Annotated in this window: 204 protein-coding genes, 3 tRNA genes, 2 pseudogenes and 1 riboswitch (1 of these 210 cut by a window edge); of the genes and pseudogenes, 90 read left to right on the top strand and 119 right to left on the bottom strand. The window is 73.9% G+C overall.

Going from position 1 to position 226,297, the window contains the following annotated elements:
* Positions 1–30, top strand: partial view of a GH1 family beta-glucosidase gene (locus tag AB0398_RS12580; RefSeq protein WP_366374292.1) — the final stretch only. It extends 1,416 nt beyond the left edge of the window; the window shows 30 of its 1,446 coding nt (coding positions 1,417–1,446); the start codon falls outside the window, past its left edge; it ends in the stop codon at positions 28–30.
* 87 nt (positions 31–117) lie between these two features.
* Here AB0398_RS12580 and AB0398_RS12575 read toward each other — a convergent pair whose 3' ends face one another.
* Both AB0398_RS12575 and AB0398_RS12570 read right to left on the bottom strand, forming a co-directional pair.
* Complete coding sequence (locus tag AB0398_RS12575; RefSeq protein WP_366374290.1) at positions 118–588, bottom strand: hypothetical protein; 471 nt, start codon at positions 586–588, stop codon at positions 118–120.
* Between the two features lie 169 nt (positions 589–757).
* A complete protein-coding gene (locus tag AB0398_RS12570; RefSeq protein ID WP_366374289.1) occupies positions 758–1,522 on the bottom strand; it encodes a helix-turn-helix domain-containing protein in 765 nt (254 codons plus the stop codon).
* A gap of 369 nt (positions 1,523–1,891) precedes the next feature.
* On the opposite strand from AB0398_RS12570, the gene AB0398_RS12565 reads away from it, so the two are divergent.
* Positions 1,892–2,617, top strand: a complete 726-nt coding sequence (locus tag AB0398_RS12565; RefSeq protein WP_366374539.1) for a glycerophosphodiester phosphodiesterase family protein — start codon at positions 1,892–1,894, stop codon at positions 2,615–2,617.
* 78 nt (positions 2,618–2,695) lie between these two features.
* On the opposite strand, the gene AB0398_RS12560 is transcribed toward AB0398_RS12565, so the two are convergent.
* Complete coding sequence (locus AB0398_RS12560) at positions 2,696–3,223, bottom strand: HD domain-containing protein (RefSeq protein ID WP_366374287.1); 528 nt, start codon at positions 3,221–3,223, stop codon at positions 2,696–2,698.
* Positions 3,224–3,338: 115 nt separating this feature from the next.
* Here AB0398_RS12560 and AB0398_RS12555 point away from each other — a divergent pair, with 115 nt between their 5' ends.
* Entirely contained in the window at positions 3,339–4,265 is a 927-nt protein-coding gene (locus tag AB0398_RS12555; RefSeq protein ID WP_366374286.1) for a TIGR03564 family F420-dependent LLM class oxidoreductase, read from the top strand.
* Here AB0398_RS12555 and AB0398_RS12550 read toward each other — a convergent pair.
* Together AB0398_RS12550 and AB0398_RS12545 are read right to left on the bottom strand one after the other, a co-directional pair.
* Positions 4,262–6,538, bottom strand: coding sequence for an MMPL family transporter (locus tag AB0398_RS12550; protein ID WP_366374284.1), 2,277 nt, complete (start codon positions 6,536–6,538; stop codon positions 4,262–4,264). The two genes, AB0398_RS12555 and AB0398_RS12550, sit on opposite strands and share 4 nt — an antisense overlap.
* A gap of 132 nt (positions 6,539–6,670) precedes the next feature.
* Positions 6,671–7,375: a DUF2470 domain-containing protein gene (locus tag AB0398_RS12545; RefSeq protein WP_366374282.1), complete on the bottom strand. Its 705-nt coding sequence runs from the start codon at positions 7,373–7,375 to the stop codon at positions 6,671–6,673.
* A 139-nt stretch (positions 7,376–7,514) separates the two neighbouring features.
* Between AB0398_RS12545 and AB0398_RS12540 the strand changes: the two genes are divergently transcribed.
* Genes AB0398_RS12540 through meaB form a run of 3 tightly spaced genes read left to right on the top strand, consistent with a single transcriptional unit; the run spans position 7,515 to position 12,492 of the window.
* A complete protein-coding gene (locus tag AB0398_RS12540) occupies positions 7,515–9,329 on the top strand; it encodes a methylmalonyl-CoA mutase family protein (RefSeq protein WP_366374281.1) in 1,815 nt (604 codons plus the stop codon).
* Positions 9,326–11,500, top strand: a complete 2,175-nt coding sequence (gene scpA / locus AB0398_RS12535) for a methylmalonyl-CoA mutase (protein WP_366374279.1) — start codon at positions 9,326–9,328, stop codon at positions 11,498–11,500. The genes AB0398_RS12540 and scpA overlap by 4 nt, the downstream gene beginning before the upstream one ends.
* A complete protein-coding gene (gene meaB / locus AB0398_RS12530; RefSeq protein ID WP_366374278.1) occupies positions 11,497–12,492 on the top strand; it encodes a methylmalonyl Co-A mutase-associated GTPase MeaB in 996 nt (331 codons plus the stop codon). The genes scpA and meaB overlap by 4 nt, the downstream gene beginning before the upstream one ends.
* A gap of 87 nt (positions 12,493–12,579) precedes the next feature.
* Here the strand turns inward: meaB and AB0398_RS12525 are convergent, their stop codons facing one another.
* The 5 genes from AB0398_RS12525 to AB0398_RS12505 all read right to left on the bottom strand — a co-directional run bounded on the left by AB0398_RS12525 (position 12,580) and on the right by AB0398_RS12505 (position 17,475).
* Positions 12,580–13,455: a geranyl diphosphate 2-C-methyltransferase gene (locus AB0398_RS12525; protein WP_366374276.1), complete on the bottom strand. Its 876-nt coding sequence runs from the start codon at positions 13,453–13,455 to the stop codon at positions 12,580–12,582.
* A 15-nt stretch (positions 13,456–13,470) separates the two neighbouring features.
* Entirely contained in the window at positions 13,471–14,724 is a 1,254-nt protein-coding gene (locus AB0398_RS12520; RefSeq protein WP_366374274.1) for a family 2 encapsulin nanocompartment cargo protein terpene cyclase, read from the bottom strand.
* 170 nt (positions 14,725–14,894) lie between these two features.
* Positions 14,895–16,304, bottom strand: a complete 1,410-nt coding sequence (locus tag AB0398_RS12515; protein ID WP_366374273.1) for a family 2B encapsulin nanocompartment shell protein — start codon at positions 16,302–16,304, stop codon at positions 14,895–14,897.
* Between the two features lie 246 nt (positions 16,305–16,550).
* Complete coding sequence (locus AB0398_RS12510) at positions 16,551–16,892, bottom strand: GNAT family N-acetyltransferase (protein ID WP_366374271.1); 342 nt, start codon at positions 16,890–16,892, stop codon at positions 16,551–16,553.
* Between the two features lie 127 nt (positions 16,893–17,019).
* Positions 17,020–17,475: a MarR family winged helix-turn-helix transcriptional regulator gene (locus tag AB0398_RS12505; protein WP_366374269.1), complete on the bottom strand. Its 456-nt coding sequence runs from the start codon at positions 17,473–17,475 to the stop codon at positions 17,020–17,022.
* Positions 17,476–17,564: 89 nt separating this feature from the next.
* On the opposite strand from AB0398_RS12505, the gene AB0398_RS12500 reads away from it, so the two are divergent.
* Positions 17,565–18,263: an NAD(P)H-dependent oxidoreductase gene (locus tag AB0398_RS12500; RefSeq protein WP_366374267.1), complete on the top strand. Its 699-nt coding sequence runs from the start codon at positions 17,565–17,567 to the stop codon at positions 18,261–18,263.
* Here the strand turns inward: AB0398_RS12500 and AB0398_RS12495 are convergent.
* From AB0398_RS12495 to AB0398_RS12485, 3 genes are all read right to left on the bottom strand, one after another.
* Positions 18,244–18,840, bottom strand: coding sequence for a hypothetical protein (locus AB0398_RS12495; protein ID WP_366374265.1), 597 nt, complete (start codon positions 18,838–18,840; stop codon positions 18,244–18,246). The genes AB0398_RS12500 and AB0398_RS12495 overlap by 20 nt on opposite strands.
* Positions 18,837–20,531 (bottom strand): serine/threonine-protein kinase, encoded by a 1,695-nt coding sequence (locus AB0398_RS12490; protein ID WP_366374263.1) that lies wholly within the window; start codon positions 20,529–20,531, stop codon positions 18,837–18,839. Before AB0398_RS12490 ends, AB0398_RS12495 begins: the two co-directional genes overlap by 4 nt.
* Positions 20,532–20,606: 75 nt before the next feature.
* The gene (locus AB0398_RS12485; RefSeq protein ID WP_366374261.1) at positions 20,607–23,231 is read right to left on the bottom strand and encodes a glycoside hydrolase family 3 C-terminal domain-containing protein; all 2,625 of its coding nucleotides are present in this window, start codon (positions 23,229–23,231) and stop codon (positions 20,607–20,609) included.
* A gap of 236 nt (positions 23,232–23,467) precedes the next feature.
* Between AB0398_RS12485 and AB0398_RS12480 the strand changes: the two genes are divergently transcribed.
* Positions 23,468–24,031, top strand: coding sequence for a TetR/AcrR family transcriptional regulator (locus tag AB0398_RS12480; RefSeq protein ID WP_366374538.1), 564 nt, complete (start codon positions 23,468–23,470; stop codon positions 24,029–24,031).
* Between the two features lie 123 nt (positions 24,032–24,154).
* Here the strand turns inward: AB0398_RS12480 and rpsR are convergent, their stop codons facing one another.
* The 4 genes and pseudogenes from rpsR to rpmG form a co-directional block, all read right to left on the bottom strand.
* Positions 24,155–24,391: a 30S ribosomal protein S18 gene (rpsR, locus tag AB0398_RS12475; protein ID WP_366374259.1), complete on the bottom strand. Its 237-nt coding sequence runs from the start codon at positions 24,389–24,391 to the stop codon at positions 24,155–24,157.
* 47 nt (positions 24,392–24,438) lie between these two features.
* On the bottom strand, positions 24,439–25,590 hold the full coding sequence (locus AB0398_RS12470; protein ID WP_366374257.1) for a GTP-binding protein: 1,152 nt from the start codon (positions 25,588–25,590) through the stop codon (positions 24,439–24,441).
* A pseudogene (locus tag AB0398_RS12465) lies at positions 25,590–25,835 on the bottom strand (type B 50S ribosomal protein L31). The gene AB0398_RS12470 and the pseudogene AB0398_RS12465 overlap by 1 nt, the downstream one beginning before the upstream one ends.
* Before the next feature lie 37 nt (positions 25,836–25,872).
* The gene (rpmG, locus tag AB0398_RS12460) at positions 25,873–26,037 is read right to left on the bottom strand and encodes a 50S ribosomal protein L33 (RefSeq protein ID WP_030036050.1); all 165 of its coding nucleotides are present in this window, start codon (positions 26,035–26,037) and stop codon (positions 25,873–25,875) included.
* Between the two features lie 77 nt (positions 26,038–26,114).
* Between rpmG and rpmB the strand changes: the two genes are divergently transcribed.
* From rpmB to AB0398_RS12440, 4 genes are all read left to right on the top strand, one after another.
* Positions 26,115–26,351 (top strand): 50S ribosomal protein L28, encoded by a 237-nt coding sequence (rpmB, locus tag AB0398_RS12455; protein ID WP_366374254.1) that lies wholly within the window; start codon positions 26,115–26,117, stop codon positions 26,349–26,351.
* Entirely contained in the window at positions 26,351–26,656 is a 306-nt protein-coding gene (gene rpsN, locus AB0398_RS12450) for a 30S ribosomal protein S14 (protein ID WP_366374252.1), read from the top strand. Before rpmB ends, rpsN begins: the two co-directional genes overlap by 1 nt.
* Before the next feature lie 182 nt (positions 26,657–26,838).
* Positions 26,839–27,009 carry a 50S ribosomal protein L32 gene (gene rpmF / locus AB0398_RS12445; protein WP_366374251.1) on the top strand — a complete coding sequence of 57 codons (171 nt, stop codon included), beginning with the start codon at positions 26,839–26,841 and terminating at the stop codon, positions 27,007–27,009.
* A 170-nt stretch (positions 27,010–27,179) separates the two neighbouring features.
* A complete protein-coding gene (locus AB0398_RS12440) occupies positions 27,180–27,839 on the top strand; it encodes a methyltransferase domain-containing protein (protein WP_366374249.1) in 660 nt (219 codons plus the stop codon).
* A 45-nt stretch (positions 27,840–27,884) separates the two neighbouring features.
* Here the strand turns inward: AB0398_RS12440 and ctaD are convergent, their stop codons facing one another.
* Positions 27,885–29,612, bottom strand: coding sequence for a cytochrome c oxidase subunit I (gene ctaD, locus AB0398_RS12435; RefSeq protein WP_366374247.1), 1,728 nt, complete (start codon positions 29,610–29,612; stop codon positions 27,885–27,887).
* A 304-nt stretch (positions 29,613–29,916) separates the two neighbouring features.
* Here ctaD and AB0398_RS12430 point away from each other — a divergent pair, with 304 nt between their 5' ends.
* Both AB0398_RS12430 and AB0398_RS12425 read left to right on the top strand, forming a co-directional pair.
* Positions 29,917–30,144, top strand: coding sequence for a DUF5133 domain-containing protein (locus tag AB0398_RS12430; protein ID WP_366374245.1), 228 nt, complete (start codon positions 29,917–29,919; stop codon positions 30,142–30,144).
* Between the two features lie 217 nt (positions 30,145–30,361).
* Positions 30,362–31,201, top strand: a complete 840-nt coding sequence (locus tag AB0398_RS12425) for a Rieske (2Fe-2S) protein (RefSeq protein WP_366374243.1) — start codon at positions 30,362–30,364, stop codon at positions 31,199–31,201.
* A gap of 207 nt (positions 31,202–31,408) precedes the next feature.
* On the opposite strand, the gene AB0398_RS12420 is transcribed toward AB0398_RS12425, so the two are convergent.
* From AB0398_RS12420 to AB0398_RS12405, 4 genes are all read right to left on the bottom strand, one after another.
* Positions 31,409–32,056 carry a class I SAM-dependent methyltransferase gene (locus AB0398_RS12420; protein ID WP_366374241.1) on the bottom strand — a complete coding sequence of 216 codons (648 nt, stop codon included), beginning with the start codon at positions 32,054–32,056 and terminating at the stop codon, positions 31,409–31,411.
* Positions 32,057–32,167: 111 nt separating this feature from the next.
* On the bottom strand, positions 32,168–33,586 hold the full coding sequence (gene pntB, locus AB0398_RS12415; RefSeq protein ID WP_366374239.1) for a Re/Si-specific NAD(P)(+) transhydrogenase subunit beta: 1,419 nt from the start codon (positions 33,584–33,586) through the stop codon (positions 32,168–32,170).
* 1 nt (position 33,587) lies between these two features.
* Positions 33,588–35,114: a Re/Si-specific NAD(P)(+) transhydrogenase subunit alpha gene (locus AB0398_RS12410; protein WP_366374238.1), complete on the bottom strand. Its 1,527-nt coding sequence runs from the start codon at positions 35,112–35,114 to the stop codon at positions 33,588–33,590.
* A 246-nt stretch (positions 35,115–35,360) separates the two neighbouring features.
* Positions 35,361–36,236 carry a PhzF family phenazine biosynthesis isomerase gene (locus AB0398_RS12405; protein WP_366374236.1) on the bottom strand — a complete coding sequence of 292 codons (876 nt, stop codon included), beginning with the start codon at positions 36,234–36,236 and terminating at the stop codon, positions 35,361–35,363.
* A gap of 166 nt (positions 36,237–36,402) precedes the next feature.
* Here AB0398_RS12405 and AB0398_RS12400 point away from each other — a divergent pair, with 166 nt between their 5' ends.
* Positions 36,403–36,864, top strand: coding sequence for a pyridoxamine 5'-phosphate oxidase family protein (locus AB0398_RS12400; RefSeq protein WP_366374234.1), 462 nt, complete (start codon positions 36,403–36,405; stop codon positions 36,862–36,864).
* A 55-nt stretch (positions 36,865–36,919) separates the two neighbouring features.
* Here the strand turns inward: AB0398_RS12400 and AB0398_RS12395 are convergent, their stop codons facing one another.
* The gene (locus AB0398_RS12395; protein ID WP_366374233.1) at positions 36,920–37,591 is read right to left on the bottom strand and encodes a hypothetical protein; all 672 of its coding nucleotides are present in this window, start codon (positions 37,589–37,591) and stop codon (positions 36,920–36,922) included.
* Between the two features lie 118 nt (positions 37,592–37,709).
* Between AB0398_RS12395 and AB0398_RS12390 the strand changes: the two genes are divergently transcribed.
* Together AB0398_RS12390 and AB0398_RS12385 are read left to right on the top strand one after the other, a co-directional pair.
* Positions 37,710–38,924: a serine hydrolase gene (locus AB0398_RS12390; RefSeq protein WP_366374231.1), complete on the top strand. Its 1,215-nt coding sequence runs from the start codon at positions 37,710–37,712 to the stop codon at positions 38,922–38,924.
* A gap of 43 nt (positions 38,925–38,967) precedes the next feature.
* The gene (locus AB0398_RS12385; RefSeq protein WP_366374229.1) at positions 38,968–39,672 is read left to right on the top strand and encodes a TetR/AcrR family transcriptional regulator; all 705 of its coding nucleotides are present in this window, start codon (positions 38,968–38,970) and stop codon (positions 39,670–39,672) included.
* 23 nt (positions 39,673–39,695) lie between these two features.
* Here the strand turns inward: AB0398_RS12385 and AB0398_RS12380 are convergent, their stop codons facing one another.
* Positions 39,696–39,869: a hypothetical protein gene (locus AB0398_RS12380; RefSeq protein ID WP_366374227.1), complete on the bottom strand. Its 174-nt coding sequence runs from the start codon at positions 39,867–39,869 to the stop codon at positions 39,696–39,698.
* Positions 39,870–40,151: 282 nt separating this feature from the next.
* Entirely contained in the window at positions 40,152–40,598 is a 447-nt protein-coding gene (locus AB0398_RS12375; RefSeq protein ID WP_366374226.1) for a MarR family winged helix-turn-helix transcriptional regulator, read from the bottom strand.
* 84 nt (positions 40,599–40,682) lie between these two features.
* Between AB0398_RS12375 and AB0398_RS12370 the strand changes: the two genes are divergently transcribed.
* Positions 40,683–41,366 carry a hemerythrin domain-containing protein gene (locus tag AB0398_RS12370; RefSeq protein WP_366374224.1) on the top strand — a complete coding sequence of 228 codons (684 nt, stop codon included), beginning with the start codon at positions 40,683–40,685 and terminating at the stop codon, positions 41,364–41,366.
* Positions 41,367–41,427: 61 nt separating this feature from the next.
* On the opposite strand, the pseudogene AB0398_RS12365 reads toward AB0398_RS12370, so the two are convergent.
* Positions 41,428–41,907, bottom strand: a pseudogene (locus AB0398_RS12365) (TipAS antibiotic-recognition domain-containing protein); the annotation flags it as partial.
* Between the two features lie 267 nt (positions 41,908–42,174).
* On the opposite strand from AB0398_RS12365, the gene AB0398_RS12360 reads away from it, so the two are divergent.
* Positions 42,175–43,152: an alpha/beta hydrolase gene (locus AB0398_RS12360; protein WP_366374222.1), complete on the top strand. Its 978-nt coding sequence runs from the start codon at positions 42,175–42,177 to the stop codon at positions 43,150–43,152.
* Positions 43,153–43,164: 12 nt separating this feature from the next.
* Complete coding sequence (locus AB0398_RS12355) at positions 43,165–43,806, top strand: S8 family serine peptidase (protein ID WP_366374221.1); 642 nt, start codon at positions 43,165–43,167, stop codon at positions 43,804–43,806.
* A gap of 327 nt (positions 43,807–44,133) precedes the next feature.
* On the opposite strand, the gene AB0398_RS12350 is transcribed toward AB0398_RS12355, so the two are convergent.
* On the bottom strand, positions 44,134–45,135 hold the full coding sequence (locus AB0398_RS12350) for a pirin family protein (protein WP_366374219.1): 1,002 nt from the start codon (positions 45,133–45,135) through the stop codon (positions 44,134–44,136).
* Between the two features lie 96 nt (positions 45,136–45,231).
* Here AB0398_RS12350 and AB0398_RS12345 point away from each other — a divergent pair, with 96 nt between their 5' ends.
* From AB0398_RS12345 to AB0398_RS12330, 4 genes are all read left to right on the top strand, one after another.
* Positions 45,232–45,723 carry a carboxymuconolactone decarboxylase family protein gene (locus AB0398_RS12345; protein WP_366374217.1) on the top strand — a complete coding sequence of 164 codons (492 nt, stop codon included), beginning with the start codon at positions 45,232–45,234 and terminating at the stop codon, positions 45,721–45,723.
* 169 nt (positions 45,724–45,892) lie between these two features.
* Positions 45,893–46,387 carry a SigE family RNA polymerase sigma factor gene (locus tag AB0398_RS12340; protein WP_366374215.1) on the top strand — a complete coding sequence of 165 codons (495 nt, stop codon included), beginning with the start codon at positions 45,893–45,895 and terminating at the stop codon, positions 46,385–46,387.
* Positions 46,384–46,827: a hypothetical protein gene (locus AB0398_RS12335; RefSeq protein ID WP_366374213.1), complete on the top strand. Its 444-nt coding sequence runs from the start codon at positions 46,384–46,386 to the stop codon at positions 46,825–46,827. Before AB0398_RS12340 ends, AB0398_RS12335 begins: the two co-directional genes overlap by 4 nt.
* Before the next feature lie 184 nt (positions 46,828–47,011).
* On the top strand, positions 47,012–48,238 hold the full coding sequence (locus tag AB0398_RS12330) for a mannosyltransferase family protein (protein WP_366374211.1): 1,227 nt from the start codon (positions 47,012–47,014) through the stop codon (positions 48,236–48,238).
* Here the strand turns inward: AB0398_RS12330 and AB0398_RS12325 are convergent.
* The 5 genes from AB0398_RS12325 to AB0398_RS12305 are packed head-to-tail and all read right to left on the bottom strand — an operon-like array spanning position 48,213 to position 53,023.
* Positions 48,213–48,941, bottom strand: a complete 729-nt coding sequence (locus AB0398_RS12325; protein WP_366374210.1) for an HAD family phosphatase — start codon at positions 48,939–48,941, stop codon at positions 48,213–48,215. The two genes, AB0398_RS12330 and AB0398_RS12325, sit on opposite strands and share 26 nt — an antisense overlap.
* Complete coding sequence (locus tag AB0398_RS12320; protein ID WP_366374208.1) at positions 48,934–50,025, bottom strand: ABC transporter ATP-binding protein; 1,092 nt, start codon at positions 50,023–50,025, stop codon at positions 48,934–48,936. Before AB0398_RS12320 ends, AB0398_RS12325 begins: the two co-directional genes overlap by 8 nt.
* Before the next feature lie 6 nt (positions 50,026–50,031).
* Positions 50,032–50,982 (bottom strand): ABC transporter permease subunit, encoded by a 951-nt coding sequence (locus AB0398_RS12315; protein WP_366374206.1) that lies wholly within the window; start codon positions 50,980–50,982, stop codon positions 50,032–50,034.
* A complete protein-coding gene (locus AB0398_RS12310; RefSeq protein WP_366374204.1) occupies positions 50,970–51,905 on the bottom strand; it encodes an ABC transporter permease subunit in 936 nt (311 codons plus the stop codon). Before AB0398_RS12310 ends, AB0398_RS12315 begins: the two co-directional genes overlap by 13 nt.
* A complete protein-coding gene (locus AB0398_RS12305) occupies positions 51,905–53,023 on the bottom strand; it encodes an extracellular solute-binding protein (protein ID WP_366374537.1) in 1,119 nt (372 codons plus the stop codon). Before AB0398_RS12305 ends, AB0398_RS12310 begins: the two co-directional genes overlap by 1 nt.
* A 339-nt stretch (positions 53,024–53,362) precedes the next feature.
* Between AB0398_RS12305 and AB0398_RS12300 the strand changes: the two genes are divergently transcribed.
* Positions 53,363–54,112 (top strand): GntR family transcriptional regulator, encoded by a 750-nt coding sequence (locus tag AB0398_RS12300; protein ID WP_366374203.1) that lies wholly within the window; start codon positions 53,363–53,365, stop codon positions 54,110–54,112.
* A 69-nt stretch (positions 54,113–54,181) separates the two neighbouring features.
* Here the strand turns inward: AB0398_RS12300 and AB0398_RS12295 are convergent, their stop codons facing one another.
* Both AB0398_RS12295 and AB0398_RS12290 read right to left on the bottom strand, forming a co-directional pair.
* The gene (locus tag AB0398_RS12295) at positions 54,182–59,029 is read right to left on the bottom strand and encodes a DNA repair ATPase (RefSeq protein ID WP_366374201.1); all 4,848 of its coding nucleotides are present in this window, start codon (positions 59,027–59,029) and stop codon (positions 54,182–54,184) included.
* A 100-nt stretch (positions 59,030–59,129) separates the two neighbouring features.
* Entirely contained in the window at positions 59,130–61,181 is a 2,052-nt protein-coding gene (locus AB0398_RS12290; RefSeq protein WP_366374199.1) for a flotillin family protein, read from the bottom strand.
* 607 nt (positions 61,182–61,788) lie between these two features.
* Between AB0398_RS12290 and AB0398_RS12285 the strand changes: the two genes are divergently transcribed.
* The gene (locus AB0398_RS12285; RefSeq protein ID WP_366374536.1) at positions 61,789–62,838 is read left to right on the top strand and encodes a helix-turn-helix domain-containing protein; all 1,050 of its coding nucleotides are present in this window, start codon (positions 61,789–61,791) and stop codon (positions 62,836–62,838) included.
* Between the two features lie 10 nt (positions 62,839–62,848).
* Here the strand turns inward: AB0398_RS12285 and AB0398_RS12280 are convergent, their stop codons facing one another.
* From AB0398_RS12280 to AB0398_RS12265, 4 genes are all read right to left on the bottom strand, one after another.
* On the bottom strand, positions 62,849–64,807 hold the full coding sequence (locus AB0398_RS12280; RefSeq protein WP_366374198.1) for an NAD-binding protein: 1,959 nt from the start codon (positions 64,805–64,807) through the stop codon (positions 62,849–62,851).
* 204 nt (positions 64,808–65,011) lie between these two features.
* The gene (locus AB0398_RS12275) at positions 65,012–65,725 is read right to left on the bottom strand and encodes a hypothetical protein (protein ID WP_366374197.1); all 714 of its coding nucleotides are present in this window, start codon (positions 65,723–65,725) and stop codon (positions 65,012–65,014) included.
* Between the two features lie 179 nt (positions 65,726–65,904).
* A tRNA-Pro gene (locus AB0398_RS12270) sits at positions 65,905–65,978 on the bottom strand.
* Between the two features lie 53 nt (positions 65,979–66,031).
* Positions 66,032–68,878, bottom strand: coding sequence for an AAA family ATPase (locus tag AB0398_RS12265; RefSeq protein ID WP_366374535.1), 2,847 nt, complete (start codon positions 68,876–68,878; stop codon positions 66,032–66,034).
* Positions 68,879–69,045: 167 nt separating this feature from the next.
* Between AB0398_RS12265 and AB0398_RS12260 the strand changes: the two genes are divergently transcribed.
* Positions 69,046–69,672, top strand: a complete 627-nt coding sequence (locus tag AB0398_RS12260) for a DUF309 domain-containing protein (protein WP_366374195.1) — start codon at positions 69,046–69,048, stop codon at positions 69,670–69,672.
* Between the two features lie 120 nt (positions 69,673–69,792).
* Here the strand turns inward: AB0398_RS12260 and AB0398_RS12255 are convergent, their stop codons facing one another.
* A complete protein-coding gene (locus tag AB0398_RS12255; RefSeq protein ID WP_366374193.1) occupies positions 69,793–70,395 on the bottom strand; it encodes a TetR/AcrR family transcriptional regulator in 603 nt (200 codons plus the stop codon).
* Between the two features lie 209 nt (positions 70,396–70,604).
* Here AB0398_RS12255 and AB0398_RS12250 point away from each other — a divergent pair, with 209 nt between their 5' ends.
* The 7 genes from AB0398_RS12250 (at position 70,605) to AB0398_RS12220 (ending at position 81,542) form a co-directional block, all read left to right on the top strand.
* Positions 70,605–71,480, top strand: coding sequence for a phosphatase PAP2 family protein (locus AB0398_RS12250; protein WP_366374191.1), 876 nt, complete (start codon positions 70,605–70,607; stop codon positions 71,478–71,480).
* Positions 71,477–72,484 (top strand): DMT family transporter, encoded by a 1,008-nt coding sequence (locus AB0398_RS12245; RefSeq protein ID WP_366374189.1) that lies wholly within the window; start codon positions 71,477–71,479, stop codon positions 72,482–72,484. Before AB0398_RS12250 ends, AB0398_RS12245 begins: the two co-directional genes overlap by 4 nt.
* A 183-nt stretch (positions 72,485–72,667) precedes the next feature.
* Positions 72,668–73,681, top strand: coding sequence for an SPFH domain-containing protein (locus tag AB0398_RS12240; RefSeq protein ID WP_366374187.1), 1,014 nt, complete (start codon positions 72,668–72,670; stop codon positions 73,679–73,681).
* Positions 73,678–74,577 (top strand): hypothetical protein, encoded by a 900-nt coding sequence (locus tag AB0398_RS12235; RefSeq protein WP_366374185.1) that lies wholly within the window; start codon positions 73,678–73,680, stop codon positions 74,575–74,577. Before AB0398_RS12240 ends, AB0398_RS12235 begins: the two co-directional genes overlap by 4 nt.
* A gap of 440 nt (positions 74,578–75,017) precedes the next feature.
* A complete protein-coding gene (locus AB0398_RS12230) occupies positions 75,018–75,875 on the top strand; it encodes a GNAT family N-acetyltransferase (RefSeq protein ID WP_366374183.1) in 858 nt (285 codons plus the stop codon).
* A 532-nt stretch (positions 75,876–76,407) separates the two neighbouring features.
* Positions 76,408–78,210 carry a S8 family serine peptidase gene (locus AB0398_RS12225; protein WP_366374181.1) on the top strand — a complete coding sequence of 601 codons (1,803 nt, stop codon included), beginning with the start codon at positions 76,408–76,410 and terminating at the stop codon, positions 78,208–78,210.
* A gap of 227 nt (positions 78,211–78,437) precedes the next feature.
* A complete protein-coding gene (locus AB0398_RS12220; protein ID WP_366374179.1) occupies positions 78,438–81,542 on the top strand; it encodes a helix-turn-helix transcriptional regulator in 3,105 nt (1,034 codons plus the stop codon).
* On the opposite strand, the gene AB0398_RS12215 is transcribed toward AB0398_RS12220, so the two are convergent.
* Entirely contained in the window at positions 81,532–82,242 is a 711-nt protein-coding gene (locus AB0398_RS12215; protein WP_366374177.1) for a 1,4-alpha-glucan branching protein, read from the bottom strand. The genes AB0398_RS12220 and AB0398_RS12215 overlap by 11 nt on opposite strands.
* Positions 82,243–82,426: 184 nt before the next feature.
* On the opposite strand from AB0398_RS12215, the gene AB0398_RS12210 reads away from it, so the two are divergent.
* Complete coding sequence (locus AB0398_RS12210) at positions 82,427–82,891, top strand: GreA/GreB family elongation factor (RefSeq protein ID WP_366374175.1); 465 nt, start codon at positions 82,427–82,429, stop codon at positions 82,889–82,891.
* Between the two features lie 7 nt (positions 82,892–82,898).
* Positions 82,899–83,714: a hypothetical protein gene (locus tag AB0398_RS12205; protein WP_366374173.1), complete on the top strand. Its 816-nt coding sequence runs from the start codon at positions 82,899–82,901 to the stop codon at positions 83,712–83,714.
* A gap of 21 nt (positions 83,715–83,735) precedes the next feature.
* Here the strand turns inward: AB0398_RS12205 and AB0398_RS12200 are convergent, their stop codons facing one another.
* Both AB0398_RS12200 and AB0398_RS12195 read right to left on the bottom strand, forming a co-directional pair.
* Entirely contained in the window at positions 83,736–84,371 is a 636-nt protein-coding gene (locus tag AB0398_RS12200) for a DUF1345 domain-containing protein (protein WP_366374171.1), read from the bottom strand.
* 3 nt (positions 84,372–84,374) lie between these two features.
* Positions 84,375–85,355, bottom strand: a complete 981-nt coding sequence (locus tag AB0398_RS12195) for a Dyp-type peroxidase (RefSeq protein WP_366374169.1) — start codon at positions 85,353–85,355, stop codon at positions 84,375–84,377.
* A gap of 352 nt (positions 85,356–85,707) precedes the next feature.
* On the opposite strand from AB0398_RS12195, the gene AB0398_RS12190 reads away from it, so the two are divergent.
* Together AB0398_RS12190 and fdhD are read left to right on the top strand one after the other, a co-directional pair.
* Entirely contained in the window at positions 85,708–88,002 is a 2,295-nt protein-coding gene (locus AB0398_RS12190) for an FdhF/YdeP family oxidoreductase (RefSeq protein ID WP_366374534.1), read from the top strand.
* A gap of 151 nt (positions 88,003–88,153) precedes the next feature.
* The gene (gene fdhD / locus AB0398_RS12185) at positions 88,154–88,990 is read left to right on the top strand and encodes a formate dehydrogenase accessory sulfurtransferase FdhD (RefSeq protein ID WP_366374167.1); all 837 of its coding nucleotides are present in this window, start codon (positions 88,154–88,156) and stop codon (positions 88,988–88,990) included.
* A gap of 39 nt (positions 88,991–89,029) precedes the next feature.
* On the opposite strand, the gene AB0398_RS12180 is transcribed toward fdhD, so the two are convergent.
* The gene (locus tag AB0398_RS12180) at positions 89,030–91,567 is read right to left on the bottom strand and encodes an ATP-dependent Clp protease ATP-binding subunit (protein WP_366374166.1); all 2,538 of its coding nucleotides are present in this window, start codon (positions 91,565–91,567) and stop codon (positions 89,030–89,032) included.
* Positions 91,568–91,877: 310 nt separating this feature from the next.
* Here AB0398_RS12180 and AB0398_RS12175 point away from each other — a divergent pair, with 310 nt between their 5' ends.
* A complete protein-coding gene (locus AB0398_RS12175; RefSeq protein WP_366374164.1) occupies positions 91,878–93,155 on the top strand; it encodes a DUF3533 domain-containing protein in 1,278 nt (425 codons plus the stop codon).
* Positions 93,156–93,173: 18 nt separating this feature from the next.
* Here AB0398_RS12175 and recQ read toward each other — a convergent pair whose 3' ends face one another.
* Both recQ and AB0398_RS12165 read right to left on the bottom strand, forming a co-directional pair.
* Entirely contained in the window at positions 93,174–95,198 is a 2,025-nt protein-coding gene (gene recQ / locus AB0398_RS12170; protein WP_366374162.1) for a DNA helicase RecQ, read from the bottom strand.
* Between the two features lie 119 nt (positions 95,199–95,317).
* Positions 95,318–97,141 carry an ABC transporter ATP-binding protein gene (locus AB0398_RS12165; protein WP_366374161.1) on the bottom strand — a complete coding sequence of 608 codons (1,824 nt, stop codon included), beginning with the start codon at positions 97,139–97,141 and terminating at the stop codon, positions 95,318–95,320.
* A gap of 184 nt (positions 97,142–97,325) precedes the next feature.
* Between AB0398_RS12165 and AB0398_RS12160 the strand changes: the two genes are divergently transcribed.
* Positions 97,326–97,577 (top strand): EF-hand domain-containing protein, encoded by a 252-nt coding sequence (locus AB0398_RS12160; protein WP_366374160.1) that lies wholly within the window; start codon positions 97,326–97,328, stop codon positions 97,575–97,577.
* An 87-nt stretch (positions 97,578–97,664) separates the two neighbouring features.
* Here AB0398_RS12160 and AB0398_RS12155 read toward each other — a convergent pair whose 3' ends face one another.
* Positions 97,665–97,961 (bottom strand): hypothetical protein, encoded by a 297-nt coding sequence (locus AB0398_RS12155; protein ID WP_366374159.1) that lies wholly within the window; start codon positions 97,959–97,961, stop codon positions 97,665–97,667.
* Between the two features lie 170 nt (positions 97,962–98,131).
* Positions 98,132–100,303 (bottom strand): hypothetical protein, encoded by a 2,172-nt coding sequence (locus tag AB0398_RS12150; protein ID WP_366374158.1) that lies wholly within the window; start codon positions 100,301–100,303, stop codon positions 98,132–98,134.
* Between the two features lie 197 nt (positions 100,304–100,500).
* On the opposite strand from AB0398_RS12150, the gene AB0398_RS12145 reads away from it, so the two are divergent.
* Positions 100,501–100,689, top strand: coding sequence for a CsbD family protein (locus AB0398_RS12145; protein ID WP_121833250.1), 189 nt, complete (start codon positions 100,501–100,503; stop codon positions 100,687–100,689).
* Positions 100,690–100,858: 169 nt separating this feature from the next.
* Here AB0398_RS12145 and AB0398_RS12140 read toward each other — a convergent pair whose 3' ends face one another.
* Positions 100,859–101,659: a polysaccharide deacetylase family protein gene (locus AB0398_RS12140; RefSeq protein WP_366374157.1), complete on the bottom strand. Its 801-nt coding sequence runs from the start codon at positions 101,657–101,659 to the stop codon at positions 100,859–100,861.
* Between the two features lie 484 nt (positions 101,660–102,143).
* Here AB0398_RS12140 and AB0398_RS12135 point away from each other — a divergent pair, with 484 nt between their 5' ends.
* The 12 genes from AB0398_RS12135 to AB0398_RS12080 all read left to right on the top strand — a co-directional run bounded on the left by AB0398_RS12135 (position 102,144) and on the right by AB0398_RS12080 (position 117,032).
* A complete protein-coding gene (locus tag AB0398_RS12135) occupies positions 102,144–102,674 on the top strand; it encodes a hypothetical protein (RefSeq protein WP_366374156.1) in 531 nt (176 codons plus the stop codon).
* A 393-nt stretch (positions 102,675–103,067) separates the two neighbouring features.
* A complete protein-coding gene (locus AB0398_RS12130) occupies positions 103,068–105,194 on the top strand; it encodes a hypothetical protein (RefSeq protein ID WP_366374155.1) in 2,127 nt (708 codons plus the stop codon).
* A gap of 108 nt (positions 105,195–105,302) precedes the next feature.
* On the top strand, positions 105,303–106,817 hold the full coding sequence (gene pelF / locus AB0398_RS12125; RefSeq protein WP_366374153.1) for a GT4 family glycosyltransferase PelF: 1,515 nt from the start codon (positions 105,303–105,305) through the stop codon (positions 106,815–106,817).
* On the top strand, positions 106,814–108,211 hold the full coding sequence (locus AB0398_RS12120) for a hypothetical protein (RefSeq protein ID WP_366374152.1): 1,398 nt from the start codon (positions 106,814–106,816) through the stop codon (positions 108,209–108,211). Before pelF ends, AB0398_RS12120 begins: the two co-directional genes overlap by 4 nt.
* 66 nt (positions 108,212–108,277) lie before the next feature.
* Entirely contained in the window at positions 108,278–109,279 is a 1,002-nt protein-coding gene (locus AB0398_RS12115; protein ID WP_062751159.1) for a GDP-mannose 4,6-dehydratase, read from the top strand.
* A gap of 31 nt (positions 109,280–109,310) precedes the next feature.
* A complete protein-coding gene (locus AB0398_RS12110; protein ID WP_366374151.1) occupies positions 109,311–110,024 on the top strand; it encodes a nucleotidyltransferase family protein in 714 nt (237 codons plus the stop codon).
* A gap of 6 nt (positions 110,025–110,030) precedes the next feature.
* On the top strand, positions 110,031–110,966 hold the full coding sequence (locus tag AB0398_RS12105) for an NAD-dependent epimerase/dehydratase family protein (RefSeq protein WP_366374149.1): 936 nt from the start codon (positions 110,031–110,033) through the stop codon (positions 110,964–110,966).
* The gene (locus AB0398_RS12100) at positions 110,963–111,625 is read left to right on the top strand and encodes a spherulation-specific family 4 protein (protein WP_366374147.1); all 663 of its coding nucleotides are present in this window, start codon (positions 110,963–110,965) and stop codon (positions 111,623–111,625) included. The genes AB0398_RS12105 and AB0398_RS12100 overlap by 4 nt, the downstream gene beginning before the upstream one ends.
* Positions 111,622–112,608, top strand: coding sequence for an endo alpha-1,4 polygalactosaminidase (locus AB0398_RS12095; protein WP_366374145.1), 987 nt, complete (start codon positions 111,622–111,624; stop codon positions 112,606–112,608). Before AB0398_RS12100 ends, AB0398_RS12095 begins: the two co-directional genes overlap by 4 nt.
* A gap of 752 nt (positions 112,609–113,360) precedes the next feature.
* On the top strand, positions 113,361–113,888 hold the full coding sequence (locus AB0398_RS12090) for a 2Fe-2S iron-sulfur cluster-binding protein (protein WP_366374533.1): 528 nt from the start codon (positions 113,361–113,363) through the stop codon (positions 113,886–113,888).
* The gene (locus AB0398_RS12085; RefSeq protein WP_366374143.1) at positions 113,885–114,880 is read left to right on the top strand and encodes a xanthine dehydrogenase family protein subunit M; all 996 of its coding nucleotides are present in this window, start codon (positions 113,885–113,887) and stop codon (positions 114,878–114,880) included. The genes AB0398_RS12090 and AB0398_RS12085 overlap by 4 nt, the downstream gene beginning before the upstream one ends.
* 34 nt (positions 114,881–114,914) lie before the next feature.
* Entirely contained in the window at positions 114,915–117,032 is a 2,118-nt protein-coding gene (locus AB0398_RS12080; protein WP_366374141.1) for a xanthine dehydrogenase family protein molybdopterin-binding subunit, read from the top strand.
* 99 nt (positions 117,033–117,131) lie between these two features.
* On the opposite strand, the gene AB0398_RS12075 is transcribed toward AB0398_RS12080, so the two are convergent.
* Positions 117,132–117,208, bottom strand: a tRNA-Pro gene (locus AB0398_RS12075).
* 525 nt (positions 117,209–117,733) lie between these two features.
* Between AB0398_RS12075 and AB0398_RS12070 the strand changes: the two genes are divergently transcribed.
* Positions 117,734–118,942 carry an acyl-CoA dehydrogenase family protein gene (locus tag AB0398_RS12070; protein ID WP_366374139.1) on the top strand — a complete coding sequence of 403 codons (1,209 nt, stop codon included), beginning with the start codon at positions 117,734–117,736 and terminating at the stop codon, positions 118,940–118,942.
* A 109-nt stretch (positions 118,943–119,051) separates the two neighbouring features.
* Here AB0398_RS12070 and AB0398_RS12065 read toward each other — a convergent pair whose 3' ends face one another.
* From AB0398_RS12065 to AB0398_RS12045, 5 genes are read right to left on the bottom strand one after another with little or no spacing between them, the layout of a single operon-like run.
* Entirely contained in the window at positions 119,052–119,624 is a 573-nt protein-coding gene (locus AB0398_RS12065) for a GAF domain-containing protein (RefSeq protein ID WP_366374137.1), read from the bottom strand.
* Entirely contained in the window at positions 119,621–120,259 is a 639-nt protein-coding gene (locus AB0398_RS12060; RefSeq protein WP_366374135.1) for an ATP/GTP-binding protein, read from the bottom strand. Before AB0398_RS12060 ends, AB0398_RS12065 begins: the two co-directional genes overlap by 4 nt.
* Positions 120,237–120,608, bottom strand: a complete 372-nt coding sequence (locus AB0398_RS12055) for a DUF742 domain-containing protein (protein WP_366374133.1) — start codon at positions 120,606–120,608, stop codon at positions 120,237–120,239. The genes AB0398_RS12060 and AB0398_RS12055 overlap by 23 nt, the downstream gene beginning before the upstream one ends.
* A gap of 2 nt (positions 120,609–120,610) precedes the next feature.
* Positions 120,611–121,045 carry a roadblock/LC7 domain-containing protein gene (locus AB0398_RS12050; RefSeq protein ID WP_030215496.1) on the bottom strand — a complete coding sequence of 145 codons (435 nt, stop codon included), beginning with the start codon at positions 121,043–121,045 and terminating at the stop codon, positions 120,611–120,613.
* Positions 121,046–121,052: 7 nt separating this feature from the next.
* Positions 121,053–123,014 (bottom strand): ATP-binding protein, encoded by a 1,962-nt coding sequence (locus tag AB0398_RS12045; protein WP_366374131.1) that lies wholly within the window; start codon positions 123,012–123,014, stop codon positions 121,053–121,055.
* A 661-nt stretch (positions 123,015–123,675) separates the two neighbouring features.
* Between AB0398_RS12045 and AB0398_RS12040 the strand changes: the two genes are divergently transcribed.
* Entirely contained in the window at positions 123,676–124,362 is a 687-nt protein-coding gene (locus AB0398_RS12040; protein ID WP_366374130.1) for a hypothetical protein, read from the top strand.
* A 110-nt stretch (positions 124,363–124,472) separates the two neighbouring features.
* A complete protein-coding gene (locus AB0398_RS12035) occupies positions 124,473–124,982 on the top strand; it encodes an ATP-binding cassette domain-containing protein (protein WP_366374128.1) in 510 nt (169 codons plus the stop codon).
* An 84-nt stretch (positions 124,983–125,066) separates the two neighbouring features.
* Here AB0398_RS12035 and AB0398_RS12030 read toward each other — a convergent pair whose 3' ends face one another.
* Positions 125,067–126,266, bottom strand: coding sequence for an MBL fold metallo-hydrolase (locus tag AB0398_RS12030; protein WP_366374126.1), 1,200 nt, complete (start codon positions 126,264–126,266; stop codon positions 125,067–125,069).
* Between the two features lie 188 nt (positions 126,267–126,454).
* Between AB0398_RS12030 and AB0398_RS12025 the strand changes: the two genes are divergently transcribed.
* Complete coding sequence (locus AB0398_RS12025) at positions 126,455–127,066, top strand: TetR/AcrR family transcriptional regulator (protein ID WP_366374124.1); 612 nt, start codon at positions 126,455–126,457, stop codon at positions 127,064–127,066.
* A 64-nt stretch (positions 127,067–127,130) separates the two neighbouring features.
* Here AB0398_RS12025 and AB0398_RS12020 read toward each other — a convergent pair whose 3' ends face one another.
* From AB0398_RS12020 to AB0398_RS12010, 3 genes are all read right to left on the bottom strand, one after another.
* A complete protein-coding gene (locus tag AB0398_RS12020) occupies positions 127,131–127,910 on the bottom strand; it encodes an SIMPL domain-containing protein (RefSeq protein ID WP_366374122.1) in 780 nt (259 codons plus the stop codon).
* Between the two features lie 143 nt (positions 127,911–128,053).
* On the bottom strand, positions 128,054–129,070 hold the full coding sequence (locus AB0398_RS12015; protein WP_366374120.1) for a DUF6745 domain-containing protein: 1,017 nt from the start codon (positions 129,068–129,070) through the stop codon (positions 128,054–128,056).
* Positions 129,071–129,185: 115 nt separating this feature from the next.
* Positions 129,186–129,512, bottom strand: coding sequence for a hypothetical protein (locus AB0398_RS12010; RefSeq protein ID WP_366374118.1), 327 nt, complete (start codon positions 129,510–129,512; stop codon positions 129,186–129,188).
* Positions 129,513–129,705: 193 nt separating this feature from the next.
* Between AB0398_RS12010 and AB0398_RS12005 the strand changes: the two genes are divergently transcribed.
* From AB0398_RS12005 to AB0398_RS11985, 5 genes are all read left to right on the top strand, one after another.
* Positions 129,706–130,665: an STM4015 family protein gene (locus tag AB0398_RS12005; protein WP_366374116.1), complete on the top strand. Its 960-nt coding sequence runs from the start codon at positions 129,706–129,708 to the stop codon at positions 130,663–130,665.
* Entirely contained in the window at positions 130,662–131,819 is a 1,158-nt protein-coding gene (locus AB0398_RS12000; RefSeq protein ID WP_366374114.1) for an STM4014 family protein, read from the top strand. The genes AB0398_RS12005 and AB0398_RS12000 overlap by 4 nt, the downstream gene beginning before the upstream one ends.
* 11 nt (positions 131,820–131,830) lie before the next feature.
* Positions 131,831–132,652 carry an STM4013/SEN3800 family hydrolase gene (locus AB0398_RS11995; RefSeq protein WP_366374532.1) on the top strand — a complete coding sequence of 274 codons (822 nt, stop codon included), beginning with the start codon at positions 131,831–131,833 and terminating at the stop codon, positions 132,650–132,652.
* 68 nt (positions 132,653–132,720) lie between these two features.
* The gene (locus AB0398_RS11990) at positions 132,721–134,064 is read left to right on the top strand and encodes an STM4012 family radical SAM protein (protein WP_366374531.1); all 1,344 of its coding nucleotides are present in this window, start codon (positions 132,721–132,723) and stop codon (positions 134,062–134,064) included.
* A gap of 9 nt (positions 134,065–134,073) precedes the next feature.
* On the top strand, positions 134,074–134,934 hold the full coding sequence (locus AB0398_RS11985) for an STM4011 family radical SAM protein (protein ID WP_366374112.1): 861 nt from the start codon (positions 134,074–134,076) through the stop codon (positions 134,932–134,934).
* Here the strand turns inward: AB0398_RS11985 and AB0398_RS11980 are convergent.
* Positions 134,921–135,733 (bottom strand): SGNH/GDSL hydrolase family protein, encoded by an 813-nt coding sequence (locus AB0398_RS11980; protein WP_366374110.1) that lies wholly within the window; start codon positions 135,731–135,733, stop codon positions 134,921–134,923. The genes AB0398_RS11985 and AB0398_RS11980 overlap by 14 nt on opposite strands.
* 160 nt (positions 135,734–135,893) lie before the next feature.
* Entirely contained in the window at positions 135,894–136,865 is a 972-nt protein-coding gene (locus AB0398_RS11975; RefSeq protein WP_366374108.1) for a LysM peptidoglycan-binding domain-containing M23 family metallopeptidase, read from the bottom strand.
* Positions 136,866–136,868: 3 nt separating this feature from the next.
* A riboswitch (cyclic di-AMP (ydaO/yuaA leader) is annotated at positions 136,869–137,028 on the bottom strand.
* Positions 137,029–137,444: 416 nt separating this feature from the next.
* Between AB0398_RS11975 and AB0398_RS11970 the strand changes: the two genes are divergently transcribed.
* Positions 137,445–138,266: a tyrosine-protein phosphatase gene (locus AB0398_RS11970; RefSeq protein WP_366374106.1), complete on the top strand. Its 822-nt coding sequence runs from the start codon at positions 137,445–137,447 to the stop codon at positions 138,264–138,266.
* Between the two features lie 24 nt (positions 138,267–138,290).
* On the opposite strand, the gene AB0398_RS11965 is transcribed toward AB0398_RS11970, so the two are convergent.
* From AB0398_RS11965 to AB0398_RS11880, 18 genes are all read right to left on the bottom strand, one after another.
* Positions 138,291–138,440 carry a DUF6126 family protein gene (locus AB0398_RS11965; protein WP_366374103.1) on the bottom strand — a complete coding sequence of 50 codons (150 nt, stop codon included), beginning with the start codon at positions 138,438–138,440 and terminating at the stop codon, positions 138,291–138,293.
* A gap of 46 nt (positions 138,441–138,486) precedes the next feature.
* On the bottom strand, positions 138,487–139,116 hold the full coding sequence (locus AB0398_RS11960; protein WP_366374101.1) for an XRE family transcriptional regulator: 630 nt from the start codon (positions 139,114–139,116) through the stop codon (positions 138,487–138,489).
* Positions 139,117–139,192: 76 nt separating this feature from the next.
* Positions 139,193–140,578 carry an aspartate aminotransferase family protein gene (locus AB0398_RS11955; RefSeq protein WP_366374099.1) on the bottom strand — a complete coding sequence of 462 codons (1,386 nt, stop codon included), beginning with the start codon at positions 140,576–140,578 and terminating at the stop codon, positions 139,193–139,195.
* A 7-nt stretch (positions 140,579–140,585) separates the two neighbouring features.
* Positions 140,586–141,608 carry an adenosyl-hopene transferase HpnH gene (gene hpnH, locus AB0398_RS11950; RefSeq protein WP_366374097.1) on the bottom strand — a complete coding sequence of 341 codons (1,023 nt, stop codon included), beginning with the start codon at positions 141,606–141,608 and terminating at the stop codon, positions 140,586–140,588.
* A 7-nt stretch (positions 141,609–141,615) separates the two neighbouring features.
* The gene (locus AB0398_RS11945; RefSeq protein WP_366374095.1) at positions 141,616–142,290 is read right to left on the bottom strand and encodes a 1-hydroxy-2-methyl-2-butenyl 4-diphosphate reductase; all 675 of its coding nucleotides are present in this window, start codon (positions 142,288–142,290) and stop codon (positions 141,616–141,618) included.
* On the bottom strand, positions 142,290–144,365 hold the full coding sequence (gene shc / locus AB0398_RS11940) for a squalene--hopene cyclase (protein WP_366374093.1): 2,076 nt from the start codon (positions 144,363–144,365) through the stop codon (positions 142,290–142,292). The genes AB0398_RS11945 and shc overlap by 1 nt, the downstream gene beginning before the upstream one ends.
* Positions 144,366–144,475: 110 nt before the next feature.
* A complete protein-coding gene (locus AB0398_RS11935) occupies positions 144,476–145,576 on the bottom strand; it encodes a polyprenyl synthetase family protein (protein WP_366374092.1) in 1,101 nt (366 codons plus the stop codon).
* A complete protein-coding gene (gene hpnE / locus AB0398_RS11930) occupies positions 145,573–146,973 on the bottom strand; it encodes a hydroxysqualene dehydroxylase HpnE (RefSeq protein WP_366374090.1) in 1,401 nt (466 codons plus the stop codon). The genes AB0398_RS11935 and hpnE overlap by 4 nt, the downstream gene beginning before the upstream one ends.
* A 163-nt stretch (positions 146,974–147,136) precedes the next feature.
* Complete coding sequence (gene hpnD, locus AB0398_RS11925) at positions 147,137–148,075, bottom strand: presqualene diphosphate synthase HpnD (protein WP_366374529.1); 939 nt, start codon at positions 148,073–148,075, stop codon at positions 147,137–147,139.
* Between the two features lie 8 nt (positions 148,076–148,083).
* Entirely contained in the window at positions 148,084–148,995 is a 912-nt protein-coding gene (gene hpnC / locus AB0398_RS11920) for a squalene synthase HpnC (RefSeq protein ID WP_366374088.1), read from the bottom strand.
* A 312-nt stretch (positions 148,996–149,307) separates the two neighbouring features.
* Positions 149,308–149,955: a TetR/AcrR family transcriptional regulator gene (locus tag AB0398_RS11915; protein WP_366374086.1), complete on the bottom strand. Its 648-nt coding sequence runs from the start codon at positions 149,953–149,955 to the stop codon at positions 149,308–149,310.
* Positions 149,956–150,074: 119 nt separating this feature from the next.
* Positions 150,075–150,860, bottom strand: coding sequence for an ABC transporter ATP-binding protein (locus AB0398_RS11910; RefSeq protein ID WP_366374084.1), 786 nt, complete (start codon positions 150,858–150,860; stop codon positions 150,075–150,077).
* Complete coding sequence (locus AB0398_RS11905) at positions 150,853–151,782, bottom strand: ABC transporter permease (protein ID WP_366374083.1); 930 nt, start codon at positions 151,780–151,782, stop codon at positions 150,853–150,855. The genes AB0398_RS11910 and AB0398_RS11905 overlap by 8 nt, the downstream gene beginning before the upstream one ends.
* A 50-nt stretch (positions 151,783–151,832) precedes the next feature.
* A complete protein-coding gene (locus tag AB0398_RS11900; RefSeq protein WP_366374082.1) occupies positions 151,833–152,717 on the bottom strand; it encodes a glycosyltransferase in 885 nt (294 codons plus the stop codon).
* A gap of 8 nt (positions 152,718–152,725) precedes the next feature.
* Positions 152,726–153,505, bottom strand: coding sequence for a CDP-alcohol phosphatidyltransferase family protein (locus AB0398_RS11895; protein ID WP_366374080.1), 780 nt, complete (start codon positions 153,503–153,505; stop codon positions 152,726–152,728).
* Positions 153,483–154,544: an iron-containing alcohol dehydrogenase family protein gene (locus AB0398_RS11890; protein ID WP_366374078.1), complete on the bottom strand. Its 1,062-nt coding sequence runs from the start codon at positions 154,542–154,544 to the stop codon at positions 153,483–153,485. The genes AB0398_RS11895 and AB0398_RS11890 overlap by 23 nt, the downstream gene beginning before the upstream one ends.
* The gene (locus AB0398_RS11885) at positions 154,532–155,269 is read right to left on the bottom strand and encodes a phosphocholine cytidylyltransferase family protein (protein WP_366374077.1); all 738 of its coding nucleotides are present in this window, start codon (positions 155,267–155,269) and stop codon (positions 154,532–154,534) included. Before AB0398_RS11885 ends, AB0398_RS11890 begins: the two co-directional genes overlap by 13 nt.
* Positions 155,266–157,074, bottom strand: a complete 1,809-nt coding sequence (locus tag AB0398_RS11880; protein ID WP_366374527.1) for a DUF5941 domain-containing protein — start codon at positions 157,072–157,074, stop codon at positions 155,266–155,268. Before AB0398_RS11880 ends, AB0398_RS11885 begins: the two co-directional genes overlap by 4 nt.
* Positions 157,075–157,488: 414 nt before the next feature.
* On the opposite strand from AB0398_RS11880, the gene AB0398_RS11875 reads away from it, so the two are divergent.
* From AB0398_RS11875 to idi, 3 genes are all read left to right on the top strand, one after another.
* Positions 157,489–158,430, top strand: coding sequence for a cation diffusion facilitator family transporter (locus tag AB0398_RS11875; RefSeq protein ID WP_366374076.1), 942 nt, complete (start codon positions 157,489–157,491; stop codon positions 158,428–158,430).
* Between the two features lie 237 nt (positions 158,431–158,667).
* A complete protein-coding gene (locus tag AB0398_RS11870) occupies positions 158,668–159,933 on the top strand; it encodes a bifunctional class I SAM-dependent methyltransferase/N-acetyltransferase (protein ID WP_366374075.1) in 1,266 nt (421 codons plus the stop codon).
* 239 nt (positions 159,934–160,172) lie between these two features.
* The gene (gene idi / locus AB0398_RS11865; RefSeq protein ID WP_366374525.1) at positions 160,173–160,706 is read left to right on the top strand and encodes an isopentenyl-diphosphate Delta-isomerase; all 534 of its coding nucleotides are present in this window, start codon (positions 160,173–160,175) and stop codon (positions 160,704–160,706) included.
* On the opposite strand, the gene AB0398_RS11860 is transcribed toward idi, so the two are convergent.
* Both AB0398_RS11860 and AB0398_RS11855 read right to left on the bottom strand, forming a co-directional pair.
* A complete protein-coding gene (locus AB0398_RS11860) occupies positions 160,672–161,193 on the bottom strand; it encodes an ATP-binding protein (protein WP_366374523.1) in 522 nt (173 codons plus the stop codon). The genes idi and AB0398_RS11860 overlap by 35 nt on opposite strands.
* A gap of 130 nt (positions 161,194–161,323) precedes the next feature.
* Complete coding sequence (locus AB0398_RS11855) at positions 161,324–161,998, bottom strand: DUF308 domain-containing protein (protein ID WP_366374522.1); 675 nt, start codon at positions 161,996–161,998, stop codon at positions 161,324–161,326.
* 120 nt (positions 161,999–162,118) lie between these two features.
* Here AB0398_RS11855 and AB0398_RS11850 point away from each other — a divergent pair, with 120 nt between their 5' ends.
* Entirely contained in the window at positions 162,119–162,862 is a 744-nt protein-coding gene (locus AB0398_RS11850) for an enoyl-CoA hydratase/isomerase family protein (RefSeq protein ID WP_366374073.1), read from the top strand.
* A 36-nt stretch (positions 162,863–162,898) separates the two neighbouring features.
* On the opposite strand, the gene AB0398_RS11845 is transcribed toward AB0398_RS11850, so the two are convergent.
* Together AB0398_RS11845 and AB0398_RS11840 are read right to left on the bottom strand one after the other, a co-directional pair.
* The gene (locus AB0398_RS11845) at positions 162,899–163,549 is read right to left on the bottom strand and encodes a DJ-1/PfpI family protein (protein WP_366374071.1); all 651 of its coding nucleotides are present in this window, start codon (positions 163,547–163,549) and stop codon (positions 162,899–162,901) included.
* 35 nt (positions 163,550–163,584) lie between these two features.
* Complete coding sequence (locus tag AB0398_RS11840) at positions 163,585–164,556, bottom strand: GlxA family transcriptional regulator (protein ID WP_366374069.1); 972 nt, start codon at positions 164,554–164,556, stop codon at positions 163,585–163,587.
* 185 nt (positions 164,557–164,741) lie between these two features.
* Here AB0398_RS11840 and AB0398_RS11835 point away from each other — a divergent pair, with 185 nt between their 5' ends.
* Both AB0398_RS11835 and AB0398_RS11830 read left to right on the top strand, forming a co-directional pair.
* Complete coding sequence (locus tag AB0398_RS11835) at positions 164,742–165,608, top strand: hypothetical protein (RefSeq protein ID WP_366374067.1); 867 nt, start codon at positions 164,742–164,744, stop codon at positions 165,606–165,608.
* A gap of 116 nt (positions 165,609–165,724) precedes the next feature.
* The gene (locus tag AB0398_RS11830) at positions 165,725–168,154 is read left to right on the top strand and encodes a Tex family protein (protein WP_366374066.1); all 2,430 of its coding nucleotides are present in this window, start codon (positions 165,725–165,727) and stop codon (positions 168,152–168,154) included.
* 60 nt (positions 168,155–168,214) lie between these two features.
* Here the strand turns inward: AB0398_RS11830 and AB0398_RS11825 are convergent, their stop codons facing one another.
* The 6 genes from AB0398_RS11825 to AB0398_RS11800 form a co-directional block, all read right to left on the bottom strand.
* Positions 168,215–168,619, bottom strand: coding sequence for a hypothetical protein (locus AB0398_RS11825; protein WP_366374064.1), 405 nt, complete (start codon positions 168,617–168,619; stop codon positions 168,215–168,217).
* A gap of 128 nt (positions 168,620–168,747) precedes the next feature.
* Positions 168,748–170,385, bottom strand: coding sequence for an ABC-F family ATP-binding cassette domain-containing protein (locus AB0398_RS11820; protein ID WP_366374062.1), 1,638 nt, complete (start codon positions 170,383–170,385; stop codon positions 168,748–168,750).
* Between the two features lie 87 nt (positions 170,386–170,472).
* Entirely contained in the window at positions 170,473–170,985 is a 513-nt protein-coding gene (locus AB0398_RS11815; RefSeq protein WP_366374060.1) for a hypothetical protein, read from the bottom strand.
* Positions 170,986–171,371: 386 nt separating this feature from the next.
* On the bottom strand, positions 171,372–171,674 hold the full coding sequence (locus AB0398_RS11810) for a hypothetical protein (RefSeq protein ID WP_366374059.1): 303 nt from the start codon (positions 171,672–171,674) through the stop codon (positions 171,372–171,374).
* Between the two features lie 118 nt (positions 171,675–171,792).
* Positions 171,793–173,109 carry a M14 family metallocarboxypeptidase gene (locus AB0398_RS11805; protein WP_366374058.1) on the bottom strand — a complete coding sequence of 439 codons (1,317 nt, stop codon included), beginning with the start codon at positions 173,107–173,109 and terminating at the stop codon, positions 171,793–171,795.
* Positions 173,106–175,142 carry a Xaa-Pro dipeptidyl-peptidase gene (locus tag AB0398_RS11800; RefSeq protein WP_366374520.1) on the bottom strand — a complete coding sequence of 679 codons (2,037 nt, stop codon included), beginning with the start codon at positions 175,140–175,142 and terminating at the stop codon, positions 173,106–173,108. The genes AB0398_RS11805 and AB0398_RS11800 overlap by 4 nt, the downstream gene beginning before the upstream one ends.
* Before the next feature lie 231 nt (positions 175,143–175,373).
* Here AB0398_RS11800 and AB0398_RS11795 point away from each other — a divergent pair, with 231 nt between their 5' ends.
* Positions 175,374–176,930 carry a M1 family metallopeptidase gene (locus AB0398_RS11795; protein ID WP_366374056.1) on the top strand — a complete coding sequence of 519 codons (1,557 nt, stop codon included), beginning with the start codon at positions 175,374–175,376 and terminating at the stop codon, positions 176,928–176,930.
* 30 nt (positions 176,931–176,960) lie between these two features.
* Here the strand turns inward: AB0398_RS11795 and AB0398_RS11790 are convergent, their stop codons facing one another.
* Both AB0398_RS11790 and AB0398_RS11785 read right to left on the bottom strand, forming a co-directional pair.
* Positions 176,961–177,824: an oxygenase MpaB family protein gene (locus tag AB0398_RS11790; protein ID WP_366374054.1), complete on the bottom strand. Its 864-nt coding sequence runs from the start codon at positions 177,822–177,824 to the stop codon at positions 176,961–176,963.
* A gap of 136 nt (positions 177,825–177,960) precedes the next feature.
* Complete coding sequence (locus AB0398_RS11785; protein WP_366374052.1) at positions 177,961–178,446, bottom strand: hypothetical protein; 486 nt, start codon at positions 178,444–178,446, stop codon at positions 177,961–177,963.
* A gap of 170 nt (positions 178,447–178,616) precedes the next feature.
* Between AB0398_RS11785 and sph the strand changes: the two genes are divergently transcribed.
* On the top strand, positions 178,617–179,597 hold the full coding sequence (sph, locus tag AB0398_RS11780) for a sphingomyelin phosphodiesterase (RefSeq protein WP_366374050.1): 981 nt from the start codon (positions 178,617–178,619) through the stop codon (positions 179,595–179,597).
* 21 nt (positions 179,598–179,618) lie between these two features.
* On the opposite strand, the gene AB0398_RS11775 is transcribed toward sph, so the two are convergent.
* On the bottom strand, positions 179,619–180,107 hold the full coding sequence (locus AB0398_RS11775) for a hypothetical protein (RefSeq protein WP_366374048.1): 489 nt from the start codon (positions 180,105–180,107) through the stop codon (positions 179,619–179,621).
* Positions 180,108–180,201: 94 nt separating this feature from the next.
* Positions 180,202–180,696 (bottom strand): macro domain-containing protein, encoded by a 495-nt coding sequence (locus AB0398_RS11770; RefSeq protein ID WP_366374046.1) that lies wholly within the window; start codon positions 180,694–180,696, stop codon positions 180,202–180,204.
* A 123-nt stretch (positions 180,697–180,819) separates the two neighbouring features.
* Between AB0398_RS11770 and AB0398_RS11765 the strand changes: the two genes are divergently transcribed.
* On the top strand, positions 180,820–181,557 hold the full coding sequence (locus AB0398_RS11765; protein ID WP_366374045.1) for a MerR family transcriptional regulator: 738 nt from the start codon (positions 180,820–180,822) through the stop codon (positions 181,555–181,557).
* A gap of 28 nt (positions 181,558–181,585) precedes the next feature.
* Here AB0398_RS11765 and AB0398_RS11760 read toward each other — a convergent pair whose 3' ends face one another.
* The 4 genes from AB0398_RS11760 to AB0398_RS11745 are packed head-to-tail and all read right to left on the bottom strand — an operon-like array spanning position 181,586 to position 187,351.
* On the bottom strand, positions 181,586–183,760 hold the full coding sequence (locus AB0398_RS11760) for a 3-hydroxyacyl-CoA dehydrogenase NAD-binding domain-containing protein (protein WP_366374043.1): 2,175 nt from the start codon (positions 183,758–183,760) through the stop codon (positions 181,586–181,588).
* Between the two features lie 40 nt (positions 183,761–183,800).
* Positions 183,801–185,015 carry an acetyl-CoA C-acetyltransferase gene (locus tag AB0398_RS11755; protein WP_366374041.1) on the bottom strand — a complete coding sequence of 405 codons (1,215 nt, stop codon included), beginning with the start codon at positions 185,013–185,015 and terminating at the stop codon, positions 183,801–183,803.
* Positions 185,016–185,063: 48 nt separating this feature from the next.
* The gene (locus AB0398_RS11750) at positions 185,064–186,206 is read right to left on the bottom strand and encodes an acyl-CoA dehydrogenase family protein (protein WP_365540332.1); all 1,143 of its coding nucleotides are present in this window, start codon (positions 186,204–186,206) and stop codon (positions 185,064–185,066) included.
* Complete coding sequence (locus AB0398_RS11745; RefSeq protein ID WP_366374039.1) at positions 186,203–187,351, bottom strand: CaiB/BaiF CoA-transferase family protein; 1,149 nt, start codon at positions 187,349–187,351, stop codon at positions 186,203–186,205. Before AB0398_RS11745 ends, AB0398_RS11750 begins: the two co-directional genes overlap by 4 nt.
* A 277-nt stretch (positions 187,352–187,628) precedes the next feature.
* Here AB0398_RS11745 and AB0398_RS11740 point away from each other — a divergent pair, with 277 nt between their 5' ends.
* A complete protein-coding gene (locus AB0398_RS11740; RefSeq protein WP_366374037.1) occupies positions 187,629–188,852 on the top strand; it encodes a saccharopine dehydrogenase NADP-binding domain-containing protein in 1,224 nt (407 codons plus the stop codon).
* A 90-nt stretch (positions 188,853–188,942) separates the two neighbouring features.
* Here the strand turns inward: AB0398_RS11740 and AB0398_RS11735 are convergent, their stop codons facing one another.
* Together AB0398_RS11735 and AB0398_RS11730 are read right to left on the bottom strand one after the other, a co-directional pair.
* Positions 188,943–189,314, bottom strand: coding sequence for a VOC family protein (locus AB0398_RS11735; protein ID WP_366374036.1), 372 nt, complete (start codon positions 189,312–189,314; stop codon positions 188,943–188,945).
* 129 nt (positions 189,315–189,443) lie between these two features.
* Positions 189,444–190,169 carry an endonuclease V gene (locus tag AB0398_RS11730; RefSeq protein WP_366374034.1) on the bottom strand — a complete coding sequence of 242 codons (726 nt, stop codon included), beginning with the start codon at positions 190,167–190,169 and terminating at the stop codon, positions 189,444–189,446.
* 90 nt (positions 190,170–190,259) lie between these two features.
* Between AB0398_RS11730 and AB0398_RS11725 the strand changes: the two genes are divergently transcribed.
* A complete protein-coding gene (locus tag AB0398_RS11725) occupies positions 190,260–190,559 on the top strand; it encodes a YciI family protein (protein WP_030215684.1) in 300 nt (99 codons plus the stop codon).
* A 128-nt stretch (positions 190,560–190,687) separates the two neighbouring features.
* Positions 190,688–191,080 (top strand): hypothetical protein, encoded by a 393-nt coding sequence (locus AB0398_RS11720; protein WP_366374032.1) that lies wholly within the window; start codon positions 190,688–190,690, stop codon positions 191,078–191,080.
* Positions 191,081–191,266: 186 nt separating this feature from the next.
* Here the strand turns inward: AB0398_RS11720 and AB0398_RS11715 are convergent, their stop codons facing one another.
* A complete protein-coding gene (locus tag AB0398_RS11715) occupies positions 191,267–192,451 on the bottom strand; it encodes an oxidoreductase (RefSeq protein WP_366374518.1) in 1,185 nt (394 codons plus the stop codon).
* A 106-nt stretch (positions 192,452–192,557) separates the two neighbouring features.
* On the opposite strand from AB0398_RS11715, the gene AB0398_RS11710 reads away from it, so the two are divergent.
* From AB0398_RS11710 to AB0398_RS11695, 4 genes are all read left to right on the top strand, one after another.
* Complete coding sequence (locus AB0398_RS11710) at positions 192,558–193,049, top strand: (4Fe-4S)-binding protein (protein WP_366374030.1); 492 nt, start codon at positions 192,558–192,560, stop codon at positions 193,047–193,049.
* Positions 193,050–193,256: 207 nt separating this feature from the next.
* Entirely contained in the window at positions 193,257–193,673 is a 417-nt protein-coding gene (locus tag AB0398_RS11705; RefSeq protein ID WP_366374029.1) for an SsgA family sporulation/cell division regulator, read from the top strand.
* A gap of 262 nt (positions 193,674–193,935) precedes the next feature.
* Positions 193,936–195,579, top strand: coding sequence for an ATP-binding cassette domain-containing protein (locus AB0398_RS11700; protein WP_366374027.1), 1,644 nt, complete (start codon positions 193,936–193,938; stop codon positions 195,577–195,579).
* Between the two features lie 287 nt (positions 195,580–195,866).
* Entirely contained in the window at positions 195,867–196,841 is a 975-nt protein-coding gene (locus tag AB0398_RS11695) for an acyl-ACP desaturase (protein ID WP_366374026.1), read from the top strand.
* A 54-nt stretch (positions 196,842–196,895) separates the two neighbouring features.
* Here AB0398_RS11695 and AB0398_RS11690 read toward each other — a convergent pair whose 3' ends face one another.
* On the bottom strand, positions 196,896–197,153 hold the full coding sequence (locus AB0398_RS11690) for a WhiB family transcriptional regulator (protein WP_366374024.1): 258 nt from the start codon (positions 197,151–197,153) through the stop codon (positions 196,896–196,898).
* A 230-nt stretch (positions 197,154–197,383) separates the two neighbouring features.
* Between AB0398_RS11690 and AB0398_RS11685 the strand changes: the two genes are divergently transcribed.
* On the top strand, positions 197,384–198,241 hold the full coding sequence (locus tag AB0398_RS11685) for a hypothetical protein (protein ID WP_366374022.1): 858 nt from the start codon (positions 197,384–197,386) through the stop codon (positions 198,239–198,241).
* Here AB0398_RS11685 and AB0398_RS11680 read toward each other — a convergent pair.
* From AB0398_RS11680 to AB0398_RS11650, 7 genes are all read right to left on the bottom strand, one after another.
* Positions 198,231–199,319, bottom strand: coding sequence for an LLM class flavin-dependent oxidoreductase (locus AB0398_RS11680; RefSeq protein ID WP_366374020.1), 1,089 nt, complete (start codon positions 199,317–199,319; stop codon positions 198,231–198,233). The two genes, AB0398_RS11685 and AB0398_RS11680, sit on opposite strands and share 11 nt — an antisense overlap.
* Before the next feature lie 3 nt (positions 199,320–199,322).
* Positions 199,323–200,186, bottom strand: coding sequence for an ABC transporter substrate-binding protein (locus tag AB0398_RS11675; RefSeq protein WP_366374018.1), 864 nt, complete (start codon positions 200,184–200,186; stop codon positions 199,323–199,325).
* Positions 200,183–200,956 (bottom strand): ABC transporter ATP-binding protein, encoded by a 774-nt coding sequence (locus tag AB0398_RS11670; RefSeq protein ID WP_366374016.1) that lies wholly within the window; start codon positions 200,954–200,956, stop codon positions 200,183–200,185. The genes AB0398_RS11675 and AB0398_RS11670 overlap by 4 nt, the downstream gene beginning before the upstream one ends.
* Complete coding sequence (locus tag AB0398_RS11665) at positions 200,953–201,807, bottom strand: ABC transporter permease (RefSeq protein WP_366374516.1); 855 nt, start codon at positions 201,805–201,807, stop codon at positions 200,953–200,955. Before AB0398_RS11665 ends, AB0398_RS11670 begins: the two co-directional genes overlap by 4 nt.
* An 83-nt stretch (positions 201,808–201,890) precedes the next feature.
* Positions 201,891–202,901: an ABC transporter substrate-binding protein gene (locus tag AB0398_RS11660; RefSeq protein ID WP_366374014.1), complete on the bottom strand. Its 1,011-nt coding sequence runs from the start codon at positions 202,899–202,901 to the stop codon at positions 201,891–201,893.
* Between the two features lie 80 nt (positions 202,902–202,981).
* Positions 202,982–204,025 carry an ABC transporter substrate-binding protein gene (locus AB0398_RS11655; RefSeq protein WP_366374012.1) on the bottom strand — a complete coding sequence of 348 codons (1,044 nt, stop codon included), beginning with the start codon at positions 204,023–204,025 and terminating at the stop codon, positions 202,982–202,984.
* A 325-nt stretch (positions 204,026–204,350) separates the two neighbouring features.
* Complete coding sequence (locus tag AB0398_RS11650; protein WP_366374010.1) at positions 204,351–204,467, bottom strand: putative leader peptide; 117 nt, start codon at positions 204,465–204,467, stop codon at positions 204,351–204,353.
* Positions 204,468–204,667: 200 nt separating this feature from the next.
* Here AB0398_RS11650 and AB0398_RS11645 point away from each other — a divergent pair, with 200 nt between their 5' ends.
* Positions 204,668–205,459 (top strand): IclR family transcriptional regulator, encoded by a 792-nt coding sequence (locus tag AB0398_RS11645; RefSeq protein ID WP_366374008.1) that lies wholly within the window; start codon positions 204,668–204,670, stop codon positions 205,457–205,459.
* 52 nt (positions 205,460–205,511) lie between these two features.
* Positions 205,512–206,177: a TetR/AcrR family transcriptional regulator gene (locus AB0398_RS11640; protein ID WP_366374006.1), complete on the top strand. Its 666-nt coding sequence runs from the start codon at positions 205,512–205,514 to the stop codon at positions 206,175–206,177.
* Between the two features lie 21 nt (positions 206,178–206,198).
* On the opposite strand, the gene AB0398_RS11635 is transcribed toward AB0398_RS11640, so the two are convergent.
* On the bottom strand, positions 206,199–207,083 hold the full coding sequence (locus AB0398_RS11635) for an alpha/beta hydrolase (RefSeq protein ID WP_366374004.1): 885 nt from the start codon (positions 207,081–207,083) through the stop codon (positions 206,199–206,201).
* Between the two features lie 496 nt (positions 207,084–207,579).
* Between AB0398_RS11635 and AB0398_RS11630 the strand changes: the two genes are divergently transcribed.
* A complete protein-coding gene (locus AB0398_RS11630; protein ID WP_205613820.1) occupies positions 207,580–207,828 on the top strand; it encodes a hypothetical protein in 249 nt (82 codons plus the stop codon).
* Between the two features lie 98 nt (positions 207,829–207,926).
* Positions 207,927–210,020, top strand: a complete 2,094-nt coding sequence (locus AB0398_RS11625) for an MDR family MFS transporter (protein WP_366374002.1) — start codon at positions 207,927–207,929, stop codon at positions 210,018–210,020.
* A gap of 139 nt (positions 210,021–210,159) precedes the next feature.
* Here the strand turns inward: AB0398_RS11625 and AB0398_RS11620 are convergent, their stop codons facing one another.
* Positions 210,160–210,627, bottom strand: coding sequence for a YchJ family metal-binding protein (locus AB0398_RS11620; protein ID WP_366374001.1), 468 nt, complete (start codon positions 210,625–210,627; stop codon positions 210,160–210,162).
* A gap of 89 nt (positions 210,628–210,716) precedes the next feature.
* Here AB0398_RS11620 and AB0398_RS11615 point away from each other — a divergent pair, with 89 nt between their 5' ends.
* Together AB0398_RS11615 and AB0398_RS11610 are read left to right on the top strand one after the other, a co-directional pair.
* A complete protein-coding gene (locus tag AB0398_RS11615; protein WP_366373999.1) occupies positions 210,717–212,060 on the top strand; it encodes a 6-phospho-beta-glucosidase in 1,344 nt (447 codons plus the stop codon).
* Positions 212,061–212,144: 84 nt separating this feature from the next.
* Entirely contained in the window at positions 212,145–214,058 is a 1,914-nt protein-coding gene (locus AB0398_RS11610) for a M64 family metallopeptidase (RefSeq protein ID WP_366373998.1), read from the top strand.
* A 68-nt stretch (positions 214,059–214,126) separates the two neighbouring features.
* Here AB0398_RS11610 and AB0398_RS11605 read toward each other — a convergent pair whose 3' ends face one another.
* The 3 genes from AB0398_RS11605 to AB0398_RS11595 are packed head-to-tail and all read right to left on the bottom strand — an operon-like array spanning position 214,127 to position 216,131.
* The gene (locus AB0398_RS11605; protein ID WP_366373996.1) at positions 214,127–214,945 is read right to left on the bottom strand and encodes an SAM-dependent methyltransferase; all 819 of its coding nucleotides are present in this window, start codon (positions 214,943–214,945) and stop codon (positions 214,127–214,129) included.
* A 43-nt stretch (positions 214,946–214,988) separates the two neighbouring features.
* Positions 214,989–215,255 (bottom strand): DUF397 domain-containing protein, encoded by a 267-nt coding sequence (locus AB0398_RS11600; RefSeq protein WP_366373995.1) that lies wholly within the window; start codon positions 215,253–215,255, stop codon positions 214,989–214,991.
* A complete protein-coding gene (locus AB0398_RS11595; RefSeq protein ID WP_366373993.1) occupies positions 215,256–216,131 on the bottom strand; it encodes a helix-turn-helix transcriptional regulator in 876 nt (291 codons plus the stop codon).
* 263 nt (positions 216,132–216,394) lie between these two features.
* On the opposite strand from AB0398_RS11595, the gene AB0398_RS11590 reads away from it, so the two are divergent.
* The 3 genes from AB0398_RS11590 to AB0398_RS11580 are packed head-to-tail and all read left to right on the top strand — an operon-like array spanning position 216,395 to position 218,113.
* Positions 216,395–216,832, top strand: a complete 438-nt coding sequence (locus tag AB0398_RS11590) for an ATP-binding protein (RefSeq protein WP_121829727.1) — start codon at positions 216,395–216,397, stop codon at positions 216,830–216,832.
* Positions 216,833–216,849: 17 nt separating this feature from the next.
* Positions 216,850–217,368 (top strand): hypothetical protein, encoded by a 519-nt coding sequence (locus tag AB0398_RS11585; RefSeq protein ID WP_366373991.1) that lies wholly within the window; start codon positions 216,850–216,852, stop codon positions 217,366–217,368.
* A gap of 34 nt (positions 217,369–217,402) precedes the next feature.
* Entirely contained in the window at positions 217,403–218,113 is a 711-nt protein-coding gene (locus tag AB0398_RS11580; RefSeq protein WP_366373989.1) for a methyltransferase domain-containing protein, read from the top strand.
* A 94-nt stretch (positions 218,114–218,207) separates the two neighbouring features.
* Here AB0398_RS11580 and AB0398_RS11575 read toward each other — a convergent pair.
* From AB0398_RS11575 to AB0398_RS11550, 6 genes are all read right to left on the bottom strand, one after another.
* Positions 218,208–218,292: transfer RNA gene (locus AB0398_RS11575), tRNA-Leu, on the bottom strand.
* Positions 218,293–218,622: 330 nt separating this feature from the next.
* On the bottom strand, positions 218,623–219,291 hold the full coding sequence (locus AB0398_RS11570; protein ID WP_366373987.1) for a class F sortase: 669 nt from the start codon (positions 219,289–219,291) through the stop codon (positions 218,623–218,625).
* Between the two features lie 124 nt (positions 219,292–219,415).
* Positions 219,416–220,147, bottom strand: coding sequence for a hypothetical protein (locus tag AB0398_RS11565; RefSeq protein ID WP_366373985.1), 732 nt, complete (start codon positions 220,145–220,147; stop codon positions 219,416–219,418).
* Between the two features lie 148 nt (positions 220,148–220,295).
* Positions 220,296–221,258 carry a beta-ketoacyl-ACP synthase III gene (locus AB0398_RS11560; RefSeq protein ID WP_366373983.1) on the bottom strand — a complete coding sequence of 321 codons (963 nt, stop codon included), beginning with the start codon at positions 221,256–221,258 and terminating at the stop codon, positions 220,296–220,298.
* Between the two features lie 213 nt (positions 221,259–221,471).
* Entirely contained in the window at positions 221,472–221,855 is a 384-nt protein-coding gene (locus AB0398_RS11555) for a (2Fe-2S) ferredoxin domain-containing protein (protein ID WP_366373982.1), read from the bottom strand.
* Positions 221,852–222,373: an isochorismatase family protein gene (locus AB0398_RS11550; RefSeq protein ID WP_366373980.1), complete on the bottom strand. Its 522-nt coding sequence runs from the start codon at positions 222,371–222,373 to the stop codon at positions 221,852–221,854. Before AB0398_RS11550 ends, AB0398_RS11555 begins: the two co-directional genes overlap by 4 nt.
* 396 nt (positions 222,374–222,769) lie before the next feature.
* On the opposite strand from AB0398_RS11550, the gene AB0398_RS11545 reads away from it, so the two are divergent.
* Positions 222,770–225,016 carry an FhaA domain-containing protein gene (locus AB0398_RS11545; RefSeq protein ID WP_366373978.1) on the top strand — a complete coding sequence of 749 codons (2,247 nt, stop codon included), beginning with the start codon at positions 222,770–222,772 and terminating at the stop codon, positions 225,014–225,016.
* Positions 225,017–225,079: 63 nt separating this feature from the next.
* Here the strand turns inward: AB0398_RS11545 and AB0398_RS11540 are convergent, their stop codons facing one another.
* Positions 225,080–226,165 carry a bile acid:sodium symporter family protein gene (locus AB0398_RS11540; protein ID WP_366373976.1) on the bottom strand — a complete coding sequence of 362 codons (1,086 nt, stop codon included), beginning with the start codon at positions 226,163–226,165 and terminating at the stop codon, positions 225,080–225,082.
* Positions 226,166–226,297: the final 132 nt, after the last annotated feature.

Genomic DNA, 226,297 nt, shown 5'->3' with positions numbered 1-226,297 from the left:
GGCGAGCTGACGGCCCCGGAAGCGGGCTGACCGTCCTCGGACGCGGGTCGGGGCAGGAGACGCGCGGAGGGCCGTGCCGGATCACCGGCACGGCCCTCGTGACGTTCCGGGCGCCTGTCAGATGTCGATCACCCGGTAGCCGATGACGTAGACGCCGCCGGAGCCCTCGACGGTGCGCCACTGGGTCTCGGCGCCGACCTCGGTGCCGGTGACCAGGGTGGCGCCGAGCTTGTCGTCGCCGCTGGTCGTGTCGTAGTCCCACAGGGTCAGGGTGCGGGCCTGCTGCTTGCCCAGGATGAGGGCCGCGCTGCTGTTGCCGTCGGCCATGGAGCGGACGTAACCGGTGCCCATGGTCTGGTACTTGAGGCTGCCGCCGGGCCAGACCTTGACGGCGTTGCCGTTGGCGTCGGTGATCTTGAGGTAGGCCTCGTCGTGGTCGCCCTCACTGTTCTTCTGGCAGTGCAGCTCGACGAGTTCGATCTTCACGTAGTCGATCGGCTCGGCGTGCGCGGTGCCGGCGAAGGCGCCGAGGCCTCCGAGTCCGAGCAGGGCGGCGGCGGCCAGTCGGGCGGCTCGGTTCTTGCGCATGTGGTCCCCCCACACAACGGGTCACGGGTGTGACGTGGATTCCGGTCCGCCTTCCCCGGCGGTCCCGGTGTGCCGTTTCCCCCCGGCACGACATCCACTGTGCCCCGCTCCCCCGGCCCGGTTCTACGCGCGTTCCACTGGCCGGAACAGGCGCCGTCGGAGAGTTCCGTCAGGGTGCGAGGACGGTCGGCGGGAGCGGTCTCCGCCGGCCGCCGCCGGCGAGCGCACGGGTGATCGCGGCACCGGCCCCGGCGACGGCGTGGGCGAGCGCGTCGAGCCGGCGGCCCGCCGGGACCATGGCGGCGAGGGCGGCGACCGTGCGCCCGTCCGGGGCGCGGACCGGCAGCGAGGCGCAGCACACCCCTTCCATCACGTCCTCCCGGTCGAGGACGGCGCCGCCCCTCAGGGGTCCCCGCAGGGCCTTTCCGGCGGCCGTGTCGAGCCGGAACGCGAGTCCGTCCCGTACGGGCAGGAGGGGTTCCAGGTCCCCCGGCACCGAGCCGACCGTGAGCGCCGTCTCCTCGCGCATCACGACGAGGACGACGCTCGCGCCGGTGGCGGCCCGCAGGCGCTGGAGCGGCAGCCTGGCGGCGGGGCGGAGGCCGGGGTGGGGTTCCCAGGCCTGGCCGAGGCGGTAGAGCTGGGGGCCGACCCGGTAGCGGTTCCCGGTCCGCTCGACGGCGCCGACGCCGACGAGTTGGTCGAGCAGCCGGTGGACGCTGCCCTTGGGCACCCCGCAGGCGAGGGCCAGTTCGGTCACCCCGGCCTCGTCGCCGTTCCGGCGGAGGGCGTCGAGCAGAGCGAACGCCCCTTCGAGCACCCCCCGGCCGCTCCGGCCGCGCGGGCCCCGCTCGGCTCCGTCCCGCGCCTCGGCCGCCCCGGCGCGGTCCGCCCCCGGCTCCGTACCCGTATCCGTATCCGTATGCGTGTCCATGAGTCCCCCTCACGTCGTACACCCGGCCGTGGTCCCCCGACGGCACGGCTCCGGGCACGTCTTCCACCATGCCGCAGACCGGACGTTCCGGCGAAGGGGCTCGGACCGCGCGTCGTGGCGCGAACACGCCGATGTTCCGATACGTCCCCTCTAGGGTGTGCCCTCATGAAAGATGCGCTTCCATCCGTTTTCCGCTCCCGTCGCCGGGCCGTCGGCTTCACGGCCGGGGCCGTCGCCGCGGCGGTGTTCGCGACCGTGTTCGCGACCGCTCCGTCCCCTCCGGCGTCGCCGTCCGTGCCCCGTCCCTCCGGGCAGGACGCCAAGGCCCGGGGGAATCCCTGGATCCGTCCCGCCGGGGCGCCGTTGACCGTGTTCGCCCACCGGGGGGCCTCCTCCGCCGCGCCCGAGAACACGCTGGTCGCCGACGAGGTCGCCCGGCGGGGCGGGGCGAAGTGGATCGAGAACGACGTCCAGCCGAGCAGCGACGGCGTGCCGTACGTCCTGCACGACCCGACCGTCGACCGGACCACCGACGGGACGGGCCCGATCCGCTCCCTGACCTCCGCCCGGCTCGACGCCCTGGACGCGGGCTCCTGGTTCGCCCCGGTCTACGCGGGCGCCCGCGTCCCGACCCTGGCCGCCCAGCTCGCGGACCTGCGGGAGCGCGGCGGCAACCTGCTCCTGGAGATCAAGGGCAGGCACAGCCGCGAAGAGGTGGCCCGGATCGTGCGGGAGGTCGGGGAGCAGGCCATAACGCGCCGGGTCTTCGTCCAGAGCTTCGACGTCGCCTCCCTGCGGTACGCGCGCGAGCTGGCGCCCGAACTCCCGCTCGGCCTCCTGCGCTCCGCCCTGGACCCCGATCCGGTCGCGCTCGCGCGGGAGCTGGGCCTCACCGCGTACAACGTCTCGCACACCGTCCTGACCGACCGGCCGGAGGTGGTCGGCGAGCTGCACGCGGCGGGCGTGGCGGTCAACGTCTGGACGGTCGACGCCCCCGCCCGCTGGAAGACGATGGACGCCCTCGGCGTGGACGGCGTCATCACCAACCGGCCCGCCGAGCTGGTGGGCTGGACGGCGGGGCGGAGCGCGGGCTAGGGCCTGTCCGGCCCAGGACCGGAAGGGGCGGCCCCGGACCGGAAGGGGCTGCCCCGATGTGCGGGCGGTCGCGCCGGGTCAGGAGGGCGTGCCGGTGCCCGGAGCGGGGCCGTCGAGTTCGGCCAGGAGGTCCGGGTTGACCACGCGCAGGATCGTCGCGATCCGGTCGGGGTCGGCGGCGGGCCAGAGGACGGCGCGGGCCGCGCGGTACTTGGCGGCGAGCCGTTCCCGCTGGCCGGGCGGGAGCCCGGCGGACCGGTCGGTGCGGCTGTTGTGCGCGTTGTCGGCGATCTTCACGAGGGTGGCGTCGGGGTCGGCCGCGATCTGCCGGACCTTCTCCTCGTACGTGAGGTCCGGCCGGTTGGTGACGGCCTCGACGAGGGCGACGACCCGGTCCGGGATCCCGGCGGCGCGGAGCCGCTCCGCCGTCCACGCGGTGTCCTCGACGACGTCGTGCAGCAGACCGGCCATGGCCAGGTGCGTGCCGAGGGGTGCCAGGCCGGCCGCGACGGCGCGGACGTGTTCGACGTACGGGACGCCGGTCTTGTCGACCTGTCCGGCGTGCGCGCGGTCGGCCAGTGCGTCCACCTCGGCGAGAGTCTTCATGCCCCCATCATGGCGGGGCGCGGCGGACGGCACCGCGAGGGGCCCCGGGCTCCCGACACATGTTTGTCATACGGGAACGGGAATGCCGGTCCGGGAGGGGCCCGTTGCCGGGTGCATGAATCTCGGAGCAACGCTCAGTTCGACCTCCCGTCAGCTTCCGATCGACGACACGGTGCGGCTCGCGCGGGAGGCGCGCGACGCCGGCCTGCACTCCGCGTGGTTCGGCCAGTCCTTCGCGTACGACTCGCCCTCGCTCGCCGCGATCGTGGGGCGCGAGGTGCCGGGCCTCCAGGTCGGTACGGCCGCGATCCCGGTCTTCGGCCGGCACCCGCTGGTCGTCTCGGCCCAGGCGCAGACGGCGCAGGCCGCCACCGGCGGCCGCTACCACCTCGGGCTCGCCCTCGGCACCCGCCATCTGACCGAGACCGCCTTCGGCCTCCCGTACGAGCGGCCGATCGGGCTGCTCAGGGAGTTCCTCACGGCCCTGCGTCCGCTCCTGGAGACGGGCGACGCCGACTTCCACGGAGAACTGCTGACCGCCACGACCCCGTACTCGGCGTCGGTGCCGGGCGCCGAGCCGCCGGTGCCGGTCCTGGTCGCCGCCATGGGACCGCAGGCGCTGCGGGTCAGCGGTGAACTCGCCGACGGCATCCTGCCGTTCCTGGCGGGCCCCCGGGCGCTCGCCGAGCACATCGTGCCCGCGGTCAACGCGGCGGCCGGGGCGGCGGGCCGTCCCGCGCCCCGGGTCGTGGCCCTCGTGCCGGGGGTGGTCACGTCCGACGCGGACGCCGTGCGGGAGGCCTCGGCCGAGGCCCTCGCGCTCTACGAGAAGATCCCCTCCTACCGGCGGGTGATCGAGCTGTCGGGGGCCGAGCGGGCCGCCGACCTGGCCCTGATCGGCGACGAGGAGACCGTGGCCGCGGGGATACGGCGCTACCGCGAGGCGGGGGCGACGGAGGTGGTGTTCACCGCGACGGAGGTGAACGGCGAGGAGGACCGGCGCCGCACCTGGAAGCTGCTCGGGGAGCTGAACACGCCCTAGTTCCCGCCCGTCGGGGTCCGTTCCGGTTCGGCCTCGCCCTCTCCCTCGGTGTCCAGGTGGGGCAGGATCCGGTCGAGGCGGCGGGGGATCCACCAGGCTTGGCTGCCGAGGAGGGTCATCACGGCGGGGACGAGCAGCAGGCGGACCACGGTGGCGTCGATGAGGACGCTGGCGGCGAGGCCGAGGCCGAGCATCTTGACGACGATGTCGTCGGAGACGATGAAGGCCGCGAAGACGCTGACCATGATGAGCGCGGCGCAGGTGATGACGCGGGCGGTGATCTCCAGGGCGTGGGCGACCGCCGCCTTGGGGTCGCCGGTGCGCAGCCAGGCCTCGCGGACGCGGGACAGCAGGAAGATCTCGTAGTCCATGCTCAGGCCGAAGACGATGGCGAACATCATCATCGGGACGTAGCTCTCGATGGGCACCTTGCCGGAGACGCCGAGCGCGGGTCCGCCCCAGCCCCACTGGAAGACGGCGACGACCACGCCGTAGGAGGCGGCGATGGAGAGGACGTTGAGGACGGCGGCCTTGAGGGCGACGAGGAGGCCTCTGAAGACGATCAGGATGACGAGGAAGGCGAGGCCGACGACCACGGCGATGATCAGCGGGAGCCGGCTGGACACGATGTCGAGGAAGTCGACCTGGGCCGCGGTGGTGCCGGTGACGTAGGTCTTCGCCTCGGTCCCGGCCATCGCCTGCGGCAGCACGTCGTCGACGAGGTGGTCGGTGAGCTGAGTGGTCCGCTCGTCCTGCGGGGAGGCGACCGAGTAGGCGGTCCCGACGAGGACCTGGCCGTCGGAGGTGGTCTGGAGGGGGGTGACGGAGGCGGCGTCGGGGACGTCGGCGAGGGACTGCTGGAGCTTGCCGGCGAGGGCCGCCCGGTCGTCGGCGGGGACGGCCGACTGGTCGACGACGAGGGTCAGGGGGCCGTTGGCGCCGGGGCCGAAGGCCGTGGAGACGAGGTCGTAGGCCCGCCGGTCGGTAAAGGACTCGGGATCGGCTCCGTCGCCGATGTGGCCGAGCTGGATGAAGAGCAGCGGGAAGGCCAGGACGAGGAGGGCCAGGACTCCGCCGGTCAGGAACCACCAGGGGCGCTTCTCCACCCGTTGGGCGTAGCGGTGCCAGGTTCCGTGGGCGGGCGCTCCGGGTTCGGCGTCGGTCTCCGCGACGGGCTTGCGGAGGTGGTAGCGGTCGATGCGGCGGCCGACGAGTCCGAGCAGGGCGGGGACGAGGGTGAGCGCGGAGAGCACGGCGGTGACGACGGTGAAGGCGGCGGCGAGGCCGAGTTTTCCGATGAAGGTGACGCCGGAGACCCACAGCCCTGACAGGGCGATGATGACGGTGCAGCCGGAGACCAGGACGGCGCGGCCGCTGGTGGTGGTCGCGAGGCCCGCCGAGTCGGCGGGATCGTGGCCGTTCATGAGGTTCTGGCGGTGCCGGGTGATGAGGAAGAGGGCGTAGTCGATGCCGACGCCGAGTCCGATCATCGTGGCGAGGGTGGGCGAGACGGTGCCGAAGGTGAAGGCGGCGGCCATGAGGCCGAGGAGGGCGAGGCCGCAGACCGCCCCGAGGAGCGCCGTGACGAGGGGCAGGGCGGCGGCGATCAGGCTGCCGAAGCCGATGACGAGGACCACGATCGCGACGGCGAAGCCGATGGCCTCGCTGGTGCGGTCGTCGGTCTCGGGGCGGGCCAGTTCGCCGAGGGTGCCGCCGTACTCGACGGTGACGCCGGCGTCCCGGAGCGGCTGGACGGCCGCGTCGACGCCGTTCAGGTAGTCGGCGCCCAGGGTGGAGGGCTGCACGCCGAAGCGGACGGTGATGTAGGCCGTCTTGCCGTCGGTGGAGAGCGGGCCGGTATTGGGGGTTCCGGCGGGGGTGGCGGGCGGGGTGGTGCCCGGCGGCGGCAGCGGGTTCTGGGCGCTGAGGACGTCGGGCAGCTTCTCCAGGGCCGCGACGGCGGAGTTGACGGCGGACGCCTCGTCGGTGAGGGGACCCGAGGGCCGGTTCAGGACTATCTGGGCGCCGTAGCCGCCGGCCGCGGGGTCGTGCGCCTTGAGGACGTCGAGGCCCTGGGCCGACTGGACTCCGGGGAGGTCGAAGTCGTCGGAGTACTGGCCGCCGACGGCCCGGTCGATGAGCTGGAGGCCCACCATGGCGGCCAGCCACAGCACGATGACGACGACGAAGTGGCGGGCGCACCAGTGACCGGTGCGGTAGAGGGCGCCCTTAGGCGATGACGGGCGGCCCTCGGCCGGGCTTCCTGCGTTCATGGCGTGGCCGTGTCCCGGTAGGGGATCCCCGAGCGGTTCCGGCGCCGGTGGCGTACGGGCCGACCCGTCCATTCTTCGTCCGCGGCCGCGCTTCGGCATCTCGGCCGGGCGCGGGGCCCGGGCCGGGGCCGTTCAGGTCAGCAGGCGGTTGGGGTGGGAGGAGCGGCGGGCGGCGGAGAGGAGGGCGTGGATGCGGGGGCCGGCCTCGTCGATGTCGCTGACGGGGGTGGGGAAGGGCAGCCGGACGTCCTGGTGGCCGGTGGGGTGTTCGAGGCGCAGGGTGATGCCGTAGCGGTCCAGGGCGACGGGGAGGGCGCGGACCATGTCGCGGTCGGGGCGGGGCCGGACGAGGCGGAGCAGCAGGGGGACGAGTTCGGCGTGGTCGTCGACCAGATGGGTGAGCATGGCCGCCTCGCAGGTGGCCATGGGGTCGGGCTCGGTCGCCTGGAGTTCGTCGAGGGCGACGAAGGTGCGGCCGTCGGCGTCCTCCAGGAGGGCCTGGCCGAACTCCATGCACGTGCTGCGGGTGGCCTCGGACTCGTAGGGGGCGTCGAGGAGGCCGGTGAGGGTGACGCGGGCGCGGAGGCGGTCGCGGACCGGGGTGGGGGCGATGTCGGTGAGTTCGAGGCGCACGGGGAGGCGTGCGGCCCGTCCGGTGGGGCAGTCCTCGAAGGGGTCGTGCAGGTGGATGTGGCCCATCGGTCCCGTGCCGTCGAGGCGGTGCACCTCCTGCTCGCCGCCGTCGGTGACGACGGTCATGGAGTGGGCCGCGGTCAGGATGGAGCGCACGCGTTCCGCAGGGGTGGGGCGGGTGGGGCGGGGGCTGAAGGGGCGCATGCGGGTTCTCCCGGAGCAGGGGACGGAAAGGCCGAAGCTGCTACTTAGGCAAGCCTAACCTAACTCATCGCGGCGAAGAGAAGAAGGTCACAGTCGCGCGCTCTCCTGATCCTTTAGCGATCTCCCCTAGCATCCGAGCATGACGGTCCTGCCTGACGACGGGCTCTCCCTGGCGTCCGAATTCCCAGACGCGCCACATGAGCAGTGGCACAACCTCGTGGCGGGCGTCCTGCGCAAATCGGGCAAGGAGGTCTCCGGCGCCGAAGCCGAGGACGCCCTGTCCACCCTGCTGGAGGACGGCCTCGACACGCGCCCGCTGTACACCGCGCGCGACGCGGCACCCGATCCCGGCCTGCCCGGCTTCGCGCCCTTCGTGCGCGGCGGCCGGGCCGAGGGCAACACCGCCGGCGGCTGGGACGTGCGCCAGCGCCACCTGGCGCCCGACAACGCCGCGGTCCTCTCCGACCTGGAGAACGGCGTCACCTCCCTGTGGCTGGGCGTCGGCGACGCGGCCGTCCCGGTCGACTCCCTCAACGCGACCCTCGCCGGCGTCTACCTGGACCTCGCGCCCGTCGTCCTCGACGCCGGCGACCAGACCGCGGCCGCCGCCGAGCGCCTCTTCCGCCTGTACGAGGAGCGGGGCGTCGCCCCGGACGCGGCCCGGGGCAACCTGGGCGCGGACCCGCTGGGCCACGAGGCCCGCACCGGCCGCCCCTCCTACGACCTCGCGTCCGTCGCCGGCCTCGCGCGCCGCTGCGCCGACGGGTACCCGGGCCTGCGGGCCCTGACCGTGGACGCCCTGCCGTACCACGAGGCCGGCGGCTCGGCCGCGCAGGAGCTGGGCTGCTCGCTCGCGACGGGCGTGGCCTACCTGCGCGGGCTCACCGAAACCGGTCTGGACGTCACGGAGGCGCTCGGGCAGATCGAGTTCCGCTACGCGGCCACCGCCGACCAGTTCCTGACGATCGCCAAGTTCCGCGCGGCGCGCCGGCTCTGGGCCCGGGTGGCCGAGGCCTCCGGCGCCCCGGAGGCGGGCGCGCAGCGCCAGCACGCGGTGACCTCGCCGGTGATGATGACGCGCCGCGACCCGTGGGTGAACATGCTGCGCACCACGATCGCCACCCTCGCCGCCGGGGTCGGCGGCGCGGAGAGCGTCACCGTGCTCTCCTTCGACGACGCGCTCGGCCTGCCGGACGCGTTCGCCCGCCGCATCGCCCGCAACACCTCCACCGTCCTCATCGAGGAGTCCCACCTCGCCCGGGTCATCGACCCGGCCGGCGGCTCCTGGTACGTGGAGCGGCTCACCGACGAGCTGGCCCACGCGGGCTGGGAGTTCTTCCGGACGATCGAGCGGGAGGGCGGCCAGGAGGCCGCGCTGCGCTCCGGCTTCGTCGGCGAGCGCCTGGCCGAGACCTGGGCGGCCCGGAGCAGGAAGCTCGCCACCCGCCGCGAGCCGATCACCGGCGTCAGCGAGTTCCCGCACCTCGCGGAGAAGCCCGTCGAGCGCGCTCCCGCGCCCGAGCCGCCCTCCGGCGGCCTGCCCCGCGTCCGCCGCGACGAGGCGTACGAGGCGCTGCGCGCCCGGTCCGACGCCCACCTCGCGGCGACCGGCGCCCGGCCCAGGGTCTACCTGGCCGCGCTCGGCCCGGCCGCCGCCCACTCGGCCCGCCTGACGTTCGCCGCCAACCTCTTCCAGGCGGGCGGCATCGAGCCGGTCACCGAGGGCACGTTCGAGGAGAGCGGCGCCCGCGAGGCCTGCCTCTGCTCCAGCGACGCGCTGTACGAGGAGCGGGCCGGGGCCACCGCGGCCGAGCTGCGCGCGGCGGGGGCGGAGCACGTCCTCCTCGCCGGCCGCCCGGGGCAGTACTCCGGCGTCGACACGTACCTCTTTGCGGGCTGTGACGCCGTCGCCCTGCTCACCACCGCCCTCGACCGCATGGGAGTGTCCCGATGACCGTCCCCGACTTCTCCGGGATCGAACTCGGGTCCCCCGCCCGCGGCGCCGGCTCCGACGAGTGGCGCACGGCCGTCAAGAAGGCCGCGGACGGCGACGACCTGCTCTGGGAGACCCCGGAGGGCATCGGCGTCAAGCCGCTCTACACCGGGCAGGACCTGGAGGGCCTCGACTTCCTGGACACCCGCCCGGGCATGGCGCCGTACCTGCGCGGCCCGTACCCGACGATGTACGTCAACCAGCCCTGGACGATCCGGCAGTACGCCGGCTTCTCCACCGCCGAGGAGTCGAACGCCTTCTACCGGCGCAACCTGGCGGCCGGCCAGAAGGGCCTGTCGGTCGCCTTCGACCTGCCGACCCACCGCGGCTACGACAGCGACCATCCGCGCGTCACCGGCGACGTCGGCATGGCGGGCGTCGCCATCGACTCGATCTACGACATGCGCCAGCTGTTCGACGGCATCCCGCTGGACCGCATGACGGTGTCGATGACGATGAACGGCGCCGTCCTGCCGGTCCTCGCGCTCTACATCGTGGCCGCCGAGGAGCAGGGCGTACCGCCCGAGAAGCTGGCCGGGACCATCCAGAACGACATCCTCAAGGAGTTCATGGTCCGCAACACGTACATCTATCCGCCCGGGCCTTCGATGCGGATCATCTCCGACATCTTCGCCTACACCTCGCAGCGGATGCCGCGCTACAACTCGATCTCCATCTCGGGCTACCACATCCAGGAGGCCGGTGCGACGGCCGACCTGGAGCTGGCGTACACGCTCGCGGACGGCGTCGAGTACATCCGCGCGGGCCGCGAGGCCGGGCTCGACGTGGACGCGTTCGCCCCGCGCCTGTCGTTCTTCTGGGCGATCGGCATGAACTTCTTCATGGAGGTCGCCAAGCTGCGCGCGGCCCGCCTCCTGTGGGCCAAGCTGGTCAAGCAGTTCGACCCGAAGAACACCAAGTCGCTCTCCCTGCGCACGCATTCGCAGACCTCGGGCTGGTCGCTGACCGCGCAGGACGTGTTCAACAACGTCACCCGCACCTGTGTGGAGGCGATGGCGGCGACCCAGGGCCACACCCAGTCGCTGCACACCAACGCGCTCGACGAGGCCCTCGCCCTGCCGACCGACTTCTCGGCCCGCATCGCCCGCAACACCCAGCTCCTCCTCCAGCAGGAGTCGGGCACCTGCCGGACCATCGACCCGTGGGGCGGCAGCGCGTACGTCGAGCGGCTGACCTACGACCTCGCGCGCCGCGCCTGGCAGCACATCCAGGAGGTCGAGGGCGCCGGCGGCATGGCGAAGGCCATCGACGCGGGCATCCCCAAGCTGCGCGTGGAGGAGGCCGCGGCCCGTACCCAGGCCCGGATCGACTCCGGCCGGCAGCCGGTGATCGGCGTCAACAAGTACCGGGTGGAGACCGACGAGCAGATCGACGTGCTCAAGGTCGACAACTCCTCGGTGCGCGCCCAGCAGATCGCCAAGCTGCGCCGGCTGCGCGAGGAGCGGGACGAGACCGCCTGCCAGGACGCGCTCGACGCGCTCACCCGCGCGGCGGGCGGCGAGGGCAACCTGCTCGAACTGGCGGTGAACGCGGCCCGCGCCAAGGCCACCGTCGGCGAGATCTCGGACGCCCTGGAGAAGGTGTACGGGCGCCACGCGGGCCAGATCCGTACCATTTCCGGTGTGTACCGCAACGAGGCGGGGGAGTCGCCCTCCGTGGAGCGCACCCGGACCCTGGTGGACGCCTTCGGCGAGGCCGAGGGACGGCGTCCGCGCATCCTGGTCGCCAAGATGGGCCAGGACGGGCACGACCGCGGCCAGAAGGTGATCGCCACGGCCTTCGCCGACCTGGGCTTCGACGTGGACGTCGGCCCGCTGTTCCAGACCCCGGCCGAGGTCGCCCGTCAGGCCGTCGAGGCGGACGTGCACATCGTCGGGGTCTCCTCGCTGGCCGCGGGTCACCTGACCCTCGTGCCGGCGCTCCGGGAGGAGCTGGCGGCGGAGGGCCGCGAGGACATCATGATCGTGGTCGGCGGGGTGATTCCCCCGCAGGACGTGGCGACGCTCCTGGAGATGGGCGCGGCGGCGGTCTTCCCGCCCGGCACCGTCATCCCGGACGCGGCCCACGACCTGGTGACGCGCCTCGCCGCCGGCCTCGGGCACGACCTGTGATCGGACTCGACACGTACGTGAAGGGGGTGCTCGACGGGAAGCGCGCGCTGATCGCCCGGGCGATCACCCTCGTCGAGTCCACCCGGCCCCAGCACCGGGCCCTCGCCCAGGAACTCCTCACCGAGCTGCTGCCGCACAGCGGCCGGGCGGTGCGGATCGGGATCAGCGGGGTGCCCGGGGTCGGCAAGTCGACCTTCATCGACGCGTTCGGGACGATGCTGACCGGGCTCGGCCACCGGGTGGCGGTCCTCGCCGTCGACCCGTCGTCGAGCCGTACGGGCGGCTCCATCCTCGGCGACAAGACGCGGATGGAGCGCCTCGCCGTCGACCCGGCGGCCTTCGTCCGCCCCTCCCCCACCGCCGGCACGCTCGGCGGGGTCGCGAAGGCGACCCGGGAGTCGATCGTCGTCATGGAGGCGGCGGGGTACGACGTGGTCCTGGTGGAGACGGTGGGCGTCGGCCAGTCGGAGACGGCCGTCGCCAACATGGTCGACTCCTTCCTCCTGCTGACCCTGGCCCGCACCGGCGACCAGCTCCAGGGCATCAAGAAGGGCGTCCTGGAACTGGCCGACGTGGTCGCCGTCAACAAGGCGGACGGCCCGCACGAGCGCGACGCGAAGGCTGCCGCCCGCGAACTGGCGGGCGCGCTGCGGCTGATGCACGGCGCCGACGCGTTCTGGACGCCGCCGGTGCTCAGTTGCAGCGCCCGGGAGTCCTCGGGCCTCGACGAGGTGTGGGGACGCCTGGAGCGGCACCGCGCCCTGCTCGACTCCACCGGCCGCCTCACGGCTAAGCGCCAGGACCAGCAGGTCGACTGGACCTGGACCATGGTCCGCGAGGAACTCCTCGACCGCCTGCGCACGAACCCGGCGGTCCAGGAACTCGCGCCTGCCCTGGAACGACAGGTCAGGGAAGGCGAGTTGACGGCTACGCTGGCCGCCGAGCGGGTTCTGAAGGCGTTCGGGGACGGCCCCGGGCGCGCCGACGACTGACGCCGGAGAACGGCCGGCGCCGGGGACGCCGGGACCGTAGGAGGTCGGTCCCGGCGCCCCCGGCGGGTTCTTCCGGTCCGGCCGCGGTCAGACCCGGTCGGCCGCGATCAGGACGTACTGGAAGGAGCCGTCCCTGTACGACTCGATGAACGCCTCCTCGATGCCGGTGACCAGGGACGACGTGGCCCGCAGCTCCCAGTAGGGCAGGGTCTCCGGGGTCAGGTCGACGACGGCCTGCGGGACGAGCCGGTTGTCGGCCATCGCGCGCAGGTACTCGCGGCGGGAGTGGATGTTGCACTCGAAGTGCGCGTTGATCTGCGACACCCACTTGGACGGCTGGCCGTACTTCGGGTTCCAGCAGCCGGTGACGGTGACGTACCGGCCGCCGACCTTCAGGAACCGGGCGTGCTCGGCGAAGAGGTCGTCCAGGTCGACGTACATGCTCGACTCGTTGTTCCACGAGGCGGTGACGGAGCCCTTCTCGAAGGGGGTGTCGAGCATGTTGCAGACGCGGGCGCGGACGTGGTCGTCGATGCCCAGCTCCTTCGCGCGCCGGTTGCCGAACTCGGCCTGCGCGGAGGAGAGGGTGACGCCCTCGACCGTGCAGCCGAAGCGCTGGTGGGCCATGACGCTCGAACCGCCCCGGCCGCAGCCGGCGTCGACGAGCGTGTCCTCGCGCCCGACGTCCCCGAGGTGGTCGAGGAGGACGTCGGTCTGCGCCGACTCCAGGCGGTGCAGCTCGGCGACGAGCTTCTTCTCGTACGCGCTGTCCTCCGGGTCCCCGAGGGCGGCGTGGTCGACGGCTCCGACGCCGTAGTGGTGGTGGTAGAGCCCGTCGACGTCGCCGAGGCGCAGGTTCACGGGCCGCGCCTCGGCGTTCCAGTAGCGCGCGATGTCGCCCTGGTAGGGGGTCGCGGGGCCGGGGACGAACGCGGCGGTGGTGGTCGTGTCGGTGCTGGTCACTGAGGTTTCCGTTTCTTACCAGAAGTCGGGCAGGCTGTAGCGGTAGGTGTTGGTCCGGTGCCAGTGGTGGTTGCCGTCGACCCACACGGCCACGCCGCGCAGGAAGCGCAGCACGCTCGGGACGGGGCAGGCCGCGGCCAGGGCGGCGGCCTCGGACTCGAAGTCGCGCATGAGGTCGTTGTGGACCTCGACCGCCTTCAGGTACGCGTCCTTCTCGGAGAGGGATTCGCGCTCGGCGAGCACCACGGGCAGGTTCAGGTGGCGGCCGGGGGTCGCCAGTTCCTTGGTGTACGAGTACAGGTCGTTGACGATGGTGCTGGCGTTGCCGGCGAGCGCGAGCACCCGCTGCATGTCCGGCCGGGCGTGCAGGTCGGCGGGGAGTTCGTAGCCGCCGACGGTGTCGGTGATGGTGGGGCAGGGGCGGAAGTTGTTGAACTGCCGCATCGCGAGGTACTCCCACACCTCCGGCAGGTGGTCCGTCTCGGCCCAGGCGGCCTCCGCGAGGTAGCCCAGGTGCAGCCGGGCCATGTCGTGCCGGTACCGGTCCGCCTGGGAGGGGGTGGCCTGCCGGACGAAGTACTCCATGGCGGAGCGGTACGCGCGCCGGGGGGCGTCCGCGTGCAGCGACTCCGCCCACCGCGACTGGTAGGCCGACGTCGTGTGCAGCGGGTCGAGGGCGGTGTGGGCGAGGAGGAGGCGCCCGCCGAGGCCGACGGGCGAGCCGCCGTGGTCCTCGCAGTAGCAGTCGTCGACCGCGTTCTCGGCGACCATCAGGCGGGTGGCGACCATCAGGTGGTCGACGGTCGGAGCGTCGGGGTGGCAGGCGACCATGTAGCGGCCGACCAGGAAGCCGTCGAACTGCCCCTCCCAGTCCTCGGGGAACAGGTCGACCTCGTCCACCGCCCACTCCTTGATGCGGCGGCTGACCTCCGCCACGCGCGCGGGGTCGGGCTCCGGCACCGGATGGAAGTAGAGGCCGGGGATCGGGCGGCCCTCCGCCGGATCGGCCGGCGCCGCCGGCTTCTCCGGTGCGGGGGCCTCCGGGCGCGGGACCAGGGAGAGACCCGCCGTGCCCAGACCGCTGGGACCGCGCAGGATCCGTTCGAGGGCGGGCCGGGACGGTGGTTCGGGGGCGGCTTCCCGGAGAGGCGGGGCGGCCGGGGCGGCCTCGGGAGCGGCGGGGAGGTCCGGGGCGGCCGGCAGGGCGAGCGTATGGGAGGCGGCGGTGGGCAGGCCCGACCGCAGGGGGGAAGGCCCGGGTTCGGGCATCCGTGACTCCTTGGAGGGGTGAGCGGACGGCCCGGTTCCGGGCGTGCCCGCCCGGCCCGGGGGCTCCGGGCCGTGCTGAACGGTCTGTACTGAACGAACGGGCTGTACTGGACGGTCCGTGCCCAACAGGCTGTGCGGAAGGGGCCGGTGGGCGCCGGTGCGCCCGGGCGCTAGCGCCTGCGCGCGATCTCCACGTTCTCCAGGACCCCGAGCGCGTTGGGCACCAGGACGGCGGCGGAGTAGTAGGTGGTGACCAGGTAGGAGATGATCGACTTCTCGTCGATGCCCATGAAGCGGACCGAGACGCCCGGTTCGTACTCCTCCGCCAGGCCGGTCTGCCGCAGGCCGACGACGCCCTGGTTGTCCTCGCCGAGGCGCATGGCGAGGATCGAGCTGGTGTTCTCCGGACTGATGGGGATCTTGTCGCAGGGCAGGATCGGGACCCCGCGCCAGGTCTGGACCCGCTGCCCGTCGAGGTCGACGTGGTCCGGGTGGATCCGGCGGGCGTTGAGCTCGCGCCCGATCGCCGCGATCGTCCGGGGGTGGGCGAGGAAGAGCTTGGTGCCCCGGCGACGGCAGAGCAGCTCGTCGAGGTCGTCCGGGGTGGGCGGGCCGGAGTGCGGCTGGATCCGCTGCTTGAAGTCGGCGTTGTGGAGCAGGCCGAACTCCCGGTTGTTGATCAGCTCGTACTCCTGGCGCTCGCGCAGCGCCTCGACGGTGAGCCGGAGCTGTTCCTCCGTCTGGTTCATCGGGCCGTTGTAGAGGTCGGCGACGCGGGTGTGGACCTTGAGGACGGTCTGGGCGACGGAGAGTTCGTACTCGCGCGGCGCGAGCTCGTAGTCGACGAAGGCGCCCGGCAGCGCGACCTCGCCCGTGTGGCCGGACGACATCGGGATCGCGGCCTCGCCGTACTTGTTCTTCGGCCGGTGGGCCAGGGAGCCGAGCTCCCGCACGTGGGCCTGGAGGCCGGGCGCCAGGGCCAGTACGGCCTCGAAGTCGGCGCGGGAGAGGGTGAGCAGGGTGCCGGCGGTCTCGGCGGTGGCGGTGCGGCCCCAGCCGGCGCCGGCTTCGAGGAGGGCGCTCTCACCGAAGTGGTCGCCGTCGGCGAGGACGGCGACGGTGTCCTCGCCGCCGTACTTGCCGGGGCAGGTCTGGTTGATCCGGCCGTGGGCGATCAGGTGGAGTGCCTCGGCGGGGTCGCCGTGCCGGGCCAGCACCTCTCCGGCGCGGAAGTCGCGCTGGACGCACCGGGCGGCGAGCGCGGTCAGCACCTCCTCGTCGTCGAAGCCGCGCAGCAGGGCCAGTTCGCCGAGCTCGCGCGGGACGACCCGGACGCGGGCGCCGTCCTGGACGAACTCGACGCGCCCGTCGCCGACGGTGTGGCTGAGCCGGCGGTTCACCCGGTAGGCGCCGCCCCTGGTCTCCACCCAGGGGAGCATCCGCAGCAGCCAGCGGGAGGTGATCTCCTGCATCTGCGGGGCGGACTTGGCCGTGTGGGCGAGCTTGCGGGCGGCCGCGGTGCTCAGACTGGACTGCCGGGGCGGCAGGGGCCGTACGTCCGGGCGGTCGTCAACGGTCATCGGGCGAGCTCTCTTCCGCGAAGGCGGTGATCGGCGCCTGGGCGCGTGACACCGCCGAAAGGAGAAACAGGGTGCGAAGATCCGGCGGTCCGCCCGGATCCCGGGGAACAGTAACGGCCGTCGCACCCGGCTCGCCCCCTCGGAAGGGGCCCTTTACCTCCATGCAGTGATCTTGATCCGAACAGGGTTTACCTGCCCGAACATAGGTTTTCGAGCCATCCGTTCGCGTGTCGGCCAGCGGCCGGATCAGCGCCCCGGTCGGGCGTCCAGCCACTGGAGGACCTCGGGGGTCACCGGGTCGGTGATGTCGGCGAACTCCTCGTGCTTCTTCAGGAACTTCGCCACGTACGGGCAGACGGGGACGATGCGCAGGCCGGAGGCGCGCACGTCGGCGAGGGCCCGCTCGACGAGGATCCCGGCCAGGCCCTGTCCGGCGTAGGCGTCGTCGACCTCGGTGTGGAAGAAGACCCGCCGGTCGTCGCGGTCGCGGTAGGCCGTCAGACCGGCGCGCTCGCCGTCGACGAGGATCTCGTAGCGGTGCCGGTCGTCCACGCGGCGCACCTCGGGAGCGGCTGCCTGCTGGGTCATGGGGGTGCCTTTCGGATGACGGGAGGAGAGCGGGGAGGCGGCCGGAACCGATCGTCCGTGCCTCACGGGGCAGGCGGTCGTCCGCGCCCCGCGCGCCCGACGATATCCGCGGGTCCGTGACCGGGCCTCAGCGGTACGCGCCGAGGGCGTCGTTCATGCGCGCGAGGACGCGGAGGGCGGCGCGCAGGTCGTCGGGGTCGACGAGCGGCAGGAGCCCCTCGCGCTCCCGGTCGAACGCCGCGTCGCCGCGTCGCACCAGGTCGGTGCCGGCCGGGGTGAGGCCGACGGCGTTCTCGCGGCGGCTGTGCGGGGACGGCCGGACCTCGACGAGTCCGGCGGAGACCGCGTGGTCGATCTGGCGGCTGACGGTGCCCTTGGTCAGGCCGAGCCGGTCGGCGATCTGCTGCTGGTTGAGCGTCCCGGGGTGGGCGTCGATGACGGAGAGCACCAGGAACTGTGCCAGGGAGATGCCCAACTCCCGCTGGAACAGCGTCTCTCCGTTGCGGTCCATCAGACCCGCGACCCGGCGGGTGAGGTACCAGAGCGTGGCCAGGTCGTCGGGCAGCGGCGGCTGGTTGTCCATGGGGTCAGGGTAGCCCATGTGTTTGACAGACAACCGTTTCGGCTGCAACCGTTGCAGCCGAAATGGTCTTTCGTCCTCCGGGAGTCCCCGTGCGCGTCCTGCTGGTCCTCGACCACCCCTACACCCTCGCCTCGGCCGACAACGTGCCGCACCGGCGCAGTTTCACCGCCGCCGTCGCCGCGGCCGCCGTCCGGGGCGCCACCGCGGCCGGACACGAGGTGGACGTCATCGACCTGGCCGCCGACGGGTTCTCGCCCGTGATGACCCGGGAGGACCTCGTCGCCTGGCGGCAGGGCGCCGTGGTCGACCCCCTGGTGGACGACTACCAGCGGCGCCTGCTGGCCGCCGACCACCTGGTGTTCGCCTTTCCGGTGTGGTGGGAGGCGATGCCGGCGGCCACCAAGGGCTTCCTCGACCGGGTGCTCACCAAGGGCGTGGTGTTCGCCGAACGGCCCGGCGCCAGGGGCAATCCGTTCCACAACCTGATGCCGCGCCTCGGCGGGGTCACCGTCCTGTCCGTCATGACCACCCCGGACAAGGCCTACCGCTGGTGGTACCGCGACCCGCTGACCAAGATCCTGTTCAAGGGGACCTTCGGCAAGATCGGCGTCGGGAACCTGCGGTGGATCAACTTCGACCGCGTCGCCGGGCGGACCCCGGAGCAGCGCCGGCGGCTGCTCGACGACACCGAGCGGCGGTTCGCCGCCCTCGCCCCGGACCGGAGGGGCCCGCGCGCCCGCGGGAACCGGCGCGCCCCCGGGGCCCCGCTCACCCGCAGCGGTACGTGAAGGCTCCCTCGGCCGTGCGCGCGGCGGGCGACGTGATGACCAGGCGGGCCACGGCCCGGTGGGTGCCGGGTCCGTGGAAGGTCCAGAGCAGGTGGAGCCGGGCCTCCTCCTGCCCCCGGGCCAGGGTCTCGCGCAGGGGCGCGGACCGGGTCCCGTCGCTGCGCTCCCAGTGGTACGTCAGGGTGCCGGGCCGGCCGTCGGTGCGCACGACGCCCATGACGTCCGCCGTGCCGTCGCAGCCGAGCGGCCCGGCGGCGGTGACCGCGACGTCCCGCACCGCCACCCGGGGGCCGTACTCCCGCCAGGCGAGGAAGGCCAGGACGGCGACCAGGACCAGCGCGGCGAGCGCGTGGCGGCGCGGCCGCCGGGGCCGGGGCGAACGCTGCGGCGGGGCGCCGGGCAGGGTGCCCTGCCAGATCTGGACCGCGGTGGGGGTGTTACCGGCGCGCCGGGCGGCGGCCGCGGTCACCCCCGGTCCGAAGCGCAGGACCTCGCCCTCCCGCCGGTCGGGCTCCGGGTCGGGGCCCTGGAACCAGTGGCTGCCGAGTGCGGTGGCGCTGTAGTCGTCGTCGTTCACGCGATCACGCACCGGCGGACGAAGACCTGCCGGAGGGAACCGCCGTTCCCGGCGGCCGGGTCGGTGCTCGCGCGCGCTCCCCAGTAGCAGCCGGCGCCCCGGAAGGCGTGCGGGAGCGTGAGGGTGTACCGGGTGTCCCCCGCGCGCCGGAAGGTCTCGGAGCCGTCCGGCGTGCCCGGCGAGCCCTTCTCCTCGCCGGTGGACCACTCGACGAGGAGCGTCACCGGGCCCGTGCCGTCCGTCGTGATCTCGACGGTGGCCTCGGCGGTCGCGGTCCCGGTCTGCCGCAGGCTCGTGACGGAGACGGCCGTCACGGAGACGGGCGGCGTCGTCGGGGGTGTGGTGGGCGGTGCGGCCGGCGGAGTCGACGGAGGTCCCGGGGTCGGAGCGGTCGGAGTGGCCGGAGCGGTCGGAACGGCGGAGGTGGGCGTCCCGGTCGGCGCGCCGTCCGTCGGGGAGGCGGTGGCCGGCGGGGCGGAGGTCTCCGGATCCGTCGAGGTCGGAGTCGAAGTCGGCGTCGTGGTCTGTGTCACGGTCGGTGTCGGTGTGGCCGTGGGCGTGGACTCCGGGGAGGGAGAGGGGGACGCGCTCGGGTCCGGCGGGAGCGCGCTCGTCGCCGTGTCCGTCGTGGCGAAGGCCTGCGCGGCCCGGTCGCCGTCCGCCTCCTCTCCCCCGGCCCGCGCGGCGAGGGCGAGCAGCAGCGCCAGGACGAGCGCGGCCGCCCCGGCGGGCAGTGCGCGGGGGAACCGGCGCCGGGGGCGCGGCGCGGGCGGCCGGGGCAGGGTGGTCGTGGCGAGCGCGGTCGCGCCCTGGGCCGTACCGCCGGAGGAGGGGAAGAGCAGCGGCAGGAGCGCGGCGAGGGCCGCGAGGCGGCCCCGGCCCCGCTCCTCCCAGTCCGGTCCGTACGCGGCCGTGGCGACCGACTCCAGTTCGTCGACGAACGCGGCGGCGTTCTCCGGCCGTTCGTGCGGGGCCTTGGCGAGGCCTCGGCGGATGAGCGGGCGCAGCGGCTCCGGGGCCTGTCCGTCGGGGACGGGCGCCTCCAGGTGCTGGAGGGCGAGTTCGGCGAAGTTGTCGCCCGTGAAGGGTTTGCGTCCGGTCAGGCACTCGAAGAAGGTCGCGGTCGCCGCGTAGACGTCGGCCGCCGGGGAGGCGGGGGCGCCGTTCCACTGCTCGGGCGCCATGTAGGCGGGCGTCCCGGCGATGCCGGGTCTGCTGTCGCGTCCGGTCGCGATCCCGAAGTCGACCAGCTTGGACGAACCGTCTGCGGCGACCAGGACGTTCTCGGGCTTGTAGTCGCGGTGCACGACGCCCGCCCGGTGCGCGGCGGCGAGGCCCAGGAGCGAGCCCTTGAGCACCGTGAGCGCGGCCTCGGGGCCGGTCGAGCCCTCCCGCGCGAGGAGGGCGCGCAGCGCGACGCCGTCCACCAGCTCCATGACGATGGCCGCGCCCCGGGGCGCCTCGACGTACTCGTAGAACCCCACGACGTACGGGGTGTCCAGGGCGCCGAGCAGCCGGGCCTCGGCCCGGAAGCCGCGGACGAACGCCGCGTCCGAACGGAGCCGTTCACCCAGGTACTTCACGGCCACCGGCGTGCCGGTCGCGTCGTGCGCGGCCAGCACCACGCGGCCACTGGCGCCCGCCCCCAGCTCCCGGGCCTCCGTGTATCCCGGGACCACCCACGCGCTCATCCCCGCCCCCCTCCCCGGCACCCCGGCCGCCCTCCCCCACGGGGACGGATTCCCGCCACGGCCGGTTCCCGGGGGTCAGCGGAGACCGAGGTCGGGATCGAGGCCGAGGGCGAGGTTCGGATCGAGGCCGAGATCCAGGTCGGAATCCAGGTCGAGCGTCAGGCGCAGGTCGCGGCTGGAGCGGCCGACGCGCAGACGGCGGCGGCCGGCCGGCGTGCGCCATTCCCGGCGCTCCTCGTCCCAGGACTGGAAGACCCGCCGGGGCAGGGTCAGGACGACCGTCGCGGTGCCCCCTGCGGGGACCTCGGCGACGGCGAACCCCGCCAGGACGCGGACGGGTTCGCCGGGCGCGCCGTCGGGGGCCTCCAGGTACGCCTGGACGACCTCCCGCCCGGTCCGGGGGCCGGTGTTGGTGAGGGTCACGGCGATCCGGGGGCCGTCGCCGCCCGCGGGAGCGGTGCGGTCGGCGGCGGCGTAGTGGCTGATGGAGGCGGACGACCCGGAGGCCTCGGCCCGGTCGTAGGACCAGGTGGTCCAGCCGAGTCCGTGGCCGAAGGGGAAGGCGGGCTCGATGCCGGCGCGGTCGTAGCCCCGGTGGCCGATGTGGAGCCCCTCGCGGTAGTCGAGGACGCCGTCGACGGGGACGGCGTCGGGGACCGGGACGTCCTCGGCGCGGGCGGGCAGGGTCCAGGGCAGGCGGCCGGAGGGTTCGGCGCGGCCGAGCAGGACGTCGGCGAGGGCGTGTCCCGCCTCCTGGCCGGGCAGCCACGCCCAGAGCAGGGCGGGCACCTCGTCGGCCCAGGGCAGCAGGACCGGGGCCCCGGCGTTGACCACCACCACGGTACGGGGGTTGGCGGCGGCCACCGCGCGTACGAGCCGGTGCTGCTGCGGCGTCAGCTCCAGGTCGGGGCGGTCCCAGCCCTCGGACTCGACCTCCTCGTTGGTCCCGACGACGACCACGGCGACGTCGGCCGCTCGGGCCGCCGCGACGGCCTCGGCGATCTCGTCCTCGACGCCGGGGCCGGGCGGCAGGTGGCGCACGTGGGCGGTGACGAAGCGGCCGTAGGCGTCGGCGTCGACGACCCGGAGGTCGATCCGCAGCTCCAGGTGGACCGGGTCGGCGTCCACCCGCACGGTGTGGCGACGGGTCTCGGGGTGGTGGTGGCTGGACTCCAGGATCAGTTCGACGCCCCGGTCGTCCTCGCCGGTGTGGACCGGCTCGCCGTCGAGGGCGACCGTGAAGCGCCCGGCGCAGCCGAACTCCAGGAGGTGGTCGCCCGGTTCGGCGAGGGTGATCCGGCCGGTGAGGACCACGTCGGCGGTTCCGTCCGGCACGCCGAAGGCCCCCCAGTCGCCGGTGCGGCGGACCTCCTCGCCCAGCGGGGCGCCGTTCCCGTCCAGGTACGCGGCGCGCATCCCGGCGAGGAGCGCGGGGTCGACGAACGGGGCGTGCCGCCGGGACGATCCGCCGCGGTGCACGGTCAGTTCGACCGCCTGCGGCAGGGCGGCCCGCAGCCCCTCGGCGTACCCCACCGTGCGGACGGCGGGGACGTGGGCGCTGCCGCCGCCCTGGAGGTACGGCTCGACGGCGTTCGGTCCGATCAGCGCCACGCGGTGCAGCCGGCTCGCGTCCAGGGGCAGGAGGGCCCGGTCGTCGCGCAGCAGGACGGTGCCCCGGGTGAGGACTTCGCGCAGCGCGGCGAAGTCCTCCTCGCCGACCGGCGCCGGAGCGGGTGCGGCCGGCAGCGGCGGGGGCTGCTCGCCGGGCGTCCAGGGTTCGGTCAGCTTGCCGACGCGGGCGGCGAGCCGCATCAGCCGCAGGACCTTGTCGTCGACGTCCGCCTCGTCCACCTCGCCGCGGCGGACCGCCTCGACGAGGGCGTCGCCCCACGGCCCGTCGGGGCCCGGCATCACCAGGTCGAGGCCGGCGACGGCGGTGGGCACGGTGGTGCGGGTGGCGGCCCAGTCGCTGATCACCGCCCCGTCGTAGCCCCACTCATCCTTCAGCACGCCCCGGAGGATCCGCCGGTGTTCGAGGACCGGCGCCGACTCGGTGCCGTCGTCGAGTCCGGAGTACGCGCCCATCACGCTCCACGGTCCGGCCTCGGCGAGGACGCGCTCGAACGGGGCGAGGTAGACCTCGCGGAGCGTGCGGGGGTCGATCCTGGCGCGGTACCGGGTGCGGTCGGTCTCGGAGTCGTTCGCGACGAAGTGCTTCAGGCAGGCGGCGACGCCCTCGTCCTGGAGGCCGCGCACGAGCGCGGCGCCGAGCGCGCCGGACAGGAGGGGGTCCTCGGAGAGGCACTCGAAGTGGCGGCCGGCGACCGGGGTGCGCTGGAGGTTGACCAGCGGGGCCAGGACGACGTCCACGCCCTTCCGGCGGGCCTCGGCGGCGAAGACGCGGCCGAGGCGTTCGGCGAGCTCCGTGTCCCAGGTGGCGCCGGTGGCGCTCGGGGCCGGGGCGAGGAGGCCGGTCTCGCCGGGCACCTCGCCGGTCCCCCGGACGCCCTGGGGTCCGTCGGAGGCGACCACGGGGTGGAGCCCGAGCCTCGGTTCCCCGTGCAGCGCCCAGAGGCTCGCCCCGGTCAGCAGCCGCACCTTCGCCGTCAGGTCCAGGGACGCGATCAGCGCGGCCCGGCGGCCCTCGTCCGCCTCCGGCCGGACGGGGCGGACGAGAGGTGCGGGCGACGGGGCAGACATGGGGTTCCCTCCGGCCGGGGCGGCGACGTGCCGTCGTGATGACGGCCACATGAAAGCACACCCGCTAAGTACTCAGTAAGTGATCTGCGCCACATGCTTCCGGAGCGTCCCCGTAGGCGGTCTCCCGGCTCTCGGGGCCACCTATGCTGGCGCGCGTGAGCAACCACCCGGCAGGCAAGACGCAGCGTCCGCCCCGCACGCCCCGCAGCGCGGAGGCCAAGCAGCGCCGGCAGGACATCCTGCACATCGCGATGGACACCTTCGCCGCCCGCGGTTACCACAACGCGCCGATCCAGGAGATCGCCGACCGCGCCGGGCTCACCCAGGCTGGGGTCCTGCACTACTTCCGGACCAAGGCCCAACTGCTCACCAGCGTCCTGGAACTCCGCGACCAGACCGACATCGAGCAGCTCGGGCCGGACCGGCCGCGCGGGACGGAGTTCCTGCGCCACCTCGTCGACACCGCCCGCCGCAACGCCGAGCGCAAGGGCATCGTGCGTCTGTACGCGGTGCTCTCGGCCGAGTCCGTCACCGTCGACCACCCGGCGCAGGCCTACTTCCGCGACCGCTACACCGGGCTGCGCGCCTTCGTGGCCGACGCGCTGCGCGAGGCGGGCGGCCTCGCCGACGACGACGCCCGCGCCGAGCCGGCCGCGAGCGCGATCATCGCCGTCATGGACGGCCTCCAGGTCCAGTGGCTCCTGGCGCCCGACGCGGTCGACATGGCCGTGTCGACGGAACTCGCCCTGACCTCCCTCCTCACCACGCTCGCACCGGACCGCTTCCCCGCCGAGGGGTGAGCACGCCCGGTCGCGTCCGCCCTGCCGGGGCGGGCGGCGCCCCTGCCGGTCCGTGTCGGGCGGGGAGGAGAGGGCTCGGCGCCGTGACGGACGCGGAGGACCGGGCCGGGGGTCCGGACGCGGTCAGCGGCTCGCGTACGGCAGCAGGGCCATCTCGCGGGCGTTCTTGATCGCGGCGGCGAGGGCCCGCTGCTGCTGGGCGGTCACGCGGGTGACGCGGCGGCTGCGGATCTTGCCCCGGTCGGAGAGGAACCTGCGCAGCAGGTCGGTGTCCTTGTAGTCGATGTACGTGATCCCGGCCGCGTCCAGCGGGTTGGGGCGGGGCTTGGCGGGCTTGCGGGGGTCGGGGCGTCGGGCCACGGCGGTTTCTCCTTCGGTGGACGTGTCGTGCGTGTCGTACGGCGGGGTCAGGCGGCGTCGAGCAGCGGGGCGAAGGCCGCGGGCAGGCGCTTCCAGGACTCCGGGCCCGACGCGTACTCCGCGTCGGTCAGCAGGCAGGAGTCGAGGAGCCGTTCGAGGCCGTCCCGGTCGAGGCCGGGCGAGGTGAAGACGAGGTGCTGGCAGCAGTCGCCGTGCTCGGCGTGCCAGTCGAGCGCGGCGACGGCCCGGCGCACGGGCGGGACCATCTCCCAGGCCGCGTCCGGCAGCGAGGCGAGCCAGGGGCCCGCGCTCTCCACGCACAGCGCCCCGCCGGCCGCGTCCCAGGCGAGCAGCGTGTCCGGGCGGTCGGCGAGCCAGAACCGGCCGCGGCTGCGGGCCGCCGCGCAGCACAGGTCCTCCAGGGCCTCGTAGAGGCGCTCGGGGTGGAACGGACGCCGGCGGTGCCAGACGAAGGTGGTCACGCCGGCCTCGTCCGCGTCCTGGGGCAGGAGCGCGCACGCGGGGTGCTGGGCGGCCGCGGCGGCCTCGACGTCGAAGCCCGCGAACGCGGCCCGGGCGAGGTCGGCCGAGGCGGCCGGCACACGGCGGGCGGTGGGGTGGAGCTGGGCGAGGACGGCGTGGTCCTCCTCGTCCGCCTCGGCGCTGTCGACCACGGCGAGGACGGGGGCGTACTCCAGCTGGCGGGCCCAGGTGTCGCCGACGGTCCGCCGGTCGGTGGGGGCGGCGGCGAGCCCGGCCTCCGCGAGGTCGTCGCCGTTGGCGAGGTACGGCAGGACGAGCGCGGGATCCACGGCGGTGATCACGCCCGTCACGGCCAGGCGGTCCCCGCCGTGTCCGGCGATGACCTCGGCCATGGCCTTCGGCTCGACCGAGTCCCACAGCTCGACCACCGCGAGCCGGGTGAGGCCGTCGCCCGCCAGGCGTTCCAGCTCGGGGACGAGGTCCTCGCGCAGCGCGCAGCAGGCACAGTCGTTCACCAGCGGCGTCTCGCCCCGGGAGACGGGTCCGGAGGCGTCCCGGACGAGGCGGAGCACGGTGCCGTCGGGGGCCGAGGCGAGGTCGTGGTGGAGCGCCACGCTCCCCGGGACGACCCGCAGGAGGCGGTCGACGACCTCCTTGCGGGCCTCGGCGTGGAGCCCGGCGACGATCACGACGGGGAGTTCACGGGCGTACGGCATCAGCGGGCTCCGTAGCGGCGCTCGAAGCGTTCCACGCGGCCGGCGGTGTCGAGGACGCGGGCGGTGCCGGTGTAGAAGGGGTGGCTCGCCGAGGAGATCTCGACGTCGACGAGCGGGTAGGTGTGGCCGTCCTCCTAGTCGATCGTCTTGTCGCCGGTCATGGTGGACCGGGTCAGGAAGGCGGTGCCGGAGGCCGAGTCGCGGAAGACGACGGGGCCGTAGGCGGGGTGGATGCCGGGCTTCATGGCGGGAACCTTTCGGCGGTGGGGGTACGGGACGGGGTCAGCGCTCTTCGCGGAAGTCGACGTGCCGGCGGGCGACGGGGTCGTACTTGCGCAGCACCATGCGGTCGGGGTCGTTGCGGCGGTTCTTGCGGGTGACGTAGGTGAAGCCGGTGCCCGCGGTGGAGCGGAGCTTGACGACGGGGCGGATCTCGTTGCGTGCCATGGGGCTAGTATATGACAATGGTTTTCATTATCGAAAACCATCCGACGCACGAACCGTCCCCGAGAGGTGAACCACCCATGTCCGCCCACTGCCAACTGACCGGCGCCAAGCCGGGATTCGGCAACTCCGTCTCCCACTCGCACCGGCGCACCCCGCGCCGCTTCGACCCGAACGTCCAGCGCAAGCGCTACTGGCTGGCCGGTGAGGGGCGCCACGTCCGCCTCACCCTGAGCGCCAGGGCGATCAAGGCCGTGGACGTGATCGGCGTCGAGGCCGCCGTGGCCCGCATCCGGGCGCGGGGAGGGAAGGTCTGATGGCGAAGAAGAGCAAGATCGCGCGGAACGAGCGGCGCAAGGAGGTCGTCGAGCGGTACGCCGCCCGGCGGGCCGAGCTCAAGGAGATCACCCGCCGCCCGTCCACCGCCCCGGCGGAACGGGAGGCCGCACAGGGCGAGCTGCGGCGGCAGCCGCGCGACGCCAGCGCCACCCGCGTGCGCAACCGCGACAGCGTGGACGGGCGCCCCCGGGGCCATCTGCGCGCGTTCGGACTCTCCCGCGTGCGCACCCGGCAGCAGGCGCACGCGGGCTTCCTGCCCGGGGTGACCAAGTCCTCCTGGTAGATCCCGACGCCGGTCCGGCCGCGCCGCTCGCGGGGCCGGGCCGGCCCGTTCGGAGGCGAGGGCGGACTGGCGCACCCGAGCGCGGGAGCCGGAATGCGGAGGCGGGACCTCGAATTGAAAATGGCAGCCATTTTCATCTACCCTCTCTTCCGCACACCCGCCCCCTCCCCCAGGAGCACACGATGGCCGTCCCCAAACGCAAGACGTCCCGCAGCAACACCCGTCACCGCCGCGCCCGGTGGAAGGCGACCGCGACGCAGCTCGTGCCGGTCACGGTCGACGGCACCGTCCACCGGGTCCCCCAGCGCCTCGTGAAGGCGTACGAGCGCGGGCTCCTCCGTCCCGAGGGCTGAGCGCGCGCCCCCGTGCGACCGCCCGACGGAAGCGGCGGTCCAGGACTCCGGGCCGGGCGGTGGTCGCAGCCACGGCACCGTCCGGCCCGGTACCTCGCGGCGCTCTTGTGGGCGGCTTCCCACCGGTGGAACGATGCGACCGCACCGATCGCCCGACCGGAGGGACCGTCGTGACCGACGATCAGCGACGACCGCCCGCGGCGGTCGTGTTCGACGCACTGGGAGCGGAGTACGAGAAGGCGTTCGCCGGTTCCGAGGCGCACCGGCGCTCGCTGGAGCGGCTGCTCGGGCGGCTCGCGCCGGGCAGCCGGGTCCTCGACGTGGGCAGCGGCACGGGCCGGCCCACCGCCGGGACGCTCGCGGACGCCGGTCACGAGGTGCTGGGCGTCGACGTCTCCCCCGTCATGGTGGAGCTGGCGTCCCGTCAGGTGCCGGCCGCCTCCTTCCGGTGCGCCGACATCCGGGACCTGCCGCTCGACGACGCCTCGTTCGACGCGGTCTGCGTGTACTTCTCCCTGCTCCAGCTCGACCGGCGCGAGCAGACGGAGACGGTGCGGCGGCTGGCCCGGGCGCTGAGGCCGGGCGGTCATCTGGTCCTGGCCACCGTGCCGCTGGACGTGGAGGGGGTGGAGGGCGTCTTCATGGGGCAGCCCGTGCGCGTGACCAGCTTCACCGCGGCGGACCTCGCCGCCGTGGCCGAGTCCGCCGGTCTGGACGTGCTGGAGCGCGAGGAGACGCTGTTCACCCCGGCCCATCCGGACGCCGGTCCGGAGCCGCACGTGTTCCTGGACTGCCGCCGGCGCCGGGACGACGCGGCGGACGGCGCCTGATAGCACAGCGCGCGCCGCGGAAGACCGTGGCGAAGCCGTACGCCGTCATGCGTTCCGGCCCGCGTCGGGGCCGTCGTGGGTGGCGGCGCCGGAGTCGTCGAGCACGTCCCGCTTGTGGTTCTTGCCCTGGTCGAGGCTCGCGATGACCGGGTGGTTGAGGTCGAAGGCGGGCGACTCGGAGCGGATGCGCGGGAGGGTGACGAAGTTGTGGCGGGGCGGCGGGCAGGAGGTGGCCCACTCCAGGGAGCGGCCGAAGCCCCACGGGTCGTCGACGGTGACGCGGGGGGCGGTCCTGGCGGTGTTCCAGACGTTGTAGAAGAACGGCAGGGTGGACGCCCCGAGGAGGAACGCGCCGATGGAGGACACCGTGTTGAGCGCGGTGAAGCCGTCGGCCGACAGGTAGTCGGCGTAGCGGCGCGGCATCCCCTCGGCACCGAGCCAGTGCTGGACGAGGAACGTGGTGTGGAAGCCGACGAACAGGGTCCAGAAGTGGACCTTGCCCAGGCGTTCGTCGAGCATCGTGCCGGTCATCTTGGGCCACCAGAAGTAGAACCCGGCGAACGTCGCGAAGACGACCGTCCCGAAGACCACGTAGTGGAAGTGGGCGACGACGAAATAGCTGTCCGTGACGTGGAAGTCCATCGGCGGTGAGGCCAGGATGATCCCGGTCAGACCGCCGAACAGGAAGGTGACCAGGAATCCGATCGACCACAGCATGGGGGTCTCGAAGGAGAGCGACCCGTTCCACATCGTGCCGATCCAGTTGAAGAACTTCACCCCGGTCGGGACCGCGATCAGGAAGGTCATGAAGGAGAAGAACGGCAGCAGCACCGCCCCGGTGGCGAACATGTGGTGCGCCCACACCATCACCGAGAGTCCGGCGATCGCGATGGTGGCGCCGACGAGGCCCACGTAACCGAAGATCGGCTTGCGGGAGAAGACCGGGAAGATCTCGGTGACGATGCCGAAGAACGGCAGCGCGATGATGTAGACCTCGGGGTGCCCGAAGAACCAGAAGAGGTGCTGCCACAGGAGCGCCCCGCCGTTGGCGGGGTCGAAGACGTGCGACCCGAACCGGCGGTCCGCCTCCAGGGCGAACAGGGCCGCGGCCAGGACCGGGAAGGCGAACAGGACCAGCACCGAGGTCAGCAGGACGTTCCAGGTGAAGATCGGCATCCGGAACATGGTCATGCCGGGCGCGCGCATGCCGATGATCGTGGTGATGAAGTTGACCGCGCCGAGGATCGTGCCGAAGCCGGCGAGCGCGAGCCCCATGATCCACAGGTCGCCGCCCACGTAGGGCGTGTGCTCCGCGCCGCTGAGGGGCGTGTAGGCGGTCCAGCCGAAGTCCGCCGTCCCCTGGGGGGTGAGGACTCCCGCGAAGACGATGACGCCGCCGAGCAGGAAGAGCCAGTACGAGAACATGTTCAGGCGCGGGAAGGCCACGTCGGGCGAGCCGATCTGCAGGGGCATGATCGCGTTGGCGAAACCGGCGAAGGTGGGCGTGGCGAACAGCAGCAGCATCACCGTCCCGTGCAGGGTGAAGAGCTGGTTGTACTGCTCGGGGGAGACGATCTGCAGGCCCGGCCGCGCCAGCTCCGCCCGGAGCACGAGGGCCATCAGGCCGCCCAGCAGGAAGAAGACGAACGACGTGATCAGGTAGAGGTGCCCGATCTTCTTGTGGTCGGTCGTCGTCAGCCAGTCCACGACGGCCTTCCCCCGGCGCTTCCTCCTCACGGGCACGAGGGCGGGCGGCTCCGTGGAGACGGTCATGGGAACTCCTGCGGGGGCTCGGGCGGACGCACACGGCAGGGCGACCGTAGACCAGCCTTTTCCGCAAAACGATCAAATACGGACGTGTGGGCTAAATCGTTTCATCGCACGAGCCATGACCTGCGGCGTTCGCCTCCTCGGGAGAAAAAGCACCCGCACGGCGGGCACGAAAACATCGCGCGTGCCGAACGGTTTCCGTCGCGCGGTTCGGGGCAGACGCGCGGAACGGAACATGTGTTCCCCGTACGGAACTTCGGGAACGCAGGGCTTCAGGCTTCAGGGCTTCGGAACAAGGAGACGGTCGATGCGGATGGCGCACCCCCTGGTGCTGGAGAACCTCGTCGAGCAGTACGGGGTACTGCGGGCCCTGTACGCCGAGAGCCGCTCGGCCGAGGCCCGTCGGCAGATCGAGGACCTCACCCACACCCTGTGCGCGTCCACCGGCGCCCGCGACATCGACGCCGCCCTCGCCGCCGCCCGCCGCCAGCTGGCCCACGCCCGCTCCGAGAGCGACTTCGCGCTCATCGGCTGAGCGCGCGGCCGGATCCGCCGCAGCGAATTCCGCCGTCCTGGAGCCCGCCGTGCTGAAGAACGGCCGTGTTCCGTTTCACCGCCTTCTGTACGGTTATAGGCGGTTCATGACGTATGCCTCTGATCTCGACGGTCATGGCCCCGCGAACGGAACCGTGCTGCGGGCACTGGAACGCGTACTGCCGTCGGCCTCGGGCCCCGGCAGGGTCCTTCGCGCCATGGACCGCGTGGAGCGCTCCACCGTCCTCGACGGGCCGGCCGGGCGTCTCGGCCGCGTGGTCCGGGCGCTCCCCCTGGGCCGGGCGAGGGACGCGCTGCACGGGCGTTGGCTGGGCCATCCCGCCCATCCGGTGATGGTGCAGGTGCCGATCGGCGCCTGGTTCTCGGCGGCGGTGCTCGACCTGCTGCCGGGACAGCGGCGGGCGGCGGGCGCGCTGATCGGCGTGGGGCTCGCGGCCGCGGCCCCGGCGGCCGTGGCGGGCTGGGTCGACTGGGCCGAGCTGCAACGCCGGCAGATGCGGGTCGGGCTGGTGCACGCGGCGGCGAACGCCACGGGAGTGTGGCTCTACGCGGGGTCCCTGGCCGCCCGGCTGCGGGGTCGCGCCGCTCTGGGCAAGGCCCTGGGGTTCGCGGGCCTGACGGTCGTCGGCGTCGGCGGCGCGATCGGCGGCCATCTGGCCTTCCGGCAGGCCGCGGGCGCCAACCGCACCGCGTCGGTGCCGGATCTGGTGGAGCCGGGCTGGCACGGGATCGGACGGCTCGCGGACCTGCCCCTCGGGCAGGCGGTCCGGCGGCACGTCGACGACGTGGCGGTCCTGGTCCTGCGCGAGAGCACGGACCGCGTGCACGCCCTGGTGGACTCGTGCAGTCACGCGGCCGGCCCCTTGTCCCGGGGCACGATCGAGGACGGCTGCGTGCGCTGCCCGTGGCACGGTAGCGTCTTCCGTCTGGAGGACGGCTGGAACGTCGGCGGCCCCGCGACGGCTCCCCAGCCCGTTTTCGACACCCGCGTCGTCGACGGCCGGGTCGAGGTGAGGCTGCGCGCCCCGGAGGCGTAGAACGGGCCCCTCCCCCGGCCGGACGTGACCTCTCCTTCGTACGGGACGCACGAGCCGGGGACACCGCTCGGCGGAGGCCGCCGTGCGCGGGAGAGCAGCCGCGTGCGGCGGGGCGGGGAAGCGCTCCGGTACGTGGGGCGGCCTTCGCTCCGGCCCTCTCGGAGGTCCGGGCGCGTGGGCCGTCCGGCCCGGTGGGGCGGCGCCCGTTCATGCCTTGCGGGCCAGCAGGTGGATCTCCTGGAACTGCCGCCGGTCGGTCGGCTCCGGCTCGCGGACCGTCCGGGCCGTCTCGGTGAGTCCGTACTCGCGCAGCAGTGCGGAGAGGTGGTCGGGCCACCAGCGGTGGGCCGGCGCGACCGCGTGGTCGAAGACCTGCGTCGGGTGCGCCGGGCCCTCGCTCGCCGAGAAGGCGATCAAAAGGTGGCCGCCGGGAGCCAGTACGCGGTGGAACTCCCCGAGGATCGGAGGGAGTTCGCTCGGCGGGGTGTGGATGACGGACCAGCGCGAGAGCACGCCGTCCAGCGCGCCGTCGGCGATGTCGAGGGCGTCCATCGAGCCCACCTCGAACCGCAGGTGCGGGTGGGCCCGGCGGGCCAGCTCTATCATCGCGGGCGAGGCGTCGACGCCGAACGCCTCCAGGCCGAGCCCGTCCAGGTGGGCGGTGACGTGACCGGGTCCGCAGCCCAGGTCCGCGACCCGGCCGTCCCCGTCCGCGCGGGCGACCTCGGCGAGGACGCCCAGCATCGCGCGGTCCAGGGGGCTGTCCCGCAGGCTGTCGCGGAACATCTCCTCGTAGGTGGCGGCGACGGCGTCGTAGGCCTCGCGGACGGTACCGGGAACATCGTGTTCGACCATGCCCGCGACAGTAGTCCCGGGCGGGACGGTGGGAAGTACGAGGGCCTCCCGGCCCGGCGCGGACGTCCGTCCTCCGCGCCGGGCCGGGAGGCCCCTGTTCGCCGTCGCGCCTCAGAGGGCGCCGACGATGTCCTCGACCCGGGCCTTCGCGTCGCCGAAGAGCATCGAGGTGTTCTCCTTGAAGAAGAGCGGGTTCTGCACGCCCGCGTACCCGGAGGCCATCGAGCGCTTGAACACGATGACCTTGCCGGCCTCCCAGACGGTGAGGACCGGCATGCCCGCGATCGGGCTGGAGGGGTCCTCGGCCCCGGCCGGGTTGACCGTGTCGTTGGCGCCGATCACGAGGACGACGTCGGTCTTGGCGAAGTCGTCGTTGATCTCGTCCATCTCCAGGACGATGTCGTACGGCACCTTGGCCTCAGCGAGGAGCACGTTCATGTGGCCGGGCAGCCGGCCGGCCACCGGGTGGATGCCGAACCGCACGTCGACGCCCTTGGCGCGCAGCTTCGAGGTGAGCTCCGCGACCGGGTACTGGGCCTGGGCGACGGCCATGCCGTACCCGGGCGTGATGACCACGGACCGGGCCGAGCCGAGCAGTTCGGCGGCGCTCGCGGCGGTGATCTCGGTGTGCTCGCCGTAGTCGACGTCCGAGTCCGACGGCGCCTCGATGCCGAAGCCGCCGGCGATGACCGAGAAGAAGGAGCGGTTCATCGCCTTGCACATGATGTAGCTCAGGTAGGCGCCGGACGAGCCGACGAGCGCGCCGGTGATGATCAGCAGGTCGTTGCCGAGCAGGAAGCCCGAGGCCGCCGCGGCCCAGCCGGAGTAGCTGTTGAGCATCGAGACCACGACCGGCATGTCGCCGCCGCCGATCGAGGCCACCAGGTGCCAGCCGAGGGCGAGCGCCAGGACCGTCACGACGACGAGCAGCCACAGCTCCGGCGTGATCACGAACCACACCGTGAGGGCGACGAACAGGGCGAGCGAGCCGAGGTTCAGGACGTTCTTGCCCGGCAGCACCAGCGGCTTGGAGTCGATCTTCGCCGAGAGCTTCAGGTAGGCCACGATCGAGCCGGTGAAGGTCACCGCGCCGATGAACAGGCCGATGAACACCTCGGCGTGGTGGATGCCGAGGGTGCCGAGCGCGTCCAGGGCCTTCGCCTCGTGGCCGTCCGGGTCGTGCTCGACGTTCAGGAAGCCGTTCCAGCTCACCAGGACGGCGGCCAGGCCGACGAAGGAGTGCAGCAGCGCGATGAGTTCGGGCATGCCGGTCATCTCGACGCCGCGGGCCCGCTGGAGGCCGATCAGCGCGCCGGTCAGCATCGCGACGCCCATCAGGCCGAGGCCGGCGGTGCTGACGTCGCCGTCCACCGCGAGCACGACCGTCGCGACGAGCGCGACGCCCATGCCGAGCATGCCGAAGGCGTTGCCGAGCCGGGCCGTCTCGTGCTTGGAGAGTCCTGCCAGCGCGAGGATGAACAGCAGCGCGGCAACAAGGTAGGCCGCCTGGGCGGCAATGGTCGCAGACATGTCAGCTCCGGTTGAACATGGCGAGCATGCGACGCGTCACCGCGAAGCCGCCGAAGACGTTGATACTGGCCAGGAGGATCGCCACGGACGACAGCACCGTGACCGCCGTGCTGGTGTGGCCGATCTGGAGGAGCGCGCCGACGACGATGATCCCGGAGATCGCGTTCGTCACCGACATCAGCGGTGTGTGCAGCGCGTGGTGCACGTGGCCGATGACGTAGTAGCCGATCACGATCGCGAGGACGAAGACCGTCACGTGCGGCAGCAGCGCCGCCGGCGCGAACGCGGCGAGGAGGAAGAGGGCCAGGGCGCCGAGGGCGACTCCGCCGAACCTCTGCCCCGCCGTCATCGGCGCCTTCTTCGGCGCGGGCTCCACCGCGGCCGCCGCGGGCGCGGGAGCCGGGGCCGCCGAGACCTGGACGGGCGGGGGCGGCCAGGCCGACTCGCCCGCGCGCACGACGGTGATCGAGCGCTGCACCGGGTCGTCCCAGTCGAGGACGAGCCGGGCGTCCTTCCCCGGCGTCATCAGCTTGAGCAGGTTGACCAGGTTCGTGCCGTACAACTGCGAGGCCTGCGCGGGCAGTCGGCCCGCGAGGTCGGTGTAGCCGATGATCGTCACGCCGTTCTCCGTGACGGTCTTCTCGCCCTTCACGGTGCCCTCGACGTTGCCGCCGTTGGCGGCCGCCATGTCGACGATCACCGAACCCGGCTTCATGCTCGCCACCATCTCGGCGGTGATCAGCGTCGGCGCGGGACGGCCGGGGATCAGCGCGGTGGTGACGACGATGTCGACCTCGCGGCACTGGGCGGCGTAGAGCTCGACCTCGCGCGCCTTGTAGTCGTCGCCCATCTCCTTGGCGTAGCCGGTCTTCGAGACCTCCACCTCGGGGGACTCGATCGACAGGTACTCGCCGCCGAGGGAGCGGACCTGGTCGGCCACCTCGGGCCGGGGATCGGTGGCGCGGACGATCGCGCCGAGCGAGCCCGAGGCGCCGATCGCGGCCAGGCCGGCGACGCCGGCGCCCGCGACGAGCACCTTCGCGGGCGGCACCTTGCCGGCCGCCGTCACCTGGCCGGTGAAGAACCGGCCGAACTCGTGCGCCGCCTCGACGACGGCCCGGTAGCCGGCGATGTTCGCCATCGAGGACAGCACGTCCATCGACTGGGCCCGGCTGATGCGCGGCACGGCGTCCATCGAGAGGGCGGTGAAGGGGCGCCGGACCAGGTCCTCGACCATCTCCGGGTCGAAGGCCGGGGCGAACAGGGCGATCACGGTCGCCTCGGGCCGGACCCGGTCGAGCTGGGACGGGGCCGGGGCGTTGACCCCGAGCACCACGTCCGCAGCCACCGCGTCGCCGACGGTCGCGCCGGCGGCCTCGTAGGCGCTGTCGGTGAAGCCGGCCGCGACGCCCGCGCCCTGGTCGACGACCACGTCGTACCCCAGTTTGCGGATCTGTTCGACGGTGGCCGGCGTGGCCGAAACCCGACTCTCACCTGCCCGCGCTTCCTTGAGGACTCCGACAATCACGAGTGTTCTCCGTTCGCTGCTCTGGCCGTCAACGGCGTGTTCCCGACTCGATCAAGAAGTGCGCGCCCGCGATGGTCCGGAGCACGCCGCTCAGCTTGACCGCCCGGGGCTCTCCTTGAACAGCACCCGCTGGTGAGGCACACGCAACACTTGACGGACCGGCTCCCATGCCTCACGCGACGGCGTGCGGGCGGGAGTCGCGACCGCCGGAGAGGCCGTGACGGCGCCGTCGCCACGGCCGGAGGCTCAGCCGATGCGGGTCCCCTCGCCGCTCACCCGGACGCGCGGGTCGCCCGCGCGCAGCGTCACCGTGAGCTCGCCGGGGCGGCCCAGGTCCTCGCCCTGGCGCAGGGTGAGGACGGCGTCCTCGGGGACGAGCCCGAGGTCACGGGCGTAGGCGCCGAACGCGGCGGCAGCGGCGCCGGTCGCCGGGTCCTCCACGACGCCGCCGATGGGGAACGGGTCGCGGACGTGGAAGACGGTGGCCGATTCCCGCCACACCAGTTGGACCGTGGTCAGGTCCAGACGCCGCATCAGGGCTTCGAGGCGCGCGAAGTCGTACGCGAGGTCGGCGAGCCGGGCGCGCGTCGCCGCCGCGAGGACGAGGTGGCGGGCGCCGGCGAAGGCGACGCGGGGCGGGAAGACCGGGTCGAGGTCGGCGGCCGGCCAGTCGAGCGCGTCGAGCGCCTCCGCGAGGTCGGTGCCGTCGACCGCCTCGACGTGCGGCTCGACGCTGGTGAGCGTGGCCCGGAGCGTCCCGCCCTCCTCGGTCACCTCCACCGGCACGGTGCCGGCGCGCGTCGCGAACACCAGCTTCCCGGGGCCCTCCCGCTCGGCGAGCGCGATGGCGGTCGCGACGGTGGCGTGCCCACAGAACGGCACCTCGGCCCGGGGGCTGAAGTAACGGATGCGGTACGCACGCTCCCCCGGGTCGCCGAGTCCCTCCGGGGGCGCGGTCAGGAACGCGGACTCCGAGTACCCGAGGTCGGCCGCTACGGCGAGCATGTCGCCGTCGTCCAGTCCGGTGGCGTCCAGAACGACGCCGGCGGGGTTGCCGCCGTCGGGAGCGCTGGAGAAGGCGGTGTAGCGCAGCACTTCGGGCCGCGGCGGGTTCGTCGTCATGGTCGTGGCAACTCCGTTTGGACCCGGGGCTATTCCTGGGCTCGGGTGGGGGTTCCGGGAGAACCGGACGGGGGTCCTGAGAGAAAGGCCGGGGGTTCGTCGGTCGTGGGAAGTAGGTCCCGCGCCCCAGGCGTCCTTCGCATCCGCCTGCCTAGGGTCGGTCCTCATGGAGAGCACGGAGACCGTCCGCCGCACGACGGCGGAGCGCGTACGCGACACCCTGGGGCGGCTCGCCGCCGAGCGGGACATGTGGGTGTCGACGGCGCACCCCGACCACGGGCCGCACCAGGTGCCGCTGTGGTTCCTGTGGGACGGACGGGCGGTGTGGATGTGCACCGCCGCCGCCTCCGCGACCGCGCGGAACGTCCTCGCGGAGCCCCGCGTACGCCTGGCGCTGCCGGACACCCACGACGTGGTACTGATCCAGGGCAGGGCGGAGTGCTTCCCGGACCGGGAGGTGCCCGAGGACGCGGCACGGGCGTTCACCGCCACGTTCGGATGGGACTCGCGCGCGGAGGAGGGCTCCTTCCTGTACATCCGCGTGGTCCCCGAGACCGTGCGCGCGTGGCGCGGCGAGCGGGAGCTGCGCGGGAGGGTCGTCATGCGCGACGGGGACTGGCTGGGGTGAGGGCGGGGCCGAAGCGGCCGCACCTGGCAGGTACCTCTCCGGCCCCGGCCGCCCGTCACCCCTCCGAGCGGCCTGCGGCCCGTACCCCTTCCCGGCCTCCGCTGAGCGGCGACTCCCACGCGGGGTCGTGCCGGGCCCTTCTCGCGAGGTGGGCGAGCAGGTGGTCCGCCGTGGCGGGGGCGGTGCGCGGAGGCGCGCCGACCACCACCAGCGCGGCGGTGACCCTCGCCGACGCCTCGTCGTCCGGCACGTCCGGGTCGGTGAGGAGGGGAAGCAGCAGCAGAAGGCGGGAGGCGGGGTCCTGGACTCCTTCGGCCGCGGAGGACGGGCCGTCGGCGATGCCGGTCAGTTCGCGCCACGTCAGCCCGGCTCCCGTGAAGTCCCCGTCCCATCCTCCGATCCGCCGGGCACGGTTCCCGTCCGAGTCGGTGAGGAGGTAGTCGGTGCCGTACTCGCCGATCAGGTTGCGGTAGACCACGACGGCTCCGGGGCCGGTCTCGGACGGCACCCGGAAGACCGGCCACCGCTCGGAATCGAAGAGGAGCTCGGACAGGGCGTCGGCGTCGGCGCCGTCCTCGCCGAACCACTCCGGAACCGGCCGCTCGGCGCAGGTCCCGTCACCGCACAGCACCGGAAGGTGGTTCGACCAGAAGCCCGGACGGTCCAGCAGCGGTTCGCCCGCCGCCAGCGGGCCGTCGTCGTATCCCTCGTATCCCTCGATCAGCATTCCTCGATCCTGCCACCGGCCGAAGGTGTCCCGGGGGCCTGCTCCGACCCTCCTTGCACCTTCGTCACCACTGGTGTCACCATTGGTTCGAAATGATGTGGCGCGACAGGAGGACGGGATGGCGCTCAAGGCGCGAGAGCTCGGGGGCACGGCGGTCACTGCGGTCGCGGGGGCCGGCCTGGCGGCGGGGGCGGTGTGGCTGTGGCGCAATCAGGGGGCGGTGGCCACGGGGCGGCCGGTCAACGAGTGGACGTTCACGCACATGTCGGCCCTGATGCCCACCGACACCGTGCCCCGGTCCTCACGACCACGGCCGTTCGTCCGGCGGACGCGAACCCTGGAGTGCTCGTACGCGTTCGACGGGCGGCGGCGCACGCTGGAGGAGTTCCACCGCCGCACCCACACCACCGGGTTCGCCGTGGTCCACCGCGGCGTCCTGGTCCACGAGAGCTATCCCGGCCGCTTCGCCTCGCCCGGTGCGCGGTTCCAGCTGTTCTCGCTGACGAAGTCGGTGACGTCGATGCTCGTGGGCATCGCCCTGGAGGAGGGCGCCCTCTCGCTGGACGACCAGGTAGTCTCCCACCTCCCCGAGCTGGCCGGTTCCGCCTACGACGGGGCGACGGTCGGGCACCTCCTCGACATGTGCAGCGGTGCCGGTGGCGTCGAGGACTACGCCGACCCCGGCGCGCCGATCAACCGCTTCGAACGGGCGGTGACCGGGGGCGGATCGGTCCTGGACGTCCTGCGCTCGCTGCCGCGCGCCGCCGAGCCCGGGACCGTATTCAACTACTCCACGCTCGACACCCAGGTACTGGGCCGGGCCCTGGAGGCGGCGACGGGCGTGCCGCTGGCCCGCTACGCGGCCCGGCGCCTGTGGGACCCGGTCGGGGCGGAGAGCGACGCCTACTACTTCCTGACCCGGGGGCGTCCGCGCACCGCGCTCGGCGGCGGTTCCTTCAACGCGACGGTCCGGGACCTGGCACGGCTCGGCGTACTGATGGCGCACGGCGGGGCCTGGGACGGGAGGCAGGTCGTGCCGGCGGCGTGGGTCGAGCGCAGCCGGGGGGCGGGGCTGCCGCACCTGGAGGTCGGCGCCCTCGGCGGGGACCTGCCCGCCCACTACGGGTACGCGAACCAGTGGTGGACGCTGGGCGGCGAGCACCGCGCCTTCACCGGCCTGGGCATCCACGGGCAGTTCCTCTGGGTCGATCCCGTCGCGGACGTGGTGGTGGTGAAGACCAGCGCCTGGCCGACGGCGGACGATCCGGAGCGGGACGCCGAGACGGTGGCCGCGCTCACCGCGCTCACGGCCTGGCTGGGTCAGGACGGCTGAGCGGACCGGAGAAGCCCTGGTGGCGGCCGGTAGCATGGCGGCCATGACGGAATCCGCAGGGCGGGGCGCACCCCCGGGGAAAGCCCGCCGTGGCCGTCCGCCGACCACCGCACTGAACCAGAAGCGCATCCTGGACACGGCCCTCGCCCTGGTGGAGCGCGAAGGGCCCGACGCGCTGACGCTCCGCCGTCTCGGCGCCGAACTGGGCACGAACCACACCGCGGTGCTCCGGCACTTCTCCGGCAAGGACGAGATCCTGCTCGGCCTCGCGGACCGGCTGGTCGAAGAGGCCCTCGACGGCTTCGCGCCCGCGGACGACTGGCGGGAGACGCTGGAGGCGCTGGCGCGGCGGATGCGCGCGGCCTGCCTCGCCCATCCCCGGGTCGCCCTGCTCTCCACCACCCGGGTCTCCCGGCGCGCCGCGGAGTTCCGGGGCGCGGACGCGGTCGTCGGCGCGCTCCGCGCGGCGGGCCTCGGCGACCGGGACGCGGCCCGCTACTACCGCTCCCTGGTCGACACGGCCCTGGCGCTCTCCTCCTACGAGGCCGCCTCGGCCGCGCTCGACGGCCGCGCCAGGGAGGGCGACAGGATGGCCTGGCGCCGGGAGTACCTCGCCGTCCCGCCGACGCTCTATCCCCATCTGGCCGCCGTCGCGCCGCACTTGGCCGAAGCCGACGACGACGACCAGTTCGAGACGACCCTCGGGCTGCTCCTCGACGCGATCGCCGCGCGCGTGGACACGGCCTGACCGAGCCGAGGGCGACGGCGGGGTCATTCCTGCGGCGCGGGCGGCTTCTCGTCGACGAGGTCCGCGTCCAGCAGGTCGTACAGCGTGTCGGCCGACGGCATGGTGGACGTGGGACCGGTCAGGTCCGCGGGGGCGGTCATGGCCGTGCCCGCGGCGAAGGCGCCGGTGAACAGTGCGGTTGCGATGAGCTTCTTCAAGGTTTCTGCGTCCGTAGTGACGGCGGCGGAACGCCCCGTCGGGGTTCGGGGCCCGCCCCGGTGAGCCGTCCCGGAGCGGAGTCGCAGATACGTTCCTGCGGAAGCTTCGGGACGGCTCGGGCGAGCAGTGGTCGGTTGTGGTCGTTTTCGGAATTCCAGACTCCCCAACGACTTCGCCCGCGATAGGGAACGACCCGTTCGGGTGATCTCACCCGTCGCTCCCCGGCCGCCCCCTCCACGGCCGTGACAGCCCCCGGCGCAGGAGCGCCGCCACCGCGCGCGTCAGCGGCGGCCCGGCGTCCCCTCCCGCTCGTCCAGGGCGGCCAGGAGGCGGCGGAGGGAGGCGCGCACGGCGCGGATCTCCTCGTCGGGGAGGTCCGTGAAGAGGGAGCGGTGCCGCTCCTCGGCCCGCGCGGTCACGCGGGCGAGCGCGTCCCCGCCGGCGGGCGTCGGCGTCAGCAGGGGCGAGGCGCGGTGGTCCGGGTTCGCGGCGAGGTCGGCGAGCCCGAGCGCCACGAGGTCGTTGGCGACGCGCTGGACGTTCTGGCGGCTGACGCCCAGGCGCCGGGCGGCCTGGGGGGCCGTGAGCGGCTCCTCGGACACGACGCTCAGCAACTGCCACCGCGCCTGGGTGAGCCCCTCCGCGGCGGCGGTCTCCTCGCCCAGCCGCCGCAGCGCACCGGCCGCCTCGTAGACGTCGGCGATCAGCAGGGCCGCCTCGTCGGGCATCGCACACTCCCCTCTCTTGACAACACATTGCCGAAAGCGCAACATGTTGTCATCCAATTCGTTTCCGATCCCCCAGGACACGACATGCCCAGGACCGACCTCTACCGGAATGTTCACATGGGACAGCGCGCCCGCATGTTCGCGCTGGCCGTCGAGCTCGGAGCCGCCGACCTCGACCGGGCCGGTGCCGCCACGGCGTACGCCGAACGCTGCCTCGCCCTGACCTCGGAACTCCGCGAGCACGCCGACCACGAGGACACCTTCATCCACCCCCTGCTGCGGGAGCGCGCGCCGGCCGCCGCCGACGCGCTGGACGCCGAACACCTGCGCCTCGACGCCGCCTTCGTCGCGCTCGACGCGGGCGCCCGCGCCCTGCCCGGCACCCCCGCCGACGGCCTGCCGGAAGCCCGGCACGGGCTGTACCTGGCCCTCAACGAGGTGATCGCCGCCTACCTGGCCCATCTGCACGCCGAGGAGACGGTCGCGATGCCGGCCCTGTGGGAGCACACCGCCGAGGACGAGCTGGAGGCCGTCTTCGCCGCCTTCCGCGCCTCCCGCACCGCCGCCGAAGGCCTGGCGGACCTCCGCGCGATGCTGCCCGCCCTGCCGGCCCCGACCCGGGCCGCGATCGTCCGCGGCGCCGTCGCGGCGACGCCGGGCGAGGAGCACCGCACCCTGGCCGCCGTCACCACCACCCTCGCCCCCGACCAGCGCGACCGCCTCTACACGGACCTCGGCCTGCCGGAGGTCTGGGCGCTCCACGGCTGACGGCCTCGTCCACGACGGGCGGGCCGCCGCCGAAGCCCGAGCACGCGGCGGAGAGGGCTCGTCAATTCCCCTCCCAGGTGGCGGCGTCGGGGTCGATGCCGTGGGCCCGCGCACCGGCGTCGACGACCCGGCGGAACCACGTGGCGAGGTCGGCGCGGACGCCGTCGTAGTGGGCGGCGAACCCCGGATCGGCCTCGTACATGCGGCCGAGGCAGACCTGCGTCTGCCGGGTGAGGGGGAAGTACGCGGAGAAGACCTCGCGGTGGCGGTCGACGAGCCGGTTCGCCTCCGGGCCGCCGGGCGTGACGCCGGCGTCCATCGCCTCCCCGAGGGCGCGGTCGAGGTCGGCGACGGCCCGCCACTCCTCCGGAGCGCACGAGGCCGAGCCTTCGGCGTACTGCCGCCATTGCGTGGTGTCGCCGTGGCGTCGACGGGCCCGGGCCGGCCCGTCCGGGTCCCACTCGGGGCCGGAGATCGCGGCCTGCCGCTCGGCGGTCAGCGGCAGGCCGCGCTCGTGGGCGTCGATCATCCGGTCCGGGCCGGGGGCGGGCACGGGACTCATCTCGAACGCGTTGTAGTAGGCGCTCATGCGCCCACCCTCCGGCCTCACGTCACGTGAGGGCCAAGCCGCGACCGTGGACACCGTCCGGCCCCGCACGACGGAGCGGTCACACGCCCTGCTGGACCGGTCCCGGCTTCAGCGCCTGTGTGCGGGTAAGGCCGTTCACCCGATCGCCCTTCTCGGGGTGCCGCGCGGGCCGGGCGGCAGTGAGGTCGGGGATAGCACCCCCTCCCGTAAGGAAGATTCATGAACACGCTGCTCTCTCGGCGCCGAATAGCCACCGTCGCCGCTTTCGGCATGGCGACCTGCGCGGTCGCCGCCGTTCCCTCCGCCGCCGTCGCCGCCGACAGAGGCGCCACGGCGGGCGGAAGCAAGGAAGCGAAGCCGACGGTGGTGCTGGTACACGGCGCGTTCGCCGACGCCTCCGGCTGGAACGCGGTCGCCGAACGCCTCCTGGACGCCGGGTACGAGGTCGTCGCCCCGCCCAACCCGCTGCGGGGACTGTCCAACGACGCCGCCTCCGTCGCCAGCGTGCTGAAGAGCATCAAAGGCCCGATCGTGCTCGCCGGGCATTCTTACGGCGGCGCTGTCATCACCCAGGCCGCCGCCGGGAATCCCGACGTCAAGGTGCTCGTCTACGTCTCGGCGTTCATGCCCGACGTAGGCGAGTCCCCGGCGGAGCTGTCCATGAAGTTCGCGGGCAGCGAGCTGGGACCGGCGCTCGCCCCCATCCCGTACGCCGACGGCACCGGCACGGATCTGTACATCAGGACGGACAAGTTCCGCTCGGTGTTCGCCGCCGACCTCCCCGAGTCCCAGACCCGCTTGATGGCGGCCACACAGCGTCCCGTCGCGCAGGCCGGCTTCGCGGAGAAGGCGACCGCCGCCGCCTGGAAGAGCATTCCCTCCTGGTTCGTGGTGTCGAAGAACGACAAGGCCATAGCCCCGGGCCTGGAGCGCTTCGAGGCCAAGCGGGCCAAGTCCCACACCGTGGAGATCGACTCCTCCCACGTGTCGATGATGTCCCACCCCGATGTCGTCACCCAGCAGATCCGTGACGCGGCCGGCGCCACCGCAGCCGGGGCGGGTAAGCACGCCGCCCTGGCCGAAACCGGGTCCCGCACCGCCGCCCTGGCCGTCGCGAGCGGCAGCGCCGCCGCGTTCGTGGTCATCGGAACGCTCCTGACCACCATGGCCCGCCGCCGTACCCGTTCCGGCAGCTGACCTTCCCGGACCGTGCTCACGGCCGACCGACGCGGCTCCGCTCCGGTCGGTCGAGCCCTGGAAGAGCCCGCCGAGGAAAACGGCCCGCTCTTCGCCGTCGCGGCGGGCGACGCCGGCCCCGGGTCGAGCACCGCGCGCCTGCCCGCCGCGACCGACGAGACCCTCGCGGAAGCGGCCGCCGATTCCGCCGGCGCCGACGTCGGCACACCCTTCTCCGGCCGGAGCCCGCGCGTCGGTGACACCGGCATGAAGCCGCAGACGGCGACGCCCGACGTCGCCGTCACGGTGTCCGGATCCTCGGCCATGACGGCCTTCACGCCCGGTCTCCGGTACACGATGACGAGCGGTGCCTCCACGGCGGGGCCGCAGGCCGTCGGCATGGCGGCGCTCCTTCCGCAGGAAGCGGCCGTGAACGAGACCACGCGCCGATCCCCGCGCACGTCCTCCCCTGCCCCCCTCCCGGGGCCTGTCGCCCCGGGACCCGGCCGCACCGTTCCCGGGACGAAGGCCAACCGGTCCGCGAGACGGAAGGCGGCTGTCCGGTCGACGCGCCGACGCGGTTCCTGCGGGAGAGCGCCCTTGCCGACAGGACGAGACGGGCTGATACCTCGTACCCCAGTCCTCCATTCGTCCGGGTTCTCCATCCGCCCGTGACGCACAGGCGCCGGCTCCGACGACGTGGCGGCGGTCCGATGATCGGGACCGCCCCGGGCAGCAGACCAGGCACGCCGGATCGCCTGTATGACCATCGGGCGAGGAAGTCGCCGACTCCCGCGCAACGCATATGACGGCTCGTCGGCGAAAGGTCGGCATCGATCCGATCGAGCCTTGCCGCAGACACCTGGAGACGCGACTCGACACGCTCCCTCCCGAACCCGGCAGACACCCGAGCCCCGAGCACGGGCCGGGCAGCGGACCGGACGTCCCGAGGCGACCGTCTTCAGCGGCCGTACCGCCAGCACGGCCCCGCGTTCTCCCAGTTCAGCGCAGTCGTCCGCGCGGCTTCAGGGGAACAGCGGGCAGTTCGGGAGCGGGCAGTCGGGCGCCGTCGTAGCCACGCACCTCGCCGAAGCGGTCGGAGGCGGCCGCCCAGTCCTCGCGCGCCTGCCTGATCTCCTCGTCCGTGCGGCCGATGAAGTTCCACCACATGACGATCTCCTCCTCGAAGGGCGGGCCGCCCAGGAGGACCGCGCGGGCCGGGGCGTCCGACTCGTTCGTCAGGGTGAGGGCGTCGGGGCCGGGGGCGGCGTAGCCCAGTTCGGCCGGGTGCAGGAGGGTTCCGGCCAGACGGACCTCTCCCCGGTCGACGAGCAGGCCGTGCTCGAAGGCGGGGTCGACGGGGAGCGTGACGGTCGCGCCGGGGGCGAGGAGGAGTTCGGCGCCGAGCAGGGGCGTAAAGGTCCGCACCGGGGAGGTCTCGCCAGCCAGGGTGCCGAGGAAGACCCTGACGTCCACCCCGTCGAGGCGGACCGTCCCGGGGGCGTGGTGCTGGAAGTCGCGGGCGGCGTTCCGGTGCTCCCCGGGGAGGGCGACCCAGAGCTGCACGCCGTGCAGGACCGTGGTGCGGGCGGTGGAGACCTCCGAGTGGCAGATGCCGTGTCCGCCCGTCATGAGGTTGAGCTCGCCGGGGCGTACGAACGCGTGGCTGCCCAGGCTGTCGCGGTGCTCGATCTCGCCCTCGAACAGCCAGCTCACGGTCTGCAGGCCGATGTGCGGGTGCGGGGCCACGTCCATGCCGCCGGACTCCGCGACGTCGTCGGGACCGTAGTGGTCGGCGAAGCACCAGGCGCCGATGAGGGTCCGGGACCGCTGCGGGAGCGTGCGCCGTACGGTCATCGCCCGCGGGCCGCCCAGGGGGACGTCCCGGGCGGACAGCACCTCGACCTCGGTCCCGACGGCCCCGACGCCTCCGACGGCCCCGGCCCCCGCCCCCGTGACCTCGGACCCGACCGTCCCCGAACCGACCTCCGTCTTGCCGCTCATTCTCGTCCCCCTCCGGAAACATGTAGTTTTATTTTAAACAATCATGGACGATGATAGCTTCCGCGACCGCGGAAGGCCCCGAGAACGGAGTGCGCAGTGAGCGATGTGGCAGGAGCCCCCGCGGCCGGACGGGTGTATCTCGACAAGCAGAGCCCCCAGGCCTATCACGCCCTGGTCCGGACGGCCGAGGCCGTGCGCGCGACCGCCGCCGACGCGGGGCTCGACCGGCTCCTGGTGGAGCTCGTCAACCTCCGGGTGTCCCAGCTCAACGGCTGCGCCTCCTGCCTCGACGTGCACACCCGCGCCGCCCTGCGCGCCGGCGAGACGACCCGTCGCCTCGGCGTGCTCGCCGCCTGGCGCGACACCGAGCTCTTCACGGCGCGCGAGCGCGCCGCCCTCGCCCTGGCCGAGGCCACCACCCACCCCTCCGACGCCCCCGCGCAGGAGCGCGCCTACGAGGAGGCCCGCCGGGCCCTCACCGACGACGAGCTCTCCGCCGTGATCTGGGTGGCGATCGCCATCAACGCGTTCAACCGGGTGTCGATCCTGAGCAAGCACCCCGTACGGGACGCCTCCCCCACGGCCTGAAGGGCCCGAAAGCCCCGGTCCGCCGGGCGGGCCGTAGGGTCGACGGTCGGAGAACGACCGCGCGGGTCCACGGTGTGACCGGGCTCACGTGCCTTCTTCGGGATCGGTGTCGACCGTCGGGGCCGTGCCAGGCGTATGCCCGGTGAAGCGAGAGACCCGGGAGTTGCCGTTGACCGTCGAAGAGTTCGAAGCGTTCTACGTCCAGTCGGTCGGGCGGCTCACCGGGCAGCTCTACGTCATGCTCGGCGATCTGCAGGAGGCTGAAGACGTTGTCCAGGAGGCATTCATCAAGGGCTGGAACCGGCGGCGCCAGCTGGACGGCGACAGCGGACCGGAGGCGTGGATCCGCACGGTCGCCTGGCGCCTCGCCGTGAGCCGGTGGCGCTTCCGGAGGCGTACGGCCGACGCCTGGAGCAGGCGCGCGGCCCCGTCCCACGCGGCCGGCCCCGGGCCGGAGCACGTGGTGCTCGTCGACGCCCTGCGCACCCTCCCGGCCCAGCAGCGGCGCACCGTCACCCTGCACTACCTGTGCGACCTCACCGTCGAGCAGATCGCGGGCGAGACCGGGCTGTCCGCCAGCACCGTCAAGACCCACCTCGGCCGGGGGCGCACCGCCCTCGCCGACCGGCTCAAGGACACCGAACAGGAGGCCGGATCCCGGTGAACGACCCCACCGATCCCTCCCTGAGGGCCCTGTTCCGGGCCGCCGCCGACCACGGCAGCCGGGAGGCCACGACGCTCCCGGTCGCGCAGGTCGTCGAACGGGGCAGGCGCGCCCACCGGCGCCGGCTGGCCCTCGCCACGGTCACGGCGGGCGTCGTCGCCGTCCTCGGCGTGGCGACGGCCGCCTCGCTCGCCCCCGGGCCCGCGGACCCCGTCCTGCCCGCGACGAGCCCCTCCGTACCCCCGCCCGGCCCCAGCCCCACCCACCGTCCCGAGCCCCTGCCGCAGGGGACGGAGAACAGCACTCCGCCGGGCCCCGGCAGCGCGACGACGGAGAGCCTGCGGACCCGTCCGCCGACGACCTCCAGTAGGACGACGACCCCGATGACCCCGCCGGAGACGGCGACGACCATGGCGACGACGACACCGCCGCGGGGCTGACCCGCGCCTCTTCTCCCGGACTTCCCGGACGTTTCGTGGACGCTTCCCACCGGTCGGCCGCCGGTCGCGTCCGCGCTCCCGGAGCGGCCCCGCACCACCGGGCCGCCCCGCCCTTCCCCGTACCCGCGTACCCGCGCGCACCGCCCCTTCGGCGTGCCCGCGTACTCACGGAGAGACCTCATCCATGCCGATCTCGGCACCGCCCTCCCCCGGGCACACCTCCGTACGGACGGATCCCGCCGTGCGCGCGGTCCCCTCGGAGGTCCCGCCCGCGCCCGTGCCGCCGCCCCGCCTCCGCCCCGCCGACCGCGAGGTCCTGTGGCTGTACCTGCTGACGCGGGTGGCCGTGTGGACGACCGCGTACTGCACCCGCTGGCTGTTCCCGGCGTCCGGTGACGCCCGGGTGCCCGAGCCGGTCCTCGCGCCCTTCGAGCACTGGGACTGGGGGCACTTCCTGAACATAGCCAGGGACGGCTACTTCCCCGGGGGGCCGGGCGAGGGGGACAACCGGGAGGCGTTCTTCCCCGGCCTCCCCCTGGTCCTGCGGGCCGTGCACGTCCTCGTGCCCCACTGGACCGTCGCCGGGCTCCTCGTCTCGCTCGTCGCCGGGGCCGTCGCCGCCGTGGCCCTCGCCCGGATCGCCGAGCTGCACCTGCCCGGTTCCGGCGCGGGCCGGCGCGCCGCCCTCTTCCTCCTGGTGTCGCCCTGCGCGGTCTTCCTGGCCGCCGGGTACAGCGAGGCGCTCTTCCTCGCCCTCGCCCTGCCCGCCTGGCTCGCGGCCCGGCGGCAGCGGTGGCTCCTCGCCCCGGCGCTCGCCGCCGGGGCCACCACCGTGCGGATCAGCGGGCTCTTCCTCGCCGCCGCGCTCGTCGTCCTCTTCCTGACGACGCGGCGGGACGAAGGGGCGAGCCGGAGGCGCGACGCCGTCTGGCTCGTCCTGCCCGGCCTGCCCGCGCTCCTCTACTTCTGGTACCTGTACGGGCGGACCGGCGACCCCATGGCGTGGAAGCACGCGCAGGAACGCGGCTGGTACCGCCACTTCCGCGCCCCCTGGGAGGCCTGGTCGCAGACCTGGCACGAGGCCTTCGGCCACACCCAGGCCACCGGCTACGCCGTCCAGTTCCAGGCGGACCTGCTCGCCATGGTGCTCGGCCTGGCGCTGCTCGCCGTCCTCGTCGTGCGGCGCCGCTGGCCGGAGGCCGTGTACATCGCGCTGACGCTGTGGGCGCTCGGCACCTCGTACTGGTACATGTCCGTGGCCCGCAGCACCCTCCTGTGGTGGCCGCTGTGGGTCGGCCTGGCCGTCTGGAGCGTGCGCAGGCGGTGGGTCACGATCACGTACCTCTGTCTGGTCGCGCCGCTGAGCACCGTCCTGGCGATCACCTTCATGTCGGGACGCTGGGCGGGCTGACGGCCGGGGAGCGGCCGTGCCGCAGGTGGCCGCGCAGGGTGGCGAGGGAGACCTCCTCCAGGCTCTCCGCGAAGACCCGTCCCGGCCCCGGCTCCACCGGGAGCAGGGAGGGGACGACCAGGACGACGCAGCCCGCCGCGTCGGCCGAGGCGGTCCCGTCCGGCGAGTCCTCGACGGCCACGCAGGACGCGGGCGGAACTCCCAGGCGGCGGGCGGCCGTCCGGTACGGGTCGGGGTGCGGCTTCGTGCGGTCGGTGTCGTCGGCCGAGAGGGTGAAGGCGAACGGGACGCGGGCGAGCGCGCCGCCGGTCACCGCGTCGACCACCGACCGGGGAGACGCGCTGACCAGCGCGAACGGGACGCCCTCGCGCTCCAGTTCGGCGAGCAGCCGTCCCGCTCCCGGGCGCAGCGGCGCGCCCGCGTCGACGCGCCGCCGGAAGGCGGTGGTCAGCGCGGAGGCGACCCCGGACGTCCCTCCGGCCTCCGTCGTCCCCGCTCCCTCCGTCACCTCCGGCAGGCCCGTGGCCCGTACGAGGTGGGCGGCGGTGTCCTCGACGGCGCGGCCGACGACCTCGGGGGCGTCGGCGGCCGTCAGGCGGTGGCCGAGCCGGGCGGCGACCTCCTCGGTGGCGTCCCACCAGAGGGTCTCGGTGTCGACGAGGGTGCCGTCCATGTCGAAGAGGACCGCGGCGAGTTCACTCACCGGCCGCCCTCCCGGCCACGACGAGGGCGGGGTGGTGGACGACGCCGAGGGCGACGCGTGTGCCCGGGGCGAGCGCTCCGGCGTCCCGCGACGGCAGGTCGGCCTTGACCGGCGTACCGGCGCGGTCGAGGTGGAGGCGGGTGACCGGGCCGAGGAAGGAGGCGGAGACCACCGTCGCGTCGCCGCCGGGGTCCTCGGTCACGGTGAGGTTCTCGGGGCGCACGAGCACCTCGACCGCGGGGCCCTTCGGCGCCTCGCCGTCGACGGGCAGCCGGGCGCCCGCGACCTCGACGAGGCCGGGGCCCGCGAGGCGGCCGGGCAGCCGGTTCATGGTGCCGATGAAGTCGGCGACGAACGCGGTCGCGGGGCGCCGGTACAACTCGGCCGGGGCCGCGCACTGTTCGAGGCGTCCGGCGTTGAGGACGGCGACGCGGTCCGCCATGGACAGCGCCTCCTCCTGGTCGTGGGTGACGAAGACCGTGGTGATGCCGAGGTCGAGCTGGAGCCGCCGGATCTCCTCCCGGAGGCCGAGGCGGACCTTGGCGTCGAGCGCCGAGAGCGGTTCGTCGAGGAGCAGGACGCGGGGGCGCAGGGCGAGGGCGCGGGCCAGGGCCACGCGCTGCTGCTGGCCGCCCGACATCTGGTGCGGGTAGCGGTCACCGTGCTGCGGCAGGCCCACCAGGTCGAGGAGTTCGGCGGCGCGGGCGCGCCGCTCGGCCGCCCCGGCCTTCCGCACCCGCAGGCCGAAGGCGACGTTGTCGCGGGCGGTGAGGTGCGGGAAGAGGCTGTACGACTGGAAGACCATCCCGGCGTCGCGGCGGTTGGCCGGCACGTGGGTGATGTCGGTGCCGTCGACGAGGACCTCGCCCGCGTCGGGGTGCTCGAAGCCGGCGAGGACGCGCAGGGCAGTGGTCTTGCCGCAGCCCGACGGGCCGAGCAGGGCGAGGAGTTCGCCCGGCTCCACCGTCAGGTCGAGTCCGTCGAGGGCGGTGGTGGGGCCGAACGAGCGGCGCAGGCCGCGGAATTCGACGCGCGCCCCGGTGACGGCCGCGGTCTCCGTCCGTTCCGCTGTTGCTGAGGACATGAGGGGTCAGGACTCCTTGCGGACGGTACGGCGGGGGGCGCGGAGGGAGGTGCGGGAGGGAGCACGGGGGCCGGTCGGTGCCGTTCCCGCCCGGGACAGGACGAGCAGCAGGGCCCAGGTGACGAGCAGGCTGAGCAGGGAGACGGCCACCGACATCCGGGCCTGGGCGCCGGAGATGGAGACGATCCACACCGCGAACGGCCGGAAGCCGAGGAGCGAGGCGACGGTGAACTCGCCGAGGACCAGGGCCAGGGTGAGGAAGGCGGCGCCCGCGAGCGAGGAGCGCAGGTTGGGCAGGATCACGCGGAGCATCACGTACGTGCGGCTCGCCCCGCAGTTGCGGGCGGCCTCGACGAGGGTCGGGACGTCGACGGCGCGCAGTCCGGCGTCGAGGGAGCGGTACACGAACGGCAGGGCCATGACGGTGTACGCGAGGACCAGGACGACGGGGAAGTCCTCGTTCTGAACGGCGAGGAACGTCTGGTAGAGCGGGGTCCGCGAGAGGTGGTCGGGGCCCCAGCGCAGGACCGTGGTGATGCCGGTGACCAGGGCGATCGGCGGCACCACGAGCGGCAGGGTGCACAGCACCTCGATCACCGGGCGCAGCCGGGGTGCGCCGAGCCGCACGGCCACCAGGGCGGGCACGGCGAGCAGCAGGGACAGCGCGATGGTGGCGGCGGCGAGCCCGAGGGAGAGCAGCAGGCTGCTCAGGAAGCCCTCTGCGCCCAGGAGTTCGGTGTACGCGGCGAAGGAGACGCCCTGGCCGGGGGTGTGGACCGTGAACACGAACGAGGCGATCAGCGGGACCAGGAAGTACGCGCCGCCGAGGCCGAGGACGAGTCCGCGCCACACGCGGGGGCGGGGGCGGGCGCGCCGTACGGGAGCGGCGGGCCGGTCGTCCGCCCGCGCCCCGGTCTCCGGCGTGGTGTCCGGGGCGGTGGGGGTCATCGCAGCCATCGGGCGCTCCTGCGCTGGAGGGGGAGGTAGAGGGCCATGACGAGTCCGGCGACGAGGATCATGTCGAGGCCGAGGGCGAGGGCGACGTTCTCCTGGCCGACCAGGACGTTCCCGGAGAGCGCGTCGGCGATCTTCAGGGTGACCAGGGGGACGGAGCCGCCGACGAGCGCGGCGGCCGTCGCGTGGGCGGCGAAGGCGCTGCCGAAGAGCAGCACGAACCCGCCGAGCAGCGAGGGCGCGAGGACCGGGAGGCCGACGTGGCGCCAGTACTGCCATCCATCGGCGCCCGCGTTCCGCGCGGCCTCGCGCCACTGGGGCCGCAGGCCGTCGAGGGCGGGGGCGGTCACCAGGACCATCAGCGGGATCAGGAAGTACAGGTAGACGACGGTGAGGCCGGTGAACGAGTACAGGTTCCAGCCCAGGGAGGTGAGGTCGGCGAGTCGGGTGACGACGCCGGAGATGCCGAGGGTCGCGATGAACGCGAACGCGAGCGGGACGCCGCCGAAGTTGGCGAGGACGCCGGAGGCGGTGAGGACCGCGCCGCGCAGGGCCCGGGAGCGGGAGGTGACGACGGCCTGGGCGATGAGGACGCCGAGGACGGAGCCGAGGAGCGCGGTGAGGGCGGAGAGCTGCACGCTGCCGATCAGGGAACCGAGGTAGGGGCCCTGGAGGGAGCGGCTCAGGTGCTCGCCGGTCGGCGCGGTGGCTCCGGTGGCCGGGTCGGTGCGGGTCACGGCCCCGTACACCAGGGCTCCGAGCGGGAGTCCGAAGCAGAGGGCGGTGAAGGAGATCAGCGGGAGGGCGGCGAGCCAGGGGCGGGGTCCGCGCCGCCGGCGGCGGATGCCGCCGGCGGTTCCCGTGGCGGGAGCGGCCTCCGTCGGGGAGGCGGTTCCCGTGGTGGGGGTGGAGGAGGCGGAGGACATCAGGAGACGGCCTTGTCCCACTTCTCGGCGAGGGTGGCCTTGGCCTTGTCGAGTTCGGCGGAGGCCGGGAAGGCGGGGGCGCCCTCGACCTTCGGGAGCTTGGCGACGAAGGTCTTGTCGGCGGTGCCGTCGGCGGTCATGGCCGGGAGCAGGACGGGGCGGGCGTAGCCCTTGAGCCAGAGGTTCTGGCCCTCGGCGCTGTAGAGGAACTCCATCCACAGGCGGGCGGCGGCCGGGTGCGGGGCGTCCTTGTTGACGGCCTGGGAGTAGTACTGGGCGTAGACGCCGTCGGTGGGGACGGCGACCTTCCAGTCGACGCCCTTGGACCGGAACTGGTCGGCGTAGCCGGCGTTGAGGTAGTCCCAGTCGATGCTGATGGGTGTCTCGCCCTTCTCGACCGTGGCCGGGGTGGACTCGACGGGGATGAAGTTGCCGCTCTTCTTCAGCGCGCCGAAGAAGTCGATGCCGGGCTGGATGTCGGCGAAGGAGCCCTTGTTGGCGAGGGCGGCCGCGTAGACGCCGCCGAAGGCCGAGCCGGACTTGGTCGGGTTGCCGTTGAGGGCGACCTTGCCCTTGTACTCGGGCTTGAGGAGGTCGGCGAAGGTCGTCGGGCAGTTCGGGATCCGCTTGGCGTCGCAGCCGATGGAGACGTAGCCGCCGTAGTCGTTGTACCAGCGCCCGGCCTCGTCCTTCTGACCCGCGGGGATCTTGTCCCAGGCCTCGACCTTGTACGGGGCGAAGAGGCCTTCCTCGGCGCCGCTGCGGGCGAAGGCGATGCCCAGGTCGAGGACGTCGGGGGCCCGCTTCTGTCCCTTGCGGGACTTGACGGCGGCGATCTCGTCGGCGCTGGAGGCGTCCGGGTTCTCGCTCTCGACCTGGATGCCGTACTTCTTCTCGAACGCCTTGATCAGCTCGCCGTAGTTGGCCCAATCCGGCGGCAGGGCGATGACGTGGAGCGCACCCTCCTTCTTCGCCGCCGCGGCGAGGGCGTCCAGGCCGCCGAGGTCCTTGGCGGAGGCCGCGGTGGCGGCCTTCGCGCCGTCGCCCTTCGCTCCGGCCTCGCCCTCGGGGGCGGCGCCGCAGGCGGTGACGGTGGTGAGGACGACGGCGCCGAGCAGGACGGCGGCACCGCGGACGGGGTTTCTGTGCACGGGTTCTCCCGGGAGCGAGGGTGGGACTTGTCAGGGGCGAGGGTGGGACTTGTCGGCAGTCAGCGCGAAACTTGTCTGGACAAGACGCCCCTAGTTCGCCCGCACCGCCTGTCCGGCGGGTGAACGGCGCGTGACGGGTCCCCCACGCCTCCCGGAAGACCCGGTGGCGGTGAACCCCAGTTGAACGCGGTGGAGTTGGGATGAACCGACGGGCCGCCGCGCGCCCGTGCCTCGGGTTAGGGTGGACGGAAGGACAGCACGCGCCGTGACCGCGTGCGCACAGCCACGCGTGGGAAGGGGGACGCCGTGACGGCGCTCTACGTGGAGATCGCGGAGGGGCTCCGCCGCTCGATCCTCAGCGGCGAGTACCCCGTCGGCGCCCGGTTGCCGTCCGAGAGCGACCTCGCCGACCGCTGGTCCGCCTCGCGCGGCACCGTGCGTCAGGCCGTCGCCCTGCTCACCTCCGAGGGACTGATCGGCTCCCGCCAGGGCGCCCGCCGCATCGTGCTCCGGCGCGAGCGCCGGCACAGCTTCGCCGAGCTGCACAGCTTCGCCCAGTGGGCGCGGGCCATGGGCTACCGGGCCACGAGCCGCTTCCTGCACCGCGAGCGGCGCCCCGCCACCCCCGAGGAGGCGCGCCGGCTCGTCCTGCCGGAGGGCGCCGGGGTCCTCGGCGTGCTGCGGCTGCGGTACCTGGACGGGGAGCCGGTGATGGTGGAGCGCACCGCGTACGCGGCCTGGGTCGCCCCCGCCGTCGAGGCCCTGCCGGTCGACTGCGCCTCGATCATGGACAGCATGGCCGGGGAGGCCGGGATCGTCGCCCACTACGGCGAGCACCTCATCGACGCCGTGCCGGCCGGCAGCGACGACGCCCGGCTGCTCCGCGTCCGCCGGGGCAGCCCCCTCCTGCGCCAGCGCCACCTCACCAGCAACCCGGACGGCCGCCCCATCGAGTGGACCGAGGACCGCTACCGGGCGGGGAGCGTCACCTTCAACGTGAGCAACTCCGTCGGCACGGCCCCGCTGGTCCGGGACCCGGGCGCGCTCCTCCTGTAGTTCCCCCTGCGAGCGGCGCGCTCCTCCTCTGGTTCCCTCACGGGCGGCGCGCTGCTCATGCAGCGCCCCTCACGGCAGGCGCGGCGCCTTCAGCGGGTTCCCCGGGTCCGCCGCCCGGTCGATCGCCGACTCGACGGCGGCGATCCGGTCGGCGAGGAGCCCGAGGGCGGCGACCGCGCGGGCGAGGGGGTCGTCCCCGGAGCCGCCGAGCGCCCGCGCGCGGACGTACGCGGCGCTCACCTCGGCCCAGCGCGCGGCCTGTTCCGGGGTGAGGGTGCCGCGCAGTTCGGCGAGGCGGAGGAGGTTGGCCTCGGCCTCTGTGGTGAGGGTCTGGGCCTCGGCGGTGTAGTGGTCGTCGATCACGGCGGCCAGCTCGGCGTCGTTCATGGCGGGCGAGATCCGGGCCGCGATCCTGTTCATGGTGCGGTACGAGCCCTGGAGCCGGAACGGCGGCGCGGTGCGGGCCGCGTCGCTGCGGGCGGCGGAGGCGATGTACTCCTCGTTGACGGCGAGGACCGTCTCGCGGGCCGTGAGGAGCCGCCCGAGGACGGCGAGGATCCGCTCCAGTCCGGCCGGGGCGTACGGGTGGGCGAGCCGGTCGCGGCGCGCGGTCGGGTCGCCGGCCGCGAGCCGGACGAGCAGCTCCAGGTCGGCCCGGTCGCGGCCCGCGAGCGGGGCGAGGACCGGGTGGGAGGTGAGGGCGTTCTCGACGAAGCTGAGCGCGAAGACGTCCTCCTTGCCGGTCAGGACGTCGCCGAGGTTCCACACGTCGGCCCGGTTGGCGAGCATGTCGGGCACCCGGAAGGCCTGCCCGGACTCGGTGTACGGGTTGCCGGCCATGCAGACGGCGAAGCGCTTGCCGCGCAGGTCGTGCCCGTTCAGGGTGCGGGTGGCGTCGCAGAGCGGGATGAACTTCTGGAGGAACTCCGGCGAGGTGTGCTGGATGTCGTCCACGTACAGCAGGACGTTGTTGCCCGCCCTCAGCGCGAAGGCGATCTTCTCCAGCTCCCGGCGGGCGGTGGCGTCGGGCGCCTCGGCCGGGTCGAGGGAGGTGGTGCGCTGTCCGAGGGCCGGTCCGTCGACCTTGACGAGGAGCAGGCCGAGGCGGTCGGCGACGTACTCGATCAGGGTGGTCTTGCCGTAGCCGGGCGGGGAGAGGAGCAGCAGCAGGCCGTGGGAATCAGTGCGCTTGGCGTCTCCGGCGGCGCCGAGCTGCTTGGCGAGGTTGTCGCCGACCAGTGGCAGGTAGACCTCGTCGACGAGCCGGTTGCGGACGAAGGAGGACATGACGCGGGGGCTGTACTCGTCCACGCGGAGCCGGGCGCGCTCGGCCGCGACGAGCTCTGCCCTGCGCTCCTGGTAGGCGCGGAAGGCGGGCACGTCGACGGCGGCGAACTCCCTTGTCCTGGCGAGGAATTCGTCGATCCGCACGTCGAGGGAGCGGTTGCGCACGCGGGGGTGGGCGCCCAGGAGGCCGGTGACCGTCGCGGTGGTCGGGGCGTCGACCTCGTACCGTTCGAGTCCGGGGCAGAGTTCGACGGCGACGGCCTCGGCGAGCACGCCTCCGTCGAGCACGTCCCCGTCGAGCGGCTCGCCGGAGGCGGAGGCGTAGGAGGTGAGCCAGGCCTCGACGAGCTGGCGCCGCGCGCCGGCGTCCGTGAGTCCGGCGAGGGCGTCGTCGTACGCGGAACCGCCCACGGTCCGGCGGAACTTGTCGAGCAGGGTGCGGGCCGCGGCCGAGACGGCGAAGCCGCTCGGGCCGGCGGCGAGCTCCTCGACCAGGTACGCGGCGGCGGTCGGGTCGCCGATCTCCCCGGCCAGTTCGTCGCGCAGCCCGTCGACGGCCGACGCGGCGCCGAAGAGATCGCGGGCGCGGGTCAGCGAGACCGCGCGGCGGGTCCACTGCTCGCGGGCGCCCTCGTCGGCCGTGTGCGCCCAGAAGAGCTGGGCGGCGGACCGCGCCGCCGCCGGGTACCGCAGCGGTCCGGCCCCTTCGTGGAGGGCGAGGAGCGTCTCCAGGATCGCCGCCGCGTCGTGGTCGTGGACGCCCCGCTCGTACCCCTCGTCGTACGCGGCCTCGGCGGCGGTCCGGGCGAGCGCGGGGAGGTCGGCGCCCGCGAGGCCGTCCGTGCCGTGCTCCGCGAGCAGCCGGGCGGCCAGGTGCTCGGCCCGGTAGACCGCGGGCGACTCGGAGGGCAGCGTCCGGTCCCAGAACGGGCGGGTCGCGGCGAACTCCGGGTCGGTGACGGGCGCGCGGTAGTCGGTCCCGGTGAGGGCGAGGGCGAGGGTGTCCCCGTGCGGGACGAGGGTGAGTTCGGGGGTCTGCCGGCTGACGGCGAACCGGTGCCGGCCGAGGCGGAGGGTGTCGCCGCCGTCGGAGAACAGCTCGGTGCGGTCGCGGAGCGCGCGCCCGGCCTCCTGGCGGGCGGCGCCGAGCCGGCCCTCCAGCTCCTCGGCCCGTACCTGGTCGCCGAGTCCGCGCAGTTCGGCGGTGGTGCGCCGGATCTTGGCGACCATCGGGTCGGAGGCGAAGTACGTGTGCACCTCGTCCGGTCCCGTCAGGGTGGCGGCCCGGCGGGCGATCGTCTCCAGGATGCGGTCGGCCGATCCGGCGAGGCGCTCGGCGCGGCGGGCGCGGGCGTCCTGGAGGGACTGCTTGCGGGCGGTGAAGGCGTCGTGGATCTCGGCGCGCCGCTCGGCGATGTCGTCGAGGAAGCCGTCGTGCTCGGCGAAGCGGGACTCCAGGTTCTCCAGCTGGAGGAGCAGGAGGCCGAGTTGGTCGTCGCAGTGGTCGGGGGTGTCGGCGGCGGCGAGCGCGCCCGTGACGGCCTGGCCGAGCAGGGCGAACTCGGCGGCGAACTCCGCCCGGCCCTCCCGGTCGAGGAGTTCGGCGCGGCGGGCGGCGAGGACGGCGCGGGCGCGGTTGAGGACGCCCAGGACGTCGGCGACCCGGCTCAGGATCGCGGTGCGGACGGTGGCGTCGCCGATGTCGAGCCCGGCGACGATCTCGCTGAGGGTCCGCAGGCCGGTGGTGCGGCCGTCGATCAGCTCCCCGACCGGGCCCGTCTCCGCGACGGTGGCGACCTCCCCGGCCTCGGCGGCGAGCCGCTCCGCCTCGGCGTGCTGGCCCGCGAAGGCGTCCTCGCCCCGGAGGAAGGCGACGGCCCGCCGGCCGGCCGCGGCGATGTCGGACTCGACGTCCGCCGCGAGGGCGTCGACGGCGTCCGTGTCGGCGTACCGCATCTCCTTCAGGGTGATCAAGTGGCCCTGGCTCTGCCGGAGTTCGGTGATGCGGGAGATCCACTCCTCCGCCGTGGCGGGCGCCTCGCCGCGGACGCGCCGGACGAGCCGGGCGATCCGCTCGGTCGCCCCGGCGAGGGCGTCGGCGGCCTGCCGGGTGAGGGCGGTGACGGTGGCGAACTCGTCGAGGACCTGTCCGGCGGTGGCGCGGAGTTCGGCGAGCGGGGTGCGCAGGTCCCCGGTCTCCGGGTCCCCCAGCCAGTGGTGGACGTCGCCGGCCCTCTCGCAGGCGGCGACGAGCGCCTCGTACACCTCGCCGGCGGGGGTGAGTTCGGTGGCCCGCCGGGCGATCGACAGGCAGTCGGAGATGCCCCGGACGAGGTCCGCGTTGCCGATGCGGGCCAGCGGGTCGTCGTGCACGGGGGCCGTGTGCGTCTCGGAGACGTACGGCGTCGCCCAGACCTGCACGGGGTGGACCCGGCCGGGTTCGCCGGACTCGCCGCGCAGGACGACCATCGTCCCGTCGTCGAGCAGCGCGTACCCCCGGCAGGCGAGCGGGGTGGCGATCTCCTTGCGGATCAGGTTGTACGGCAGGAGGAGGCCGCGGCCCTCCGTCTCGGCGTGGAAGGCGAAGAGGAGGTCCTCGCCGTTGGGCGAGCGGACCGCGCGGTCGAAGGCGAGGCCGGAGGTGTCGGTGTCGAAGGTCTTCACGGCACCGGAGGAGAGGCAGTAGCCGCCGGGGAAGACGACGCCCTCGTCGTCGGGCAGCCGCAGACAGGCCTGCCCGATGCCGTCGAGCCGGACGACGGTCCCGGTCAGCGCGTTGAAGACGAGGTACCGGACGGCGTCTTCCTTGTACGGGCGAACCCGGATCAGGGTCAGGGCGCCGACGACGGCGTGGGCGACCTCGGCGTCGGCGAGGGATTGCAGCGGCTCGTCGACCGGCTCCGAGTGAATGCCGTCGGCGGTCTCGGGGTCGTTCTCCGTCTTGACGGTGAGCGCCCCGCCGGTCGTGGAGACGTACAGGCGCCCGCCGAGCGAGATGTGGGGGTGCCGGCCGGAGACGTGGTCGTCCCGGGTGCTCTCCGTCCAGTCGAGGTCGTGCGCGGGCGGGAAGGTGTGGTCGCGCTCGCCCCGGGCATCGAGGAACCGCGCCCCGCCGGACGGTTCGAGGGCCCAGCGCAGCACCCGCAGGTCGTCGGCCTTCTCCCCGGTCCGGAAGACGGCGAGGAGCCGGTCCGCCACGCGCCGCAGCCGGAGCAGCCGGGCGCCCCGGAAGTAGCGGTGCAGCGCGGCGAACTCGCGGACGAAGCCGGGGTCGTCCAGGAGGCCGGGGACCGCGTCCCCGGGCAGCGGGTTCAGGTCCCGGTCGTGCAGGGTGAGGACGTCGGCGACCGCCGGTCCCTCACCGTCCGTGGCAAGCGGTCCCCCGCCGCCCGTGGTGACCGGGCTCCCGCCGAACAGCAGGACGCCGTCCCCGACAGCGACGACGTCGAGGAGCGTCCCGGCGCGTTCGGTGCGGACCCGGTCGGTGCCGGTGAGGGCGAGTCCGCCGGAGCCGAAGGCGGCGGTACGGGCGGTGTTGAGCGCCTCGGCGCGCCGGGCCAGTTCGCCGGCCTGCGCGGTGAGGCGGTCGCGCAGCACCGCGTACGTGTCCTGGTCGATTCCGGCGCTCATCCCTGTGCTCCCTATGTACCGTAGTGACTGCGGGTCCGGTGCCGGCCACTCCCCCGTTCGCCGGCACCGGACCCGTACCGACCGCCACCCCCGTGGGCGGTCAGTCCTTGGCCGCGCCGTTCAGCACGGCGGCCCCGGCCGGCGCGGACGGCGTCGGCAGGTAGCCGTCGAGCGCGCCGGACTTCATGAGCTTCGCGAGCAGCGCCGAGACGCTGAGGTCGCGCACGTCGGAGCTGGAGAGCGAGCCGAGCACGTTCGTCAGGTCCTCGGTGAAGGGCTGTGAGCCGTTCAGCCACGGACCGGCGAGGGCCTGCGCGGTCTGCGAGCTGTCGACGAAGCCGTCGACGGCCTTGCCGAGCGAGACGGACTGCACGAGCCGGTCGAGGAAGACGGAGTCGCCCCCGACGATGTTGATGTCGGCGTTCTCCAGGCCGGTGGCGAGGACGGTGGCCTGCGCCTCGGCGACCTGGCGCTGCACGTCGAGACCGGCGAGCCGGATGTCCTTCTCGGCCTCCAGGCGCAGGCGGTACTCCTCGTGGGTGCGGGACGCCTCGTCGAGGGCGGCCATCGCCGCCGCCTTCTCGGTCAGGCCCGCGGCCTCGGCCTTCAGCTTCTCGCCGATCGCGGTGGCCTCGGCGAGGGCCTTCTCCTTGGCGCCCGCGGCCTCCGCGAGCGCCTTCTCGCGGGCGCCGGCGGCCTCGGCGCGCAGCCGGGCCTCGGTGGCCCCGGCCTCCGCGCGGCCGGCCTTCTCGATGACGTCGGCCTCCTTGTCCCGGACCTGGACCGCCGCGAGCCCCTCGGCCGCGGCCTCGGCCTGGACGCCCTCGGCGAGGCGGATCTTGGCGCGGGCGTCCATGTCGGCGGCCTTGTTGCGGGCCTCGGCGAGGGTGAGCTCCTCGGCGGCCCGGTGCACGGCGGCCTGCTCGGCGGCCTCCGCGGCCTTGATGTCCTTGACCAGCCGCTCCTGGGCCTCGGCCTCGGCGGCGATCACGATCGCCTGACGGTTGCGCTCGGCCTCCTCGACCGCCCGCAGCCGCTTGATCGACTCCTCCTGCTCGGCGACCGTGCGGTCCACCGCGACCCGCTCGCGGATCACCTCGGCGATGTCCCGGCGCTCCGCCTCGACCTCCTTCTCGGCGGAGATGCGGGTCAGCTCGGTCTCCCGGTCGCGGGCGATGACCTCCAGGAGGCGGTCCTTCTCGATCCGCTCGTTCTCGACGGCGATGACCCGCTCGCGGTTCTTCTGCGCCACCGCGACCTCGCGGGCCTGGTTCTCGCGCTGGACGCCGAGCTGCTCCTCGGTCCTCAGGAAGGCGCTCTGCGCCCGCAGCCGCTCCTCCTCCACCACCCGGGCGGTCTCGGCCTCCTCGCGGGCCCGTACGGTGTCGATCTCGCGCTTCTGCTTGATCTCGGCGTCCGCCTGGCGCCGCTCCAGCTCCAGGATGGCCTCGCGGGCGTCGACGTTCTGCCGGGTGATCTCCTTCTGCTCGTGCCGGCGGAACTCGTTGGTGCGCACGTTCTCGGCGGCGGTCAGCTCGGTGATCTTGCGGATGCCCTGGGCGTCGAGGATGTTGCCGGGGTCGAGCTGGGCGAGCGGGGTCTGCTCCAGGTAGTCGATGGCCGCGTCCTCCAGGCTGTAGCCGTTGAGGTCGATGCCGATGATCTCGATGATCCGGAAGCGCAGCTCCTCGCGCTTGGTGTAGAGGTCGGTGAAGTCGAGCTGCTTGCCGACGGTCTTGAGCGCCTCGGAGAACTTGGCGTTGAACAGCTCCTGGAGGGTGTCCTTGTCGCTGGCCCGGACGGTGCCGATGGCCTGGGCGACCCTGATGACGTCCTCGACGGTCTTGTTGACGCGGACGAAGAAGGAGATCCGGATGTCGGCGCGGATGTTGTCCCGGCAGATCAGGCCGTCGCGGCCGGTGCGGGAGATCTCGATCGTCTTGACCGAGATGTCCATGACCTCGGCCTTGTGCAGCACGGGCAGGACGACCTGTCCGGTGAAGGTGACGTCGACCTTCCGCATCTTCGAGACGATCAGCGCCTTGCCCTGCTCCACCTTGCGGAACAGTCTGCCGATCACGAGGACCAGGACGAGGACGAAGAGCAGGACAACGGCGACGAGCACGCCGATGCCCACGGTGATGGTATCCATGTGAAACCCCGTGTGTATGAAGGAGATTGAGGGGTGTGGCGGCACCGCGTCCGCGCCGCCGGCCGATGGGCGGCCGCGGTGGGTCCGTCCCGGGCGGGAGATCCGCGCCCGGCCCGGGCGCCGTCGTCCGCCGGCCGTGAAGGGGCCGTACCCGGGGACCGGAGTCCTCCCGGGACGGCTACGGTTCGTCGGGGAAGAGCTTCGCCGTGCGCCGCGCGAGGCAGCGGCGCACGGGGGCGGCCGGGAGGCGGGCGCCGGCCGGGGAGAGCCCGCGGGCCGGCAAACGTCCACGGGCCGGGGAGCGGGTACTGCCGCCGGAGCGGGCACCGTCCGGGAGAAGGACGTCGGTCGGGGACTCACTCATCGTGCTTCCCTCCCCCTCGACGCGCGACTTTCGCTGCCCGTCCCCGGCGTCCCGCCGGCGGACGTGCCCTCCGTGGAACCATCGTGGCAGGGCCGTCCACTTGTTCGCATTGCCGGTTTCCGGCAATCTTGACGCATCCTTGATGCCGGTGACCGCCTCCTGGGCGGCGCCGTCCCGCGATCGGACCGGCGCGTCGAGGAGGGCGAGTGACGCACGGGGGCGGGGAGGACGAGGGTGGAACGAGTGGTGTCCGGGGAGTACCTGGAGGGGTACGGGGAGATCCTGGCGGGGGCCTCGGCGACGGGCCGGCGGCTGAGCCGCGACGAGCTGGAGACGCTGCGGGCCCGGGGCGAGCGGGCCGCCGAGGCCGGGATCGGGCTGCGCGCCCTGATACGGGCGCACCTCTCGGCCGCCGGGGAGCTGCGGGCGGAGCTGCCGCGCACTGCGGGCGACCACCTCCTCGCCGTCGTCGAGCAGGCCGTCGACGCCTTCGCGGAGGGGCACGAGCGGGCGGGGATCCTGGCGGTGCGTCAGGAGGAGGCGTCGCGCCGCGAGTTCATCGACGACCTGCTGTACGGGCGGAGCGACCTCGGCCGCCTCGCCCAGCGCGCCGAGCGCTTCGGCCTGCTGCTCGCCCACGCGCACGCGGTGGCCGTGGCGCAGGGCGGGGAGCCGTACGAGGACGGCGCCTCCGTCACCCGGGGCGTCGAGGCGTCCCTCGTGGCCCGGTTCGGCCAGCGCCGCATCCTGCTCACCACGAAGGAGGGGCGCCTCGTCTGCGTCGCCCCGGCCGACCAGCCGGAGGTGCTGTCCTTCTTCGCGAAGCAGGCGTACGCGGCGACCGACGGCGGACAGATCGCGATCGGGCGGCCCCACTCGGGCCCGGGCGGTGTGGTCCAGTCGTACGAGGAGGCCCTGAACGCCCTCGACCTGGCCGCCCGCCTGGACCTGAACGACCCGGTCCTGCGCGCCGCCGACCTCCTCGTCTACCCGGTCCTCACCCGTGACCGCCAGGCCATGGCCGACCTGGTGGTCAGCGTCCTGGGTCCGCTCCGGGAGGCGCGGGGCGGCGCCGGGCCGCTGATCGACACGCTCACCGCGTACTTCGACACCGGCTGCGTCGCCGCCGAGACGGCCCGGCAGCTCTCGCTGAGCGTGCGGGCGGTGACGTACCGGCTCGACCGCGTGCACCGCCTCACGGGCGCCGATCCGGGCGATCCCGCCCAGCGCTACACCCTCCAGACGGCCGTCATCGGCGCCCGCTTCCTGGACTGGCCGGACCAGGAGCCGTGACGGCGGCGCCTCACAGCCCCCGGCCGGAGGCGGGCGTACGGGAGCGTTCGAGGAGCTGGGCGAGGCCGGCACGGGTCGCGGCGATCACGACGCGGTCCTCGGGGCGCAGGACGTAGCCGGAGTGGAGGTCCCACAGGAGGCCCGGCGGGCCGTCGCGGTCGTGGGCGGCGGTGAGGTCGGGGCGGCGGGCCTGCGGGGCGGTGGTGTCGAGGGCGAGGACGCGCCAGGCACCGGGCCGGAAGGCCTCCTGGACCGTACGCCCCTCCAACTGGGGCTGTCCGGCGACGTCGAGCGCGGCGAAGAGCAGCACCCGGCGCTCGACGGGGATGGCGCCGAGGATCTGGCGGCCCATCATCGCGGTGGCGAAGGCGGGCGCGGCGAGGGTGGACACGCTGCGGCTGCGGGTGAGCGCGTCGGGGTGGGCGGCGCGCAGGGTGCGGTAGACGGCGGTGGCGAAGTCGTCGTCGTACAGGCGCAGGGCGACGAGCAGGTCGGGCGCGAGCGTGCGCGCGTACAGCGCGGCTTCCAGGTTGGTGGTGTCGGCGCTGGTGAGGGCGAGGAGCGCGTGCGCGCGGTGGACCTTGGCCGCCTCCAGGACGCCTTCCTGGGTGACGTCGCCGAGGACGACGGGGACGCGCAGGCTCCGGGCGAGCGCGACGCCGCGGGCGTCGGGGTCGTCCTCCACGCACACCACGGGGATGTCGAGCTCGCGGAGCCGGGCCAGGACGCGGGTGCCGATCTTGCCGAGGCCGAGCAGGACGACGTGGCCGGCGAGCCCGCGCGGCGGACGGCGCAGGGCGGCGGCGCTGCGGTAGGCGCCGAGAGCCTCCAGGGCGCCGGCGACGAGCAGGGGCAGCAGGGCGAGGCCGACGAATCCGGTGAGCAGCTGGAGGATCTGGCGGGGGGCGGATTCCTCGACGGCGGGGTCGGCGATCGCGAACAGGTCGAGCAGGGTGATGTAGACGGCGTGCAGCGCGGAGTCGTCGGTGACGAGGGAGGAGACGACGGCCAGGACGGTGACGGCCACGAAGACGCCGGCGAGGGCCCAGCGCAGCCGGCGCGAGAGGAGCTCCTTGAAGGAGGCGCCCCGGCTCGTGCGCCTGCGGGGCGTGGCCGGTTCGTGGGTGACGGCCTCCAGGACGATGGTGCCGCGCCCCGCGGCGGCCCGTACGGCGTCGTCGTCGGGGAGCAGCTGGGGGGCCTGCGGGCCGCTGCGGTCGGAGCCCTCGGCACCGGCCGGGTCGGTGGTCGTGGAGGACAGCAGGGCGAGGGTCGCGAGACCGGGCGCGGCGACGTCCCCGGGGCGGCTGGGCAGCCGCTCGGCGGCGCGCAGCAGCAGTCCGTCGGCCTGGACGATCTTGCGGGTGCCGGCGACGGCGGTGGCGGCGAGCGCCGGGGCGGTGGTGTCGGCGTCCGAGAGGACGATCGTCGAGGTGTCGTGCCCGCCGCGGACGTTCTCGGGGAGCGTGAGGTCGGTGGCCTGGTCGAGCAGCTCCGCCATGCGCCGGCCGAGGTTGCGGTTGTACATCCGCAGGACGAGCCGGATCCTCGGGTTGAGGCGGCGGGCGAGGAACGCGGCCCGCATGTTGGCCTCGTCGTCCTCGTAGAGCAGGGCGAGGGCCTCGGCCCGCGCCACGCCGACCTCCGCGAGGACCTGTGCGTCGGGCACGGCGGCGGTCACCTCCCGCACGCCCGGCCCCTGCCCGGCGTCCGCGCCGTTCCCCGGCGGCCCGCCGGGCCGTCCGACCGCCGCGCTCATCCGGCCGAGCAGCGCCGAGGCCCGGGAGACGCTCGCCGGCTGACCGGCCACCCCCTCGAAACCGACCGGCGGCGGCACGACCAGGGTGACGGCCTGCCGGTACACGTCGGCGAGCTCGACGGCGATCCGGTGCGCGAGCGTGTCGTCCCCGCACACGACCATGTGCCCACCGGTCCGCAACCGCCCGCTCGCCTGGGGCACTACGGTCATGGCCTCCCCCTCGCCTGCCGATCCCCACTCAAGGCCCGCTTCTTGACGTCCCGTCATGGGCGGTGTCGCTGCGGGCCGGATCATGGTGCCATACGGGGGGAGGGGGATTCATTGCCGGATCCCGGAAGACTTCGGAGTTGGTGACTGCCTGCCAGAAGCCCTCCGGTGAAACGAAGACCCGGGCCTCGAAGGCCCGGGTCCCTTTCAGAACGGTGCTACTCGGTGGTGCCGTGCACCAGGGTGCGGGCCGTCCACCGCTCGACCGTCCACTCGGGTGACCCGTCGTAGCCCGTACTGTGCCAGTCGGGCAGTGATGGCCGGGGCGTCGAGAGTGGTCCCCGGATTGTTCAGCAGCAGGTCGCCCAATCCGGCCGCCGCGAGTCTGCCGGGGGCTCGGGCAAGGATCTGTTCGGCCAGGACCGCGTTGATGTTCACGATCTCTTGTTCGTTGTGCCACTCCACCCGGAGCCCTCGCAGCATGCGCCAGGCCTCCGTGGCCGAACCGTAGACGTCGGTCGCGGCAAGCGCGTCGAAGGGGCCTCGGAGTTCGTCCGTCAACCACTCCGTTTCGAAGGAGGTCACGTCGTCGGAGCGGCGGACGCGGTCGCTCAGCTCGTCGAGGGCACGGGCGGGAACCAGGGAGACGAAGTGGAACGTGCGGCCCGCATCGACGTGGGAACGCAGATGCCCCCAGATTCCCTTGTCCCGGAGGGAGGCCACGTTCCAGCTGTTCGCGTTCCGGTTCTGCCGCTTGACCTGGTGCACCTCCGTCCCGCCGTCGTGGCGGTAGACGAACTCTGCGCCGTCGCCGAGCGGGCCCCCCGGCTCCAGCGTGATCGACGTCCCCGCGCCCAGGAGTACGTACAGGGCGTGTCTGATCGTCCAGGCTCCCTCGTAACGGTTGCCGAACTTGTCCATCTCGCCTCCCGGCCGTGGTGCCACCGAGCCCCCTCAGTGCCTTCTCCGGCGGTTTTCTCCGCCGCACACGTCCACGGACGCTACCCAGTGCGTGCCGGGCCACAACCCTTCACCGGAAACGCCGAAAGGGCCGTTTCGGATTGCTCCGAAACGGCCCCTCGGTTCACGACTCCTTAGAGTCGGGACGACAGGATTTGAACCTGCGACCCCTTGACCCCCAGTCAAGTGCGCTACCAAGCTGCGCCACGTCCCGATGCGCGTCCTCGGCGGTTTGCTCCCGCGTCGGCGTGCAGGGGAAACATTACCTCACTGCGGAGGGTGGGACGACGCACGGGCTGTCACCGCGTCGGTGGTGAGGAGGGACGCGCCGCAGGTGGTGGCCAGGGCGGTCGCCTCGGCGAGGGCCTCGGCGGAGCCGGTGACCCGGGCCAGGTCGAGGCGGGCGCGGGCCTCCTCGTAGCGGGACGGGGACGCGGCCAGGTGGTCGACGGCCTCGGTGAGGAGGCGGCGGGACTCGGGCGGGTCGGCGATGAGGGCCGCGCAGCGGAGGGCTTCGCCGAGGGCCGTGCGGGTGCCGATCCGCTCGGCGTGGGCACGGGCCTCGGCGGCGATCCCGGCCGCGCGGTCCGGGTCCGTGGGAGCGAGCGCCCGCGCGAGGTCCAGGGGCCACGGCGCCCACACGACGTGGTGGCGGCCCCGTTCGATCAGGGCCTCGGACGCGGCCTCCAGGGTGGCCACCGCCTCCTCGACGCGCCCCTCCGCGAGCAGGAGCCGGCCGAGGACGCTGGGGCCGTCGGGCAGGACGATCGCGCCCGGCCACGGCGGCCCGAAGGAGTAGCGGTCGGCCACGCTGCGCGCCTCCGCCGTACGGCCCCGGGCGACGAGCGTGTCGACGAGGAGGCAGGCGGTGTCCCAGTGCACGGGCAGGCCGTTGCCGACCCGGTCGGCCAGGCGCAGGCCCTCCTCCAGGTAGTGCTGCGCCCTCGGCAGGTTGCCGCGGCGCCGGTGGACCAGGCCCAGGAGAGTGTGGGCGAAGGCGACGTGGGCGCCGCTCCAGCCCGAGATCTCGAAGGCGCGGACCGCCTCCGTGAAGAGCGCCCCGGCCCGGTCGGGACGGTCGGAGAACGCGTACGCGATGCCGGTCAGCGCCGGGATCTCGAAGCCCCAGGTGGCGTCGGTCCAGCCGAGGCCCCGGGCCGGTATGCCGTCGACGAGGGCGAGGTCGCAGAGGCGGACGACCTCGTCGGCGGGCTCGCCCCGCATCATCGCGTCGAACCCGCGCACCGTGAGCAGGGCCCGCTCGGAGTTGTCCGCGCCGGTGAAGTGCGCGGTGAGGTCGGCCAGGCGGCGGGAGCGGCCGGGGCCGTCCTCCTCCGCCGCCTGGAACCCCTCGTACATGAAGTTCGCCGCCTGCAGACGGCGTCGGTCGGTGCCGGGCGGGGTGCGGACGGCCTCGTCGGCCAGGACCCGCGCGGCCTCCCTGAGCTGGTTGTTGTGGGCGAGTGCCTGCGCGAGCCGGTAGGTCGCGTCGATGCGCAGGCCGTCGTCCAGGCCCGGCAGGCCGAGCGCGGAGCTCAGGTGCCGGACGGTGGCGGCGGGCGCGGTCAGCAGGGAGGCGCAGCCCAGTTCGTACAGCACCCTGGCGTACGAGTCCGGGGCCGGCGGTTCCTCCAGGGCCCGCTCCAGACAGCGCCGGGCCGCGTCCGGGGCGCCCACGGCGAGGTGCTCGACGGCGGCTGCCCGCAGTTGGCGGACGACCTCCTCGTCCTCGTCCGGGTGCACTTCGAGGAGGTGCCGGGAGACGGCGGCCGGTCCGTGGCCCGCCGCGGTGAGCGCCCAGGCGGCCAGCCCGTGCAAGGCGGTCCGCGCGGCCGGTGACATCGAGCCGTACACGGCGGACGCGATGAGGGGGTGCGCGAACTCCAGGTGGGCGGAGTCCGGGTGGACGGGGCCGAGCTGGACGGGGTCGGGGTGGGCTGAGCCCGGGTCGGCGGGGCCCGGGTCGGCGGGGCTCTCGTGAGCGGGCGCTCCCGCGACCGCCGCGTTCGGGTCGTCCCCGGCGTCGGGGCCGGTGCGCGCCGCCCGGTCCGCGCCCGTCGTCACGATCCTCGCCTGGCGGAGGAGTTCGGTGTTCTCGGCGACCTCCGGTCCGCTCATGCCGGCCAGCGACGCCAGGAGGTCCGGCGTGCTGTCCGCGCCGAGGACGGCGATCGTCCGGGCGAGCCTGGTCGGGCCGGCGCCGAGCTCTTCGAGGCGGGCGACGAGCCCGCCGCCGCGCGCTTCGGCGCCGAGGCCGCGGAGGAGGGAGGCGGAGCCCGCGACGGGTTCGAGCATCCGGTCGCGGGCCTTGGCGAGCAGTTCGACCGTCTCGTACGGGTTCCCGGAGGTCACCGTCCACAGTTCGCGGCAGAACGGTTCGTCCGCGTGGCCGCCCAGCGTGTCCCGGGCGAGCGCGGCGGTGGCGCCGAGCGTGAGGGCGTGCAGGCCCAGGGTCACGACGGCGCGGTCGGCGAGCGCGGCGAGGAAGGCCGGCACGCCGGTGCGCCGCGTCCCCTCCGACAGGGGCCGGTGCGCGAGGACGACGAGGGCGGGCAGCCGGCGGTCCCGCCGGATCCGGGTGAAGGCGTCGAGCCACGCCAGGGATTCGGCGTCGGCCCAGTGCGCGTCGTCCACCAGCAGCACCGGCGGCCGGTCCCGCAGCCGGTCCGCGAGCCGCCCCAGGAGCTTGGCCAGGCCGTCCCGCACGCCTTGCGGGTCGGCGGGAGCGGCCGACGGCGGAGGCGGCGGGGCGAGGCCGAGCGCGGGGGCCAGCAGGTCGAAGTGGCCGCCGCAGAGGAGGCGTACGTCCTCCTCGTCGAAGCGGTCGAGCGCGGGCTGGAGCAGCTGGCGGGTGACGTGGAACGGGACCGAGGTGAGGGTCTCGCCGCCCCGGGCCGTCAGGACGGTGCACCGGTCGCGTGCGGTGCGGTGGATCTCGTCGAGGAGGGTCGTCTTGCCGATCCCCGACTCTCCCCGGTAGACGAGGATGCCGCCGCGCGCCGGGCCGCCCTCCGTCGCCCCGGCGACGAGTTCGTCGACGGCGTGGGCGGCCGCGGCCAGTTCCGGATCGCGTTCGAGCAGCCCGCCGTGGGACCCGTCCGGGACGGCGGGCACGAACGGCGTGACGGGCGACGGCTGTTCGGGATCCGACGGCACCGGTGACTCACTCCCCTACCCGAGCTCCTTGCGCGCCGCAGCCGGCGAGACCCACGCGGACCGGCACGAAGCGCTTGTCGGACGAGCCTAGCGTTCCTGATCGTTCCGGGGGCGACAATGGAAGGGTGAACCGGACCACGCACAGCCGAGGCAGGGACCGCGACGAGGAGGGGCGGGCCCGCAGCGCCCGTCCCCGCGACGGGCTCGGGCGTCCGCTTCCGTACGGGGCGGAGGGGGTGCCCCGGCAGCCGGAGGGGGTCGTACGGGATCCCGGCGCGACCCTGCGCGAGGCGCAGCGGCTGCTCGACGCCGGGATGCCCTTCCACGCGCACGAGGTCTTCGAGGACGCCTGGAAGTCCGGTCCCGAGGCGGAACGGGACCTGTGGCAGGGGCTCGCCCAGCTCGCCGTGGGCCTGACGCACTCGGCCCGGGGCAACGCGGCGGGCGGGGCACGCCTGCTGCGACGCGGCGCCGACCGGCTGACGGCGGTGGGGGCGGGAGCGGGAGCGGTGGAGAGCGGGGCTTCGGAGGCCGGGGCTCCGGAGGTAGGAGTGTCGGAGAGCCGGGCTTCCGAGCGCGGTTCGTCCGGACCCGGATCCGTACCCCGATCCGGACCGTACGGGATCGACCTCGGCGGGCTCGTCTCCTGGGCGCGGGAGTTGGCCGGTCGTACGGAAGGGGGCGGGGCGGAGGGTTCCGTCACCGTCGATGCCGTCGCCGAGGCGCCGCGGCTGCGCCGGGACGCCTCCTGACGCCATCCGTCGCTTTCCCGCTCCTTCGGTCTCCCGGCGCCGTACGGGCGTGTGGCCGGCCCGCGGAGGCCCGCACCCCGTCTTCGGGGCCTCGCAAGCGGTGCCGGACGGCGTCCCGGCTCAGCCGGTGGCGCGCAGCGCCGGGAGGAGGACGGCGTCGACGAAGCTCCGCATGGTCGAGGAGTCCGTGAAGCGCTCCTCGCAGATCCGCTCGATGCGGAGCATGCCGAGGAAGGCGGGGGCCACGAGGTCGACGGCGGGGTTGCCGACCGCGACCTCGCCGCGCTCGACCGCGCGCGCCACGATCGTGTCGATGGCGGCGATCTCGGGGGCGATGACGGTCTCGTGGAACGCGGAGCGCAGGTCAGGGTACTGGATGTACGCCTGGGCGACGGCCTCCATGAGCCCGGCGTCGCGCTCGTGATGGGAGGCGGCGATGCGGGCGGCCTCGCGCAGGTCGCCGGCGAGGGTGCCGGTGTCGATGCCGCCGAAGACGACGCAGCGCCGGCGGGCGAGGGCGGCGGTGACGAGCCGCGGCTTCGTGCCCCACTGCCGGTAGAGCGTGGCCTTGCCGCACTTGGTGAGGGCGGCGACGCCCTCCATGGTCACCGAGTCGTAGCCGCCCTCGCGGAGGAGTCGGAGCACCGCGTCGTAGAGCTCGGTCTCGCGCTCCGGCGTGATCTTGCTGCGCCGGGCGGCGGCGGTCGCGGCCTGTGTGGACATCGGTCCCTCCCGGGCGGACACCTCCGTGTCCCCGCTGTGTCTCTCCCGTACGGGCCGGATCGTCCCTGCCCCGCGGGTCTGGCTCTGCACATACGAGAGTAGGGGGTGCACAATCGAGACGCAAACGTATCGAGACGCTTGCGTCTCGATGAAAATGGATCTAGGCTTCCCCCGTTTGTTGCCGATTTGACGGATTAGAGGGCCGCACGATGGCTGCCGGGATACGCGGGATACGAGGACCACGTCCTGCGGGACCGGGGGCGAAGCCCGTCGCCGGCCCCGCCGGGAACGGCGCCGGAGAGGAGCCGGAGGAGAGCGGAGAGGCTCCCGGAAGAGCCGCGCGACCGCCCCTCCTGCGCGAGCTGCTGCTCGTCACCGCCCTGTTCCTCGTCTACAAGTTCGGCCGGCTCTTCGCCAACGGCCACGAGGTCCGCGCCTTCCACAACGCCGACCGCGTCTGGGACGCCGAGCGCGCGCTCCACCTGCCGGGCGAGGGAGCGGTCCAGCAGCTCCTGCTGCACGGCGAACCGCTGGTCCGGGCCGCGAACACGTACTACGCGGCCGTGCACTTCCCCGCCACCGCCGCCTTCCTCGTCTGGCTGTACCTGCGCCGCCCGGCCCACTACCTGTGGTCGCGCCGCGTGCTCGCGCTCCTCACCGCCGCCGCGCTCACGCTGCACCTGCTGATGCCGCTCGCGCCGCCCCGGATGCTCGCCGCCGCCGGACTCGTCGACACCGCCCGCGTCTACGGCCCCTCCGTCTACGGGGCGGTACCGGAGGCGGACTCGATGGCGAACCAGTTCGCCGCCATGCCGTCGCTGCACTTCGGCTGGGCCCTGATGGTCGCGATCGGCCTGATCGCCGCCACCCGTTCCCGGTGGCGGGTGCTCTGGCTGCTGCACCCGCTGCTCACCCTGCTCGTCGTCGTCGGCACCGCCAACCACTACTGGTTCGACGCGCTCGCCGCCGCCGCGCTCCTCGGCCTCGCGCTGCTCGCCGTCCGCGCCCCCGGCCGGCGGACGGCGCCCCCACCCGTACGCCGTCCGGTCGAGGCGGCCCCCCTCACGGTCGGAGCCCTGCGATGAACCCCGCCGCCGGCACCGCGCTCGCGGTGCTCCTCTCCCTCGTCTCCGCCGCCGGGTACGCGCTCGCCGCCGTCGCCCAGTCCAGGCTGGCCGCCGCGTCGTCCGCCGCCCCCGGCGGACGCGGGGCGCTGCGCGCGCTGCTCGCCCGCGGGCAGTGGTGGTGGGCGGTCGGCCTGAACGCCGCCGGGGCCCTCGCCCACGTGGCCGCCCTGCACTACGGGCCGCTGACCCTGGTCCAGCCGCTCGGCGCGCTGACCCTCGTGGCGGCGCTGCCGCTCGGCGCGTACTGCGCGCGCCGGCGGGTGACCCGTACCGAGTGGCGCGGGGCCCTGTGGACCCTGGCCGGTCTCGTCGGCCTGGTCGCCGTCACGGGGCCCACGGCCCCCGGCGAGGCGCTCAGCCTGCGCGAGTCGCTGGTCGTCGCCGCGGCGACGGCGCTCCTGATCGCCGCGCTCGCCTCGGGCCGCCTCCAGGGGAACGGCGGGCGGGCCGGGCGCGGGCTCGGACACGCCACGGCCTCCGGTATCGCCTCCGGCGTCGCCTCGGCGCTCACCCAGACCCTGACGGCCGCGCTCGCCCTCGAACTTCCCGGCACCGAGCCGACCTGGTGGCAGACCGCGCTGCTCGCGGTGCTCATATCCGGCTTCGCGACGGGCGGGCTGCTGCTTTCGCAGGTCGCCTACCGGGGCGGGCTCGCCGCGCCGCTGGCCGTCGTCAACCTCTCCAACCCGGCGGCCGCCGCGGTGATCGGCGTGGCCCTCCTCGGCGAGACCTTCCGGGCCGGTGCCTGGGGCTGGCTCGCCGCCGCCGGCGCGTCGCTGGTCGCGGCGCGGGGCGTGGTGCTCCTGACGCGGGGCGGGGGCGGTACGGGAGGGGCCGGAGCCGTCGTGAGGACCGGCGGCGTCGCGGGGGAAGGCGTCGCCGCGGGTGGCGTCGGCGGTGTGCCGGCGTCCCGGATCGCCGCGCCGGAGGCCGAACCGGTGGGCGTGCCGCTCGCCGGATGAGGCCGGGCCGGCTCTCCCGGCCCGGTCGCCTCGCCCCGTCGCCCCACCACCTCGCCGCTCCGTCACTCCACTACCTCGTCGCCCCGCCACCCCGCCACCTCTTCACCCCGTCACCTGCAATTCGTCATCTTGACGACAACCGGACGCACCCCCTATCGTCAACATGACGACAAGGGGGTTTCCATGGCCGACATCACCCGGCGGGCCGGCTGGCGCCATCTGCGCTCCGCGCCCACCGCGCACATCCGCCACCAGCGACGGGGACGACTCGTCCACGACGGCGAGGGGCTCAGCTTCTGGTTCCGGCCGCGCACCGCCGCCCTCTCCGAGGTCCCGGTGAACGACCGGGAGCTGGCCATGGCCTTCCACGCCCGCACGGCCGACTTCCAGGACGTGAGCGTGCAGTCCACCGTCACGTACCGGATCGGCGACCCGGGCGCGGCGGCCACCCGGCTCGACTTCTCCGTCGACCCCGACACGGGCGTCTGGCGCGGCACCCCGCTGGAACAGATCGCCACCCTCCTCACCGAGACCGCCCAGCAGCACGCCCTCGACGTCCTCGCCCGCACCGCCCTCGCCGCCGCGCTCGTCGACGGCGTGGCGGCGGTCCGGGACCGCATCGCGACCGGTCTCGCCGCCGAGCCGCGCCTGCCGGACACCGGCATCGAGGTCGTCGCCGTCCGGGTCGTGGCGATCCGCCCCGAGCCCGAGGTCGAGCGGGCCCTGCGCACCCCCGCCCGCGAGCAGATCCAGCAGGAGGCCGACCGGGCCACCTACGAGCGCCGGGCGGTCGCCGTCGAGCGGGAGCGCGCCATCGCTGAGAATGAGCTCGCCAGCAAGATCGAGCTGGCCCGGCAGGAGGAGCGGCTCGTCGAGCAGCGCGGCACCAACGCGCGCCGCGAGGCCGAGGAGAACGCCGCCGCCGACGCGGTGCGGGCCGAGGCCGAGGCCGTACGGAAGGTCCGGCTCGCCCGGGCCGAGGCGGAGGCGGCGCGCGAGGTCGGCGAGGCGCGCGCTGGGGCGCAGTCCGCGTGGCTGCGGGCGCACGCGGAGGCCGACCCGGCCGTCCTGCACGCCCTCGCCGTGCAGCGGGCGGCCGAGAACCTGCCTCGCATCGAGCACCTGACGCTCTCCCCGGACGTGCTCACCGGGCTGCTCGCCCGGCTCGGCGGCGAGAACGGCGGGGCGCGGTCGTGAGCCTCGCGCCGCGCGCGGTGCTCGTGCACCGGACGACGGAGTACGAGGAGCTGCTCGCCCGGCATGGCACGCACGGGCAGGCCGCGTTCTTCCTCTCCGCGCGCGGCCGCTCGGTCGAGGCCGTGCGCGAACGGCACGAGCGGGCCCACCGGGCGCTCGCCGAGGTGGCGGGCGCCGTGCCGCTCGCATGGCGGCAGACCCGGGTGGAACGCGCCGATCTGGACCGGTTCCTGTTCGGGCCGGAGGACGTGGTCGTGGTGGTCGGGCAGGACGGCCTGGTCGCCAACACGGCGAAGTACCTGACCGGGCAGCCCGTCGTCGGCATCGACGCGGACCCGGGGCGCAATCCGGGCGTCCTGGTCCGGCACCGGGCGGAGCGGGCGCGGCGGCTGCTGCCGTACGCGGCGGAAGAGGGCGCGGCGGTCGACGAGCTGACCATGGTCGAGGCCGTCACCGACGACGCGCAGCGGCTCCTCGCGCTCAACGAGATCTACGTCGGGCCGCCGGGCCACCAGACCGCCCGCTACACGCTCGGGCTCGACGGGACGGACGCCCCGGCCGAGGCCCAGGCGTCGTCGGGCGTCCTCGTCGGCACCGGCACGGGGGGCACGGGCTGGCTGCGCTCCCTGTGGGAGCAGCGCTCCAGCGCGCTCGCGCTGCCCGCGCCCTCGGACCCCCGGCTCGCCTGGTTCGTGCGCGAGGCCTGGCCGTCGCCGACGACCGGCACCACCCGCGTCGAGGGCCTCCTCGGCCCCGGCCGGGGCCTGCGCCTCACCGTCGAGTCGGACCGCCTGGTCGCCTTCGGCGACGGCGTCGAGTCGGACGCGCTCGAACTGACGTGGGGCCAGACGGTCCGCCTCACGATCGCGTCGGCGCGCCTGCGCCTGGTGCACTGAGGCGGGGCTCCGTGCAGGTGCGGGACCACTGAGCCGGGGCTCCGCCCGGGAGTGGGAACACTGGGCCGGGCGCTCCGTCCAGGTACGGGAGTACCGAGCCGGGGCTCCGCCCGGGTATGGGAGCACGGAGCCGAGGGCTCCACCCGGGTACGGGAGCACTGGGACGCGGCTCCGCCCAGGGAGGTACGGGAGTACCGAGCCGCGGCTCCGCCCAAGGGCGGGAGCACCGATCCGGGGACTCCGCCCAGGTACGGGCGCACCGTCGAAGCGGCTCCGGTTCCGCCGTCCGCGCGGCCGGATCCGGTCGGTCCGGGCCGGGCGGCGTCCCGTACGGCGTTATGCTCGGCGCGCTTTGCCCGGATATCCGCCCGTCCCCCGCCGTCGGGCCGTCCGGGCCGCCCCGCGCCCTCCCGTCCCTCCCGGCCGTCGAAGGACACCCCATGGCCCCCGGCTCGCTGACCGTCTCCCCCGCCACGCCGCAGGACTGGGCCCTCGTGCGCTCCTGGGCCGCCGAGGAGGGGTGGAACCCGGGGCTCTCCGACGTCACGGCGTTCTTCGCGCAGGATCCCGGCGGCTTCTTCCTCGGCCGGATCGACGGGGAGCCCGTGTCCGCCGTCTCGGTCGTCACCTACGACGACGCCTACGCCTTCCTCGGCTTCTACCTCGTGCGCCCCGGACTGCGCGGCCTCGGCCACGGCCTGGCCACCTGGCGGGCCGCGCTCGGCCACGCGGGCGGCCGGGCCGTCGGGCTCGACGGCGTGCCCGCGCAGCAGGACAACTACCGGCGCTCCGGCTTCACGACGGCGTACCGCACGGCGCGGTACGTGGGCGCGGTCCCGGCCCCGGACGGCCCGCCGGCCGGTCTGGTGCCCGCCGGGCGGGTCGGTCCGGCCGCCCTCGCGGCGTACGACGGCGCCTGCCACCACGCCGACCGGCCGCGCTTCCTCTCCGCCTGGCTGGCGACCCCCGGGCACCGCGCCCTGGCCCGGGTCGTCGACGGACGTCTGACCGGGTACGGGGTGGTTCGTCCCGCCCGGGACGAGGCCCGGATCGGGCCGCTGTTCGCGGACACCCCGGCGGACGCGGCGGCCCTGCTCGACGGACTCGCCGCCGAGGCGAGGGACTTCGGTTCGGACCGGATCGCGGTCGACATGCCGGAGGTCAACCCGGCGGCGGCGCGCCTGGCCCTGGAGCGCGGCCTGGAGCCGACGTTCGAGACGGCCCGAATGTACACCGGCCCCGTCCGCCCGGTGGCCCGCGAGCGCGTCTTCGGGATCACCACGCTCGAACTGGGCTGATCCGGCGGGAACGGGGGAAGCGGAGAAGGAAGCGGCGGGAACGGGCCGGCGGAAGCCAAGGGCCCTAACCGGCGGGAGCCACGGGAGCCGCTGGCCCGGACCGGCGGGAGCCACGGAAGCCGCAGGCCCTACCCGGCGCCCCGCCCCCCGGCCCCCGTCCCCGCGGCCCTTTCCGCCGCCCCCGGCGGGCCCCGCGTCCCCTCCCCTCGCCGACCCCCCGCCGCTCCCTGAGGGGTGACAAGGGTTTTCCCCGTATCGGGTTCACCCCCCCGTTCCCTACTGTCCTCCGCACCGGCAGATATCATCCTTCGAATCGCACCGTGACAGGTGCATGCGAAGGGTGGCGTCCGCCGGTGACGGCCTTGACCCGGGCCGTCGCGCCGGTGGCGGCGCACGGGCCCCCCAAGCCCAGGGAACACCGGACCGCGACCCCCACTTCGCCCCCGTGTCCCGCGCCGCCGCCACTGCTTCGCAGTTACGTCGTAATCGAAAGGGCCACACCTTGAACGGTTCCAGGCGGAGAGTCATATCCGTGGTCGCGAGTGCCGCGATCCTCGGTGCCGCTGCCACCACCTCCGGGGCGTTCGCCGCCGCCCCGGCCGCTCCCACCCCGAAGCCCGCGCCGGTTTCGCAGGCGATCCAGGCGCTGCCCAGCGCCCCGGTCGAGAAGCTCATCGTCACCTACAAGAACCAGGCCGCCGAGGCCGGTTCCAACGCCGCCGCGCAGAGCGACACGGCCGAGAAGGCCGCGAAGACGGGCGAGAAGCTCTCCTTCGAGCGTCGGCTCGCCGCCGGCTCCGCCCTGGTCGACCTGGGCGACAGCGCCACCAAGCAGGACGTCACGAAGGTCATCGACGCGTTCCGCGCCGACCCGGCCGTCGCCTCCGTCGAGCCCGACATCCGCGCCTACGCGATGGCGGCCACGCCGAACGACACCGACTACACCAAGCAGTGGGACCTCTTCGAGGCCACCGGCGGCATGAACGTCCCGGCGGCCTGGGACAAGACGACCGGCTCCGGCGTCACCGTCGCCGTCATCGACACCGGCTACGCCGCCCACTCGGACCTGGCGGCCAACGTCGTCGCCGGTTACGACTTCATCTCCTCCTCCGCCGACGCCCGCGACAGCAACGGTCGCGACGCGAACCCGAAGGACGAGGGCGACTGGAACGCCACCGACAACGAGTGCGGCAGCGGCTCCAAGGCCTCCAGCTCCTCCTGGCACGGCACCCACGTGGCCGGCACCATCGGCGCCGTCACGCACAACACCAAGGGCATCGCGGGCATCGCGTACAACGCGAAGATCCAGCCCGTGCGCGTGCTCGGCAAGTGCGGCGGCTCGTCCGCCGACATCGCCGACGCCATCACCTGGGCCTCCGGCGGCACCGTGCCGGGCGTCCCGGCCAACGCGACCCCGGCGAAGGTCATCAACCTGAGCCTGGGCGGCGCGAGCTCGACCTGCCCGAGCGTCTACCAGACCGCCATCAACGGCGCCGTCACGCGCGGCACCACCGTCGTCGTGGCCGCGGGCAACAGCAACCTCAACACCTCCGGCTTCACCCCCGCCAACTGCTCGGGCGTCATCACCGTGGCGTCGACCAGCCGCGAGGGCAACCGGTCGTACTACTCCAACTTCGGCACCGCCGTGGACGTGGCCGCGCCCGGTGGCGAGACCCGCCGTGCCACCGACACGCCCGGCACCGTCACCACCCCCGAGAACGGCATCCTCTCGACGCTGAACTCGGGTACGACGACCCAGTCGACCGAGAACTACAAGCCCTACCAGGGCACCTCGATGGCGGCGCCGCACATCGCCGGCCTCGCCGCCCTCCTGAAGTCGGCCAAGAGCACCCTCACCCCGGCCGACATCGAGTCCGCGATCAAGGCCAACGCCCGTCCGCTGCCGGGCACCTGCACCGGCGGCTGCGGCGCGGGCATCGCCGACGCGACGAAGACGGTGAACGCCGTCACCACCACCACGCCGCCGGCCGGCAACGTCTTCACCAACGCGACCCGCGTGACGGTCCCGGACAACACCACCGTGTCGTCCCCGATCGCCGTCACCGGCCGCACCGGCAACGCGCCCGCCGCCCTCAAGGTCGGCGTGGACATCAAGCACACCTGGCGCGGGGACCTGGTCGTCGACCTGGTCGCCCCCGACGGCACGGTGCGCAACCTGAAGACCTCGTCGTCCTCGGACAGCGCCGACAACGTCGTGACGACCTACACGGTCAACGCGTCGGACGAGGTCGCCAACGGCACCTGGAAGCTCCAGGTCCGCGATGTGGCCACGGGTGACACCGGCTACATCGACTCGTGGAGCCTCACCTTCTAACGCACCACCGCACCACCTTCGACCCACCCCCCACATCAGCATCATCGCTGGTCAGCGACGCGCTCGTGGTCTACACCACGGGCGCGTCCTGGCGTTGTGGGAGCGCGTGCCACCGGAGCGCGCTGTCCGTATGCCGGACAAGGGGCCTGGACTCCGCCGGTGGGCTCCGTATTCTCTGCGCACGGGGCTCATGGGCCGGGGGCCCGAGCGGCCGGAGGTGGTGGACAGTGACGACAGCTCCGCACGTCGCCCTGCGCCCCGCGGGCGTGGGGTCGAATCCCGCGCCGGTGGGCCGCGAAGAACTCCTCGCCCGGCTGGAACGCGCCCTGCACACACGCGGCCGCGCCCTGCTCACCGGACCGGCCGGCGTCGGCAAGACCGAGGTCGCGCTCGCCGAGGCGGCCCGCGCCGAGGCGCGCGGCGAGACCGTGCTGTGGCTCGCCTCCCTGCCGTCCGACCGCGAGATACCCGGCGCCTCGGCCGCCGCGCTCGTCGCCTCCGTGGCGGCGACGGTGGCCCCGCCCGGCTCCGGGCCCGTCCGCCCCGAGCCGTCCGACGCGTCCGGGCCCGGGGCCCCCGTCCCGGTCCTCCCGGCCCTCGGCTCCCCCAGGGCCCCCGCGGACCGGGCCGCCGTCCCGCACTCCGCCCCGGCCCCCGTCGCGGGAGTCCCCGGAGTCGCCGGAACGCACGCCTCCGCGGCGTACGGCACCGATCCGTACGCCACCGGCGCGTACGCCGCGGGCCCGTACACCACCGGCGTGTTCGCCTCCGGGGTCTTCGACGAGCTGCCCGGCCCCCAGCGCACCGCCGTCGCCATGCTCTGCCGCGAGGCACCGATCGACGCGGACGGCTGGGACCCGATCGCGCTGCGCCTCGGGATCGCGCAGATCCTGCGCACCCTGACCTGCCGGGGGCCCGTGCTGCTCGTCGTCGACGGGGTGCAGCACGTGGACGCGGACAGCGCGGACCTGCTGCGGTTCGCCCTCCACCTGGCGCCGCCCGCGCTGCGGGTGGTGGCCGTGGAGACCCCCGAGCCGTACGGGGAGGCCCGTGGTCCGTACGGCGAGCCGCACCGCTCCGAGGACCCGCACGCCAGCCACCTCTGGGTGCCCTCGGAGGCGGACGTGCTGCGCGTCCCGCCGCTGCACGCCGACGAGATCGCCGAGCTCCTCATCCACCACCGGCTGCCGTCCCGGATGGCCGGCCGCATCCACCGCGCGAGCGGCGGCAATCCGCGGCTCGCGCTCGCGGTGGGCCGCTCGCTGGCCGACGCGCGGACCCCCGTGCACCACGCCGAGGCCCTGACGCTCTCCGGGCGCGCCCGCGACCTGGCCCGCCAGCTGCTGGGTGCCGCGCCGCCCGCCGTACGGGAGACGCTGCTGCTGGCGGCCCTGGCGCTGCGTCCGTCGGCGACGCTGGTGCGGCGGGCCGGGCGGCCCAACGCGGAGGCGGACCTGGCAGCGGCCGAGCGGGCCGACCTGGTGTCGCTCGCCGAGGACGGTTCGGTGACCTTCACCGCGGGACTGCTGCCCTCGACCCTGGTGCACGACGCCTGCTGGGCCGAGCGGAGCGCCGGGCACGCGGCCCTCGCGGAGGTCGTGGACGACCCCGTGGAGGCGGTGCGGCACCGGGCGCTCGCCACCGACAGCCCGGACGAGGAACTGGCCGCCGAGGTCGCGGACGCCGCCGATCTGGCCCGGCGGCGCGGGAACAGCGCGCTCGCCGCCGAACTGGCGCTGCTCGCAGCCGAGTCGACGCCGGGGCGGCACGGCACGCGGCGGATCGCGCGGCTCGTGGACGCGGCCGAGGAGGCCGCGCGGGCGGCCCGCGCCGACCTCGCGATGCGGGCCGCGACCGATCTGCTCGCCCGGGACGCCGTGCCCGCCGACCGGGTGCGGGCGCGCCTCGCCGTGCTCGACACGGCGGGCCAGGGCCTGACCGGCCTCGACGAGATGTACGTCCACGCCATGGAGGACTCCGAGGGCGACACCGCCCTGCGGGCCGCCGTACAGCTCCGGCTCGCCGTCAAGTACGTGCTCGCGGACGGCGATCCGCACCGCTCGCGGACGGCGGCGGTCGAATCGGCCGCGCTGGCCGCCTCGATGGGCGACCCGCGCACGGCCGCGCAGGCGCTGACCGTGCAGGCGCGGATGGAGCGGGCGCTCGGCTCGCCGGACGCGGATGCCGTGCTCGCCCAGGCGCGGGCCCTTGAGCTGGCCGAGCGGCCCCTCGGCATCCGCAACGCCGCCCAGATCCTGACGATCCGCCACGCCCTCTTCGACGACCGGCTCGTGGAGGCCCGCGACGAACTGGGCGCGCTCCTGCCGCTGGTGCAGCGGCGCGGCTCCGTCGAGGACGCCATCGAGCTCTTCCGCACGCTGGCCGAGATCGAGTCCCGGATCGGCCCGTGCGCGGCGGCCCTCGCCCACGCCGGGCAGTCCCTCGCCCTCACCCTGGAGGCGGGCCTCTCCCCCGGTCCCGCCTGGTACGCGCTCGCGCTGGCGGAGACGGCGGGCGGCAGCTTCGCGCGGGCCGCGAGCTACGCGCGCCGCAGCGTGCAGGCCTCGGAGGAGGAGGGCGACCGGGTCTTCCTCTCCCGCAGCCGGTACGCGCTCGGCCGGGTCCAGCTCGTCAACGGGGACGTGGCCGCCGCCCTGGAGACCCTGCGCCGGGTGCAGGCCGACGAGCGCGCCCAGTCGACCGTGGATCCGTCGATGCTCCGCTGGCACGAGGAGCTGGCCGAGGCGCTGCTCGCGAACGACGCCGCCGACGAGGCCCTGGCGCTCCTCGCGGAGGTGCGGCCGGTGGCGGAGCGCCTCGGGCGGTCCACGGTCCTGCTCGGCTGCGACCGGACGTACGCCCTGTGCCTGGCGGCGGAGGGGCGCACGGACGAGGCGGCGGAGCTGCTGACCCGCACGGCCGGGGAGTTCGGGCGGGCGGGGCTGCCCCTGGAGCGGGGCCGGGCACTGATCGCCCTGGCCCGGGTGGAGCGCCGCCGGAGGCGCCGGTCGGCGGCGCAGGGCGCCCTGCACGAGGCGGCGTCGGTGTTCGAGCGGGCCGGAGCGGCGCCGTGGCTGGCCCTGGCGGGCGAGACCCCGGCGGGCGAGGGGCCGGCGGGCGGCCCGGGCGGCGAGGAGACCGCCCCCGCGCTCTCCTCCCTCACCGAGGCGGAGCTGCGCCTGGCCCGGCTGGTGGGCCAGGGCGCCAGCAACCAGGAGGCGGCGGCGAAGCTGTACCTGAGCGTGAAGACGGTCGAGGCGCGGCTCACCCGCATCTACCAGAAGCTCGACGTCCGTTCCCGGGCGCAGCTCGCGACGGCCCTCAGACCGTGAGGGCCGTGGATCCCGTGAACGCCGTGGCGTAGGTGCCCCGGGCGGTGGTCCCGTCGGGCCGCTGCCACTCGCCGGTCACCCGGGCCGGCTCGCCGTCGGCCGTTCCGCCGCCGGCCGTCCCTCCACCGGCCGTTCCGTCGTCGGCCCGCAGGACGCGCCGGAGCCGCAGGACGAGCGGCGCGGGCGCGCCGGGCTCCCGCAGCACCACGTCGGTGTGGTCGGGGCCCTCCTCGACCCGTACGGGCTCCGCGTCCGCGCCGGTGCCGTCCGGGGTGAGCGGCGCGACGGCGACGGTGGGGTCGGGCGTGTCGGTCGCGGTCTGCTCCTGCGGTTCGGCGCGGCCGTCGAGCAGGGCGTGCAAGCGCTCGACGAAGACGGGGTCGTGGACGGCGTCGTAGATCCAGCGCTTCCCCAGGACACCGTGTTCGGAGGTGCCGACGAGGGCGCGCTCGGCACCCGCGAGCGGGTCCGCGCGGTAGGTCAGGGGGACGTGGTGGGCGACCGCGTCCGGGCCGGTGCCGTCGGTCACCACCATGAACTCGATGCCCACCTCGCCCTCGGGGTCGTCGAGGCGGAACCCGCCCGCCCTGACCAACCGCGGTCCCTCGGCCCCGCCGGCGTACCAGGGGCGGGTGGGCAGCCACGCGGTGAGCAGCTCCAGCTTGGTGGGCTGCATCGTGGTGCGGTGGATGACGGCCATCGTGCGCTTCTCCCTCTCGGTCGGGATCTTCCCCGCCCCACCGTACGAGCCTTTCCACGGTCGCCGTACGAGGCCGTGCGGGCGGTCCTCGCGTCCGGCTCGCACCGTGCCTGATAACGTCCGAAATTACTCATTCACGGCATGTGCGGCACCATGCCGCTTCCTCGTCCGGACAGGAGCAGGAATGACCGGTGGACCCGAGCCCATCAACGCCGTCGCCCGCGAGGAGCTGGAGAAGGAGCTCGCCGAGCTGCGCTCCGAACGCGATTCGGTCACCGCCACCCTGCGGGACGGCGGCGGCGACCAGACGGGCGACAGGGCGGACCAGGCCGACGAGTTGATGCGCGCCGACGAGGCCGACCGGCTGAACGGGCGCATCAGGGAGATCGAGGACCGTCTGAAGGCGGCCTCCGTCGCCGAGCCGCCGGCCGCCGGCTCGGTCGGCGTCGGCAGCAGCGTGACCGTGCGGTTCGACGACGGCACCGAGACCACCGTGCGGATCGTGGAGCTGGCCGACGCGCTCAACCCCGGCCTGGTGACCGGCGACAGCCCGCTGGGCAGGGCGCTGCTCGGCCACGGCGCCGGTGACACCGTCACGTACGAGACGCCCGGGGGCCGGGCGACCGCAACCGTGGTCTCGGTCGGCTGACGGCACCGTGCGGGAGGCGGACGGCGGGCAGGAGCGGAAGGGGCTCAGGGAGGCCGACCGCAAGGGCGGGCCCGGGCACACCGTCCTGGTGGCCCTGGTCTTCGCCGTGCCGGTCACCAAGCTCACCTACACGGTCGGCGGCGGGGACGCGGTCCGGGACGTGCTCGTGGGCATGGAGCCGGCGAACTGGCCGGACATCCTGCTCGGCATGGTGATCACCGATCCGCTGCTCGGATCGGTGCTCGCCGTCGTCGTCTCCCGCGTGGTCTTCGCCCTCTTCGCCGCGCGCGGCGCCGTGCCGACGGGCGGCAGGCGGACCCGGTCCCTCCAGCGGCTCGGGCTCACGGCCGTCACCCCGATCGCCGTGGGCGTCGTCGACGCCTGCTTCTTCGGGCCGTGGTGGGGGCTCGGCACCGGGCTCGCCTCCTTCGCGCTGCGGCAGGGCGTGATCGAGGAGTACCGGACGGGACGGCGCCGGGTGCACCGGTCGCGGGACCGGGAGGAGCACCACGACACCGGGTACCGGCCGCCCGGCTGGCTGCGCCGGGCCGCCGGGGCCGAGCAGTGGGTGGCCCTGGTCCTGACCGTCGTCGTGCTGCCGGTCCTGTTCTTCGTCTCGGCGCTCGACGGGCAGTCGTGGACGTCGATCGTGACGTGCCGGGTCACGAGCGGCGCCGGGACGGCGGACGACCGGCTGATCGAGCTGAGCCGTAAGGGCAACGGCGTCGTGGGCTGGAACCTGGACGCCGGGGAGATCTCCAACGGCGTCGACTGCGTGAGCGAGGAGAGCCGGTACGTACGCGAACCGTGGTGGCGCGACTGAGCCCCCGGGGCGCCGGGGGCGTCAGCCCGTGACGATGCCGGTGACCAGGTTGATGGTGGTGGCCAGGATGCTGGCCCCGAAGACGTACGACAGCAGGCAGTGGCGCAGGACGATCGCGCGGAGCCCGGCGGTGGAGACGTTGGTGTCCGAGACCTGGTAGGTCATGCCGAGGTTGAAGCTGAAGTAGAGGAAGTCGCTGTACCGGGGCGGGGCCTTGGTGTTGAAGTCGATCCCGCCGCCCGGTTCCGGGACGTAGTAGTGGTACGCGTAGCGGGTGGCGTACATCAGGTGGAGCGCCGCCCAGGCCATGAAGACGCCGCAGAGGGCCGTCGCGGCCGCCGCGTGGCTCAGGTCGGTGCGGCCGACCAGGAGCAGCACGATGATGCCGACCAGTCCGGCCAGGGAGGTCGCGACGACGGCGAGCTCCTCGACGACGGGCCGGAACTCCTCGCGGCGGACGTTGTGGTGGGTGGTGGTGGCGTCCATGGGCCACAGGACGATCCAGCCGGCGACGACGAAGGCGGTCTCCGCCACGGCGATGCCGGCGAGGACGCCGAGCGGCGCGTGGGTCGACACGGCGACGAGGAGGCCGGCCACCGCGCCGACGAGCGCCGCCCCGACGAGCCGGGGGACGGCTCCGAGCAGCCGGGCGCGCACGGCTCAGGCTCCTTTCCGGCTGCCGACGCCCGGGGACTCCCCGGTGGCGGCGGTGTCCGGCGCGCCGGGGAGGTCGTCGAGGAGGTCGGCGCTCGGCACGAAGAAGAGGCCGCCGGTCACGGCCCGGGAGAAGTCGAGGATGCGGTCGGTGTTGCCGGGCGGATCCCCGAGGAACATGTTGCGCAGCATGCGTTCGGTGACGGCGGGCGTCCGGGCGTAGCCGATGAAGTACGTGCCGAACTCGCCGCTGCCGACCCGTCCGAACGGCATGTTGTCGCGCATGATCTTCTGCTCGTCGCCGTTCTCGTCGGTGACGGTGTTGAGGGCGATGTGCGCGTTCGCGGGTTTGACGTCGTCGGGCATCTCGACGTTGGACTCCTTGCCGCGCCCGATGACCCGTTCCTGCTCCTCGACGGCGAGCGCGTCCCAGGCCGCCATGTCGTGCACGTACTTCTGCACGACGACGTAGCTGCCGCCCTCGAAACCGGGGTCCTCGGCGCCGATGTGGACCGACTCGGCGGCCAGGGTTCCGGAGGGGTTCTCGCTGCCGTCGACGAAGCCGAGCAGGTCGCGCTCGTCGAAGTAGCCGAAGCCGTGCACCTCGTCGACGACGGACACCGAGGTGCCCAGCCGGTCCAGGACGAGCCGGGCCAGCTCGAAGCAGAGGTCCGCGCGCCGGGCCCGCAGGTGGAAGAGCAGGTCGCCGGGGGTGGCGGGTGCGCGGTGGCGGGGGCCCCGGAGGGCGGGGAAGGGGTGCAGGCCGCGCGGGCGCGGGTCGCCGACGAGCCGGTCCCACCCCTCGGACCCGATGCCGACGACGCAGGTGAGGCCGTCGGCGGGGGCCCGGAAGGCGACCGAGCGGGTCAGCCCGGTGACGTCCTGGAGCGCGTCCCGCACGGCGGCCTCGGCGCCGGGGTGGACGGTCACCACCAGGAAGAGGGCCGCCCGGGAGGGGGGCACGAGGACGGGCTGGGGTACGGCCATGGCGCTCCCGCCGGAGATGTGGCCCCGCAGAACGGAACGAGAAGTCGGACAAAAGGTACTCAGGAGACAGCTTCAGCGTAGGTGGGCGCGATCTCTCGCGCAGCCCGGCACGGCGGTCTCCACCGGGGGCGGGCGGTGCGCGGTTCGTACGGCGACCGTCTCCGGGCCGGGCGGCGCGCGGCCTCGCGCGGCCGGTCCTTCCGGGCCGAGTGGCATGGGTACGGGGGCGGACATAGCCTGCCCGAAGGGGCTGTTCCGTCCCGTACCGCCCATGCCCCGCGGGGCGAGAGGGTGAAGATCCTTGAGCACCGACCAGGAAAAGCCGGAGACCCTCCAGGACACCCCCGAGACCCTGGAGCCCCGCGTGGGCCCGGCCCCCGAGGGCGATCCGGAGTTCCACCCGTACCACCACCCCGCCGCCGGCTGGGGCGCCGCCAAGAGCGTCACCGGCTTCATGGTCCGCGAGGGCGCCCTCCCGCTCGACGGGCCCCGGGCGATCATGAAGATGAACCACGAGAACGGCGGGTTTGACTGTCCCGGCTGCGCCTGGCCCGACGACACCAAGGGCCTGCACCTGGACATCTGCGAGAACGGGATCAAGCACGTCACCTGGGAGATGACCCGCAAGCGGGTCGGGCGCGAGTTCTTCGCCGCCCATTCGGTGACCGAACTCGACGGGTGGAGCGACTACGCCCTGGAGAACGAGGGCCGGCTCACCGAGCCGATGGTCTACGACCCGGAGACCGACCACTACGTGCCGATCACCTGGAAGGACGCCTTCGCCCTCGTCGGGCGCACGCTGCGGGAGCTCGACCACCCGGACGAGGCGACCTTCTACACCTCCGGCCGGCTGGGCAACGAGGCCACCTTCCTCTACCAGCTGATGGCACGCGAGCTGGGCACCAACAACCTGCCCGACTGCTCCAACATGTGCCACGAGGCCAGCGGCCGGGCGCTCCAGGCGGCGCTGGGGACCGGCAAGGGCACCGTCGACCTGGAGGACTGGCAGACCGCCGACGCGCTCTTCGTCATCGGCGTCAACGCCGCCTCCAACGCGCCCCGGATGCTGACCGCCCTCGCGGAGGCGTACGACCGCGGCGCGCAGATCGTGCACGTCAACCCGCTCGTCGAGGCGGCGGCCACCCGCGCGATCATCCCGCACGACTTCAAGGACATGACCACCTTCCACTCCACCCGTACCAGCACCCTCAACCTCCAGGTGCGCGTCGGCGGCGACATGGCGCTGCTGCGGGGCATGGCCAAGGCGGTCCTGGAGCAGTCCGCGACCGACCCCAAGGCCCTGGACCGGGAGTTCGTCGAGCGGCACACCAGCGGTTTCGAGGAGTACCGGGCGGTGTGCGAGGCGACCCCGTGGGAGGAGCTGGAGACCCAGTCGGGGCTGAGCCGGGACGACATCCTGGAGGCGGCCCGCGTCTACCGCGAGGCCGACCGCACCGTCGTCAGCTGGTGCCTGGGGGTCAGCCAGCACGAGCACGGCGTCGACACCGTCCGCGAGATCGTCAACCTGCTGCTGCTCCGCGGCAACCTGGGCCGCGAGGGCGCGGGCCCCTCACCCGTACGCGGGCACAGCAACGTCCAGGGCAACCGCACCTGCGGCATCGACCACCGGCCCACCGCGGCGTTCCTGGACCGGCTCGCCGAGGTCTGCGGGATCGACCCGCCCCGCGAGCACGGCAAGGACACCGTCGCCAGCATCAGGGCCATGCGCGACGGGGAGGTCAAGGTCTTCGTCGGCATGGGCGGCAACTTCGCGCTCGCGGCCCCCGACACCCCGGTCACCTACGAGGCGCTGCGCAACTGCGAGCTGACCGTCCAGGTGAGCACCAAGCTGAACCGCAGCCACGTCGTGCACGGGCGGCGGGCGCTGATCCTGCCCTGTCTCGGCCGGACCGAGAAGGACCACCAGCGCAGGGGGATCCAGAGCACCTCGGTCGAGGACTCGATGAGCATGGTGCACATGTCGGTCGGCATGAAGCGCCCCGCCTCGCCGCACCTGCTCTCCGAGCCGGCGATCATCGCGGGCATGGCCCGGGCCGCGCTGCCGGACAGCGCCACGCCGTGGGAGTGGTACGTCGAGGACTACGACCGCATCCGGGACACCATGGCCCGGGCGCTCGACGGCTTCGAGGACTTCAACCGGCGGGTGCGCCTGCCGCTGGGCTTCCGCATCAAGCAGCCCGCCCGCGAACTGGTCTTCCTCACCGCGTCCGGCCTGGCCGAGTTCTCCTCCTCCGAGCTGCCCGACGTACTGCCCGCCCCCGGCGAGCTGGCCCTGGGGACCATGCGCTCCCACGACCAGTGGAACACCACGATCTACTCCGACGACGACCGCTACCGGGGCGTCAAGAACCTGCGCACGCTCGTCTTCATGAACCGGGCCGACATGCGCGAGCGCGGCATCGCCGACATGGGCGCGGTGGACATCACGAGCACCGCGCGGGACGGCAGCCACCGGCGCCTGAACGGCTACCTCGCCGTCCCGTACGACATCCCCCGGGGGTGCGCGGCCGGCTACATGCCCGAGATGAACGTCCTGTGCGCGCTGGACGACTACAGCACCCAGAGCGACCAGCCGATCATGAAGCACGTCAGGGTCACGATCGTCCCGGCGGGCTCTTCCGCGTGACCGCGTGACGGTACGGGTACGGCCACGGGGCGCACCCCGCGTCGCGCGCGTCTCTCCCGGGGCGGCTACCGTCGGCGGTCGGGCGGCGTGACACCGCGGCCCCGGGATCCGGCGTCCGGTCCACCGGCCGGAGCCAGAGGGAGGAAGAACCATGGGACGAGTGACCGCGCGGCGGCGCGTCCTGCGCGTGCGGGAGGGAGGGGCCTCCTACCGCCCGGACACGCTGGCCGCCGAGGAGCCGATGGAGATCAGGGTCGGCGGGCGTCCGCTGACCGTGACGATGCGCACCCCGGGCGACGACTTCGACCTCGCGGCCGGGTTCCTGGTGAGCGAGGGCGTGGCGCACGCGGCCGGGGACGTGGCCGGGATCCGGTACTGCGCGGGCGCCACCTCCGACGGCGGCAACACGTACAACGTGGTCGACGTCGTCCTGGCGCCGGGCGTGGCCGCCCCCGACGCCTCCCTGGAGCGGAACTTCTACACGACGTCCTCGTGCGGCCTGTGCGGCAAGGCCAGTCTGGACGCGGTGCGCACGACGGCCGCCTGGTCCGTCGCGGAGGACCCGCTGCGGATCGGCCCGGAGGTGCTCACGGCCCTCCCCGACCGGCTGCGGGCGGCCCAGCGGGTCTTCGACAGCACGGGCGGCCTGCACGCGGCCGGGCTCTTCTCGGCCGAGGGTGAGCTGCTCTGCCTGCGGGAGGACGTCGGCCGGCACAACGCCGTGGACAAGGTCGTCGGGCACGCCCTGCGGTCGGGGATGCTGCCGCTGCGCGGGACGGTCCTGATGGTGAGCGGCCGGGCCTCCTTCGAGCTGGTGCAGAAGGCGGTGATGGCGGGGATCCCGCTGCTCGCGGCCGTCTCCGCGCCCTCCTCGCTCGCCGTGGACCTGGCGGCGGAGAGCGGACTGACCCTGGTCGGGTTCCTGCGCGGCACGTCGATGAACGTGTACTGCGGGGACGAGCGCCTTGAGACCGCCCCGGTGGCCTGAGGCAGGCCACCGGGGCGGTGCGGGCGGTGTCCGGCGGCCCTACGCCGCTTCGGCGGGGCTCTCCGCGTCCTCGCGGTGCGCGCCGCCCCCGGCGTCGCCCTTGCGGACCGTGCAGTGGATCGAGTCGCCCACCACGTCGGCGACGATCGTGTCGCCGGGCTCGGCGTCGCCGCCGAGCAGCAGGGAGGCGACCCGGTTGTCGAGCTCCGTCTGGATGGTGCGGCGCAGCGGCCGGGCGCCGAACGCGGGCTGGTAGCCGTGGGCGACGAGGAGCTTCTTCGCCGCCTCGGTGACGTCCAGGGTCATGCCCTGCGCGTGGACGCGGTGCTTGCTGCGGTCCAGGAGGTGGTCGACGATCTCCGACAGGTCCTCCTCGGTGAGGCTGTGGAAGACGATGATGTCGTCGATGCGGTTGAGGAACTCGGGCAGGAAGCGCCCCCGCAGGTCCTCCATCAGCTGGTCCTTGAGCTCGGCCGCGTCGCCCCGGTGGTCGAGGATGCGGTGGGCGCCGATGTTGGACGTCATGATGACGACGCAGTGGCGGAAGTCGACCGTGCGGCCCTGCCCGTCGGTGAGGCGCCCGTCGTCGAGGATCTGGAGCAGGGTGTTGAAGACGTCCGGGTGGCCCTTCTCGATCTCGTCGAACAGCACCACGCTGTAGGGCTGGCGGCGGACCTTCTCGGTGAGCTGGCCGGCCTCCTCGTAGCCCACGTACCCGGGAGGCGCTCCGACGAGCCGGGCGACCGTGTGCTTCTCCTGGAACTCGCTCATGTCGAACCGGATCATCCGGTCCTCGTCGCCGAAGAGCAGGTCGGCGAGGGTCTTGGCGAGCTCGGTCTTGCCGACGCCGGTGGGTCCGAGGAAGAGGAAGGAGCCCACGGGCCGGTCGGGGTCGCCCATGCCGGCCCGGTTGCGGCGCACGGCCTCGGAGACCGCCGTGACCGCCTCGTCCTGGCCGACGATCCTGGCGTGCATCTCCTCCTCCAGCCTGAGGAGCTTCTCCTTCTCGCTGGCGGTGAGCTGGGAGACCGGGATGCCGGTGCGGCGGGAGACGATGTCGGCGATGTCGCCGGCGGTGACGGAGACGACGCCCTCGCGCCGCTCCTCGATGCCGGCGAGCTCGCCCTCGACCTCGGCGATCTGCCGCTTCAGGTCGGAGGCCTTCTCGAACTGCTCGCCCGCGACGGCCTGGTCCTTCTCGCGGCGCAGCTTGGCGAGCCTGTCCTCGCGGCTGACGACCTCGGTGGAGCGGCCGCCGCTGCGCAGCCGCACCCGGGCGCCGGCCTGGTCCATCAGGTCGATGGCCTTGTCGGGCAGGAAGCGGTCGCTGATGTAGCGGTCGGAGAGCTCGGCGGCGGCGGCGAGGGCGCCGTCGGCGAAGCGGACCTGGTGGTGGGCCTCGTAGGCATCCCGCAGCCCTTCGAGGATCTGCACGGTCTCCTCGACGGTCGGCTCGGGGATCAGGACGGGCTGGAAGCGGCGTTCGAGGGCGGCGTCCTTCTCGATGTGCTTGCGGTACTCGTCGATGGTGGTCGCGCCGACCACGTGCAGCTCGCCGCGGGCGAGGGCCGGCTTGAGCATGTTGCCGGCGTCCATCGAGCCCTCGCCGGTGGCTCCGGCGCCGACGACCGTGTGCAGCTCGTCGATGAAGAGGACGATGTCGCCCTGCGCCTTCTGGACGTCCTCGATGACCTTCTTCAGGCGCTCCTCGAACTGTCCGCGGTACTGGGCTCCGGCCACCATCCCGGAGAGGTCGAGGGAGACGACCCGCTTGTCCTTGAGGGTGTCGGGCACCTCGCCCGCCACGATGCGCTGGGCGAGGCCCTCGACGATGGCGGTCTTGCCGACGCCGGGCTCGCCGATGAGGACCGGGTTGTTCTTGGAGCGCCGGGAGAGGATCTCGATGGTCTGCTCGATCTCCTCGGCCCGTCCGACCACGGGGTCGAGCTTCCCGGCCTTCGCCTCCTCGGTGAGGTCCCGGCCGAACTCGTCGAGGGTGGTGGCCGGCTGCTTCGGGGCCGCCGGGGCGCCCTCGCCGCCGAAGGCCGCCTGGTCCGCGGCACCGCGCAGCTTCGAGACGTCCAGGTCCTCGGCGCGCAGGAAGCGGGAGGCGCCGGAGTCGGGGTCGCCGAGGAGGGCGCCGAGAATGTGCTCGGGGCCGATGTACGACACGCCGGAGGCCTGCGAGCGGGCGTGGGCGAGGGCGAGGGTGCGTTTGGCGGCCGGAGTGAGGCCGGGCTCCGAGGAGGGCTCGGCGGACTCCCGGGGCAGCACCTCGGCGATCCGGTTCGCGAGGGTGTCGGGGTCCACGCCGCCCTCGGCGAGCAGCCTGCGGGAGGGGCCGACCTGGGTGGCGGCCCACAGCAGGTGCTCGGTGTCGAGGTCGGACGTGCCGTCCTCGACCGCCTTGCGGGTGGCCAGGTTGAGCAGTTCGTGCGAGGACTCGGTGAGGAGCCTTCCGATCGGCACGCGTTGCACGGCCGGGGGCGAGGAGGCCGGCGACATGCCGAAGAACCGGTTCAGCATCTCGCTGAACGGATCGGAGGAACCGAAGGGGGAACCGAACGCCATCGACATGTCTGCTCCAGAGAAGCGCGGGGGGATCCCTCTCACCGAGCGGGGGAATCCCTCTCACTGAAACGCCATGTACACCGCTCCGCAAACGGAACGGACACGGGTCCGGGCCGGGTGAGGGCGGGGCTCGGGGCCGACGCGGGTGGGACTCGGAAGCTGGTGCGGGTGGGACTCCGGCACCAACGCAGAGGGGACCCGGTCCCTTTGCGGGCTGGACTCCACGCACGACCCGAACGAAACGTCCGACACGCCCGCCCCGCCCGTATCGTCCGTGTTCCCGGGTCCCGGGGGCCCCTCCGCCGACGATGGCTCCATGAGCTCCGCGATCCCCCCGCACCCCCACGGCCCGCAGGTCGGCGCGGCCGCGCTGATCCGGCGCCCCAAGCTGTGGCTGGTGCCGACCGTCCTGAGCGCCCTGGTCGCCCTGGTCCTCTCGCTCCTCTACATGGGGGGCATCCTCAGCCCGTCCGACAACCTGCACCGGCTGCCCATCGCCCTGGTTGACGAGGACCAGGGGCCGCCGCCGCCCGGGCAGCGGGAGAGCCTGGGGCGGCGGATCACCGACTCGGTCGCCGCGGCCGGTGCCTCGGACACCGGCGTCGACTGGCGCCGGATGGACCGCGCGGCGCTCCAGGACGCGCTGGAGTCCGGGAAGGTGTACGGCGCGCTGGTCGTCCCGGAGGACTTCACCGCGTCCGTCACGGCGCTGACCACGAACCGGGCGACGGCCCGGCCGAGGCTCGACGTGCTCACCAACCCCGGTGTCGGCAGCCTGGGTTCGTCCATCGCGTCCCAGATCGCGCAGACCGCCGCCCACCGGGCCTCCCTGGACATCGGCGAGCGGCTCGCGGCCCCGGCCACCGTCCCCACCGCGCGGCTGCTGCTCGCGGACCCCGTGGAGGTCGTCGTCGGCGTCGGCCATCCGATCGGCCGGCACAGCGGCCTGGGCCTCACCGCCTTCTACTACACCCTGCTGCTCGTCCTCGGCGGCTTCATCGGCGGGAACATGATCAGCAGCGGCGTGGACACCGCGCTCGGCTACGCGGACAGCGAGCTCGGCCCCTGGCACACCCGCCACGCGACCGTGCCCATCAGCCGCACCCAGACCCTGCTCCTGAAGATGCTCATGACGGCCGGCATCTCGGTCCTGACCACCACGCTCGTCATGGTGGCCACGGTGGCGATCCTCGGCATGGACGCCGACCACCTGCCGACGCTGTGGCTGTTCTCCTACTGCGCCACGGTCGCCGTCGGCCTGGGGGTCCAGGCCATCAACGCCGCCTTCGGCGGCATCGGCCAGCTCGTCTCCATGTTCGTCTTCATCGCCCTCGCCCTGCCCTCCTCCGGGGCGACCGTCCCGCTGGAGGCCACCCCGGGCTTCTACCGCTTCCTGGGCGTCTTCGAGCCGATGCACCAGCTCAGCGAGGGCGTCAGGGCCATCCTCTACTTCGACGCCCGCGCCGACGCCGGTCTCGCGCGCGGCTGGATCATGATCGCGGTCGGCGTGGTCGCGGCCCTGCTGTTCGGCTTCGCCATGACCCACTACTACGACCGCAGGGGGCTGCGCCGGCTCACCCCGCAGCCCGAGTGAGCCGCCCCCGCCGCTCCCCTACTCCTCCTCGTCCCACGGCGGTTCGAGCTCGTCGAAGTCGAAGGGCGGTTCGTCGTCGTACGGAGCGGCGGGCGCGGGCGCGGACCCGGACGCCCCGGCCCCCCGCGCGGGTGCCGCCGGGGCCGGGCCGGACGCGGCCGGGGCCGGGTCCTGCCCGGCCGACGGGGCCGTGGAGCCGGCCTCCGCCAGCGTCTCCAGGACGCCTTCGGCGTACTTGGTCAGCTTGGCCTCGCCGACGCCGCCGACGGTGCCCAGCTCCTCGACCGTGGCGGGGCGCAGGGTCGCGATCTCCCGCAGCGTCGCGTCGTGGAAGACGACGTACGCCGGGACGCCCTGCTCGCGGGCGGTCGCGGCCCGCCAGGCGCGGAGCGCCTCGAAGACCGGGACGGCCTCCGCCGGCAGGTCGACCGGCACGCGGGCGTCCTTGCCGGAGCGGCTCCCGGACTCCTTCCGGGCCGGGGCGGCCGCCTTCTCCTTGCGCATCTGGACGGTGCGGCGGCCGCCCAGGACCTCGCCGCTCTGCTCGGTGAGGACGAGCGTCCCGTAGTCCCCCTCGACCGCGATCAGCCCCTGGGCGAGGAGCTGGCGGACGATCCCGCGCCACTCGGCGGTGCCCAGGTCGGAGCCGACGCCGAACACCGAGAGGGCGTCGTGGTCGAACTGGATGACCTTGGCCGTCCGCTTGCCCTGGAGGATGTCGATGATCTGGCCGGCGCCGAACTTCTGGCGCCGCTCCTTGGCGAGCCGCCACACCGTGGACAGCAGCTTCTGCGCGGCGACCGTGCCGTCCCAGGACTCGGCCGGGGCCAGGCAGGTGTCGCAGTTGCCGCACGGCTCGCCCTTCTGCCCGAAGTACTCCAGGAGGCGGACCCGGCGGCAGTCGACGGTCTCGCAGAGCGCCAGCATGGCGTCCAGGTGCATGGCGAGGCCCCGGCGGTGCTGCTCGTCGCCCTCGGAGGAGTCGATGAGCTTGCGCTGCTGGACCACGTCCTGGAGGCCGTACGCCAGCCAGGCCGTGGCCGGCTCGCCGTCGCGGCCCGCGCGGCCGGTCTCCTGGTAGTAGCCCTCGACGGACTTCGGCAGGTCCAGGTGGGCCACGAACCGCACGTCCGGCTTGTCGATGCCCATGCCGAAGGCGATCGTCGCCACCACGACGACCCCGTCCTCGCGCAGGAAGCGGGCCTGGTTCGCGGCACGCGTGCGGGCGTCCATGCCGGCGTGGTACGGCACGGCGTCGACGCCCTGCTCGACCAGGAGCGCGGCGGTCTTCTCGACGGAGGACCGCGAGAGGCAGTAGACGACCCCGGCGTCCCCCGCGTGCTCGGTCCTGATCAGCTCCAGGAGCTGCTTGGACGGGTTGTTCTTGGGGACGATGCGGTACTGGATGTTCGGCCGGTCGAAGCCGGCGACGAAGTGCCGGGCGTCCTCCAGGCCCAGCCGCTTCGCGATCTCGGCGTGGGTGGCCTCGGTGGCCGTCGCCGTCAGCGCGATCCGCGGCACCTTCGGCCACCGCTCGTGCAGCATGGACAGGGCCAGGTAGTCGGGCCGGAAGTCGTGGCCCCACTGGGCGACGCAGTGCGCCTCGTCGATCGCGAAGAGCGACACCCGGCCCCGGTCCAGGAGCCGCTGCGTGCCCTCGGTCCGCAGCCGCTCGGGGGCCAGGTAGAGCAGGTCCAGCTCGTCCGCGAGGAACGCCTGCTCGACGGCCTGCCGCTCGTACGGGTCCTGCGTGGAGTTCAGGAACCCGGCCCGCACCCCGAGAGCCCGCAGCGCGTCCACCTGGTCCTGCATGAGCGCGATGAGGGGCGAGATCACGATGCCCGTGCCGTCCCTGACCAGGGCCGGGATCTGGTAGCAGAGGGACTTGCCGCCGCCGGTCGGCATCAGCACGAGCGCGTCGCCGCCGCCGACGACCTGCTCGATGATCTCCTGCTGCTCCCCCCGGAAGGAGCTGTAGCCGAAGACACGGTGGAGCACCCGGGCGGGCTCGGAGATCTCTGGGGAAGCGTCGGAGAGGACCATTCGTGAAGCGTATCCGCCTCCGCCGACACCCCGGTCCCGTCCGCCGCAACCTGTGGACAACCCGGTCGACCCGGCCTCCGGCAGCCTGTGGACAACCCGCCCGGGTCCCCCTCGACCCCTCACCGGCGCAGCTCGGCCCCCTCCCTGGTGTCGTCCAGGAAGCCGCCCGACTGGTGCTGCCACAGCTTGGCGTAGGCGCCGTCCGCGTCAAGGAGCGCCTGGTGTGTGCCCTGCTCCACGATCCGGCCCCGGTCCAGGACCACGAGCCGGTCCATCCCGGCCACCGTGCTCAGCCGGTGGGCGACGACGAGCGCGGTCCGCCCCTCCATGAGGCGCCACAGCGCCTCCTGGACGAGGAGCTCGCTCTCGGAGTCCAGGGCGCTGGTGGCCTCGTCGAGGAGGAGGACCGGGGCGTCGCGCAGGATCGCCCGGGCGAGGGCGACCCGCTGGCGCTGGCCCCCGGACAGCTTCACGCCCCGCTCGCCCACCATGGTGTCGAAGCCGTCGGGGAGCGCGTCGGTGAACTCCGTGACGTGCGCCGCCTCGGCCGCGCGCCGGATCTCGGCCTCGGTGGCGTCCGGCCGGGCGAAGGCGATGTTGTCCCGCAGGCTCCGGTGGAACATCGCCGGGTCCTGCGGCACGTAGGCGATCATGCTCCGCAGGTCGGCCTGGCGCAGCCGGCTGATGTCCTGCCCGCCGATGAGGATCCGGCCCCCGTCGACGTCCGCCATCCGCAGCAGCAGCCGGGTCAGGGTGCTCTTGCCGCCGCCGGACCTGCCGACGAACCCGACCTTCGCCCCGCCGGGCACGTCCAGGTCGAGCCCCTCGAAGAGGGGCTTCGCGCCCGCGTGGGCGAAGGCGACCTTCTCGAAGCGGACGCCGGCGCCCCGGGGCTCCAGCGGCTCCGGTTCCTCCGGGTCGAGCACGGTGGGCGGTTCGAGGAGCAGCTCGGTGAACTGCCCGGCCTCCGTCATCGCGCTCTCCAGGCGCCGGTAGATCTGGTTGAACTCGAACATGATCCGGGTCGCGTTGGAGTAGTAGGTGAAGGCCACGATGACGGCCTCCACGCCGTGCTCTCCCCCGCCGAGGGTGACGGCGAGGACGAGTCCGAGGACGTTCGTCAGGACGGACATCGGCGCGACGAGCGTGTCGATGCGCAGGTTGCCGTAGTCCCAGGACCTCAGGGTGAGCCTTCGCGACTCCGCGACGCGGGAGCGGTGCTCGGCGGCCTCCCGGTCCTCGGCGGCGAACGACCGGACCGTGTCCATGTTCATCAGGCTGTCGGCGACGTGCCCCGACACCCGGGCGACGGCCTGCTCGCGCCGGGCGACGAGCGCCTGGCGGCGGCGGATCAGCGGGGTGACGCACAGGCCGGTGAAGACGATCAGTGCCAGGAGGCCGACCACGAGCAGCGGGTCGTACTGCCAGAGCACCACCGAGGCGAAGATCAGCGGCACCAAGTTGCCCATGATCGAGAAGGTCAGCGTGTCGACGAACACCTCGAAGCGGGAGGCGAAGCCGAGGACCCGCTTGGTCAGCGATCCGGCGAAGTTGTCGTGGAAGAACGAGGAGTCCTTGGCGAACAGCTCGTCCATGCCGACGACGTAGAGCCGCTCGATGCCCCGGGCCTCCAGGCGGTGCAGGCAGTGCAGTCCGACGCGCCACAGCGTCTCGCCGGCCAGCAGCACGCCGGCGAACCCGAGGACGTACGGGAGGTGCGCCCCGACGCCGCCCGCGTCGGCGCCGTCCCCGGCGACCCGTCCGACGAGCTTGGCGACGACGAGCGGCGCGACGTAGAGGATGCCGATGTTGCCGAGCGCCGGCAGCAGCATGGCCGGCGCGGTCAGCCACCGCAGACGGAGCAGTTCCCGTCCGTAGTGGCGCAGGGCGAGGAGTACCGAACCCTCGGACGGTAATCCCTCGCGCGTTTCAGGTGATCCCATACCCAACCCCTTCCTGTCGTACCGAAGGTGAGGAACGGGAGTCTCCCGCGCAAACGCCTCCCCGGTCCACGTGTTTTCGGCGGCCCCCGGGGAGGCCGGGGCAACCTCCCGGGCCCCCGTCGCGTCCTTCCGCACAGGACCCGACGCCGACCGGCGGTCACCGACCCAGGAGCCAGGACACCCCATGAGCGACAAGGCCCGGACCCTCTTCGACGCGCTCGACCTCGACCGGGACGGCACCCTGACCCGTACCGAGGTCATCAACGCCCTGCGGTCCGAGGGCCCCACGCTGGCCGCGCGGGGCGTGATCCCCTTCTGGGGCGTGGGGACCGACGACGACTCCTCGGCCCTGTTCGACGAGGCCGACATGAACGGGGACCGCGTGCTGTCCTTCGAGGAGTTCGCGACGCTGGTGAACCGGCGTTTCGGCTGGTGAGCCCCGGGCGGCCCGGACGCGCGAACGGCACCGCGCGGGTGGCGCGGTGCCGTGGCAAAGGCCGGTGACGGCCCGGGGACGGACGGGTCAGACGGAGACCGCGGGGAGCACCCCGGTGACCGGGGCCGCCAGGTCGGTGAGCTGGTGGAGCTGCTGGAGGTCGTGGATCCGGTTCAGCCCGCCGAGCTGCTCGGAGAGGCCGGGGAGCTGGGCGGCCTGCTCCTCGGGGAGACCGGTCGCGGCCAGGGAGTCGAGCTCCGTGACCGGGTTGATCGGCGGGCCGAGCGGGCCGGCGGCGGGGGCGGCGCTCGCCGCGGACGCGCCCAGGCACGTGAAGGCGGCGGCGACGGCGAGGACGGAGGAGATGCGTCGTGCTGAGGTCATGCCCCGACCAACGCAACCGGACCGCCGGCGGACACGGCCGGCCCCGTTCCCACCGCCCGAACGGGGGCCCGCCGCGAGAGAAGCGAAGGGGCGAGGAAAGCGAAGAGACTATTTTCATGGAAGGTGAGAAGGAAGCCTCTTCATGGCCTCGCCCGGGACGACCGTAGCAGTCAGGCGGGGATCAGGTCGCGCAGATTTTCCGGAGTGAAGACGCGCGAGCCCGGGGGCAGGCCGGCGGGGCGGTCCAGACCGATGTACGTGACGGGGCCGTCCGGCACCGCCGTGCCGTCCCACGCGGCCGGCGCCGGGGCGTCGTCCGCCATCAGGCCCACGAGGTGGCGGACCGTCAGCGGGGTGCGGGCCAGCAGTCCCCTGAGCAGGACCGCGACCGACACCCGGTTCTCCTCGACGCGGTTCGCCGACGGGCTGCCCTTGAGGTACAGGTGCAGCCAGCGCGCGTGCCAGCGGCCGTCGTCGTCCCGTTCGAACGCGAGCGGCAGCGCGACCCGGCCGGGGCCGCGCAGGTCCGACCTCATGCGGACCGTGCGCGGCTCGAAGGGGCGCCCCTTCTGTTCGGCGTCGCGGAGCATGAAGCCGAAGAACGACTCCTCGACCTCCTCGAAGCCCTCGCCGGAGTAGATGTTCACCTGCGGGACGACGTACGTGCCGCGCACGGCGCCGAGCCGCAGGTCGATGAACTCCGAGGCGCCCTGGGGAGCGTCGGTGATGTCACCCGAATGGGCGCCCTCGACCGCGGTGAGGGCGGTGTACGAGAGCCAGGTGACGGTCCGGTGGTCGGCGTCCAGGACGAGGGCCGACAGGTCGTAGTCGGTGCTCCGGCCCGTCTGCTTCCAGTAGGTGAAGAAGCGCAGCAGGTCGCCCTCCACCGGCGAGACGGAGCCGCGCGGCAGGACGCCGAGGCCGTCGGCGGTCGCCCTGCCGCTGAGCGGGAGCGCCACGTCCAGGACGGCGGGGTCGACGAACAGGCGGCCGGGGGCGGGGAGCCGGCGCCGGGTCTCGGCGTCGAGGGCGGCGCACAGGCGTTCGCGCGCGGCGTCCGGCAGCGGGGGCCTGGTGTCGGCGGTGACCCAGGCGCCGCCGAGCCGGTTGACGAAGACCCGGCGCTCCCCGTCCTCGCCCGTCCGGTTGCGGAGGTGCTCGCGGAGGGAGAGGACGACGCGGCCGGAGACCTGCGGGAGGGCCCGCTCGCACGCGGTGACGACGGCGTCCAGCTCCTCGGGGCCGTCGGCCGCGCGGAGCAGTCGGTCGAGGGCGCGCAGGAGCCGGCCGGGGGCCGAGGCCAGCAGTTCGACCGCGCCGGTGACGTCGTTCCGGCCGAGCAGTTCCTCCACGCGGCTGTCGAAGGACGGGGCCGCCCGCTCGCCCCGGGCGACGGCGAAGACCTCGGCGGCGTGCGGCCACCGCGGGTACTCGTGCGGGTGCAGCCGCTCGCCCAGGCGCTTCCAGGCCTCGCGGTGCGCGGAGACGTCGGCGAGCTTGACGGGGCTCGCGGCGACGACGGCGTCGAGGCCGCCGAGCAGGGCGCGGCGGACCGGCCGGGACAGGGCGCGGAAGCGGGTCGGTTCCCGCAGGGCGACGTCGCCGTCGGCGAGCGCGCACGCCAGGCGGAGCACGTCGGTGACGGTGTCCAGGAGCGGGTCGGCACCGGCCGCGAGCCGGGCCCGGTTGACGACGGCGCGGATCTCCCGGACCGGGATCTCCTCGGGCTGGGGCCCGTCGGCGCGGTGGGCGGCGAGGACGGCGAGGTCGCGCAGGTGGTCGTCGCCGAGCGGGGTGGTGCTTCCGGCCAGGTCCAGGTAGAGGGCGGTGGCCTCGTCGTCGAGCGGGCGGCCGGGGTGCAGCACGGTCACGCGGTCGCCGGCCGAGGCGATCAGCTCGTCGTGGGCGGCGAGCATCTCCTCGTAGGTGTGCCGGTAGGTGCCGTAGGACGGGAGGTCGAGCAGGTTCAGGACGCCGGTGCGCAGCCGTTCGGTCACGCTCTTCCGCGCGGAGGGGTCGGCGAGGGCCTCGGTGACGCACCGCGCCCAGAACTCGTGGGTGTCGGGCACGCCGGCCGGGAAGTCCACGAAGCAGACGTTGTGCCGGACGTGGTCGCCGACCAGTTCCCGGACGGTCTCCAGGGTGCGGACGGCGGTCGTGAGGACCGTCTCCCGCGCGAGGCCGGAGAGGGCGTCGAACAGGTCGGCCGAGAGCTTGAACCCCGCCGTCGCCAGGGCGGCGTCGAGCTGCCGGACCGCTCCGGCGCCGTCTCCGGCGGGGCCGGCCGGGACGGGGACGCGGCGGGTGTGGCGGACGACCAGACGTTCGAGGGCGTGATCCATCCGGGCATGCTGCCAGCCTTCCGCACGCACGTGCATGCGGTTTTCTCTCCGGGGCGGAGGGTCCACGTGCGGATCTCGTCCGATGCCGGAGGGCCCGTCCGGCGGGATCGGAATCGGATGGTTGACGAGCGGGATCCGGGGAACCCGCCTAACGTGACCGAAGTACCCCAGTCGACCAGAAAAGGGGCGTATCAGTCATGGGTGAGAGCCACATGGACAAGGCCAAGGGCAAGCTCAAGGAGGCGGCCGGCAAGGCGACCGGCAACGAGCGCCTGAAGAGCGAGGGCAAGGCCGACCAGATGAAGGGCCAGGCCCGCGAGGTCGGCGAGAAGGCCCAGGGGAAGGTCGAGGGTGTCCGCGACTCCCTGAAGCGCGACGACTCCTAGGCTCGCACCTCCGAGACGCTCGGGCCGTCGTACCGCGCTCTGGAGGGCGGCCCGTACGGCGGAAGGACCGCCCGGCACCGGCCGGGCGGTCCTCCTCGCGTTTCCGGAGGCCTCGGGTACGGACCCCGGAGCCGTCCGCACGCGCCTCGGAGCGCCGTCCGTACCGGCCTCAGGGAGTCGTCCGTACGGGGAAGCTGAAGGTGCGCCCCTGCCCCTTGAGCCACGGCAGCACCTGTCGCAGGGCCGCGACGGTCTGGGCGCGGTCGCCGCCGCCGTCGTGGAAGAGGATGGTCGGCCCGTTGGACAGCTCGGTCTTGACCGTGTTCACGATCGAGGCCGTGCCGGGCAGCTCGAAGTCCTTGGTGTCCACGTTCCAGCCGAGCGGCCGCATGCCCGCCTCCGCGGCGATCCGCCGGCTGTCCGGCGTGAAGGCCCCGCCGGGCGCCCGGTAGTACTCGACCTTCGCTCCCCCGGCCGCGTCCTCGATCATCTTCTTCGCGTCCAGGATCTGCTGCTTCTGGTACGCGACGGACTTCCGGTCCATCGCGGTGTCGTGGGAGATGGTGTGGTCGCAGAGCCGGTGCCCCTCCGCGACGACCCTCCTGACCAGGTCGGGGTGGCGCTTCGCCTCGGGCCCCACCATGCAGAACACGGCCTTGACGCCGTGCTCCTTCAGGATCTCCAGCATCGGGGGCGTCCAGCGCGGGTCGGGCCCGTCGTCGATGGTGATGTTGACCGCCCTGCCGCCCGCCTCGGCGTCGTGCGCGATGCTCTCGGGCATCTTCTTGGGCGGCGCCTGGGCCGGGCTCCCGGCTTCCCCGGCCGGCGACCGCACGGCCGTCGGCCGCCCGCTCCCGGCGTCGGCCTCCGCCTCCGTCTGCGTGACCGCACTGGCCGCCCACACCGCCAGGCTGAGTCCGACCGCGGAGGCGACCACCGCTATGTGCGCCGCGTACTTGTTCCGCCCCATGGAATCGACCACTCCCCGTTGTTCCAGGTCCTTCTCCCGCGTGAGAGGACGGTGCGGACGACGAGAAGGTTTCATCCGGGCGCCGGGACGTTCGCCGCCGCCGGGAGGCGTACGTCACCTCGGGCGCACGCGTCCCACCACGTGAGGAGCGCGCCCGACGGCGGGGCAGGACGGCGGCGGGGCCGAAAGTCGGCCCTCTGGCCGGGAGTGCGCGGTGTCCGGCCGGTGCGGCGGACGCGCCGGGCGCGCGGACCTGTTGCGTACGCGCCAATGGTGTAGCCCACACTGCGGGGAGCCGCCGGAGGCGGGGCCGGCCGGCGGCGGGGGGCCGCACCCGTCGCGGCGTGCGCGGATGCGGCCGGCGGACGCCCGTCACGCTTTCCTTCCAGCTCCTTCACGGGAAGCGCACTTTCGGCCGCCGGCCGCCCGGACCGCCCGCGCGGGGGCAGACGCCGGGCCGCGCCCGTCCCTAGCCTCCCGAGCCATGCGATCCCACCTCACGAGACGCCTCGGTCTCACCGCCGTCCTCGCCCTCTTCCTCGCCGTGTTCGGCCTGGCCCCGACCGCGAACGCGTCCGCGTCGCTGGCCTCCGCCGAGCTGTCCTTCAGCACGGACGCCGCCACGACCACCCCCGGCGGCACGGTGAACCTGTCCATGACGCTGAAGAACAACCACTCCTACGACGTCTGGTTCGTCTACCAGACGATCGACCCGACCTGGCTCACCACCCAGCGCCCGGACCTGAAGTACTCGTTCACCGGCTGTTCGCTGGTCGGCCCCGGCGGCAGCACCCCCTGCGCCGGCACCGGCCCCGCCAACCTCGGCGCCAACTACGGAGCCACCGTCCCGCCCGGCCAGAGCAGGACCGTGACCCTGACGCTCCAGGTCGCCGCCGACTCCGGCTGCAACGGCAACATCGGCTTCTACTCCTACTTCTACGCCGAGTTCAGCGACAGCTCCAGCGTCAGCGGCGGTCCGGTCTACACGCCCGAGACCCGCGTCCTCTGCGCCTGACGATCTCCGGCCGGGCGGGGCAGCGCGTCCGGAAACAGACCCTCGCCCCGTCCGGCCCACCGGTCTACACCAATGGCAGCCGCCCCGGCGGCCCCACGATCCGCCGACGCCCCGGCCACCGCTCCCACCTGGGCATCGAACCCCGGGTGCGGAGGGCGGCCGGGGCCCGGACCGGGCTCCGGTCCGATCGTCACACCGGAATCACCGCCCCGGACGCCCGCGTTTTTTCGTCACCTTTCGCGGCGGGACCACGAAAGCTCCACAGATACCTCACCATTTGACGCGACGGATGCGTGGACGACCGGCCTTCGAGGGGGATGCCGGCGCCCACGAGGGGGTGCGTCCGCTCCTCGGAGCCGTACTCACCCCTGCTCCGGGAGGGGACACCACCGCATGAAGCGGCTCATAGGCACCACCCTGTTCACCACGGGCGCGCTCGTCGCCGCCCTCGCCCTGCCGGGCACGTCGGCGCAGGCGGCCGGGACGGATCCGCGCATCGACCTGAGGGTCCTCGTCGTGACCGACGGCGGGCCGGCCACCGACGCCATCGCCGCCGAACTGGACGCCGCGGGAACGCCGTACACGGAGATCGACCTCACCCGTGCCGACCGTCCCGTCATCGACGCCGCCTACCTCGCGGACAGCGTCGGCGGCCGGAACCGGGCCAAGTTCCAGGCCGTCGTCCTGCCGAACGACAACCCGTTCCCGGCCGGCTCCGCGGAGATGACCGCGCTCGCGGACTACGAGCGGACCTACGACATCCCGCAGGTCGACGCGTACACCTACGCCCGGCCCGAGGTCGGCCTCCAGTACGCGGTCTACGGCGGGTACGCGGGAAGCCTCGACGGGGTGCGGGCGCAGACGACCCCGGCCGGGCTCTCGGGCCCGTTCGACTACCTCGAAGGGGCCGTGCCGTTCGAGGACAACTCGCCCTCCGTGGGCGAGAGCTACGCCTATCTGTCGACGCCGACGGCGGGTGCCGACTTCACCCCGTACGTCGAGGCGGCGATACCCGGGACGACCAAGCGCGGGTCCCTGGTCGGCGAGTACCGGCACGACGGGCGCCGCGAACTGGTCGTCACGTTCGTCTACAACCAGTACCAGCAGCAGTTCCGCCTCCTCGCCCGGGGCATCGTGGAGTGGATGACCGGCGGGACGCACCTGGGCGCCTCCCGGAACTACTTCGCCGTCCACGTCGACGACGTGTTCGCGGCCGACGACCGCTGGAACTCCACGCTCAACTGCACGCCCGGCGACGTGGACTGCACCGACCCGAACGCGGTGCCGGACCCGATCCGGATGACGGCCGCCGACGTGGACCACGCCGCCTCCTGGCAGACCTCGCGCGGCTTCACCCTGGACATGGCCTACAACGCCGCCGGCACCGTCGACTTCCGCGCGGACAACAACGGCGCGGACCCGCTGGCCGACCGGTTCGTCGCCAAGCGGAACGACTTCCGCTGGATCAACCACACCTACACCCACGCCTTCCTCGGCTGCGAGCAGAACACCAGCGTGGTGCCGTGGCAGTGCGCCACGAACCCCAACGGCTCGATCAAGTGGGTCTCCCGGCAGAACGTCTCCGACGAGATCGCCCTCAACCGCGTCTGGGGCCAGCTCAACGGCCTCCCGCTGCAGAACGACGAGCTGGTCACCGGCGAGCACTCCGGACTGCGCGTCCTGCCCCAGCAGAACGCCGACAACCCGAACCTGGGACCGGCCCTCGGCGACAACGGCATCGGCTGGCTGGCCTCGGACAACTCCCGCGAGCCCGGACAGCGCCAGGTCGGAACGGCCACGACGGTCCCCCGCTACCCGATGAACGTCTTCTACAACGCGGGCCGGGCGGCCGAACAGGTCGACGAGTACAACTGGATCTACACCAGCCGCGCGCAGGGCGGCAGCGGGATCTGCGAGGACAACCCGGCCACCACCACCTGCCTGGCCGCCCCGCTCGACCCCGCCACCGGCTACGCGGACCACATCGTGCCCCTGGAGCGGCAGATCGCCCTGGGCCACGTCCTGGCCAACGATCCCAAGCCGCACTTCATCCACCAGTCGAACCTGGCCGAGGACCGCATCGCCTACCCGGTCCTGGACGGCGTCCTCGACGCCTACGACGCGCTGTTCGCCCCGAGCACCCCGGTGGTGAACCTGCGGATGAAGGACATCGGACGGGAGCTCCAGCGGCGCTCCGCCTGGCGCACGGCCGTGCAGAACGGCCAGGTCACGGCGTACCGCGTCGGCGCCACGGTGACCGTCGAGGGCCCGAGCGGCACGACGGTCCCGGTGACCGTGCCCGAGGGCACCCTGCGGTCCGGCTCCGCCTTCGGCGAGGCGTACGCGGGCGGGCGCTCCGGCTGGACGTCCCTCGCGGGCGCGCCGCTGTCCCTGGCGCTGCCCTCCGCCCCGGCCGTCGACGCGGGCGGCTCCGCCCCGGCCGCGGTCCCGGCCCCGGCGCCCGCCGCCCTGGTCCCCGAGGGCGTGGCCGAGCCCGTCTCCCCCGGCACGGGCGGCTGACCGCCGTACCACCCGGCGCTGATCCCGTACGGGCAGCGAGGTCCCGGCCGTCCACCGGCGGCCGGGACCGGCACGACCACTCCCACCACGGCCGTGGAGCACACACCTATGCACGTTCACCGCGGCGAGCGGCGCTCCGGCGCCCCGCGCGTCACCCTCCTGACCGAAGGCACCTACCCGCACAGCCACGGGGGCGTCAGCGTCTGGTGCGACCAGCTCGTCACCGGCATGCCGGACGTCGACTTCGACGTCCTCGCCGTCACCGGCTCCGGCCGCGAACCGCTCGCCTGGGACCTGCCGGCCCACGTCTCCCACGTCCTGTCCGTGCCCATGTGGGGCCCGGCGCCGGAGGGCCGGCCACCCCGGGGCAGGGCGGGCAGGCGGCTCGCCGACGCCTACGAGAAGTTCGTGACGGCGCTGCTCGACCCGGGCGCCGAGGCCGGTTTCGGCCCCGCCCTGTACGTCCTCGCGCACGCCGCGGGGGACGGACAGCTCAGCCCGTTCCTGCGGAGCGACGCGGCGATCTCGGTCCTCACCTCCGTGTGGCGGCGGCCGGGGCTCGCCGTGCGGGAGGCCCGGCCGACCCTGCACGACGCGATCACCGCCACGGCCCTGCTCGAACACGCGCTGCGGCCGCTGTCCGCGCCGCCGCCCTCGGAGGGCGTCGCGCACGCCGTCAGCGGCGGGGTGGCCGCCCTGCCGGGCCTCGCGGCCCTGGAACGGAACGGGGTGCCGCTGCTGCTCACCGAGCACGGCGTCTACCTGCGCGAGCGCTACCTCGGCTACCGCACCGCCCCCTACCGCTGGCCGGTGAAGGCCGTGGTCCTGGGCTTCTTCCGGCTGCTCGCGGAGGAGAGCTACCGCAAGGCGGCCCTGATCACCCCGGGCAACCGCTACAACCGGCTGTGGGAGGAGGAGGGCGGCGCCGCCCCCGAGTCCATCCGCACCGTCTACAACGGCGTCGACCCCGCCGCCTTCCCGCCCGCCGGGCCCGAGCCGGACGCCCCCACCCTGAGCTGGGCCGGGCGCGTGGACCCGATCAAGGACCTGGAGACGCTGATCCGTTCCCTCGCCCTGGTACGGGAGCGGATGCCCGAGGTGCGGCTGCGGCTCTTCGGCGGCACGCCCCGGGGCGGCGAGGCCTACCGGGAGCGCTGCGAGGCCCTGGCGGCCGGGCTCGGCCACGCGGACGCCGTGACCTTCGAGGGGCGCGTCGACGACATCAAGGACGCCTACGCGGCCGGCAACGTCGTGATGCTGTCCAGCATCAGCGAGGGCTTCCCGTTCACCCTGATCGAGGCGATGTCGTGCGGGCGGGCGACCGTCTCCACCGACGTCGGGGGCGTGCGGGAGGCCGTCGGCGACACCGGTCTCGTGGTGCCGCCGCGCGACCCGGCCGCGATGGCGGAGGCCGCCCTGACCCTCCTCGGCGATCCCGTCCGGCGCCGGGCGATGGGCGAGGCGGCCCGGCTGCGGGTGATCGAGCGGTTCACCCTCCGGCAGACCGTCGACACCTTCCGCGCGATCTACCACGAACTGGCCGCCGGTGGGCGGCGGTCGGAGCCGGCCCGGATCGTCCTGCCCGTCCCGGCGGTCAGCCGCACGGGGAGCCTCGCCGGATGAGCGGGCCGATCTCCCTCGAACCCGGCGGGGCCGAGCAGGACACGCTCGCCATCCGCCTGGCCGTGCCGCGTCCCCGCCGGTTCCTGGACGACGCCACGCTCGCGATCCGGCTCCCCTCCAAGGGCCCCGACGAGGAGGCGGTCAGCGCGCTCGCCGCCGAGCTCGCCGACCGCATCGGTCCGGCCGTCCACCCCTACGAGGTGGCCGCGCTCCTGGAGGCGGACGGCCTGTCCGCCGTCGTGATCAAGGAGCGGTACGGCCACCCCACCCTGTTCTCGCTCGCGGCGGCGCTGTACGAGCGGGTACCCCGGGCGTTCCCCGAGCCGGCCGCGCCCCCGGACCCGTGGCGGCCCGACACCGTGCGGTGCCTGCTGCGCGGCCTCCTGTTCGCGCTCCCGGCCCTGGCGTACCTGCTCACCGGACCGCTGTGGCGGATCGACGAGCACGCCCCCGTCCTGGTCACGGCGGGCGTCGTCTCCTGGGCGTGGGGGCAGGCGCTCGGGCACCGGGCGCACCTGCGGCTCACCACGGGCCGGCGGGAGGCGTCGCGCACGCTGCTGGCCGGTTCCGTGCTGGGGGCGTGCGTGGCCACGGGCCTCGCCGCGATCCCCGCCGGGGGCGGTCCCGCCACCGTGGCGGCGGCGGCCCAGTCGCTGTACCTGGCGGCTGCGGGCGTCCTGCTCGTGCTCGGCCGGGAGCGGCTGCTGCTCGCCGCGCTCAGCCCGCTGATCGCCGGTGCGGCCGTACTGCCCTGGTGGGAGCCCGGCACCCTGCTGCGGCTCACCTTCCCGCTGCTCGCGCTGCTCGCCACGCTGGCCGTTGCCCTGCGGGTGCTGGCCTCCGGCCTCGCCGTCCCGGCGGCCGAGGGCCCGCGCCCCCGGCTGCACGGCTCCGTGCCGTACGGCCTGTTCGGGCTCGCGGCGGCGGTGCTCGTGATGCTGGAGGGCCGGCGGGACCCGTACGCGGTCATCGTCCTGACGCTGAGCATGGGCCCGGCGGAGTGGCTGCTCTACCGCTACCGGGGCTGGTCGGTCGCCGCGCTGCGCGCCAGCGCGACGCCCCGGGCGTTCCTGCTCCGCTCGTCCGGCGTCCTCGCCCTCTGCCTCCTCTGCTACCTGCCGCTCCTGCTGGTCCCGGCGCTGTTCCTGGGCTCCGGCCCGGCCGCGCTGCTGTCCCTCGCGGCGTTGCTGTGGACCGCCCTCCTGCTCCAGGCGTTCGGCGTGGCCTGGCCGCCCGCGGTGGTCTGCCTGGCGACGGCCGCGGGCGCCGCGGTCGTCACCGTGGCGGGGCCGCCCGGCGGGTCCGCCGTGCTGTCGTCGATCTGCGCCGCGGCCGCGGTCTGTCTGGCGGCCTGTGTCGTCGCCCTCCTGGGCCGGCCGTCCCCGCACGTCTGACCGGACCGCCCGCCCACCGCTCCTCATGCCCGTCACCGTGCTGTTCCCGTCGAAAGGACCGAAGAGTTGACCTCCGCACCGCTCGCCGCCGTCACCGGAGCCGAAGGGTTCATCGGCTCGCACCTCACGGAGGCGCTCGTCGCCTCCGGCCACCGGGTCAGGGCCATGGCCCAGTACAACTCGTTCTCCTCGTACGGCTGGCTGGAGACCCTCTCCCCCGACGTCCTGGACCAGGTGGAGATCGTGCTCGGCGACGTCCGCGACCCGGGCTCGGTGCGCGGTCTCCTGGAGGGCGCGGACTGCGCGTACCACCTCGCCGCGCTCATCGCGATCCCGTACTCCTACCAGGCGCCGCACAGTTACGTGGACACCAACGTGACCGGCACCCTCAACGTCCTCGAAGCCGTGCGCGCCCTGGGGACGCCCCGCCTGGTGCACACCTCGACCAGCGAGACGTACGGCACGGCGCAGACGGTCCCGATCACCGAGGACCACCCCATCAACACCCAGTCGCCGTACGCCGCGTCGAAGGCGGGCGGCGACCGGCTCGCGGACAGCTACCACGCCAGCTTCGGCACCCCCGTGGTGACGCTCCGCCCGTTCAACACCTTCGGCCCCCGGCAGTCGATGCGGGCCGTGATCCCCACCGTCATCGGCCAGGTGGCGGCCGGGGAGCGCACCCTGACCCTCGGGGACCTGCGCCCCACCCGGGACTTCACCTACGTGAAGGACACCGCGCGGGCGTTCCTCGCCGTGGGCACGGCCCCGGCGGAGGACGTCGTGGGCCGCACCCTCAACGCGGGCACGGGCGGGGAGATCTCCGTCGGCGACCTGGTCGCGCTGATCGGCAAGGTGATGGACACCCCGCTCGACGTCCGCGAGGACCCGGCGCGGCTGCGTCCCGCCGACTCCGAGGTGATGCGGCTGGTCGCGGACGCCTCCCGGCTGACCGCGGCGACCGGCTGGCAGCCGGACCACTCCCTGGAGGAGGGCCTCGCGCGGACCGCCGAATGGTTCACCGACCCCGCGAACCTGGCCCGCTACAAGACCGGCATCTACAACATCTGACCCGTCCGGCACGTCCCGCAGGAGGTATGCCATGCACGCTGTGATCCTGGCCGGTGGAAAGGGCGTCCGGCTGCGGCCGTACACCACCGCGCTGCCCAAGCCGCTCGTCCCCATCGGCGACCAGCACGCGATCCTGGAGATCGTGCTCCGCCAGCTCTCCCAGGCCGGCTTCACCCACTGCACCCTCGCCATCGGGCACCTCGGCGAGATCATCCGCGCCTACGTGGGCGACGGTTCGCAGTGGGGCCTGAGCATCGACTACGCCACCGAGGAGAACCCGCTCGGCACCATGGGCCCGCTGCTCAACCTGCGCGACCGGCTGCCGGAGCACTTCCTCGTCATGAACGGCGACGTGCTCACCGACCTCGACTACGCCGACGTGCTGAACCGGCACGAGACGTCGGGCGCGCCGCTGACCATCGCCACGTACGCCCGCAAGGTGCACATCGACTTCGGGGTGCTGACCACCGACGACAGCCGGGTGGTGGCCTTCACCGAGAAGCCCAGCATCGACTACCGGGTGTCCATGGGGGTCTACGGCGTCTCCCGGAAGACCCTCGACGCCTACACCCCGGGGCTCCCCCTCGGCTTCGACGAGCTGGTCCTCGACCTGCTCGCCGCCGAGACGCCCCCGCACGCCTACGACTTCGACGGCTACTGGCTGGACATCGGCCGTCCCGACGACTACGACCGGGCCAACGCGGAGTTCACCAGCCGCAAGTCCCTCCTGCTCAAGGGAGCCTGAACAGCGATGCGCATCCTCGTCCTCGGCGCCGGCGGGTACCTGGGCGGCCACGTCACCGAGCGGCTGCGCGCCCTTCCGGGCGCGCGGGTGCTCGTCGGCGGCCGTTCCCCGGGGGCCGACGTCGCCGTCGACCTCGCCGCCGACCGCCCGTACCTCCTGGCGGGGGCGCTCGCGAAGGCCGCGCCCGACGCCGTGGTCAACTGCGCGGGCGCGACCGGCGGCGACGCCGTCACGCTCGCGGAGGTGAACGCGCGCGGGCCCGCCGCCCTGTGCGCGGCCCTGCGCGAGGCCGCGCCCGGGGCCCGGCTCGTCCACCTGGGGTCGGCCGCCGAGTACGGGCCGGGAACGCCCGGTCTGCGGGTGGCCGAGTCGGAGCCGTGCGCCCCGGCGGGGCCGTACGGCGCGACCAAGCTGGCGGGCACGGTGGCGGTGACGGCGTCGGGGCTCGACGCCGTGGTGCTGCGGGTGGGCAATCCGGTGGGCGCCGGGGCGCCCGCCACGGGCCTGCCGGGCCGGGTCGCCGCGCTCCTCGCCGAGGTGGCGGATCCCGGGGACCCGGAGGGGGAGCTGCGGCTCGGCGACCTCTCCGCGTACCGCGACTTCGTGGACGTGCGGGACGTGGCCCGTGCGGTGGAACTGGCGGCGACCGCGCCCGGTCCGCTGCCGCCCGTCCTGAACGTCGGCGGCGGCGAGGCGCTTCCCGTACGGGAGTTGGTACGGCGCCTCGCGGACGCGGCCGGGTTCCGCGGCCGGATCGTGGAGGAGGGCGGGGACGGGGGCGGTTCCGAGCGGTCCGCGCGGGTGTCCTGGCAGTGCTCGGACGTCACCGCGGCCGCCGCCGCCCTGGGCTGGGCCCCGGCCCATTCGCTCGACGCGTCGCTCGCGGCGCTGTGGGAGGCCCGGCCCCGCTCCTTCGTGCCCGACGGGGTGGCGGCGCCGTGAGCCTGCTCATCCCTTTGTACGTCCACCCCGCCGAGGACCCGGACGCCTGGCACCGGCTGATCAACGGCGCCGCGCACACGTACGCCGTCGTGCTCAACCCGGCGAGCGGCCCCGGCGACGCGCCGGACCCCGCGTTCGCCGCCGCGGCCCGCGCACTGCGGTCCGCGGGGGCCCGGCTGCTCGGCTACGTGGACACGGACTACGGCATGCGCGACGCGGAGGTCGTCACCGAGGAGGCGCTCCGGCACCGGGAGTGGTACGGGGTGGACGGCTGCTTCCTGGACCAGACGACGGCGGGGCGCGACGGCCTGCCGGCCTGCCGGCGCACGGTCCGTTCGCTGCGCAGGGAGGGCATCTCCCCCGTGGTCATCAACCCGGGGGTCCACCCGGCCCCCGGGTACGTGCGGCTCGCGGACCTGACGGTCACCTTCGAGGGCCACTGGTCGACGTACGTCTCGACGTTCAGCCGCCCGTCGTGGACGGCGCGCCTGCCGTCCGAGCGGCTCTGCCACCTGGTGTACGGGGTGCCCGCCCCGCTCGTCCCGCTGGCCGTGCGCACGGCGCGGGAACGGGGCGCGGGGGTCTGCGGCCCGGTGACGGGAGAGCCGCCGAACCCCTGGGCGGGGCTGACCCCGGCCCTGGCGGAGGCGGAGCGGTGAGGCGGCGCCCGGGCGCGGCCCTCGCCGTCGCGCTCCTGGCCCTGGCCCTCCTCGCGGGGTGCTCGGGGAGTACGGGGGGACAGGCCGAGGGGACGGGCACGAGCGGGCCGGACACCAGCTCCGCGACCACCCGGCCCACGGGCCCCACGCCGGTCCCCGTCCCCACGACCGGCGGCCCGACGACGTCCCGGCCGCCCGGTCCGGCGCCGAGTCCCACGACCGGCCGGCCGGCGACCGGCCGCCCCTCCCCGGAACGCACGCCCACCCGCCGCCCCGCGACCGGCGCGCGCTGGCAGCCACGCCCCGGCCTTGCCTGGCAGTGGCAGCTCAACGGCAGGGTGGACCCGTCCGTCGACGTGCCGGTGTACGACATCGACGGCTTCGAGAACAGCGCCGCCGACGTGGCCCGGCTGCACCGGGACGGGCGCAAGGTGATCTGCTACGTCAACGTGGGTGCCTGGGAGGACTACCGGCCCGACCGGGACGCCTTCCCCAAATCCGTCCTGGGCGGGCCCAACGGCTGGCACGGCGAACGCTGGCTGGACATCCGCCGCCTCGACGTCCTGCGCCCCCTGATGGAGCGCCGGTTCGACATGTGCCGCGACAAGGGCTTCGACGCGGTGGAACCGGACCTGGTGGAGGGCTACGGCAACGACACCGGCTTTCCCCTGACGGCGACGGACCAGCTCCGCTACAACCGCATGATCGCGGACATCGCCCACGCGCGCGGCCTGGCGGTGGGCCTGAAGAACGACCTCGCCCAAATCCCGCTGCTGGTCGACCACTTCGACTTCGCGGTCAACGAGGAGTGCGCCCAGTTCGACGAGTGCGGGCTGCTCGAACCCTTCGTCGCGGCGGGCAAGGCGGTCTTCCACGTGGAGTACGAGGAGTCCCCGTCCCGCTTCTGTCCCCGGTCCCGTTCCCTCCGCCTGTCGTCGATGCTGAAGAACCCGGAGCTGGACGTGTGGCGGAAGCCCTGCTGAAGCCCTTGCCGGCCGGTGATCGATCTCCGGCGTCCCGGGCGCCGTCCGGCGCGGCTGAGGTGTGTCCGCGACGACACCATGCCCGCCGCCCGCCCAGGAGGTCATGAGTGGGGCCGGCCGAACCCCCGCCGATACGCGTGCCGGTCGGGGAGGGGTCCCCGCGCTGGACGAGCCGCACCGTCCGGCGACGGGTGCAGGCGCTCTCGACGCCGGTGGACCTGGCGGTCTCCGCCAGCCTTGGCGGCGAACTCGCCTGCATTCAGGGCAAGTTGTCGGTAATTTCCCGTGGTGTCGGATATACTGAGAAACTGGGCACACCGGGAGCCGACGTTCGGGTTGTCGCCGGAGTGGCTGCTGGCCGACGGGAAGCCGTTCGTCGACGGCTTCGTCCTGTCCCACCCGGAGCAGTCGGAGCGACTGGCCCGCGTCTGCGCCGAGGCGCAGGGCCACGGAGGTCGTACCGCTGCCGGGAGGTCCGGAGAGGAGCGCGACCCGGGGGCGTCCCTCCCGGGGGCGGGTCGCCTCCCCCTGGTCGCCCGTCCGCCTCGGGCCGGCCCGATACGCCGCCACCTCCGCACTCTCGACCTGCCGCCTCCATGTTCCGGACGCGCCCCCTCCGCCGCCCCCGGCACCCCCCGCATGCCTCACGACAGGCGGGGCAGACGCCCCTCGCATACCGTCGACGAAGACGAGGACGAGGAGGCAGATCCGTGGAATCCGTGGACCGGACCGCACCGGCGGGCGAGGCCCCGGTGGCCGCCCCCGAGACCGTTTCCGCCCTGACCCTGCGGGTCAACGGCACGGACCGCGCCCTCACCGTCGACCACCGCACCACCCTGCTGGACGCCCTGCGCGACCACCTGGACCTCACCGGTTCGAAGAAGGGCTGCGACCACGGGCAGTGCGGGGCCTGCACCGTCCTCCTCGACGGCCGGCGCGTGAACGCCTGTCTGCTGCTCGCCGTCGCCTGCGCGGGCGCCGCCGTCACCACGGTCGAGGGCCTCGCCGACGACGACCGGCTCCATCCGGTCCAGGAGGCGTTCGTCGCCCGGGACGCCCTGCAGTGCGGCTACTGCACCCCCGGCCAGATCTGCTCGGCCGTCGCCCTCCTCGACGAGGCCGCCGACGGACAGCCGTCGTACGTGACGCCGCCGGAGCAGCCGCCGGGCGACCCCGTGCCCCTCACCCCGTACGAGATCCGCGAGCGCATGAGCGGGAACATCTGCCGCTGCGGCGCCTATCCGAACATCGTCGACGCGATCGAGGAGGCCGCGCGGTGAAGCCCTTCGCGTACGTCCGTCCGGAGCGCACCGAGGAGGCGATCGAGCGGTTCGCCGCCCAGCCCGGCGCCCGGTTCCTGGCGGGCGGGACCAATCTCGTGGACCTGATGAAGCTGGGCGTCGCGGGGCCGCCGCTGCTCATCGACATCAACGGGCTGCCGCTCGACGCCGTCGAGGAGACCGCCACGGGCGGGCTGGACGTCGGCGCGACCGCGCGCAACAGCGACGTCGCCGCCCATCCGCTCGTGCGCGCCCGCTACCCCGTCCTCTCGCAGGCCCTCCTGGCCGGCGCCTCCCCCCAGCTGCGGAACGCGGCCACCACCGGGGGCAACCTGCTCCAGCGCACCCGCTGCCCGTACTTCCAGGACGCGTCGAAGCCGTGCAACAAGCGTGCGCCCGGTTCGGGCTGTCCCGCCCGGGAGGGCGTCCACCGCGATCTCGCGGTGCTCGGCCACTCGGCCCACTGCGTCGCCACGCACCCGTCGGACATGGCGGTCGCCCTGGCCGCCCTGGACGCGGAGGTCCGGCTGCGCGGTCCGGCGGGCGAGCGGACGGTGCCGGCCGCGGAGTTCCACCGGCTGCCCGGCGACCGCCCGGACCGGGACACCGTCGTCGAGGACGGCGAGCTGATCACCGGCGTGACGCTGCCCGCGCTGCCGACCGGTGCGCGCAGTGCCTACCGCAAGGCCCGCGACCGCGCCTCGTACGCCTTCGCGCTCGCCTCCGTCGCCGCCGTCCTGACCGTCGAGGACGGACGGATCGGGCACGCGGCCCTCGCCTTCGGCGGCCTCGCCCACAAGCCGTGGCGGGCCCGCGCGGCGGAGGAGGTGCTGCGCGGCGCCCCGGCGACCGCCGAGACGTACCGGCGGGCCGCCGACGCCGAGCTCGCCGCCGCCGAACCGCTGCGCGACAACGGCTTCAAGGTGCCCCTCGCCCGCAACCTCGCCGTGAGCGTGCTGCACGACCTCGCGTCCCGCACCGACGCGGCCTGAACCACCCGACGCCCACCACAGGAGGCACCGCGCCATGACCAGCCAGCTCGTGCGGCCGACGACGGGGGCCGTCCGCCGCGACGCCCGGCAGAAGGTGACGGGCGAGGCCCGCTACGCCGCCGACCGGACGCCGCCCGGCTGCCTCCACGCCTGCCCCGTGCCCGCCGGCGTCGCCCGCGGCCGGGTCACCGCCGTGCACGCCGACGCGGTCCTGAAGCTCCCCGGTGTGCGCGCCGTCCTCACCCACGAGAACGCGCCCCGGCTGGGCGAGGCGGACGACCCGACGCTCCTGCTGCTCCAGGACGACCGGGTCCCGCACCGCGGCTGGTACGTCGCCGTCGTCGTCGCCGACACCCCGGAGATCGCGCGCGAGGCCGCCGAGGCCCTCGCCGTTGACTACGCCGCCGAGGACCACGACGTCCTGCTGCGCACCGACCACCCGGACCTCTACACGCCCGAGGAGGCCAACGGCGGCCATCCGGCCGTGCGCGAGCGCGGCGACTTCGACGCGGCCTTCGCCGCCTCGCCGGTGCGGCTCGACGCGACGTACTCCATGAGCGCCCTGCACAACCATCCGATGGAGCCCCACGCGTCCACGGCCCACTGGGAGGAAGACGGCCTGACCGTGTACGACTCCAGCCAGGGGGCGACGACGGTGCGGGACGTCCTCGCGGGGCTGTTCGAGCTGCCGCCGGAGCGGGTCACGGTCGTCTCCGCCTTCGTCGGCGGCGGCTTCGGCTCGAAGGGCACGCCCCGGCCCCCGTGCGTCCTCGCGGCGATGGCCTCCCGGCACACCGGCCGCCCGGTGCGGCTCGTCCTGCCCCGCCGCGAACTCGCGGCGGTCGTGGGCCACCGCGCGCCCACGGTCCAGCGGCTGCGGATCGGCGCGTCGGAGGACGGCGTGATCAGCGCCCTCTCCCACGAGGTCGTCACCCAGACGTCGACGGTGAAGGAGTTCGTGGAGCAGGCCGCCGTCCCGGCCCGCGCCATGTACACCTCTCCCCACAGCTTCACCGGTCACCGGGTGGTGGCCCTGGACGTGCCGTCGCCGTCGTGGATGCGCGCTCCGGGCGAGGCGTCCGGCATGTACGCCCTGGAGTCGGCCATGGACGAGCTGGCCGGGGCGGCCGGCGTCGACCCGGTGGAGCTCCGGCTGCGCAACGAGCCCGACGCGGAGCCCGACAGCGGCAGGCCGTTCAGCAGCAGGGGTCTCGCCGACTGTCTGCGGGAGGGCGCGCGGCGCTTCGACTGGAAGGGCCGCGACCCCCGGCCGGGCGTCCGCCGCGACGGCGACCTGCTGTGGGGCACGGGGGTGGCCTCGGCCACCTATCCCGTGCTCCTGAGCCCGTCGAAGGCATCGGCGCACGCCGAGCCGGACGGGCGGTACACCGTACGGGTCGACGCCACCGACATCGGTACGGGCGCGCGTACCGTCCTGGCCCAGATCGCCGCCGAGGCCCTCGGCGTCCCGCTCGACTCCGTACGGGTCGAGCTCGGCAGCAGTACCCTGCCGGACGCTCCCGTGGCGGGCGGCTCCTCCGGCACGGGCTCGTGGGGCTGGGCCGTGCACAAGGCCTGCACCGCCCTGCGCGGGGAGCTGTCCGGCCGTTCGGGCCCGCTGCCGCCCGAGGGCGTCACGGCCGAGGCGGACACGGAGGAGGAGACGGGTCGGGAGTCCCCGTACGCCCGGCACGCGTTCGGCGCCCACTTCGCGGAGGTCCGCGTCGACACCGTCACCGGCGAGGTCCGGGTGAGCCGGCTGCTCGGCGTCTACGCGGCGGGGCGGATCCTCAACCCCCGCACGGCCCGCTCCCAGTTCATCGGCGGGATGACGATGGGGCTCGGCATGGCCCTGACCGAGCACAGCACCATGGACCCCGCCTTCGGCGACTACACCGAACGCGACCTGGCCTCCTACCACGTGCCGGCCTGCGCCGACGTGCCGGAGATCCAGGCGCACTGGGTGGACGAGCACGACCCCCACCTCAACCCGATGGGCAGCAAGGGCATCGGGGAGATCGGCATCGTCGGCACGGCCGCGGCGATCGCCAACGCCGTCCACCACGCGACCGGCGTGCGCCTGCGCGAGCTGCCCCTGACCCCGGACCGGCTGCTGCCGCACCTGTCGGCCCGAGGAAGCACCGCCGACTGAGGACGTACCGCCTGGCCCGAGGACGCACCGTCGGCCCGAGGACGCGCGAAAGGCCGTTCTCCCTGTACGAGAGAACGGCCTCCGACCTGCGTTTCCGCATGGTCGGGACGACAGGATTTGAACCTGCGACCCCTTGACCCCCAGTCAAGTGCGCTACCAAGCTGCGCCACGTCCCGGTGCCCGTCTGACCTGCGGGTTTTCCCCTGGCCGAACGCGCATGAGAACAATACCGCACTTTCCCGGGTGGTCACGAACCCCTTTCCCGACGCCTCCGGGCGGGCGTGCACCGGGGGCGCTTCGGTCACCCTCCGTGACGCTCCCCGCTGGCCCTCTCACGCTCGCACCGCGCGGACGGGGCTCGCGAGAGGGGGCGGAATGCCGCTCTTCTGTAGCGGAAGCGACTCATATGGGGAAGGTGCGGGGCCCACGACCATATGTCTGGACCTTTTTTGCCTCTGGCATGTGGCAGAAACATGCCCACCGACGGAGAGGGCGGATAGGGCTGAGGAGGCCAAGTCCACCCGAAACATAGTCGAACTCAATCGTCAACCGCTCCTGTTTCAGACAAACTTCGTTCCGTTATTGATCCATCACAGAAAGATCAACACCATGAAGAGGTCGGCCTGTTCGGGACGGGACCACTGCCGATGCACCACCTGATCGGACAGATGCCGATCAGGCGTTTCGCGGGAGGACTCGTAATGAACAGCTACTTCAGCAGTCGGCTGCATCATGAGCTCAGGCAGACGGTCCGGGACTTCGCGGAGCGTGAGGTCCGGCCACGCATAGCCGAGATGGAGGCCTCCCGGACGGTTCACCACGAGCTGTCCCGGATGATCGCCGAGCAGGGCTGGCTGGGCGCGACGATCAGTCCCGAGTACGGCGGCATGGGCGCCGGCCACCTGGCCAAGACCATCATCATCGAGGAGCTCTCCCGGGTCAGCGGCGCCATGGGCGCCATGGTCCAGGCCTCCCAGCTGGGCACCGCCAAGATCGTCCACTTCGGCAGCGACGAGCAGCGCAAGACCTGGCTCCCGGCGATCGCCGCCGGCGAGTGCCTGCCGACCATCGCTGTCACCGAGCCCGACGCCGGCGGCCACGTCCTCGGCATGAGCGCCAGCGCGGTCCGGGACGGCGACGACTACGTCCTCAACGGCAGCAAGGTCTACGTGGGCAACAGCCACGTGGGCGATCTGCACGGCGTCGTGGTCAGGACCGGTCCCGGCTCGAAGGGCCTCAGTGCGTTTCTGGTCGAATCCGATCGACCCGGTTTCAGGACCGGTCCGCAGCAGACGGCCATGGGACTCCACGGCTTCAGCTTCGGCGAGCTGATCTTCGAGAACTGCCGGGTGCCGGCCGCCAACCGGCTCGGCGACGAGGGCGACGGCCTCTCCGTCGCGTACTCCTCCAGCGTGCTGTACGGGCGGGCCAACCTCACCGCCGTCTCCCTCGGCATCCACCAGGCGATCCTGGAGGAGACCACCCGCTTCGCCTCCGAGCGCATCCGCTACGGGAAGCCGCTCCACGACCTCCCCACGGTCAAGCTGAAGCTGGGCCAGATGCAGTCCCGGCTCATGATCGCCCGGCTGGCCGCGTACCACGCCGTGCACCTGCTCGACCAGGGCCTCTCCTGCGACGCCGAGCTGATGAACGCCAAGCTCGTCAACGTCGAGTCGGCGATCGACTCCGGCCGCAACGCCATGGAGGTCCACGCCGCCGCCGGGCTCTTCACCGACCGGGCCATCGAGCGGTACCTCCGGGACGCGCACCACATCTTCGCCCCCGCCGGCACCTCCGACATCCAGCTCCTGCGCCTGGCCGAGGTCGCCCTCGGCCAGGACAAGGGAAGCTGGTCGGAGCGGCTGTCCGAGCTGGTCCGCACGCCGGAGCCGGAGCCGCTGGCCGTCTGATCCGCGATCGGCCCCGACGGGCCGGGGGCCCGGTACGGTCACCGCCGTACCGGGCCCCCGGGCCGTCGTCGTACACCCGAAGGGCCCCGACCCGTCGTACACCCGACGGTCAGAGCGCGCCGTCCTCGCGGCGGTTGATCTGCTCCATCAGCTCCGCGGCCATCGCCTTGATGGTCTCCAGACCGGCGCGGCCCCACGGGCGCACGTCGGTGTCGACCACGCAGATGGTGCCGAGCGCGACCCCGGTGCGGTCGATCAGCGGCGCCCCCATGTAGGAGCGGATGCCGATCTCGTCCACGACCGGGTTGCCCGCGAAGCGCGGGTAGTCGCAGACGTCCTCCAGGACGAGCGCCTTGCGCCGCACCACGACGTGCGGGCAGTAGCCGTGGTCACGGGCCATGAAGCGGCCGACGCCGCCCGCGCCCGCGGCGGCGGCGCCCAGGTCGCTGCCGGAGTGGGTGCCCTCGGGGGTGTGGAGCCCCGCGAAGAACTGCCGGTTCTCGTCGATGAAGTTGACCATCGAGAACGGGGCGCCGGTCATCTCGGCGAGCCGGTGCGCGAAGTCGTCGAACGCCGGCTCCGGCCGCTCCCCCAGACCGAGTTCGCGCAGCCGTCGCACCCGGGCCGGCGCGTCCTTGTCGTTCGGGGTCAGCAGGAGGTGACCGGTCGGGTCGTAGGTCATGGCGTGGCTCCGTAGCTCGGCACGGTGTCCGGGAGGGTGGTGAGCAGGTACTGGACGAGGGTGAGCAGGGTGCTGATGCCGGAGCTGGAGATCCGGGCGTCGCAGAGGACGACCGGCACCTCCGGGTCGAGGTCGAGCGCGGACCGCACCTCGTCCGGCTCGTAGCGGTGGGCGCCGTCGAACTCGTTGATCGCGACGACGAAGCGGATCCCCCGCCGCTCGAAGAAGTCGACGGCGGCGAAGCACTCCTGGAGCCTGCGGGTGTCGGCGAGGACGACCGCTCCGAGCGCGCCCTCGGAGAGCTCGTCCCACATGAACCAGAAGCGCTCCTGGCCCGGGGTGCCGAAGAGGTACAGCACGTGCTGGTTGTCGAGCGTGATGCGGCCGAAGTCCATGGCGACGGTGGTCGTGGTCTTCGACTCCACGCCCTCCAGGCTGTCGGTGGCTGCGCTGACCGAGGTCAGGAGCTCCTCGGTGCTCAGCGGTTCGATCTCGCTGACGGCGCCCACGAGGGTCGTCTTGCCCACGCCGAAGCCGCCCGCCACCAGGATCTTGACCGCGGTGGGGAAGGAGTCGGCGGGGAAGGAGTCGGCCGCGAAGCTCTCGTGGCGCTCAGAGCCGTTGTCGTAGGCCATCGAGCACTGCCTCCAGCAAGGAACGGTCGGTTGGGTTGGCGTGGAACCGGGGCGCCCGGGCGGTGAGCGCCCCGCAGTCCACGAGGTCGGAGAGCAGGACCTTGGTGACGACGGCCGGCAGCCTCAAGTGCGCCGCCACCTCGGCCACCGAGGTGGGCCCGTCGCACAGCCCGAGGGCCAGGCTGTGCTCGGGACCCATGTGCGCCTGGGGGGACGAGCCGGTCGCCATCACCATCGACAGCAGGTCGAGGGCGGTGGTGGGCTTGGTCCGGCCGCCGCTGACGGTGTACGGGCGGATCAGCCGCCCGGCCGCGTCGTCGAGCCAGGGTCCTTCCTGAGGGGACGTCACGACTACTGCCCGAAGCCGCCGAGGGCGCCGGCTGCCTGCCGGGCGGGAGTGACCAGGTACGGCCGGACGCTCTTGACGAGCATCGCCATCTCGTAGCCGAGGACGGCGGCGTCCGCCTCGCGCCCGGCGAGGACGGCCAGGCAGGTGCCGGAGCCGGCGGTGGAGACGAACAGGAGGGTGGAGTCGAGCTCCACGACCACCTGGCGGACCTCGCCGCCGTCGCCGAAGCGGGCACCCGCGCTCCGGCCGAGCGAGTACAGGCCGGAGGCGAGCGCCGCCATGTGGTCGGCGGCGTCGGGGTCGAGTCCGTGGACGGATTTGACGAGGCCGTCGGAGGAGAGCAGAACGGCGTTGCGGGTGTACGGGACCCGCTGGACCAGTCCGCTCAGCAGCCAGTCGAGGTCCGAGGAATGGCCGGTCGGCGCATTGCTCGCCATGGTGCATCTACTCCTTGTGCGCGTCGCCGGGACGCGGCGACGCATGGGGGGCGGGCTGGGATTCGGCGAGGCCGATACCGCGCTGGAACGCGGCCATCAGACCCGGGTCGTGCAGGGCGTGCTCCTCGTTCCTGCGGGCCACGGGCTCCTCCCGCAGCTGCGGAACGAGGTGCTCCTGCGCGCGCCGCTTGGGGAGCAGGGGCCGGCCGTTGTCCTCGGCGGAGGGTGCCGGGGGCAGCGGCGAGACCAGGGAGGCCGGCGGGCCGGGGTGCCCGGTGTCGGCCGGACGGTTCGGGACCAGGGGGGTGTGGCCGGTGGTCACGGGGGTGTGGCCGGTGTCCCCGTATCCGCCGGTCTCCCCGTATCCACCGGTCTGCGCGGTCGTACGGGGGTACGCGTGCGAGCCGGTGGCGACGGCCTCCTCGTGGTGGGCGGGGGCCCGCTCCGGGGAGGGCGCGGACGCCGGTGCGGCCGCCCCGTCGAATAGCGCGGGCACGGGTGCCTGCGGGTGGGAGGGGACGGTGTGGGACGGGACCTGGGCCGGCACGGGGGCCGGGTGCCGGGGGTCCGGCGCGTGGCCCGGGGACGGGACCGGCGCGTGGGCCGGGGCCGTCTGCGGGGCCGTGACGGCGGGCTGGGGCTGCATCTGCACCTGGCCGGGCGGGATCGCCGAGGATCCGACGGTCGCGGCGGCCTGGCGCTCGTGCTGGGCGAGGCCCTCCGGGTCGGCGCCGAGGAGGCCCTGCGGGAGGACGAGCACGGCCTGCACGCCGCCGTAGATGTTGGACTGGAGGCGTACGGCGATGCCGTGCCGCCGGGCGAGCGCCGAGACGACGAAGAGTCCGATGCGGCCGTCCTGGAGCAGGTGCGAGACGTTGACCTGGTCGGGGTCGGCCAGCAGGGCGTTCATCTTGTTCTGCTCGGCGGCGGGCATGCCGAGTCCGCGGTCCTCGACCTCGATCGCGAGGCCCGCCGTGACGTACTGGGCGCGCAGCAGCACCGTGGTGTGCGGCGCGGAGAACAGCGTCGCGTTCTCGACGAGTTCGGCGAGGAGGTGGATGACGTCGGCCACGGCATGGCCCCGGAGCGTACCGTCGATCGGGGGTACGAGCTTCACACGCGGGTACTGCTCGACCTCGGCGATCGAGGAGCGGAGCACCTCGGTCATGGTGACCGGGTTCGACCACTGGCGGCGGGAGATGGCGCCGCCGAGCACGGCGAGGTTCTCGGCGTGGCGGCGGATGCGGGTGGCCAGGTGGTCGACGTGGAACAGGCCCTTGAGCAGCTCCGGGTCCTCGACCTCGTTCTCCAGCTCGTCGAGGAGCTGGATCTCGCGGTGGACCAGGGACTGGAGGCGCCGGGCGAGGTTGACGAAGACCTCGACCTTCTGTTCGTTCCCGACGCTGCTGGAGAGCCGGGACGCCTGCACGACGGCCGCGACGGCGGCTTCGTGAGAGCGCGTCAGTTCCTGCGAGAGCAGGTCGAATTCGTCACCTGTGGCGGTCGCGGCCGGCGGTACGGGGCGGGGCGGGGCCCCTTCCCCCCTGCGCAGCTGTTCGACGATCGCGCGCAGTTCGCTCTGGCCGCGGGCACTGGTGCGGCGCAGGGCGTTGCAGCGGTCCAGGACCGCCTTGGCGGCGCGGTCGGCGCCGAGCGCGGCGGCCGCGACGGAGGCGACGGTGAGGGCGGCGGCGCCGGTGAGGGCGGCCCAGAGACCGGGGGTGGGGCTGGCTCCGGTGGAGCGGATGGTGAAGAGGACCGCCGCCGCGCCGCCGAGGGCCACCGCGACGGCGGGGAGCACGGAGGTGCGCAGGAGCTGGGGCCGGATGCGGGCTTCCGCGGGGAGCGGCGCGGGGGGCTGTGCCGTAGGGGTGGTGCCGTTACCGGTGGCGGAGCGGGCGCCCGGCCGGCCGTGCCGCCCGCCCTCGCGTCGGTCGGAACGCGAGGCGGGTGCGCGAAGTTGAGACATGAGTGTCCTTGGTACGTGCCCAGGAGTCGGCGTACTGCGGGGAGCGTGGTGGGGGCGTGCTGGGTGTTCTACCGGGGTGGACTGAAGCGGGCGTCTACGGATTCGTCTACGGAAGTGCGGTGAGCCTACCGATGATCATCGACCACACACTGTAGTCGTCAACCGTTCATGTGCGGTGCGCAGTTGGCAAACTTACCCGCACAGGGACCCTGCCTGGTATCGCCCCTCGTACAACAGGCCGAGAACAGTCGGCCGGAACTCGTCCACGCGGCGCGGAGTGATCGCCGGGAGGCGGGAGCGGAAGGGCGCGGAGGCGTCCTCGCACCTCCGTCCCTCGGGGAAATCGCTCCCGACCGGAATCCCCGGCGGGAATGCGGACCCGCCGGGTCCGCCCGTTCTCTGCCGATTCCCGCGATCTTCGGCGCATCCGTCCCGCATCCGTGAAGGACGCCTTCCGACACCCGGCGGGCACGTGCCACGGTGGCCGGATTCGCACGTTCGTCCGACCTCGGGGGTGGGGGCGCATCACGGTGGGTGAAGACGCGCCCCCCTCCCGCCCGACCCGTGGGAACGGGCGCCGCATTCCGCTTGCCCTCCGCGGCCCCAGCGGCTTAGGCTCCCCTTAGTTAGTGGGGGTAACTATGCTATGCGGAGGGCGCGAATGGTACCAACCGGTGGTCGGCCACGTCAGATCGAGACGGCCGACATCGTCCGGGTGGGGCGGGAGATCGGGCTGCGGGACCTGAGCATGAACGCCGTGGCGGCGCGTCTCGGAGTGTCGTCCACGGCCCTGTACCGCCACGTGGACGGGCGGTGGGGGCTGGAGCGGCTGGTGGGCGAGAGCCTGCTCGCGGAGCTCGACCTCCACGACGACCCGGCCGACGGGCCCGTACCGCATCTGCTGTCCACCGCGCTCCAGTTGCGGGCCTTCATGCTGCGGCACCCCGGCCTGACCTCGTACGTGCAGACCCTGTTCCCCCGGGGTGAGGGGGGCCGGCGGCTGCTCGCCGCCGCGGCCGCGTCACTGGTGCGGCGCGGTTACTCCACGGAGGCGGGCATCGTGCTCTCGGCCGCCGCCGCGTCGGTGGTCATCGGGTACGCGGCGACCGAGGAGATCCAGCGCGAGAGGGCCGGGGAACTTGACGCGCAGCGGCAGGGCGCCGAGGAAGCCCTGCTGGCCGACGCCCACCTCGGCGAGGCGCACCGCGCCCTGCCGACGATCACCCCCGACGCATACGTCCGGCTGTGGCTGGGGGCCGCGATCCGCGGTTTCGTGGAGGCCGCGCCCCCCGGACGGCCCGTGGACGAGATCAGGGCGGCCCTGCGTGCCGCCGGAGAAGGACAGTGATGGCCGGACGGGGCATCAACGGGGTGATCATGCGCGCCTACGGCGCGCGCGACCACGAGGCGACGGTCACCGGGACGTAGCTGCTCGCCCCGCACTTCCTGCGCGTCCGGATGACCTCCCCCACCCTGCTGCGGGACGTGGTGGTGGCTCCGGCGGCGCACGTGCGCTTCTGGATGCCCGGGGCGGACGACGGCGCGGTGGACCGCGCCGCGCGCCTGGCCCGCGTCGACACCCTGGTCGACCGCCTGCCCGACGGGTGGGCCGGCCGGGTCGGCGAGGCCGGTACGACGCTCTCCGGCGGCGAGCGCCAGCGCGTCTCCATCGCCCGCGCGCTCCTCAAGCCCTCCCCGGTGCTCCTGATCGACGAGGCCACCAGCGCCCTGGACACCGAGAACGAGGCCGGCGTCACGGCCGCCCTCACCACCGACCCGGTCCCCCGCACCCGGGTGATCGTCGCCCACCGGCTCAGCAGCATCCGCGCCGCCGACCGCGTGGTCTTCCTGGAGGACGGCCGCGTCGTCGAGGACGGCCCGGTCGACGAACTCCTCGCCTCCGGCGGTCGGTTCGCCGACTTCTGGCGCCGACAGGACGAGGCCGGCGGCTGGCGGCTCGGCGGGTAGGGCCGGGCCCGCCCCGGGCGTCACCGGCTGGCCGGTGGAACCGTCCCGGGCGTCACCGCCCCGTCGACAGAGATCTTCCGGACGTCACCGCTCCCCCGCCGCGAGGTCCAGGTCACCGCGCGGCTCGGGCGCGGTCCCGACGGGGCGGGGGCGGCGCCACGGGCGTGCGACCGGGTGGGAGAAGGACCGCCACCAGGCCTCGGACGGCAGCTTCCCCGCCGGCTCGAACGGCTCGCCGGGGCGGGGGAAAGCCACCGCCTGGCCCGCCTCCTCAGCCGCGTCCTTCGTCCACTCCCCCGGCTCGGCCCACGGGTGCGGGGCGAGGTTGAAGGTGCCCCAGTGGATCGGCAGCAGGACACCGGCCGGGTCGCCGCCCTGGAGGTCCAGGTGGGCGCGCACGCCCTCGGCGGGGGTCATGTGGATGTCGGGCCAGAACTCCGAGTAGGCGCCGAGCTGGATCATGGTGGCGTCGAAGGGGCCGTGGGCCGCGCCGATGTCCCGGAAGCCGGAGAAGTAGCCGGTGTCGCCGCTGTGGAAGACGCGGTGCTCGGGCCCCCGCGCGACCCAGGAGGCCCAGAGGGTGTGCTGCCTGTTGCGCAGGCCCCGGCCGCAGAAGTGGCGGGCCGGGGTGGCCGTGAGGGTCAGGTCGCCGATCTCGGTGGACTCGTTCCAGTCCAGTTCCCGCAGCCGGGAGGCGGGCACGCCCCAGCGCTCCAGGTGCGCGCCGACGCCGAGCGGCACCGCGAAGAGCGTGTCGGTGGTGGCGAGCTCCTTGATCGTCGGCAGGTCGAGGTGGTCGTAGTGGTCGTGCGAGATCACCACCACGTCGACCGGGCCGAGCGCGGCGAGCGACGCGGGCACCGGGTGGAGCCGCCTGGGCCCCGCGAACGGGAACGGGGAGCAGCGGTCGCCCCAGACCGGGTCGAACAGGACCCGGTGGCCGTCGATCTCCGCGAGGACCCCGGAGTGTCCCATCCAGGTGAGGCGCAGGCCGGTGGCCGGGGGCCGCGCGAGGTCGGCCACAGTGGTGGGGTGGACGGGTATCGCGCCGGTGGGGGCCCGGCGGGCGCGTCCCTCCTTCTCGAAGTAGGTCCTGGCGAGCTCGACGGTGGAGCCGGAGGGGCCGCGCCGGGCCTGTTCGGGATTCTGGAAGATCCCGTCCCTGAAGTTGGGCGAACGCCGGATCCGGGCGAGGCGCTCGCCGGTGGGTTCCGCGCCGAAGGACTCGGGGCGCGGGGCGCGCAGCCCGGCCCGTGGCGAACGGTCTGAGCCGGTGCCGGTCACAGGACCTCCTGATCTCTGGGGTCATTCCATTATGGGCGGCCCGTGGAGGGAGAGAGGGGGCGCCCGCCGAGCCCGGTCCTGGCGGGCGCCGACGGCGGGGGTGAGCAATGACGGAGGGTTCTGACGCGGGCACGCACCGGCGTTTTTTGTGATCATGCTCGTGTCATGTGCTGTGTAGGCTGCCGGGCGTGACGAGAGTGCGGTTGAGCGTGGCCGAGCGGCGGGAGGAGCTGCTGCGGGCCGCCGTGGAGCAGATCGAGGCGCGCGGGGTCGCCGCCGTGCGGATCGCCGACGTGGCCTCCGCGCTCGGTGTGAGCAACGCGCTCGTGCTCTACCACTTCGCTTCCAAGGAGCAGCTGGTCGCGGCCGCCTTCGCACACGCCGCCGAGGCCGACCTGGCCCATCTGCGGCGGCTGCTCGGCCGGCGCACCACGGCGGTGCGGCGGCTGCGGGCCGCGGTCCGCTGGTACGCCCCGACCGGGCAGGCCAAGGGCTGGCGGCTGTGGATCGAGGGCTGGGCCGCCTCGCTGCGCGACCCGGAGCTGCGCCGGGTCGCCGCCTCCCTCGACCAGGAGTGGAAGACGGCGCTGACCCGGGTGATCGCGGAGGGGGCCGCCGCCGGGGAGTTCCCCTGCCCGGACCCGGCCGAGGCGGCCTGGCGGCTCACCGCCTTCCTCGACGGCCTCGCCGTCCAGACCACCGCCTACGCCGGTCCCCTCTCCCGCACCGCGATGCTCCGCTGGGCCGACGCCGCCCTCGCCCGGGAGCTGGACCTTCCGGACGGGGGACGCCGGGAGTGAGGGGAGCGGGCGGCCCGGAGGGATCCCGATCCGCCGGAGCCGGTTCGGCGGGCCCCGGCGTCCGTCAGAGCAGTTCGAAGACCGCCGAGACCGTGATCTGCTCCTCGATCTCGCCGGGGGCCATGGGGACGCCCGAGTCCTCGGCGGCGAGGGTGGGTGCGGCTCCGCCGGGGCCGGGCCGCACGGACTCGCCCTCGCTCAGCGAGACGAGGCGGCCGAGCCGGTGGCCGCTGAGCCGGGCGTGCTGCGCGGCCTTGTCGTACGCGTCCCGGAAGGCGGCCTCCCGCGCCTTGGCCCGCAGCGCGGACGGGTCGGCCACGTCGAAGACCACGCCGTTGATCCGGCCCGCGTCCCGGGTGGCCTCGTTGACGGCGCCGACGACCTGCCCGGTCCTGTCGATCTCCCGGACCTTCACGGAGAAGGCCTGACCGGCCTGGTAGCCGGTCACCCGGCTCTCCCCCTCGGCGCTCTGGGTGTAGACCGGAGCCAGCGAGAGGCTGTCGGTACGGATGTCCCGATCGGCGATCCGCTGCTCGCGCAGCACCGCGAGGAGGGCCTCGGCCGCGGTCTTCTGGGCCGCCATCGCCTCCTTCGCCGTCGCCCGGCTGGCCTCGACCCCGATGGACAGGATCGCCAGGTCGGGCGCGGCGGACGCGCGTCCGTGCCCGGCGACGGTGACCGTGGCGGGCGCGGCCTCCCGGGCGGCGGGGAGGGACGTCCCGGCGGGCGCGGCGGCCAGGGCGGGGGCGGCGGTGCCGGCGAGGAGGCCGCCGAGCAGGGCGGTGGCGGCGAGCAGACGGAAGGTGCGGGAGGCACGGGCGGCGCGTGGCCGGGGAGTCGTCACAGGCGGTCCCTTCGGATGTGGGTGCCGGGGCTCCGGCGGGCACATCCCAGCACCCGGCGCCGCCGCGTCCGGTACGCCACTCCTGACCGGCGTCCCCCTTCCCCTGTCCGTACCAGCCGGGTACCGCCACCGGGGCACGCGGCTCAGGTCTGGACGAGCGGCTCGTACGCCTCGGGGCGGAGGCCGAAGGTCCAGGCGACGCCCTCCCGCGCGGTCCGGGTCGCGGGCGGCACCCGCAGCCAGTACGTGCGGTGGGTGCCGTCCGGTTCGGGCGTGGAGTTGACGACCTCGACCATCGCCACGTCCTCGTCGTCGTCCAGCTCGATCCGCCACAGGACACCCGTCTCGTCGCGGTGCTCGTGCCGGGCCCCGGAGACGGCGAGGTAGCGGTCGTAGCCGTAGTGCTCGAACATCACGCGCCGCAGCTCGGCGTTCTCCTCCTCGCGTATCCGCTCGGGGGTGAGGTCCTCCAGGCCCGCCAGGAAGGCGGCGGAGACCGTCATGCCCCGCCAGGCGTGGAGGGCGAACCCGTCGGGGTAGGCGAGCGCCGGCCCGTCGCCCCGGTCGAGGCGCCCCGCCTCGTCGCGGTGTAGCTCGACGGGCCGCTCGCAGACCACGGCGACGTTCTCGTACGGCCACCACCAGCCCGCGTGCGCGGCGACGGCGGCGAGTCCCGCCAGGCGCTCGCCGTGCCCGTCGAAGGCGGCGAGCCAGGCGGCGTCGTGCTGGCCGAGGACGGCGTCGAGCAGCACCAGACGGGCCCCGCCCGGACCGCCGGCGTCCTCCGCCGCCTCGCGGGCCTCCGTCACCGCGGCCCGTATCCGGTCCGCGAGGGCCCGGTTGAGGTCCCAGAGCGCCGCCCCCGTCGCCTGCCAGTGGGCCGCCCAGCCCGCCGGGCCGAGCGCGTCGTGGAGGCGGCGGCGCTCCTCGGCCCACGGCCGGGTGCGCACCTCCTCCCGTACCGAGCGGCCCCGGTCCGCCAGGTCGTCCAGGAACGCGACGGCGGCGAGCGGCGAGTCCGCCCAGAGGACGCGCTCCGGCTCGGCGAGGCCCGCCGTGCGGTAGGCGAGCCGGACGCCGGCCTCGGCGGCGGCGCGGTCGGCGGGCCCGGTGGCCGCGGCGACGGCCCGCCACTTGTCCTGTGCGGTGGTGCGGTTCATGTCTCGGTGTCCCCCGGGTTCCTCAGGTCGACGGGTCGGTGCGTCGGTGGAGTGGTGTGTCGGTGAATCAGTGGATCGGTGCGTCGACAGGCCGGTGCGTCGACAGGTCGGTGCGTCAGTCCGCGACGATCCGGTACGCGCCGGGCACGTACTCCCGCTGGCGCACCACCCGGTACCAGCCCTTCGGCAGCGGGATCGGGGCGTGCTCCTCGTGCACCACCCGGCCGCCCTCGGGCAGTTCGAGCAGGAAGGGGCCGTAGGGCCCCGGCTCCCGCACGAGACGGCCGGGGCCGGGGATCGCGTGGGCGTGTCCGGTGACCTCGCCGAAGGCGAGGACGAGACGGCCCCGGGCGTCCCTCGGCTCCCCCGCCGCCGTCCTCGCGCGCTCCGGAACGGCCGTCTCGTCGACGGGCGCGATCAGCACGTCTCCCTGCCGGTACATGGCTGTCCCCTCCCCGTTCGGCACGGTCGGCCGAACACGGGAACGACGCTAGGGGCCGGCACTGACAATCGGCCCCGCCCCGGATCCACGAGACCCCCGGCCCCGTACCGCACCCGGCGCGGGCCCTGTCGGTGCCGCTTGGTAGAACTCAGGGGTTCAGCGACACACGCCGTCCGTCCTCTGGAGCACCGTCATGACCATCGGCCACCACCTGCAGGAGTTCCACGGCCTTCCCGTCTTCGAGTTCCCGGACGCGGCCGCGCCGGTCGAACTGCCCGACGCGGCCGGGGTCGCCTGGCGGATCTCCGCGCCGACGTACTCCGACCCCGGGGACGAGGACTGGGGCTCGCGCTTCGAGCGGTTCCTGAAGGCGGTCGACGCCCCGCGGGTGCGCGCGCTCGTCGTCGGCGGCTGGGACGAGCCGTACGAGACCTCGTCGGCCGGCGTCGTCGCCGCCCTGATGGGCGCCAACAACCGGCTCACCGGCCTGGAGGCGGTCTTCCTCGGTGACATGACCTTCGAGGACTGCGAGATCTCCTGGATCGTCCAGTCCGACGTGACGCCGCTGCTCGCCGCCTATCCGGCGCTGCGCGAGCTGGGCGTGCGCGGCGGCACCGACCTGGCCTTCCCGTCGGTCCGGCACGCCGCCCTGGAGACCCTGGTGGTGGAGACCGGCGGCCTGGGGGCCGAGGTCGTGCGCGGGATCGTCGGCAGCGACCTGCCCGCCCTGGAGAACCTGGAACTCTGGCTCGGCACCGACGAGTACGGCGGCGACAGCACCCCCGGGGACCTGGCGCCGCTGCTCGCCGGCACGTCCTTCCCCGCCCTGCGCCACCTGGGCCTGCGCAACAGCGTGATCGAGGACGCGGTCGCCGCGGCCGTGGCGGGCGCGCCCGTCGTGGCCCGGATCGAGCGGCTGGACCTGTCCATGGGCGTGCTCACCGACGAGGGCGCGACGGCCCTGCTCGACGGGCAGCCCCTGACCCACCTGTCGTACCTCGACCTGTCGCACCACTACCTCTCGGAGCCGATGCGGGAGCGGCTGGAGGCCGCTCTCGTCCCGCACGGCGTGACCGTGGTCCTCGACGACGCGCAGACGTCGGAGGACGACGGCGACGGCGAGGTCCACCGGTACGTCGCGGTCGCCGAATGACCTCCGGCCCGCGCCCCGTGGTCGTCGGCGTCCCGGAGGGCCGCCGCGTCGCGTTCTTCCAGGACGCGCTGCGGTCCGCCGGGCTGCCCGGGGCGCGGGTCGTGTCCTGGCCCGACGTGCTGCGGGGCCGGGCCCGGTTCGCGGCGGGCGAGACCGTGCGCCTGGACTCGCCCGGCGAGGAGCCGGAGACCGACCGGCTGCTGCGCGGGGTCGACGACCCGGCCCGGGTCGAGGGCACCGGCCGCTGGTACGGGCGGTTCACCGCCGCCGTGACGGACCTCGCCCGGAACGCCGGGGAGGCGGGAGCCGTCCTCGTCGACGACCCCGCCGAGCTGCCGGTCCTGTTCGACAAGCGGCTGACCCACGGCCGGCTGCGGACGGCCGGCGTGCCGGTGCCCGAGTCGCCGACCTCCGGCGCCGCCGCGCCGGCCGTGCGCGGCTGGGCGGACGTCCGGGCGCTGACGGCCGGGACCGGGATGCGCCGGGTGTTCGTGAAGCTCGCGCACGGCTCCTCCGCCTCGGGGGTGCTCGCGGTGGAGACGAACGGCGCGGGCCGGGTCCGGGCCACCACCTCGGTGGAGCGCGATCCGGACGGGCGGCTGTTCAACTCCCTGCGGGTGCGGCGCTACACGAGCGAGGCCGAGGTCGCCGCGATCGTGGACGCCCTGGCCCCCGACGGCCTGCACGTCGAGCGGTGGCTGCCGAAGGCCGTCCAGGACGGGCGGGCCGCCGACCTGCGGGTGGTGGTGGTCGACGGGCGGGCCACCCACGCGGTGCTCCGCACCAGCCGCTCCCCCCTGACCAATCTGCACCTGGGCGGGGCCCGGGGCGACCTGGACGCGGCGCGGGCCGCGATCGCCGCCGCCGGCGCGCGGTGGACGGACGCGCTGGAGGTGTGCGAGCGGGCCGCCGCCGCGTTCCCCGGCACCCGGTGCGTGGGCGTCGACCTGCTGCCCGCGTCCGGCTGGCGCCGCTTCGCCGTGGGCGAGGTCAACGCCTTCGGCGACCTGCTGCCCCGGCTCACGGGCCTGCCCGGCGGCGGGGCCGAGGGCCTCGACACCTACGCGGCCCAGGTGGCCGCGCTGTTCCCCCGTACCGCACACGTCTCACGTACGACGAGAGCCACCCGCACCACAGGAACGAGCACCGCGTGAACCAGCCCGACATGAACGCGATCGTCGGCAGCCACGACCTGCTCCTGGTCACCCTCGACACGCTCCGGTACGACGTGGCCGCCGAGCTGGCGGCCGCGGGCCGCATCCCGAACCTGGCCCGGCACCTGCCCGGCGGCGCCTGGGAGCGGAGGCACGCGCCGGGAAGCTTCACCTACGCCTCCCACCAGGCGATCTTCGCCGGCTTCCTGCCGACCCCGGCCGCGCAGGGACCCCATCCCCGGCTGTTCGCGGCCCGGTTCGCGGGGAGCGAGTCGACGGCCGACGGCACCTGGGTGCACGACACCCCGGACTTCGTCTCCGGCCTCGCGGCCGAGGGGTACCGGACGGTCTGCGTCGGCGGGGTGGGGTTCTTCGACAAGCGGCCGCCGCTCGGCTCCGTGCTCCCCGGGCTCTTCCGGGAGAGCCACTGGGAGCCCTCCTTCGGCGTCGCGTCGCCGACCTCGTTCGAGTCCCAGGTCGAGCGCGCCGAGGAGGTCGTGGCCGGACTCCCCCGCGAGGAGCGGCTCTTCCTCTTCGTCAACGTGTCGGCGCTGCACCAGCCCAACTGGTTCCACCTGCCGGGGGCGACCCGCGAGGCGGGCGACTCCCGGGAGACGCACGCGGCGGCCCTGGAGTACGTCGACCGGCACATCGGGCGGCTCTTCGCCGCGATGGGCTCCCGGCGCCCCTGTTTCGCGATCGTCTGCTCCGACCACGGCACCGCGTACGGGGAGGACGGCTTCACCGGTCACCGGCTCGGCCACGAGGTCGTGTGGACGGTGCCGTACGCGCAGTTCGTCCTGCCGGGCCCGGACGGGGAGGCCGCCGCGTGAGCACCACCGACCACACCCGGGGAGGCCTCCGCGTGAAGACCACCGACCACGCCCCGGGAGGCCACCGCGTGAGCACCCGCACCCCCGCGCCCGCCCCCCGCCCGTACCGCAGCTACGTCTACGCCTACCCGCACAAGACCGCGTACCGGGAGCTGTCCGAGTCCCCGGAGCTCGCCGCGCTCTGGGCCGGGGAGCCGAAGGACGCGCTCTCGCTCTACGCGCACGTGCCGTTCTGCGAGGTCCGCTGCGGCTTCTGCAACCTCTTCACCCGGATCGGCGCGCCCGGCGAGCTGACCACCCGCTACCTGGACGCCCTCGACCGGCAGGCGACCGCCGTGCGCGAGGCGCTCGGGGACGCGGAGCCGGTGCGGTTCGCCACGGCCGCGTTCGGCGGCGGCACGCCCACCTTCCTGACCGCCGCCGAGCTGGAGCGGCTCTGCGACATCGCGGAGCGGCGCATGGGGGCGGACCTGCGGGCGGTGCCGCTGTCCGTGGAGACCTCGCCCGCGACCGCGACCACCGACCGGCTCGCGGTGCTCGCGGAGCGGGGCGCGACCCGGCTCAGCATCGGGGTGCAGAGCTTCGTGGAGGCCGAGGCGCGGGCGGCGGTCCGGCCGCAGCGGCGCGCGGACGTCGAGGCGGCGCTCGGCCGGATCCGGGACACCGGCGTCCCCGTGCTCAACGTCGACCTGATCTACGGGATCGACGGGCAGACCGAGGAGTCCTGGCGCCGCTCCCTGGACGCGGCCCTGGCCTGGCGCCCGGAGGAGCTGTACCTCTATCCGCTGTACGTCCGGCCGCTGACCGGTCTGGGCCGGACGCCCCCGGAGGACGACCGGGAGTGGGACGAGCGGCGGCTGCGGCTCTACCGCCGCGGCCGGGACCACCTCCTGGAGCGCGGCTACGAGCAGGTGTCGATGCGGATGTTCCGGCGGCGGGACGCGGCGCCCCTGGGGCCGGATGACCACGCCTGCCAGACGGACGGGATGATCGGTCTGGGCTGCGGGGCCCGTTCGTACACCTCGGCCCTGCACTACTCCTTCGACTACGCCGTCGACATGCGGGAGATCCGCTCGATCATCGACGCCTACACGGAGACCGGCGACTTCTCGCGCGCCCGGGTGGGCCGGTGGGTCGACGCCGGGGAGGCGCGCCGCCGCCATCTGCTCCAGTCGCTGCTCCAGGCGGAGGGAATGCCGGTCGCCGGGTACGAGGAGCGGTTCGGTTCCTCGCCGTTCGCGGACTTCCCCGAGGAGCTGGGCCGGTTCGAGACGCTCGGCTGGCTGGACGGGGAGTCCCCGGCGGGGCTGCTGCGGCTCTCGCCGGAGGGCCTGGCGCACTCGGACGGGCTCGGCCCGGAGCTGTTCTCCCCTGGGGTGCGGGCCGCGATGGCCGCGTACGAGCCGAAGTAGGGGGCGGCCGTGGACCTGACGCTGCTCTACCGGGGGCCGCTCTCCTCCTGCGACTACGACTGTCCGTACTGCCCCTTCGCCAAGCGCCGGGACAGCCGGGAGCAGTTGCGGGCGGACCGGGCGGCGCTCGAACGGTTCACCGGGTGGGCCGCCGCGCAGACCGGTGACCGGCTGCGGATCCTGTTCACGCCGTGGGGCGAGGGCCTGGTGCGCTCCTGGTACCGGCGGGCGCTCGTCGAGCTGTCGCGGCTGCCGCACGTCGAGCGGGTGGCGATCCAGACCAATCTGAGCTGCCGGACCGACTGGCTGGCGGACGCGGACCCGGAGGCCGTGGCCCTCTGGTGCACGTACCACCCCGGGCAGACGCCGTACGAGCGCTTCCTCGCCAAGTGCCGTGACCTGACGGAGCGGGGCGTGCGGTTCAGCGTGGGCGTGGTGGGGCTCCCGGAGCACCGGGAGCACGCGCGGCGGCTGCGGGACGCGCTGCCGCCGCACGTGTACCTGTGGGTGAACGCGGCCGAGGGGCACGCGTATACCGACGCGGAGGCCGACGGGTGGACGGAGCTCGACCCGCTCTTCCCGTACAGCCGGCATCCGCACCGCTCGGCGGGGCTGCCCTGCCGCACCGGCGAGTCGGTGATCTCGGTGGACGGCGCGGGGACGGTGCGGCGCTGCCACTTCGTCAAGGCCGAACTGGGGAACCTGTACGACGGTTCGTACCGCGCCGCCCTGCGCCCCCGCGCCTGCCCCCTCGCCGTCTGCGACTGCCACATCGGCTACGTCCACCTGGAGACGCTGCCGCTGTACGACGTGTTCGCGGGCGGGGTCCTGGAGCGGATCCCCGCCGCGCCGCCGACTACAGGGGCATGAGGTCGCCGAGGGGCATCAGGTCGGGGCGCTTGGCCTCGACGTGGTCCCCGGAGCTCTCGCCGCGCAGCCGGCGTCCGATCCAGGGCACGAGGTACTCCCGCGCCCACTGGATGTTGTCGCGGCGCACTTCGAGGGAGCCGCGCGGCGGGACCGGCGGCCACACCTGGTCGGGGTCGGCCGGCACCGGCAGGCCGAGGACCTGGGCGGCGCGCAGGGCGACCCGGGTGTGCCCCTCGGGCGAGAGGTGCAGCCGGTCGCCGTCCCAGGCCCGCCTGTCCTGCACGGACTTCAGGGACCACAGGTCGAGGACCGGGCAGCCGTGGCGGTCCGCGATGGCGCGGACGTGCGCGGTGTAGGTGGCGATCTTGCCGCGCAGGTGCCGGAGCACGGGGACGTCGCGGGTGTCGAAGCCGGTGGTGATCATGACGGTCCCGACGGCGGAGGTCAGCTCGGCGACGGCGCGCTCGAAGCGCTCGGCCACGTCGTCCGGGTCGGTGCCGGGGCGGATGATGTCGTTGCCGCCCGCGCAGAAGGTCACCAGGTCGGGGGCGAGTTCCTTCGCCCGGGGGACCTGTTCCGCCACGATCTGGTCGAGGAGGCGCCCGCGTACGGCCAGGTTGGCGTAGCGGAAGGCGTCGTGCTCCGGCAGCTGGTCGGCGAGCAGGACCGCGAAGCGGTCCGCCCAGCCGACGTACGTCCCGTCGGGGCCGGGGTCTCCGACGCCCTCGGTGAAGCTGTCACCGATCGCCGCGTACGACCCGAATGCGTTCTTGTCTCTTGATCTCGAATCGTCTGCCACGGGGTCACATCCTTCCCTTTCGCATGTGACCTACGCGACCGTAAGGAGGGGTTGACGACGGGTGACATATGCCACCGATAAAGATTCGCCCAAGTCGGAACAGGCCGACGGCCCGGCATGCGCGTGCCGGGCCGTCGAAAAGGGTGTCCCCTTCGGCGCGTCAGACGGAGACGCCGTGCTGGCGCAGGTAGGCCAGCGGGTCGACGTCCGAGCCGTAGCTCGGCGTGGTGCGGATCTCGAAGTGCAGGTGCGGGCCGGTGGAGTTGCCGGTGGAGCCGGAGAGGCCGATCTGCTGCCCGCCGCCGACGCTCTGCCCGGCCGAGACCGAGAGGGAGGAGAGGTGGGCGTACTGCGAGTAGTTGCCGTCCGCGTGCTTGATGACGACCTCGTTGCCGTACGAGCCGCTCCAGCCGGCGGAGACGACCGTGCCGGCGCCGACGGCGCGGACGGTGGTGCCGGAGGAGGCGATGAAGTCGACGCCGGTGTGGTAGCCGGAGGACCACATCGAGCCGGAGGCGCGGTACGGGGTGGAGAAGCCGCCGGTGACGGGGGCGACCCAGCCGGAGGAGGAGGCGGTGGAACCGGTGGAGGACGAGGAGCCGGTGGAGCGCTCCGCGGCCTTCGGGGTGGCGGCGGCCGGGGCGGCGGCGCGGCGGTTCTCGCGGGAGGCGCGGGGGGCGTCGTCGCCGTTCTTGCCGGACTCCTGGGCGCTGTGGGTGCTCTTCGGGCCGACGGGGGCGGAGCCCTTGGCGCCGATGGTGAGCTTCATGCCGGGCAGGATGAGGGAGGGGTCCGCGCCGATGGTCCGGCGGTTGTCCTCGTACACCTTCTGCCAGCCGCCCTCCAGGTGGTGGTCGGAGGCGATCTTCGACAGGTAGTCGCCGGAGACGACGGAGTACGTACGGGGGCCGGTCTCGGCGGCGGCCTTCGCGGGGGCGGCCTTCGCCGCGACGACGTGCGCGGTGACGGCGGACTGGACGGAGGCGGGGGCCGGGGCGGCCTGCTCGGCGGCGTGGGCCCCCGTGGCGCCGAGGAGCGGGAGGGCGACGACGGCGCCTCCCGTACCGGCGGCGGCGAAACCGCGGGTGAGGGGGTTGCTCTTGGGACGGCGGTGCTTACCCTTCGCGGGCATGGCGAATCCTCTCCGGCGCCTGCGAGGTGAGCTGTCGGGTTCGGACTGGAGATGCCCGGCCGCGCTTTCGCGCGGCTTCACCCCGAGCCGTCCTGCATCGCGGGACCGGCGTACTTCCTGGGTCCCCCGCTCCTGCCACGCATGGGATGGGTGGAATTCCGGGCGGTGGCAGGATTCGGCGGTCCGTCCGGATTGAGCGTGACGCTAGACGAGCGGGGTCGACGCGAACAAGCCGCTGTTTTGTCCCGGCATTCCGCCCTAGATCGTTCCCCCGGAATTCTGGTCACCCTCCGTGGACGACGATCCTCCGACTCCCTTTTCCCGTACGGAAATCGCGCCGGACTCCCGGCCACGATCCGTCACCTCTATGACCCTGCTCACGCGCCGAATCCCATCTCGCCTGTAAACAGGGCGCGTTATACGCAATGTCCCAATAGGGGCTTGCCATACCCAACACCCCAATTAGGACAGATCACTCATTCCCGTCCGAGGGGGTGCGCCACGCCCCTCCTGTCTGGATGATTGCCCCAGGAACCGATTCGCGTCGGGCATCCGAACACCGACTTTCCAGGAGCATCCGTGACGCAGCAGCTGCCGCAGGTCCCGCCCGTAGAAGCCGACGAGCCCGAGCTGGCGGAGGTCCGCAACTTCCGGGACGTGGGCGGCCTGCCGACGACGGACGGGCGCGCGGTCCGTCCCGGCCGCCTCTTCCGCAGCGGCCACCTCGCCCACGCGACCGAGGACGACGCCGCCTTCCTCGCCGGACTCGGGCTGCACACGGTCTTCGACTTCCGCAACGAGGCCGACCGGCGGATTGAGGGCCCGGACGTCGAGCTGCCCGGCGTGCGGAACGTGAACATACCCCTCAACGACCCGGCCGACGGCAAGGAGTTCTGGAAGCTGGTGCGCGACGGCGACACCGCGCAGCTGCGGGGGATCCTCGGCGACGGCAGGGCGGCGGCCCGGATGTCCGAGTCGTACCGGCGGATGGTGGTCGAGCGGACCGCGGAGCACAGCCGGATCCTGCACTCCATGGCGGAGGAGAGCGTCCCGGCCCTGATGCACTGCGCGGCGGGCAAGGACCGCGCCGGGCTCGCCGTCGCGATCACCCTGCTCGCCGTCGGGGTCGAGCGGACGGCGATCGAGGCCGACTACGTGAAGTCGAACGAGCCGCACCGCCGCTACAAGGTGCGCCGCAGCTCCACCGCCCCGGACGCCATGGGACCCGAGGTGATGGAGCTGCTGGCCCCGCTCTTCGACGCGCGGGCGGAGTACCTGCGGGCCGCCTTCGAGACGATCGAGGCGACCTGGGGCTCGATGGACGCCTACTTCTCCGAAGGCCTCGCGCTGTCCCCGGAGACCCGCGAGCGGCTGCGGGAGCGCCTGCTCACCGAGGCGTAGGGAGCGCGCGGCGCCCGGCCGGCGTCACTTCGCGCCCATCGCGAAGAGCAGGTAGAGGAAGCCGGCGAAGAGGTGACCGGCGACCAGGTAGGCGAAGAGGCGGAGCACCAGCCCCTTGGGGAACTTGCCCTCCCCGCGCTCCTCGCCGGTGACGGATGAAGACTTCTCGGACATATCAACTCTTTCCTGAAGAATCGTCACGGAAGAATCGTTCCGGCTGTCAGCGCCGGTGCGGGGTCCCGTCGCCGAGGCACAGCTCGGCGACGGGGCTCTGCATCAGGGTGTGGACGAAGAGCAGCTCGGCCCCGCCGGGGGTGGCGGCACCGATCCGGTGCGGGGTGAGCGAGTCGAAGTGCGCGCTGTCCCCGGGGTCGAGGACGTGGACCGCCTCGCCGAGCGCGAGCCGCACCCGGCCCTCCAGGACGTGGATCCACTCCTCGCCGGGGTGGACGCGCACGATGTCGCCCCGGGTGGCGTACGGCACGTGCACCCGCAGGCACTGGAGGGCGCGCCCGGCGCCGCCCGCCTGGCGGTAGATCCAGCCGTCGGCCTCGACGGGCTCGGAGCGGCCGGCCCGGACCACGGGATCGCGCTCGGGGGGCGCCTCTCCCAGGAGCTCGGAGACCGTCGTACCGTAGATGCGGGACAGGGCGAGCAGCATCGGCAGCGAGGGCTGCCGGTTCCCCGTCTCCAGGCGCGAGAGGTGGGCCGGCGAGAGGCCGGCCCGCTGGGCGGCGGCCTCCAGGGTGAGTCCCCGGCGGCGGCGCTGGGCCCGCAGCTGCGGGGCGACGTCGGGCAGGGCGCCGGAGGCGGCGTGGTCCGGGGAGGTGTCCCCGGGGACGTGGTCCATGCGTCCATTCCGCCAGGATCGTGCCTCTGGGGCAAGTTTCTTGCCCCAGAGGCAAAACCCGGAAGGACCGCCCGCGTCAGCGCTGCGCGACCGCCTGCCTGACCAGGGTCTTCCCGAAGTCCCACATCAGCCCGCCGCCCCCGTGGGCCTCGTCCATGACCGCCGTGAAGGCGGTGACGAACCGGTCCACGTCCGCCTCGTCGACGACGAGCGGCGGGATCAGCTTGATCACCTCCAGGTGGTCCCCGGAGACCTGGGTGAGGATCCTGTGCCGCTGGAGCAGCGGGACGACGACCATCTGGGCGAAGAGGCCCTTGCGGGCCGCCTGGAGCATCGTCCAGCGGCCGCGCAGTCCGAGCGAGGACGGCCGGCCGAACTCGATGCCGATCATCAGACCGCGTCCGCGGATCTCGTGCAGCAGCTCGTAGCGGGGCACCAGCTCCTTCAGACGGCCGGAGAGCAGGTCGCCGATCCGGCGCGCGCGGGCGACCGTGCCCTCGTCCTCCATCACGGAGAGGACGGCGAGCCCGGCGGCCATGGCCTGCGCGTTCGACCCGAAGCTGGTGGAGTGGACCAGGACCCGGTCCATCGACGAGTAGACCTTCTTGAAGATCCAGTCCTTGCCGAGGGTGGCGCCGACCGGCACGTAGCCGCCGGAGAGCGCCTTGGCGACGCAGACGAGGTCCGGCTCGACGCCCTCCTCGTGCTGGTACGCGTAGAAGTCGCCGGTCCGGCCGAGGCCGGTCTGCACCTCGTCCGCGATCAGCAGGGCGCCGTGCCGGTGCAGCAGCTCCTGGGCCGCGCGCAGGAAGCCGGGCGGGGCCGCGTGGACCCCCTTGCCCTGGATCGGCTCCACGACGAAGCCGGCCACGTCCCCCTTGCGCAGCTCCCGCTCCAGGGCGTCGAGGTCGCCGAGGGCGATCGCGGTGTCGGGCAGGAGCGGGGCGAAGCCGTCCCGGAAGCCCCGCTCGCCGTTGACGGAGAGGGAGCCGGTGGTGAGCCCGTGGAAGGCGTGGGCGCAGTAGACGATCCTGGGCCGCCCGGTGGCGTACCGGGCGAACTTCAGGGCGGTCTCCACGGCCTCGGTGCCGCTGTTGCCGAAGAAGACCCGGTCGAGGTGGGGGCTGTGGGTCAGCAGCCGCTCGGCGAGGAGGCCGGGCAGCGGCTGGCAGTCGAAGCGGGTGAGGTCGGCGAGGTCGGCGTCCAGGACGTCGTGGAGGGCCTTGCGGACGACGGGGTGGTGCCGTCCGAGGCCCATCACGCCGAAGCCGGCGAGCATGTCCAGGTAGTCGTTCCCGTCGGCGTCCCAGAAGTGGGCACCCTCGGCCCGCTCGTACACCTTGTCGAAGCCGATGGTGCGGAGCATGCGCGGGAGCTGGGGGTTGAGGTACCGGGCGTGCAGCTCGTACCGCTCGCCGCCGCGCTCGGCGAGCAGCGCCCGCAGGTCGAACCCGCCGGTCACGCGCCGCTCACCTGCTGTTCCCGGAGGTGGTCTCCCGGACCGCGCGCAGGGACTCCTTGAGGGAGCCCATGGTGGCGAGGACGGCGGTGGGCTCGTAGCCGCAGTGCGCCATGCAGTTGGCGCAGCGCGGGTCCTTGCCGCGGCCGTACTTCTCCCAGTCGGTCTCCTCGACGAGCTCGCGGTACGTGGGGACGTAGCCGTCGCTCATCAGGTAGCAGGGGCGCTGCCAGCCGAAGAGGGAGTAGTTCGGGATGGCCCAGGCGGTGCAGGGGAAGTCGGCCTTGCCCTCCAGGAAGTCCAGGAAGAGCGGCGAGTGGTTCAGCCGCCAGCGGCGCCGGTTCCCGCCGGCGAACGCCTTCCTGAAGAGCTCCCGGGTCTGCTCGACGCCGAGGAAGTGCTCCTGGTCGGGGGCCTTCTCGTAGGCGTAGGCGGGCGAGATCATCATCTCGTCGACCTGGAGGTCGTCGTTGAGGTAGTTGAGCACCTCGATGATGGTCTGCGGGGTGTCGGTGTTGAAGAAGGTCGAGTTGGTGGTGACCCGGAAGCCGCGCCGCTTGGCCTCCTTGATCGCCGCCACCGCCTCGTCGAACACGCCCTCCTTGGCCACGGACTCGTCGTGGCGCTCACGCAGCCCGTCGATGTGCACGGCGAAGGCGAAGTACGGGGAGGGGGTGAAGTTCTCCAGCTTCTTGCGGAGCAGCATCGCGTTGGTGCAGAGGAAGACGTACTTCCTCTTCGCCACCAACTGCCGGACGATCTCGTGGATCTGAGGGTGCATCAGGGGCTCGCCGCCCGCGATGGACACCATGGGGGCGCCGGACTCCAGGACCGCGCCGACCGCCTGGGCGACCGGCATGCGCTGCTTGAGGACACCCGCCGGGTGCTGGATCTTCCCGCAGCCCTCGCACTTGAGGTTGCAGGCGAAGAGCGGTTCGAGCTCGACGATCAGCGGAAACTTGTCGCGCTTGCGGAGCTTCTGTTCGAAGAGGTAGGTCCCGACCCGGACGGACTGGCGGAGCGGCATGGCCATAACTCGCTCACCTCCTGGGGAGCAGCAAAGAACGGTGCCATTCGTAGAAAGCGGGAAGCACGGAACGAAGGACGCGAAAGGCCGATATTCCCCCGCGTACCGTCCCAATACGGACCAGCTCATGCTCTGGAGCGTCCACGACCACCCGGACGGCCGCAACCGGACGCGCGCCCGGCCCCTCCCCGAAGGCTCCGGCGGCCCGCGCGGTACGCAGGGTCGCGGCGGACTCCATGTCGACGGCGATCGCCCCGGTGCCGCGCAGCGCGGCCCGCTCGGGGCCCCGCACCACGTGGTCGGAGCCGGACAGCGGGCCGACGTGCACGGACCGCCCCGGCACCGCCTTGACCAGGGCCTTCACCAGCAGGTCCGGGCCGGTGCACGTGGTCGAGCCGCCGGGCCCGCGGGTCTCGTCGGCGACGACCAGGTCCCCGGGGTGCATGCCCGGGGCGAGCCCCGCGCAGAACCCGGAGGCGATCACGGCCGCGTCCCACCGGTGCCGCTCCCCCAGCGCCCGGGAGACCGCGGCCCGGGCCCGCTCGGGGCCCATGCCCGTCCGCAGCACGGTGACCGGGCCGGGGGCGCCGCCCCGGTCGCCGCTGCGCAGGGCGAGCTGCTCGATGCCGAGCGCGCAGGCGATCAGCAGCGGCGGGGTGGCGGCGCCGGGGGCCGGCGCGCGGCCCATCAGCCCTCCCGGCGGGGCGTCGGCTCCCCGTACACGTAACGGCCGAGCGCCGTCAGGGGGAAGACCAGGCGGTAGAGGTGGTAGTTGATCGAGAAGTCCCAGGGGAAGCCGGTGCCGGTGAAGTACGGCTCGTCCCAGGAGCCGTCCGGGAGCTGGGTCTCGACTAGCCAGGAGATCCCCCGGCGGACCGGCTCGGACTCGCGCTCGCCCGCCGCGAGCAGGGCGATCAGCGCCCACGCGGTCTGGGAGGCGGTGGAGGCGCCGCGCCCGACCCACTGCCCGTCCTGGTACGAGCGGAGGTCCTCGCCCCAGCCGCCGTCCTCGTTCTGGACGGAGCCGAGCCAGGCGACGGCCCGGCGGACCGCCGGATGGGAGGCGGGGATCCCGGCGGCGGCGAGGGCCGGGAGCACCGACCCCGTCCCGTACACGTGGTTGACGCCCCAGCGGCCGAACCAGCCGCCGTGCGGCTCCTGTTCGGCGAGCAGCCACTCGATCCCCCGCAGGGTGCGCGGGTCCCGGGCCAGGCCCTCGTGGGCCAGCATCTCCACCACGTGGGCGGTGACGTCGGCGGAGGGCGGGTCGACGACCTCGCCGAAGTCGCAGAAGGGCAGCTTGTTGGGGAAGGGGCTGGTGTTGTCGGCGTCGAAGGCGCCCCAGGCGCCGTTGCGGGACTGCATGCCGAGGGTCCAGCGGGCGCCCCGGGCGGCGGCGGCCTCGACCCGGGCGGGGTCGGGGTGCCGGACCCGGCGCAGGGCGAGCAGGACCTCGGCGGTGTCGTCGGTGTCGGGGTAGTTGTCGTTGTGGAACTCGAACGCCCAGCCGCCCGGAGGGAGTCCGGGCCGGCGCACCGCCCAGTCCCCGGTCCGGGTGATCTCCTCGTCGAGCATCCAGTCGGCGGCCTTCACCAGGGCCGGGTGGTCGGGCGGGAGCCCGGCGTCGGCGAGGGCGACGGTGGCGAGGCAGGTGTCCCAGACCGGGGACTGGCAGGCCTCGATCATCCGGGAGCCGTCCTCGCGCCGGACGGCGAACCGGTCGAGGGACTCCAGACCGGCCCGCATGACGGGGTGGCCGAGGTCGTGGCCGAGCAGGTGGAGGGCGATGATCGAGTAGACGGCGGGGGGCTGGATGCCGCCCCAGCAGCCGTCGTTCTCCTGGCGCTCGACGATCCACCGCGCGGCGAGGTCCATGGCCACCCTGCGCAGCGGGCGCGGCGCCACCCGGTGGTAGAGGTGCAGCGCCTTGTCGAGCCGCTGGAAGATCCCGTCCCAGCCGGTCGCCGGGGCGAGCGGGCGGGGCGGGTTCGGGCGGGCCGGGTCGGTGTGCAGCTCGTCGAGCGGGAAGGGCGCGGGGCGGACCGGGCGCTTGGCGGAGACCACGGTGAGCGGCACGATCGTCTGGCGGGCCCAGCAGCCGAAGTCGTAGATGTTGAGCGGGAACCACTTGGGCAGGAAGAGCAGCTCGGGGGGCAGCTCGGGAAGGTCCTCCCAGCGCCACCAGCCGAAGAGGGCGAGCCAGATCCGGGTGAAGACCCGGGCGGACGCGATGCCGCCGCGGGCGCGGACCCAGGCGGAGGCGCGGGCCATGTGCGGGGCCTCGGGCGGGTCACCGGCGAGGCGGAGGGCCACGTAGGCCTCGACGGTGGCGGAGAGTTCGCCGGGTCCGCCGTAGAAGGTGGTCCAGGCGCCGTCCTCGCGCTGTTCGCGGCGGATGTGGAGGGCCGCGGCCCGGGTGGTGTCGGGGTCGAGGATGCCCAGGAACTGGCGGAGGAGCAGGTCCTCGGCGTCCATGGTGACGTTGGTCTCCAGTTCGCCCTTCCACCAGCCCGCCGGGTCCTGGCGGGCGAGGAGGTGCTCGGCGGCCCGTGCCGCGGCCCGCGCGGCGGTCTCGTCGAGTCTTCCCGGGGCGGGGTCGGCCCCCTCCGGGAGAGTTCTTCCCGGGGCGGAATCGGTTCCCTCCGGGCGGGCTCTTCCCGGCGCGGAGGCGGTCCCCTTCGGGAGGGCGGTGTCGGTCGTCTCGCCGGCCACGGCCGTCCGGGGGTTCACGGCCCCGGCGTTTCCGTCGGTCGTCGCTGTCATGGCTTCCCCTTCGTGCAGTCTGTTTCCTTCTGCTCCTGCGGGTCTGCCGTCGGCCGGCGCCGGGTGGGGCACCGGCCGGCGACCGCGAACTCATATCAGGGTGATGGTGATCATCTCTTCCGTACGACCACGAAGTCGGCGAGGGCGACGAGCTGGTCCCGCACCCGGGCGGGCATGTCCACCTCGTCCAGGGCCGCGATCGCGACGGCGTGCTGGCGGCGGGCCTCCTGGGAGGTCCACTCCCGGCCCCCGGCCTCCTCGATGAGGGCGGCCCGGAAGGCGAACTCCTCCTCGGAGAAGGAGTCGAACTCGGTGGACTTGGCGTCCGCGGCGAGCAGCTCGCCGAGCCGCTCGGAGGCCGGTCCGCCGGCGGCGAGGGCGGCGACGACGGGCAGGGACTTCTTGCGCTGGCGCAGGTCGCTCCAGGTCTGCTTGCCGGTGGACTCCGGGTCGCCCCAGATGCCGAGCAGGTCGTCGACGGCCTGGAAGGCGAGACCGAGGTGGTAGCCGTACTCCTCCAGCTTGTCGGCGGTCCGGTCGTCGGCCCCGCCGAGGACGGCGCCGATGGAGACGGCGCAGGCCAGGAGGGCGCCGGTCTTGTTGCCCTCCATCTCCAGGCACTCCTCGACGGTGACCCGCTCGCGGTGCTCGTAGGAGATGTCCTGGGCCTGTCCGTCGATGAGCTTGCGGGTGGCCGTGGTGAGGCGGCGGGTGGCCCGCCCGGCCTCGACGGTGCCGAGTTCGAGGAGCAGCTCGTTGGCGAGGGCGAAGAGGGCGTCGCCGACGAGGATGGCCTGCGCGGGGCCGTGCACCTTCCACACGGTGTCGCGGTGGCGGCGCTGCTCGTCGCCGTCCATCAGGTCGTCGTGGAGGAGCGAGAAGTTGTGGACGAGCTCCACGGCGACGGCGCCGGGGATCCCGACCTCGGGCGCGGCGCCCGCCGCCTCGGCCGACAGCAGGGCGAGGGCCGGGCGGACGGCCTTGCCGCCGTCGCCGTCGGCGGGGTTGCCCTGTGCGTCGATCCAGCCGAAGTGGTAGGCGGCCACGGTGTCCATGGGCGGCGCGAGGCGGTCGACGGCCGCCCGCAGTACGGGGGTGGACAGGGTCCGTCCCCGCTCCAGCAGTGCGGACACGTCCGCGGTGTCGACGGCCGGGTGTCCCGGCGGCGCTGTCGGCACGGTCTCTCCTCTTGTTCCGGTACTCACACTCATACCGCCTCCTGCAGCGGATGGTCATGGCGGCGGCCGAGGGCGGAGAGCGCCGCGCCCGCGGCGCTGAAACCACTGCGGACGGCCCCCTCCATGGTCGCGGGCCAGCCGGTGGCGGTCCAGGCTCCGGCCAGGTGGAGGCCCGGTGCCCGGGTGCGGACGCCGGGGCGGAGCCGGCCGACGCCCGGGGCGGGGTCGAACGTCGCCGTCCGCTCCCTGGTGACGAAGAAGTCGCGCACCCCTGCGCCGCGGGCGGCGGGCAGCAGCCGCTCCAGCTCCGGGAGGTAGCGCTCGCGCAGGACGGCGACGGGCTCCTCGATGTCGTCCTGGGCGGCGGACTGGGAGACGGCGAGGTACTGGCCGCCGCCCTTGAGTCCGGAGGCGTCGGTGCGGTCGAAGACCCACTGCACCGGGGAGCCGAGGGCGGTGAAGAAGGGCCGCTTCAGCACCTTGCGGTCGTAGACGACGTGCAGGTTGAGGATGGGGGCGGTGCCGATGTCGAGGAGCCGGTCGGGGTCGTCGAGGGCGCCCTCGGGGAGCAGGGCGTGGGTCTCGTGCTGCGGTACGGCGAGGACGACGGTGTCGGCCTCGATCGTCTCGCCGGGCACCTCCACGGTCCAGCGCCCGTCGTCGGCGCGGGAGATTCTCTCGGCTTTGGTGCGCAGTTCGGTGCGCACCCCGGCGGCGGCGAGGGCCTTCCCGGCCAGGGTGTCGTGGAGCTCGCCGAGCGGGACGCGGGCCCAGCCGATGTCGGCGGCGCCGGGCTCGGAGAGGAGCCCGGTCTTGAAGACCATGGCGGCCAGGCCCATGGAGGCGTGCGGGGCGGTGGCGTTGAGGGTGGCGACGCCGACCAGGTCCCACAGGGCCTCGACGGCGCGCGGGGACTGTCCGTGGCGGCCGAGCCAGGTGGCGAAGTCGATGCCGTCGAGGGCGGGGTCGGCGGGATCGAGCCGGCTCAGGGCGAGGGCGGCCCGGCCGACGCTCACCCGCTCGACGGCGCTGAGGTGGGGGTAGGTCACCAGGCTCCGGGCGAGGTGGAGCGGGACGGGCAGGTCGTCGCGGCGGATCCGGCCGAGCCGGGGGCCGCGGCGGTGGCCGACGTCGAGGACGGGCACGTCGAGGCGGTCCTGCACGGGGGCGAGGCCGGCGCCGTCGATCCGGTCGAGGAACCAGCGGTAGGCGGTGCAGCAGCGCAGGTAGACGTGCTGCCCGTTGTCGACGGTCAGCTCGCCGCGGCGGAAGGAGAAGGCGAGGCCGCCGAGCCGGGGCCGGCCTTCGAGAAGGGTGACGCGGACGCCCGCGTCGGCGAGCTGGAGCGCGGCGGTGGTCCCGGCGAGCCCGCCGCCGACGACGACGGCGTGGGCCTGCCGGGCGCCCTGCCCGATGGCGTCGCGGGTCACGCGGCCTCCGATCGTTTCGTCGTGTCCGGGCCCGTCGCGGACGGGGCCGGTGGGATGGTTCCCGGGCCGTGCGGGGCCGCCACGGTCAGGGACGCCGGGGCGGCGCCCCGGGTTGCCGGACGGGCGGGGTCGGCGGCGGCCGGGACGGCCGGCGCGTGCGGGCTCATCGGGTGCGCCTCCTGACGTCGCGCCGGGCGATGTGGCGGGTGTCGAGGCCGGAGAGGCCGCGCACCGCGACGTACGCCTTCTCGCGGCCCGGCAGCGAGACGCGGCCGCGCAGGACCGCCTCCGGGTCGCGCTCGATCCGGTCGAGCAGGCGCCGGTAGATGCCGGCCATGGCGGCGACGCAGGCGCCGCTGCGCCGGTCGAGCATGGGGAGGAGCCGGTAGCCCTCGGCGAACAGGGCGCGGGCGCGCCGCACTTCGAAGTGGACGAGCCCGGCGAAGTCGGAGCCCTCGGGCAGGGGTCCGGCGAAGCCGTCCCCGCAGCCGAACTTGGCGAGGTCGTCGGCGGGCAGGTAGGTGCGCCCGTTCTCCGCGTCCTCGCGCACGTCCCTGAGGATGTTGGTGAGTTGGAGCGCGAGCCCCAGGGTGTCGGCGTACTCGGGCGCGCGGTCGGCGCCGTGGGCGCCCGGCTGGGTGCCGAAGACGCCGAGGGAGAGGCGCCCGATGGCGCCCGCGACGCAGCGGCAGTAGACCTTGAGGTCGTCCCAGGTCTCGTAGGTGGCGCCGTGGACGTCCATGAGGACGCCGTCGATGAGCTCGTCGAGGCCGTCGAGCGGGATCGGGAAGCGCCGGGCGGAGTCGGCGAGGGCGACGGCGACCGGGTCGGTGTCGTCCTCGTCGATCTTGTCGGAGCGGATCCGGTCGAGCAGGTCCCGGGTGGCCTCCAGGCGCTCCTTCTTCTCGCCGGGCGCGAGCGTGCCGTCGCCGATGTCGTCGACGCGCCGCGAGAAGGCGTAGAGCGCGGACATCGCCTGGCGCTTCTCGGCCGGCAGCAGCCGGATCCCGTAGGCGAAGTTGCGGGCCTGCTGCCCGGTGACCGCCTCGCAGTAGCTGTAGGCGGCCTGTACCGGTGCGGACGGCTGGTGCTGTCCCTCCACGGTCACGGTCACCCCTCTCTCCGCGCCCGGAGCAGGACCTCTCCCGCCCGGCGCATCAGGCTCGGCTTGGTGGGCCCCGGCGGGCCGGTCAGTACGTCGAATCCCGCGTCGGTGATCGCGTCGAGGGCCGCGAGGCCTCCGGCGGTGAATCCGGCCAGGAGCAGGCGGAGGCGGCCGTGGACGCTGCCGACGAGGGGGGTGCCCGCGTGGAGCAGTTCCCGGGCCCGCTCGGCCTCGAAGGCGATCAGGGCGCGGACGGAGGCTCCGGCGGTGGGCCGGGCGAGGTCGTCCTCGGTGACGTGGAACCGCTTGAGGTCCTCGGCGGGCAGGTAGATCCGGTCGCGGCCGAGGTCCTCGGCGACGTCCTGGAGGTGCTCGACGATCTGGAGGGCGGTGCAGATGCCGTCGGAGAGCCGGATCCGCTCGGGGGTGGCGGTGCCGGTGATCCCGAGGACGAGGCGGCCGACGGGGTTGGCGGAGAGCTCGCAGTACGCGAGGAGGTCGTCGTACGTCTCGTACCGGCCGACCAGCTGGTCCTGGCGGTTGGCGGCGATCAGGCCGAGGAAGGGCCTGGGGGCGAGCCCGCACCGCTCGACGGTCGGCTTGAGGGCGCGCAGCAGGGGGTGGCGCGGGGTGGAGTCGTAGACGCGGTGGAGGTCGGCCTCCAGGGCGTCGAGGAGGACGAGCCGGTCACCGGCCTCCTCCGGGGGGACGCCGAGGTGCCGGGCGTCGGCGCCGCCGGGGGCGAGGTCGCCGTCGCCGATGTCGTCGACGAGCCGGGCGTAGCCGTAGACGGCCATGAGGTCGTCGCGCCAGGCGCGGGGCAGGAAGAAGGGGGCGACGGGGAAGTTCTCGTCCGCCGCCTTGCCGAGTGTGGCCCGTGAGGTGGCGCCGGGGCGCGCCTGCCGGGGGTCCGTCACCGGTCGCCGCCCGACGGAGGGACGGCGACACCCTCGTGGAGCTGGAGATTCTGCGTCATGGCCGTCACGTCTCCCGTTCTACACTGCTGACCCAATCCATCCTATTTCGGACACGCCGCCGACCCCTGCCCGTAGGGCCGCCACCCGGGGCCCGATGGCCGCGGGGTATCGCCCTACTTGCCGCGAAACAGACCGGTCCAGCTTACGTTGTACGACGACCGTCGCCATTCCGGGGTGGCGCGCACCAGGAACTTCGTCCGCGCGGGCCGTCAACCCGCCGATGGATCAAGGGAGTTCGGAGCGGACGGGATTTCAGGGAGCGCGTGTCCCGGTGACGACCATGGCGAGGGTGGACTCGACGACGGCGTTCCTGCGCTGCGCGGGAAGGCGGCGAAGAGGCCCTTCGAGCAGCAGAAGTGACAGTCCGTGCACGGCCGACCACGCTGCGGCACCGGCGGCGGGGCGGACGGTCCGCTGCGGGGCGTTGCTCCGGGCGAGGGCGTCGAGGGCCTCGCCGAGCAGGGTGAACGCCCGGATCTCGGGCTCGTGCGGCTGCCGCTCCGGCACCGGGGCGGCCGTCCCGGCCGGGCGGGGCAGGCAGAACGCGGCCCGGTAGAGCCCCGGCTGCTCCACGGCGAAGCCGACGTACCCCCGGCAGAGGGCGGCGAGCCGGCGCTCGGCCGCGAGGACCGGGTCGTCGGCGCCGGGTTCGCGGGCGGCGGCGCGCTCCATGGAGTCGGCGAGCACCCGCTGCGCGTGGGCCCTGACCGTGCGGAGGAGTTCACCCCGGCCGTCGAAGTGCCGGTAGGCGGCGGTGGGCGAGACGCCGACCCGGCGGGCCGCCTCGCGCAGCACGACCCGCTCCGGGCCGCCCTCGGTGGCGAGGCCGACGGCCGCGCAGATCAGCGCGTTCCGCAGATCGCCGTGGTGGTAGGTCTTTCCCCCCGAGATCGCTGCCATGGGCTCATCCTGCCCGATGTTGACCGCATGAACATTCCGGGCGGGCGCACGGCGCGCGGAAACGGCACCGCCCCCGGCGCGGGAGCTGCGACGGGGGCGGGAACCTCGGGCGGGGGCGCTCAGCGGGCGGTCTCCCGCTCGTACGCCTTGAGGACCTCGTCCGTGGGGCCGTCCATGAGGAGCTGGCCCTTCTCCAGCCAGAGCACCCGATCGCAGGTGTCCCGGATGGACTTGTTGCTGTGGCTCACCAGGAAGACCGTGCCGGCCTCCTTGCGCAGCTCGCGGATGCGCTCCTCGGAGCGGATCTGGAACTTGCGGTCACCGGTGGCGAGGGCCTCGTCGATGAGGAGGACGTCGTGGTTCTTGGCGGCCGCGATGGCGAAGCGGAGCCGGGCGCCCATGCCGGAGGAGTACGTGCGCATGGGCAGGCTGATGAAGTCGCCCTTCTCGTTGATGCCGGAGAAGTCGACGATGCCCTCGTAGCGGGAGCGGACCTCCTCGCGGCTCATGCCCATGGCGAGGCCTCCGAGGATCACGTTGCGCTCGCCGGTGAGGTCGTTCATCAGGGCCGCGTTGACGCCGAGCAGCGAGGGCTGGCCGTCGGTGTAGACCTTGCCCCTCTCGGTGGGGAGCAGGCCGGCGATGGCGCGCAGCAGCGTGGACTTGCCGGAGCCGTTGGAGCCGATGAGGCCGATGGCCTCGCCCCGGTAGGCGGTGAAGGTGACGCCGCGGACCGCGTGGACCTTGCGGACGCCCCGGGTGACCTCGGCGTTGCCGCGGCCGACGATCCGGCTGAGCGCCGCCGTGGCGCTGCCCTTGCCGCCGCCCCCGGCGTTGACCCGGTAGACGATGTGGACCTCGTCGCAGATGACGGTGGGAACGTTGGACCGGTTCGTGTCAGCCACGGCCGTACCTCTCCTCGGCCTTCCAGAAGTAGACGAAACCGCCGATGCCGAAGGCCAGGGCCCAGCCGAGGGCGGTCATCCAGACGTGGTCCGGCAGGTTCTCCGCGCCGTAGCCCTCGATGAGGGAGAAGCGGATCAGGTCCATGTAGACCGCCGCCGGGTTGTACATGAGGATGTCGGCGATCCAGGCGGGCTTGTCGGCGAGCATCGCGGGGATGGAGAACATCACGCCCGAGGCGTACATCCAGGTGCGCATGACGAACGGCATGAGCTGGGCGAGGTCGGGCGTCTTGGCGCCCATCCTGGCCATGATCATCGCCAGGCCGACGTTGAAGACGAACTGCAGGAACAGCGCCGGGACCACCAGCAGCCAGCGGAGCGAGGGGTAGCTGCCGAAGAAGATCGCGATCGCCACGAGCACGATCATCGAGTACAGCAGCTGCTGGAGCTGCTGGAGCGAGAAGGAGACGGGCAGCGAGGCGCGCGGGAAGTGCAGGGCCCGGACGAGGCCGAGGTTGCCCGAGATCGCCCGGACGCCGGCCATCACCGAGCTCTGGGTGAAGGTGAACACGAAGATGCCGGTGACCAGGAAGGGGATGTAGACCTCCTTGGTCATGCCGCGGCCGGCGCCGAGGATGAGTCCGAAGATCAGGTAGTAGACCAGGGCGTTCAGGAGCGGCGTCGCCACCTGCCACACCTGGCCCAGCTTCGCCTGGCTGTACTGGGCGGTCAGCTTGGCGGAGGAGAAGGCCAGGATGAAGTGGCGGCGGCTCCACAGCTCGCGGACGTACTCGAACAGCCCGGGCCGGGCGCCGCTGACCGAGAGGCCGTACTTCGCGGCCAGGTCGGACGGAGCCAGGCCCTCGTCGACGGACGGGGGCGCGCTCGTCGCGACCGCCCCGCCCTGGTGTGTGTCACTCACAAGTCGAAACTTTCGTGTTCAAGAAACGCGGCACGTCGGGTACCACGATGTCAGACGACCGGGGGGCGACCCAGCCGGGTCAGCCGCCACACCGTACGCCACCTCATGGGTCGGCGCGGTCCGCAGGGGGTGGTCCAGCCCGCCCGGAATCCGCCGCACCACGCCTTCAGGGCGGGGAGCGAGGGCCGCCGGGCCAGAGTGAGCAGCAGCCAGACGCCGAGATAGGCCGGCACCAGGGGCGCGGGCAGATTGCGACGGGCCAGCCACACTCGGTTGCGAGCCACGTTGAAGTGGTAGGAGGCGTGCCGGGAGGGTGCTGTCGTGGGGTGCAGCAGCACCATGTCGGAACGGTAGTCGATCATCCAGTCGGCGTCGAGCGCCCGCCAGGCGAGGTCGGTCTCCTCGTGCGCGTAGAAGAACTCGTCCGGCAGCCCGCCGACTTCGGCGAAGACCTTGGTGCGGACGGCGTTGGCGCCGCCGAGGAAGGTGGTCACCCGCGAGGAGCGCATCGGGTCGGCGGCGCGCAGCCGCGGCACGTGCCGGCGCTGGGTGGCGCCGGTCTCCGGATCGGCGATGCGGAAGCTGATGATGCCGAGGCGCGGGTCGGCGGTGAAGGCCTGGCGGACCAGCTCGGCGGTGTCGGTGTGGGCGAGCAGGCCGTCGTCGTCGAGGAAGAGCAGGACGTCGACGTCGGTGCCGCCGGGGCCGAAGGCCTCGATGCCGACGTTGCGGCCGGCGGGGATGCCGACGTTCTCCGGCAGGTCGACGGTGCGGACCCCGTCGGGCACCCCGGTGACCGGGGTGCCCTGGCCGACGACGACGACCTCGACCGGGTCGCCCTCCTGCGCGGCGACCGAGTCGATCAGGGCGCGCAGGTCGTCGGGGCGGTTGCCCATCGTGATGACGACGGCGCCCACCTTGAGCGGCGTGTTCACGGCCGGCCTCACTTCAGCCTGCTGGAGACCATGATCGACACCAGGTGCAGCACGGTCTGGAGCAGGGCGATGCCGGCCAGGACGGCGACGCCGAGCCGGGAGAAGAAGAGGTCGCCCCTGACCTGGTCCGCGATCGCGAGGGCCAGGATGAGCAGGGAGGCCTCGATCCCCAGGATCAGCCGGTGGAACTTGAACGCGGCGGCGGCCCGGCGGGCCAGCGCCATGCCGGAGGAGCGCGGCTCGGAGGCGGACTCCTTGACCGGCGGGAGGCCGCCCTGGTGGCGGGCGACGCCGACGAGGTCGGTCTCGGCCTTGATCAGGATGGCGCCGAGGGCGGCGAGGGTGCCCAGGAAGGCCCACAGCCAGTCGATCCGCCCGGTGCCCCACAGGTCGGCGGCGCGCAGGCCGAAGCCGACGAGGACCGCCGCGTCGCACAGGTAGGCGCCGACCCGGTCCAGGTAGACGCCGCCGAGCGAGAACTGCTTCTTCCAGCGGGCCAGCTCGCCGTCGACGCAGTCGAGCAGCAGGTAGAGCTGGACCATGAGCACGCCGAGGACGGCGCCCGGGATGCCCGGCACCAGGAGCGCCGGGGCGGCGAGCACGCCGAAGACGGTCATCAGATAGGTCAGCTGGTTGGGGGTGACCCGGGTGTTCGCCAGCTGCCGGGTGATCCGCAGGGAGATCTCCCGCATGTACAGGCGGCCGCCCCAGTGCTCGCCGCTCCGCCGGTCCTTCACGCCCGGGGGGTGGACGACCGGTCGGAGCTCAGCTACCGATGGCTTGTGCATAGTCGGCGTACGCGTCCCTGATCTCGTCGTCGGACAGGTCGAGGTGTTCGAGGATGGTGAAGCGGCCCGGCCGGGTCTGCGGGGCGAAGGAGACCGCCCGGACGAACTCGTCCACGGTGAAGCCGATCTCCCCGGGCAGCACGGGGAGCCCGTGCCGGCGCAGGGTCTCGACGATCAGCCCGGACTCCTCGCGGGCGCCGCGCAGGTGCATGGCGAAGGCCGCCCCGAGGCCGCACTGCTCGCCATGGCTGGCCGCGCGGGTCGGGAAGAGCAGGTCGAAGGCGTGGCTGATCTCGTGGCAGGCGCCCGACGAGGGCCGGGTGTCGCCGCTGATCGACATGGCGATGCCGGACATCACCAGGCCCTCGGAGAGGGTGACGAGGAAGTCGTCGTCGCCGATGCCGCCGGGGTGCCGGAGCACCGCCTCGCCCGCGCTGCGGGCCATGGCGGCGGCGAGCCCGTCGACCTTCTCTCCGGTCTCGCGGTGCGAGAGCTCCCAGTCCGCGATGGCGGACAGGTTGGAGATCGCGTCGCCGATGCCGGAGCGGACGAAGCGCGCCGGGGCGTCCCGGATCACGTCCAGGTCGATGACGAGGGCGATCGGGGTCGGCACGCCGTAGGAGCCGCGTCCGTTGTCGTTGTCCAGGGTGGAGACCGGCGAGCAGATGCCGTCGTGCGACAGGTTGGTGGCGATGGCCACCAGCGGCAGCCCGACCCGGGCCGCCGCGTACTTGGTCACGTCGATGATCTTGCCGCCGCCGAGGGCCACCACCGCGTCGTACCGCTTGCCGCGCATGGCGTCGGCGAGCTTCACGGCCTCGTCGATGGTGCCGCCGGAGACCGGGTACCAGTCGGCTCCGGGCAGCTCGGCGGAGAACCGGTCGCGCAGCTTGAGGCCGGAGCCCCCGCTGATGGCGACGGCGATCTTGCCGTTGCTGGAGATCCGCTGGTCCGCGAGGAGCCCGGACAGGTCGTCCAGGGCTCCTCCGCGGATGTCGACGACGACCGGCGACGGGATCAGCCGGGTCAGTACTGGCACGCGATCTCACGGCCCTTCGCGAGGTCGTCGTGGTTGTCGATCTCGACCCACTTGACGTCGCCGATGGGGGCCACGTCGACGGTGAAGCCGCGGTTGACCAGCTCCTGGTAGCCGTCCTCGTAGTAGAGGTCGGGGTCGCGCTCGAAGGTGGCCTTGAGGGCGTCGGCGAGCTCCTCGGCGGCCTCGGGCTCGATCAGGGTGACGCCGATGTACTCGCCGGTGGCGGTGGCGGGGTCCATGAGCTTGGTGATCCGGCGGACGCCCTCGCCCTCGGCGGTGATGACCTTCATCTCCTCGTCGGCGAGCTTCTTCACCGTGTCGAGGGCGAGGATGATCCTCCGGCCGTCGCCGCGGGCGGCGAGCAGGGTCTTCTCGACGGAGACGGGGTGGACGGTGTCGCCGTTGGCGAGGATCACACCGCGCTTGAGGACGTCACGGGCGCACCACAGGGAGTAGGCGTTGTTCCACTCCTCGGCCTTGTCGTTGTCGACGAGGGTGATCTTGAGGCCGTACGCGGCCTCCAGGGCCTCCTTGCGGTCGTAGACGGCCTCCTTGCGGTAGCCGACGACGATCGCGACCTCGGTGAGGCCGATCTCGGCGAAGTTCTTCAGGGTCAGGTCGAGGATCGTGGTGTCCCCGTCGACCGGCACGAGGGCCTTCGGAAGGGTGTCGGTGTAGGGACGCAGACGCCGTCCGGCACCGGCTGCCAGTACGAGACCGATCATGCTGTTTCTCCTTCGTCGTGAACGGCGGGTGCTCCGGAGGAGACCCAGAAGCGGATGGACTCCACGAGCACCACCAGCGCGACGGCGACCGCGAGGGCCGTCAGTGCCAGGGTGAAGTCGTCGCCGCGGCCCGCGAGGAGGGCGGCGAGGACGGTCACCAGGAGCGTGCGCCCCTCGTGTCCGCCGGTGACGCGCACCAGCCAGGCGGGCGGCGCGCCGGTGCCGCCGCGAATGCGGTACACCGTGTCGTAGTGATGGTAGGCGACCGCCGCGACCAGCCCGAACGCCGCCGGGAGGGCCCCCGGGGAGTCGGAGCGGGCGGCCAGGACGAGGACGGTGGTGTACTCGGCGGCGCGGAAGAGCGGCGGTACGAGCCAGTCGAGGGCGCCCTTGAGGGGCTGGGCGACGGCGAGTCCGGCGAGGATCGTGTAGCCGACGGCGGCGATCACGGTCTGCCGGTCGCCGAAGGGCCACGTGAGGACGGCGGACAGCAGGCCGGCCGTCGCGATCGCGGCGAAGACGACCCCGAGGCCCCGGTCGCCGGAGCGGTGGAAGAGCCGGGCGGCGAACCGGGCGAGCGGGCCGGAGTCCGTGAGGTCGGCGAGCGCCCGGGCGGCCCGGTCGCTCCTCCTCCCCTTGCGGGTCAGGGAGCGCAGGACGCGGCCGGCGGTGGTGTAGCAGGCGGCGAAGGCGCAGCCGGCGATCAGGGCCCAGAAGACGATCCGGGGGGTGGTGACGGCGGTGAGGACCGCGATCATCGCCCAGCGCTCGCCGATCGGCAGGATGATCATGCGGCGGGCCCAGACGGTCCATCCGACGCCGTCCAGCCTGTTGGAGAGGGCCAGGCTGGTCCTGGCCGCGGCGCCCGTGCTCTCGGCGTTCGCCTCGTTGAAGGAGAAGTCCACGACGTGCCGGCAGGTCATCAGGACCATGGCGCCGAGCGCGAGGGCCCAGACGTCGTCGCCGTTCCGGGCGGCGCCGAGGGCGAGGCCCGCGTAGAAGGCGTACTCCTTGGCCCGGTCGAAGGTGGCGTCGAGCCAGGCGCCCATCGTCGAGTACTTCAGCGCGTAGCGGGCGAGCTGCCCGTCGGTGCAGTCCAGGACGAAGGAGACGAGGAGGAGGACGCCGGCGGCGACGTAGCCGCCGCGCTCGCCGGTCGCCGCGCAGCCGGCCGCGATCAGGGCGGTGATCAGCGAGGCGGTGGTGACCTGGTTGGGGGTCAGTCCGCGGCGCGCGCACCAGCGGGCGATGTGGCGCGAGTACGGGCTGATGAAGAAGGTGGTGAAGAAGCCGTCGTGGGCCTTCACGGCCGAGCGCAGGCGCACCGCCTCGTCGTCGACGGCCTCGACGGCGGCGCGCGCCGCGTGGCGGGCCTCGGCGTCGGTGGGCACGGCGGCGACGAGGGTGCCGAGCTGGGGCCGGTGCACGGCGACGCCGTCGGCGTCGAGGGCGTCGGCGAGGGCGCCGGGCAGGTCGGCGGCGGGGGTTCCGGGCGGCCCGGGGACCGTGGAGGCACCGCTCAGGGCGCGGGCCAGGGCCGGGCGGGCCCCGCTCTGCGCGGTGAGCGCGCCGGGCGCCGCGGCGGCCGGGAACCGGGGGTCGGTGAGGGTGAGGCGCAGCGCGTGCAGATGGCCGACGAACCGGGGGTCGACGAGCGCGACGCGCTCGCCCGCCGGGACGGCGGCCAGCAGGGCGCCGGCCTCCTCGGCGCCGGAGGCGATCCGGACGTCGAAGCCGAGCAACCGCAGATCACCGTCGAGCGAGGATCCGGGTGCCGGCGGGCCGGTGAGGATGGCGGTCGACAGACGAACTCACTCCTTGGAGCTGACGGAGGGCCGGCGGGGCCCATGGCGGCCCCGGGCGCGGCGGTGCGGCCCGGCACGGGGCGGCGACACGTCGGCTGAGGCTATCCGATGAACAGAAGGACGAGTTCACCGAGGCTTCGCGGGCAGGACTCCCCCGGGTCCCCCGGCGTCCGCCCCGGTGCGCCCCGTCCGACGAAGATCATGACGGATGATCGTCCGCCCGTCCCGCGGATCCCGGTCCCGCGGCCTTCACGGAGCCGCCCCCGAGCGCTTCTCGCCACGCGCCGTCCGGAATGCATCACCGCAGGTCAGAGCATATGACAACGGTGTTCAGTACCGTGTTGCGCATACCCCCCACCCGTAGTTGACTTGCGCACCGGGGCATACGGACCACACCGACCGGGAGGCCATGTCATGGGGGCTGGACACGATCACGGGCACGGCCACGGGGGCCCGCCGCCGACGGGCACCGCGGGGGCCGCGTACCGGAACCGGCTGCGGATCGCGCTCGGCATCACGCTCTCCGTGATGGTGGTCGAGATCGTCGGCGGCGTGGTCGCGGACTCGCTCGCGCTGATCGCGGACGCGGCCCACATGGCGACCGACGCGGTCGGCCTCGCGATGGCGCTCCTGGCGATCCACTTCGCCAACCGGCCGCCCTCGGGCAACCGCACCTTCGGCTACGCCCGGGCCGAGATCCTGGCGGCGCTCGCGAACTGTCTGCTGCTGCTCGGCGTGGGCGGCTACGTGCTCTTCGAGGCGATCCAGCGGTTCCTGGAGCCGGCCGAGACCAAGGGCGGCCTCGCCATCGCGTTCGCGGTGGTCGGCCTGGTGGCGAACGTGATCTCGCTGACGCTGCTGATGCGGGGCCAGAAGGAGAGCCTCAACGTGCGCGGGGCGTACCTGGAGGTGCTCGCGGACGCCCTGGGCTCGGTCACCGTGATCGTCGCGGCCGGGATCATCCTGGCCACGGGCTGGCAGTACGCGGACCCGATCGCCTCGCTGGTGATCGGCCTGATGATCGTCCCCCGCACGGTCAAGCTGCTGCGCGAGACCCTGGACGTGCTCCTGGAGGCGGCCCCCAAGGGCGTCGACATGGCGGAGGTGCGGGCGCACATACTGGCCCTGCCGGGGGTCGAGGACGTGCACGACCTGCACGCCTGGACGATCACCTCGGGGATGCCGGTCCTCTCGGCGCACGTGGTCGTCGACCAGGGAGCGCTTGACTCGGTGGGGCACGAGAAGATGCTGCACGCGCTCCAGGGGTGCCTGGGCTCGCACTTCGACGTGGAGCACTGCACCTTCCAGCTGGAGCCGGTCGGCCACGCGGAGCACGAGGCGAGGCTCTGCCTGTAGGGCCGGGGGCCCTGCCGGCGGGGCACGGGGGCTCCGGACTCCCGACCCCCTGTTAGTCTTTTCATACGAACACGTGGTGAGAGGAGCTGAGGTTGATGACCGTCGCGATGGAGGCTGCCCCGCGCGGCAGCACCCGGTCGTCCCTCAGCCTCCGGGTCTCCGGCTGACCTGATCCCGGTCCTCGCACCGGTACGTCACGTCGTCGGCCGGGGCCCTCTCATCCAAGGGTTTCCCACGTTGTCCGACAACGCTTCGCACGACTCCTTCTTCGCCCTGCGCCACGGCCTGCCGCGCCAGGGTCCGGGCTCCGACACCACCACCCGCCGGCTCCTCGCGCTCGCGGGGCCGCTCCCCGCGCGCCCGCGCGTGCTCGACCTGGGCTGCGGTCCGGGCCGCTCCGCGCTGCTCCTGGCCGCCGAGGCGGGCGCCGAGGTGACCGCCGTCGACACCCACGAGCCGTTCCTCGCCGAGCTGCGGGAGTCCGCCGCCGCGCGCGGGCTCGACGGTGCGGACCTCCACGGCGGTTCCGTCCGCGCCCTCCGCGCCGACATGCGCGCCCTGCCGTTCCCCGACGGCTCCTTCGACCTGGTCTGGGCCGAGAGCTCGGTCTTCGTGCTCGGCTTCGACCGGGCCCTCGCCGAGTGGCGCCGCCTCCTCGCGCCCGGCGGCACGCTCGTGCTCACCGAGTGCGTGTGGACCACCGGGGAGCCGGGCCCGACGGCCCGCGCCTTCTGGGAGGAGCACTACCCGCTCCGCACCGTCACCGGGAACGCGGCGGCCGCGGTCGCGGCCGGCTACCACGTCCTGGCGACCCTCACCCAGCCGGAGGGCGACTGGGACGAGTACTACGGTCCGCTGGCCGCGCGCGCCGGGGCGGCCGACACCTCCGTGCCCGGCATGGCCGAGGCGGTCGCCGGGGCCCGCGCCGAGATCGCGCTGCGGCGCGAGCACGGCTCCGACTACGGCTACGCCGGTTTCGTCCTCCGGCCCGCCGATCCGCGCTGGCGCACCCGGCCGGAGGCCGCCGGCGAGGAGGCGGAGGTCCGCCGGGTCGAGGAGGCGGCCTTCGGGTCGGCGGCGGAGGCCGATCTGGTCGACGCGCTCCGGGCGGACGCCGACGCCTGGCTGCCGGGCCTGTCGTACGTGGCCGAGGCCCCGGACGGCACGGTCGCGGCGCACGCCCTGATCACCCGCTGCCACGTGGGCGGCGCCCCGGCGGCGGCGCTCGCGCCGGTCGCGGTGGCGCCCGGGCACCAGCGGACGGGGGCCGGGCAGGCCGTCGTCCGGGCGGTCCTCGACGCGGCCCGGCTGCGCGGCGAGACGCTGGTGCTCGTCCTGGGGCATCCGGAGTACTACCCCCGGTTCGGGTTCGAACGGGCGTCCGCGCACGGAATCAGGCCAGGTTTCGAGGTCCCGGACGAGGCGATGATGGCGCTCGTCCTGGACGACTCCGCGCCCGTTCCCTCGGGTCCGCTGCGCTATCCCGCGCCTTTCGGGGTGTAGTGCCCCCTCGGACCGCTTCCGCTCCCGCCGCCCCGGTTGTACTCCGGTGCGGTGGGAGCGGCCGCGTCCGGCCGTCGAAGTACGGACAAGCCGCTTTTGTACGGCAGACTGAGGGGGCCCCACCGGGCCGAGGACCGAAGCGAAGGATGGGTATGCCGACCACACCAGTCACCGCGGCTCAGATCTCCCCGGAGATCGCGTCGAACGGTGTCCAGCCGTCCGGAGACCCGGCCCCGATCATGCTCGAACTGGTCGACGAGGACGGCAGGACCATCGGCACGGCGGAGAAGCTCGCCGCCCACCAGGCGCCGGGACAGCTGCACCGCGCCTTCTCCGTCTTCCTCTTCGACGAGTCGGGCCGGCTGCTCCTCCAGCGGCGGGCGCTCGGCAAGTACCACTCGCCCGGCGTCTGGTCGAACACCTGCTGCGGCCACCCCTACCCGGGCGAGGCGCCGTTCGCGGCGGCGGCCCGGCGCACCTTCGAGGAGCTGGGCGTCTCGCCCTCGCTGCTCGCGGAGGCCGGCACGGTCCGCTACAACCACCCGGACCCGGCCTCGGGCCTGGTGGAGCAGGAGTTCAACCACCTCTTCGTCGGCCTGGTGCAGGCCGCGCCGCGCCCGGACCCGGAGGAGATCGACGACACCGTCTTCGTGACCCCCGCCGAGCTGTCCGAGCGGCACGCCGCCGCGCCGTTCTCCGCCTGGTTCATGACGGTGCTCGACGCGGCGCGTCCGGCCGTCAGGGAGCTGACGGGTCCGTCCGGGGGCTGGTGACCACCGGCTCCTGCGGCGCCGCTCCGGGCCCCGGCGCCTTCGGGGTCAGGGGCAGCGCCGCCCAGATGATCTTTCCGCCGCTCGCGGTGTGCTCGACATCGCAGGCGCCGCCGGCCTCCTGGGCGATCTCGCGGACCAGGAGCAGGCCCCGGCCGCCGGTCTGACCCCAGTCGGCCTCCAGGGCCTTGGGCCGGTAGGGGTGGTTGTCCTCGACGGACACCCGGATCCACTCGGGGCCGATCGCCACCTCGACCGCTATCTCCGGGGACAGCAGCGCCGCGTGCCGCACGGCGTTGGTGACCAGCTCGGAGACGATCAGCAGCAGGCCGTCCATGATCTCGTCGTGGAGGGGGACGCCCTGGCGGACCAGCAGGTCGCGCACGGCGTGCCGGGCCTGCGGGACGGAGACGTCGACCGCGGCAGCGGTGAAGCGCCAGACTCCTTCGTAGGACGGGTGCCGGGTGGGGCCGCCTTCGCGGGGCTCCACCGTCCGGTTCCCACCCTCGTGCTCGATTCTCGCCACGGATCGAGTCTTGGTAATGCGCGGGGGCGGACCGACCTACTGACCAGAAGTCGACACCTATCGGCCAGCTTCTGATCGGGTGAGTATGCCGATGTCAGTTGTTCGACTGATCGCGCACGCTTTCTGAGAACTCCGGAAAGGGCCTCGAAGAAGACCCCTCGGAGGACTCCGGGGCGGGCTCCGGAGGGGACTTCGCGGCGGGGTCCGAGACCGGCTCCGGCGGGGTCACCATACTGACGATCCGTCGGCCCCCCACCCCGATCGCGATCAGGCCGAGTCCGTCGAAGAGCAGCGCGAGCGAGAAGAAGACCCCGAGGACGTACCGGCTGCTGTGCGGCCAGTCGAACAGGACGAGCAGACCGAGCAGCAGGCCGAAGGCCCCCTGGAAGAGGGTCCAGCCGAACTGCGGGCCGCGCACCACCACGCTGCCGACGAGCCGGAACAGCCCGCCGGCCAGGAAGAGCAGGGCCGCGAACATCGTCAGCGCCTCCGCCGAGCCCTCGGGGTGCCGGATCACCACGACGCCGGCCGCGATGTTCAGGGCGGCCACCACCGCGGCGAGCCAGAAGAAGCCGGTGCCGCGCGACTGGACGGCCTGGAGCAGTCCGACGGCGCCGCCGATCAGCAGCAGCCAGCCGAAGAGCAGCATCGAGGTCAGGGTGGCGACGCCCGTGTAGACCAGGCCAACGATCCCGCCGAGCACGAGCAGGCCGCCGAGCACGGCGAGCCCGCCGAAACCGCGGTTGAGCTTCTTCCCCCGGCGCCGCATGTCCCCGACCGGGTCGGGGAGGTCCTTCGTCGCGCGGTGATCCTCGGCCATCCGGTGTCTCCTCGGCAGGGCGGCCCCTTCCTGATCGTACGTTCGGGTGCGCCGGATAGCATCCGGCCCATGGAGCCGCAGCTGAAGGACAGCGTCACGGACGGGGTCGCCACCGTCGTCATAGCCAACCCCGCCAAGCGCAACGCGATGAGCGCCGGCATGTGGCGCTCCCTGCCGGGCGTCCTGGAGCGGCTCGCCGCCGACCCGGCGGTCCGGGTCCTGGTGCTGACCGGCGAGGGCGACACCTTCTGCGCCGGGGCCGACATCTCGGCGCTGCGGGAGCCCGGGGACGAGCAGCAGAGCCTGGCGGTACGGGCGGAGGAGGCCCTCGCGGCCTTCCCCAAGCCGACCCTGGCGGCCGTCCGGGGCTTCTGCGTCGGGGGCGGCAGCCAGCTCGCCGCCGCCTGCGACCTGCGGTTCGCCGAGGAGGGCGCCCGCTTCGGGGTCACCCCGGCGAAGCTCGGCATCGTCTATCCGTCCTCGTCGACCCGCCGCCTCACCGCCCTCGTGGGCCCCTCGGCCGCCAAGTACCTGCTGTTCTCCGGTGAACTGATCGACGCGGAGCGGGCGCTGCGGACCGGGCTCGTGGACGAGCTCCACCCGGTGGGCGAACTGGACAAGCGGGTGGAGGAGTTCTGCCGGGTGCTCGCCTCCCGCTCGCTGCTCACCCAGGCGGCGGCCAAGGAGTTCGCCGACGGGCGCACGGACCGGGACGCCCACTGGGCGGAGCGGGCACACGGCAGCGGCGACACCGCGGAGGGTGTCGCCGCCTTCCTGGAGCGCCGCCCGCCCCGCTTCACGTACGGGATCTGAGCCTTCGCGCGGACCTCCCGGCCCGGGGCCCGGCGCTCAGTCCCGGGCGGGCGACTCGACGACCTTCCCCGCCTCCGCGCGCCACTTCGCGACGAGTTCGGCCGGGGCCTTCTCCGGCGAGCCCGCGTCGTAGGGCGGCTGGGGGTCGTACTCGGTGAGGAGCTGGACCGTCTGCGCGGTCTCGTCACCGGCGATCCGGCCGAGCAGGTGGAGCGCCATGTCGATGCCGGAGGAGACCCCGGCGGAGGTGACGTACTTGCCGTCGAAGACGACCCGCTCGCCGGTGGGCTCGACGCCGAGGGCCCGCAGCTCGTCGAAGGCGAGCCAGTGGGTGGTCGCCCGGCGCCCGTCGAGCAGGCCCGCGGCGGCGAGGACCAGCGAGCCGGTGCAGACGGAGGTGGTCCAGGTGCTGGTGGCGTCGGCGGCGCGGAGCCAGTCGAGGATCTCCGGGTCGTCCATGGCCACCCGGGCGTCGGGGCCGCCGGGCACGAGGACGATGTCCGGGGCCGGCACCTCGGCGAGGGACCGGTCGGCGACGAGGGCGAGGCTGTCCTGGTCGTTGCGGACCGGACCCCTCTCCTTGGCCACGAAGACGGTCTCGGCTCCGGGGAGGCGGGCGAGCAGCTCGTACGGTCCGACGGCGTCGAGGGCGGTGAAGCGGTCGTAGAGCAGGACGGCGATCTGCACGGTGGTTCCTCTCGGTGGGTGGTGGACGTGCGGGTTCAGCGGGCCGAGGAGTGGAAGCGGCGGCGGTACTCCGCCGGGGCGGTGGCCAGGGCCTTGAGGAAGGCGCGGCGCATCGCCTCCGGCGTCCCGTAGCCCGAGGCGCGGGCGACCTCCCCGACGCCGCGCGAGGTGTCCTCCAGGAGCCGGCGGGCGTGTTCGAGCCGGACCCGGTCGACGTAGCGGCCGGGGGGCGTGCCGGTCTCCGCGTGGAAGGCGCGGGCGAAGTGGCGGGGCGAGAGCCGGACGCGGGCGGCGAGCGCCTCCACGGAGAGGTCCGCGTCCGGGTGCTCGGTGATCCAGTGCTGGAGGTCGCGCAGCGGCTCCCGGCGGGCGGTCTGGGCGGAGAGCTGGACGCTGAACTGGGCCTGGTTGCCGGGGCGGCGCAGGAAGACGACCAGGTGCCGGGCGACGGTGAGGGCCGCGTCCCGGCCGAGGTCCTCCTCGACCAGGGCGAGCGCCAGGTCGATCCCCGCGGTGACCCCGGCCGAGGTCGCGACGTGCCCGTCCCGTACGAAGATCGGGTCGGGGTCCACGTCGACCCCGGGGTAGCACCGGGCGAGGTGGTCGCAGGCGTTCCAGTGGGTGGTCGCCCGGCGTCCGTCGAGGAGCCCGGCCTCGGCCAGGAGCAGTGCCCCGGTGCAGACGGAGACCAGGCGCCGGGCGCGCGGGCCGTGCGTCCGCAGCCAGTCGATCAGCGCCGGATCGGGCGTCCGGGTGCCCTCGCCGCCGGGGACGACCAGGGTGTGCGGAGGGCCGTCGGCGACGGCGTCCGCGAGCGTGGCGTCGGGCAGCAGGCGCAGCCCGCTCTGCGTACGGACCGGGCCGCCGTCCGGGGAGGCGGTGCGGATCGGGTAGGCGGACGGGTCCCCGGTGGCCCGGCCGGCACCGGCGAACACCTCGACGGGTCCGGAGACGTCGAGGCTCAGGACTCCGTCGAAGAGGACGACGAGGACGGGACGCTGCGGCATGTCCCCATCCTCGGCCGGGGCGGGCCGCGTCCACAACGACGAGAAACCCACCTTTCCTGCCGTCCCCCGGCCGCGGAGGGAGGGAGCGGGGCCCACGTCCACGAGGGGTTCCCGTGGAAGGCGGGCCCGGTTTCCACGAGGTGTGCCTGTTTCCGTCGTACCGACCAGTCGGTAACGTTCGGGGCATGACGAATGCCCTGCCGCCGCGCGCCGGACGCCGCTGCCACAACGCCCTGAACCCGCTGCACTCCTCGCTGTACTTCTCGCCGGACCTGGACCGCGAGCTCTCCGCCCTCGGCTTCGCCGACCAGAGCGCGATGCGGCTCGCCGCCCGCAGCGCCCCGCTCGGCGCGGTGGGCGCGGGCACGGTCGCCGCGACCTTCTACAACTACAACCACGAGCTGCTCGCCCGGCACCTGCCCGCCGTGTGGGAGACCGCCTCCCCCACCGAGGTCCTGGCCGCCCGGCTGCGCGCCGCGGACGCGACCCTGCGCCGGCTGCTCGGCGAGGACGTCGCCACCTCCCCGGAGATGGCCGAGGCGGCGGAGCTCGCGCTGCGCGCCTCCGAGGCCTGCACCCGGCACGCCCGGCCCCTGTACTCGGCCAACGCCGACCTGCCGGTCCCCGAGGAGCCCCACCTCGCCTACTGGCACGCCGCCACCCTGCTGCGCGAGCACCGGGGCGACGGGCACCTCGCGGCCCTGCTCTCCGCCGGGCTCGACCCCGTCGAGGCCCTCGCCTCCCACACCGCCACCGGCAAGGGCATGGCCCCGCGCTGGGCCGTCAGCTCCCGGGGCTGGCGGCGCACCGACTGGGAGGGGGCGGTGGCGCGGCTGCGCGACCGGGGCCTGATCGACGCCGAGAGCGAGCTGACCGAGGCCGGGACGGCCCTGCGCGCCGAGATCGAGGAGCACACCGACCGGCTGGACTCCGCCCCGTACGAGCACCTCGGCGCGGCCGGCGTCGAGCGCCTCACCGAGCTGGGGCGCGGCTTCCTCTTCACGGCCGCCGCCGCGGGCGCCTTCCCCGCGGACCTCGTCGGCAAGGCCTGAGCGCCGCTCCCGCCTCGGCGCGGGACGCGCGGGACGGGTCGGTTGCCGCATCCGGGTGACCGACCCGGCACAATGCAGTCGCAAGCTTGAGGCACGAGAAGGCGAGTCGGGACACCGTGACGACGTCCATCGAAGCAAGGATCGCCGAGGAGCTCGGCGTACGCGAGCGACAGGTGAGGGCAGCCGTCGAGCTCCTCGACGGCGGTTCGACCGTGCCGTTCATCGCGCGCTACCGCAAGGAAGCGACCGAGATGCTCGACGACGCGCAGCTGCGCACCCTGGAGGAGCGGCTGCGCTACCTGCGCGAACTGGAGGACCGCCGGTCGGCGGTCCTCGACTCGGTCCGCGAGCAGGGCAAGCTGACCCCGGACCTGGAGGCCCGCATCCTGGCCGCCGACACCAAGGCGCGCCTGGAGGACATCTACCTGCCCTTCAAGCCGAAGCGCCGGACCAAGGCGCAGATCGCCCGCGAGGCCGGTCTGGAGCCGCTGGCGGAGGGGCTGCTGTCCGACCCGTCCGTGGAGCCGTCGGCCGCCGCCGCGGCCTTCGTGGACGCGGACAGGGGCGTCGCGGACGCGGCGGCGGCCCTGGAGGGCGCGCGGGCGATCCTCGCGGAGAAGTTCTCCGAGGACGCCGACCTCATCGGCGAGCTGCGCGAGCGCATGTGGGGCCGGGGCCGGCTCGTGGCGAAGGTCCGCGAGGGCAAGGAGGAGGCGGGGGCGAAGTTCGCCGACTACTTCGACTTCGCCGAGCCGTTCACGGCGCTCCCCTCGCACCGGGTGCTCGCCATGCTGCGCGGCGAGAAGGAGGACGCGCTCGCCCTGGACCTGGAGCCGGAGGAGCCCGTCGAGGGCCCCTCCTCGTACGAGGGGATCGTCGCGCACCGCTTCGGCGTCGCCGACCGGGGGCGCCCCGGGGACAAGTGGCTCCGGGACACGGTCCGCTGGGCCTGGCGGACCCGGATCCTGGTCCACCTCGGGATCGACCTGCGGCTGCGGCTGCGGACGGCGGCCGAGGACGAGGCCGTGCGGGTCTTCGCGGCGAACCTGCGCGACCTGCTGCTCGCCGCTCCGGCCGGCACCCGGGCGACGCTCGGCCTCGACCCCGGTTTCCGTACGGGCGTGAAGGTCGCCGTGGTCGACGCGACCGGCAAGGTCGTGGCCACCGACGTGATCCACCCGCACGTTCCCGCCAACAAGTGGGACCAGGCGCTGGAGAGGCTCGCGCGGCTCGCGAAGGAGCACGCGGTGGAGCTGATCGCGATCGGCAACGGCACTGCCTCCCGCGAGACCGACAAGCTGGCCGCCGAACTCCTCGACAAGCACCCCGAGTTGAACCTGACCAAGGTGATGGTCTCGGAGGCGGGCGCCTCGGTCTACTCGGCCTCCGCGTTCGCCTCGCAGGAACTCCCCGGCATGGACGTGTCGTTGCGCGGCGCCGTCTCCATCGCCCGGCGCCTCCAGGACCCGCTGGCGGAGCTGGTGAAGATCGACCCGAAGTCGATCGGCGTCGGCCAGTACCAGCACGACCTGGCCGAGGTGAAGCTCTCGCGCTCGCTGGACGCGGTGGTCGAGGACTGTGTGAACGGTGTCGGCGTGGACGTCAACACCGCCTCCGCACCGCTGCTCTCGCGCGTCTCGGGCATCAGCTCCGGCCTCGCCGAGAACATCGTCGCGCACCGGGACGCCAACGGCCCCTTCCGCTCCCGCCGGGCGCTCAAGGACGTGGCGCGGCTCGGCCCGAAGGCGTACGAGCAGTGCGCGGGCTTCCTGCGCATCCGGGGCGGCGACGACCCGCTCGACGCCTCCTCCGTGCACCCGGAGGCGTACCCGGTGGTGCGCCGGATGGCGAAGACGACGGGCGGCGAGGTCGCGGCGCTGATCGGCGACACGGGTACGCTGCGCTCGCTGCGGGCGGACGACTTCGTGGACGAGACCTTCGGTCTGCCGACGGTGACGGACATCCTGCGCGAGCTGGAGAAGCCGGGCCGCGACCCGCGTCCGGCGTTCCGGACGGCCACCTTCAAGGAGGGCGTCGAGAAGATCGGCGACCTGGCGTCCGGGATGGTCCTGGAGGGCGTCGTCACCAACGTGGCGGCGTTCGGGGCGTTCGTGGACATCGGTGTGCACCAGGACGGCCTGGTGCACGTGTCCGCGATGTCGAAGACCTTCGTGAAGGACCCGCGCGACGTGGTGAAGCCCGGCGACGTGGTCAAGGTGAAGGTCCTGGACGTGGACGTCCCGCGCAAGCGGATCTCGCTGACGCTGCGCCTCGACGACGAGCCGGGCGCGGACGCGGCGGGCGGCGCGGGCGGGCGCGGCCGGGGCGAGCGCGGCGACAGGGGCGAGCGCTCCGGCCGGCCGCCGCAGCAGCGGCAGGGCGGTGGCGGCGGTGGCGGTGGCCGCCGGGCCGAGCGCGGCGACCAGGGCGGCCGGGGCGGTGGCGGCCGGGACCGCGGCGCGGCCCCCGCTCCCGCCAACAGCGCGATGGCCGACGCCCTCCGCAAGGCGGGCCTGCTGGGCGAGGGCGGCGGCAAGCGGCGGTAGTGCCCTCTGTACGGGAGGGGCCGCGGCCCCACGGACCGCGGCTCCTCCCGTACGACTGCGTCACGGCAGGAAGCGCAGGGCCCAGTCGGCGCGGTGGGCGACGGCGAGGTCGTCGTCCTCCGTCAGGGGCCGCAGCAGGCCCTCGGCCTGCTGCGGGTCCGCCTGGACCAGGTCGACGATCTCGGCGGCCAGGCCGTCCTGGTCGTCGCCGAGGTCGACGGCGGAGGCCCGCACCAGGACCGGGAGGCTCCCGGTGCCGCCGATGCCCGCGACGACCCCGCCGAGCAGCTCGCGGGCGTACCCGTTGCGCTCCTCGACCGCCCGGCCGAGCTCCGCCTCCAGGCGCGGCAGCAGCTCCGGACCGCCCGTCGCCGCGATCTCGTCGGCGAGGTCGATGGTCGCGTCGACGTCCGCGTCGAGGTCGTCCAGCATCGCGAGGAGCCGGGTGGTGCCGTCGTCGGTCATGTGGTGCCTCCTGAAGAGTGCCGTCCACGGGGGCCGGAACCGGCCGCGCCCCGCGGAGAGCCGTGTGCGTACAAGTTCACGGCCCGGGTCGCGCCCGTGCAAGACGGGCGGCCCGGGCCGGGGGCGTCTCAGAGTTCGGTGACCCTGCCGTCCGCGACCCGGACGCGGCGGGTGGTGCGGACCGCGTCGAGCATGCGCCGGTCGTGGGTGACGAGCAGCAGCGTGCCGGTGTACGAGTCGAGGGCGGACTCCAGCTGCTCGATCGCCGGGAGGTCCAGGTGGTTGGTCGGCTCGTCGAGGACCAGCAGGTTCACGCCCCGGCCCTGGAGCAGCGCGAGCGCGGCCCGGGTCCGCTCGCCTGGCGAGAGGGTGGTGGCGGGCCGCAGCACGTGGACGGCCTTCAGGCCGAACTTGGCCAGCAGGGTCCGGACCTCGGCGGGCTCGGTGTCGGGGACGGCCGCGCAGAACGCCTCCAGGAGGGTCTCCGTGCCGTGGAACAGCCTCCGGGCCTGGTCGACCTCGCCGACGACGACGCCCGGGCCGAGCGACGCGTCGCCGGAGTCCAGCGGGAGGCGGCCGAGGAGGGCGGCGAGCAGGGTCGACTTCCCGGCGCCGTTGGCGCCGGTCACGGCGACCCGGTCGGCCCAGTCGATCTGGAGGCTGACGGGGCCGAAGGAGAAATCCCCGCGCTTGACCTCGGCCTCGCGCAGGGTCGCGACGACCGAGCCGGAGCGCGGCGCGGCGGCGATCTCCATGCGCAGCTCCCACTCCTTGCGGGGCTCGTCGACGACGTCGAGGCGTTCGATCATGCGCTGGGTCTGCCGGGCCTTCGCGGCCTGCTTCTCGCTGGCCTCGCTGCGGGCGTTGCGGCCGAGCTTGTCGCCGTCGGTGGCCTTGCGGCGGGCGTTCCGGACGCCCTTGTCCATCCAGGACCGCTGCATGTGGCCGCGCGCTTCGAGGGCCGCCTTCTTCCCGGCGTACTCCTCGAAGTCCTCGCGCGCGTGGCGGCGGGCGGTCTCCCGCTCCTCCAGGTAGGCCTCGTAGCCGCCGCCGTACAGGGTGATCTGCTGCTGGGCGAGGTCGAGTTCGAGAACCTTGGTGACGGTGCGGGTGAGGAACTCGCGGTCGTGGCTGACGACGACCGTCCCGGCGCGCAGCCCCTTCACGAAGGACTCCAGGCGCTCCAGGCCTTCGAGGTCCAGGTCGTTGGTGGGCTCGTCGAGGAGGAAGACGTCGTAGCGGGAGAGGAGCAGGGAGGCGAGGCCGGCGCGGGCGGCCTGGCCGCCGGAGAGGGAGGTCATCGGCTGGTCGAGGCCGACGGTGAGCCCGAGGGAGCCGGCGACCTCCTCGGCGCGCTCGTCGAGGTCGGCGCCGCCGAGGTTCAGCCAGCGCTCCAGGGTGACGGAGTACGCGTCGTCGGCGCCGGGGGTGCCGTCGACCAGGCCCTGGGTGGCCTCGTCCATCGCGGTCTGGGCGGCGGCGACGCCGGTGCGCCGGGCGAGGAACGCACGGACGGTCTCGCCCTCGCGCCGCTCGGGCTCCTGCGGGAGGTGGCCGACGGAGGCGGTGGGCGGGGAGAGCCTCAGCTCGCCCTCCTCCGGTGCGTCGAGCCCGGCGAGCAGCCGCAGCAGGGTCGACTTGCCGGCTCCGTTGACGCCGACGAGGCCGATGACGTCGCCGGGGGCGACGACGAGGTCGAGCTGGGCGAAGAGGGTGCGTTCGCCGTGGCCGGCGGCGAGGTCCTTGGCGACGAGGGTTGCAGTCATCAGGGGACGCATCCTAGGCGACGGGAGGACCCGCCGAGGGGGCCGGGGCGGCGGGGGCCGGGCCGGGTGCGCCGGGGTCGTCCCCGGTCAGGCGCGGGAGACGCCCGCCGGGACGGGGGCGCCCGCGGTCTCCTCCCGGGGCCCGGTGAGGAGCCTGCGGAGCACGGTCCGGTAGGCGGGGCCGTGGAAGCGGTACGGGCCGGTGCCGGGGTAGCCGTCGCGCGCCGGGTCGACGGCGGGGCCGGTCCACCAGGCGAAGTCGCGCCAGACGACGTCGTCGCCGTCGCGTTCGACGACGGCCGTGACGGCTCCGCAGCCGGGGTCCGCGCAGTCGGGGCAGGAGTGGATCACGTACCGGCCGCCGGGGAGGCGGTGACCGCCGGTGTCCGCGTCCGGGCCGGCGGCGTCGAGGAGGAGCTGGACGTGCGCGGCCCGGAGGACGGGCGGGAGGTCCGACGCCAGGGGGGAGACGGTGTCCGCGCCGTCGGTCCCGTCGGTCCCGTCGAGCCGGTGGAGCAGCGGCCTGCCGTCGACCAGGAGGTCGGCGGGGGCGGCGGGGGTCGCGGGGGTGAGGTCGAGGCTGGTGTACACGGACGGCATGCTCCGAGTATTTCCCCGCGGACCGTCCCGTTCCATGGCTGGTCCGTCCCGGAAATGTCCCGGTCCGGGTACGACGCCGGACGCGGACGGCACCACTCGGTCCGGGCGACGCCCTCGGCCCGGGCCGGGCGGCACTCCCGGTCCGGGCCGGTGGCGCCCGATCCGGGCCGGACGGCACTCCCGGTCCGTGCCGGACGGCACTCCCGGTCCGTGCCGGACGGCATCGTCCGGTCCGAGCCGGGCGGCACCGTCCGGTCCAGGCCCGACGACACCATCCGGTCCGGGCCGGGCGCCGCCCCCTCCGGTGCGCGGGAAGGCCCGGAACGGCTGCGGGACGGTTGCCGTCCTTTCGGATGGCAACCGCCCCGACCGCCCCGCGTGCGGGGTTACCTACCGAACGGCGGGCGGGAGGTGTTGTCCGCGTCGGCGCACTGCCGGGCGCGCTTCTCCAGGGCCTCGGCCTTGACGAGGGCCTTCTTGGCCTCCGCCGGGGCGCCGAGGCGCTTGAGCTGGGCGGCGCGGTCGCGCTCCTTGCGGGCGTCGGCCTTCATCTTGCTGATGTTGCAAGTGATGGCGCCGGCGGCCGCGGGCTCGGCGGTCGCCGTCTGGCCGGCCAGGACACCGCCGGCCAGCAGCGTGGCGGCGATCAGGGCCGGCAGGACGCGGCGCGCGGTCTTGAGGGGGCGCATGATGGTTCTCCAACTCCCGGGCTGGGAAAACCCGTTCGAGGCATGGTCGGTACCAGCAGGTAACTTTACCTCGGCAAACAGGTGAATCACCTCAGGAGCCCCTGGTCCCACAGGGTCGTCAACACTCGTCCACAGGACTCCCACTGACGAGGTGATAGGCGGCCCGTCCGTCGAGCAGCAACGGGACGAGCGCGCGCTGCGACTGGCGCAGCGGCACGAACGCCCCCGCGCCCTCCTGCCGCACGGTGACGCCGTGCAGGGCGAGTTCGTCGCCGGCCTCGGCGTACTGCGCGGCGTCCAGGCGGTAGCCGCACGGCGGGTCGGCGAGGACCTCCTCCGGCTCCGGCGGGTCGTTGTCGGCGCCGCCGAGGAAGACCGGGCCACGGTCGGCGAAGCCGGTGAGTCGGGCACGGGCGGTGGCCGCCGCCAGCGGGCCGCGCCGCTCGTCGAGGTGGGCGAACATCCCCTTTAGGGCGGCGTGCTGGGTGGCGACCCGGCGCCGGTGGTTGAGGGCCGGGTCGTCCTTCTCCGCCCCGTCGAACGCGTCCACCCGGGTCTCGACGAGCAGGGAGGCCGCGTGCTTGACGCCGGCCGTGTTGCGCAGGATCCGCTCCTGGCCGTCGCCCGCGACCTGCCGGATCGGCTCGCCGGTGAGCGGGTCGGTCCAGATGCCGTAGATCCCGGTGCTGTACCCGGCGCGTCCGGCGGCGGGGCGGACGTACCTCTCCGAGAGCGTCCGGGACTCGTCGTGGACGTGCGGGTCGGTGTCGAGGCTGCGGGGCCAGAGCGCGAGCAGCTCCTTCTCGTAGTACCGGGGGGTGGCGCCGTACTCGTGCAGGTCGTAGACGAGGTGGGGGCGCCGGTCGCGGAGGAGGGCGGCGATCGCGCGCGCCTCGGCGGTCCGCAGGGCGATGTGGTCGCGGTTGACGTCGATGCCGTCGGCGTTGCCCCGGGTGTCGGCCTCCCGGCCGTCGGGGTTCGCGGTCGGGACGACCAGGACGGTGGTGCGGTCGAGGATGCGCCGGGTCTCCTGGTCCCGGGCGAACGCGAGGTCGCGCACCGTGCTCAGACAGGCCTCGCGGCCGGCGGGCTCGTCGCCGTGCTGGCTGCACACGAGGAGCACGGTCGTGGCACCCGGCCGGGTCGCGCCGAGGGCGACGAGCCGGAGCGGGCGGCCCTGCGCGGTGGTGCCGATCTCGCGCAGCGACACCCGGTCGCCCGCCCGGTCGACGGCCGCGAGGAAGTCCCGCTCCTCGGCCTCGGTGGTCCACCGGGCGCCCCGGCTCGTCTCGAAGCCGGTGCGCGGCGGCGGTTGTACGGGGGCGCTGCCGGCCGTCTCGGCGGGGACGGCGACGAGCGGCAGGGCGAGGGCGGCGGCGCCCGCCGCGAGGGCGAGCGCGCGCCGTGAACCCCGCCGTGCGGTACGGGTCTTCATTGGGCGGCCCCCGCTCCGGGCAGGCGCGGACCCGCGACGGCGGCCGGCGGCGCGGACGCGCCCGGCGGCAGGAGTCCGGACGGCGGCCGGAGTCCGTTCGGCGCGGAGACGGTCGGGGCCGGTCCCGTCGTGGCCCGGACGAAGGCGCCCGCGCCGCCGACCAGCGGCAGCTCCGCCCGGGTGCGGGCGAGGTCCAGGGTGAGGGTCGGGGTGGTCGACGGCGGGTCGAGCAGGTCCCGGTCGGTGCCGCCGACGATCAGGGCGAGCCGGTGGCCGGCCGGGACGACGTGGTCGGCGGCGGCGAGGTCCAGGGTGAGGGTGTACGCCCTGCCGGGGGTCAGCGGGCGTCCCTTCCGGGGGTCGGCCCAGGTGCCGAGGTCGGCCCAGCCCCGGCTGACGACCGTGTGCGGGACGTCGGCGGTGCGGGCCTCGGTCTCCTTGAAGCAGGCGCTGTCGCCCGGGGTGCTCGCGCCCCAGCAGGTGCGGTGGGTGAGGGTGGTGATGCCCTCCCCCGCCGCCGCGTAGTCGCGGATGGTGGCGGGGCCGAGGTCGACGAGGACGGCGGAGAGGTGGGCGGTGGCGGTGGTCGGGGTGGCGGTGACCGTCACCCGGGAGGAGCCGGCGATCCGCAGGTCGCGGGAGAGCGGGCGGGTGACGAACCCGGCCTTCTCGGGGGTCGCGGTGTCGATCCGGGCCGCCCAGTCCAGCTCGCCGAGGGCCGGGTCGTCGGTGAAGGCGGCGGTGGAGCCGGGGGCGGCGGGGGCGCGGCCGAGGACGCCGGGGCCGGCGGCGGCGCCGGGGGCGGTGCGCAGGGTGGTGGTCGCGGTGCCGCGCGGCGGCCAGTGCCGGTCGGTGGTCCAGCGGTCCGGGGCGCGCTCGATGTCGGCGGCGGGCTCGCGGTCGATGCCGTTGTCGTAGCCGAGGAGGTAGTGGTCGAACCAGCGGTGCAGGGTGCGGACCCAGTCGGCGCGCCGGAAGTCGAAGGGGTCGACGTGGCCGGTCTGCGAGAGCCAGACCTTCCGCTCGACGCCGTGGGCGGCGAGCGCGTCCCACCACTTGCCGAACTGGCTCGCCCGCACGTTGAGGTCCTGCTGTCCGTGCACGGCGAAGACGCTGGCCCTCACCTTGTGGGCGTCCTTGACGTGGTCGCGCTCGCTCCAGGCGGCGGTCCAGTCGCCGCTGTAGGGGGTGGCGGCGGTGATGCGGTCCTGGACGGCGGCGCAGCGGGCCCGCGCCTCGGGGCTGTCGACGTAGTCGGAGAGCCAGCTCGGGTTGGCGTCGTAGAGCGGGGCGCCCTGGGAGTGGAAGTAGTCGTACCAGGAGGAGATGGCCCCGATGGGGACGATCGTTTTCAGCCCTTCGACGCCGGTGGCGGCCACGCCGTTGGCGACGGTGCCGTCCCAGCTCTTGCCGATCATGCCGACGTCGCCGGTGCTCCAGCCGGTGGCGCGGGCCGGGGCCGTGCCGGTGCGGGTGGTGTAGCCGCGGGCGCGGCCGTTGAGCCAGTCGACGACGGCCTTGGCGGACCGCACGTCGGAGCGTCCGCCGACGTCGTCGCAGCCGTCGGAGCGGTTGGTCCCGGCGAGGTCGACGGCGACGAAGGCGTAGCCGCGCGGGACGAAGTAGTTGTCGTAGTACAGCGGGAACTGCACCGGTTTCCCGTCCGCGTCGTACGTCTTCCTCTGGCTCTCGTTGCCGCGCCCGCAGCAGGCGTAGTACGGGCTGGCGTCCATGATCACCGGGATCTTCCGGCCCGCCGCGGCGGGCTCCCGGGGGCGGACGACGTCGACGGCGACCCGGTCGGCGCGTCCGTCCCCGTCGCCGTCGAGTCCGGTGTCGACCCAGACGGACTCGCGGACGGCGTCGGCGTACGAGTGGACGGGGCGCGACTCGCGCACGGACCCGGCCGCGGGCGCGGCGGGGTCCGTCCGGGCGCCGGCCGGGGTGACGAGGGTCGCGAGCAGCGCGGCCGTAGCCGCCGCCACGAGGGTTCCGTACGGCGCTCGGGCTCCGCGGGTGATCCGCTTTCGCATCGGCATGGGCGGGAACGTACCCCGGTCAACTCCCGTGCAAAAGAGCGCCGGAGGGAATCAGGGGCCATTCGGGGTGATCCCGTGGGTGGAGGGGTTCGTGTCGGCCGAATGGCGATCGTGTGACAGGGGGTCCTCTGGACGTGACGGTCCGTCGGGGAGCTGAATAGTGTCGAGAGCAAGGACCGACGACCACCCGCGCGTCTTACGTTTCTTATGACTTGGGGAGCACCCGTGCACCGCAGAATCATCGTTCCGAGCGCCCTCGCGGCCTCCCTGATGCTGGCGATCCCGGCATCGGCGGCCGATTTCGTCCCCGGGGCCCCGGGCATCGGCGACTCCTACTACCCCGCCAGCGGCAACGGCGGCTACGACGTCTCCCACTACGACCTGCGCCTGAAGTACGAGCCGGCCACGGACCTCCTGGAGGGCACGGCGACGATCCTCGCCACCACCAAGCAGAACCTGTCCCGGTTCAACCTCGACCTCGGACTGAAGGTCAGCGAGGTCCGGGTGAACGGCCGGATCGCGAAGTTCGCCGCGTCCGGCGACCACGAGCTGGAGGTCACCCCGGCCGTCCCGCTGGAGAGGAACAAGGAGATCTCGGTGGTCGTCCGCTACGCGGGCAAGCCCTCCGAGTTCAAGGTCGACGGCTGGTCGGCCTGGGCCCGCACCCCGGACGGCGGTGTCGCCGCGCAGGAGCCGGACTCGGCCGTGTGGTGGTTCCCGTCCAACGACCACCCGCTGGACAAGGCCACCTTCGACGTCTCGGTCTCGGTGCCGGCCGGTCACCAGGCCATCAGCAACGGCGTGTTGCAGTCGCAGTCCACGGCGCTGGGCCGGACCCGTTTCAACTGGCGCTCCGACAAGCCGCAGGCGACGTATCTGGCCACGCTCGCCGTCGGCAGGTTCGACATCACGACGGACCGGACGGCGAACGGACTGCCCGTCCTCAACGCGTACAGCAAGGACCTGGGCGCCCACGCGGGCGCGGCGCGCGCCTCGATCGAGCGCACCACCGAGGTGGCGGAGTGGCTGGAGACGGTCTTCGGGCCGTACCCCTTCAACTCGCTCGGCGGTTACGTGCCCAATGTGACCAGCGGCTTCGCCCTGGAGACGCAGACCCGGCCGTTCTACAGCCCGCGTCAGTTCGCCAACGGCGCGAACGTGTCGGTGGTCGTCCACGAGCTGGCGCACCAGTGGTACGGCGACAGCGTGTCCGTCCGGGACTGGAAGGACATCTGGATCAACGAGGGCTTCGCCCGCTACGGCCAGTGGCTGTGGTCGGAGAAGGAGGGCGAGGGCACGACGCAGGAGCTGGCGGACTACGTGTACGCCCTGCGGGGCGCGGACGACCCGTTCTGGACGGTGAAGCCGGGCGACCCGGGCCCGGAGAACCAGTTCCACGGCGCCGTCTACGACCGGGGCGCGCTGGCGCTCCAGGCGCTGCGCAACGAGATCGGGGACGAGGACTTCTTCGCGATCCTGAAGGGCTGGCCGAAGCAGTTCGCGTACGGCAACGCGCGGGTGGCGGACTTCGTGCGGTACGCGGAGCGGGTCTCCGGCGAGCCGCTGGCCGAGCTGTTCGACACCTGGCTGTACGAGCCGTCGAAGCCGGCCGCTCCGGCGGCGGCAGCGGCCGGTCTTTCCGCCCCGGCGGCTCCGACGACGGCGAAGGCCGGGGCGAAGGCCGCCGCGAAGCCGGTGCGGCCGAAGTCCTGGAAGAAGATCGCGGCCACGAACACGATCCACGACCACGAGCGCGGCCACGCGGGCCACGGCGGTCACTGAGCCGTACGGCGCGTCCCGGAGGGCCGTCCGTCAGCGCTGCGCGCGGCGGGCGGCCCTCCGCGCCTCCCCGGCCAGGGGCAGATAGCGCAGCCGCTCGGGCAGGACGGGGACCACGGCCCGCAGGACCCGGCAGAGCCGGCGCAGGGCGCGCTCCTGGGCGTCCGTCCACTCCAGGCCGATGGCCTCGCGGGCGTCCGGGGGCATGAAGCCCGCGGTGAGGAAGGCGCGCAGCCGCAGGAAGGGGCGGCGCAGGAGGGGCCAGAGGAGGCGGAGGGCGAGCCGGGCCGGCAGCGGGCCCCGGCCGGGGGCGGGCACGGGCAGGTCGGTGTCGAGGAGCTCCCGCACGACGACGGTGGCCTCAAGCTCCTCGGCGAGGACCTTCCGGTAGTACGGCCAGAACTCCTCGATCGTCTGCGGCATGTCCCGGTCGTGGATGCCGAGGATGCGGCCGACCCGGAGCCACTCGGCGTAGAGCTGCCGTTCCTGGGCCTCGGTGAGGGGGCGGAAGAGCAGGCGGAGGCCGTGCCGGTAGACGGGGAAGCCGGTGGCGTGCACCCAGGAGTAGTAGGCGGGGGTGAGGGCGTGGTAGCGGCGTCCGTGGGCGTCGGTGCCCCGGATCGTGCGGTGCAGCTCCCGGAGGCGGCGGCCCTCGCGGGCGGCCTCCTCGCCGCCGTAGATCCAGAGCTGGACTGAGCGCAGGGAGCGTTCGCCGCGGCCCCAGGGGTCGGTGCGGAAGACGGAGTGCTCGTCGACGCCGGCGCCGATCGCGGGGTGGGCGACCTGCATGGTGAGGGCGGCGGGCAGCATGAGGAGCGCCCGTACGTCGCCGGCGACGCTCCACAGCACCCCGCCGACGGGCGGCGGCGCGGGATCGGCCTGCTTCACGCGTTCCACGGTCCTTCTCCTCTGCGGTCGTCTCCAGGGTGCACCCGTGACGGAGGGCGTGCCGAAAGGCATGACGGGGGCGGTGCCGGAGGGGCATAACGAAGGGGCCGTCGCCAGGGCGACGGCCCCTTCCGGGTGTACGGGGTCAGGCGCGGTCGGCGCCGACCGGCTCGCCGACGATACGGGCGGCGAGGGCGTGGGCCCAGGCGTCGACGTCGGCGTTGAGCTCGCGCTCGGCGGTGGCGCGCTCCTCGGCGATCCTCGCGGTGCCGGCGGCGAGGATGGTGTCGCGCTCGGCGGAGCCCTCGGCGCGGGCGGCGGCGATGGCGGCGGAGCCCTCCTCGACGGCCTTGGAGCGGATGCGCGCGGCCTCGTGGCGGGCCTCGGCGAGCTCGGCCTCGTACTGCTCGCGGACGCGGGCGGCCTCGGCGCGCAGGTCGTCGGCGCGGTCGGTGCCGCCGTCGATGGCGTCCTCGCGCTCGTCGAGCGTGCGCTTGATCTTCGGCAGGATGCCCTTCGCCAGGATGAGGAAGGTGATGCCGAACAACACCAGGCCGAGGATGAGCTCGGCCCAGACGGGGTTGAGCGGACCGAGGTCCATCTTGAAGATCTGCGAGTTCGCGAGGGTCATGCGCGCATTCTACCTGGAGCAAATGGGTGTAATTGAGACACCGGAGTGAGAGTTGGCACGCTCGTGCGGGCGCGGCCAGATTCCCGGCACCCAAAGGCTACCGGAAGGTAACCGCGGCTGATTGTATGTGCCGCGCCAGGCCAATCCCCCACGCCTCCACGGGAGTTCACGTGTCGTTCGCCGCGCTTCGCCGCGCCCCCGGCGCCGCTCTTTCCCTCGCCCTCGCCGCCGCCGCCCTGACGGCGACGGCCCCGGCCGCGTCCGCCGCGACCACCGAGGCCCCCCGGCTGAAGGTGCTCACGTACAACGCGTTCATTTTCTCGAAGTCGCTCTACCCGAACTGGGGGCAGGACCACCGGGCGAAGGCGATCCCCGCCGCCCCCTTCTTCCAGGGGCAGGACGTCGTCGTCCTCCAGGAGGCCTTCGACAACTCCGCCTCCGACGCGCTGAAGGCGAACGCGGCCGGGCAGTACCCGCACCAGACCCCGGTCGTGGGCCGGAGCAAGAGCGGGTGGGACGCCACCGGCGGGTCCTACTCGGCGACCACGCCCGAGGACGGCGGCGTGACGATCCTCAGCAAGTGGCCGATCGTCCGCAAGGAGCAGTACGTCTACAAGGACGCGTGCGGCGCCGACTGGTGGTCGAACAAGGGCTTCGCCTACGCCGTGCTCGACGTGAACGGCAGCCGGGTGCACGTGCTCGGCACCCACGCGCAGTCCACCGACCCGGGCTGCGCCGCGGGCGAGGCGGCCCAGACGCGCAGCCGCCAGTTCAAGGCGATCGACGCCTTCCTCGACGCCAAGAAGATCCCGGCGGGCGAGCAGGTGATCGTCGCCGGTGACATGAACGTCGACTCGCACACGCCCGAGTACGGCACCATGCTCGCCGACGCGGGCCTGGTGGGGGCCGACGCCCGCACCGGCCACCCGTACTCCTTCGACACCGACCTGAACTCGATCGCCTCCGAGCGCTACCCGGACGACCCGCGCGAGGACCTCGACTACGTCCTCTACCGCGCGGGCAACGCCCGACCGGCCGGCTGGACCAACCACGTGGTCCTGGAGAAGAGCGCCCCGTGGACGGTCAGCAGCTGGGGCACCGCCTACACGTACACGAACCTCTCCGACCACTACCCGGTCACGGGCTTCTGACGGCCGGACCGGGGCCGCGCCTCAGTAGCCCCGGCCGCCGAAGAGGCTGTAGAGCCAGGCACCGAGCACCGCGACGACGCAGACCATGACGAACAGGGAGCCGGCGCTCGTGTGCCGCTCCTTCCGGGGACGGCCGGGGCGGGGGGCGCGAGCCTTCCGCTCCGGCCTCTCGCGCTTTCCGGCCCTTCCGCCGCGCTCCGGCACCGGCGCCGGCTCGGCCGCCGCGGCGACGTCGGCGAGCAGGCTGCGGCAGACCGCCGCCAGCTCCGCCGTCCCGGCCGACAGGTCGACGACCACCTCGGTGCGCGCCGGCGCCGTCGTCCCCCCGTCCAGGATCCGCCCGGCCCGCAGCAGCGCCCGGTCCTTGCCGCCGGTCGGGGCCAGGCTGATCCAGCGGCGGACGTGCTCGCCCCGGATCACCACCCCGCCGCCCCGCTCGCGGTAGACGGTGTGCTCACGCCACAGGATCCCGGCCAATTCCCCGGCCGTGTCCCTGAGTTCCGCGTACATCGATTCCCCCCTGCTCCCCTGTCCCCCGCTGCGACAGCGGCCGACTCTAACCCCCGCGCCCGGTCCCCGCACCGCCACCCCGGCCCCGCGCCCCTTACGCGCCGAAGTCGTACACCGTGACCGGTATCCCCCGGTCCACGAGCCGCCGGAGGACCAGCGGCTCGACCCGGTCCCAGGAGCCGCCCGCGAGCCCGCAGCCGATCCGGGGCATGTGCACGGACGCCCCCAGCGCGGCGGCCCTGTCGGCCAGCGCCCCGAGGGCCGTGCCGATCGCCTCGTACCGCACGGGGACGCCGGTGCTCCGCGCCGTGCGCGTCCCCCGCTGCCCCACCAGGTTGGCCACCCAGACGTACGGCTCGACCCGGACGAACTGGGCCGCGCCCAGGCCGAAGTCGTTCCCCGCCCGCTCCCGGTGCCACCGCCGGTAGGCCGCCTCCGGCTCGGGCCAGCGGCGCGAGAGGGCCAGGACGAAGCCCTTCCCCCAGCCGCCCAGGTCGTTGCAGACATGGGCGACGATCTTGACGCCCTTGCCGTGCGGGGAGGTCGCGTCCCCCCGGACGTACGTGATCCCGTTCGCACTCCCGTTCATGACGATCACGCTACGGGCGACCACTGACAATCGCGCCGGTCTTTTACACAGCTGGTGAGACAGCAATACTGTTCAAGCGGTCCGGACACGCGGGCCGACGGCTGGGGAAACGAGGCGGCTCGGATGGACGTCGAGAGCGACGTGGAGCGCGGACCGAGCTACACCGTCGACGAGCTGGCCGCGCGGGCCGGGGTGACGGTGCGGACCGTGCGGTTCTACGGGACCCGGGGGCTCCTGCCGCCGCCCGTCATCGGGGCCCGGCGGGTGGGGCACTACGGGCCGGAGCACCTCTCCCGGCTCGCGCTCATCGAGGAGCTCCAGCGGCAGGGCATGACGCTCGCCGCGATCGAACGGTACCTGGAGCAGCTGCCGCCCGACCTCAGCGCCCGTGACCTGGCGGTCCACCGGGCCCTGGTGGCCTCCTGGGCGCCCGAGTCCGCCGAGTCGACCACCCGGCGCGAGCTGGAGCGGCGGGCCGGGCGGGCGCTGACCGAGCGGGACGTCGACCGGCTCGCCGCGATGGGGGTCCTGGAGCGGACCGACGACGCCGACACGTACCGGCTCGACGGCTCGCTGCTGCGGCTCGGCGTGGAGATGCTGGACGTGCCCATCGAGCACGAGACGATCCTCGCCTCCCGGACCGTGCTCCTGGAGCACGCGCGGGCCGCCGCCGAGGAGCTCGCCCGGCTCTTCCAGGAGCAGGTGTGGAACCCGTACCGGGAGAGCGGCGAGGACCCGGACCACCTGAGAGCGATGAGGTCGCTCTCGGCCCACATGCAGCCGATGGTGATCCAGGCCCTCGTCACGGCCTTCCAGCGCTCGCTGAGCGAGGAGCTGAGGACGGCGTTCCGGAGCCCGTGAGGTCGCTCACGGGCTCCGGGGCCACCGGTCAGGCGTCGGTGAAGACCTCGCCCCGCTCGGCCTTCTCCACCAGGAGGGCCGGCGGGGTGAAGCGCTCGCCGTACGTCTCCGCCAGCTCGCGGGCGCGGGCGACGAAGCCGGCGACGCCGCCCTCGTAGCCGTTGACGTACTGGAGGATGCCGCCGCTCCAGGCCGGGAAGCCGATGCCCAGGATGGAGCCGATGTTGGCGTCGGCGACCGAGGTCAGGACGCCCTCCTCCAGGAGGCGGACGGTGTCGATGGCCTCCGAGAACAGCATCCGCTCCTGCATGTCGCGGAAGGGGATCTCGTACCCCGGCTCGGTGAAGTGCTCGCGCAGGCCGGTCCAGAGCTTGCCCCGCTTGCCGTTCTCGTCGTACTCGTAGAAGCCGGCGCCGCCGCTGCGGCCGGGGCGCTCGAACTCGTCGACCATGCGGTCGATCACGGCCTCGCCCGGGTGGGTGGCCCAGACGCCGCCGGCCTCCTCGATCGCCCGCTTGGTCTCGTTGCGGATCTTGCGCGGCAGGGTCAGGGTCAGCTCGTCCATCAGGGAGAGGATCTTGGCCGGGTAGCCGGCCTGCGCCGCCGCCTGCTCGATCGAGGCGGGCTCGATGCCCTCGCCGACCATGGCGACGCCCTCGTTGAGGAACTGGCCGATCACCCGCGAGGTGAAGAAGCCGCGCGAGTCGTTGACCACGATCGGGGTCTTGTTGATCTGGCGGACCAGGTCGAAGGCGCGGGCCAGGGTCTCGTCACTGGTCCGGCCGCCCTTGATGATCTCCACGAGCGGCATCTTGTCGACGGGCGAGAAGAAGTGCAGGCCGATGAAGTCGTCCTGGCGCTCCACGCCCTCGGCGAGGACGGTGATCGGCAGGGTGGAGGTGTTGGAGCAGAGCAGCGCGTCGGGCTCCACGACGGACTGGATCTCCTGGAACACCTTGTGCTTGAGGGCGGTGTCCTCGAAGACGGCCTCGATGACCGCGTCGCAGCCCGCGAGGTCGGCGGCCTCGGCGGTGGGGGTGATGCGGGCGAGGAGGGCGTCGGCCTTCTCCTGGGTGGTGCGGCCGCGCGAGACGGCCTTGGCGCACAGCTTCTCGGAGTACGCCTTGCCCTTGGCGGCGGACTCGGCGGAGACGTCCTTGAGGACGACCTCGATGCCGGCGCGGGCGCAGGAGTAGGCGATGCCGGCGCCCATCATGCCGGCGCCGAGGACGGCGACCTTGCGGACCTGGCGGGGCTCGACGCCCTTGGGGCGGCTGGCGCCGGAGTTGACGGCCTGGAGGTCGAAGAAGAACGCCTGGATCATGTTCTTCGCCGTCTGGCCGGTGACCAGCTCGGTGAAGTAGCGGGACTCGATGACGGAGGCGGTCTCGAAGTCGACCTGGGAGCCCTCGACGGCGGCGGCCATGATGGCGGCGGGCGCCGGGTAGGGGGCGCCGTTGAGCTGCTTGCGCAGGTTGGCCGGGAAGGCCGGCAGGTTGGCGGCGAACTTCGGGTGCGAGGGGGTGCCGCCGGGGATCTTGTGGCCGGGCAGGTCCCAGGGCTGGTGCGACTCGGGGTGGGTGTCGATGAAGGCGACGGCCTTCGCGAGCATCTCCTCGGGGGTGGCGGCCAGCTCGTGCACCAGGCCGTTGTCCAGGGCCCGCCTGGGGTTGTACTGGGTGCCCTGGAGCAGCACCTTGAGGAGGGCGTCGGTGATGCCCATCAGACGCACGGTGCGGGTGACGCCGCCGCCGCCCGGCAGCAGGCCGAGGGTGACCTCGGGCAGGCCGATCTTGGAGCCGGAGGCGTCGAGGGCGATCCGGTGGTGGGAGGCGAGGGCGATCTCGTAGCCGCCGCCGAGCGCGGCGCCGTTGATCGCGGCCACGACCGGCTTGCCGATCGTCTCGATGCGGCGCAGCGCCTTCTTCATCTCCAGGGCGCCCTCGAAGATGTCCTGGGCGTGCTCGGGGCCCGCCTGGATCATGTCCTTGAGGTCGCCGCCGGCGAAGAAGGTCTTCTTCGCGGAGGTGTAGACGATGCCCCGGATGGAGTCCTTCTCGGCCTCCACGCGGTCGGCGATGGCGATGATCGAGGCCCGGAAGGCCTGGTTCATGGTGTTGGCGGACTGGTTCGGGTCGTCCAGGACGAGGGTGACGATCCCGGTCTCGTCCTGCTCCCAGCGGATGGTGGTGCTCTCGCTCATGACTGATGCTTCTCCGTAAGAAGGGGTTCGGACGGGACGGTCAGACGCGCTCGACGACGGTGGCGATGCCCATGCCGCCGCCGACGCACAGGGTGGCCATGCCGTAGCGCTTGTCCTGGCGCTCCAGCTCGTCCACGAGGGTGCCGAGGATCATCGCGCCGGTGGCGCCGAGCGGGTGGCCGAGCGCGATGGCGCCGCCGTTGACGTTGACCTTGTCCAGCGAGATGCCCATGTCCTTGACGAAGCGCAGGACGACGGCGGCGAAGGCCTCGTTGATCTCGACCAGGTCGATGTCGTCCATGGTCAGACCGGCCTTGGCCAGGGCCTTGCGGGCGGCCGGGGCCGGGCCGGTGAGCATGATGGTCGGCTCGGAGCCGGAGACGGCCACCGAGACGATCCGGGCGCGGGGCGTCAGGCCGTACCGCTCGCCGACCTCCTTGGAGCCGACGGCGACGAGGGCGGCACCGTCGACGATGCCGGAGGAGTTGCCCGCGTGGTGGACGTGGTCGATCTCCTCGATCCAGTGGTACTTCTGGAGCGCCACCGCGTCGAAGCCGCCCAGCTCGCCGATGTCCGCGAAGGACGGCTTCAGCTTCGCCAGGGAGTCGGCGGTGGTGCCGGGGCGCAGGAACTCGTCGTGGTCGAGGACGGTGAGGCCCGCGCGGTCCTTGACGGGGACGACGGAGCGGGCGAACCGGCCGTCCTTCCAGGCCTCGGCGGCGCGCTCCTGGGAGAGGGCCGCGTACTCGTCGACGTCGCGCCGGGAGAAGCCCTCGATGGTGGCGATGAGGTCGGCGCCGATGCCCTGGGGGACGAAGTTGGTCTCCAGGTTGGTCATCGGGTCGGCGAACCAGGCGCCGCCGTCGGAGCCCATCGGCACGCGGGACATGGACTCCACGCCGCCGGCCAGGACGAGGTCCTCCCAGCCGGAGCGGACCTTCATGGCGGCCATGTTGACCGCTTCGAGGCCGGAGGCGCAGAAGCGGTTCTCCTGGACGCCGGCGACGGTGTCGGGGAGGCCGGCGGCGATGGCGGAGACGCGGGCGATGTCGGAGCCCTGGTCGCCGACCGGGCCGACGACGCCGAGGACGATGTCGTCGATGGCGGCCGGGTCGAGGCCGGGGTTGCGGCTCTGGATCTCCTTGATCAGGCCGACGACCAGGTCGATCGGCTTGGTGCCGTGCAGGGAGCCGGTGGCCTTGCCACGACCGCGCGGGGTGCGGATCGCGTCGTACACGTACGCTTCGGTGCTCACGGGAGGCCTTTCGCGATGAGGGTGGGAGGGGTGGCGCGGGGGTGGAGGTCAGCCGAGGAGGGAACGGCCGATGATCTCCTTCATGATCTCGGTGGTGCCGCCGTAGATGGTCTGGATGCGGCCGTCGGTGTAGGCCCTGGCGACCGGGAATTCAGTCATGTAGCCGTACCCGCCGTGCAGTTGCAGGCAGCGGTCGGCGACCTTCTTCTGGAGCTCGGTCGCCCACCACTTGGCCATCGAGGCGTCCACGGCGTCGAGCGCGCCGTTCGCGTGCTCCTCGATGCAGCGGTCCAGGAAGGCCCGGGTGACGGCGCACTCGGTGGCCATCTCCGCGATCTCGAAGCGGATGTGCTGGAGCCGGGAGAGCGGGCGGCCGAAGGCCTCGCGCTCCTTGACGTAGGTGGTGGTGATCTCCAGGAGGTGTTCGGCGGCGGCGATGCCGGCGACGGCGATGGCCATCCGCTCCTGGGCGAGGTTGGTCATCAGGTGGATGAAGGCGCCGTTGAGCTCGCCGAGCAGGTTCTCCTTGGGGACGCGGACGTCGTGGAAGAACAGCTCGGCGGTGTCCTGGGACTTCTGGCCGATCTTGTCGAGGTTGCGGCCGCGCTCGAAGCCCTCCGCGCCGCGCTCCACGACGAGCAGGGAGAGGCCGTGGGCGCCGCCGTCGGGGGTGGTGCGGGCGACGACGACGACCAGGTCGGCCAGGATGCCGTTGGAGATGAAGGTCTTGGAGCCGTTGAGGATCCAGTGGTCGCCGCGGTCCTCGGCGGTGGTGCGGATGCCCTGGAGGTCGGAGCCCGCGCCCGGCTCGGTCATGGCGATGGCGGTGATGGTCTCGCCGGAGCAGAAGCCGGGCAGCCAGCGCCGCTTCTGCTCGTCGGTGGCGAGGGAGGTGAGGTACGGGCCGATGATGTCGTTGTGCAGGCCGAGGGCGAGGCCGGGGGTGCCGGCCCGGGTGAACTCCTCGGCCAGGACGGCGCCGTAGCGGAAGTCGGGGTTGCCGCCGCCCCCGTACTCCTCGTCGACGGCGATGCCGAGCAGGCCCTGCCGTCCGGCGGCGAGCCAGGCCTCGCGGGAGACGATGCCGTCCTTCTCCCACTGCTCGTAGTGGGGCAGCACCTCCTTCTCCAGGAAGGTGCGCACGACCGCCCGGAAGGCTTCGTGGTCCTCGGTGTAGATACGGCGCTTCATGCGGAAGTCTCCTGGGTGTGCAGGGAGGGTACGGCCCAGTCGCGGGCGACCTCGGCGGTGTCGGCACCGGGCAGGGCGGGGCCCGTGCGCAGGGTGCCGGGGGTGACGGAGAAGCGGGGTGCGGGGGCCGGCTGGACCTGCCCGCCGTGCTCGGCGAAGGTGCCGCGGGCGGCCAGGTGCGGGTGGGACGGGGCCTCGTCCAGGGAGAGGACGGGGGCCACGCAGGCGTCGGAGCCGTCGAAGACCTCGGTCCACTCCTGCCGGGTGCGGCTCAGGAACGCCTTGGCGACGGCCTCGCGCAGATCGGGCCAGCGGGCGAGGTCGTAGCGGCCGGCGGCGGCCTCGTCGCCGATCCCGAGGAGGCGGACGAACTCGGCGTAGAACTGCTCCTCCAGGGCGCCGACCGCCATGTGGCCGCCGTCGGAGGTCGCGTAGACGCCGTAGAAGGGGCAGCCGCCGTCGAGGAGGTTGGTGCCGCGCCGGTCCTGCCAGCTCCCGGCGGCCAGCATGCCCCGGATCATGGTGGTGAGGTGGGCGGTGCCGTCGACGATCGCGGCGTCCACGACCTGGCCCTCGCCGTGGGCGCGGGCGTGCTGGAGGGCGGCGAGGACGCCGATGACCAGGTAGAGCGAGCCGCCGGCGTAGTCGCCGAGCAGGTTGGCGGGGATGGCCGGCGGGCCCTCCGGGTCCGGGCCGATCATGCCGAGGGCGCCGGTGATCGCGATGTAGCCGATGTCGTGCCCGGCGGTCGGGGCGAGCGGCCCGTCCTGGCCCCAGCCGGTCATCCGGCCGTAGACCAGGCGCGGGTTGCGGGCGAGGCAGGCGTCCGGGCCGACGCCGAGGCGCTCGGCCACGCCGGGCCGGTAGCCCTCGATCAGCACGTCCGCGCGCCCGACCAGGTCGAGGACGGTCGCGGGGCCGTCCGCGGCCTTGAGGTCGACGAGGACCGAGCGCTTGTTGCGGTTGGTGAGGTCGCGGGCCGGGTCGATGCCGAGGCCGGGACCGCCGGGCCGGTCGACCCGCACGACGTCCGCGCCGAGGTCGGCGAGCAGCATGGCGGCGAAGGGGCCGGGGCCGATGCCGGCCAGTTCCACCACGCGCACCCCGGTGAGGGGGCCGTTGCGGGTGGTGTGCGTCGTGCTCATCGAACCCCCGGGAGTGTGTGACACCAATGATGTAACACCAGAGATGCTAGGAACGTGTTCCACTCGGCACAAGCCCCCCCCGGCCGAGCAAGCGCTTGGAAAATTCGGAGAGGGTGGGAGGAGGCGCCGGAAGGGGGCGTCGGGAGAGGGCGCCGGGAGGCGGTGTCGGGAGGCGGCTTCCGGACGGGCGGGCGGAGGGGCCGGTGCGGGGCTTCCGCTATCCTCCGCCGACGACGACCGCGCACGGCGGCGCGGTCCGGCCGAAGCGAGGGGCTGCATGGACACAGGGGCGGGCGTGGGGAACGGGGCCGGGGCGGACCCGGAGCGCGGGAACAGGCCGTACGACGTGGTCCTCTTCGGGGCCACCGGGTTCGTGGGCGAGCTCACCGCGGAGTATCTGGCCGAGCACGCCCCCGCCGGGTGCCGCTGGGCGCTCGCGGGACGCAACCTCGGCAGGCTGGAGGCGCTGCGGGACCGGCTGGCCTCGGGCCGGCCGCACCTGGCGGACCTCCCGCTGGTCGTGGCGGACTCCGCCGACCCGGCCTCGCTGCGCGAACTGGCCGGATCCGCAAGGGTGGTGGCGACCACGGTCGGGCCCTACGTCTGGTACGGCGAGGAGCTCGTCGCCGCCTGCGCGGAGGCCGGCACGGACTACCTGGACCTGACGGGCGAGGCCGAGTTCGTGGACCTGATGTACGTGCGGCACGACGCGCGCGCCCGGGAGACCGGCGCCCGGATCGTGCACGCCTGCGGCTTCGACTCGATCCCCCACGATCTGGGCGTGCACTTCACCGTGGGGCAGCTGCCGGAGGGCGTGCCGCTGCGGGTGGACGGTTTCGTCCGGGCCGGGGCGGCGTTCTCGGGCGGCACCTTCGCCTCCGCGCTCACCGCGCTCGGCCGGGGCCGGGAGATCCTGCGGGCCGCGCGCGAACGGCGCCTGCACGAGCCCCGGCTCGTGGGCCGCCGGTCGCGCGCGCCGCTCGGCGGCCCCCGCTTCAGCCGGGAGACGGGCACGTGGGCGCTGCCGCTGCCGACGCTCGACCCACAGGTCGTGGCCCGCTCGGCGGCGGCCCTCGACCGGTACGGGCCGGACTTCCGCTACCGGCACTACGCCTCCGTGAAGACGCTCCCGATGGCGCTCGGCGGCGCCGCGGCCGTCGGCGCGGGCGTGGCGGCGGCCCAGCTCCCGGCCGTACGGAGCCGGCTGATGGAGCGTTACAGCGCCGGGGAGGGCCCGTCGGCCGAGCGGCGCTCCCGGAGCTGGTTCTCCGTGCGGTTCGTGGGCGAGGGCGGCGGCCGGCGGGTCTTCACCGAGGTGTCGGGCGGCGACCCGGGGTACGACGAGACGGCCAAGATGCTCGCCGAGTCGGCCCTCTGCCTCGCCTTCGACCCGCTGCCGAAGACCGCCGGACAGGTGACCACGGCGGTCGCGATGGGCGACGCCCTCACCGCCCGCCTGCGGGAGGCGGGCATCCGCTTCCGGGTGGCGCACCGGGGATAGCGCGCGTCCGCTCCCGGGGCCACCGGGCCGTACGGACTCGGAGGCCGTGGGGAGTCGAGGGGGTCATACGGCCCCGGGACCGGGCGGGCCTCAGAGCCGTACGAGCCGGAAGGGGTGTCCGGCCGGGTCCGCGTAGACGCACCGGGCCGGGTCGCCTCCCCCGTCGTCGAGCGGTACGGCTCCGAGCGCGAGGACGGCCTCGTCGGCGGCGGCCAGGTCGTCGACCCGCACGTCGAAGTGGAACTGCTGCTCGGGCGCGCCCCAGGCGGGCGGCTGGTGGCCCGGGACGCTCTGGAAGGCGAGGACCGGGCCGCCGTCGCCGCGCAGCACGACGCAGCCCTCGCCGACGGTCCACCGGGGGTCGGGCTCGTCGACCTCGCCGCCGATCAACCGCTGGTAGAAGAGGGCCAGTTCGTTCGCGTCGGGGCAGTCGAGGACGACGCACCGCAGCCGCCCGATCATGCGCGGCCCCCGGTGGCGGCGGGGATCGGACTCGGGCCGCGCGGGACGGAACGCGGCGGAGCGGCAGGGGGAGTTGTCATGGCCCTCACCCTGCCGGGCGGTCCGGGGATCCGGTACCCGTACGCGTACTCAGAAGGCACCGGGCGTCCCGGAGGGGCCCGGGTGCTCCCCGAGCGCCTCCGCGAGGGCGCGGCGGCAGAGGGAGTCGGCGCGGCGGGTGGTCTCCGGGACGCGGTAGCGCGGGGTGAGGTGGAGGGTGTGGGCGCAGGCGCCGGCGAGGGAGATCCGGTGGCCGACGGAGACGAAGACCGGCTTGACCCCGGCCCGGGTGCGCACGGCCCTGCCCACCTCCTCCCCGTCGGCGAGCAGCGGGGACGCGTCGCCGCGCGCGGGCCCCGGCTGTTCGTACGCGAAGGTGAAGGGCTTCTTGGCGACCCCGACGGACGGCCGTCCGGTGAGCACGCCGAGGTGGCTGGCGAGCCCGAAGCGGCGGGGGTGGGCGAGGCCGTAGCCGTCGCAGACCAGGAGGCCCGGGTCGGCGGTCAGGGCGTCGAGCGCGGCGAGCAGGGTCGGGATCTCCCGGAAGGCGAGGAGCCCGGGGACGTACGGGAACGAGACCCGGCCGACCGCCGTCGCCTCCTCCACGACCTCCAGGGTCCGCGCGTCGAGCACCACGGCCGCGGCGGCGACGAGGTCCCGCTCGTCGTCGTAGGCCACGTCGAGCCCCGTGACGTGCCCCTCGCCGACCTCGGGGCCCTCCTCGTCCCGCACGAGCCGCCCCCTCAGCTCCCGCTGGACGGCGAGGGCGGCGGTCTCGTCGGCGGGCCAGCCCGCCGGAATCTCGATGATCGTCATGATGCGGGCCACCCTACGGCCGGCCGGGCGCCGTCCCGAGGGCCGGGACGGACGCACGGCCGGTTCCACGGCGCCGGTAGCCTGGCGATCATGTTCGTACTGGAATTGACCTACACCGCCCCCGTCGAGCGGGTGGACGCGCTGCTCGACGCGCACGTCGAGTGGCTCGACGCGCAGTACGCCGCCGGCGTGTTCCTCGCGTCCGGCCGGAAGAACCCGCGGGACGGCGGGGTGATCCTGGCCGCCGGGGTCGACCGCGCGGAGATCGAGAGGATCGCGGCGGCCGACCCGTTCAGCGCCGAGGGCGTGTGCGCGTACCGGATCACGGAGTTCTACGCGACCAAGACGGTCGACGGGATCGCCGCGTACCGGGAACGGCTGCCCTCCTAAGGCAGCGTCCGGCGGATCATGTGGCTGTCGGATCACCGGCTCGTTCTTCCCGGCGCGGGGCGGGATGATCCGACCCCCGGCGAGGACTGCGGCTGCGGCCGGACCCACCACGTGCGTCGAGGACGATCATGAGCGAATACAACATCCACGCCGGATTCCGGGAGCAGGAGGCCCCCGGCGCCGCCCTCGCGCAGGCCCTGTGGGAAGAGCTCGAAACGGCTTTCGGGATCGGGTTCACCGACAACGGCACCGGCTTCGGCCCGTCCTTCACCTGGGGTGACGGGGACCGCTGGTTGACCGTTCGGGTTCCGGTGATCCCGGACAAGGACGAGCCGGACCACTCCCACCCGGCCCGGATCACCGCCAATCAGACGGACACGGACGCCTTCGCGCACCAGGTCTTCGAGGCCCTGGACGCGACCGGCCGCTACTCGCTCTTCATGATCGAGGACGACTGGCAGCTGGTCCGGACGAATTCGGACCTCGCCCGCGCCCAGTGGGACGAGACACACGGGGACTGAGCCCCACTCCGAACCGAAAGGCCGGTCCGTCGCCGGAACGGGATCCCGTCGGTCACCCGGCGGTGGCAGTGCCATCGCCCGCCCCGCCCCACAACGACCGAAACGATCCGCCAGGGGGCGGGGCGGGCGACCCGTCGGACACGGCCCGGGGCGTGCGTCACGACGCCGCGGGCATGTGTGACACCCCTAGTCCTGGCGGAGCGGCCCCAGGCGCGCGACGCGGCCCTGTTCGCCGGAGGCCCAGCAGGAGCCGTCCGGGGTGCAGTCGACGGTGTCGTACGAGCCGGTGTCGACCGTGCGCCAGGTCCGGCCGCCGTCGGTGGTCAGGTCCGTGCCGGTGGGGCCGACGGCGAGCGCGGACGTCCTGCCGTACGGGAGCCAGGCGACGCCCGAGCGGTAGGCGGGCGGCGGCGCGGCCGAGGCGCGCCAGGTGCGGCCCGCGTCGGAGGTGACGGCGGCGGCCCGCGGGGACGGCTGGTCCTTGCGGTAGTCGCCGCCGACCGCGATGCCGTGCGCGCGGTCGCGGAAGGCGAGCCCGAAGACGCCCCGGGCCGGGTCCCCGGCCGGGATGGGCGAGGCCGTGGCCGTCCAGGTCAGGCCCCGGTCGGCGGAGTGCAGCACGCGCGCCGTGGCCGCGCCGCCCGTCGCGAGCCACACGTCCCGGGGTCCGGCCGACACCAGGCACTGGCCGCTCGCCGCGAAGCCCGCCTCGCCGGGGAGCGCGTCCGGCATTCCCGCGTTCGGCAGGACCCGCCAGGACCGGCCGCCGTCGCGGGTGGAGAGGATGCGGTACTTCCCGTCGACCGGGTCGCTCATGGCGAGGCCGTTGCGGTGGTCGAAGAAGGTCATGCAGTCGTAGAAGGCGCGCGGGTCGGTGTTGCGGAACGACTCGGTCCAGGTGGCGCCGCCGTCCTCGGTGCGCAGCACCCGCGAGGCCTCGCCCTCCCCGATGGCGAGGATGACGGCCCGGCGGGCGTCGAAGGCCTCCACGTCGCGGAACTCCAGCCCCTCCGCGCCGGACGGTGAGACGTTCCGCCAGTTCCGGCCCCCGTCGGTGGTGCGCAGCACCGTGCCCTTGGAGCCCGCGGCCCAGGCGGTGCGGCGGTCGACCGCCGCGAGCCCCCGGAAGCGCGCGTCGGTACCGGTCGGCGTGAGGCGCCAGCCCAGCGCGGGCGCGTGGCGCCGGTCGGCCGTCGGCGCGGACCGTGTTTCGGCCGCCGGCGCGGACCGTGCGTGAGCCGCCGACGCGGACCGCGTTTCGGCCGTCGGCGCGGACCGTGCGTCGGGCGTCGCGGCCGTGGGGGTCTCCCCGGCCCGCGCCGGAGCGGCCAGGGTCAGCGCGAGCGCCGCCCCGACCAGTCCCGCCGACATCATTCGTCTCGTCTTCCCCATGGACGTCATGGCGCCGGAAGCTAGTACCCCCGCCCGCCCGCCGTCCAGGGTGCGTCCCCGGCCCGGCCTTCCTAGGCTGGTCGGCATGAGCGACCGCACGGACGGGCGTGCGCCCGAGGAGCAGCCGAGGCCCAGGGAGTACGAGGGCGAGGGCATCACCGTCACGTTCGAGCCGCGCCGCTGTCTGCACGCGGCCGAGTGCGTCCACGGCCTGCCCGAGGTCTTCGACACCTCCCGGCGCCCCTGGATCCTGCCCGACGCCGCCGCGCCCGACCGGGTCGCGGAGGTCGTCCGCCGCTGCCCCTCCGGGGCGCTCCAGTACCACCATCGGCCGGAGGCCGCCGCCGAGTCCCCGGACCTCCCCGCCGAGGACGCGGCCGAGCCGCCCGACTCCCCCACCACCGTGCGCCGCACCCCCTCCGGCCGGCTCGTGCTGCGCGGGGACCTCCTCGTGAGCGGTCCGCACGGGGACCGGCGCGAGACGCGGGTGGTGCTGTGCGGCTGCGGGGCCTCCGGATCCCCGCCGTACTGCGACCTCTCGGGCCCCTGCGCCGCGTCGGCCGGAGAGCTTTCCTGAGAGCTTCCCCGAGAGTTTTCCGGCCAGAGTTGGGAGGGGCCGGAACGGCTCCGGCCTGCCCGGACACCGCTCCCGGCGGGCCCGGTGACACAGCTCACGTGGGTCCGGAGTGCACGTTCCGGCCGTCTCTCCCGTCTTCCCGGGTGTCAGGAGCCCCGCTGTCGGGGAGACGCACAGGATCCGAAACCCGCGCGAGAGGAGCCGGTCTTGTCCGCCGTCATCGAGCAGGCCGTCCAGGCCCGTCTGGTCGCATCCGCTCCCCGGATGGAGACCGTCCCCGCCACCCTGCGCTACGACCGTGAGGATCCGTACGCCGTCAGCATGGCCTTCCCCCCTCCCGCGACCCTGGAGGGCGTCGAGGTCTCCTGGGCCTTCGCGCGCGAGCTGCTCGTCCAGGGGGTCGAGCGCCCGGCCGGGGTCGGGGACGTACGGCTGCGCCCGTACGGGTACGACCGGACCGTGGTCGAGTTCCACGCCCCGGAGGGCGTGGCCATGGTCCACGTCCGGACCTCGGAGCTGCGCCGCTTCCTGGAGCGCTCGCAGCACCTGGTGCCGGAGGGGCGCGAGCACCAGTACCTGAACTGGGACCAGGACCTGACGGAGCTGCTCCGCGAGCGCCCGTAGCCCTCGCCCCCGTAAGGCCCCGCTCTTAAATCGTTTGCCGCCCTTCCGGTCGGGCTCGTATCGTCGGCATCGACCTTGTCGTCACCCGATCGGAGAAGGACGTTGCTCGTCTGAGGTTGCGAGACACCGCGCCGCGCGTGCCCCCTGTGCCGCGTGTGCCGTTCTCGACCTCGGCGTACGAGCCGTCTTCCCACAGCCCGCGCCCCGGTGTCTCCACGCGTTGCATCTCTTCACGCCCGCGCTCGCGCAACCGGAGGCCTTCATGGCGCATCACCCCACTTTCCTCACCTGTTCCTCGCTCTCCTTCTCCTGGCCGGACGGCACCGAGGTCTTCGACGACTTCCGGCTCGCGGTCGGTCCCGGCCGCACCGGGCTCGTCGGGCTCAACGGCTCCGGCAAGTCCACGCTCCTCAAGCTGCTCGCGGGCGAGCTGACCCCCTCCTCCGGCACGGTCCGGGTCAGGGGCGAACTCGGTCACCTGCCGCAGAACCTGGTCCTGGACACCTCTCGCCGGGTCGACGAGATCCTCGGCGTCGACGCGAAGCGGGCCGCCCTGCACGCCATCGAGGCGGGCGACCCGGCCGAGGAGCACTTCGCCGCCCTCGCCGACGACTGGGACGTCGAGGAGCGGGCCCGCGCCACCCTCGACCAGCTCGGCCTGGGCGGCATCGGCCTGGACCGGACCGTCGGCGAGATCTCGGGCGGCGAGTCCGTGCTGCTGCGGCTCGCCGCGCTGCTGCTCGCCCGGCCCGACGTCCTGCTGCTCGACGAGCCGACCAACAACCTGGACCTGCACGCCCGCGCGCGCCTCTACGAGGCCGTGGAGCGGTGGTCCGGGGTCCTGGTCGTGGTCAGCCACGACCGCGAACTCCTGGAGCGGGTCGACCAGATCGCCGACCTGCGGGACGGCGAGGTCGCCTGGTACGGCGGATCCTGGTCGGACTACGAGGAGGCGCTCGCCGCCGAACAGGAGGCGGCGGAGCGGATGGTGCGGGTCGCCGAGGCGGACGTGCAGCGGCAGAAGCGCGAACTGTCCGACACCCAGATCAAGTTGGCGCGCCGCAAGCGGTACGGGCAGAAGAGCTTCGAGAACAAGGTGGCCTCCAAGCTGGTGGCCAACAGTCAGAAGCGCAGCGCCCAGGTCACGGCCGGCAAGCAGCGCACGCTGCACGCCGAGCGCCTCTCGGAGGCGCGGGAGCGGCTCGACGCGGCGGTGGAGGCGGTGCGGGACGACGACGAGATCCGGGTCGAGTTGCCGCGCACCTCGGTGCCGCCGGGCCGCGAGGTGCTGCACCTGCGGGACCTGGAGCTGCGGTACGGGGCCCGCGTCGAGGGCGCGTTCGAGCTGCGCGGCCCGGAGCGGATCGCCCTCGTGGGGCGGAACGGGGCCGGCAAGACGACGCTGCTCCGGACGATCGCCGGGGAGCTCGAACCACTGGCCGGCGAGGTGGACACCCGGGTGCCGCTGCGCTTCCTGCCGCAGCGGCTCGACCTCCTCGACGACGGCCTGAGCGTGGTGGAGAACGTGGCCCGCTTCGCGCCCGCGGCGACGGCGAACGCGACCCGGGCCCGCCTCGCGCGGTTCCTGTTCCGGGGCGCGCGGGCCGACCAGTCCGTGGGCACCCTCTCGGGCGGGGAGCGGTTCCGGGCGACGCTCGCGGCGCTGCTCCTCGCGGAGCCGGCCCCGCAGCTGCTGATGCTGGACGAGCCGACCAACAACCTGGACATGGCGTCGGTGCGGAAGCTGACGGCGGCGCTCGACGCCTACGAGGGGGCGCTGGTCGTGGCGAGCCACGACGTGGCGTTCCTGGAGTCGCTCGGGATCACCCGCTGGCTGCTGCTCGACGGCGAGCTGCGGCCGACGACCGCCGAGGAGGTCCGGGAGGCGGTCGCGGACGGGTCCTGACGGCCCGCTCCCGGGGCCGCCGGACACCGGCGGCCGGACACCCGGAATCGCTCACCCGCCGTAGCCGGACACGCGCGTCGGGTGGTCGGCCGGGTGTCCGGCGAGCGCCGCACCGGACGTGACCTGCACCTCCGGCGCCCCGCCCGAGCAGGGCGCATGACGGAGAGTGATCGGTCGGCGCCCGGTGTGGGGTTGGTGGACGCCTTACGGAGCCTTAACCTACGGTTTCGTAACCTACGGATTCGTAGGTATACCCGTACGCCCTTCTCCGTCCCCAGGAGTTCCCCTTGACGCTCACCTCTCCCCACCTCGGCAGCTCGGCAGAGTGGACCGACGCGCGGTTGCTCTACGCCTTGGAAGAGGTCGTGGAGAAGGAGCTCGACCGGCACCTGAAGGTCACCAAGGACTGGATGCCGCACGAGTACGTGCCGTGGTCCGACGGCCGGAACTTCCCGGGCTTCTTCGAGGACGGCGAGGCCTGGGACCCGCAGCAGTCGAAGGTGACGGAGATCGGCCGGATCGCGCTCGTCGTCAACCTGCTCACCGAGGACAACCTGCCGAGCTACCACCACGAGATCGCCTCCCTCTTCGGCCGCGACGGCGCCTGGGGCACCTGGGTGCACCGCTGGACCGCCGAGGAGGGCCGGCACGGCATCGTGATGCGCGACTACCTGCTCGCCTCGCGCGCCGTCGACCCGGACAAGCTGGAGCAGTTCCGGATGGCGCACATGAGCGAGGGCTTCGAGTCGGACAACCGGCACTCGATGCTGCACTCCGTGGCGTACGTCGCCTTCCAGGAGCTGGCCACCCGCATCTCGCACCGCAACACCGGCCACCAGTCCGGCGACCCGGTCTGCGACCGGATGCTCGCCCGCATCGCCACCGACGAGAACCTGCACATGGTCTTCTACCGCAACCTGCTGGGCGCGGCCTTCGAGATCGCCCCGGACCTGACCATGCAGGCCGTGCGGGACGTCGTGGTCAACTTCCGGATGCCCGGACACGGCATGCCCGGCTTCGAGCGGGCGGCGGCGCAGATGGCGATCGGCGAGATCTACAACATGCGCATCCACCACGACGACGTGCTCCAGCCCGTGCTGCGCTTCCTCAAGGTCCTCCAGATCGACGGCCTGGGGCCGGAGGGACTGCGCGCCCAGGAGGAGCTGGGCCTGTACATGAACGGCCTGGACGGCGAGGCGAGCAAGTTCGACGAGAAGCTCGCGGCCCGCAAGGCCCGGATCGCGGCCCGCGCGGCGGGCTGACGACGGGCCCGGCCCCACCACCGCGCGGCGGGCGGACGCACCCGCCGCGCGGGATCAGCCCCGGCCGCGCTTCAGCCGGAACCGCTCCTTCTCCGAGAGACCGCCCCACACGCCGAACCGCTCGTCGTGCGCGAGGGCGTACTCCAGGCAGGCCACCCGCCCCTCGCAGGCCCCGCACAGCTGCTTCGCCTCGCGGGTGGAGGAGCCGGGCGCCGGGAAGAAGAACTCCGGGCCGGCCTGGGCGCACAGCGCGTTCTCCTGCCAGCTCATGTCGGGGTCCGGTGCGGTCAGTACGCTCGTGTCGGTCTGCATGCCGTACACGGTGCCGGGGTGGCGTAAACGAGCCATCAACGTTCGATCAATGCGGCGCGCCGAAAGGGTTTGTCAGGTGACCCCGCATGGGCGAGGATCACCGCGTGACGACCAGAAAGGGCCATGCCGCGTAGGCGCCCCGCTCCGCTCTCCCGCGCTCGCGCGCCACCGGGCCGGCTCCCCCCAGCCGCCCGACCGCACCCCGCGACCGCCCACCGAGGAGAGCCCCCGTGCACGAGATCGCCCTCGTCCCCCACGCCCGCCTGCCCCGCGCGTACCACGACCGCCATGTCCTGGGCAGTACCGTCGACGCCTTCGGTGCCGCGCACTGGCTGCTCGCCGGGCGCGCGCCGGAGCCGGGTGGTGACGTCCACCCCTTCGACGCGCTGGTCGTCTCCGTCCACGACGGCGGCGGCGTCGAGACCACCGAACTGAGCGCCGTACGGGCCCGGTGGCCCAAGCTGGACCGGCTGCCGGACGGCGGGTTCGTCGTCGCCTCGTCCCGCGACCGCCGGGGCGGTGGCCCGCAGGTCCAGGTCTTCGACGCGCTCGGCCGCGAGACCTGGTCCTTCCCCGTCGGGGACGCGATCGAGCACCTGCTCGTGGACGGGGCCGGCGACCTGTGGGTCGGGCACTTCGACGAGAACCCGCTGGGCATCCGCCGCTGGAGCGCGACGGGACAGATCCGGTGGGCCTGCGAGAACGTTCCCGGCGCCGGGTGGATCATGGACTGCTACGCCCTGAACGTGTCCGGCACCGGAGCCTGGGCCTGCCCGTACACCGACTTCCCGCTCCTGGAGATCAGGCCCGACGAGCCCGTGCGGGTACGGACCAACACCGTGCGGGGCGCGAAGGCGGTGGTGGTGCACGGGGAGCGGGTCGCCTTCTTCGGCGGCTACCGCGAGGGACGGGACCGGATCGCCTACGGAGAGCTCACCGAGACCTCGGTCGAGCCGGCGGACGTCGCCCGCCTCACCCGGCCCGACGGCGGCGCTCCGGGCCCCTGCCGGGTCGTCGCCCGGGGAAGCAGGCTCTACGTGCAGGAGGAGCCCCTCACCGAGTGGGGCGTCTTCGACCTCAGCGTGTGACCCCCAGGGCCGGCAGGACCGTCTCGGCCACCCGGTAGGCCTCCTCCAGGAGGGGGTTGCCGGAGAGGATGAAGGTGTCCACGCCCAGGTCCTGGAACTCCTTGAGGCGTTCGACGACCTGGGCCGTGGAGCCGACGACCGCCGTGCCGGGGCCGGGGCGGAAGAGGCTCATGCCGGGCCAGAGGTTGGGGTGGGTCTCCAGTTCGCGGGCGCGGGCCGGGACCCGGCCGCCGTGCTGGCGGAACTGGCGCTGCCAGCCGACGCCGTCCTCCCCCGCCCGCTCGCCGAGCTGCCGGGCGTAGGTCGCCTCGCTGGTGACGTCGAGGAGCCGGTCGGCGGCGGCCCAGGCCTCGTCCTCGGTGTCGCGGACGATGAGGTGGAGGCGCAGGCCGATGCGGAGGGTGCGCCCGTGGGCGGCGGCCCGGGCCCGTACGTGGTCGAGCTTCTCCTTCAGGAGGTGCGGCGGTTCGCCCCAAGTGAGGTAGACGTCGACGTGTTCGGCGGCCATCTCGATGCCGGGGGCCGAGGAGCCGCCGAACCAGAGCGGGACGTGCGGTTCCTGGACCGGGCGCAGGTCGCGGAAGGAGGCGCCCGCGTCCTTCAGGTCGTAGAAGCGCCCCTTGTGGTCGAAGACCTCCCCGGCCGTGAGCCGCTTCACGACCGACCAGTACTCGGCGCTCAGTGCGTACCGCTCGTCGTGCTCGACGTGCAGGCCGTACTCGCGCAGGGAGGCGGTCGAGCCGTTGACGACGTTGAAGCGGAGCCGGCCGCCGAAGAGGTTGTCGAAGCTGAGCGCCATCTTGGCGAGGAGGGTGGGCGAGATGAGGCCGGGGTGGACGGCGAGGAGGGGCTTGAAGCGGGTGCTGGTGGAGGCCGCGAGCGCGGAGCCGAGCGGCCAGACGTCGTAGAGGTCGGTGGCGAGCAGCGCGCCCGTGTAGCCGAGGCGTTCGACGGTCGCGGCGAGGTGCCGGAGGTAGCCGAGGTCGACGGGGCGGCGGCCCTCCGGCTCCCACGGGTAGGCGCCTTCGCGCGGGATGACGTACCAGAGGACTTCGGGTGCCTGCGTCCGTGAGGTCATGGGTCAGGCCTTCCGGGGCAGCGCGTCCGCGACGGTGACCGCGCGGTCGACGAATCCGGTGCGGTGGAAGATGTCCGCCGCCCGCTGCTGCTCGGCGACGAACTCCTCGGTGACCTCCTCGATCGTCCAGGGCAGGGCCCGCAGCGCGGTCTCCCAGTCGTCCACCGTGCCGCCCTGGTCGGCGGCGGCGATCCCGGCGGCCTCGCGCGGGTGGGCGGCGGCCCACTCGTCGGCCCGGCGCAGCGCCCGGACGAGCGCGTCGACGACCTCGGGCCGCTCCTCGGCCAGGTCGCGGCGGGTGAAGAAGACGGACCGGTCGCTGATGACGTCGCCGGTGCGGACGAGGACGCGCAGGCCGCCGGCGCGGCGGGCGGCGGCCAGTTCGGCGCCCTGGGCGACCCAGGCGGTGATCTCGCCGGAGCGCAGCTTCTCCTCGCTGCCGGAGTCCCCGCGCACGGGGGTGATGTCGGTGGCGTACGACAGGCCCGCGTCGTCCAGGGCCTTGGCGACGAGATGGGTCTGCCAGGAGCCGACGGCGAGGTGGACGGTGCCGCCCCTGAGGTCGGCGACGGTACGGACCGGGCTGTCCTCGGGGACGAGGAGGGCCCCGTGGTCGGGGCGGGGCGCGGAGACGGCGACGTAGACGATGTCGTGGCCGGCGGCCTGCGCGGTGACGGGCGGGGTGGAGCCGGTGCCGCCGAAGTCGATGGTGCCGTCGGCGAGGTGGGCGCCGGTGCGGACGCCGTCGGTGTACGGGTGCCAGGTCACGGTCTCGCCGAGGGCGGCGAGCTCCTGCTCCGCGTAGCCGAGGCGGGAGAGGTGGTAGAGGGAGGGGTTGCTGCGGTGGACACCGATGACGACGGTCATGCGGGCGCTCCTTCGGGGGTCGCGTCAAGGGGGGCGGCGGGTTCTTCGGGCGTGTGGACGCCGAGGTCCGCGAGGAGGCGGCGGCGGAGGGCGACGAAGGCCGGGTCGCCCGGGTCGCGGGGGTGGTCGACGGCGACGGGTTCGTCGGTGACGAGCCGGCCGTCGCGCAGGACGGCGACCCGGTCCGCGAGGCGCACGGCCTCGTCGACGTCGTGGGTGACGAGCAGGACGGCGGGGCGGTGGATCCGGCGCAGCTCGCCGACCAGGTCCTGCATGCGGAGCCGGGTCAGCGCGTCGAGGGCGGCGAACGGCTCGTCCAGGAGCAGCAGTTCGGGCTCCCTGACCAGGGCGCGGGCGAGCGCGACGCGTTGGGCCTCGCCGCCGGAGAGGGTGGCCGGCCAGGCGTCGGCGTGCCGGTCGAGTCCGACCTCCGCGAGGGCCCGCAGGCCGGTCTCCCGGGTCGCGGCCCCGCGCGGGAGGCCGACGGTCACGTTGGCGAGGACCTTCTTGGAGGGGATGAGCCGGGGCTCCTGGAAGACGATCGTGCGGGCGGCGGGGACGAGGGCCTCTCCCCCGTCGGCGCCGTCGAGGGCGCCGAGGATGCGGAGCAGGGTCGTCTTGCCGCTGCCGCTCGCCCCGAGCAGGGCGAGGAACTCGCCGCGCGCCAGGGTGAGGTCGAGTCCGTCGAGGACCGCGCGGGTGCCGAAGACCCGGCGCAGGCCCCGTACCCGTACCGCCGTCCCTCCGGTCCCGGTGGCGGGGGCGGTCATCGGGCGCCTCCCCCGGGGCCGGCCGTGCGCCAGGGCATGAGGACCCGTTCCAGGCCCCGGACGAGGACGTCGGCGGTGAGGCCGAGCAGTCCGTAGACGAGGATGCAGACGGCGAGGACGTCGGTGCGGGCGTAGCTCTGGGCCTGGGACATCAGATAGCCGATGCCCTCGGTGGCGTTGATCTCCTCGGCGGCGATGAGCGCGATGACGCTCAGCGTCATGGAGAGCCGCAGTCCGGCGAGGAGCGAGGGCAGGGCCCCGGGCAGGACGACCTGGCGGACGATCGCGAGCCGGCCGAGGCCGAAGCTGCGCATGGCCTCGACGAGCTTGCGGTCGGTGTTGCGGACGCCGCCGGTGGTGGAGACGTACATCGGGAAGGTGGTGGCGACCGCGATGAGCAGGATCTTCGCGGTCTCGTTGATCCCGAACCAGACCATGAAGAGGGGGACGAGGGAGAGGAAGGGGATGGTGCGCAGGGTCTGGAGGGAGGAGTCGAGGAGTTCGTCGCCGAGCCGGGTGAAGCCGGTGGTGATGCCGAGGGTGAGCCCGGCGGCGAGGCCGACGACGAGCCCGAGGCCCGAGCGGGTGAGGGAGGTGGCGAGCGCGTCGGGGAGCTGCCCGTTGCCCCACAGCTCGCCCACCGCGCCGACGACCTGCGCGGGCGAGGCGAGCACGTCGGGGGTGAGGAGCCCGGTGGCGGAGGAGACCCACCAGAGGACGAGGAGGAGGACCGGGCCGAGGGCGCGGACGGTGAGGGAGTACGCGCGGGAGCGGGCGCGGTGGACGGGCGGGCGGGGGGCGACGAGACCGGCGGTGTGATGGGCGTCTTCCGGGGGGTTTCCGGTCGGGATCTCCTCAGCCGGAGGCCTCTCGGTCGGGGGCTTCTCGGCCGGAGTCTCCCCGGTCGGGGTCTTCTCGGCGATGACCGGGGCCGTCACGACAGCTTCTCCACGTCGAGGAGGTGGGCGGCGATGTCGACCTCGTTCGGGGTGACCTTCTGGTCGGCGTAGAACCGCGCGACGGTCTCGAAGCGCTTGACGTCCTCGGGCCCGATCGGGTCGACGGTGCCCGCCTCGGCGGTGAAGGAGATCTGGACCTCCTTGGCCTTGCCGTTGACGGCGGTGGGGCCGGCGTCGGTGAAGACGTTGAGGTAGGCGGCCGGGTCCTTCTTCTCCTTGGCGCTGTTCTCGTGGAGGTAGGCGTAGAGCGCCTTGACGACCTCGGGGTGCTCCTCGGCGAACTTCGAACGGACCGCGTTCAGGCTGTAGTTGTCGGAGCCGATGGCGGTTCCGTCGGCGACGAAGCGGGCCTTGCCCGAGCCGATCTCGGCGACGGCGTAGGTGGACCAGACGGCCCAGGCGTCGACCTGTCCGGCGTTGAAGACGGCGGCGGTCTGGTCGGGGCGCAGATAGACGCGCTCGACCTTGTCGGCGGGGATGCCGGCCCCGGCGAGGGCCTTGAGGAGGAGGTACTCGCCGGTGCCGCCCTTGTTGACGGCGACCTTGCGGCCGACGAGGTCCTTCACGGAGGCGATGTCGGAGCCCTCGCGGACGAGGATGCCCTCGCCGACGGGGTCGGGGTCGGTCGCGGTGAAGAAGGCGAAGCCGGGGCTCTGGGAGAGGGAGGTGATGCCGGAGGTGATCGAGCCGGTCGCGATGTCGAGCTGGTCGGCGTTCATCGCCTGGGCGGCGGGGGCGAAGGGGCCGGCGCTGCCGGTCCAGGCCACCTCGGCGCCGACGGCGGCGAGGGCCCTGTCGAGGCTGCCGTCCTTCTTGCCGAGGGCGAGGACGCCGGAGTTGCCGGGGTCGGGGATGCGGACGGTGACCGTTCCCTTCGCCCCCTCCGGGCCGCCGCCCGCGCTCGCGGCCGGGCTGCCGCCGCAGGCGGTGACGGTGGCGAGTGCGGCGAGGGCCGCCAGGGCGGCGAACGGGGTGAGTGGGCGCATGGCGGTCGTCCTTCGGGGTCGGGGCGGGGTGGGACCGGGCGGTGGTGCGGGGTGAGGCGGGGCGGGTTCGCGTACGTGGGTCACGGGACGGGCTGCGAGGCCTGTCCCCCGTGCGGCTCCGGTACGGCGGCGGCGCCGGTCGCGAGCAGCCGGGCGCGGCGCAGCGGCTCGGGGTCGGCCCAGGCCCGTACGTCCACGGCCTCGGGCAGGAAGCCGTGGGCGCGCAGGGCCTCCTCCTGCCGGGTGAGGAGGCCGAGGCGGGTGTCGGACAGGTCGGGGTGGAGGGTGCGGTGGGTGCCGGGCCGGTAGGCGCCCGCGACCCCCTCCGCGCCCGCGCCGGTCTCGGCGCCGAGGATGCGGGCGACCTCGTGCGGTTCGTCCGCGGCCCAGTCGGCGGAGCGGAGCAGGACGGCGAGGAACCGGGCCACGAGGTCGGGGTGCTCGTCCAGGAGGTCCTGGTGCACGGTGAGGGGGCGGGGGGTGCCGTTGTTGACGCGGTGCGCGGGGTCGGGCAGTTCGTCGAGTTCGACGGCCACCTCGGCGCCGGCCCGCCGGGCGGCCTCGACGGCGAGGGCGCCCTTCACGTAGACGGCGTCGACCTCGCCCCGGCGCAGCGCGTCCAGCTCGGCGGCCCACTGGCCCTCGTGCCCGTCGGCCGGCACGTCGACGAGGACGGCGTCGGCGAGTCCGTACCCCGCCGAGGCGAGGACGCCCTCGAAGCCGCGCAGGGCCATCGCGCGCCAGAAGTCGATGGGGACGGGGTGGCGGGGCACGGCGAGCCGGAGTCCGCGCAGGGCGGCGGCTCCGCGCACCGGGGAGCCGGGGGCGACGAGGACCGCCTGTCGCTCCTCGATCCAGGTGAGTCCGACGAGCCGGGTGCGCTCGCCCCGCGAACGGGCCCACAGCGCGGGCACGTTGCCGCCCTCGCGGAAGAGGCCGGGGAGGGCGTGGGTGAAGTGGGTGGCGCGGTCGGCGCCGGGTTCGGCGTCCTGGAGCGAGCGGACGGCGATGCCGTCGGCCGCGAACTCCCCGGCCAGCCAGCCCCGGTCGGCGGCGACGCCGGTGGCGGTGGGGACGGGGCAGCGGGTGAACCAGAGCGTGTCGGGAACGCGGGCGTGCGTCATGGAGGGCTTCCCGGGGTGGGGTGTGGGCGGGGGCGGGACGCGCCGGGGTGCGGAGGGCGCGTGACGGTTCCGGAGCGGCGACGGGGTGCCGTTCCGGCTCGGGCAGGGGGTGCGGTCCCGGCGGAGGTCGACTCGGGGCGTTTTCGGCCACGGGCCTGCGAGCCCCAAGGGCTCCAAGGGCTCCAAGCACCCTGCAAGCCTTACGGGCTTACGTGCTCACGGCGGTGAGCGGCGCCGGACGCGGGCGTCGGAGGTGTCGTCGGCGCGTCGTACCGGGAGAGGCGACGCCATCGGCCGTCATCGAGGGCGGCGGCGGCCGTTCGCGTCAGCGACAGGTGGCCCCGGCGACGCGGGCCAGGTCGATGTGGCGGCGCCGGGTGAGCCCGAGCGGCGCGGGAGAGGCGGCGGGCGCGCTGCGCGTCGTACGGCGACGGTTCGTCATCGGCCCTGCTCCCTCCCGCTCGTCGCTGTCGCTGTGGTGCGTTGGCCGGAACCTTGCCATGGAAGCCCGACCGCCCACAACACGTCTCCCACCATGTGGGATGGGGTATGAACGGCGTGTTTCCGACCTCGCCGGGCCGCTGATTCGGCTCCCGCCATGTGGGAGCGTGGGAGCCCGATCACCCACGGGGAGCGAACCCTATGACGACCGAGGCCGGCATCGTCCGACCCCCGGCGGGCGCCCAGGCGGTCCGCCGCGCACTGGACGTGCTGCACTGTTTCCACGACAACGGGCCCGACCTGAGCGCCTCCGACCTCGCGCGGCGGCTCGGGCTCTCCACCTCCACGGCGCACCGGCTCGCCCGGACGCTGCTCGGTGCGGGCTTCCTCGAACAGGACGCCAGGACGGCCCGCTACCGGCTCGGTCCGGCGATGACGGAGCTGGGCCGGCTCTCGTACCACCAGCGGGGACTGCACCTGGCCGCGCCCGAGCTGTCCGACCTGGCCGAACGGACGGGCGCGACGGCCGATCTGGCGCTGCGCAGCGGTCCGCACGTCGTGATCGTGGCGGGCGGTTCGGTGACCCCGAAGGTGGGTCTGCGCAGGCCGCTGCACTCGACGGCGCTCGGGAAGGTGCTCCTCGCGTGGCCGAGGGCGGGCGAGGGCGGACCGCGCTCGCTGCCGCCGCTGTACGCGTTCACCGAGCGGACCATCGTCGAACCGCCGCTGCTCGCGGCCGAGTTGGAGCGCGTACGAGAGGCGGGGTACGCGCTCAACGACGGCGAGTCGGCGCACGGGGTCCGGACCGTGGCGGTGCCGGTTCTGGAGCGGGCGGGCCACGCGCGGTTCGCTCTCGCGCTCCGCGGGACCCCGTCGCTGATCACCGACGAGCGGCTCGACTGGTACCTGGCCCAGGCGCGCGCGACGGCGCGCGCCCTGGAGGTGCTGCTGCTCGCCCCGGCGGAACGGCGCGGTTTCGACGAAGGGGTCTAGGGCGTGTACCGCCAATAATCCCGCACGGTCGTGCGTTCAGTACGATGGAGGCATGAGCGGTGGCACCGGCGGTACGGGAACGAAGACGGACGGGCGCGTCGAGCGCGGCAACCAGACCCGGCGCCTGGTGCTCGGCCGGACGATGGACATCGCCTCGGTCGAGGGCCTCGAAGGGCTGTCCTTGGGGCGGATCGCGACCGAACTGAGCCTGAGCAAGAGCGGCGTCTTCGCCCTCTTCGGCTCCAAGGAGGAACTCCAGCTCGCCACCGTCAGGGCCGCCGTCTCGGTCTTCTCCCGCCGGGTGGTCGCCCCGCTGGAGGACGTGCCGCCGGGGGCCGTGCGGGTGCGCGAGCTGTGCCGGAACTGGCTGGCGTACTCCTCGGAGCGGGTCTTCGCCGGCGGTTGCTTCTTCTACGCGGTCTCCGCCGAGTTCGACGCCCGTACGGGCCCGGTCCACGACGCCGTCGCACGGGCCCGGCTCGACTGGGCCGAGTACGTGGAGCGGAACCTGACGGAGGCCCGCGCCGCCGGGGAGCTCGTGGCCAACCTGGACGCGGAGCAGCTGGCCTTCGAGGTGATCGCCCTGATGGAGGCGGCCAACGCGCACTCGGTGCTGTTCGACGACGCCCGGGCGTACGGCCGCGCCGAGCGGGGCATCGCCGCGCGGCTGCACGCCTCGGCCACGGACCGGGGCCGGGAGGCGCTCGCCGCCGCGTAGCCCCTGTACCCCGGCCCGGGTTCAGCCGGTGGCGACCCGTTCTCCGGAGGGCTCGGCGGCCGGTGCCGTCACGAACTCCACGGTCCGGGCGACGACGTCCGGGTCCTTCAGGATGCGGCGGTGGCCGAGCCCCCGGGTGACGACGAGCCGGGCGCGGTCGCCGTGGGCGCGCGCGAGCAGGCGCGACTGGGCGGGCGGCGTCATGTCGTCGTCCTCGTCGTGGAGGAGCAGGAGCGGCGCGCCGAGCTGTTCGGGCGCGTGGTCGGCCTCCAAGCGGTGCCAGATGCCGGGCTCGCCCGGCGCGATCCGGCGCTCGACGTGGCCGCGGAGGGCGCGGACCACCCGCTCGTCCACGCCGAGGCGGTCCCGGAAGCCCTCCGTGAGGAACGTGAAGGAGCCGACCGCACCGAGACCGGCGAAGCGGGCCGTGCGCACGCCGTCCCGCAGGGCGAAGAGGGAGGCGAGAACGCCGAAGGAGTGGGCGACGACGGCGTCGAAGTCGCCGTGCCGGGCGTGCAGTTCCCGGATGATCTCCCGGTACTCGACGATGTTCGACGCCCGGCCCGGGGAGTCGCCGTGGCCGGGCGCGTCGAAGGCGACCGGGCTGTAGCCGCGCGCGAGCAGCGCTTCGGCGAGGGCGGCGAAGCGGGAGGCGCGCGAGGACCAGCCGTGGACGAGCAGGACCGGCCGCCGGCCGTCGCCCCAGGCGTAGGTGACGACGTCCTTGCCCCGCACGCGGAGGCGCCCGACGCGGGCGGCGGCCATGACCGCCCGCTCCTCGGGCTTCGGCCGGGCCCGGCCGAGCGGGCGGACGAAGACGTGGAAGGCCAGTCGGCCGGCCGGGCCGGGGGCGACGCGGGCGGTCGCGTTCAGGAGGGTGCGCAGGAGTGGAGCCATCGGGTGCATGCCGGATCTCCTCGGTGACCTGGAGGGAAGAAAATATTAGCACGACCGTTCGTGTTGTTTGGTGACGACGGAAGCGTGACGACGGAAACGCGGTGACGGGAGTACGAGGACGGGAGCGCGGTCGCGAGGGTGGCAGCACATACCCCACCCGCTCCGAAAGAGTCCGGACCGACGAGTGAGATCCTTCACACCCCCTCGGGTGTGGATCATCCCCGACGCCCCGTTCTGGATCTTTCGTCCGCCGAACGCGCGCTCGATACGCAGAGAGGATGCGCAAACCGCCGGCCTCTCCGACGCCCCGCACCTGCGGGAACGTCCGGTCCAAGATCGCCCGTCGCGCCCGGTCCGCTCCCCCGCCCGCCGCCCGGCCCGCCGACGGGGCCCCGGTCCGTCGCCGTCCCGCGACGACTCCGTGTCCGAACCGGCAGCGCCATCCGGTACGTATGGGGGAGAGACTCTTCCGTACCCTTCCCGGACCCACTAGGACTGACCCGTGATCACCTCGCCCTCGCGCCTCGTCCCCGTCCCGATCCCCGACCGCGTGGCCGCGATGATCGGCGCCTGTCTGCCGCTGCACGTCCTCCAGGCCGAGGTCGACGCGGACTGCGCGGCGCGCGAGGTCTACCGGTTCCGGGGGCCGCTCTGCGCGGAGGACCGGGCGGACCGCGAGCACGCCCTCTCCGCGCTCGCGCGGGCCAACAAGATCCTCGCCAAGCACCACCCCGAGCTGCCCGTCACCCCCTGACGACGCCTTCCCGGCGTCCCGTCGGCGCCGTGACGGGGCGACACCTGTCCGGCGGTCCCCCGCATGCGTGGGCACGGGGCCGGTGTGACGCTGCGAGGGTGACCACGACCAGCGACGCGGCTCCCGCGCCCCCGGCCGCCACCGAGCCGCCCCCGCTCGACCGGCGCCGCCGCAACATCGTCTTCGGCACGATCATGCTGGGCGTCCTCCTCGCCGCCCTCGACCAGACGATCGTCGGCACCGCCCTGCCGACGATCGTCGCGGACCTGGGCGGCGCCGCCCACATGTCGTGGGTGGTCACCTCGTACCTGCTCGCCGAGACCGTCGCGACCGTCCTCGTCGGCAAGTTCGGCGACCTCTTCGGCCGCAAGGTGATCTTCCAGATCTCCGCGGTCGTCTTCATCACCGGCTCGTTCCTCTGCGGACTCGCCACCAACATGACGCTGCTCATCGTCTGGCGCGGCCTCCAGGGCATCGGCGCGGGCGGTCTGATGGTCACCTCGATGGCGCTCATCGCGGACGTGATCCCGCTGCGCGAGCGCGGCAAGTACCAGGGCGCGATCGGGGCCGTGTTCGGCGTCTCCACCGTCATCGGCCCGCTCCTCGGCGGCCTGTTCACCGACCACCTGAGCTGGCGCTGGGCGTTCTACGTGAACGTCCCCATCGCGATCCTGGTCGTGATCGCCGCCGCCCGCACGATCCCCTCCGTCCGCTCGGCGAGCAAGCCCGTCATCGACTACGCCGGCATCGCGCTCGTCGCCGTCGGCTCCAGCGCCCTGATCCTGGCCACGAGCTGGGGCGGGAACGAGTACGCCTGGGGCTCCGGCGTCGTCATCGGCCTTTTCGCGGGCGGGATCGTCGCCCTGGCCCTGTTCTGCCTGGTGGAGACCCGGGCGGCCGAACCGATGCTGCCCATGCGCCTGTTCGGGAACCCCGTCTTCACGGTCTGCTCCGTGCTCAGCTTCGTGGTCGGCTTCGCCATGCTCGGCGCGATGACCTTCCTGCCGACCTACCTCCAGTACGTCGACGGGGACTCGGCGACCGTCTCCGGCATCCGCACCCTGCCCATGGTCGTCGGCCTGCTGATCGCCTCGATCTTCAGCGGCAACGTGGTCAGCAAGACCGGCCACTACCGAGTCTTCCCCCTCGCCGGCTGTCTGGTGATGGGCGTCGGGCTCTATCTGCTCTCGCTCATGGAGCCGGGCACGAGCACCTGGCTCGCGTCGCTCTACATGTTCGTCCTCGGCACCGGCATCGGCCTGTGCATGCAGGTCCTCACCATCGCCGTGCAGAACACCGTCGACTACGCCGACCTGGGCACCGCCACCTCCGGCGTCACCTTCTTCCGCACCCTCGGCAGCTCGTTCGGCACGGCCGTCTTCGGCACGATCTACGGCAACTCCCTGGGGCCCAACCTCACGGCCGGGGTCCGGGAGGCCTCCGCCGTCGCCGGGGGCCTCGGGCTCGACCCGGCCGCCGTCGGACGGGCCGCGCAGAGCCCGGCCGGGGTGCACGGCCTGCCGGACGCGGTCGCGGAACCGATCGTGAACGCCTACGCCGACACCCTGCACACCGTCTTCCTGTGGACCGTGCCCGTCGCCGCCGTCGGCTTCGTCGTGGCGCTCTTCCTCAAGCAGGTGACGCTGCGGGACTCGGCGCGCGCCGCCGCCCCCGACATGGGCGAGGGCTTCGCGTCGCCCACCACGTCCGGGGACTCCGCGAAGCTCCTCGAACTGTCCGTCGGGCGGATCCTGCGCCGCACCGACCCGGACACGGCCCGGCGGATCGTCTACGGGTCCGACACCCGGCTCGACGTGGCGGGCGCGTGGGCGGTGATGCAGGTCGAGCTGTACACCCGGACCGTCGGGCACGCGAGCCTCGGCCTGATCGCGGCCGGACGGCGGGTGCCGCCCGAGGTGCTCCTGCCGGTCTTCGACCGGATGATCGAGGAGGGCTTCCTCACCCGCGACGGCAACCTGTTCTCCCACACCCCGGCGGGCAGGCGGGAGGCGGACGTCATCACGCACGCCTGGGGCACCTGGCTCGCCGACCGCGTCGAGCGGGAGCGCGGCCGGCCCAGCGGGCCCGAGCTGCGGGTGGCGACGGACGCCATCGCGAAGAAGATCGTCGCGGAGGACCTGGCGAGCGGCGTCCCGCGCTCGGGATCGCGCGCGGTGGCCGGGGCCCGCTGAGGCCGGGGCCCGCGGATCTCCGCCCGGCGGACGGACACCAGGCGGACGGACGCCCGGCGGACGGACGCCCGGCGGACGGACATCCAGCGGACGGACACCCGATGGACGGATGCCCGGTGGACGGATGCCCGGTGGTCGGCTACTCCGCGACGTCCCCGTCCACGTACACCCACGCCCCCTCGTAGCGGGCGAAGCGGCTCCGCTCGCGCAGCGCGCCCGGCTCGCCGCCGTGGACGTAGCGGGCCGTGAAGGTGACGGTGCCGCGCCGGTGGAAGGCCGTGCCCTCGGTGGTCCCCTCGATCTCCAGACCGGCCCAGCGGAGCCCGGGGTCGAAGTCGACCTCGGCCGGCCGGGTCTCCGGCGCCCAGGTGCGCAGCAGATGGGCCTCGTCGCGGACGACGAAGGCGCTGTAGCGGGAGCGCATGAGGAGTTCGGCGGTGGGCGCCGTGCCGCCCATGCCCGTGTGGAAGCGGCCGCAGCACGCGCCGTAGGCGGGGCCGAGGCCGCAGGGGCAGGGCGACTCCGGGGTGACGACGGGGGCGGCGGGGGCGGCGGAAGCCGGGGCGGTACGGGGCGCGGTGCGGGGGCGGGCCTTGCGTCGGGACATGGCGCCATTGTGCCCCGGCCGCCGCCCCCGCCCGCTCCCCGGCCCGTGTGCGGGGGCTCCCGGCGGGGGCGCCCGAGTAGCGTACGGGCATGAAACTGACGATTCTCGGCGGCGGCGGATTCCGGGTGCCGCTGGTGTACGGCGCGCTGCTCGGCGACCACGCCGAGGGGCGGGTCACCCGGGTCACCCTGCACGACCTCGACGAGGGGCGGCTCTCCGCCGTCGCGCGGGTCCTCGCGGACCAGGCCGAGGGGGTGCCGGACGCGCCGGAGGTGACGGCGACGACGGACCTGGACGAGGCGCTGCGCGGGGCGGACTTCGTGTTCTCGGCGATCCGGGTCGGCGGCCTGGAGGGCAGGGCGGCGGACGAGCGGATCGCGCTCGCCGAAGGGGTGCTCGGGCAGGAGACGGTGGGGGCGGGCGGGATCGCGTACGGCCTGCGGACCGTGCCCGTCGCGACGCACATCGCCCGGCGGGTCGCGGAGCTCGCCCCGGACGCCTGGGTCATCAACTTCACCAACCCGGCGGGCCTGGTCACGGAGGCGATGTCCCGGGTCCTCGGCGACCGGGTCGTCGGCATCTGCGACTCCCCCGTGGGCCTGGGCCGCCGGGTCGCCCGGATCCTGGGCGCGGACCCGGACGAGGCCTGGATCGACTACGTGGGCCTCAACCACCTGGGCTGGCTGCGGGGGCTGCGGATCGGCGGCCGGGACGAGCTGCCCCGGCTGCTCGCCGACGAGGAGGCGCTCGGCTCCTTCGAGGAGGGTCGGCTCTTCGGCCCCGAGTGGCTGCGCTCGCTCGGCGCGGTCCCCAACGAGTACCTGCACTACTACTACTTCAACCGGGAGGCCGTGCACGCCTACCGGACCGCCGAACGGACGCGCGGCGCGTACCTGCGCGACCAGCAGGGCGCCTTCTACGAGGAGATGGGCAGGCCGGACACCCCCGCCCTGGCCGCCTGGCACCGCACGCTCGCGGACCGGGAGGCCACCTACATGGCCGCCAACCGGGAGGCCGCCGGGGTCGGGGAGCGCGACGAGGAGGACCTGGAGTCGGGCGGCTACGAGAAGGTGGCGCTCGCCCTGATGCGGGCGGTCGCGCGCGACGAGCGGACGACGCTGATCCTGAACGTGCGCAACGGCACCACGCTCTCCGTGCTGGACGCGGACGCGGTGATCGAGGTGCCCTGCCTGGTCGACGCGAACGGCGCCCGGCCGGTGGCCGTGGCCCCGCTGCCGTACCACGCCGTCGGCCTGGTGACGGCCGTGAAGGGGGTGGAGCGGGAGGTGCTCGCGGCGGCGGAGAGCGGGTCGCGGGAGACGGCGGTCAAGGCCTTCGCGCTGCACCCGCTGGTGGACTCGGTCGCGGTGGCCCGCCGGCTCGTGGAGGAGTACGCGGCGGCGCACCCGGGACTCGCGTACCTGCGGTACTGAGCCACCGGCGCCTCCCCCACGGGCGGCCGATACGGCCGACGGACGCCTTCCACCGGGGCGGGGCGCGGCCTAGGCTCGCGCCCCATGACCTTACGGAACAAGGGAGTTCGGCGGGGCGCGGCCCGGCTCGTCGCGGTCTGCCTGCTGGCCGCCGGCCTGGCGGGAACGGCGCCGGCGGGCGCGGAGACGGGGGCGCCCGGCGGGCGGGCGGCCTCCGCCGGGGAGCCGGTCGTCGTCCCCGTGCAGACCACCGGACCGGCGGACCGGCGGTTCAACCTGGTGTTCCTGGGCGACGGCTACACCGCGCGGGAGATGCCGGAGTTCCGGGCGGACCTCGAACGGCACCTGAACACCCTGTGGAGCGTCGAGCCCTTCGCCTCCTACCGCTCGTACGTCAACGTGTGGGCGGTGGAGGCGCCTTCGGCGGAGTCCGGGGTGGACTGCGACCCGGGGCTCGACGCACCCGCCCGGGACACCGTGCTCGACATGGGGTTCTGGGGCGGCTGCGACCCGGGCAGCGTGCAGCGGCTGCTGACCGTCGACGGGCGGAAGGCCGCCGCGCTGGCGGACCTCGTGCCCGGGACGAGCGCCGCCGACCGGCAGGTCGTCGCCCTCGCCCACAGCTCCACCTACGGCGGCGCGGGCGGCGGTTACGCGACCGCGTCCGGCGGCAACGCGCTCTCCGCCCTCATCACCCCGCACGAGCTCGGGCACTCGCTCGGCGGCCTCCAGGACGAGTACGACTACTACGGGCGCGGGGTGCCGGGCGGCACGTACTCCGGCCCGGAACCGGCCTCCGCCCACCACACGCTCCTCACCGAACGGCAGATGCGGGAGCAGGGGGCCAAGTGGTGGCGCTGGCTGGGCGAGGAGAGCGAGTCGGGCGGGGTCATAGGCCGCCACGAGGGCGGCCTGTACAGCACGGAGGGGGTCTGGCGGCCGAGCCGCCACTCCCTGATGAAGACCCTCGGCTACGCCTTCGACCAGGTGGAGCGCGAGGTGATGGTCCGGGCGATCGCGGCGAAGGTGAACCTGGTCCAGGGCCACACGCCGAACGCGGCGCCGATCGGGGCGGACCGGTCGGTGTGGGTGGACGTCCTGCACCCGGTGGGCGGTGAACTCGCCGTGACCTGGCGGCTCGACGGGCGGACCCTGGACACGCGCGGCGCCCGTGCCGTCGACCTGCGCGGGCTCCGGCTCTCCCCGGGCCCGCACGCGCTGACGGCGACGGTTACCGATCCGACGCCGTTCGTCCGCGATCCGGCGGTCCGCGCCTCCGAGGCGCTCACCCGGACCGTCCGCTGGACGGTGGATCCCTCGCTGACCACCGCGCGGGGGCCGGTCGGGGCCGCGTTCACCGGGCACACCCCGACGGGCTCTCCCGTCGGCGCCCGGAGCGTCGTCCACGCGGACACCACCCACCCGGTGGACGGCACCCCGGCGGTGCGCTGGCACCTCGACGGGCGTCCCGTGGCGACGGGCGACCGCAACGACCGCGACCTGGACCTGGGCGCGCTGCGGATCGCCCCCGGCACCCACGTGCTCACGGCCCGGATCGCGGGCACGGGGCGGGAGTTGCGCTGGACGGTCGACGCCCGGCCGGCCACGGCCGCGTACGAGCTGTCGGAGCCGCTGCGGACGGTGCGGCGGCCGGGGCGGCCGGTGGAGTACGTCTACGACGGCGCGTTCACGATGCGGCTGACCGCGCGGGACGACCGGGAGGGCGCGGTGGTGAGCCGGTTCCGGGTCGACGGCGACGGCTGGTACACGTACTACGGCTGGCCGACGGACGCGGACGCGCCGTTCCGCTTCTCGCCGGGCGGCACGGTGATCGACGGCCTCGTGTACGGGAAGCTGGGCCGGACCCGGGCGGTGCCGTGGGACGACGCGACGCCCGACTACGGCACCCACACCGTCGAGTACCGCACGGTCGACGCGGCCGGGAACGAGGGCCCGGTGCGGAGCTTCCTGGTGACGCTGGTGCCGCCGAGGGGCTGAGACGGGTCGGCCCCGCTGACCGGGAGGGTCCGCGGGGCCGCCGTTCGCGCCGTTCGTGAGGGGCGGGGTCAGACCTTGCGGGCCACGCCGGCCCAGCCCGGGATGGGCTCGTCGCCCTGGACCGGGACGGGCTCGCCCAGCTCCGGGTGCCATTCGGCGGTGAGCGAGACGCCCGGCTCGACGAACTCCATGCCGTCGAAGAACGCGGCCAGCTCGTCGCGCGAGCGGGGCCGCAGGGTCAGCCCGCGCGCCTTGTACATGGCGGCCGCCTGCGCCGCTCCCTCGGGGTTGAAGTCCCCGGTGACGTGGGAGAGGACGAGGTAGCTGCCCGGCGCGAGCTTGTCGACGATCTTGGAGACCAGCTCGTACGCGCCGTCCTCGTCCCCGACGAAGTGCAGCAGGGCGAGCATCGACAGCGCGATGGGCTGGTCGAAGTCAAGGACCTTTCCGGCCCTTTCGAGGATGACCTCGGGCTCGCGGGCGTCCGCCTGGATGTACTCGGTGGCCCCCTCCGGGGTCGAGCGCAGCAGGGCGGCCGCGTGCGCGAGCACGATCGGGTCGTTGTCGCAGTAGACGATGCGGGCCTCCGGCGCGGCCTGCTGCGCGATCTGGTGCAGGTTGGGCTCGGTCGGGATGCCGGTGCCGATGTCCAGGTACTGGCGGACGCCGTGGGCGCTGAGCCAGCGGATGGCGCGGTGCATGAAGGCCCGGTTGACACGGGCCATGTCCCGGCCCCGGGCGTCGACGGTGAGGAGCTGACGGGCCATCGCCTCGTCGACCGGGTAGTTGTCCTTGCCGCCCAGGAACCAGTCGTACATGCGTGCCGGGTGCGGCTTGCTGGTGTCGATGCGTACGTCGGTCCGCGGAGCTGCGGGGTCCTGGGTCATCGGCTCTCCTGGTCGGGATGAACGAGTGGCGCTACAGCAAGAGTTACGCGACGGTAGGGGCGGGACGGAAGGGCTGGGCGAGCAGAAAGTCGGCCTGGCCGGATTTGGCCCCCAAGATGAAGGCCTCGATCTCCCCGTGGGTGTAGATGAGCGCGGGTCCCTCAGGGTCTGCGGACTGTCGCACGGCGACCCTGCCGTCGGCCAGTCTCATGGCCTCCACGCAGTTGCCCCCGTTCCCGCCGCTCCAGGGCTTGTGCCAACCCTCGGCACCGAGCTCCGCGGCGGGCATGCCGTTGTATATGCGATCCATTCACAGCTCCTTGCGGAGATTCCGGAGAATCTCCTTCGTGCGTTGTGCAGTCGCGGCCTGAGCCGCCATGCGGTCCATGACCTCCAGGTGGGACGCCACCTCGGGACGCGCGTCGAGATAGACCGCGCCGGTCAGGTACTCGCTGTAGACCATGTCCGGGAGTTCGGGCACGGCGAAGCGGAAGAGGACGAACGGTCCGTAGGTGCCGGGGTGGTGGCCGGACGCGAACTCCGCGATCTGCAGGGTGACGTTCGGCAGCTCGGACGCTTCGAGCAGCCGGTCGAGCTGGTCGCGCATCACTTCGGGCCCGTCACCGACCGGCCGGCGGAACACCGTCTCGTCCATGATCACCCAGAACTTCGGGGCGTCGTCCCTCAGCAGCAGGGACTGGCGCTCCATCCGCAGGGCTACATGCCGTTCGGTGTCCTCTTCCCCGGCGGCGTCGCTGCCGCCTCCGACCGCCCCGCTGCGCAGAATGGCACGGGCGTACTCCGCGGTCTGGAGCAGACCGGGAACGAACTGGGGCTCGTACGCACGGATGAGGCTCGCGGCCCCCTCCAGGCTGACGTACATGGAGAACCAGCCGGGCAGCACGTCGTGGAACCGCTGCCACCAGCCGGGGAGGTTGGCCTCCTCCGCGAGGGCGACGAAGCCCTCGGCCTCGGAGTCCGTGATCCCGTACTCCCTGAGCAGGAGCTGGACGTAGGGGATCTTCAGCGCGACCTCGGCGGTCTCCATCCGCCGGACGGTGGCCGGGGCCACCCGGAGGATCTTGGCGGCCTCTTCCCGCTTCATGCCGGCCCGCTCGCGCAGGTCCTGCAACCGCTTTCCGAGGACGACCTGTCCCACCGTGGGGGCGGACCGCGGCTCGCTCACTCCCAGACCTCCCCGACGCGCTGTTTTCGACGAGTGTGCCACGAAGCCGGGCCGGAGAGAACACGGCACTCTGCAATTTCCAGAGTGCCACTTGCCAAGTGTCCGACGCAGGAGGACAGTGTTCCGGTGAACCAGTACACGCTGCTGTCGTGCGCCTCCGCGCCCCGGCGCGGCGCCGTACGGCAAGTCCTGCCCACTGTTGTGAGGAACCGGTCGTGGCTTCTGGTAACGCGCAGCCTTCAGGTCTCATGAGTCCCCGCGTCATGGCCCAGCGCCCACAGCCTCAGACCGATACCGGCGCCGTGCGGCGCTTCGCCTTCGAGCTCCCGGCCCTCACGGCGTCGGTCGCGCGGGCCCGTCGCCTCGCGGAGGAGCGGCTCATCATCTGGGGCTGCGGCCCCGACATACGCGACACCGTCTCCCTGATCGTCTCCGAGCTGGTCACCAACGCCGTCGTGCACACCGCCAGCGGCCGTTTCGTCTGCGAGCTCCGCGAGGGCGAGGAGAAGCTGCGGATAGCCGTGCGGGACGAGGGCGGCCCGGCGGGGCCGCGGATCCGCGACTGCGGCGAGGACGAGCGCGGCCGGGGACTGATCATCGTCGACGCGCTGTGCAGCGCGTGGGGCGCCGAGCGCACCGGGCACGGCACGTCGCAGACCGTCTGGGCCGAGCTGGCCCACGGCACGGGGGAAGCGTGCTGAGGTCGATGGCGGACCGCATGCTGCCGCGGACCCGCCGCCACCCCGGCCTCGGCCTGGTCCCGGCCGCCGGCCGCTCCCTGGAACTCCGTCTCGAACGGGACGACCACCGCGCCGCCGACGCGCCCTCCCGGAGCATCCTCGGCCCGGCGGGTCCCGCCCGCTCCCGGCGGCCGGACCCCGTCACCCGTCTCGCCGTCCCCGCCGACCTCTCCGCCGGCCTGGGCCGCGACGCCGTCGGCGTCCCCGCCCGCTTCGGCTTCAAGATCCTCTCCCGGCTCCCCTCCAACGGCTGCGTCTACGCCGACTCCGACTGGTGGTGGTGGCTCGTCCCGGCCGGCTCCGACCTGGACCTGACCTGGCCGCTGCCCGCCTGCTACGCGCGCGGCGCGGAGATCCCGGACCGCCGCCCCCGGCTGATCCACCGGCCCGACGGCGCCTCGCCCTACACGCCGCCGATCCCCCTCTACCTGCTGACCTGCCAGCTCACGGGCGTCACCCCGTCCTGGTCGGCCTCCTCGGTACGCAGCGCGCTCTGACGCGCGCGAGCCGTCACGGCATAGGGTCGGGCCCATGTTCACTCCGCAGGGCCCCGGCCTCCGCGAGCTGACCGTCCAGGCCCTCTCCTCGGTCGAGCACGGTTACGACCTGCTCGCGGAGAAGTTCGACGCGACGCCCTTCCGCACCTCCGACCGTCTCCTGGACGCGGTGACCCGCACCCTGGAGACCCTCGGCCCGTTCGACTCGGGCCTCGACGTCTGCTGCGGCACCGGCGCCGGTCTCGGCGTCCTGCGCGCGGTCTGCGCGGGCCGGGTCACCGGGGTCGACTTCAGTACGGGCATGCTGGCCGAGGCCCGCCGCGCGCACCCCGACGCCGACCTGGTCCGCGCCGACGCCCTGGCCCTGCCCTTCGGGCCCGCCTTCGACCTGGCGGTGAGCTTCGGCGCCTTCGGCCACTTCCTGCCGGAGGAGCAGCGCGCCCTCTTCGAGCGGGTCCACGCCTCCCTCCGCCCGGGCGGCACCTTCGCCTTCCCGCTCCCGGCCCCGCCGCGCGTCGGCTCGCGCCCCTACTGGGCGCTGTGGGGCTTCGACGCGGTGATGCGGGTCAGGAACGCGCTCTGGCGCCCGCCCTTCGTCATGTACTACCGCACCTTCCGCCTCGCGGACGTCCGCACCCGCCTGGAGGCGGCCGGCTTCGACGTCACCCTCGTCCCGGTCGAGTCCCTGGGCCGCCGCGAGGACGGCAGCCCGGCGTGCAGGCTGGTGGTGGCGAGGAAGGGCTGACCGCGGGGGCCGGTGCGGGAGACCGGCCCCGTACGGGAAGCGCCGGATACGAGAAGTGCCGGTCGATGCGAGATCGACCGGCACTTCTTCTCTGTGTCCGAGGGGGGACTTGAACCCCCACGCCCGATAAAGGGCACTAGCACCTCAAGCTAGCGCGTCTGCCATTCCGCCACCCGGACTGGGTGTTGTTGTCGTTTCGGGGTTTCCCCCGCGGCGACAGAGATAACTCTACCAGGGGTTTCAGGCGCCTTTCACCAGCGTTTTCCGTGGTCAGTGGGGTGGGACGGCCCCGGCGACCCCGATTCGGTCCGGATTGTCCGGACATACGCACGATGGGCGCTTTCGTGCGTACGGAGCGTGGTGCGGGGCCCCGGGCGGCCCGGTGGAGCTCGACGCCCCCCGACGCCGGCTCCGTGGGAGTCACCTTGACGACGTCCTGCGGTCCAGGCCAATGCTTCGGGGGGAGTCCGTCAGGTCGGGCCGGGCCCGGTCACGGGTCCCTCGCGGGGTCAGCGGACCTCGGTGAGGCGGGCCGAGACCACCACGTTGCCCTCGTAGCCGCCCTCCTCGGTGTACGTGCCGCCGCAGGTGATCAGGCGCAGCTCGGGCCGGCCGGAGTCGGCGTAGACCCGCCGGGCGGGGAAGCCCTCCTTGGGGACGACCTCGGCCCCGTACACGGTGAAGACGGCGGTCCTCCCGTCGCGGCGGAGGACCTCGACGCGGCTGCCCCTGCCGACGGCGCCGAGCTCGTAGAAGACGGCCGGGCCGCTCGGGGTGTCGACGTGGCCGACGACGACGGCGGTGCCGCGCTCGCCGGGGGTGACCGCGCCGGTGAACCAGCCCGCGAGCCGGTCGTCCTGCGGCGGCGGGGCCTCGATCCAGCCCTCGGCGTCGAGTCCGACCGCCGTGACGGACGCGTCGACGCGGACGGCCGGGACGCGGACGCGGACCGGGGGCGAGGCGGGCAGCGGATCGGTCTCCGCATCGGAGACGGGTGCGGGGGCGAGGAGGGCGGCGTCGGCACGGGTGCCGCGGGGGGCGGCCGCGGCGAGGGGCTGCGGCGGTCCCGCCGCCCGCAGCTCCTCCGCACCGCCGCGCACCAGGTGCACTCCCACGAGGAGGACGACGGCGACGGCGCCCCAGGCGCCGTGCCGGCCCGTGCTGTCCGCTCGCCCCACGTCCGCTCTCCTCCACGGCGGCCGCCCGGCCGCGTGGTCTCTCGTCTCTTCGTATGGCGCCCCTCCGTCCCGGACCTCGTCACACCGGGGCGGAGGGGCCGTTTCGGCCCCCTGGTCCCGGCCGTCAGACGCGGCCGTCGGCCGCGCGGCGGCGGGTGAGGACGACGGCGGAGCCGAGCGCGCCGACGATGAGCAGGGCGCCCGTCACCACCTCGGCCGTGCCGAGCCCGTCGGTCTCCGCGTCGGAGGCGGCGGTCCCGTAACCGGCCTTCACGCCCTTCTGGGCGCCGGTGGGGGTGTCGGGGCGGGCGCCGACGCCGGTGTCGTGGCTGTCGGTGCCGGCCCCGGTGTCGTGGCTGTCGGTGCCGGCCCCGGTGTCGTGGCTGTCGGTGCCGGCCCCGGTGTCGTACGTCCCGGTCCCGGTCTCGGTTCCGGTGCCGTACGTGTCGGTCTCGGTCCCGGTTCCGGTGATGCCGTCGGCGGGCTCCGTGGCGGCGGCGCCCCCGTGTTCCCCGGCGACGGTCAGAGCGGCGGTGCCGCGTTCGCCCTGGCAGTCGAAGGTGATCTCGTACCGGGCGCCGGCCTTGGCGCCGAAGTCCACGGTCGCGGTGCCCGGACGGCCCTCTTCGAGGGTGACCGTGTCGAACACGCCGGAGGTGACCGTCACGGACGGCACCTCGCAGCCCTCGGACGCGAGGGTGACGGTGCCGCCGGGGGCGACCGTCTCCGGGGTGACGGAGAAGCCGAACGGCGTGACGGCGCCGGCGCCCTCGTCCGCCAGGGCCGCCGGGCCCGCCGTCATCACGGCGGCGGCGCCGAGCAGGACGGCGGAAGCGGCGGCACGTATCGCACGCATGGCGTTCCTCCGATCGCGCGAGGGCCCGGACGCGGAGCGGTTCCGCCCCCGGAAGGACGACCCTCACCGCGTTCGAAGCTAGGTCCGCCCCCGGCCCGCCGCCACCGGGCTCCGCCGAACGGGGCACGCGGGCCCGTCGCGGGGTCCCCTACGGGACCCGGATCACCTGACCGGCGTACGAGAGGTTGCCGCCGAAGCCGAAGAGCAGGACCGGGGCGCCGGAGGGCAGCTCGCCGCGTTCGACCAGCTTGGCCAGGGCCAGCGGGATCGAGGCGGCGGAGGTGTTGCCGGAGTCGACGACGTCGCGGGCCACGACCGCGTTGACGGCGCCGATCTTGGCGGCGAGCGGCTCGATGATGCGCAGGTTGGCCTGGTGGAGGACCACCCCCGCGAGCTCCTCCGGGGCGACGCCGGAGCGCTCGCAGGCCTTGCGGGCGAGGGCGGGGAGCTGCTGGGTCGCCCAGCGGTAGACGCTCTGGCCCTCCTGGGCGAAGCGGGGCGGGGTGCCCTCGATGCGGACGGCGTGGCCCATCTCCGGGACCGATCCCCACAGGACCGGGCCGATGCCCGGGGCGGTCCCGTCCCCGGCCTCGTCCTCGTCGACGGCCTCGACGATCGCGGCGCCCGCGCCGTCGCCGACGAGGACGCAGCTGGTGCGGTCCGTCCAGTCGGCCACGTCGGTCATCTTGTCGGCGCCGATCACCAGGACGCGGCGGGCCCCGCCGGCCCGTACGGCGTGGTCGGCCGTGGCCAGGGCGTGGGTGAAGCCGGCGCAGACCACGTTGAGGTCGAGGGTGGCGGGCCCGGTCATGCCGAGGCGGGCGGCGACGCGGGCGGCCATGTTCGGCGAGCGGTCGATCGCGGTGGAGGTGGCGACGAGGACCATGTCGATGTCGTCGGGGACCAGGCCGGCCGTGGCCAGGGCCTTGCCGGCGGCGTGCGCGGCGAGCTCGTCCACGGGCTCGTCGGGGCCCGCGACGTGCCGGGTGCGGATGCCGACCCTGCTGGTGATCCACGCGTCGTCGGTGTCGACGAGTTCGGCGAGGTCGTGGTTGGTCAGCACCTTGGCGGGCTGGTAGTGCCCGAGCGCGGCAATGCGAGTGCCCGTCATGCTCAGGGTCCCCCTAGGTGGTTCGTTCGTCCGGCAGGACCACCCAGTCTTGCCAGCGACTGATGGGTAACCGGTGACGTAAACCACCAACATTCACCCGTACCGCTTGGCCGACCGTGACAAGGGCCCGTGGGGGGCACGGCTCCCGCCGCACCGCGGCCCTCCCCGGGTTCCGCGAGGGGTCTCCCCGCTTCCTTACGGAGCGTGCGCGGCTCAGTTCTTCGGCGGGTCGACCAGCTGGAGGGCCAGGGTCGCCGGGGGCGGGGCGATGCCGGGGCCGCCCGCCGCCGTCCAGGCGAGGATGTCTTCGAGGCAGTCCTCGTCCAGGGCGAACCCGACCCACGCGGCCCGTCCGCCGCGCCGCCGGCCCTCGGTGGAGGGCTGCACCACGACGATGTTGGCCTGGGCGCAGGGCCCCAGGCAGTCGCTGGTACGGACGATCAGCCGGCCGCCGGAGGCCGCGGCGGCCTCGCGGAGCCGGGCGAGCTGGGCGTCGTGGTCGGTGCCCGGGTTCTTGCGGGCGTCGCCGCAGCAGCAGCCCCGGCAGACGACGAGGGAGCAGGGGCGGGCCCCGTACCGTATCGGCACCGGGGTCACTCCGGGCCGTCCAGGGTGATCGCGGAGACGGGGGCGACCGTGCCGAGGCGGGGGAAGTCGAGGGCGACGGAGGCGTGGTGCTCGTCGGCGGTGAGGGCGGCCATGGCGTCCTCGGCGAAGACGAGGCCGTAGCCGAGGTCGCAGGCGGCGCGGGCGGTGGACTCGACGCCGAGGTTGGTGGCGATGCCGCCGAGGACCAGGGTGTCGGCGCCGAGGCCGGAGAGCAGCTCGTGGAGGCCGGTGTCCTGGAAGCCGCCGATGGTCCGCTTGACGACGACCGGGTCGCCGTCCCGGACGAGGTCGGGGACGAGCTCGCTGCCGGGCGGCTGTGCGGCGGTGTTGGGGCGCTCGACGCGGAGGTGGACGACGGGCGCGCCGGCGTCCCGGAAGGTGTCGGCGAGCCGGGCGGAGGCGGCGAGGACGTCGGTGCCGGGGCGGGGGGCGAGGGGCAGCGCGACGATGCGTTCCATCAGGTCGACGAGGACGAGTGCGGTGCGGCCGGGATCGAGTGCGGGCATGGGAGCACCGTAGCGGCCCCGATGATCATCCAGGGGCGGCCGGGGGTGTGATCCGGCCTACGGAGGGGCGCACGGAGCCGGGGGAAGCCGCGCGGGACCGGCGCGGGCCGCGGACGCCCGGATCCAGGCCCGTTCGGCTCCGCTCCACCGGGCGTACCCGCGGGGCGGCGGGCGGCGGCCCCGAGGGCGCTCCCGGGCGAAACAGCCAGTTCGCGACAGTCGCACCGGTTTCGCCCGAGCAGCCGGGGCTCCGCCCGGGTCGATCCGCGGCAGCCACGATCCGGTGAATTACGGCGTCGCACCACACGCTGTAACCACCCGTGGCTATATAAATACTATTAGTAATCATCTCTTCATCTGGCCTTGCCCGGCAGATGGGCACCCTCGGAGGCTGTCATGGGGCCGCTGAACAAGATCGAGCGGCGCTTCGAGGCTTTGGTCAACGGAACCTTCGCCAAGGTCTTCAAATCCGCCGTTCAACCCATGGAATTCATCGGCGCTCTCAAGCGCGAGTGCGACATCAACGCCAGGATCTGGAACCGGGACTGCGTCATCGTGCCCAACGGCTTCATCGTCGAGCTCAGTCCGGGCGATCACGAGCTGCAGAGCGCGTGCCTGGTCATGCTGGGCGAGGAGCTGGTCCTGAAGCTGCGCGAGTACGCCGAGGAACAGCGCTACTCGTTCGTGGGGCCGCTGAAGGTGCAGTTGCAGCGGACGGAGAACCTGAGGGCCGGGAACTTCCGCGTGCGCAGCCGGCTCGAAGTCCCGCTCGAAGTCCAGCACACCCTGCAGACCAGTCGGCACCACCGCACCGCGCCCGCGTCGCCGGCCGGGTCCGGCCGCGGCGGGGCCCCGTCGTGGCAGGTGCCCCCGCACGTTCCGTACACGGACAGACAGGTCCTGACGGTGGAGCAGTTCATCTCCTTCGGCCTGACGTTCGGCCCGGACGGCACGCTCGTCCGGGCCGACCCGCCGAACCCGCTCACCCAGCCGTCCGGGCCGCTCCGCCCGGAACCCGCCACGGACCGCACAGGCGTGACCGTCCTGACGCGGCCCGGTGACGGACAACGTGCCCACCGGCACGTCACCGGCCCGTCCGAATCCCGGGCCGGGAGCCTGACCGCCGAGGAGCCGCCGGTCGCCGAGGTCCCCCTCGGCGGTCCGCCCCTCACCGAGACCCCACGTCACCGGACCGCCCGGCAGACCCGGCCGGCGTCCGGGGAGAACCGCCGTCACCGGACCGCCGGCCCGGTGGTCGACGCAAGCCCCCCACACCCGAAAGGACCCGCTGTGACCAACGACCGCGACCCCTCCGTCGACGCCCCTCCACCCGGCAGGAGGCGGAAGGGCTCCGACGGTCCCGCCCCGGTGCCGCCCGTGGCGGGCGGCGCCGGCAGGCCCCGGGGCCCCGTGCCGACGGACTCCGGGCCCGACACGCGAGCCGCGTACGGGGCCCTGCCGCCGCGCGGCGCGGAGGAGCACCGTCCCGCGGCCCCCGCCCCGCACGGTCCCGGCGTGGAGCAGCCTCCGCCCGCTCCCCACCCCGGTCAGCCGCACGTGCCGTACGGCGCTCCCGCGATGCCGCCGCACTACGGCCCGCCGGCGCACCACGGTCAGGGCCACTGGCAGGGACAGGACCGCGGCGGCCGCGGCGGGGCGCTGGGCCTCAGCGCCGCGGTCGAGCTCTCCCCCGAGCGTCTGCTGCGCTCCCGGCCCACCGACCGCCGCGGCCTCGGTCGCCTGCGCATCGGCGGCAGGAGCGCGGAACGGGCGCACCAGCAGAAGCTGGCCATCCTCCGCACCCCCGTGATGAAGTCCTACAAGATCGCCGTCATCAGCCTCAAGGGCGGAGTCGGGAAGACGACCACCACGACCGCCCTGGGCGCGACCCTCGCCACCGAGCGCCAGGACCGGGTCGTCGCGATCGACGCCAATCCGGACGCGGGAACGCTCAGCCGGCGCGTGCGCTGCGAGACCGGCGCCACCATCCGCGACCTCGTGGCCGAGCTCCCGAACATCGACAACTACATGGCCGTGCGGCGCTTCACCTCCCAGTCCCCCAGCGGCCTGGAGATCCTCGCCAACGAGGCGGACCCCGCGCTCTCCACGGCGTTCAACGAGGAGGACTACCGACAGGTGGTCGGCTGCCTCGGACAGCACTACCCGATCGTCCTGACCGACTCCGGGACCGGTCTGCTGCACAGCGCGATGCGGGGCATCCTGGACTTCGCGGACCAGCTCATCGTGGTCGCCACGCCCAGCGTGGACGGCGCCACCAGCGCCAGCACGACCCTGGACTGGCTCAGCGCGCACCGCTACGACGACCTCGTCCAGCGGAGCATCACCGTGATCTCCGAGGCCCGCAACAAGAGCAAGATGGTGAAGGTGAACGACGTCGTCGACCACTTCCGCTCCCGCTGCCGGGGCGTGGTGTCGATCCCGTTCGACGAGCACCTCGCCACGGGCGCCGAGGTCGATCTGGAGCAGCTCAGGCCCCGGACCCGCGAAGCCTATTTCGACCTGGCGACGCTGGTGGCCGCGGACTTCCCGCGCACCCAGCCCGAGGCGGTGGGCTGGGGCGTCTCGTACCCCCACTCGGGTTTCAACGCGGCCAGCATGTTCGCCACCCCCGCGTGGGGCTGATCCGGCACGAAGCAGCGTGATCCGCGGGACACCCCTCAGGGGTGTCCCGCGGATCACGTCGCATCAGGGAGCGGAAGCGCCCGCGCCGCGGCCGCCGGGCACGCGCTCGCCCGCCGCACGGCCCGGCTCCGGTTGCGGCTTCGCCTCCCCGTCGTGGGCGCGGCGCTTCGCGATGACCGCGCAGACCATCAGTTGCATCTGGTGGAAGAGCATCAGCGGGAGGACGGCGAGGGAGGCCTGGGGGCCGAAGAGGACGCTGGCCATCGGAAGCCCGGCCGCCAGGCTCTTCTTCGAGCCGGCGAACTGGATCGCGATCCGGTCGGCCCGGTCGAAGCCGAGGCGCCCTGCCCCGTACCAGGTCGCCGCCAGCATCACCGCGAGCAGGACCGCCTCGACGGCGAGCAGCAGTCCGAGCCGGGCGGGGGTCACCAGGTGCCAGACGCCGGCGGTCATGCCCTGGCTGAAGGCGGTGTAGACGACGAGCAGGATCGAGCCCCGGTCGACGTGGCCCAGGACCTTCTTGTGCCGGACCAGGAAGCCCCCGACCCAGCGGCGCAAAAGCTGGCCGGCGAGGAATGGCACGAGGAGCTGGAGGACGATCCGCAGGATCCCGTCGGCGGAGAGGCCGCCGCCTCCACCGACCGCACCGACCCCGCCGCCGAGGAGCAGCGCCGCGAGCAGCGGCGTCAGGACGATCCCGGCGAGCGAGGAGAACGAGCCGGCGCAGATCGCGGCGGGCACGTTGCCCCGGGCGATCGAGGTGAAGGCGATGGAGGACTGGATGGTGGACGGCACCAGGCAGAGGAAGAGGAGCCCGCCGTAGAGCTGGGGCGTGAGCACGGCGGGGACGAGTCCGCGCGCGGCGAGGCCGAGGAGCGGGAAGAGCAGGAAGGTGCAGCCGAGGACGGTGAGGTGCAGCCGCCAGTGCCTCAGGCCGTCGAGCGCCTCTCGGGTGGAGAGCCGGGCCCCGTAGAGGAAGAAGAGGAGGGCCACGGCCCCGGTCGACGTCCCCTCCGCGACGGTCGCGGCGGTCCCGGAGGCGGGCAGGAGCGCGGCGAGGACGACCGTGCCGAGCAGCGCCAGGACGTACCCGTCGACGGGCAGCCGGGAGAGGAGGCGGGAGGCGCGGCCGGTGGTGCGGGGGGTCATGGGCTCCACTGTCTGTCTGTACGGGTCCGTGCGCCGCTGTCTGTACGGGTCCGTGCGCCGCTGTCTGTACGGGTCCGTGCGCCGCTGTCTGTACGGGTCCGTGCGCCGCTGTCTGTACGGGTCCGTGCGCCG

It is taken from the genome of Streptomyces sp. NPDC086147 (genome assembly GCF_040702165.1).
Taxonomy (GTDB): domain Bacteria; phylum Actinomycetota; class Actinomycetes; order Streptomycetales; family Streptomycetaceae; genus Streptomyces.
This window is presented reverse-complemented; position numbering and strand designations above follow the sequence as displayed.

Bases quoted from the DNA above. Each gene is read 5' to 3' on its own strand.
- AB0398_RS12575 (WP_366374290.1), bottom strand. From the start codon at position 588: ATGCGCAAGAACCGAGCCGCCCGACTGGCCGCCGCCGCCCTGCTCGGA.
- AB0398_RS12570 (WP_366374289.1), bottom strand. From the start codon at position 1,522: ATGGACACGCATACGGATACGGATACGGGTACGGAGCCGGGGGCGGAC.
- AB0398_RS12560 (WP_366374287.1), bottom strand. From the start codon at position 3,223: ATGAAGACTCTCGCCGAGGTGGACGCACTGGCCGACCGCGCGCACGCC.
- AB0398_RS12555 (WP_366374286.1), top strand. From the start codon at position 3,339: ATGAATCTCGGAGCAACGCTCAGTTCGACCTCCCGTCAGCTTCCGATC.
- AB0398_RS12550 (WP_366374284.1), bottom strand. From the start codon at position 6,538: ATGAACGCAGGAAGCCCGGCCGAGGGCCGCCCGTCATCGCCTAAGGGC.
- AB0398_RS12545 (WP_366374282.1), bottom strand. From the start codon at position 7,375: ATGCGCCCCTTCAGCCCCCGCCCCACCCGCCCCACCCCTGCGGAACGC.
- AB0398_RS12540 (WP_366374281.1), top strand. From the start codon at position 7,515: ATGACGGTCCTGCCTGACGACGGGCTCTCCCTGGCGTCCGAATTCCCA.
- scpA (WP_366374279.1), top strand. From the start codon at position 9,326: ATGACCGTCCCCGACTTCTCCGGGATCGAACTCGGGTCCCCCGCCCGC.
- AB0398_RS12520 (WP_366374274.1), bottom strand. From the start codon at position 14,724: ATGCCCGAACCCGGGCCTTCCCCCCTGCGGTCGGGCCTGCCCACCGCC.
- AB0398_RS12515 (WP_366374273.1), bottom strand. From the start codon at position 16,304: ATGACCGTTGACGACCGCCCGGACGTACGGCCCCTGCCGCCCCGGCAG.
- AB0398_RS12510 (WP_366374271.1), bottom strand. From the start codon at position 16,892: ATGACCCAGCAGGCAGCCGCTCCCGAGGTGCGCCGCGTGGACGACCGG.
- AB0398_RS12505 (WP_366374269.1), bottom strand. From the start codon at position 17,475: ATGGACAACCAGCCGCCGCTGCCCGACGACCTGGCCACGCTCTGGTAC.
- AB0398_RS12490 (WP_366374263.1), bottom strand. From the start codon at position 20,531: ATGAGCGCGTGGGTGGTCCCGGGATACACGGAGGCCCGGGAGCTGGGG.
- AB0398_RS12485 (WP_366374261.1), bottom strand. From the start codon at position 23,231: ATGTCTGCCCCGTCGCCCGCACCTCTCGTCCGCCCCGTCCGGCCGGAG.
- AB0398_RS12470 (WP_366374257.1), bottom strand. From the start codon at position 25,590: ATGCCGTACGCCCGTGAACTCCCCGTCGTGATCGTCGCCGGGCTCCAC.
- rpmG (WP_030036050.1), bottom strand. From the start codon at position 26,037: ATGGCACGCAACGAGATCCGCCCCGTCGTCAAGCTCCGCTCCACCGCG.
- rpmB (WP_366374254.1), top strand. From the start codon at position 26,115: ATGTCCGCCCACTGCCAACTGACCGGCGCCAAGCCGGGATTCGGCAAC.
- rpsN (WP_366374252.1), top strand. From the start codon at position 26,351: ATGGCGAAGAAGAGCAAGATCGCGCGGAACGAGCGGCGCAAGGAGGTC.
- rpmF (WP_366374251.1), top strand. From the start codon at position 26,839: ATGGCCGTCCCCAAACGCAAGACGTCCCGCAGCAACACCCGTCACCGC.
- ctaD (WP_366374247.1), bottom strand. From the start codon at position 29,612: ATGACCGTCTCCACGGAGCCGCCCGCCCTCGTGCCCGTGAGGAGGAAG.
- AB0398_RS12430 (WP_366374245.1), top strand. From the start codon at position 29,917: ATGCGGATGGCGCACCCCCTGGTGCTGGAGAACCTCGTCGAGCAGTAC.
- AB0398_RS12425 (WP_366374243.1), top strand. From the start codon at position 30,362: ATGGACCGCGTGGAGCGCTCCACCGTCCTCGACGGGCCGGCCGGGCGT.
- AB0398_RS12420 (WP_366374241.1), bottom strand. From the start codon at position 32,056: ATGGTCGAACACGATGTTCCCGGTACCGTCCGCGAGGCCTACGACGCC.
- pntB (WP_366374239.1), bottom strand. From the start codon at position 33,586: ATGTCTGCGACCATTGCCGCCCAGGCGGCCTACCTTGTTGCCGCGCTG.
- AB0398_RS12405 (WP_366374236.1), bottom strand. From the start codon at position 36,236: ATGACGACGAACCCGCCGCGGCCCGAAGTGCTGCGCTACACCGCCTTC.
- AB0398_RS12400 (WP_366374234.1), top strand. From the start codon at position 36,403: ATGGAGAGCACGGAGACCGTCCGCCGCACGACGGCGGAGCGCGTACGC.
- AB0398_RS12395 (WP_366374233.1), bottom strand. From the start codon at position 37,591: ATGCTGATCGAGGGATACGAGGGATACGACGACGGCCCGCTGGCGGCG.
- AB0398_RS12390 (WP_366374231.1), top strand. From the start codon at position 37,710: ATGGCGCTCAAGGCGCGAGAGCTCGGGGGCACGGCGGTCACTGCGGTC.
- AB0398_RS12385 (WP_366374229.1), top strand. From the start codon at position 38,968: ATGACGGAATCCGCAGGGCGGGGCGCACCCCCGGGGAAAGCCCGCCGT.
- AB0398_RS12375 (WP_366374226.1), bottom strand. From the start codon at position 40,598: ATGCCCGACGAGGCGGCCCTGCTGATCGCCGACGTCTACGAGGCGGCC.
- AB0398_RS12370 (WP_366374224.1), top strand. From the start codon at position 40,683: ATGCCCAGGACCGACCTCTACCGGAATGTTCACATGGGACAGCGCGCC.
- AB0398_RS12360 (WP_366374222.1), top strand. From the start codon at position 42,175: ATGAACACGCTGCTCTCTCGGCGCCGAATAGCCACCGTCGCCGCTTTC.
- AB0398_RS12350 (WP_366374219.1), bottom strand. From the start codon at position 45,135: ATGAGCGGCAAGACGGAGGTCGGTTCGGGGACGGTCGGGTCCGAGGTC.
- AB0398_RS12330 (WP_366374211.1), top strand. From the start codon at position 47,012: ATGCCGATCTCGGCACCGCCCTCCCCCGGGCACACCTCCGTACGGACG.
- AB0398_RS12320 (WP_366374208.1), bottom strand. From the start codon at position 50,025: ATGTCCTCAGCAACAGCGGAACGGACGGAGACCGCGGCCGTCACCGGG.
- AB0398_RS12315 (WP_366374206.1), bottom strand. From the start codon at position 50,982: ATGGCTGCGATGACCCCCACCGCCCCGGACACCACGCCGGAGACCGGG.
- AB0398_RS12310 (WP_366374204.1), bottom strand. From the start codon at position 51,905: ATGTCCTCCGCCTCCTCCACCCCCACCACGGGAACCGCCTCCCCGACG.
- AB0398_RS12295 (WP_366374201.1), bottom strand. From the start codon at position 59,029: ATGAGCGCCGGAATCGACCAGGACACGTACGCGGTGCTGCGCGACCGC.
- AB0398_RS12290 (WP_366374199.1), bottom strand. From the start codon at position 61,181: ATGGATACCATCACCGTGGGCATCGGCGTGCTCGTCGCCGTTGTCCTG.
- AB0398_RS12280 (WP_366374198.1), bottom strand. From the start codon at position 64,807: ATGACCGTAGTGCCCCAGGCGAGCGGGCGGTTGCGGACCGGTGGGCAC.
- AB0398_RS12275 (WP_366374197.1), bottom strand. From the start codon at position 65,725: ATGGACAAGTTCGGCAACCGTTACGAGGGAGCCTGGACGATCAGACAC.
- AB0398_RS12255 (WP_366374193.1), bottom strand. From the start codon at position 70,395: ATGTCCACACAGGCCGCGACCGCCGCCGCCCGGCGCAGCAAGATCACG.
- AB0398_RS12250 (WP_366374191.1), top strand. From the start codon at position 70,605: ATGGCTGCCGGGATACGCGGGATACGAGGACCACGTCCTGCGGGACCG.
- AB0398_RS12245 (WP_366374189.1), top strand. From the start codon at position 71,477: ATGAACCCCGCCGCCGGCACCGCGCTCGCGGTGCTCCTCTCCCTCGTC.
- AB0398_RS12240 (WP_366374187.1), top strand. From the start codon at position 72,668: ATGGCCGACATCACCCGGCGGGCCGGCTGGCGCCATCTGCGCTCCGCG.
- AB0398_RS12230 (WP_366374183.1), top strand. From the start codon at position 75,018: ATGGCCCCCGGCTCGCTGACCGTCTCCCCCGCCACGCCGCAGGACTGG.
- AB0398_RS12215 (WP_366374177.1), bottom strand. From the start codon at position 82,242: ATGGCCGTCATCCACCGCACCACGATGCAGCCCACCAAGCTGGAGCTG.
- AB0398_RS12210 (WP_366374175.1), top strand. From the start codon at position 82,427: ATGACCGGTGGACCCGAGCCCATCAACGCCGTCGCCCGCGAGGAGCTG.
- AB0398_RS12195 (WP_366374169.1), bottom strand. From the start codon at position 85,355: ATGGCCGTACCCCAGCCCGTCCTCGTGCCCCCCTCCCGGGCGGCCCTC.
- fdhD (WP_366374167.1), top strand. From the start codon at position 88,154: ATGGGACGAGTGACCGCGCGGCGGCGCGTCCTGCGCGTGCGGGAGGGA.
- AB0398_RS12180 (WP_366374166.1), bottom strand. From the start codon at position 91,567: ATGTCGATGGCGTTCGGTTCCCCCTTCGGTTCCTCCGATCCGTTCAGC.
- AB0398_RS12175 (WP_366374164.1), top strand. From the start codon at position 91,878: ATGAGCTCCGCGATCCCCCCGCACCCCCACGGCCCGCAGGTCGGCGCG.
- recQ (WP_366374162.1), bottom strand. From the start codon at position 95,198: ATGGTCCTCTCCGACGCTTCCCCAGAGATCTCCGAGCCCGCCCGGGTG.
- AB0398_RS12165 (WP_366374161.1), bottom strand. From the start codon at position 97,141: ATGGGATCACCTGAAACGCGCGAGGGATTACCGTCCGAGGGTTCGGTA.
- AB0398_RS12160 (WP_366374160.1), top strand. From the start codon at position 97,326: ATGAGCGACAAGGCCCGGACCCTCTTCGACGCGCTCGACCTCGACCGG.
- AB0398_RS12155 (WP_366374159.1), bottom strand. From the start codon at position 97,961: ATGACCTCAGCACGACGCATCTCCTCCGTCCTCGCCGTCGCCGCCGCC.
- AB0398_RS12150 (WP_366374158.1), bottom strand. From the start codon at position 100,303: ATGGATCACGCCCTCGAACGTCTGGTCGTCCGCCACACCCGCCGCGTC.
- AB0398_RS12145 (WP_121833250.1), top strand. From the start codon at position 100,501: ATGGGTGAGAGCCACATGGACAAGGCCAAGGGCAAGCTCAAGGAGGCG.
- AB0398_RS12140 (WP_366374157.1), bottom strand. From the start codon at position 101,659: ATGGGGCGGAACAAGTACGCGGCGCACATAGCGGTGGTCGCCTCCGCG.
- AB0398_RS12135 (WP_366374156.1), top strand. From the start codon at position 102,144: ATGCGATCCCACCTCACGAGACGCCTCGGTCTCACCGCCGTCCTCGCC.
- AB0398_RS12130 (WP_366374155.1), top strand. From the start codon at position 103,068: ATGAAGCGGCTCATAGGCACCACCCTGTTCACCACGGGCGCGCTCGTC.
- pelF (WP_366374153.1), top strand. From the start codon at position 105,303: ATGCACGTTCACCGCGGCGAGCGGCGCTCCGGCGCCCCGCGCGTCACC.
- AB0398_RS12120 (WP_366374152.1), top strand. From the start codon at position 106,814: ATGAGCGGGCCGATCTCCCTCGAACCCGGCGGGGCCGAGCAGGACACG.
- AB0398_RS12110 (WP_366374151.1), top strand. From the start codon at position 109,311: ATGCACGCTGTGATCCTGGCCGGTGGAAAGGGCGTCCGGCTGCGGCCG.
- AB0398_RS12105 (WP_366374149.1), top strand. From the start codon at position 110,031: ATGCGCATCCTCGTCCTCGGCGCCGGCGGGTACCTGGGCGGCCACGTC.
- AB0398_RS12080 (WP_366374141.1), top strand. From the start codon at position 114,915: ATGACCAGCCAGCTCGTGCGGCCGACGACGGGGGCCGTCCGCCGCGAC.
- AB0398_RS12070 (WP_366374139.1), top strand. From the start codon at position 117,734: ATGAACAGCTACTTCAGCAGTCGGCTGCATCATGAGCTCAGGCAGACG.
- AB0398_RS12065 (WP_366374137.1), bottom strand. From the start codon at position 119,624: ATGACCTACGACCCGACCGGTCACCTCCTGCTGACCCCGAACGACAAG.
- AB0398_RS12060 (WP_366374135.1), bottom strand. From the start codon at position 120,259: ATGGCCTACGACAACGGCTCTGAGCGCCACGAGAGCTTCGCGGCCGAC.
- AB0398_RS12050 (WP_030215496.1), bottom strand. From the start codon at position 121,045: ATGGCGAGCAATGCGCCGACCGGCCATTCCTCGGACCTCGACTGGCTG.
- AB0398_RS12045 (WP_366374131.1), bottom strand. From the start codon at position 123,014: ATGTCTCAACTTCGCGCACCCGCCTCGCGTTCCGACCGACGCGAGGGC.
- AB0398_RS12040 (WP_366374130.1), top strand. From the start codon at position 123,676: ATGGTACCAACCGGTGGTCGGCCACGTCAGATCGAGACGGCCGACATC.
- AB0398_RS12035 (WP_366374128.1), top strand. From the start codon at position 124,473: ATGACCTCCCCCACCCTGCTGCGGGACGTGGTGGTGGCTCCGGCGGCG.
- AB0398_RS12015 (WP_366374120.1), bottom strand. From the start codon at position 129,070: ATGAACCGCACCACCGCACAGGACAAGTGGCGGGCCGTCGCCGCGGCC.
- AB0398_RS12010 (WP_366374118.1), bottom strand. From the start codon at position 129,512: ATGTACCGGCAGGGAGACGTGCTGATCGCGCCCGTCGACGAGACGGCC.
- AB0398_RS12005 (WP_366374116.1), top strand. From the start codon at position 129,706: ATGACCATCGGCCACCACCTGCAGGAGTTCCACGGCCTTCCCGTCTTC.
- AB0398_RS12000 (WP_366374114.1), top strand. From the start codon at position 130,662: ATGACCTCCGGCCCGCGCCCCGTGGTCGTCGGCGTCCCGGAGGGCCGC.
- AB0398_RS11995 (WP_366374532.1), top strand. From the start codon at position 131,831: ATGAACGCGATCGTCGGCAGCCACGACCTGCTCCTGGTCACCCTCGAC.
- AB0398_RS11975 (WP_366374108.1), bottom strand. From the start codon at position 136,865: ATGCCCGCGAAGGGTAAGCACCGCCGTCCCAAGAGCAACCCCCTCACC.
- AB0398_RS11965 (WP_366374103.1), bottom strand. From the start codon at position 138,440: ATGTCCGAGAAGTCTTCATCCGTCACCGGCGAGGAGCGCGGGGAGGGC.
- AB0398_RS11960 (WP_366374101.1), bottom strand. From the start codon at position 139,116: ATGGACCACGTCCCCGGGGACACCTCCCCGGACCACGCCGCCTCCGGC.
- hpnH (WP_366374097.1), bottom strand. From the start codon at position 141,608: ATGGCCATGCCGCTCCGCCAGTCCGTCCGGGTCGGGACCTACCTCTTC.
- AB0398_RS11945 (WP_366374095.1), bottom strand. From the start codon at position 142,290: ATGGGCCGCGCGCCGGCCCCCGGCGCCGCCACCCCGCCGCTGCTGATC.
- shc (WP_366374093.1), bottom strand. From the start codon at position 144,365: ATGACAGCGACGACCGACGGAAACGCCGGGGCCGTGAACCCCCGGACG.
- AB0398_RS11935 (WP_366374092.1), bottom strand. From the start codon at position 145,576: ATGAGTGTGAGTACCGGAACAAGAGGAGAGACCGTGCCGACAGCGCCG.
- AB0398_RS11915 (WP_366374086.1), bottom strand. From the start codon at position 149,955: ATGGCAGCGATCTCGGGGGGAAAGACCTACCACCACGGCGATCTGCGG.
- AB0398_RS11895 (WP_366374080.1), bottom strand. From the start codon at position 153,505: ATGCACAAGCCATCGGTAGCTGAGCTCCGACCGGTCGTCCACCCCCCG.
- AB0398_RS11885 (WP_366374077.1), bottom strand. From the start codon at position 155,269: ATGATCGGTCTCGTACTGGCAGCCGGTGCCGGACGGCGTCTGCGTCCC.
- AB0398_RS11875 (WP_366374076.1), top strand. From the start codon at position 157,489: ATGGGGGCTGGACACGATCACGGGCACGGCCACGGGGGCCCGCCGCCG.
- idi (WP_366374525.1), top strand. From the start codon at position 160,173: ATGCTCGAACTGGTCGACGAGGACGGCAGGACCATCGGCACGGCGGAG.
- AB0398_RS11855 (WP_366374522.1), bottom strand. From the start codon at position 161,998: ATGCGGCGCCGGGGGAAGAAGCTCAACCGCGGTTTCGGCGGGCTCGCC.
- AB0398_RS11850 (WP_366374073.1), top strand. From the start codon at position 162,119: ATGGAGCCGCAGCTGAAGGACAGCGTCACGGACGGGGTCGCCACCGTC.
- AB0398_RS11840 (WP_366374069.1), bottom strand. From the start codon at position 164,556: ATGCCGCAGCGTCCCGTCCTCGTCGTCCTCTTCGACGGAGTCCTGAGC.
- AB0398_RS11835 (WP_366374067.1), top strand. From the start codon at position 164,742: ATGACGAATGCCCTGCCGCCGCGCGCCGGACGCCGCTGCCACAACGCC.
- AB0398_RS11825 (WP_366374064.1), bottom strand. From the start codon at position 168,619: ATGACCGACGACGGCACCACCCGGCTCCTCGCGATGCTGGACGACCTC.
- AB0398_RS11820 (WP_366374062.1), bottom strand. From the start codon at position 170,385: ATGACTGCAACCCTCGTCGCCAAGGACCTCGCCGCCGGCCACGGCGAA.
- AB0398_RS11815 (WP_366374060.1), bottom strand. From the start codon at position 170,985: ATGCCGTCCGTGTACACCAGCCTCGACCTCACCCCCGCGACCCCCGCC.
- AB0398_RS11810 (WP_366374059.1), bottom strand. From the start codon at position 171,674: ATGCGCCCCCTCAAGACCGCGCGCCGCGTCCTGCCGGCCCTGATCGCC.
- AB0398_RS11805 (WP_366374058.1), bottom strand. From the start codon at position 173,109: ATGAAGACCCGTACCGCACGGCGGGGTTCACGGCGCGCGCTCGCCCTC.
- AB0398_RS11800 (WP_366374520.1), bottom strand. From the start codon at position 175,142: ATGCGAAAGCGGATCACCCGCGGAGCCCGAGCGCCGTACGGAACCCTC.
- AB0398_RS11785 (WP_366374052.1), bottom strand. From the start codon at position 178,446: ATGACCCTCGCGAACTCGCAGATCTTCAAGATGGACCTCGGTCCGCTC.
- AB0398_RS11775 (WP_366374048.1), bottom strand. From the start codon at position 180,107: ATGTACGCGGAACTCAGGGACACGGCCGGGGAATTGGCCGGGATCCTG.
- AB0398_RS11770 (WP_366374046.1), bottom strand. From the start codon at position 180,696: ATGAACGGGAGTGCGAACGGGATCACGTACGTCCGGGGGGACGCGACC.
- AB0398_RS11765 (WP_366374045.1), top strand. From the start codon at position 180,820: ATGGACGTCGAGAGCGACGTGGAGCGCGGACCGAGCTACACCGTCGAC.
- AB0398_RS11760 (WP_366374043.1), bottom strand. From the start codon at position 183,760: ATGAGCGAGAGCACCACCATCCGCTGGGAGCAGGACGAGACCGGGATC.
- AB0398_RS11750 (WP_365540332.1), bottom strand. From the start codon at position 186,206: ATGAAGCGCCGTATCTACACCGAGGACCACGAAGCCTTCCGGGCGGTC.
- AB0398_RS11745 (WP_366374039.1), bottom strand. From the start codon at position 187,351: ATGAGCACGACGCACACCACCCGCAACGGCCCCCTCACCGGGGTGCGC.
- AB0398_RS11740 (WP_366374037.1), top strand. From the start codon at position 187,629: ATGGACACAGGGGCGGGCGTGGGGAACGGGGCCGGGGCGGACCCGGAG.
- AB0398_RS11735 (WP_366374036.1), bottom strand. From the start codon at position 189,314: ATGATCGGGCGGCTGCGGTGCGTCGTCCTCGACTGCCCCGACGCGAAC.
- AB0398_RS11730 (WP_366374034.1), bottom strand. From the start codon at position 190,169: ATGACGATCATCGAGATTCCGGCGGGCTGGCCCGCCGACGAGACCGCC.
- AB0398_RS11725 (WP_030215684.1), top strand. From the start codon at position 190,260: ATGTTCGTACTGGAATTGACCTACACCGCCCCCGTCGAGCGGGTGGAC.
- AB0398_RS11720 (WP_366374032.1), top strand. From the start codon at position 190,688: ATGAGCGAATACAACATCCACGCCGGATTCCGGGAGCAGGAGGCCCCC.
- AB0398_RS11715 (WP_366374518.1), bottom strand. From the start codon at position 192,451: ATGTCGGCGGGACTGGTCGGGGCGGCGCTCGCGCTGACCCTGGCCGCT.
- AB0398_RS11710 (WP_366374030.1), top strand. From the start codon at position 192,558: ATGAGCGACCGCACGGACGGGCGTGCGCCCGAGGAGCAGCCGAGGCCC.
- AB0398_RS11700 (WP_366374027.1), top strand. From the start codon at position 193,936: ATGGCGCATCACCCCACTTTCCTCACCTGTTCCTCGCTCTCCTTCTCC.
- AB0398_RS11690 (WP_366374024.1), bottom strand. From the start codon at position 197,153: ATGCAGACCGACACGAGCGTACTGACCGCACCGGACCCCGACATGAGC.
- AB0398_RS11680 (WP_366374020.1), bottom strand. From the start codon at position 199,319: ATGACCTCACGGACGCAGGCACCCGAAGTCCTCTGGTACGTCATCCCG.
- AB0398_RS11675 (WP_366374018.1), bottom strand. From the start codon at position 200,186: ATGACCGTCGTCATCGGTGTCCACCGCAGCAACCCCTCCCTCTACCAC.
- AB0398_RS11670 (WP_366374016.1), bottom strand. From the start codon at position 200,956: ATGACCGCCCCCGCCACCGGGACCGGAGGGACGGCGGTACGGGTACGG.
- AB0398_RS11660 (WP_366374014.1), bottom strand. From the start codon at position 202,901: ATGCGCCCACTCACCCCGTTCGCCGCCCTGGCGGCCCTCGCCGCACTC.
- AB0398_RS11655 (WP_366374012.1), bottom strand. From the start codon at position 204,025: ATGACGCACGCCCGCGTTCCCGACACGCTCTGGTTCACCCGCTGCCCC.
- AB0398_RS11650 (WP_366374010.1), bottom strand. From the start codon at position 204,467: ATGACGAACCGTCGCCGTACGACGCGCAGCGCGCCCGCCGCCTCTCCC.
- AB0398_RS11645 (WP_366374008.1), top strand. From the start codon at position 204,668: ATGACGACCGAGGCCGGCATCGTCCGACCCCCGGCGGGCGCCCAGGCG.
- AB0398_RS11640 (WP_366374006.1), top strand. From the start codon at position 205,512: ATGAGCGGTGGCACCGGCGGTACGGGAACGAAGACGGACGGGCGCGTC.
- AB0398_RS11635 (WP_366374004.1), bottom strand. From the start codon at position 207,083: ATGCACCCGATGGCTCCACTCCTGCGCACCCTCCTGAACGCGACCGCC.
- AB0398_RS11620 (WP_366374001.1), bottom strand. From the start codon at position 210,627: ATGTCCCGACGCAAGGCCCGCCCCCGCACCGCGCCCCGTACCGCCCCG.
- AB0398_RS11615 (WP_366373999.1), top strand. From the start codon at position 210,717: ATGAAACTGACGATTCTCGGCGGCGGCGGATTCCGGGTGCCGCTGGTG.
- AB0398_RS11610 (WP_366373998.1), top strand. From the start codon at position 212,145: ATGACCTTACGGAACAAGGGAGTTCGGCGGGGCGCGGCCCGGCTCGTC.
- AB0398_RS11605 (WP_366373996.1), bottom strand. From the start codon at position 214,945: ATGACCCAGGACCCCGCAGCTCCGCGGACCGACGTACGCATCGACACC.
- AB0398_RS11600 (WP_366373995.1), bottom strand. From the start codon at position 215,255: ATGGATCGCATATACAACGGCATGCCCGCCGCGGAGCTCGGTGCCGAG.
- AB0398_RS11590 (WP_121829727.1), top strand. From the start codon at position 216,395: ATGGCCCAGCGCCCACAGCCTCAGACCGATACCGGCGCCGTGCGGCGC.
- AB0398_RS11585 (WP_366373991.1), top strand. From the start codon at position 216,850: ATGCTGCCGCGGACCCGCCGCCACCCCGGCCTCGGCCTGGTCCCGGCC.
- AB0398_RS11580 (WP_366373989.1), top strand. From the start codon at position 217,403: ATGTTCACTCCGCAGGGCCCCGGCCTCCGCGAGCTGACCGTCCAGGCC.
- AB0398_RS11565 (WP_366373985.1), bottom strand. From the start codon at position 220,147: ATGCGTGCGATACGTGCCGCCGCTTCCGCCGTCCTGCTCGGCGCCGCC.
- AB0398_RS11560 (WP_366373983.1), bottom strand. From the start codon at position 221,258: ATGACGGGCACTCGCATTGCCGCGCTCGGGCACTACCAGCCCGCCAAG.
- AB0398_RS11550 (WP_366373980.1), bottom strand. From the start codon at position 222,373: ATGCCCGCACTCGATCCCGGCCGCACCGCACTCGTCCTCGTCGACCTG.
- AB0398_RS11545 (WP_366373978.1), top strand. From the start codon at position 222,770: ATGGGGCCGCTGAACAAGATCGAGCGGCGCTTCGAGGCTTTGGTCAAC.
- AB0398_RS11540 (WP_366373976.1), bottom strand. From the start codon at position 226,165: ATGACCCCCCGCACCACCGGCCGCGCCTCCCGCCTCCTCTCCCGGCTG.